Annotated in this window: 225 protein-coding genes, 2 tRNA genes and 8 pseudogenes (1 of these 235 cut by a window edge); 101 read left to right on the forward strand and 134 right to left on the reverse strand. The window is 64.9% G+C overall.

Features of this window, described 5'->3' with window-relative positions; genetic code table 11:
• The 25 genes from LWC34_RS38880 to LWC34_RS39000 all read right to left on the reverse strand — a co-directional run.
• Positions 1 to 1167, reverse strand: partial view of a terminase large subunit domain-containing protein gene (locus LWC34_RS38880; protein ID WP_233730210.1) — the 5' portion only. 426 nt of this gene lie to the left of the window's left edge; 1167 of the gene's 1593 nt are visible here — the first part of the coding sequence; the start codon lies at positions 1165 to 1167; its stop codon lies off the left edge, out of view.
• A complete protein-coding gene (locus LWC34_RS38885; RefSeq protein ID WP_233730211.1) occupies positions 1154 to 1729 on the reverse strand; it encodes a hypothetical protein in 576 nt (191 codons plus the stop codon). The genes LWC34_RS38880 and LWC34_RS38885 overlap by 14 nt, the downstream gene beginning before the upstream one ends.
• A gap of 120 nt (positions 1730 to 1849) precedes the next feature.
• A complete protein-coding gene (locus tag LWC34_RS38890; RefSeq protein WP_233730212.1) occupies positions 1850 to 2170 on the reverse strand; it encodes a hypothetical protein in 321 nt (106 codons plus the stop codon).
• Positions 2171 to 2306: 136 nt separating this feature from the next.
• Positions 2307 to 2537, reverse strand: coding sequence for a hypothetical protein (locus LWC34_RS38895; protein ID WP_233730213.1), 231 nt, complete (start codon positions 2535 to 2537; stop codon positions 2307 to 2309).
• 1 nt (position 2538) lies between these two features.
• The gene (locus tag LWC34_RS38900) at positions 2539 to 2772 is read right to left on the reverse strand and encodes a ParB family protein (protein ID WP_233730214.1); all 234 of its coding nucleotides are present in this window, start codon (positions 2770 to 2772) and stop codon (positions 2539 to 2541) included.
• Positions 2773 to 2839: 67 nt separating this feature from the next.
• A complete protein-coding gene (locus tag LWC34_RS38905; protein ID WP_233730215.1) occupies positions 2840 to 3172 on the reverse strand; it encodes a hypothetical protein in 333 nt (110 codons plus the stop codon).
• 264 nt (positions 3173 to 3436) lie between these two features.
• Positions 3437 to 3673, reverse strand: coding sequence for a hypothetical protein (locus LWC34_RS38910; RefSeq protein WP_233730216.1), 237 nt, complete (start codon positions 3671 to 3673; stop codon positions 3437 to 3439).
• A gap of 593 nt (positions 3674 to 4266) precedes the next feature.
• Positions 4267 to 4443: a hypothetical protein gene (locus tag LWC34_RS38915; RefSeq protein ID WP_233730217.1), complete on the reverse strand. Its 177-nt coding sequence runs from the start codon at positions 4441 to 4443 to the stop codon at positions 4267 to 4269.
• Between the two features lie 11 nt (positions 4444 to 4454).
• Positions 4455 to 4757 carry a hypothetical protein gene (locus LWC34_RS38920; protein ID WP_233730218.1) on the reverse strand — a complete coding sequence of 101 codons (303 nt, stop codon included), beginning with the start codon at positions 4755 to 4757 and terminating at the stop codon, positions 4455 to 4457.
• A 40-nt stretch (positions 4758 to 4797) separates the two neighbouring features.
• Entirely contained in the window at positions 4798 to 5757 is a 960-nt protein-coding gene (locus LWC34_RS38925) for a hypothetical protein (protein WP_233730219.1), read from the reverse strand.
• A gap of 82 nt (positions 5758 to 5839) precedes the next feature.
• Complete coding sequence (locus tag LWC34_RS38930) at positions 5840 to 6061, reverse strand: zinc finger domain-containing protein (protein WP_233730220.1); 222 nt, start codon at positions 6059 to 6061, stop codon at positions 5840 to 5842.
• Positions 6058 to 7071 (reverse strand): HNH endonuclease, encoded by a 1014-nt coding sequence (locus LWC34_RS38935; RefSeq protein ID WP_233730221.1) that lies wholly within the window; start codon positions 7069 to 7071, stop codon positions 6058 to 6060. Before LWC34_RS38935 ends, LWC34_RS38930 begins: the two co-directional genes overlap by 4 nt.
• A 4-nt stretch (positions 7072 to 7075) precedes the next feature.
• Positions 7076 to 7414 (reverse strand): hypothetical protein, encoded by a 339-nt coding sequence (locus LWC34_RS38940; RefSeq protein WP_233730222.1) that lies wholly within the window; start codon positions 7412 to 7414, stop codon positions 7076 to 7078.
• A 102-nt stretch (positions 7415 to 7516) separates the two neighbouring features.
• Positions 7517 to 8017: a hypothetical protein gene (locus LWC34_RS38945; protein ID WP_233730223.1), complete on the reverse strand. Its 501-nt coding sequence runs from the start codon at positions 8015 to 8017 to the stop codon at positions 7517 to 7519.
• A complete protein-coding gene (locus LWC34_RS38950) occupies positions 8005 to 8214 on the reverse strand; it encodes a hypothetical protein (protein ID WP_233730224.1) in 210 nt (69 codons plus the stop codon). The genes LWC34_RS38945 and LWC34_RS38950 overlap by 13 nt, the downstream gene beginning before the upstream one ends.
• Complete coding sequence (locus LWC34_RS38955) at positions 8211 to 9113, reverse strand: hypothetical protein (protein ID WP_233730225.1); 903 nt, start codon at positions 9111 to 9113, stop codon at positions 8211 to 8213. The genes LWC34_RS38950 and LWC34_RS38955 overlap by 4 nt, the downstream gene beginning before the upstream one ends.
• On the reverse strand, positions 9106 to 9888 hold the full coding sequence (locus LWC34_RS38960; RefSeq protein WP_233730226.1) for a hypothetical protein: 783 nt from the start codon (positions 9886 to 9888) through the stop codon (positions 9106 to 9108). The genes LWC34_RS38955 and LWC34_RS38960 overlap by 8 nt, the downstream gene beginning before the upstream one ends.
• Positions 9885 to 10055 (reverse strand): hypothetical protein, encoded by a 171-nt coding sequence (locus LWC34_RS38965; RefSeq protein ID WP_233730227.1) that lies wholly within the window; start codon positions 10053 to 10055, stop codon positions 9885 to 9887. Before LWC34_RS38965 ends, LWC34_RS38960 begins: the two co-directional genes overlap by 4 nt.
• A 59-nt stretch (positions 10056 to 10114) precedes the next feature.
• Complete coding sequence (locus tag LWC34_RS38970; RefSeq protein ID WP_233730228.1) at positions 10115 to 10720, reverse strand: hypothetical protein; 606 nt, start codon at positions 10718 to 10720, stop codon at positions 10115 to 10117.
• The gene (locus LWC34_RS38975) at positions 10717 to 11067 is read right to left on the reverse strand and encodes a hypothetical protein (protein WP_233730229.1); all 351 of its coding nucleotides are present in this window, start codon (positions 11065 to 11067) and stop codon (positions 10717 to 10719) included. Before LWC34_RS38975 ends, LWC34_RS38970 begins: the two co-directional genes overlap by 4 nt.
• A gap of 53 nt (positions 11068 to 11120) precedes the next feature.
• Entirely contained in the window at positions 11121 to 11477 is a 357-nt protein-coding gene (locus tag LWC34_RS38980; protein ID WP_233730230.1) for a hypothetical protein, read from the reverse strand.
• Positions 11470 to 11748 (reverse strand): hypothetical protein, encoded by a 279-nt coding sequence (locus tag LWC34_RS38985; RefSeq protein ID WP_233730231.1) that lies wholly within the window; start codon positions 11746 to 11748, stop codon positions 11470 to 11472. Before LWC34_RS38985 ends, LWC34_RS38980 begins: the two co-directional genes overlap by 8 nt.
• Complete coding sequence (locus LWC34_RS38990) at positions 11741 to 12394, reverse strand: hypothetical protein (RefSeq protein WP_233730232.1); 654 nt, start codon at positions 12392 to 12394, stop codon at positions 11741 to 11743. Before LWC34_RS38990 ends, LWC34_RS38985 begins: the two co-directional genes overlap by 8 nt.
• Before the next feature lie 247 nt (positions 12395 to 12641).
• Positions 12642 to 12809, reverse strand: coding sequence for a hypothetical protein (locus LWC34_RS38995; RefSeq protein ID WP_233730233.1), 168 nt, complete (start codon positions 12807 to 12809; stop codon positions 12642 to 12644).
• The gene (locus LWC34_RS39000) at positions 12809 to 13057 is read right to left on the reverse strand and encodes a helix-turn-helix domain-containing protein (RefSeq protein ID WP_233730234.1); all 249 of its coding nucleotides are present in this window, start codon (positions 13055 to 13057) and stop codon (positions 12809 to 12811) included. Before LWC34_RS39000 ends, LWC34_RS38995 begins: the two co-directional genes overlap by 1 nt.
• 134 nt (positions 13058 to 13191) lie before the next feature.
• Here LWC34_RS39000 and LWC34_RS39005 point away from each other — a divergent pair, with 134 nt between their 5' ends.
• Positions 13192 to 13632, forward strand: coding sequence for a hypothetical protein (locus LWC34_RS39005; protein ID WP_233730235.1), 441 nt, complete (start codon positions 13192 to 13194; stop codon positions 13630 to 13632).
• A gap of 118 nt (positions 13633 to 13750) precedes the next feature.
• Positions 13751 to 14050: a hypothetical protein gene (locus LWC34_RS39010; protein WP_233730236.1), complete on the forward strand. Its 300-nt coding sequence runs from the start codon at positions 13751 to 13753 to the stop codon at positions 14048 to 14050.
• Here the strand turns inward: LWC34_RS39010 and LWC34_RS39015 are convergent.
• Positions 14047 to 15645 carry a recombinase family protein gene (locus tag LWC34_RS39015; RefSeq protein WP_233730237.1) on the reverse strand — a complete coding sequence of 533 codons (1599 nt, stop codon included), beginning with the start codon at positions 15643 to 15645 and terminating at the stop codon, positions 14047 to 14049. The genes LWC34_RS39010 and LWC34_RS39015 overlap by 4 nt on opposite strands.
• 24 nt (positions 15646 to 15669) lie before the next feature.
• Between LWC34_RS39015 and LWC34_RS39020 the strand changes: the two are divergent.
• Positions 15670 to 16636, forward strand: a pseudogene (locus LWC34_RS39020) (AMP-binding enzyme); the annotation flags it as partial.
• Between the two features lie 73 nt (positions 16637 to 16709).
• On the opposite strand, the gene LWC34_RS39025 reads toward LWC34_RS39020, so the two are convergent.
• Positions 16710 to 17687 carry a hypothetical protein gene (locus LWC34_RS39025; RefSeq protein WP_233730238.1) on the reverse strand — a complete coding sequence of 326 codons (978 nt, stop codon included), beginning with the start codon at positions 17685 to 17687 and terminating at the stop codon, positions 16710 to 16712.
• A gap of 142 nt (positions 17688 to 17829) precedes the next feature.
• On the opposite strand from LWC34_RS39025, the gene LWC34_RS39030 reads away from it, so the two are divergent.
• Entirely contained in the window at positions 17830 to 19380 is a 1551-nt protein-coding gene (locus tag LWC34_RS39030) for a beta-N-acetylhexosaminidase (RefSeq protein WP_233730986.1), read from the forward strand.
• 39 nt (positions 19381 to 19419) lie between these two features.
• Here LWC34_RS39030 and LWC34_RS39035 read toward each other — a convergent pair whose 3' ends face one another.
• Positions 19420 to 20730 (reverse strand): aldehyde dehydrogenase family protein, encoded by a 1311-nt coding sequence (locus tag LWC34_RS39035; RefSeq protein WP_233730239.1) that lies wholly within the window; start codon positions 20728 to 20730, stop codon positions 19420 to 19422.
• A 101-nt stretch (positions 20731 to 20831) separates the two neighbouring features.
• On the opposite strand from LWC34_RS39035, the gene LWC34_RS39040 reads away from it, so the two are divergent.
• Together LWC34_RS39040 and LWC34_RS39045 are read left to right on the forward strand one after the other, a co-directional pair.
• Positions 20832 to 22274 (forward strand): GAF domain-containing protein, encoded by a 1443-nt coding sequence (locus LWC34_RS39040; RefSeq protein WP_233730240.1) that lies wholly within the window; start codon positions 20832 to 20834, stop codon positions 22272 to 22274.
• Between the two features lie 39 nt (positions 22275 to 22313).
• Positions 22314 to 23069, forward strand: a complete 756-nt coding sequence (locus tag LWC34_RS39045; protein WP_443667759.1) for an AfsR/SARP family transcriptional regulator — start codon at positions 22314 to 22316, stop codon at positions 23067 to 23069.
• On the opposite strand, the pseudogene LWC34_RS59345 reads toward LWC34_RS39045, so the two are convergent.
• Positions 22961 to 23239, reverse strand: a pseudogene (locus tag LWC34_RS59345) (ATP-binding cassette domain-containing protein); the annotation flags it as partial. The gene LWC34_RS39045 and the pseudogene LWC34_RS59345 overlap by 109 nt on opposite strands.
• A gap of 110 nt (positions 23240 to 23349) precedes the next feature.
• Here LWC34_RS59345 and LWC34_RS39055 point away from each other — a divergent pair.
• From LWC34_RS39055 to LWC34_RS39075, 5 genes are all read left to right on the forward strand, one after another.
• Positions 23350 to 23694, forward strand: coding sequence for a hypothetical protein (locus tag LWC34_RS39055; protein ID WP_233730241.1), 345 nt, complete (start codon positions 23350 to 23352; stop codon positions 23692 to 23694).
• 126 nt (positions 23695 to 23820) lie between these two features.
• Positions 23821 to 24492, forward strand: a complete 672-nt coding sequence (locus tag LWC34_RS39060) for a response regulator transcription factor (RefSeq protein ID WP_233730242.1) — start codon at positions 23821 to 23823, stop codon at positions 24490 to 24492.
• Complete coding sequence (locus LWC34_RS39065) at positions 24489 to 25823, forward strand: HAMP domain-containing sensor histidine kinase (RefSeq protein WP_233730243.1); 1335 nt, start codon at positions 24489 to 24491, stop codon at positions 25821 to 25823. Before LWC34_RS39060 ends, LWC34_RS39065 begins: the two co-directional genes overlap by 4 nt.
• A gap of 10 nt (positions 25824 to 25833) precedes the next feature.
• Positions 25834 to 27165, forward strand: coding sequence for a CYTH and CHAD domain-containing protein (locus tag LWC34_RS39070; protein WP_233730244.1), 1332 nt, complete (start codon positions 25834 to 25836; stop codon positions 27163 to 27165).
• Between the two features lie 65 nt (positions 27166 to 27230).
• Positions 27231 to 28910 (forward strand): sensor histidine kinase, encoded by a 1680-nt coding sequence (locus LWC34_RS39075; RefSeq protein ID WP_233730245.1) that lies wholly within the window; start codon positions 27231 to 27233, stop codon positions 28908 to 28910.
• On the opposite strand, the gene LWC34_RS39080 is transcribed toward LWC34_RS39075, so the two are convergent.
• Positions 28911 to 29750, reverse strand: coding sequence for an NAD(P)H-binding protein (locus LWC34_RS39080; RefSeq protein ID WP_233730246.1), 840 nt, complete (start codon positions 29748 to 29750; stop codon positions 28911 to 28913).
• A gap of 64 nt (positions 29751 to 29814) precedes the next feature.
• Between LWC34_RS39080 and LWC34_RS39085 the strand changes: the two genes are divergently transcribed.
• The 4 genes and pseudogenes from LWC34_RS39085 to LWC34_RS59430 all read left to right on the forward strand — a co-directional run bounded on the left by LWC34_RS39085 (position 29815) and on the right by LWC34_RS59430 (position 32505).
• Complete coding sequence (locus tag LWC34_RS39085; RefSeq protein ID WP_233730247.1) at positions 29815 to 30432, forward strand: TetR/AcrR family transcriptional regulator; 618 nt, start codon at positions 29815 to 29817, stop codon at positions 30430 to 30432.
• A 787-nt stretch (positions 30433 to 31219) separates the two neighbouring features.
• Positions 31220 to 31411: pseudogene (locus tag LWC34_RS59060) on the forward strand (hypothetical protein); the annotation flags it as partial.
• Between the two features lie 326 nt (positions 31412 to 31737).
• A pseudogene (locus tag LWC34_RS59425) lies at positions 31738 to 32259 on the forward strand (NHL domain-containing protein); the annotation flags it as partial.
• 135 nt (positions 32260 to 32394) lie between these two features.
• Positions 32395 to 32505: a hypothetical protein gene (locus LWC34_RS59430; RefSeq protein ID WP_504925770.1), complete on the forward strand. Its 111-nt coding sequence runs from the start codon at positions 32395 to 32397 to the stop codon at positions 32503 to 32505.
• A gap of 269 nt (positions 32506 to 32774) precedes the next feature.
• Here the strand turns inward: LWC34_RS59430 and LWC34_RS39100 are convergent, their stop codons facing one another.
• On the reverse strand, positions 32775 to 34043 hold the full coding sequence (locus LWC34_RS39100) for an IS110 family RNA-guided transposase (protein ID WP_233723845.1): 1269 nt from the start codon (positions 34041 to 34043) through the stop codon (positions 32775 to 32777).
• A 237-nt stretch (positions 34044 to 34280) separates the two neighbouring features.
• Here LWC34_RS39100 and LWC34_RS39105 point away from each other — a divergent pair, with 237 nt between their 5' ends.
• The 10 genes from LWC34_RS39105 to LWC34_RS39150 all read left to right on the forward strand — a co-directional run bounded on the left by LWC34_RS39105 (position 34281) and on the right by LWC34_RS39150 (position 44185).
• Entirely contained in the window at positions 34281 to 35738 is a 1458-nt protein-coding gene (locus LWC34_RS39105) for an IS1380 family transposase (protein WP_233722402.1), read from the forward strand.
• 252 nt (positions 35739 to 35990) lie between these two features.
• Entirely contained in the window at positions 35991 to 36482 is a 492-nt protein-coding gene (locus LWC34_RS39110) for a winged helix-turn-helix domain-containing protein (RefSeq protein WP_233724348.1), read from the forward strand.
• A complete protein-coding gene (locus LWC34_RS39115; protein WP_233724349.1) occupies positions 36461 to 37066 on the forward strand; it encodes an IS630 family transposase in 606 nt (201 codons plus the stop codon). Before LWC34_RS39110 ends, LWC34_RS39115 begins: the two co-directional genes overlap by 22 nt.
• A 629-nt stretch (positions 37067 to 37695) precedes the next feature.
• On the forward strand, positions 37696 to 38136 hold the full coding sequence (locus LWC34_RS39120) for a helix-turn-helix domain-containing protein (protein ID WP_233730250.1): 441 nt from the start codon (positions 37696 to 37698) through the stop codon (positions 38134 to 38136).
• 80 nt (positions 38137 to 38216) lie between these two features.
• A complete protein-coding gene (locus LWC34_RS39125; RefSeq protein WP_233730251.1) occupies positions 38217 to 38588 on the forward strand; it encodes a hypothetical protein in 372 nt (123 codons plus the stop codon).
• Positions 38585 to 39751: a hypothetical protein gene (locus LWC34_RS39130; protein ID WP_233730252.1), complete on the forward strand. Its 1167-nt coding sequence runs from the start codon at positions 38585 to 38587 to the stop codon at positions 39749 to 39751. The genes LWC34_RS39125 and LWC34_RS39130 overlap by 4 nt, the downstream gene beginning before the upstream one ends.
• A gap of 23 nt (positions 39752 to 39774) precedes the next feature.
• A complete protein-coding gene (locus tag LWC34_RS58280; protein ID WP_233730253.1) occupies positions 39775 to 42189 on the forward strand; it encodes a DEAD/DEAH box helicase in 2415 nt (804 codons plus the stop codon).
• Positions 42190 to 42356: 167 nt separating this feature from the next.
• Positions 42357 to 42692, forward strand: coding sequence for a helix-turn-helix domain-containing protein (locus tag LWC34_RS39140; RefSeq protein ID WP_233730254.1), 336 nt, complete (start codon positions 42357 to 42359; stop codon positions 42690 to 42692).
• Positions 42693 to 42707: 15 nt separating this feature from the next.
• A complete protein-coding gene (locus tag LWC34_RS39145) occupies positions 42708 to 43574 on the forward strand; it encodes an ImmA/IrrE family metallo-endopeptidase (RefSeq protein WP_233730255.1) in 867 nt (288 codons plus the stop codon).
• Positions 43571 to 44185: a PIN domain-containing protein gene (locus tag LWC34_RS39150; RefSeq protein WP_233730256.1), complete on the forward strand. Its 615-nt coding sequence runs from the start codon at positions 43571 to 43573 to the stop codon at positions 44183 to 44185. Before LWC34_RS39145 ends, LWC34_RS39150 begins: the two co-directional genes overlap by 4 nt.
• A 489-nt stretch (positions 44186 to 44674) precedes the next feature.
• Here the strand turns inward: LWC34_RS39150 and LWC34_RS39155 are convergent.
• The 5 genes from LWC34_RS39155 to LWC34_RS39175 form a co-directional block, all read right to left on the reverse strand.
• A tRNA-Ala gene (locus LWC34_RS39155) sits at positions 44675 to 44747 on the reverse strand.
• A 40-nt stretch (positions 44748 to 44787) separates the two neighbouring features.
• Positions 44788 to 45675: a divisome protein SepX/GlpR gene (sepX, locus tag LWC34_RS39160; protein WP_233730257.1), complete on the reverse strand. Its 888-nt coding sequence runs from the start codon at positions 45673 to 45675 to the stop codon at positions 44788 to 44790.
• Between the two features lie 153 nt (positions 45676 to 45828).
• Positions 45829 to 46485, reverse strand: a complete 657-nt coding sequence (locus tag LWC34_RS39165) for a GNAT family N-acetyltransferase (protein WP_233730258.1) — start codon at positions 46483 to 46485, stop codon at positions 45829 to 45831.
• 4 nt (positions 46486 to 46489) lie between these two features.
• The gene (gene glp / locus LWC34_RS39170; RefSeq protein WP_233730259.1) at positions 46490 to 47713 is read right to left on the reverse strand and encodes a molybdotransferase-like divisome protein Glp; all 1224 of its coding nucleotides are present in this window, start codon (positions 47711 to 47713) and stop codon (positions 46490 to 46492) included.
• A 17-nt stretch (positions 47714 to 47730) separates the two neighbouring features.
• On the reverse strand, positions 47731 to 48618 hold the full coding sequence (locus LWC34_RS39175; protein ID WP_233730260.1) for a UTP--glucose-1-phosphate uridylyltransferase: 888 nt from the start codon (positions 48616 to 48618) through the stop codon (positions 47731 to 47733).
• Positions 48619 to 48642: 24 nt separating this feature from the next.
• Between LWC34_RS39175 and LWC34_RS39180 the strand changes: the two genes are divergently transcribed.
• Entirely contained in the window at positions 48643 to 49221 is a 579-nt protein-coding gene (locus tag LWC34_RS39180) for a 5-formyltetrahydrofolate cyclo-ligase (protein WP_233730261.1), read from the forward strand.
• 59 nt (positions 49222 to 49280) lie between these two features.
• Entirely contained in the window at positions 49281 to 49565 is a 285-nt protein-coding gene (locus LWC34_RS39185) for an FmdB family zinc ribbon protein (RefSeq protein ID WP_233730262.1), read from the forward strand.
• Positions 49566 to 50460: 895 nt separating this feature from the next.
• Here the strand turns inward: LWC34_RS39185 and mscL are convergent.
• Both mscL and LWC34_RS39195 read right to left on the reverse strand, forming a co-directional pair.
• Positions 50461 to 50907: a large conductance mechanosensitive channel protein MscL gene (gene mscL / locus LWC34_RS39190; protein WP_233730263.1), complete on the reverse strand. Its 447-nt coding sequence runs from the start codon at positions 50905 to 50907 to the stop codon at positions 50461 to 50463.
• Positions 50908 to 50939: 32 nt separating this feature from the next.
• On the reverse strand, positions 50940 to 51542 hold the full coding sequence (locus tag LWC34_RS39195; protein ID WP_233730264.1) for an SAF domain-containing protein: 603 nt from the start codon (positions 51540 to 51542) through the stop codon (positions 50940 to 50942).
• Between the two features lie 982 nt (positions 51543 to 52524).
• Here LWC34_RS39195 and LWC34_RS39200 point away from each other — a divergent pair.
• From LWC34_RS39200 to LWC34_RS39210, 3 genes are read left to right on the forward strand one after another with little or no spacing between them, the layout of a single operon-like run.
• Positions 52525 to 52872, forward strand: a complete 348-nt coding sequence (locus tag LWC34_RS39200; RefSeq protein WP_233730265.1) for a hypothetical protein — start codon at positions 52525 to 52527, stop codon at positions 52870 to 52872.
• A complete protein-coding gene (locus tag LWC34_RS39205; RefSeq protein WP_250109462.1) occupies positions 52869 to 53525 on the forward strand; it encodes a DUF4166 domain-containing protein in 657 nt (218 codons plus the stop codon). The genes LWC34_RS39200 and LWC34_RS39205 overlap by 4 nt, the downstream gene beginning before the upstream one ends.
• Positions 53526 to 53528: 3 nt before the next feature.
• Positions 53529 to 54158, forward strand: coding sequence for a TetR/AcrR family transcriptional regulator (locus LWC34_RS39210; RefSeq protein WP_233730267.1), 630 nt, complete (start codon positions 53529 to 53531; stop codon positions 54156 to 54158).
• Here the strand turns inward: LWC34_RS39210 and LWC34_RS39215 are convergent.
• Entirely contained in the window at positions 54136 to 55164 is a 1029-nt protein-coding gene (locus tag LWC34_RS39215; RefSeq protein ID WP_233730268.1) for an NAD-dependent epimerase/dehydratase family protein, read from the reverse strand. The genes LWC34_RS39210 and LWC34_RS39215 overlap by 23 nt on opposite strands.
• 94 nt (positions 55165 to 55258) lie before the next feature.
• Between LWC34_RS39215 and LWC34_RS39220 the strand changes: the two genes are divergently transcribed.
• Positions 55259 to 55759 (forward strand): MogA/MoaB family molybdenum cofactor biosynthesis protein, encoded by a 501-nt coding sequence (locus tag LWC34_RS39220; protein WP_233730269.1) that lies wholly within the window; start codon positions 55259 to 55261, stop codon positions 55757 to 55759.
• Positions 55744 to 55899 (forward strand): hypothetical protein, encoded by a 156-nt coding sequence (locus LWC34_RS39225; RefSeq protein WP_233730270.1) that lies wholly within the window; start codon positions 55744 to 55746, stop codon positions 55897 to 55899. Before LWC34_RS39220 ends, LWC34_RS39225 begins: the two co-directional genes overlap by 16 nt.
• Here the strand turns inward: LWC34_RS39225 and LWC34_RS39230 are convergent.
• The 3 genes from LWC34_RS39230 to LWC34_RS39240 are packed head-to-tail and all read right to left on the reverse strand — an operon-like array spanning position 55896 to position 58931.
• Positions 55896 to 56945, reverse strand: coding sequence for a sensor histidine kinase (locus LWC34_RS39230; RefSeq protein WP_233730988.1), 1050 nt, complete (start codon positions 56943 to 56945; stop codon positions 55896 to 55898). The genes LWC34_RS39225 and LWC34_RS39230 overlap by 4 nt on opposite strands.
• A gap of 1 nt (position 56946) precedes the next feature.
• Positions 56947 to 57636, reverse strand: coding sequence for a response regulator transcription factor (locus LWC34_RS39235; RefSeq protein WP_233730271.1), 690 nt, complete (start codon positions 57634 to 57636; stop codon positions 56947 to 56949).
• Positions 57637 to 57641: 5 nt separating this feature from the next.
• On the reverse strand, positions 57642 to 58931 hold the full coding sequence (locus tag LWC34_RS39240; RefSeq protein ID WP_233730272.1) for a hypothetical protein: 1290 nt from the start codon (positions 58929 to 58931) through the stop codon (positions 57642 to 57644).
• Between the two features lie 144 nt (positions 58932 to 59075).
• On the opposite strand from LWC34_RS39240, the gene LWC34_RS39245 reads away from it, so the two are divergent.
• The 5 genes from LWC34_RS39245 to LWC34_RS39265 are packed head-to-tail and all read left to right on the forward strand — an operon-like array spanning position 59076 to position 62374.
• Entirely contained in the window at positions 59076 to 59726 is a 651-nt protein-coding gene (locus tag LWC34_RS39245; RefSeq protein WP_233730273.1) for a glycosyltransferase family 2 protein, read from the forward strand.
• The gene (locus LWC34_RS39250; protein WP_233730274.1) at positions 59723 to 60349 is read left to right on the forward strand and encodes a TIGR04282 family arsenosugar biosynthesis glycosyltransferase; all 627 of its coding nucleotides are present in this window, start codon (positions 59723 to 59725) and stop codon (positions 60347 to 60349) included. The genes LWC34_RS39245 and LWC34_RS39250 overlap by 4 nt, the downstream gene beginning before the upstream one ends.
• Positions 60346 to 60942, forward strand: a complete 597-nt coding sequence (locus tag LWC34_RS39255) for a methyltransferase domain-containing protein (RefSeq protein ID WP_233730275.1) — start codon at positions 60346 to 60348, stop codon at positions 60940 to 60942. Before LWC34_RS39250 ends, LWC34_RS39255 begins: the two co-directional genes overlap by 4 nt.
• On the forward strand, positions 60939 to 61997 hold the full coding sequence (locus tag LWC34_RS39260) for a molybdopterin-dependent oxidoreductase (RefSeq protein WP_233730276.1): 1059 nt from the start codon (positions 60939 to 60941) through the stop codon (positions 61995 to 61997). The genes LWC34_RS39255 and LWC34_RS39260 overlap by 4 nt, the downstream gene beginning before the upstream one ends.
• Positions 61994 to 62374: a hypothetical protein gene (locus LWC34_RS39265; protein WP_233730277.1), complete on the forward strand. Its 381-nt coding sequence runs from the start codon at positions 61994 to 61996 to the stop codon at positions 62372 to 62374. The genes LWC34_RS39260 and LWC34_RS39265 overlap by 4 nt, the downstream gene beginning before the upstream one ends.
• Positions 62375 to 62402: 28 nt before the next feature.
• On the opposite strand, the gene LWC34_RS39270 is transcribed toward LWC34_RS39265, so the two are convergent.
• The 5 genes from LWC34_RS39270 to LWC34_RS39290 form a co-directional block, all read right to left on the reverse strand.
• A complete protein-coding gene (locus tag LWC34_RS39270; protein WP_233730278.1) occupies positions 62403 to 63149 on the reverse strand; it encodes an ABC transporter permease in 747 nt (248 codons plus the stop codon).
• Positions 63146 to 64093 carry an ATP-binding cassette domain-containing protein gene (locus LWC34_RS39275; protein WP_233730279.1) on the reverse strand — a complete coding sequence of 316 codons (948 nt, stop codon included), beginning with the start codon at positions 64091 to 64093 and terminating at the stop codon, positions 63146 to 63148. Before LWC34_RS39275 ends, LWC34_RS39270 begins: the two co-directional genes overlap by 4 nt.
• 670 nt (positions 64094 to 64763) lie before the next feature.
• On the reverse strand, positions 64764 to 66200 hold the full coding sequence (locus LWC34_RS39280; RefSeq protein ID WP_233730280.1) for a S1C family serine protease: 1437 nt from the start codon (positions 66198 to 66200) through the stop codon (positions 64764 to 64766).
• Positions 66201 to 66266: 66 nt separating this feature from the next.
• Positions 66267 to 67358 (reverse strand): galactose-1-phosphate uridylyltransferase, encoded by a 1092-nt coding sequence (gene galT / locus LWC34_RS39285; protein WP_233730281.1) that lies wholly within the window; start codon positions 67356 to 67358, stop codon positions 66267 to 66269.
• Positions 67355 to 68167 (reverse strand): DeoR/GlpR family DNA-binding transcription regulator, encoded by an 813-nt coding sequence (locus tag LWC34_RS39290; RefSeq protein ID WP_233730989.1) that lies wholly within the window; start codon positions 68165 to 68167, stop codon positions 67355 to 67357. Before LWC34_RS39290 ends, galT begins: the two co-directional genes overlap by 4 nt.
• A 277-nt stretch (positions 68168 to 68444) precedes the next feature.
• Here LWC34_RS39290 and LWC34_RS39295 point away from each other — a divergent pair, with 277 nt between their 5' ends.
• The 5 genes from LWC34_RS39295 to LWC34_RS39315 are packed head-to-tail and all read left to right on the forward strand — an operon-like array spanning position 68445 to position 72945.
• Positions 68445 to 69749, forward strand: coding sequence for an ABC transporter substrate-binding protein (locus LWC34_RS39295; protein ID WP_233730282.1), 1305 nt, complete (start codon positions 68445 to 68447; stop codon positions 69747 to 69749).
• Positions 69749 to 70705, forward strand: coding sequence for a carbohydrate ABC transporter permease (locus LWC34_RS39300; RefSeq protein WP_233730283.1), 957 nt, complete (start codon positions 69749 to 69751; stop codon positions 70703 to 70705). Before LWC34_RS39295 ends, LWC34_RS39300 begins: the two co-directional genes overlap by 1 nt.
• Positions 70702 to 71625: a carbohydrate ABC transporter permease gene (locus LWC34_RS39305; RefSeq protein WP_233730284.1), complete on the forward strand. Its 924-nt coding sequence runs from the start codon at positions 70702 to 70704 to the stop codon at positions 71623 to 71625. Before LWC34_RS39300 ends, LWC34_RS39305 begins: the two co-directional genes overlap by 4 nt.
• Positions 71626 to 71639: 14 nt before the next feature.
• On the forward strand, positions 71640 to 72167 hold the full coding sequence (locus LWC34_RS39310; protein WP_233730285.1) for an alpha-galactosidase: 528 nt from the start codon (positions 71640 to 71642) through the stop codon (positions 72165 to 72167).
• Entirely contained in the window at positions 72136 to 72945 is an 810-nt protein-coding gene (locus LWC34_RS39315) for a glycoside hydrolase family 36 protein (protein WP_233730286.1), read from the forward strand. Before LWC34_RS39310 ends, LWC34_RS39315 begins: the two co-directional genes overlap by 32 nt.
• Here the strand turns inward: LWC34_RS39315 and LWC34_RS39320 are convergent.
• Positions 72935 to 73861: a serine hydrolase gene (locus LWC34_RS39320; protein WP_233730287.1), complete on the reverse strand. Its 927-nt coding sequence runs from the start codon at positions 73859 to 73861 to the stop codon at positions 72935 to 72937. The genes LWC34_RS39315 and LWC34_RS39320 overlap by 11 nt on opposite strands.
• Positions 73862 to 73923: 62 nt before the next feature.
• The gene (locus LWC34_RS39325) at positions 73924 to 74538 is read right to left on the reverse strand and encodes a TetR/AcrR family transcriptional regulator (RefSeq protein WP_233730288.1); all 615 of its coding nucleotides are present in this window, start codon (positions 74536 to 74538) and stop codon (positions 73924 to 73926) included.
• 109 nt (positions 74539 to 74647) lie between these two features.
• On the opposite strand from LWC34_RS39325, the gene LWC34_RS39330 reads away from it, so the two are divergent.
• Together LWC34_RS39330 and LWC34_RS39335 are read left to right on the forward strand one after the other, a co-directional pair.
• Complete coding sequence (locus LWC34_RS39330; protein WP_233730289.1) at positions 74648 to 75442, forward strand: esterase/lipase family protein; 795 nt, start codon at positions 74648 to 74650, stop codon at positions 75440 to 75442.
• A gap of 82 nt (positions 75443 to 75524) precedes the next feature.
• The gene (locus LWC34_RS39335) at positions 75525 to 76373 is read left to right on the forward strand and encodes an alpha/beta hydrolase family protein (protein WP_233730290.1); all 849 of its coding nucleotides are present in this window, start codon (positions 75525 to 75527) and stop codon (positions 76371 to 76373) included.
• 222 nt (positions 76374 to 76595) lie between these two features.
• Here LWC34_RS39335 and LWC34_RS39340 read toward each other — a convergent pair whose 3' ends face one another.
• The 6 genes from LWC34_RS39340 to LWC34_RS39365 form a co-directional block, all read right to left on the reverse strand.
• A complete protein-coding gene (locus tag LWC34_RS39340) occupies positions 76596 to 77399 on the reverse strand; it encodes an ABC transporter permease (protein ID WP_233730291.1) in 804 nt (267 codons plus the stop codon).
• A gap of 55 nt (positions 77400 to 77454) precedes the next feature.
• On the reverse strand, positions 77455 to 78405 hold the full coding sequence (locus tag LWC34_RS39345; RefSeq protein WP_233730292.1) for an ATP-binding cassette domain-containing protein: 951 nt from the start codon (positions 78403 to 78405) through the stop codon (positions 77455 to 77457).
• An 80-nt stretch (positions 78406 to 78485) separates the two neighbouring features.
• Entirely contained in the window at positions 78486 to 80087 is a 1602-nt protein-coding gene (locus tag LWC34_RS39350) for a hypothetical protein (protein ID WP_233730293.1), read from the reverse strand.
• Between the two features lie 18 nt (positions 80088 to 80105).
• Positions 80106 to 81518 (reverse strand): sensor histidine kinase, encoded by a 1413-nt coding sequence (locus tag LWC34_RS39355; RefSeq protein WP_233730990.1) that lies wholly within the window; start codon positions 81516 to 81518, stop codon positions 80106 to 80108.
• Positions 81518 to 82216 (reverse strand): response regulator transcription factor, encoded by a 699-nt coding sequence (locus LWC34_RS39360; protein WP_233730294.1) that lies wholly within the window; start codon positions 82214 to 82216, stop codon positions 81518 to 81520. The genes LWC34_RS39355 and LWC34_RS39360 overlap by 1 nt, the downstream gene beginning before the upstream one ends.
• Positions 82217 to 82265: 49 nt before the next feature.
• Positions 82266 to 82877 (reverse strand): trimeric intracellular cation channel family protein, encoded by a 612-nt coding sequence (locus LWC34_RS39365; protein WP_233730295.1) that lies wholly within the window; start codon positions 82875 to 82877, stop codon positions 82266 to 82268.
• A gap of 75 nt (positions 82878 to 82952) precedes the next feature.
• Here LWC34_RS39365 and LWC34_RS39370 point away from each other — a divergent pair, with 75 nt between their 5' ends.
• A complete protein-coding gene (locus LWC34_RS39370) occupies positions 82953 to 83933 on the forward strand; it encodes an SGNH/GDSL hydrolase family protein (RefSeq protein WP_233730296.1) in 981 nt (326 codons plus the stop codon).
• Between the two features lie 15 nt (positions 83934 to 83948).
• Entirely contained in the window at positions 83949 to 84593 is a 645-nt protein-coding gene (locus tag LWC34_RS39375) for a histidine phosphatase family protein (protein ID WP_233730297.1), read from the forward strand.
• Here LWC34_RS39375 and mrf read toward each other — a convergent pair.
• Entirely contained in the window at positions 84583 to 85710 is a 1128-nt protein-coding gene (gene mrf / locus LWC34_RS39380; RefSeq protein WP_233730298.1) for a ribosome hibernation factor-recruiting GTPase MRF, read from the reverse strand. The genes LWC34_RS39375 and mrf overlap by 11 nt on opposite strands.
• A 65-nt stretch (positions 85711 to 85775) precedes the next feature.
• On the opposite strand from mrf, the gene rpmB reads away from it, so the two are divergent.
• The 4 genes from rpmB to LWC34_RS39400 are packed head-to-tail and all read left to right on the forward strand — an operon-like array spanning position 85776 to position 87999.
• Positions 85776 to 86012, forward strand: a complete 237-nt coding sequence (gene rpmB, locus LWC34_RS39385; protein ID WP_233730299.1) for a 50S ribosomal protein L28 — start codon at positions 85776 to 85778, stop codon at positions 86010 to 86012.
• Positions 86012 to 86176, forward strand: a complete 165-nt coding sequence (gene rpmG, locus LWC34_RS39390; protein ID WP_084429433.1) for a 50S ribosomal protein L33 — start codon at positions 86012 to 86014, stop codon at positions 86174 to 86176. The genes rpmB and rpmG overlap by 1 nt, the downstream gene beginning before the upstream one ends.
• Positions 86173 to 86403 carry a 30S ribosomal protein S18 gene (rpsR, locus tag LWC34_RS39395; RefSeq protein ID WP_233730300.1) on the forward strand — a complete coding sequence of 77 codons (231 nt, stop codon included), beginning with the start codon at positions 86173 to 86175 and terminating at the stop codon, positions 86401 to 86403. The genes rpmG and rpsR overlap by 4 nt, the downstream gene beginning before the upstream one ends.
• Before the next feature lie 45 nt (positions 86404 to 86448).
• Positions 86449 to 87999, forward strand: coding sequence for a GGDEF domain-containing protein (locus LWC34_RS39400; protein ID WP_233730301.1), 1551 nt, complete (start codon positions 86449 to 86451; stop codon positions 87997 to 87999).
• On the opposite strand, the gene LWC34_RS39405 is transcribed toward LWC34_RS39400, so the two are convergent.
• Positions 87975 to 88622: a response regulator gene (locus tag LWC34_RS39405; RefSeq protein WP_233730991.1), complete on the reverse strand. Its 648-nt coding sequence runs from the start codon at positions 88620 to 88622 to the stop codon at positions 87975 to 87977. The two genes, LWC34_RS39400 and LWC34_RS39405, sit on opposite strands and share 25 nt — an antisense overlap.
• A gap of 226 nt (positions 88623 to 88848) precedes the next feature.
• Here LWC34_RS39405 and LWC34_RS39410 point away from each other — a divergent pair, with 226 nt between their 5' ends.
• Positions 88849 to 92073 (forward strand): penicillin acylase family protein, encoded by a 3225-nt coding sequence (locus LWC34_RS39410; protein ID WP_233730302.1) that lies wholly within the window; start codon positions 88849 to 88851, stop codon positions 92071 to 92073.
• On the opposite strand, the gene LWC34_RS39415 is transcribed toward LWC34_RS39410, so the two are convergent.
• The gene (locus tag LWC34_RS39415; protein WP_233730303.1) at positions 92061 to 92576 is read right to left on the reverse strand and encodes a P-loop nucleotide/nucleoside kinase family protein; all 516 of its coding nucleotides are present in this window, start codon (positions 92574 to 92576) and stop codon (positions 92061 to 92063) included. The genes LWC34_RS39410 and LWC34_RS39415 overlap by 13 nt on opposite strands.
• A gap of 51 nt (positions 92577 to 92627) precedes the next feature.
• On the opposite strand from LWC34_RS39415, the gene LWC34_RS39420 reads away from it, so the two are divergent.
• Both LWC34_RS39420 and LWC34_RS39425 read left to right on the forward strand, forming a co-directional pair.
• Positions 92628 to 92700 (forward strand) — tRNA-Arg (locus LWC34_RS39420).
• Positions 92701 to 92838: 138 nt separating this feature from the next.
• A complete protein-coding gene (locus LWC34_RS39425) occupies positions 92839 to 93255 on the forward strand; it encodes a tyrosine-type recombinase/integrase (protein WP_233730304.1) in 417 nt (138 codons plus the stop codon).
• 17 nt (positions 93256 to 93272) lie between these two features.
• On the opposite strand, the gene LWC34_RS39430 is transcribed toward LWC34_RS39425, so the two are convergent.
• Positions 93273 to 94103, reverse strand: coding sequence for a transposase family protein (locus LWC34_RS39430; RefSeq protein WP_233722715.1), 831 nt, complete (start codon positions 94101 to 94103; stop codon positions 93273 to 93275).
• 213 nt (positions 94104 to 94316) lie between these two features.
• Here LWC34_RS39430 and LWC34_RS59065 point away from each other — a divergent pair, with 213 nt between their 5' ends.
• Both LWC34_RS59065 and LWC34_RS39435 read left to right on the forward strand, forming a co-directional pair.
• On the forward strand, positions 94317 to 94706 hold the full coding sequence (locus tag LWC34_RS59065; RefSeq protein WP_372496757.1) for an NUDIX hydrolase: 390 nt from the start codon (positions 94317 to 94319) through the stop codon (positions 94704 to 94706).
• On the forward strand, positions 94687 to 95103 hold the full coding sequence (locus LWC34_RS39435; RefSeq protein ID WP_308200202.1) for an NUDIX hydrolase: 417 nt from the start codon (positions 94687 to 94689) through the stop codon (positions 95101 to 95103). Before LWC34_RS59065 ends, LWC34_RS39435 begins: the two co-directional genes overlap by 20 nt.
• 70 nt (positions 95104 to 95173) lie before the next feature.
• On the opposite strand, the gene LWC34_RS39440 is transcribed toward LWC34_RS39435, so the two are convergent.
• The 7 genes from LWC34_RS39440 to LWC34_RS39470 form a co-directional block, all read right to left on the reverse strand.
• Positions 95174 to 95584 carry a hypothetical protein gene (locus LWC34_RS39440; protein ID WP_233730305.1) on the reverse strand — a complete coding sequence of 137 codons (411 nt, stop codon included), beginning with the start codon at positions 95582 to 95584 and terminating at the stop codon, positions 95174 to 95176.
• 714 nt (positions 95585 to 96298) lie between these two features.
• Positions 96299 to 96544, reverse strand: a complete 246-nt coding sequence (locus tag LWC34_RS39445; protein WP_250109463.1) for a transposase family protein — start codon at positions 96542 to 96544, stop codon at positions 96299 to 96301.
• A 204-nt stretch (positions 96545 to 96748) separates the two neighbouring features.
• Positions 96749 to 97042, reverse strand: a complete 294-nt coding sequence (locus LWC34_RS39450; RefSeq protein WP_233730307.1) for a hypothetical protein — start codon at positions 97040 to 97042, stop codon at positions 96749 to 96751.
• 47 nt (positions 97043 to 97089) lie between these two features.
• Entirely contained in the window at positions 97090 to 97710 is a 621-nt protein-coding gene (locus LWC34_RS39455) for a transposase (RefSeq protein ID WP_233730993.1), read from the reverse strand.
• Positions 97620 to 98165: a winged helix-turn-helix domain-containing protein gene (locus LWC34_RS39460; protein ID WP_233730308.1), complete on the reverse strand. Its 546-nt coding sequence runs from the start codon at positions 98163 to 98165 to the stop codon at positions 97620 to 97622. Before LWC34_RS39460 ends, LWC34_RS39455 begins: the two co-directional genes overlap by 91 nt.
• Before the next feature lie 110 nt (positions 98166 to 98275).
• A complete protein-coding gene (locus LWC34_RS39465; RefSeq protein WP_233730309.1) occupies positions 98276 to 98785 on the reverse strand; it encodes a nucleoside-diphosphate kinase in 510 nt (169 codons plus the stop codon).
• Positions 98786 to 98943: 158 nt separating this feature from the next.
• On the reverse strand, positions 98944 to 99708 hold the full coding sequence (locus LWC34_RS39470) for a transposase family protein (protein WP_233730310.1): 765 nt from the start codon (positions 99706 to 99708) through the stop codon (positions 98944 to 98946).
• A gap of 971 nt (positions 99709 to 100679) precedes the next feature.
• Here LWC34_RS39470 and LWC34_RS39475 point away from each other — a divergent pair.
• The 7 genes from LWC34_RS39475 to LWC34_RS39505 all read left to right on the forward strand — a co-directional run bounded on the left by LWC34_RS39475 (position 100680) and on the right by LWC34_RS39505 (position 110060).
• Positions 100680 to 102137, forward strand: coding sequence for an IS1380 family transposase (locus LWC34_RS39475; RefSeq protein ID WP_233722402.1), 1458 nt, complete (start codon positions 100680 to 100682; stop codon positions 102135 to 102137).
• 339 nt (positions 102138 to 102476) lie between these two features.
• Entirely contained in the window at positions 102477 to 103802 is a 1326-nt protein-coding gene (locus LWC34_RS39480) for a DUF2786 domain-containing protein (RefSeq protein ID WP_233730311.1), read from the forward strand.
• A gap of 97 nt (positions 103803 to 103899) precedes the next feature.
• The gene (locus LWC34_RS39485; RefSeq protein WP_233730312.1) at positions 103900 to 105342 is read left to right on the forward strand and encodes an ATP-binding protein; all 1443 of its coding nucleotides are present in this window, start codon (positions 103900 to 103902) and stop codon (positions 105340 to 105342) included.
• Positions 105343 to 105479: 137 nt separating this feature from the next.
• On the forward strand, positions 105480 to 106472 hold the full coding sequence (locus LWC34_RS39490) for a hypothetical protein (RefSeq protein ID WP_233730313.1): 993 nt from the start codon (positions 105480 to 105482) through the stop codon (positions 106470 to 106472).
• Between the two features lie 95 nt (positions 106473 to 106567).
• Entirely contained in the window at positions 106568 to 107725 is a 1158-nt protein-coding gene (locus tag LWC34_RS39495) for a glycosyltransferase family 4 protein (RefSeq protein WP_233730314.1), read from the forward strand.
• 5 nt (positions 107726 to 107730) lie between these two features.
• Positions 107731 to 108810 (forward strand): glycosyltransferase family 4 protein, encoded by a 1080-nt coding sequence (locus LWC34_RS39500; RefSeq protein WP_233730315.1) that lies wholly within the window; start codon positions 107731 to 107733, stop codon positions 108808 to 108810.
• A complete protein-coding gene (locus LWC34_RS39505; RefSeq protein ID WP_233730316.1) occupies positions 108807 to 110060 on the forward strand; it encodes an MATE family efflux transporter in 1254 nt (417 codons plus the stop codon). The genes LWC34_RS39500 and LWC34_RS39505 overlap by 4 nt, the downstream gene beginning before the upstream one ends.
• Positions 110061 to 110116: 56 nt before the next feature.
• On the opposite strand, the gene LWC34_RS39510 is transcribed toward LWC34_RS39505, so the two are convergent.
• Entirely contained in the window at positions 110117 to 111316 is a 1200-nt protein-coding gene (locus tag LWC34_RS39510) for a glycosyltransferase family 2 protein (RefSeq protein ID WP_233730317.1), read from the reverse strand.
• Positions 111317 to 111455: 139 nt separating this feature from the next.
• Between LWC34_RS39510 and LWC34_RS39515 the strand changes: the two genes are divergently transcribed.
• Together LWC34_RS39515 and LWC34_RS59355 are read left to right on the forward strand one after the other, a co-directional pair.
• Complete coding sequence (locus LWC34_RS39515) at positions 111456 to 112991, forward strand: DUF2142 domain-containing protein (protein ID WP_233730318.1); 1536 nt, start codon at positions 111456 to 111458, stop codon at positions 112989 to 112991.
• A gap of 97 nt (positions 112992 to 113088) precedes the next feature.
• Positions 113089 to 113214: pseudogene (locus tag LWC34_RS59355) on the forward strand (IS30 family transposase); the annotation flags it as partial.
• Between the two features lie 83 nt (positions 113215 to 113297).
• Here the strand turns inward: LWC34_RS59355 and LWC34_RS39520 are convergent.
• Positions 113298 to 114371: a class I SAM-dependent methyltransferase gene (locus LWC34_RS39520; protein ID WP_233730319.1), complete on the reverse strand. Its 1074-nt coding sequence runs from the start codon at positions 114369 to 114371 to the stop codon at positions 113298 to 113300.
• Positions 114368 to 117019, reverse strand: a complete 2652-nt coding sequence (locus tag LWC34_RS39525; RefSeq protein ID WP_233730320.1) for an HAD family hydrolase — start codon at positions 117017 to 117019, stop codon at positions 114368 to 114370. The genes LWC34_RS39520 and LWC34_RS39525 overlap by 4 nt, the downstream gene beginning before the upstream one ends.
• 256 nt (positions 117020 to 117275) lie before the next feature.
• Here LWC34_RS39525 and LWC34_RS39530 point away from each other — a divergent pair, with 256 nt between their 5' ends.
• Positions 117276 to 118118, forward strand: a complete 843-nt coding sequence (locus LWC34_RS39530) for a hypothetical protein (RefSeq protein ID WP_233730321.1) — start codon at positions 117276 to 117278, stop codon at positions 118116 to 118118.
• On the opposite strand, the gene LWC34_RS39535 is transcribed toward LWC34_RS39530, so the two are convergent.
• From LWC34_RS39535 to LWC34_RS39560, 6 genes are all read right to left on the reverse strand, one after another.
• Positions 118084 to 118653 carry a putative immunity protein gene (locus tag LWC34_RS39535; protein WP_233730322.1) on the reverse strand — a complete coding sequence of 190 codons (570 nt, stop codon included), beginning with the start codon at positions 118651 to 118653 and terminating at the stop codon, positions 118084 to 118086. The two genes, LWC34_RS39530 and LWC34_RS39535, sit on opposite strands and share 35 nt — an antisense overlap.
• 45 nt (positions 118654 to 118698) lie before the next feature.
• Positions 118699 to 119787 (reverse strand): hypothetical protein, encoded by a 1089-nt coding sequence (locus LWC34_RS39540; protein WP_233730323.1) that lies wholly within the window; start codon positions 119785 to 119787, stop codon positions 118699 to 118701.
• A 288-nt stretch (positions 119788 to 120075) separates the two neighbouring features.
• On the reverse strand, positions 120076 to 121533 hold the full coding sequence (locus LWC34_RS39545; protein ID WP_233722402.1) for an IS1380 family transposase: 1458 nt from the start codon (positions 121531 to 121533) through the stop codon (positions 120076 to 120078).
• A 390-nt stretch (positions 121534 to 121923) separates the two neighbouring features.
• On the reverse strand, positions 121924 to 123108 hold the full coding sequence (locus tag LWC34_RS39550) for an ISAs1 family transposase (protein WP_233722717.1): 1185 nt from the start codon (positions 123106 to 123108) through the stop codon (positions 121924 to 121926).
• A gap of 68 nt (positions 123109 to 123176) precedes the next feature.
• Complete coding sequence (locus tag LWC34_RS39555) at positions 123177 to 124601, reverse strand: hypothetical protein (protein WP_233730324.1); 1425 nt, start codon at positions 124599 to 124601, stop codon at positions 123177 to 123179.
• Positions 124526 to 124771, reverse strand: a complete 246-nt coding sequence (locus LWC34_RS39560) for a hypothetical protein (protein WP_233730325.1) — start codon at positions 124769 to 124771, stop codon at positions 124526 to 124528. Before LWC34_RS39560 ends, LWC34_RS39555 begins: the two co-directional genes overlap by 76 nt.
• Positions 124772 to 125039: 268 nt before the next feature.
• On the opposite strand from LWC34_RS39560, the gene LWC34_RS39565 reads away from it, so the two are divergent.
• Both LWC34_RS39565 and LWC34_RS39570 read left to right on the forward strand, forming a co-directional pair.
• Positions 125040 to 126131 carry an IS701 family transposase gene (locus tag LWC34_RS39565; protein ID WP_372496528.1) on the forward strand — a complete coding sequence of 364 codons (1092 nt, stop codon included), beginning with the start codon at positions 125040 to 125042 and terminating at the stop codon, positions 126129 to 126131.
• A 432-nt stretch (positions 126132 to 126563) separates the two neighbouring features.
• Positions 126564 to 127394 carry a transposase family protein gene (locus LWC34_RS39570; protein ID WP_233722715.1) on the forward strand — a complete coding sequence of 277 codons (831 nt, stop codon included), beginning with the start codon at positions 126564 to 126566 and terminating at the stop codon, positions 127392 to 127394.
• Between the two features lie 12 nt (positions 127395 to 127406).
• On the opposite strand, the gene LWC34_RS39575 is transcribed toward LWC34_RS39570, so the two are convergent.
• The gene (locus LWC34_RS39575) at positions 127407 to 130865 is read right to left on the reverse strand and encodes a hypothetical protein (protein ID WP_233730326.1); all 3459 of its coding nucleotides are present in this window, start codon (positions 130863 to 130865) and stop codon (positions 127407 to 127409) included.
• Between LWC34_RS39575 and LWC34_RS59070 the strand changes: the two are divergent.
• The 3 genes and pseudogenes from LWC34_RS59070 to LWC34_RS39585 all read left to right on the forward strand — a co-directional run.
• Positions 130830 to 130925, forward strand: a pseudogene (locus LWC34_RS59070) (hypothetical protein); the annotation flags it as partial. The gene LWC34_RS39575 and the pseudogene LWC34_RS59070 sit on opposite strands and share 36 nt — an antisense overlap.
• Positions 130926 to 130949: 24 nt before the next feature.
• Positions 130950 to 131660 (forward strand): RICIN domain-containing protein, encoded by a 711-nt coding sequence (locus LWC34_RS39580; protein WP_233730327.1) that lies wholly within the window; start codon positions 130950 to 130952, stop codon positions 131658 to 131660.
• A 253-nt stretch (positions 131661 to 131913) separates the two neighbouring features.
• The gene (locus tag LWC34_RS39585) at positions 131914 to 133860 is read left to right on the forward strand and encodes an RICIN domain-containing protein (RefSeq protein ID WP_233730328.1); all 1947 of its coding nucleotides are present in this window, start codon (positions 131914 to 131916) and stop codon (positions 133858 to 133860) included.
• A 48-nt stretch (positions 133861 to 133908) separates the two neighbouring features.
• Here LWC34_RS39585 and LWC34_RS39590 read toward each other — a convergent pair whose 3' ends face one another.
• Positions 133909 to 135264 carry an amino acid permease gene (locus LWC34_RS39590; RefSeq protein WP_233730329.1) on the reverse strand — a complete coding sequence of 452 codons (1356 nt, stop codon included), beginning with the start codon at positions 135262 to 135264 and terminating at the stop codon, positions 133909 to 133911.
• Positions 135261 to 136139, reverse strand: a complete 879-nt coding sequence (locus LWC34_RS39595; RefSeq protein WP_233730330.1) for an amidohydrolase family protein — start codon at positions 136137 to 136139, stop codon at positions 135261 to 135263. Before LWC34_RS39595 ends, LWC34_RS39590 begins: the two co-directional genes overlap by 4 nt.
• A 137-nt stretch (positions 136140 to 136276) precedes the next feature.
• On the opposite strand from LWC34_RS39595, the gene LWC34_RS39600 reads away from it, so the two are divergent.
• The 3 genes from LWC34_RS39600 to LWC34_RS39610 are packed head-to-tail and all read left to right on the forward strand — an operon-like array spanning position 136277 to position 138830.
• On the forward strand, positions 136277 to 137173 hold the full coding sequence (locus LWC34_RS39600) for an AraC-like ligand-binding domain-containing protein (protein WP_233730331.1): 897 nt from the start codon (positions 136277 to 136279) through the stop codon (positions 137171 to 137173).
• A gap of 26 nt (positions 137174 to 137199) precedes the next feature.
• Positions 137200 to 138309, forward strand: coding sequence for an aminotransferase class V-fold PLP-dependent enzyme (locus tag LWC34_RS39605; RefSeq protein ID WP_233730332.1), 1110 nt, complete (start codon positions 137200 to 137202; stop codon positions 138307 to 138309).
• On the forward strand, positions 138306 to 138830 hold the full coding sequence (locus LWC34_RS39610; protein WP_233730333.1) for an Ldh family oxidoreductase: 525 nt from the start codon (positions 138306 to 138308) through the stop codon (positions 138828 to 138830). The genes LWC34_RS39605 and LWC34_RS39610 overlap by 4 nt, the downstream gene beginning before the upstream one ends.
• Before the next feature lie 379 nt (positions 138831 to 139209).
• Here LWC34_RS39610 and LWC34_RS39615 read toward each other — a convergent pair whose 3' ends face one another.
• Together LWC34_RS39615 and LWC34_RS39620 are read right to left on the reverse strand one after the other, a co-directional pair.
• On the reverse strand, positions 139210 to 139527 hold the full coding sequence (locus LWC34_RS39615) for a hypothetical protein (protein WP_233730334.1): 318 nt from the start codon (positions 139525 to 139527) through the stop codon (positions 139210 to 139212).
• Between the two features lie 200 nt (positions 139528 to 139727).
• Positions 139728 to 141149, reverse strand: coding sequence for an MFS transporter (locus tag LWC34_RS39620; RefSeq protein ID WP_233730335.1), 1422 nt, complete (start codon positions 141147 to 141149; stop codon positions 139728 to 139730).
• A 95-nt stretch (positions 141150 to 141244) separates the two neighbouring features.
• Between LWC34_RS39620 and LWC34_RS39625 the strand changes: the two genes are divergently transcribed.
• Positions 141245 to 141871, forward strand: coding sequence for a TetR/AcrR family transcriptional regulator (locus LWC34_RS39625; protein ID WP_235730306.1), 627 nt, complete (start codon positions 141245 to 141247; stop codon positions 141869 to 141871).
• Between the two features lie 57 nt (positions 141872 to 141928).
• The gene (locus LWC34_RS39630; RefSeq protein ID WP_233730336.1) at positions 141929 to 142888 is read left to right on the forward strand and encodes a YdcF family protein; all 960 of its coding nucleotides are present in this window, start codon (positions 141929 to 141931) and stop codon (positions 142886 to 142888) included.
• Here LWC34_RS39630 and LWC34_RS39635 read toward each other — a convergent pair.
• The 4 genes from LWC34_RS39635 to LWC34_RS39650 all read right to left on the reverse strand — a co-directional run bounded on the left by LWC34_RS39635 (position 142865) and on the right by LWC34_RS39650 (position 144904).
• Complete coding sequence (locus LWC34_RS39635; protein WP_233730337.1) at positions 142865 to 143269, reverse strand: PPOX class F420-dependent oxidoreductase; 405 nt, start codon at positions 143267 to 143269, stop codon at positions 142865 to 142867. The genes LWC34_RS39630 and LWC34_RS39635 overlap by 24 nt on opposite strands.
• Complete coding sequence (locus LWC34_RS39640; protein WP_233730338.1) at positions 143250 to 143666, reverse strand: hypothetical protein; 417 nt, start codon at positions 143664 to 143666, stop codon at positions 143250 to 143252. Before LWC34_RS39640 ends, LWC34_RS39635 begins: the two co-directional genes overlap by 20 nt.
• Positions 143667 to 143874: 208 nt before the next feature.
• Positions 143875 to 144417, reverse strand: coding sequence for a F0F1 ATP synthase subunit B (atpF, locus tag LWC34_RS39645; protein WP_233730339.1), 543 nt, complete (start codon positions 144415 to 144417; stop codon positions 143875 to 143877).
• 37 nt (positions 144418 to 144454) lie between these two features.
• Positions 144455 to 144904 carry a MarR family winged helix-turn-helix transcriptional regulator gene (locus tag LWC34_RS39650; protein WP_233730340.1) on the reverse strand — a complete coding sequence of 150 codons (450 nt, stop codon included), beginning with the start codon at positions 144902 to 144904 and terminating at the stop codon, positions 144455 to 144457.
• A 75-nt stretch (positions 144905 to 144979) separates the two neighbouring features.
• On the opposite strand from LWC34_RS39650, the gene LWC34_RS39655 reads away from it, so the two are divergent.
• Together LWC34_RS39655 and LWC34_RS39660 are read left to right on the forward strand one after the other, a co-directional pair.
• On the forward strand, positions 144980 to 145924 hold the full coding sequence (locus LWC34_RS39655) for an amidohydrolase family protein (protein WP_233730341.1): 945 nt from the start codon (positions 144980 to 144982) through the stop codon (positions 145922 to 145924).
• A 67-nt stretch (positions 145925 to 145991) separates the two neighbouring features.
• Entirely contained in the window at positions 145992 to 147497 is a 1506-nt protein-coding gene (locus LWC34_RS39660) for an MDR family MFS transporter (protein ID WP_233730342.1), read from the forward strand.
• Here LWC34_RS39660 and LWC34_RS39665 read toward each other — a convergent pair.
• Positions 147469 to 148635: an erythromycin esterase family protein gene (locus LWC34_RS39665; protein ID WP_233730343.1), complete on the reverse strand. Its 1167-nt coding sequence runs from the start codon at positions 148633 to 148635 to the stop codon at positions 147469 to 147471. The genes LWC34_RS39660 and LWC34_RS39665 overlap by 29 nt on opposite strands.
• Positions 148636 to 148715: 80 nt before the next feature.
• On the opposite strand from LWC34_RS39665, the gene LWC34_RS39670 reads away from it, so the two are divergent.
• Together LWC34_RS39670 and LWC34_RS59075 are read left to right on the forward strand one after the other, a co-directional pair.
• Complete coding sequence (locus LWC34_RS39670) at positions 148716 to 149393, forward strand: TioE family transcriptional regulator (RefSeq protein ID WP_233730344.1); 678 nt, start codon at positions 148716 to 148718, stop codon at positions 149391 to 149393.
• Between the two features lie 243 nt (positions 149394 to 149636).
• A pseudogene (locus tag LWC34_RS59075) lies at positions 149637 to 149729 on the forward strand (hypothetical protein); the annotation flags it as partial.
• Here LWC34_RS59075 and LWC34_RS39675 read toward each other — a convergent pair.
• Genes LWC34_RS39675 through LWC34_RS39695 form a run of 5 tightly spaced genes read right to left on the reverse strand, consistent with a single transcriptional unit; the run spans position 149730 to position 153467 of the window.
• Positions 149730 to 150041: a winged helix-turn-helix domain-containing protein gene (locus LWC34_RS39675; RefSeq protein WP_233730345.1), complete on the reverse strand. Its 312-nt coding sequence runs from the start codon at positions 150039 to 150041 to the stop codon at positions 149730 to 149732. It lies immediately after the preceding pseudogene.
• Positions 150038 to 150637 (reverse strand): hypothetical protein, encoded by a 600-nt coding sequence (locus LWC34_RS39680; protein WP_233730346.1) that lies wholly within the window; start codon positions 150635 to 150637, stop codon positions 150038 to 150040. Before LWC34_RS39680 ends, LWC34_RS39675 begins: the two co-directional genes overlap by 4 nt.
• 25 nt (positions 150638 to 150662) lie before the next feature.
• Positions 150663 to 151685, reverse strand: coding sequence for a hypothetical protein (locus LWC34_RS39685; RefSeq protein WP_233730347.1), 1023 nt, complete (start codon positions 151683 to 151685; stop codon positions 150663 to 150665).
• Positions 151686 to 151726: 41 nt separating this feature from the next.
• Positions 151727 to 152104 (reverse strand): RidA family protein, encoded by a 378-nt coding sequence (locus LWC34_RS39690; RefSeq protein ID WP_233730348.1) that lies wholly within the window; start codon positions 152102 to 152104, stop codon positions 151727 to 151729.
• A 1-nt stretch (position 152105) separates the two neighbouring features.
• On the reverse strand, positions 152106 to 153467 hold the full coding sequence (locus LWC34_RS39695; protein ID WP_233730349.1) for an MFS transporter: 1362 nt from the start codon (positions 153465 to 153467) through the stop codon (positions 152106 to 152108).
• 57 nt (positions 153468 to 153524) lie between these two features.
• Between LWC34_RS39695 and LWC34_RS39700 the strand changes: the two genes are divergently transcribed.
• Positions 153525 to 156473: an ATP-binding protein gene (locus LWC34_RS39700; protein WP_233730350.1), complete on the forward strand. Its 2949-nt coding sequence runs from the start codon at positions 153525 to 153527 to the stop codon at positions 156471 to 156473.
• On the opposite strand, the gene LWC34_RS39705 is transcribed toward LWC34_RS39700, so the two are convergent.
• Complete coding sequence (locus LWC34_RS39705) at positions 156433 to 157320, reverse strand: DMT family transporter (protein ID WP_233730351.1); 888 nt, start codon at positions 157318 to 157320, stop codon at positions 156433 to 156435. The two genes, LWC34_RS39700 and LWC34_RS39705, sit on opposite strands and share 41 nt — an antisense overlap.
• A 51-nt stretch (positions 157321 to 157371) precedes the next feature.
• Here LWC34_RS39705 and LWC34_RS39710 point away from each other — a divergent pair, with 51 nt between their 5' ends.
• Positions 157372 to 158181: a helix-turn-helix transcriptional regulator gene (locus tag LWC34_RS39710; RefSeq protein ID WP_233730352.1), complete on the forward strand. Its 810-nt coding sequence runs from the start codon at positions 157372 to 157374 to the stop codon at positions 158179 to 158181.
• Positions 158182 to 158250: 69 nt separating this feature from the next.
• Here LWC34_RS39710 and LWC34_RS39715 read toward each other — a convergent pair whose 3' ends face one another.
• On the reverse strand, positions 158251 to 158970 hold the full coding sequence (locus tag LWC34_RS39715) for an SDR family NAD(P)-dependent oxidoreductase (RefSeq protein WP_233730353.1): 720 nt from the start codon (positions 158968 to 158970) through the stop codon (positions 158251 to 158253).
• Complete coding sequence (locus LWC34_RS39720) at positions 158967 to 159659, reverse strand: NAD(P)-binding domain-containing protein (RefSeq protein ID WP_233730354.1); 693 nt, start codon at positions 159657 to 159659, stop codon at positions 158967 to 158969. The genes LWC34_RS39715 and LWC34_RS39720 overlap by 4 nt, the downstream gene beginning before the upstream one ends.
• A 78-nt stretch (positions 159660 to 159737) precedes the next feature.
• Between LWC34_RS39720 and LWC34_RS39725 the strand changes: the two genes are divergently transcribed.
• Both LWC34_RS39725 and LWC34_RS39730 read left to right on the forward strand, forming a co-directional pair.
• Positions 159738 to 162440 carry an ATP-binding protein gene (locus tag LWC34_RS39725; RefSeq protein WP_233730995.1) on the forward strand — a complete coding sequence of 901 codons (2703 nt, stop codon included), beginning with the start codon at positions 159738 to 159740 and terminating at the stop codon, positions 162438 to 162440.
• Between the two features lie 72 nt (positions 162441 to 162512).
• A complete protein-coding gene (locus LWC34_RS39730; RefSeq protein WP_233730355.1) occupies positions 162513 to 162947 on the forward strand; it encodes a hypothetical protein in 435 nt (144 codons plus the stop codon).
• On the opposite strand, the gene LWC34_RS39735 is transcribed toward LWC34_RS39730, so the two are convergent.
• The 3 genes and pseudogenes from LWC34_RS39735 to LWC34_RS39745 all read right to left on the reverse strand — a co-directional run bounded on the left by LWC34_RS39735 (position 162910) and on the right by LWC34_RS39745 (position 165469).
• Complete coding sequence (locus LWC34_RS39735; RefSeq protein ID WP_233730356.1) at positions 162910 to 163761, reverse strand: NAD(P)-dependent oxidoreductase; 852 nt, start codon at positions 163759 to 163761, stop codon at positions 162910 to 162912. The genes LWC34_RS39730 and LWC34_RS39735 overlap by 38 nt on opposite strands.
• Positions 163758 to 164600 (reverse strand): annotated as a pseudogene (locus LWC34_RS39740) (NAD(P)-dependent oxidoreductase); the annotation flags it as partial. The gene LWC34_RS39735 and the pseudogene LWC34_RS39740, both read right to left, overlap by 4 nt.
• Positions 164591 to 165469 carry an NAD(P)-dependent oxidoreductase gene (locus tag LWC34_RS39745; protein WP_233730357.1) on the reverse strand — a complete coding sequence of 293 codons (879 nt, stop codon included), beginning with the start codon at positions 165467 to 165469 and terminating at the stop codon, positions 164591 to 164593. The pseudogene LWC34_RS39740 and the gene LWC34_RS39745, both read right to left, overlap by 10 nt.
• An 83-nt stretch (positions 165470 to 165552) precedes the next feature.
• Between LWC34_RS39745 and LWC34_RS39750 the strand changes: the two genes are divergently transcribed.
• The gene (locus tag LWC34_RS39750; protein WP_233730358.1) at positions 165553 to 168714 is read left to right on the forward strand and encodes an AfsR/SARP family transcriptional regulator; all 3162 of its coding nucleotides are present in this window, start codon (positions 165553 to 165555) and stop codon (positions 168712 to 168714) included.
• 264 nt (positions 168715 to 168978) lie between these two features.
• Here the strand turns inward: LWC34_RS39750 and LWC34_RS39755 are convergent, their stop codons facing one another.
• On the reverse strand, positions 168979 to 169440 hold the full coding sequence (locus tag LWC34_RS39755; RefSeq protein WP_233730996.1) for a peroxiredoxin: 462 nt from the start codon (positions 169438 to 169440) through the stop codon (positions 168979 to 168981).
• Positions 169441 to 169643: 203 nt separating this feature from the next.
• On the opposite strand from LWC34_RS39755, the gene LWC34_RS39760 reads away from it, so the two are divergent.
• From LWC34_RS39760 to LWC34_RS39770, 3 genes are read left to right on the forward strand one after another with little or no spacing between them, the layout of a single operon-like run.
• A complete protein-coding gene (locus LWC34_RS39760) occupies positions 169644 to 169997 on the forward strand; it encodes a hypothetical protein (RefSeq protein ID WP_233730359.1) in 354 nt (117 codons plus the stop codon).
• 59 nt (positions 169998 to 170056) lie between these two features.
• Positions 170057 to 170413: a hypothetical protein gene (locus LWC34_RS39765; RefSeq protein WP_233730360.1), complete on the forward strand. Its 357-nt coding sequence runs from the start codon at positions 170057 to 170059 to the stop codon at positions 170411 to 170413.
• Positions 170414 to 170428: 15 nt separating this feature from the next.
• The gene (locus LWC34_RS39770) at positions 170429 to 171712 is read left to right on the forward strand and encodes an amidohydrolase family protein (protein WP_233730361.1); all 1284 of its coding nucleotides are present in this window, start codon (positions 170429 to 170431) and stop codon (positions 171710 to 171712) included.
• Positions 171713 to 171725: 13 nt separating this feature from the next.
• On the opposite strand, the gene LWC34_RS39775 is transcribed toward LWC34_RS39770, so the two are convergent.
• A complete protein-coding gene (locus LWC34_RS39775) occupies positions 171726 to 172856 on the reverse strand; it encodes a carbohydrate-binding protein (protein WP_233730362.1) in 1131 nt (376 codons plus the stop codon).
• Positions 172857 to 173048: 192 nt separating this feature from the next.
• Here LWC34_RS39775 and LWC34_RS39780 point away from each other — a divergent pair, with 192 nt between their 5' ends.
• Positions 173049 to 173759: a GntR family transcriptional regulator gene (locus LWC34_RS39780; protein ID WP_233730363.1), complete on the forward strand. Its 711-nt coding sequence runs from the start codon at positions 173049 to 173051 to the stop codon at positions 173757 to 173759.
• Here LWC34_RS39780 and LWC34_RS39785 read toward each other — a convergent pair.
• The 3 genes from LWC34_RS39785 to LWC34_RS39795 form a co-directional block, all read right to left on the reverse strand.
• Entirely contained in the window at positions 173734 to 175233 is a 1500-nt protein-coding gene (locus LWC34_RS39785) for a beta-N-acetylhexosaminidase (RefSeq protein WP_233730364.1), read from the reverse strand. The two genes, LWC34_RS39780 and LWC34_RS39785, sit on opposite strands and share 26 nt — an antisense overlap.
• A 77-nt stretch (positions 175234 to 175310) precedes the next feature.
• The gene (locus LWC34_RS39790; RefSeq protein ID WP_233730365.1) at positions 175311 to 176735 is read right to left on the reverse strand and encodes a carboxylesterase/lipase family protein; all 1425 of its coding nucleotides are present in this window, start codon (positions 176733 to 176735) and stop codon (positions 175311 to 175313) included.
• Between the two features lie 9 nt (positions 176736 to 176744).
• The gene (locus LWC34_RS39795; RefSeq protein ID WP_233730366.1) at positions 176745 to 177107 is read right to left on the reverse strand and encodes a winged helix-turn-helix transcriptional regulator; all 363 of its coding nucleotides are present in this window, start codon (positions 177105 to 177107) and stop codon (positions 176745 to 176747) included.
• 109 nt (positions 177108 to 177216) lie between these two features.
• On the opposite strand from LWC34_RS39795, the gene LWC34_RS39800 reads away from it, so the two are divergent.
• Genes LWC34_RS39800 through LWC34_RS39810 form a run of 3 tightly spaced genes read left to right on the forward strand, consistent with a single transcriptional unit; the run spans position 177217 to position 179309 of the window.
• On the forward strand, positions 177217 to 178161 hold the full coding sequence (locus LWC34_RS39800; protein ID WP_233730367.1) for an NADP-dependent oxidoreductase: 945 nt from the start codon (positions 177217 to 177219) through the stop codon (positions 178159 to 178161).
• 45 nt (positions 178162 to 178206) lie between these two features.
• The gene (locus LWC34_RS39805; protein ID WP_233730368.1) at positions 178207 to 178686 is read left to right on the forward strand and encodes a hypothetical protein; all 480 of its coding nucleotides are present in this window, start codon (positions 178207 to 178209) and stop codon (positions 178684 to 178686) included.
• Positions 178683 to 179309 carry an alpha/beta fold hydrolase gene (locus tag LWC34_RS39810; RefSeq protein WP_233730369.1) on the forward strand — a complete coding sequence of 209 codons (627 nt, stop codon included), beginning with the start codon at positions 178683 to 178685 and terminating at the stop codon, positions 179307 to 179309. The genes LWC34_RS39805 and LWC34_RS39810 overlap by 4 nt, the downstream gene beginning before the upstream one ends.
• On the opposite strand, the gene LWC34_RS39815 is transcribed toward LWC34_RS39810, so the two are convergent.
• Both LWC34_RS39815 and LWC34_RS39820 read right to left on the reverse strand, forming a co-directional pair.
• A complete protein-coding gene (locus LWC34_RS39815) occupies positions 179275 to 180237 on the reverse strand; it encodes a ring-cleaving dioxygenase (protein WP_233730370.1) in 963 nt (320 codons plus the stop codon). The two genes, LWC34_RS39810 and LWC34_RS39815, sit on opposite strands and share 35 nt — an antisense overlap.
• A 46-nt stretch (positions 180238 to 180283) precedes the next feature.
• On the reverse strand, positions 180284 to 181783 hold the full coding sequence (locus tag LWC34_RS39820) for a CocE/NonD family hydrolase (RefSeq protein ID WP_233730371.1): 1500 nt from the start codon (positions 181781 to 181783) through the stop codon (positions 180284 to 180286).
• Positions 181784 to 181914: 131 nt separating this feature from the next.
• On the opposite strand from LWC34_RS39820, the gene LWC34_RS39825 reads away from it, so the two are divergent.
• Positions 181915 to 184251 (forward strand): Tex family protein, encoded by a 2337-nt coding sequence (locus tag LWC34_RS39825; RefSeq protein WP_372496719.1) that lies wholly within the window; start codon positions 181915 to 181917, stop codon positions 184249 to 184251.
• Here LWC34_RS39825 and LWC34_RS39830 read toward each other — a convergent pair whose 3' ends face one another.
• Together LWC34_RS39830 and LWC34_RS39835 are read right to left on the reverse strand one after the other, a co-directional pair.
• Positions 184252 to 185025: a tRNA(His) guanylyltransferase Thg1 family protein gene (locus tag LWC34_RS39830; protein WP_233730373.1), complete on the reverse strand. Its 774-nt coding sequence runs from the start codon at positions 185023 to 185025 to the stop codon at positions 184252 to 184254. It abuts the gene before it with no gap.
• Between the two features lie 50 nt (positions 185026 to 185075).
• Positions 185076 to 185918, reverse strand: coding sequence for a LacI family DNA-binding transcriptional regulator (locus tag LWC34_RS39835; protein WP_233730374.1), 843 nt, complete (start codon positions 185916 to 185918; stop codon positions 185076 to 185078).
• A 176-nt stretch (positions 185919 to 186094) separates the two neighbouring features.
• Here LWC34_RS39835 and LWC34_RS39840 point away from each other — a divergent pair, with 176 nt between their 5' ends.
• The gene (locus LWC34_RS39840; RefSeq protein ID WP_233730375.1) at positions 186095 to 186565 is read left to right on the forward strand and encodes a hypothetical protein; all 471 of its coding nucleotides are present in this window, start codon (positions 186095 to 186097) and stop codon (positions 186563 to 186565) included.
• Between the two features lie 1065 nt (positions 186566 to 187630).
• Positions 187631 to 190639: an AfsR/SARP family transcriptional regulator gene (locus LWC34_RS39845; RefSeq protein WP_233730376.1), complete on the forward strand. Its 3009-nt coding sequence runs from the start codon at positions 187631 to 187633 to the stop codon at positions 190637 to 190639.
• A 49-nt stretch (positions 190640 to 190688) separates the two neighbouring features.
• Here LWC34_RS39845 and LWC34_RS39850 read toward each other — a convergent pair whose 3' ends face one another.
• The 8 genes from LWC34_RS39850 to LWC34_RS39885 all read right to left on the reverse strand — a co-directional run bounded on the left by LWC34_RS39850 (position 190689) and on the right by LWC34_RS39885 (position 200878).
• Positions 190689 to 191282 carry a hypothetical protein gene (locus LWC34_RS39850; RefSeq protein WP_233730377.1) on the reverse strand — a complete coding sequence of 198 codons (594 nt, stop codon included), beginning with the start codon at positions 191280 to 191282 and terminating at the stop codon, positions 190689 to 190691.
• A gap of 131 nt (positions 191283 to 191413) precedes the next feature.
• Entirely contained in the window at positions 191414 to 192676 is a 1263-nt protein-coding gene (locus LWC34_RS39855) for a sensor histidine kinase (protein ID WP_233730378.1), read from the reverse strand.
• Positions 192677 to 192726: 50 nt separating this feature from the next.
• A complete protein-coding gene (locus tag LWC34_RS39860) occupies positions 192727 to 194760 on the reverse strand; it encodes an acetyl/propionyl/methylcrotonyl-CoA carboxylase subunit alpha (RefSeq protein WP_233730379.1) in 2034 nt (677 codons plus the stop codon).
• Positions 194761 to 194765: 5 nt separating this feature from the next.
• Positions 194766 to 196361 (reverse strand): acyl-CoA carboxylase subunit beta, encoded by a 1596-nt coding sequence (locus LWC34_RS39865; RefSeq protein ID WP_233730380.1) that lies wholly within the window; start codon positions 196359 to 196361, stop codon positions 194766 to 194768.
• Entirely contained in the window at positions 196358 to 198034 is a 1677-nt protein-coding gene (locus LWC34_RS39870; protein WP_233730381.1) for an acyclic terpene utilization AtuA family protein, read from the reverse strand. The genes LWC34_RS39865 and LWC34_RS39870 overlap by 4 nt, the downstream gene beginning before the upstream one ends.
• A 192-nt stretch (positions 198035 to 198226) precedes the next feature.
• The gene (locus tag LWC34_RS39875) at positions 198227 to 199024 is read right to left on the reverse strand and encodes a TIGR03084 family metal-binding protein (protein WP_233730382.1); all 798 of its coding nucleotides are present in this window, start codon (positions 199022 to 199024) and stop codon (positions 198227 to 198229) included.
• A 10-nt stretch (positions 199025 to 199034) separates the two neighbouring features.
• Positions 199035 to 199694, reverse strand: a complete 660-nt coding sequence (locus LWC34_RS39880) for a response regulator (RefSeq protein ID WP_233730997.1) — start codon at positions 199692 to 199694, stop codon at positions 199035 to 199037.
• On the reverse strand, positions 199691 to 200878 hold the full coding sequence (locus LWC34_RS39885; protein ID WP_233730383.1) for a sensor histidine kinase: 1188 nt from the start codon (positions 200876 to 200878) through the stop codon (positions 199691 to 199693). Before LWC34_RS39885 ends, LWC34_RS39880 begins: the two co-directional genes overlap by 4 nt.
• A gap of 269 nt (positions 200879 to 201147) precedes the next feature.
• Between LWC34_RS39885 and LWC34_RS39890 the strand changes: the two genes are divergently transcribed.
• Positions 201148 to 201609: a DUF998 domain-containing protein gene (locus LWC34_RS39890; RefSeq protein ID WP_233730384.1), complete on the forward strand. Its 462-nt coding sequence runs from the start codon at positions 201148 to 201150 to the stop codon at positions 201607 to 201609.
• On the opposite strand, the gene LWC34_RS39895 is transcribed toward LWC34_RS39890, so the two are convergent.
• The 8 genes from LWC34_RS39895 to LWC34_RS39930 are packed head-to-tail and all read right to left on the reverse strand — an operon-like array spanning position 201554 to position 209984.
• On the reverse strand, positions 201554 to 202930 hold the full coding sequence (locus LWC34_RS39895) for an amidase (protein ID WP_233730385.1): 1377 nt from the start codon (positions 202928 to 202930) through the stop codon (positions 201554 to 201556). The two genes, LWC34_RS39890 and LWC34_RS39895, sit on opposite strands and share 56 nt — an antisense overlap.
• An 11-nt stretch (positions 202931 to 202941) precedes the next feature.
• Entirely contained in the window at positions 202942 to 203709 is a 768-nt protein-coding gene (locus LWC34_RS39900; protein ID WP_233730386.1) for an SDR family NAD(P)-dependent oxidoreductase, read from the reverse strand.
• The gene (locus LWC34_RS39905; protein ID WP_233730998.1) at positions 203706 to 205151 is read right to left on the reverse strand and encodes an aldehyde dehydrogenase family protein; all 1446 of its coding nucleotides are present in this window, start codon (positions 205149 to 205151) and stop codon (positions 203706 to 203708) included. Before LWC34_RS39905 ends, LWC34_RS39900 begins: the two co-directional genes overlap by 4 nt.
• 2 nt (positions 205152 to 205153) lie before the next feature.
• Positions 205154 to 205930, reverse strand: a complete 777-nt coding sequence (locus LWC34_RS39910) for an ABC transporter ATP-binding protein (protein WP_233730387.1) — start codon at positions 205928 to 205930, stop codon at positions 205154 to 205156.
• Complete coding sequence (locus tag LWC34_RS39915; protein ID WP_233730388.1) at positions 205923 to 206729, reverse strand: ABC transporter ATP-binding protein; 807 nt, start codon at positions 206727 to 206729, stop codon at positions 205923 to 205925. Before LWC34_RS39915 ends, LWC34_RS39910 begins: the two co-directional genes overlap by 8 nt.
• Entirely contained in the window at positions 206726 to 207559 is an 834-nt protein-coding gene (locus tag LWC34_RS39920) for an ABC transporter permease (RefSeq protein ID WP_233730389.1), read from the reverse strand. Before LWC34_RS39920 ends, LWC34_RS39915 begins: the two co-directional genes overlap by 4 nt.
• Positions 207559 to 208503, reverse strand: a complete 945-nt coding sequence (locus LWC34_RS39925) for an ABC transporter permease (RefSeq protein ID WP_233730390.1) — start codon at positions 208501 to 208503, stop codon at positions 207559 to 207561. Before LWC34_RS39925 ends, LWC34_RS39920 begins: the two co-directional genes overlap by 1 nt.
• Positions 208500 to 209984, reverse strand: a complete 1485-nt coding sequence (locus LWC34_RS39930; protein WP_233730391.1) for an ABC transporter substrate-binding protein — start codon at positions 209982 to 209984, stop codon at positions 208500 to 208502. The genes LWC34_RS39925 and LWC34_RS39930 overlap by 4 nt, the downstream gene beginning before the upstream one ends.
• Before the next feature lie 80 nt (positions 209985 to 210064).
• On the opposite strand from LWC34_RS39930, the gene LWC34_RS39935 reads away from it, so the two are divergent.
• Positions 210065 to 210805, forward strand: a complete 741-nt coding sequence (locus tag LWC34_RS39935; protein ID WP_233730392.1) for a FadR/GntR family transcriptional regulator — start codon at positions 210065 to 210067, stop codon at positions 210803 to 210805.
• A 43-nt stretch (positions 210806 to 210848) separates the two neighbouring features.
• Here the strand turns inward: LWC34_RS39935 and LWC34_RS39940 are convergent, their stop codons facing one another.
• The 6 genes from LWC34_RS39940 to LWC34_RS39965 all read right to left on the reverse strand — a co-directional run bounded on the left by LWC34_RS39940 (position 210849) and on the right by LWC34_RS39965 (position 215949).
• A complete protein-coding gene (locus LWC34_RS39940; protein WP_233730393.1) occupies positions 210849 to 211454 on the reverse strand; it encodes a response regulator transcription factor in 606 nt (201 codons plus the stop codon).
• Positions 211451 to 212623, reverse strand: coding sequence for a sensor histidine kinase (locus LWC34_RS58285; protein ID WP_233730394.1), 1173 nt, complete (start codon positions 212621 to 212623; stop codon positions 211451 to 211453). The genes LWC34_RS39940 and LWC34_RS58285 overlap by 4 nt, the downstream gene beginning before the upstream one ends.
• Positions 212572 to 213222 (reverse strand): ABC transporter permease, encoded by a 651-nt coding sequence (locus LWC34_RS39950; protein WP_233730395.1) that lies wholly within the window; start codon positions 213220 to 213222, stop codon positions 212572 to 212574. The genes LWC34_RS58285 and LWC34_RS39950 overlap by 52 nt, the downstream gene beginning before the upstream one ends.
• A complete protein-coding gene (locus LWC34_RS39955) occupies positions 213222 to 213908 on the reverse strand; it encodes an ABC transporter ATP-binding protein (protein ID WP_233730396.1) in 687 nt (228 codons plus the stop codon). The genes LWC34_RS39950 and LWC34_RS39955 overlap by 1 nt, the downstream gene beginning before the upstream one ends.
• Before the next feature lie 69 nt (positions 213909 to 213977).
• Positions 213978 to 214715, reverse strand: coding sequence for an SDR family oxidoreductase (locus LWC34_RS39960; RefSeq protein ID WP_233730397.1), 738 nt, complete (start codon positions 214713 to 214715; stop codon positions 213978 to 213980).
• Positions 214716 to 214779: 64 nt separating this feature from the next.
• Positions 214780 to 215949: an SGNH/GDSL hydrolase family protein gene (locus LWC34_RS39965; RefSeq protein WP_233730398.1), complete on the reverse strand. Its 1170-nt coding sequence runs from the start codon at positions 215947 to 215949 to the stop codon at positions 214780 to 214782.
• Positions 215950 to 216023: 74 nt separating this feature from the next.
• Between LWC34_RS39965 and LWC34_RS39970 the strand changes: the two genes are divergently transcribed.
• The 3 genes from LWC34_RS39970 (at position 216024) to LWC34_RS39980 (ending at position 220919) form a co-directional block, all read left to right on the forward strand.
• Positions 216024 to 217022, forward strand: coding sequence for an asparaginase (locus LWC34_RS39970; RefSeq protein ID WP_233730399.1), 999 nt, complete (start codon positions 216024 to 216026; stop codon positions 217020 to 217022).
• 211 nt (positions 217023 to 217233) lie between these two features.
• Entirely contained in the window at positions 217234 to 219027 is a 1794-nt protein-coding gene (locus LWC34_RS39975) for an AMP-dependent synthetase/ligase (RefSeq protein ID WP_233730400.1), read from the forward strand.
• 218 nt (positions 219028 to 219245) lie between these two features.
• Positions 219246 to 220919: a substrate-binding domain-containing protein gene (locus LWC34_RS39980; protein ID WP_233730401.1), complete on the forward strand. Its 1674-nt coding sequence runs from the start codon at positions 219246 to 219248 to the stop codon at positions 220917 to 220919.
• Positions 220920 to 221016: 97 nt separating this feature from the next.
• Here the strand turns inward: LWC34_RS39980 and LWC34_RS39985 are convergent, their stop codons facing one another.
• A complete protein-coding gene (locus LWC34_RS39985; protein WP_233730402.1) occupies positions 221017 to 222192 on the reverse strand; it encodes a PucR family transcriptional regulator in 1176 nt (391 codons plus the stop codon).
• A 39-nt stretch (positions 222193 to 222231) separates the two neighbouring features.
• Positions 222232 to 222648, reverse strand: a complete 417-nt coding sequence (locus LWC34_RS39990) for a hypothetical protein (RefSeq protein WP_233730403.1) — start codon at positions 222646 to 222648, stop codon at positions 222232 to 222234.
• A 110-nt stretch (positions 222649 to 222758) separates the two neighbouring features.
• On the opposite strand from LWC34_RS39990, the gene LWC34_RS39995 reads away from it, so the two are divergent.
• Complete coding sequence (locus tag LWC34_RS39995; RefSeq protein WP_233730404.1) at positions 222759 to 223370, forward strand: hypothetical protein; 612 nt, start codon at positions 222759 to 222761, stop codon at positions 223368 to 223370.
• Between the two features lie 42 nt (positions 223371 to 223412).
• On the opposite strand, the gene LWC34_RS40000 is transcribed toward LWC34_RS39995, so the two are convergent.
• From LWC34_RS40000 to mihF, 3 genes are all read right to left on the reverse strand, one after another.
• Positions 223413 to 224252 (reverse strand): PhzF family phenazine biosynthesis protein, encoded by an 840-nt coding sequence (locus LWC34_RS40000; RefSeq protein ID WP_233730405.1) that lies wholly within the window; start codon positions 224250 to 224252, stop codon positions 223413 to 223415.
• Positions 224253 to 224261: 9 nt separating this feature from the next.
• Positions 224262 to 225371: an isochorismate synthase gene (locus tag LWC34_RS40005; RefSeq protein WP_308200204.1), complete on the reverse strand. Its 1110-nt coding sequence runs from the start codon at positions 225369 to 225371 to the stop codon at positions 224262 to 224264.
• Between the two features lie 134 nt (positions 225372 to 225505).
• Positions 225506 to 225817: an integration host factor, actinobacterial type gene (gene mihF / locus LWC34_RS40010; protein ID WP_233730999.1), complete on the reverse strand. Its 312-nt coding sequence runs from the start codon at positions 225815 to 225817 to the stop codon at positions 225506 to 225508.
• A 425-nt stretch (positions 225818 to 226242) separates the two neighbouring features.
• On the opposite strand from mihF, the gene LWC34_RS40015 reads away from it, so the two are divergent.
• Positions 226243 to 227880 (forward strand): long-chain fatty acid--CoA ligase, encoded by a 1638-nt coding sequence (locus tag LWC34_RS40015; RefSeq protein ID WP_233730407.1) that lies wholly within the window; start codon positions 226243 to 226245, stop codon positions 227878 to 227880.
• Between the two features lie 378 nt (positions 227881 to 228258).
• On the opposite strand, the gene LWC34_RS40020 is transcribed toward LWC34_RS40015, so the two are convergent.
• Positions 228259 to 228483 (reverse strand): hypothetical protein, encoded by a 225-nt coding sequence (locus LWC34_RS40020; protein WP_233730408.1) that lies wholly within the window; start codon positions 228481 to 228483, stop codon positions 228259 to 228261.
• Between the two features lie 328 nt (positions 228484 to 228811).
• Positions 228812 to 229342 carry a hypothetical protein gene (locus LWC34_RS40025; RefSeq protein WP_233730409.1) on the reverse strand — a complete coding sequence of 177 codons (531 nt, stop codon included), beginning with the start codon at positions 229340 to 229342 and terminating at the stop codon, positions 228812 to 228814.
• Positions 229343 to 229431 lie beyond the last annotated feature (89 nt).

The raw sequence follows: 229431 nt of genomic DNA on the forward strand, positions 1-229431 counted from the left end.
AACCCACGTGTTGCCAGGGCCGTGCTTGAGTACCACCGCCAGCGGTAGCCCGTCCGGGCCCTCGCCGACGGCGACTACCGCCGAATATGTCGCCATCGGGGTCGTGTCGATGGCGATGGCGAGCCCTGCGCCTGCAACGGCCTTGTCGTTGGCCAGCAGCTCCCATTCGCTGAGCGTCGGTACGTTCGGGTCTTCGTCAACCTCGTCGTCTTCGCGCACCTGATTCATGTACGCGCGGTCGAAGTCGGCCAGCAGCGACGGGGTGCTTGCCTTGTCCAGCTCGGTTTTGACCGTCGGGATAGTGATCGTGTGGCGCCACTCCGGTGAACACCTGCACACCGGATCCGGGCAGAGCGCGGGCATGCACGCCAGCCACACGGCCGGATCGGTGCGATCGGACCCAATCGGAGCTGACCAATCAAAGTAGGCAATGCGGGTCGGCTCGCCCGACGTGGTCAGTTCGCGTCCTGTCTTGACGGCCGCGTTCATTGGTACGGATCGCGATGTCCCCATCGTGGAAAACCAGTACTGCTGAGCCATCAGCACGGTGATCATGGCCGGTGACCATGCCGCGCTGATCCGGTCGTCCACCTGCGCGAAAAACTCGTCCTTCACGCCAAGGTCAAGTGTCGGGCCATGTCCAGACTGCTCGGTGCTGGCGTGCAACCCATGGATAGAGCCGGTTTTGCGCCAGATGATCGCTTCGCGACCGTTGGCCTTCCGTACTCGCGCGCGGTGGCTGGGCAACAGCTTCTCGCCCTCGCCTGGGGCGAACCCAGCTGCGGCGAGGATCGGAAGCTGGCCGTCTTCCCATTTCTGCCGAGCTGCTGTGCCGTTCTGTGCCGCGTACAGGATCTGCTGACGCTTCCATGCCATGCCGCGGTGGCAACACAACGCGAGGATGCCCGTAGTTTTGCCGTGCTGACGCGGCACAGTGACGCCAACATCGCGATACACGAACAGCCCCGTGTATGGGTCGATCTCCAAGGCGGTATCAAAGACGTAGCGCTGCCACGGCATGAACGGCGCGCCCAGCGCCGCGGAGATCTTCGCGACCTTGGGGCCGTAGGTCTTGTTGTTGAAGTTCCGCAGGGTGGCGAACCGCGGGGGGCATGTCAGGCCGTAGTGCGCGTAAATCGCCGCGCGGTCACGCTCACTCGGGCTCATCAAGGCCGTCGAGATCGTCGTCCTCGTCCGGCGCCTCGTCTGCTGGGCGGCTGGCCACGATTTGCTCGAGCGTCGCCCGTAGCTCCTTCGTCAGTCGCGGCAGTTGCCGTCCGTCGCCGCGCGCACTATCGACTGCGGCAGCCAGCACGTAGGCCGTCTCGGCGAGTGATGGGTCCATACCGGACAGTTCCGGCAATGCCGCGATGTCCGCACGCACACGTTGCTGCAGCGAGTCGTCCTGACTGGCGCAACGGACACAATCGGCCGCCTGGTCGCCGCCAGTGAAGACGGCCGCCTGGTCGCCGAGCACCGCCAGCGGCGTCATGCCCATGACAGCGGAGATGAACACCAGCTCGTCCAGCGTGATCTCGCGTCGTCGGCCACCGGCCGAGCGCCGACCGGACTCCAGCGCGCCAAGCACCGTTGCGCTGAAGTCCGATGGCGCGCCGAGCTCCCACGCACGCTCGGCGAATTCCGCGCGGGACAGCCCTTCCCGCCTGCGGAAACTCTTGATCGCATCACTGACCACACCGGTAATCACGGTGATCCGATCAGTTGTCACAGTGATCACCTCCGGCGTTTTCCCGCCTCCCGGGGAGAAAAAAGTGGGAAGGGGTTTCACGGGGTCTACCAGCCGCAGGCCACTAAAAACCGCAGGTCGCTGCCATGATCACGAACGTGATCATGGCAGCCGGACCGGCCAGTCATGGGATGTCCACGATGACAAAGCGAACGGTCGGTTGCCCTGCGCCGAGTTGCACCGGAAATGGGCAGGCCGCGCCCGTTCGAGATCAAGCAGCGAGCCACCCAGCGACAACGGATCTAGGTGGTGCACGGTGAATGACGCGGGATCGTTGGGTGGTAGATCCAGGTTGATCACCACGGACGGGAACTTGCACGCATCCCCGAAGCAGCACAGCGGCCCGTAGGTCTCCAGCACTAGCCTGCGGAACCTGCGCCACGGCCGACCGGATCGCCTGGCCTGCTGCGCCTTCACGGCCATGGCGACCCTCCGAACGCGGTGAACCCCCGCACACGAGGTGTGATGCGGGGGTTCACCGATACGTCAACCAAGCTTGACAGAAGGTAGCGTCCGAAATCGATCAACGCAAGTCATGCGTTCCGCTCGGCGCGTCGGCCTACATCACGAAGTCCGCGCGAGTGACGTAGAACCCGGACCTGCAGATGACCATCCAGATCGCGAGGCGTTGCGCTTCGAGGTACGTATCGGCGAGCACCTCGACGCGGCTACGTGCAGCCTCAGTCACCCCGAGCCGGAGCCAATCGTGGGTCGTGTAGTACACGTCCCATTCCCACGAGCGGGGTTGCGGGTCGGTCAGGATCGCCACACCACTCGTCGAATCGTGCATCTCAGTCGGCCGCGGCGGGTCGCCGGCCGGTTGGCAGCCGCTTCGCCTTGGGCCACGGCTTGCCGCCGTTGTGCTCGTTGGCGAGCCGTTGCGCATGTGCGAGCACCGCATCGGCGATGAACGTGCGCATCGAGTAACTCGCGTCCACCTTCTGCATGCCCGCAACCGCGTTCCGTGCCGTTTCTCGCACGTCCGGTGGCACGTGGGTTTGGAACAGCACTGGCACGTCGGTCATACTTGCGTCCTCCTTTGGGAGGCACGGGAGCGGGCAGCTAAGCCCTGCCCGCTCCCTGCTATCCGACTTAGCCTTCCTCGTCGCGGATCTCTGCCTGTACCGCCTTCACCATGTCATCGATCAGTCTGATGATGGTCATGGGCGACGCGCCGAGCTGGAACAACTCGACCGTCAGTCCCATCGGAAGTACCGCCTCGCTGTAGCCGAGCGCGAAAAGCGCTCGGTCCACGGCCGCCAACCACAGCACCAGTTGAGGGTTACCGTTGCCGAACTCGTCGGCAATCGCCTCACAGCGCTTGCGGAAGACCTCCGGCGCCTGATCGAACCACGCTACGAGTAGCGCGAGTGCCTCAGGCGGCAAAGTATCCAGCCACGTATATGACCGGTCTTCGTCGGACACTATGTGCCTCCACTCTGTAATTGTCTTGCCCGGTGATCCGGACAAGAAAGATATTACATAGCTTTCTGGTGAAGATCAAGCCCTTGAGGTGCAAAAGATCCCCCTGTTTTTGACAGCTGATCTCGGCCGCAGTCGGTCAGCGGGTTGTGGCGCTAGCGGGTTTGGACAGTGGTTTTTGGGCCCCAGCGGTGTCTGATGTGGACACGGCCACGATGGTGTGATGGAGCGGTGATCACCCGTTTGTGCGCTCGCAGGGCCGCTGGGTCAGAACTGGCGGTGGCCGTGTCGGTCCCAGGTATATCCCGCGCTGCTGAGAGCCGCGCGCAGGAAATCGGCATGGCCACTGGCGCGGCTGGCGGCTTCCATGGCATCGACCTGACCGCGAACGCGTTCGGGCCGGTCGTCCGGGGTGTTGATCACGCGGTCGGTCTCGGCGGCCGGGTATTTCCATGTGTCGCCGCAGCCGTGGGGACAGGGCAGTTGCATCTCACGCAGGATCATGCCGCCGACGTCGTTCGGGACGGGTTGGGTCCAACGCAGTACGCCCTTGTCTTGACACGCAGGGCACTGAACGGGCGGCGGGGCCGAATCGGCCATGGCGAGCGTTGGCTTCTTTCCGGTCGAAGGCGGGGCCCGGAACCGAAGCAGACCGGGCGTTCGTTGTTTTAACCGTAGACAGCAATCCTTCAACGTGGTAATCCCCGACGCTGGTAATCACCCAATCGGGCAGTCGCCACAGGCAAGCGCGTCACGCAACGCAGTGGAAACCCGCAGCTCCGGCCGCGTCAGCCTCGCCCGCTCCAGCCCTGAAAGCAGAAGGGCCGGCTGCTCACGGAACCCGCACCTGTCAGGGACACAGGGGCCGTGAACACCCGGCCCGCAGAAGCTCGACGGCTCCGGACGGCACGCCACCACCGCAAGATTCACTCATCCAGAGCTGGGGCAAAACACCTGTCCGCTCGCACCACCTACCCCACAAACGGGGCTCCACTCACACGCGCCAGGGCCAAAATTCCGTTGTCCGACTGGGGCCCAAACTCATTGCCCCAAACATCCCCCACTTTGCAGCGAGGGATCTCTCCACAGGCGACGGTCTACTTGAGTGTGTCCAGCGGCAGGGACTCCAGCCAGTCCGCAACCTCGCCCGGTTCGCTACGTGAGTAGCCGGTCTGCTGGTTGGTCATCGTGACTTCGCCATCGCGTTCGACGCGTTCAACGTGGCTGGGCACGTCATTCTCTCCGTTCGTGGGCTGTTCGGTTCGAGGATCCATGGTTGTGCTCCCTACTCGCTGTCCGCCGATCGGCGTTCCGCTTCTGCGATCAAGGCGACGAGCCGCAGTCGTATGTGCTCACGGCCAGCGTGGTCGTGCGGGTGCTCCTGTGCCCAGCCTCGCCGGGGCCCGTGCGCGTACATGTAACCCTGGTGGCTGACGTCGACCACTCGGTGAAACTCCATCGGCGCGGCGAGCAGCCTCGCGCGGCCCTTGTCCGAGACGCACGTCATGGTCTCGCCGGTCGCCGTATTCAGGATGTCGTACATCCGGCTGGCCTCCCTTCCCTCCCGGCGGTACTTGGTGGATAGCACGTTGACCACCTCCGCCGCCAGGTGGAGCGTGGCCCGGTCATCATGACGCCTCCCGGGATGTCCGGCGGTACTTGGTGGTGAGCACGTCAACGACCTCGGATACGCGGTACAGCGCGACCTGGTCGTCGTCGTCGCGTATCGGCCGCACCTGGTGGCCGTGCTCGTCGGGTGTCGCTGACTCGTCGTGCACGTAGGCGGTGAGTCGGCCGCGCGCGCGGTAGTTGCGGAGCATGGACTGTGTCAGGTGGTGAGCACGTCGGGTGACGGCCGCGATCACCAGGTTGGACGGCAGATACTGGTGGTCGACGGCTGCAGTCAGGTACTCGCGGCGTTCGTGCACGTTCCAGGCCGAGTCGCATCCGCGGCACCGGATCGCGGTTTGGCCCTGACGTGCGAACAAGTCGACCTCGCACAGTTCGCCGTTCTCCAGTTCGGCCGAACAGATCCCTAGGTACAGCCGGTCGTCCGGACGGTCGATCACGCGCAATACATCGGCGTACGCGTCGAGGAGGTCGGCGTGCAGCTCGTCGGCGGCCGGATGCGTCTTGACCCAGTTCTGGTGTCGCAGGACCCAGCGTGCCAGCCCTGCGGACGTGTGGTCGACGTGGCCGAGTTCGGCGACCTTCTCGACCCATGAGCCGCCGCAGTCCGGCGTGGTGTGCCGCTTGTCGCCTGACAGCCAGCGAGCATCGCAGGTATCGCAGTCCTGCCATCGGATGGCGTGGGTCTCCCACAAGTCGCGTACCCAGGTGCTGAGCGCGTTGCGTAGCCGGTCGGCCGCGCGCACCACGTGCGGCCGGACCGGCATGGGAGAGCTTGAACTATGGGAGATCCGACCCGTGGGAGCGCCGCGGATCTTGTCCCGGCCAGCGCCGGTCAGCTCGAGGTCCTCGAGGATGTCGTCAGTACGGGCGAGCTGGCGCTGTAGTCGGCTCCAGCAGGCCGAGCACATCGGGGTGTCGCTCGGCCGCCCGCATGATGGGATGACGCACTTGCTCATGGCGCTGCCAGCAGGTCGACGAGTCCGCCCGTCGTTCGGCCGGATCGCGGTCGCTCGGTCTGCTGCTGGGTGAGGTCAGTTGTCAAGGTCTGTCCTTCGCGGCTTGTGCTCGGGTGAGCCGACTGGCGTGGTCCATGTGTCGCAGTGGTTCGCCGACGCGGTTGACGCACGGCTTGCCGGTGGGCTGTTGACATCCGAAGGGAGGCGCCGGGCAGTCGACCGTCTGCGCGGCCGCTCGCAACGACTCGCGCTGTTCGAGGCCTTCGAGTACCCATTCCTCTTCGCGTTTGGTTCGTCTGGTCACGGGTCATCCATGGGGGCTGGAGAGGCTGGATGTCGGGAGCGCTGGTGGTAGATGTCCGGGGCTTCCGATGGACGTGGGGGCAGTGGCCTGTCCTGTTGGGATGGAAGGGAACCATGGGATAGCGGCTGCCCGACCCGAGCCGGACCCTCCGCAGGCTCCGCCGTGCGGTGATCGTGATCGGTGTTGTCCGTGTCGGGCCGCACGGCGGCCGCGCCGATGTTGCTGTGGTTGGCGTCGGAATCATGATCGTTGTCCATGATCGAATCAGCAGCCGGTTTCTGATCATGTTGTTGATCTGACGCTGGTTCGTCGATGATCGGTTGCTGATCTGCCGGGTCGAACAACATCAGGCCGCGCGCCTGCCACGCTGCGCGCTCGTCCTCGGTAGGCGCGGGCAGTAGGACCATGTCGGCCTCGTCCGGCGTTCGGTGCCCCTTGGACTCGTTGCACCGTCCGCACGCGACAACCAGGCCCTCACCGTCCGGTGTAGCGGCCTGGTCGGGGTCGACGTGGTCGAACTGCAGGAACTTCCGGCGGTCCTTGGCGCGACCGGCCTTCGGCGAGAGCGGACCGGATCGGCAGTAGCGGCAGCAGCCGCCGTCCCGGTCGTGCACCAGGGCTTTGAGCCGGGCGTCCCGAAGGTTCGCCTTCTTCGCGCGGTCCAGCTTGTACTCGGCCTTGCTGGGGTTGCGTTTGAGGAATCGGTGGATCCTGAAGTCGTAGCCCTCAATCCAGCTCTCGCCAAGACATTCGCACTCGTCGCCGCGCTGGTGCACGCGTGGCGGCCTGCCGAGCACCGGCGTGGTCAGCAGGGTGAGGACCTTGCGGGTGCGGCACTCGCGCAGCGCGACCTGCTGCGTGAGGTATCCGTCGGTCATCGTGTGCGATGCCCGGGACATCAGGCGTTGATGAGCGGCCTGCAGAGCGTCGATCACGGCGGTCTTGCCACCAGCCAGCACTTCCCAGATCGGCTCGTCTGCGAACGTGTCGCTGGTGAGGAAATAGGGCACGATGTCACCCCTTGCCTGACAGGCCGACGGTCTTCACGAAGTGCACGGCGTCGTGCATCACGAAGACCAGCGAGATCCGGCGGTCGCCATGGACCACCCTGCCAACGTTCGTATGGCAGTGGATGTATCGGCCCGCCGCTTCGGTGCGCAGGCCCGCGTACTTCGCGACCTCGACGTGCTGGCCGAATTCGGGAGCACCGCGATGCTTCGCGTCGGCCAGCCAATGCGCAGGGCCGCGGCTTCCGTAGTGCCAGTAACCCCGCACGGCGGCCCGAACCAGCTCGGGCACCCATTCGGGCCACCGCCAGTCGTCCCAAGTGGTCGGGACTGGCTCGTTGGTCACGCATGCGTCCTTTCTGGACGGTCAATCGTGAATGTGGGTCGGCGGCCGGTGCCCCGGGGAAGTGGGCACCGACCGCCTGGCTTATGAATCTGTGGGTTCAGGTCACGACGTGGCTCGTTTCGCGCGGGCCGAGCGCGGCGAGCTGGCGCGCAGCCGGTCAAGCTCGTCGCGTGCGCCGGATTGCGCGGCGCGCAACCATTCCAGCCAGCTCTGCAGTGCGTGGCGTTGTTCTCGGCGCACGTCGTCTGAGCTGTCCCGGGCTGTCTGCATTGCTATTGCCTTGCCCAGCGCGAGTAGTTGCGCGTGAGCCCGCTCGGCTTGCTGGCGCACGAACGGACTCGGCGACTCGCCGACCGCGGTTCGCAACTGCGCCAGCGGCAAGCCGTCCCTGATGACTTGACCATTGCTCGTCGTCACAAGGCCATGCCGACGCATCACGCTGGTCACCTCTGTGAGCGACCACGGGCCGCTGGCGAGGATCTCGTCGATGCCCATACCCGAGCTGATCGTCGCCAGGATGGCGAGCTCATGCTCACCGGCCGGTCCAACCAATGGCCTGATCCCGGCTGACGTCTTCGCGCGGTTGGCCATCATGCCGGACACTGGCAGGCCTCTCCGCGTTCCTCTTCCAACGCCCCAATGGGGTCCTCGCAGAGTTCGAGTTCGAGCTGGAAAGTCTCCAGCTCGGTCCGGTCGATCCACCGCGGCTCCAAATGCTGAACGCGGGACCGTTTCGTAATCACGGCGCAGGCGATGATCACGCCGAGCGCCGTCAGGGCGACGAGTGCGCCGACGATCACGGTTGCCCTCCCGTGTCGTGGTTCGGCAGTCCTGCGCGCTGCAGCTCGCCTCGCAGGGTTGCGCACGGTCGGCACAAGTCCTCTCCGGACTCGTAGTGCCGAATGATGGCGTGGTTGGTTCCATGCACGTCGTCGACGACGCCGGGCGCGGACAGGCCATGCTCCGGATCGAATGCAGCATGGTCGGCGACGAGTGACGTCATCAGTTCGCGCCAGCGGTTTAGCGATTCCTCGGCGACCCACCCGGTTCGAACCGACGGCCGCCCTGGGTGCGCTTTCTCGCCAGTAGTGAACGTCGACAGCAACCGGCGCGCCAGATCCAGCGCGAGTTTGGTGACGCGGCGTTGGCCGTAGAAGTCCAGCGGCGCGCCGGTTTCAGGACATGGTGGTGTCCAGCCGAGTTCGGCCAGCGCGTCGCGCGTGCCCTTGTGCAGCTGGACGTGACACCGCTGTCCGTCGATTGTCACCTGCGGTATCGGCATGGACAGCACGATGTGCGGGACACTGTGCACGTCGGCGTGCACCTCGACGGCGCTCACGGCACGCGCGATGTCGACGCCATCAACAAGCACGGCGCCCGGATTCGGAAAGGTGCTCAGGTCAAGGTGGACCGATCGCACCTGTGCATCACCAGATTGGACAGGATCGCCCTGCGGCGCGGTGGATTGGTCGCTGACGGCAGGCTCGGTCGCGTCGTGCACCGCGATTTCGCGACCGATCAGCAGTTCGTCGAGCGGACCCAGCCTGCACTCAAACCGGCCCGCTTTCGTGTCTGGGCCAACAATCTGCTCGGCGCGCTGATGCACCAGGCACTGACGTTCGTCGAGCGGACAGGCTGGCGGGTGCTCAAGCTTCCACAAGCCGCTCAAGTCGATGTCGATCACGTGGTAGTCAGCCATCGGCCGCGTCTCCCTTGGGTGCCCGTGCCGTGCCGATGTGCACACCGGTGGCGGACCTGAGGTTTACGACGTTCTTGGGTGGCAGGTTGGCCGGATAGACCTCGCTGGTAGGGCCTTCGCCGAGTCGGGGTGAACGCTCGTCCGGCCACAGCACGGGCCTTATCAGGCCGCGGTACTTATGCCCGATCTGCACCAGTGTCGGCAGCCTGTGGTGGTAGTTGAAGGTCTGCAGCTCGCACTTGAGGGCCTTGGCGATCGTTACGAACGGCGCAATGTCAGCCGGGGTGTAGTCCGTGCGTGGCGATCGCGCGACGACTGAGCCTTGCTCGGTCTCGACCCGGGGTGTGACGTGCTCGTCGGTGAGCAGCGACCAGAGCTCACGTGGATAGTCCGCGGTATCGCCAGCGGTGAACTCGATTTGCAGGCCGTCGCCGAACATGTCCGGGTCTTCGCGAACGATGATGTGGCCGCCGGTCAGCTCGATCTCGACCGAGTGGTCCTTGTTGTCCTTCAACCGGGGGCGATAGGACGCGAGAACCGCGTCCACATCCTCGATGGACCACAGCATCGGCTGTGACAACTGCCCGAAGGTCACCACGTTCGTGTGACCGGCCACGCGGCCGGTGCTCGACGTGCCGACGAGAAGGTCACTCTTGCCGGGTTCGCCGCCGGTCGGGTAGCCGCGTGCAGTGTGCAACAGGATGCCGGTTCCGGCGGTGTAGGCGAGGGTGCCGAGCAACTCGACCAGGTGCTTGGTTTCGATCCTGAGCGTCATCGCGGTTCCTCGGATGTCAGCGGCTCGTCGACCAGGCGCACGGCCTCCGGCACGAAGTAGCCGAGCCGGCCGTCGTCGATACGAACCGCGATGGTGCGGAGGTCGCGGTGTACGCGGCCGAACCGCTCGCCGATCTGCACGCGTGCACCAGCGGGGAATTCAGGCATCGCCGCTCACCCGCGTCTCGACATGTGCCGTGTCTTCAGGATCGGTGCTCATTTGCTCGTCAGTCACGGGCAAACTCCGTTGCGGACTGGAAGTCAACGAGCGCGGCCATGGTGTTGCGGGCGCCGGTAAGGGTGTCCGACATCAGCACGGTCGGGCTCGCGCCGTGCAGGTCGACCAGGCCGAGCGTGTTGCGGACCGCGTGCACGAACGCCGCGAGCTCGTCGCGTTGGCGTTCGGCCGCCTTAAGCCTGCCTGCCAGGTCGACTGACTGCGACGTCGCCCGGACGCACTTCTTACGGGACGCCATCAGCTGACGCAGGAACCTCTTGGAGCGCTTGCGCTCGTTGGCGAGCTCCGGTGCCCAGTACTCATCAACGGCCGCTAAGGCGTTGTCTCGCGTCGTACGAACGTCGTTGAGCGGCAAGGTCTTCTGGTTCGTCATGTCGTTGTCCAGTTCCGTGCACGGCCGGACAGGGCACCAGAACCCGTCCGGCGGAGTCGTCAATTGCCATTCGCCCGCGCGTCGCCACCCGGACGCATGGGCCTTGCTTTCCGCCGTCCGGCGGGTGACGCCGGACCAGATCAGCTCGGTGTGCCCGTCGACACGAACCTCGGCGCACTTGTTCGCCAGATCGACCACCAACGTCCTCGTCCGTCCGGTCACCGGTCGGCCGTCCACAGCCAGGCCAGCCGACCGACGGCCCCGAGAAGCGCGGCTGACAACACCGCGAGAGCCGCGAGATCGTGACCATCACGAACCAGCACCAGCACGCCGAGCACCACGTCGACGGCGACCAGCACTGCCAGCCCGACGCGCCACCGCCTCGCACACCAACCGATCAGCCTGGACAGCGCCACCATCGGCAACTGCAACCGCGGCCGCGCGTGCCGCAGGTAGGCGTGCCGGATCGGCATCGCCGCTGCAGTGACGAGAGCCATCTCCGGCGGGACCTGGTTCGCCTGCGCGAACGACAGGATCACCGCCGCCGAACCGGCGAGGATCAACGTCACACAGAAGTGGTCTCGGAGCCGCCACTCATCGCGCGGCGCCCTGGGCGGCCGTCTCATGCCATGCCCCGCTCAATCGCACGCCGGTCCAGCCACAACCGGCTACGCAGGTACTCGGCGGTGCCGGTGGTGCATCCCTTGGTCACCGGCATTTCGAACCGTTCGTTCGACAACAGCCACCAGCCCTCATGCGGGCAGTCGGTGGGCTTTTCGTTGACCCACTTAGGAATTCGGCATGTCTCCGGTGCCGTCAGGCGGACAGCGTCCGGGTGCCGCTCGCACAACTGCTCGTCGGGCAGGGCTCGCAACGCGTCGATCCGAGCCATTCTCGCCAGGTCGCTCGCTTTCTGAAACGCGCCAGCGGCCTTGTTGACGCTGTTGATCGCGATGGTGACTTTCTTCGGCTCAGCCACTCGACTCACCGCCGTGAACTTCGGCCAGCCCTTCCCCGCAGCCCGCGGCCCGTGCTCGCTCCAACAGCGACACAATCACCGCCACCGTCGGAATGTCCCAATCGGACAGCCACGTCACGATTCGCTCGTCATAGGCCCCCAATTCGACACCACGCAACGCGTCCCGAATCATGACCTCGCGCTGTGCACGGTTCGCCGGGACATACCTCTCGTAAGGCGGCCACACCGCGTTCGGGGAGCGGTCAATACGGCCGAACGTCCGCTCAGCCACGGAACTCGCCCCCGTCACGGCGCCGGTCGCCCGCGTGCTGCTGCTGCCCGACGTGCCAGTCGGAGACCAGTCGCATCTCGTCGACAGTTGCGTCGAGTCCTACCAGTGGTGGAATCGGCCCGAGTTCCTCAGTGGCCTTGCGGTCCGCATACGTCGCCGCGTCCTCGTCTCGCGCGCCGTACTCCTTGCTCTGCGCAAAGTGCTGATCACGCCTCACCTGCCACTTGCGCCGAACACCTGCAGCCTCGTACCGATGAAGCGCGGCACGAAAACCGTCCCGACTCACCATGATGGGGTCGTCACCTACCGGAGCCACGGACCAGCCGAAGGCCTCGATGAGGGCTGACGACTCGCCGAATACACGGGCGTTCAACACCACATCGAAGCGGCCCAACGTGAACCGCATCCGAACGTGCAGATAGGTCTCAACCTGGACCTCAACGTCCAAGTCGAATCGATCTGCCCAGACGAGGAGGGACTGCAGCTCGGTGATTCCGTCCATAATGGACCCGCCTTCGCGCTCCATCTCGACGTCGACGGCACTGTCGTGTGACCATCGCACCCGACCCCACGTCGGTAGGTCTTCGTATTGGGAGACCAGCTCGCCCAACTCGGCCAGCGTCACGCCAACAGCCTTGTTGCTCATCGCTTCCCTGCCTTTCCAAGCGCGGCGAGCTGACGTTTGAGCTCTGTCTGCTGACCTTTGGTGAACGGCCCGCGCGGGCCGATGCTGTTCGGGAGGGCTGCAGCCGCTACACGCAACTCGCCCCTCGTGGGAGGACAGATACGGTTGGTTCTAGCCATGGAGCTGACTCCTCCTTGGTCAAAGGCGGTCCGGTGTTGGCGCACCGGACCGCCGCCTTTTTGTTTGGGTCACCGGGAGCGCCGATGTCTCATGCCGCTTCCGACTTGGTGAAAACCCGTGTCTTGGTTGCCCTTGGCAGTAGCTGATGCAGCCGTTCCAGCTCTCCAAAGGCGGGAGCCTGCGCGGTGGCGACGATCCGAGCGATGAACTGCGCCCGAGTCTCGCCAGGGGCGACAACGAGGCGCCGGATGTTCATCACGCCGCGACTTCGTCAAGCAGGTCGTCGATCGAGGTGCACTTGAGCGCCTCGGCGAGCACCAGGAGCAAGGCCGCGCTTGGCATGTGCTCGCCCCGTTCGATCCGTCCGATGTTCGTGAAGTGGACGCTGTGACCCAGTTCGGCGCAGCGAGCAGCGACCTTGTCGAGACTGAGCCCGAGCCTCTGCCGCTTTTCGCGGGCCTTCGCCCCGCTGAACGGGAGGCTGAGGTGAGGGGTTGGTGCCATGTCGATCAACGTAGCGGTCTGTAGCGCTACACACAAGTACACATCGCTACGAATCGCGTCACCAAATGGTCGCGTAGCGCTTCAATGCGCTAAAGTTCGCTAGACATCGCCAGCAAGCGAGAGGCATAGGAGCCATGTCGGGGGACGCGGACAGGGAACGGCTCGCCGAACTCATGGATGAGTCACGCGCTGAACAGGGCTTAATCTGGGAGCAGGTAGCAGCACGGGGGAAGATCTCGATCGCACTGCTGCGCCGAATACGCAAAGGCGGCAGCCTCACCGAAGACAGCAAGATCGCCATCGAACGCGGGCTGGACTGGACACGAGGCAGCGTCAACGAAGTGCTCGCCGGGGGCACCTATTCCTACGGATTCGTAGAACCAGTAAAGGCTCGACAACCTCTCGACCCGCTCACCAGCTCACCCCAAGAGATTGCCGAGTTCCTCGCCGAAGTTCGCGCGAAACAAGGCCGCGCCGCCTTCGAGGAGCTGTTCCAGCTGACGCTAGAGATCAACGAGGAAGCTCACGACCGGACGCCGAACGTCAAGCAAACGGACGCGTCCGACAAGCAATGATTACATGCAGTAATCCCCTGTAGGCCAAACGTGTGAAGATCCCACGTTATGGTTAACGCACCCCGGATGAAGATCGACTTTAGATTCGCACGGTGCCTTAGGGGAGGTATTAGGTTGGATGTTCCTTGCACGGGAAGTTCTGTTCGGAATTTCGCTGGCCTTGACGGCTCTTGTCGGTAATTATGCCGTCATCTACGTGTTCACCATGCACACTCCGACGGCTTTTGGCGGATTCGCCTTCGTCACGCTTCTAGTCGGAACCGGCGTGTCATGGGTGGCGTACATCGGCACCAGATGGGCAGAGCGTCGATCGGACCGGAACCGCATCAGCGAATACCGAGACGCGATCGACGCAGCGCGACACCACTTGTCGACTGTCGAAGAGTCGAGCTCCGACCGACACAGGTACCGCGACTAAGCGGCCGGAGCCTGGTGCAGAACCACGCGGCTCTCGACGGGCCACCGCTTGCCAGGACCGGGTGACTTCAATACCCGCAACTGTCCGGCCCGCTCGGGAGTCAACACCACTTGCACAATCGCCCGACGTCTAACTGGATCGTCAATCTGTTCCCACCGCTCGCGCACATCTACTCCAGGCTCGATTAACCCTCGCAGCACTGGAGGTGTTTCCAGACGGCGAATCTCCTTCTCGCAGGTCTCAATCTCGTTCACGAGATCCGGTTCGAGCGACTCAAAGGCAGCGAGAGTGATCCGCCTTGCTTTACGCGACTGAATGAGATCTCGATGTTCCTGGCGAAGAACGTCAAGCTTTTCTCGAAGGGATTCCAATTCTTGCCCTCCCTCGCCGTCCAGCCGCACCAAGTCTTCATACACTTTCGGAGACGACAAATAGGCAAGCACAACCTCAATCGTAAACTTTTCAAGATCGTCTTTGTTAATCGTTACACACCCCTTATTTTTGCAGCGATAGATTGGCGCCCTCCCTTCACCGTCCTCGTTGCGTATTCCCCCGGCCGTCCCCTTGCCCGGCCTAACTACGTTTTTCATTGCCTTAGAGGGCCGCTTTCCAGAAACCACCATTGGCCCTACGCACTCGTCGCAGAGCGTGAACATGGTTTGCAGATGCCGCGATCCGCCTGGTCGCACCTTCTGGCGAGAGGGGTCATCGAGAATCGTTTGCGCTGCGAAGAAGAGTTTCCTCCCCTTCTTACCCTTCAGGATTGGCGGCCAGTCCCCTTTGGTTATCCGAACCTCGTCGCGGTGATACCACCAACGTCCTTGTTTTCCGGGAAGGTGCACCCGTTCAGCGATGTAGGTCCTATTGCGAAGAACCTCAACCAACTGCGCATGGGTGAACGGTTTACCAACGCCATTTACAATACCCCGCCGAGCCCAGAGCTTTTCGATCCCACTGATCGCCTCACCGCGAACGACTCGACCAAACAGCTCGTTCACAAGCTTGGCTATTTCGGGAATGACAACGCGCCCAATAAGCTTTCCGGTTTCCTCGTCGTGGCGTCGCGTGTACCCCCACGACAGGCGGCCTGCGGCCTTCCCTTCGGCCGCCCGACTCGCCACGTCGCGCATCAGGCGCTCGCTGGTCTTGTGCGATTCGATCTCAGCGTCGATGGCCTCTTCCAGGAGTGTACGGCGGTCTCGGGCGATCCGAGGGTCGTACATGCGGCGGTGCGTATGGATCCAAACCAACAGGCCTTGCTCTTCCAGCAGCTCGATCATGTGCGCCCACTCCTTGACCTTCCTGCTGCCGCGACTCAACTCCCACAGCGCCAGGCCGCCAGCTCCAAACTGACCAGTCTCCAGGTCCTTTACCAGGCGATCGAAATCTTTGCGGGCCTTCTTCGCGTACTTGCTTGCGCTGCCGACCTCGCGGTACGGCTCCGGGTGGAGGCGGAAGCGATCCCGTTGACCGTCCGCCACCAACACCTCGTGCTGTTGGTCCAGCGACGCTTCGCGTCCGGAGCGGTCATTGGATACGCGCAGGAACTCGCGGAGACACAGCAAATCGTCAAGTTCAAGCAGGTCAGCGGCCATAGCGCTGGAAGGTACCACTACCGCGTGTTTTCCGAAGGCAAACCGGTGGGAACGCCAGACGCAGGCGCGTTCTGGCGCGTGATCAGCGAGTACGGAGTGAAGGCGCTTTTCACGGCACCAACGGCATTCCGCGCGATCAAGCGAGTCGACCCGGACGCGAAACTACTGGGACAGTACGACTTGGCCGACTTCCAAACGTTGTTCCTCGCAGGTGAGCGCCTGGACCCGGAGACATACCACTGGGCAACGGAAAAGCTGGGCGTGCCGGTGATCGACCACTGGTGGCAAACGGAAACCGGCTGGCCAATCTGCGCGAACCTGCGCGGCCTTGAGCCGATGCCGATCAAGCCAGGATCCCCAACAGTGCCAGTGCCCGGCTACGACGTACAAATCCTAGACCAGTCAGGAAACCAGCTGCCCGCGGGGCAAGAAGGCGCGATCGCCATCAAACTCCCGTTGCCGCCAGGCACTTTGCCAACCTTGTGGGAAGACGACGAACGGTACGTCAGCTCGTATCTGTCCACGTACGACGGCTACTACCTCACAGGCGACGGCGGATTCATCGACGAGGACGGCTATGTCTACGTCATGGGCCGCACTGATGACGTGATCAACGTTGCGGGGCACCGGTTGTCCACGGGTGCGATGGAGGCGGTGCTCGCGGCTCACCCGGCGGTGGCCGAGTGCGCGGTGATCGGTGTGCATGATTCGCTGAAAGGCCAGCTGCCACGGGGTTTCGTGGTGTTGAAGGCTGGTGTCGAGGTGCAGGAGGATGTTCTGCGCGACGAACTGATCGCCGCGGTGCGCAGGGACATCGGGCCGGTCGCGGCATTCCGGGACGTGTCGATCGTGGCCGGCCTGCCGAACCCGCTCAGGCAAGATCCTGCGCAAGACAATGCGCGGAATCGCCGACGGCAGAACCGAACCGGTGCCATCGACCATCGAAGACCCAGCAGTCCTCGACGCCCTCCGCCCAATCCTGCACCCCTAATCCAAGGTCAGAGCTCGTGAGTGGTTATGCGTGTTAGAACACGCATAACCACTCACGAGCTCTGACCTGGGGATCAGGCTACCGTCAACGGGATCTGCTTGGGATCCGGCTTCTCCGACCACTCGGCCGTGCTCGAAGCCGGAAATTCCGGGGCGATCGTCAGAGTCCCGCCACTGAAAGGCTCAGGAACCGAGAAAAGCAGCCCCGACGACGAAGCCCGTGGCGAAATCTTCGTGCCTGTGGACAACGTCAGCGACACGCTGCGCGCCAGGTCAACCTTCAGGTCAGGATCATCAGTGCTGATCTTGGCATCGGGCAAGCGCAGCCACACCTGCTTGGTCGCCGCGGCGCCCACCCCAGCCAAGTTAGCAGCCAGCTCCGACCGGGTCCCCAGGTCAAGGGTCACGCCAAGCGGCCCGGAAGTCCGTTGCCCCTGATAAGCCCCCTGACCGGAGTACTTCCCATCGTCCCAGCGGACCGCGCCCGCCCCAGGCTTCGGAGCGGCGTCCGAGGAAGGTCCAGCAGAAGAAGGCGCAGCAGAAGTAGCCCCTAGCCCGCTGCGAATACTCAGCTGATAAGGCTTGTCATCGGTAATCTCCAAAGTCGCGTCGCCACCGATCGGGACACTCACGATTAGCGCGCTCCCGCGTTCCAAAGCCTGGGGCAAACGTTTGCGCACACCCGAGACCACCACCTCGGCGACCAAAGGAGCCTCGGGAGGTGGCGCAAACGTGTCATCGCCCTGCAACCGATAGAGCACGAGGAACTCGTGCCCAGCGGCCGCACGCGCTGGCCCGCCCTCCAAGCCGCCGCTGGTTTCGTCCATGTCGGGCCGCACGGCCAAAGCACCGAACTGGTACGAGAAGTGCGGGCCGCTGAAGGTCAAGGAAATCGGCCGCGCACCTGCGGGAACGCCCTGTGACCACGTGAAGACGTCCACGAAGTCCGCGGGTTTCGAAGGCAGATCAACCGGCCCTGGCGATACCGCTGGGCGGGCACCGCATCCGGCCAGCAGCAGCATGACGAGACCCCAAAGGCACGCGCGCAACACGCGCAACAGCGTCGCACTTTCGCCGCGCGCAAGACAATCGGCCGTTGTGAGGGGTGGGTGAGTGGTCTATACCTAAATTTGTCGCCGCTACAGGAGTTACGTTCGGGAGGGCCCTGTGCACGTACGTCGATTCCTCGCGGTCATGGCGGTGACAACCGCCACTGCCGCCTTATTCCAAACACCCGCGAGCGCGGAGCAGGCACCAGCGATGAGCAAGAGTCTCTCCAGTGTCGTCCCTGCTCCAGCCGTCACACAGCCGGATGCACGGCAGGCATTTCGGCTCGGCTGGGGTACCGCGATCTTCACGCAGATCGGCTCACGGGAGGCTGCTGCCGTCGGCAAACAGCTGGCCGACGTCTTGAGACCGTCGACCGGGTTCCCCATTCCGGTTGTGCCCGCGTTCGTCCCTGGCCACGGGATTTCCCTGCTGCTTGGCGGTGCTGACGCGCGCGTCGGCCAGGAGGGCTACCAGCTCAAGGTCGACCGGCACGCCATCACCATCCGCGCGAACACGGCTGCTGGGTTGTTCGCGGGCACGCAGACATTGCGCCAGCTGCTTCCGGCGAATGTCGAGAGCAAGTCACGCCAAAAAGGACCGTGGGTCGTGCCCGGCGGCACGATCGTCGACTTCCCCCGGTTCGCCTATCGCGGCGCGATGCTGGACATGTCACGCCACTTCTTCAACGTCGACGAGGTCAAGAGCTACATCGACCAGATCGCCCAGTACAAGGTCAACCGGCTGCACATGCACCTGTCCGACGACCAGGGCTGGCGTATCGAGATTCCCGGCTGGCCCCGGCTGACCAGCTACGGCGGCAGTACCGAGGTCGGCGGTGGGCCGGGCGGCTTCTACACCAAACAGCAGTATCTCGACCTGGTCGCGTACGCGAAGTCGAAGTACGTCACCCTCGTGCCCGAGATCGATATGCCTGGGCACACCAACGCGGCGCTTGCCTCGTACGCCGAGTTGAACTGCGACGGCGTCGCGCCGCCGCTGTACACCGGCACGAACGTCGGTTTCAGTTCGTTGTGCATCGACAAGGAGATCACGTACAAGTTCGTCGAGGACGTCATCCGCGAACTGGCTGAGCTCACGCCCGGCGAGTACATCCACATCGGTGGCGACGAGACGCACGCGACCAAACCCGCTGACTACGTGAAGTTCATGCAGCGGGTCACGCCGATTGTCGCGAAGTACGGCAAGAAGGCCGCTGGCTGGCACGAGATCGCTAAGACGCAGAACGACCCGACCGTGCTCCCGCAGTACTGGGGCACGGACGACACGGACGAGGAAGTGGTTGCCGCGGCCCAGCGTGGCAACAAGATCCTGCTCTCGCCAGCACACAAGTCCTATTTGGACATGAAGTACGACCGCTCGACCAAGCTCGGCCTCACCTGGGCCGGGTTGATCGAGGTGGACACCGCGTACGGCTGGAACCCTGGCGCGTTCGTCAAGAACCTGCCTGAGTCCAGCGTTCTCGGCGTCGAGGCGCCGCTGTGGTCCGAGACCCTCGAGAACAGCGACCACATCGAGTTCATGGCGTTCCCACGGCTGCCCGCGATCGCCGAACTGGGCTGGTCACCGTGGTCGACGCACGACTGGGAGTCGTTCCGTCAGCGCCTTGCCCAGCAGGGTGAGCGCTGGGTTCACCAAGGTGTCAACTTCTACCGTTCGCCGAAGGTTCCTTGGTAGGTCGTGAGTGGTTTCGCCGGTTCTAACCGGCGAAACCACTCACGAGTAGTTGACCATCAGGCGCTTCTCGCGCCAGTACTCGGCCAGCAGGCTGTTGCGGTTCTCCTGGCTGAACGCGATTTCCGCCGGGTACGTGTGGTCGCTGTTGACCCAGATCCTTGCCGCGTGGATGGTCCGGACCGCGCGGTATCCGACGCCCGTGTCCCGTGTCCACAGTGAAACACCGGCGCTTTCCGGCATCTCGTTGACCAGTTTGACGGCGTCGTCGAAGTCGTTGAACCGGGTGACCGAAACAACGGGCGCGGTGGTGAAAGCGTGCTCCTTGTCGCCCTCGATCACTGTCGGCTCAAGGAAAAACCCGTCGGCCAGTTCGCCACTCAGCGAAGCCGGAACGCCACCGGCACGCACCCGAGCGCCTGATCGGGCCGCGTTGTCGATGTGTCGCAAGGCTTTCGCACGCTCGTCCGCGCTGACCAACGCGCCGACTGTGGTTGCCAGGTCGAGGGGGTGACCGGTGACGAGCTGGTCGACGCGCCCCAACGCCGCGCCGAGGAACTGCTCGTACCGGCCGTCCTGGATCAGCGCCGCCGACGTCCCGATCGCGAAACCGTCGAGCGCGCGGTCGTGCACTGCCCCTTCGAGATCGGCGAAGAACACCGCCGGGCCCAGGCCGATCGGTTGTGCCGCTGGGAAACCGTTCACCACGTTGATCACGCCGGGCGGTACGAGGTCATTGATCACGCTGAGCAGCACGTGAATCGATGCGGACGTCTGGATCGCCGGTTTGAGGACCACGGTGTTGCCGGTCGCGAGCGCGGGCGCGAGCTGCCATGCCGCGCCGAGCAACGGGAAGTCCCAGCCCAATGACCGGACAACCACGCCGTGTGGCTCACGAAAACCATGAACCACAATGGCACCGTCGGTCTCGGACCGAACACCTTCCAAAGCCCTGATCGCACCGGCGAAGTACCGGAAATGATCTGAGGCCAACGGCACGTCCGCGCCGAGCGTGTGCCGGATCGGCTTTCCTGTGTCCCACGTCTCAGCGACGGCAAGGGCTTCGAGGTTGTCCTCGATCCGGTCGGCTATCTCGCTGAGGATGACCGAGCGTTCGGCGAGCGCCGTCCGTGACCAGCCCGGTGCCGCGCCGCGGCCGTCCTGGATGGCCCGGTGCAGGTCATCGGCCGTTGCCTCGGCGATTTCAGTGAAGTCGTTGCCGGTGACCGGTGTCGGCGTTCGAAAGTATCGGCCAGCAGCCGGTGGCACGTACTCGCCGCCGACGAAATGGTCGTATCGGCTGGCGAACCGCACCACACTGCCCGGTTGTCCTGGTGCGGCGTATCTACTCATGCTCCACGCCTCCCCGGCATGCTTTCATGGGTACGAGTGGCGGACGGTAGAAGACACTGGGTTGCAGTGACGTTGCAAGGTGCGTTCCGAGGGTGTGGAACATGAAGGACGCGGGCGCGTACGCATTCCTGGTCGACCAGTTGCGTGACGGGCTGCCTGCGACAAGCTCGGTCAACGAGCCACGGGCGCTGGTTTCCGCATCGTGGCAACGGTCGCTGGCGGCGAGTGTGGACCCCGAACACGGGTTGCCGCCGGTCGTCTACGACGAGAACGATGTCCCTGACCTGCGGTCAGACCATCCGCTGGCAGCGGTGATGCCCGCGCTGCGGGCGATGCTGGTGTCCATCGCCGACCAGGCCGAGCACATCATGCTGGTGACCGACGCGGCCGGGCACCTGCTCTGGCGGGAAGGCAGCGCCAACGTTCGAAGGCAAGCCGACAAAGTGCTGCTCACCGAAGGAACCAGGTGGACCGAAGAAGCCATTGGCACGAACGCGATGGGCACCGCGCTCGCGGTCGACGGCCCTGTGGTGATCCACGCGACTGAACACCTTGTCCGCCTCTACCATCCGTGGACCTGCGCGGCGGCGCCCGTGCACGATCCGGACACCGGCGCGCTGCTCGGCGTCATCGACGTGACCGGTCCAATGTCCACAATGCATCCGTCGACGCTCGCGCTCGTCTCGGCCGCCGCTCAACTGGCAGAAAGCCAGTTGGAGACACGGATGCACTCGCGCAACGAGCGCTTCCGGCTGCGCAACATCCGGCATCTGAGCGGACTGCGCGGCCAGCCCGGCGCGTTGGTCAGCCCGACCGGCCGGGTCGTCGCGACCGAGTCGTGCGACGGCCTTCCATCCAGAGTGGACACCGGCAAAGGCACGCTGTGGCTGCCGGACGGCCGGGAAGCGTTCATCGAACCGCTGGCCGAGGGCTTCCTGCTGCGGATATCGCAAGGACTGTCCACGCGCCGCCCGCAGTTGCTGACCATGCCGTTCCTCGGTGCCGAGGAAACGCGCGTGTTGCTCGACGGCCGCGAAATCCCGCTGACCCTTCGGCACGCCGAAATCCTCACGCTGCTTGCCCTGCACTCAAGGGGAATGACCGCGGAACAGCTGGCTTTGGTGCTGTACGGCGAAACTGGCAACCCGGTGACCGCGCGCGCCGAAATCCACCGGTTGCGGACACAACTGGGCGCCTCGGCGATCAGCACGAAGCCGTACCGCCTGGAAGCCGAGGTCGACGCGGATTTCCTGAACGTGCGCACGCCCTTGCGGGAACGCCGGGTCCGTGACGCGGTGGCCTTGTGGCGCGGGCCGTTGCTGCCGAGGTCGAACGCGCCAGGCGTGCAGGCGGAACGTGAGCAGACGCTGACCCAGCTGCGCAGGCTGGTGCTTGAGCGGCGTGACCTGGACGCGCTGCATTCGTTCGTCCGCGCGACGCCGGACCAGGCGGCGCTGGAAGCCCTGGCATTCAGCCTGCCACCAGCGGATCCACGGCAGGCGTGGGTACAGTCGCAGCTCCGGCAGAGCATGACGGACGAATAAGCTGCCTTCGTGCGTATCGGGCTGCTCGGGCCGTTGCAGGTGGACGGCGCAATCGCGGGCTCCCGGCTGCGCGCGTTGCTGGTCGTGCTGGCGTTGGAGCCTGGCCGGGTGGTGTCGATCAGCCGTCTGACCGACGGCGTTTGGGGCGACGATCCGCCCGCACGAGCCGCGAATGCCCTGCAGGTGCTGATATCGCGGCTGCGCAAGTCCCTCGACGTGCCGATCGAGTCCCATCCCGCTGGATATCGCCTGGTCATCGACCCCGACGAGGTGGACGTGACCCGCTTCGAACGGCTCGTGGCGAGCGTGCGGCTCGCAGACGATCCGACGAAGGCTCAGGTGCTGCGGGAAGCGTTGGCGCTGTGGCGTGGACCGGCTCTGCAAGATGTCGCTGACCAGGATTTCTTCCAGCCGCACGCGGCCAAGCTGGCCGAACTGCGGCTCACAGCTACGGAAGACCGCGTCGACGCTGACCTCCGGCTCGGGCACGATCCGACCTCCGAGTTGACCGCACTCGTCGCGGAGCATCCGTTGCGGGAACGGCTCATCGGCGCCCTGATGCGAGCGTTGTGCGCGACAGGCGGGACCAGCGAAGCCCTCACGGTCTACGAAACCGCACGTCAGACAATTGCCAACGAGCTAGGCGCGGACCCGTCGGCCGAACTGTCCGCATTGCACACATCGATCCTGCGCATGCCGCCGGAGTACGTCATCACGAACTTGTCGGCCGCTTGCGCGAGGCCGAACTGTTCGAGCAGCTCAGCAGCCCTTCTGCGGGAGTCAGAGACCCGGTAGAGGTCGCCCATCATGATCAGGTTCTCGGCGCCGGTCAGCAGGTTGTCGACCGCGGAGAACTGGCCGGTGCCCCCGATGCCTTCGGCGACATCGAGATCGATGCCGTCGAGGACGATCGGCTCGCCGTAGGCCTTGCGCAGGCCGTGTACCGCGATTGCGTTCATAGCCAGGAGGGTCACGACCAGCGCTTTCATTCCGTTGAGCGCTCGCTGACAGGGCCTTACAAACCCCGAACATTCGCCGGACATTCCGCTCATGCCGGGCCGTCAGAGTGTGTGCCATGAAGCTGACACTCCGCATCGCCACCGCGACCGTGCTGGGCCTGGCACTGTTGACCCCGGCCGCCAACGCACAGACGCCGACGTTCGACGTCAAGAAGGTCTGCGAGCAGCGCGTCCCCAAGCTGGAAAACCGTGTGACCAAGGCGCTGACCAGGATCAACGGCGGCGCCGACGTACGCGGCTCGGTCGCGAACCTGCGGGCACGCGCCGAGCGCGCGACCGACCCGGCACAGAAGGACTGGCTCAACGGCAAAGCCGATCACCGCGCAGAGCGGGTTGACGTGCTCAAGAAGGCACAGGAGCGGCTCGGTGCCTACAAGCAGAAGTACTGCACGGGCAAATGAGGCGCTCATTAACCGCGGCCGCGGTTTTCCTGTTCCTGCTTACCGGGTGCCAGAAGCAGGAAGATCCGCCGCCGGGTGACCTAGACTCCATCGAGTCCACACTGAACAGTGTCGAGTCGGAGCTGAATGAGCCCTAGAGGACTCGTTCTCGTCGCCGAGGACGAACGGTCGATCGCCGACCTGGTCGGGATGTACCTGCGCCGGGATGGATTCGGCGTGCACGTGGAGGCGGACGGCACGGGCGCGCTCGCGGCCGTGCGCCGGTTGCGCCCGGTCGCCGTCGTGCTCGATATCGGCCTGCCTGGGATGGACGGCATCGAGGTGTGCCGTCAGATGCGGGCGGCCGAGGACTGGACGCCGGTGCTGTTCGTGACCGCTCGTGACGACGAAGTCGACCGGATCCTCGGCCTGGAAATGGGCGCCGACGACTACGTGACCAAGCCGTTCAGCCCGCGCGAGCTGGTCGCGCGGGTCCGTGCCGTATTGCGTCGGGGGTCGCCCGCGACCGAGGTGTTGCGGGCGGGCACGGTCGAGGTGAACGTCGACCAGCGCCGGGTGTGGGCGGGCGGCCGGGAGATCACGCTCACCTCGACCGAGTTCGACCTGCTCGAACACCTGATGCGCACGCCTGGCCGGGTTTATGCCCGTGACCAGCTGCTCAGTGCCGTGTGGGGCTACCAGGCCGCGGCCGGGACCCGGACCGTGGACGTGCACATCGCGCAGTTGCGCGCCAAACTCGGCGCAGACAGTCCTCTTCGGACAGTCCGTGGGGTTGGTTACTCGGCGGAGTCGGGATGATCCGCTCGCTCGCCGGCCGGATCATCATTGTCTGCCTTGCTGTGGCTGGGATTTCCGCTATGGTTGCCGGGCTCGTGCTGTTTCGCCTGGTCTCCACCACCTCGCTTGACGTGACCCAGCGTGTGCTTGCCAATCAGGCAGACGTGCTGGCCGCGCAACTGTTCGAGACCGACGGCGCGCTTGCCGGGCGTCGCCGGGTCGTGGACATCCTTGAGCGGCAAGGGATATCGGTCGTCGGTGTGAGCCAGCGTGGCGTGGCGGTCGGTGACGCGACCGCGGTCGCCGCGGCCAGACAGGCCAAGGCAGTCGACGGCGGCACGGTGTCGAAGATCGTGGACGTGGCCGGGAAGCGGTATCTCGTCGAGGCTAGGGACGCGCCTCGCGGCAGTTTCGCGCTGGTCCTTGAGCCTTCGTCCGATCGGTCAACCATTCGGCGGCTCATCGGAAACATCTTGCTGGCGCTGGGAATCGGGCTCCTGGTCGCGGCTGTGGCTGGGATCTTGCTCGGTCGCTTGCTTGCCCGTCCGTTGCGGCGGACGGCCCAAGTCGCGCACACCATGCGTACGGGGCGACGGGACCTGCGCGCGCCGGTCGAAGGCCCGCGTGAAGTCGCCGATGTCGCCGGATCGGTCAACTCACTGGCGGATGCGTTGCAGCGCAGCGAATCCCGGCAACGTGACTTCCTGCTCTCGGTGTCACACGAGCTCAGAACGCCGCTGACGGCCGTACGCGGCTTCGCCGAGTCCTTGGCCGACGGGGTCGTGCCCGGCGATCAGGCCGCCGAGGTCGGGCGGACCATCGTCAACGAGGCCCAGCGGCTGGAACGGCTGGTCGGCGACCTGCTCGACCTGGCGAGACTGTCGGCCGACGACTTCCGGTTGGACATCACGTCCGTCGACTTGTCCGGGGTGATGCGGGAAACCGCAGATGTCTGGTCCGCCCGATGCGCCCGCGAAAATGTGGAGTTCCGGTTGGAAAACCCGGCTTATCCGGTTGCCGTGCACACCGATCCGCGCAGGCTGCGGCAAGCGTTGGACGGACTGATGGAAAACGCTTTGCGAGTCACGCCTGCCGGTCGGCCGATCGTGCTCGCGCAGCTGCCTGGCCGGGTGCTGCAAGTCAGGGACGGCGGGCCCGGTCTGTCCGAAGAGGACTATCGGATCGCGTTCGACCGTGGCGCGCTGTATCGGCGTTACCAAGGAATCCGGCCGGTGGGCACCGGACTGGGGCTGGCGATCGTGAACGGGCTGGTGACCAGGATGGGCGGTAAGATCGAAGCAGGGCCCGCGCCGGAAGGCGGCGCCTGTTTCACGATCACGCTGCCGGGGTAGGTGATTTTGTATGCGGACTCAACGAGAAGTGGAGCGCAAGTACGAAGCCGCTCCGGACGCCCAACTACCGGACCTCGCAGGCTCGGCCGCCGAGCCGCGCCACGAAACACTCGACGCGGTCTACTACGACACCGAGGATCTCCGGCTGATCCGCGGCGGCCTGACATTGCGACGCAGAGAAGGCGGCGCGGACGAAGGCTGGCACCTGAAAGTGCCCGTCGGCGCGGACACGCGTGACGAAATCCACCTGCCACTGAATGGAAAAGACAAGCCGCCCAAGCCGTTCGCAGACCTGACGCTCGGATACACCCGTGGCGCGGCGCTGCAGCCCGTCGCCCGGATCACGACCGAGCGGACCGTCTGGGAGCTGTCCGGCGCCGAACTCACCGACGACCGCGTGACCGCGACCCGGCCGGACACGGAACCCATGGTGTGGCGTGAACTCGAAGTCGAAGGCGACCCAGCGGTACTCGACAGAGCCGAGGAACCGTTGCGGCAAGCGGGTTTCCAGCGTTCATCGCTGCCATCCAAGCTCGCCCGCGCCCTCGACACCAAGCCTGAGCGCCACGAACCGGGCAAGAAGGCCGGTGAGACAGTGCTGGCGTACGCGGCCAAGCAGATCGAGAAGATCAGGTACTACGACATCCTGGTGCGTCAGGACGTTGACGACTCCGTGCACCAGATACGCGTCGCGACCCGTCGGCTGCGCAGCGCGCTGCGGGTGTACCGCAAGGTCGTGACCAGCGGTGACCTCGACGCCGAACTGCAGTGGCTCGGCAAGGAGCTGAGTCCGGCACGTGACCTCGAAGTGCAGTCTGAGCGGCTGACCAAGGCGGTGTCGGAACTGCCCGTCGAGCTGGCCGTCGGGCCCGTGCAGGCGCAACTGGTCCGGCATTTCAGCCCGGCGCAGGCACAGGCGCGCAAGGACGTGCTGCGGACGTTGCGCAGCAAGCGTTACCTCCATCTGCTCGACCAGCTGGACTCGTGGCTCGCCGCCCCGCCGTTCACGTCGAAGGCTTCCCGGAAGGCCGCCAAGGAGCTGCCGAAACACACATCCAAGGCCGCCCGAAAGGTTGGCCCCAGGTTGGACGCGGGCGAGGTCCACCGGGCTCGCAAAGCCGCGAAACGCCTGCGCTATGGGCTTGAGGTACTCGGCTCCAACAAGGCCCGCAAGCGCGCGAAGGCGTTCACGAAGCTGGCGGGCGAATACCAGGACAGCGTAGTCGCGCTGCCGCTGCTGCGCACCCTCGGCATGCAGGAGAACGGGTTCACGTTCGGCCTGCTCTATGGGCGTGAGGAGACCAACGCGGCGCGGATCCGGGGCACCATCAGGTGGGGCTAGGCCTACCTGGGTTCTTGGGCCTGTGAGCAATGCGCGACCCGTCCGTGTTCCGTCAGACTGTGGGCATGATCCGGCAGACCAAGGCGGTGTGGCGCAGCATTCAGCTGCTCGGCATAGCGCTGCTCAGCCTGCCGATGTTGGTCTGGGTGCTCGCGAACCTGTCGATCGTGATCACCGGCCCGATGGTGATCAGGCACTCCCGCTGGCTGCCCAACCTGGCCAGACGGCTGGCCGGAGTGCCGCGTGACGGCGTCTACTGGCCCGACCCGCCGCCCCCGACCCTCGACGAGGATGGCCTGTACCGAGTCGGCGACACCCTGGTCAAGAAGCCACGGTGGTACAGCGAATTCGACCGGTTGCTCGACTGGGTGACCGATGACCCGGGCACTCGCCGTGACCTCAACTGGATGTTCACGAACTTCTTCGTTGGCGGCGTGTTGGCGGGTTTGGCGCCTGGTTTGATCGGCTTGGGCGTTTGGCTGGCTTTCACGCCTCAGTGGCCGTTCGCGGTTGTCGCGGTTTTCGGCTACTTGGCGGCTCCTTGGCTCGTGCAGGTTCACTCCCGGTGGTCGTCGCTCATGTTGAAGGCGAAGAGCGACGGCGTGATGTTCCGGTTCTGGGCACGGGTTCGTGCGCGGATCAAGGTCCTGTGGTCCGTGACGGCCCATTTCCTGATGTCTTTGGGCACGGCTCTCGTTTGCACCTTTGTCCTGGTCGTCGGCGTGGTGCCGATCCATATCTGGGGCCTGTGGATCTTCGCGTGGGTGCCGCTTGTGACTCTGGTCCGTTCTCTCACCGCGTTCCGCCGGGTCGACATCCCCGCGCCGTACCTACCGGAACCCGTGCTGCCTAACCCTCGCCCCGACGGCATGTACCGCCTCCGCAACCAGCTGTACAAGACGCCCGCCAGCTACATGCGCTACGCCCGTTACCGCTGGGTGATGACCGACGTGGCCACGTGGCGTGACTTCGCTTCGGCTTATGTCGACACCCTGTTTGGCTTGATTGCTATCCCTATGGCCGTGGTCGCTCCCTCATGGACCCGCGCGTTGCAGCTTCGGGTGTCCAGCTGGCTACTCGCCCCAACTACTCAAGCCGTTCTAGCGCAACGGGTCCAGCAATTGACCGCGACCCGTGCCGACGCCACCGATGCCCAAGCCGCCGAACTCCGGCGCATCGAACGCGACCTCCACGATGGCGCCCAAGCCCGGCTCGTCGCGATGGGCCTGCACTTGGGCGCGGTGGAACGCCTGATCGACCAGGACCCAGCGGCGGCAAAGTCATTGGTGGCGAAGACAAAGGCCGCGTCGGCCGAGGCTTTGACCGAGTTGCGGGACCTCGTGCGCGGCATCCACCCGCCCGTGTTGGCCGAACGCGGACTCGGGGACGCTTTGCAGGCGTTGGCTTTGGACAGCCCGCTGAAAGTGACGGTTGAGGGGAAGGTGATCGGCCGACCAGCCTCCCCCGTCGAATCCGCGGTTTACTTCGCGGTCAGCGAGCTGTTGACCAACGTCGCAAAGCATGCTGCCGCCACCCGCGTGATCATCCACATCAGACACTCGTCGGACGGCTTGGCGATTTCCGTTGTGGATGACGGAATTGGCGGGGCTTCGGCTTCCGGCGGCACCGGATTGCGCGGTGTGCAGCGACGTCTTGCCACTTTCGACGGCACGTTCGAGCTCACCAGCCCGCCAGGCGGCCCGACCATCGCCACCCTCGAAGTCCCCAGTCCAGCAACGGAATAATCAGGCGATGAAGTCGGCCTTGTGGTCGGTCGCCCACTCGGCGTAGGTCCGTGCGGGCCGACCGAGAACCTCCGCTACGACAGTGGTCAGATCGGCAGGCTTGCCCACCGCCGCCTGGTGCATCTTCAGCATTCCGTCGAGCGCCTCATCGGAGGTAAAGCCGAACTGCTTGGCCCAGTGCGCCCTGGCCTCAGCCACAGTCATGTCCACCACCCCGATCTCCCGACCGACGGCAGCGCCGATCAGCGAGACCTGCTCCCGTTGCGAGATCGACTCCGGGCCGGTCAGTTCGTAAGCCGCGCCGATGTGCCCGTCCTCCAACAAAGCCTTGACGGCAACCGCCGCGATGTCGGCCTCATGGATCGGATTCACGTTAGTATCGGCGAACGGCAGCCGCACCGAGCCTTCCTTCTTAATCGCCCCTGCCCAGTACAGCGTGTTGGTGGCGAACGCACCCGGCCGCAGGAAAGTCCAGTCAACGCCTGCGCGCTTCACCGCGTCTTCGACAGTGACGTGCCTCGTTCGGATCACCGAGTCGCCGTAGCTCTCGTGCGCTGCGGCCTGCGACGACAGCAGCACGATGTGCTTGACGCCCTTGGCTTTCGCGAGTGAGGCGAACCCGTCGGCGCCTGGCGGATTAGGGAACAGGAATACCTTCTCGACGCCTTCAAGCGCCGACTCGAACGACTCGGGTTTGGCGAGATCGGCCGCGTACACCTCGACAGGCAGGTCGGCCTGCGGGTTACGCGAGGTCGCGCGCACCGAGGCGCCAGCTGACAGCAACTGCGTGATGACGGACCGGCCGACGTTGCCGGTCGCTCCGGTTACCAAGATGGTCATACCGCTAGTTTCAACCATCTGTTAAACCGCGTCAACCAAATAGTTGACTGATACCCTTTCGGTCATGCGCGAACCAGGCAAACCAAGGCGCTCACCTGCACCGGAGGAGCGTCAGGCGGATGCGGACCGGACCAGGCGAGTACTGCTCGCGGCCGCGTACGAGGAGTTCGCCGAGAAGGGCTACGCGGGCGCGCGCGTGCACGAGATCGCGGCGCGAGCCAACGTGAACAAGCAGTTGATCAACTACTACTTCGGCGGCAAAGAAGGCCTTTACCGGACCCTCCAGAGCCAGTGGCTGAAGCACGAAGCGACATTTCACGACCCCGGCCGATCAGCCGCGGACATCGCGACGTCCTACCTGCACGGTGCGTTGGACGACCCACGCGGCACGCGGCTGATGGTCTGGCGCGGCCTGAGCTACGCGGCAGGCCAGGAGACACCGGACGAAGAGCCCGAGCAGGACTTGAGCGGAATCACCGAGCGCCAGCAGGCCGGTGAGATCGACCAAGACCTGGACCCCGCATGCCTGTTGCTCGGCATGATGGCGCTGACCACGGCACCACTCGTGATGCCGGACATGGTGAAGAAGACTTTCGGCGTCGAGGCAACGGATCCGGCGTTCCGCGAGCGCTACACGGCATTCCTCCGCGACATGATGACAAGACTGGGGCCGCGGCGATAAAGGTGGCCACCGAGGCACTGTGACCCCGGTGGCCGGTCATCTAGTCAGATTCACGTAATGCGAACGCTGTCAGGGTCAGAAGTGATCCGCACACTGCCCGGATCTGAAGTAATCCGGACGCTGCCCGGGTCTGAAGTGATGCGAACGCTGTCAGGGTCGGACGTGATGCGGACGCTGTCCGCCGCCGCGGTGGCAGGTGCCAACGCGACCAAGGTAGTGACGAAGCCGGCGAGAAGTACGCCAGCTCCAACACGCCGAAGAGTGATTTTCATGCGAAACAGCGTGCCCAAGGCCAACTTCACGGCGGTTTCAAAGAAGCAACACCGATCCACCCCCAGTTGAAACGGCGCTAACCCGGGAGAAGTAGGACCCGGCCTCCACAATGGCCACGGTCTCCCGTGCCATCCCCCTCAACCGACTACTCCCCCGGCAATGGTCGGTCCCCAGTGCCGATCACACCACCAGTTTTCGACCGGATCAAGCGCAGCAAAACGACGTCACCGCACCGCACCAACGAACGCCCGAAAGATCAAGTGGCGAGCGTGGAACCGCTCTTACGGTCGGCTGGTGCACGCACAATTCGTTGGCCGTGTGGCGGAAACGGACCACCTCGCCGCCCCGCTCACCCACGCACGGACAGGTCGCGGAGCGTTCGGTCTGACCACCGGCGAGCCGGGGATCGGCAAGACCATGCTCGCCCAGCACATGACCGGAAGCCGCGACCGGCTTCACCGTGCTGTGGGCAACCTGCTGGCAGGACAATGCGCAGCGCGCGTACTGGCCATTGGTGCAAATCCTGCGCAAACTCGTGGCGGCTCATGGCTGGTCACATGCCGACACCGACTCCTTGAGCCCGCTGTTACCCAAGCCCGCCACCCACAACGATCAGTTCCGCCTGTTCGACGCGTTGACACAAGCGCTCCTGGCCACCGAGCAGCCTCTGCTGATCGTGGTCGACGACCTGCACTGGGCTGACGAGGAAACGCTGCGCTACCTGGAGTTCCTCGGGACCCTGCTGCGGGACAGCCGCATCGTCGTCCTCACCACCTACCGGAACACCGATCCTGGCGAGGTACTCCCGCAGCACCTGCGCCGGCTTTTACGCCTTGGCCCGCAGATCAAGCTCGCAGGTTTCTCCGAGGTGGAGACGAGCCAGCTGATGCACGCTGTCATCGGGGTACGACCGGATTCCGCCCTACTGACCGAAGTTCATCGAAGATCCGGCGGAAACCCTTATTTCATCGGTGAACTGGCGCGCTCCACCGGCAAGCGCATCCCTGACACGCTCCGGCACGTACTCGACCATCAAATATGTCCACTTTGGCAGGTAACGGTCGCGACACCGGCCCGTCCGGTGACGGCGGACCGGCCACGAACGCGGTTCTCGACACACCATCCGGTATCGCCCGCGACGCCGCCGGCAACGTTTACGTCACAGAGTGGTGGACGCCCCGAGTCCGCAAGATCGCCCCCAACGGCACCATCACGACCTTCGCGGGCACAGGCGAACCAGGTTCGGGCCCGGACGGAGGCCAGGCCACAGCCACCCAGTTGCGCGCCCCGGTCGGTCTTGCCGTTGACAGGCAAGGAAACGTGTACATCGCGGATGAGCTCGACCACAAAGTCCGCAAAGTCGCGCCAAACGGAATCATCACAACGGCAGCGGGCACCAGAGAAGCCGGTTTCGGCGGCGACAACGCAGATGCGACGAAGGCGCGGCCCAACGGCCCCACCGGAATCGCAGTAGACAAGGACAGCAAGCTCTACATCGCCGACACGAACAACAACCGCGTCCGCCAAGTAGACGGCACAAAGGTGATCCGGACCGTCGTAGGCGACGGTGTCGCAGGCAGCGGTGCCGGGCAACTGGACCACCCACGCGGTGCGGCCGCCGACACCGAGCAAGCCATTTATGCCGCCGACACCGGCAACAACCGCATCACCGTCACCAATTCCTTCGCAGTGGGCGGAAATCCCGGTTCGGGCTGGAACCAGTTCGACCACCCGGCCGGGATCGCGATGGGCCCTGGCGGAACGGTGTACGTGGCCGACACCAACAACCATCGAAAGTAGTAGCAGGCATAGGCCTGAGATCCGAAGACACCCCAAGAGATCGCAGAGCCTGCGGCGGAGAAGGAGGCCCAGCAGCCCTGGCAGAACTCTCCCAGCCAACCTCCCTAGCCCTGAGTATTCATGGCGATCTTGATTCGGGCGCCGTGTCGGAACAGGGAAAAGTGCTCCTGAGCTGGGAAGATGAGGTTGCTGATCCGAAAATCGATGGTGAGTGGGCAGGCCGAAGGCACCCGGCGTAGCGCAGCGGAGCCGGGTTGGTAGTTGGGTTGTCAGGCCGCGGGTTCGAGGGTGACGCGATAGCCCAGAGCGGCCAGTTGGCTGATGTGGTTGCGGACCTTGCGTTGAGTGTTGGTGTGCTGGACGAAGTAGTCGGCGCCGAGGTCACGGAACCGGGCGTTGGGGTCGGATAACAGGTGCCACATGATCACGAGAATGGAACGGCCGACCGCGACGATGGCCTTCTTGGCGCCACTGCGGCGAGCGATGCGCCGGTAGCGTTCGCCGAGAAAAGTGTTGGTCCTGCTGGCGGACACTGCGGCCTCGCCCAGGATTCGGGCCAGGTAAGGGTTGCCGTGCCCGGTGGCAGCTTTGCCTTTCTTCTTGCCGGCCGACTCCGACACCCCGGGAGCGAACTTGGCCCAGGAACACAGGTGGCCCGGAGTTGGGAAGCGTGCCATGTCCAGCCCGATCTCGGCGATGGCTACCTGGGCGGCGGTGCGCCCGACGCCGGTGATCTCATCAAGCTGGTCGACCGCTGTGGCGAAAGGGGCGATCAACTCCTCGATCGCGGCATCCACTCGGGCGACGTCAGCGATCCCGGCATCCACCCGGGCCAGCATGGTCGACAACAGGAACGCGTGATGATCGGTGAAAAACCCGGTGAACGCCTCTTCCAGCCTGCCGATCTTGCGCCGCATCGAGGTGCGGGCCAGCTGCGCGAGTACCTTCGGGTCCCGCTGCCCGGCGACCAGCGCGGCCAGCATGGCCCGGCCGGACACCCCGAAGATGTCCGAGACCACCACCGAGAGCTTGATCTGGGCATCTTCCAGGAGCTTTTCCACCCGCTGCTTCTCCGCGGTGCAGACCTCGACCAGGTCACGCCGATACCGGGTCAGATCCCGTAGCCGGCGGATCGGTGACGGCGGGACAAAACTGGGCCGGATCATCTGCCGCTCGGCCACCTTGCACAACCACACCGCGTCCAATCGATCCGTCTTCGGCCGGCCGGGCAGATGCTTGACATCGCGGGCGTTGACCAGCCAGGTCTCGAACCCGTGCGCCTCCAACAGGTAGAACACCGGCTTCCAATAGTCCGATGTGGACTCCATGACCACCCGGGTCACGCCCAGCCCGGCCAGCCGATCAGCCAGCACCAGCAACGACCGGGTCATCGTCGAGTACGGCCGGACCTCCTGCAGCCGCTTACCCGGACGCGCCTCATCGGGCACCCGGACACAACACATCACCTCGGCCTTACCGATATCCAACGCGGCCACCCGCGCGATGATCTCCTCGTTGTCCTGTGTCTGCTCCAACATCGGCCTCTCCCCGAGCGTCCGGCGGGGCGGCTACCCGCGGGAGCCCAGGCAACAACGAATCTGATCCGCGTGCTCGAAGCAACAATCAAGGGCCCACCAAGGGCTCCCAGCGTCCGACTAACGCACGGCCTTCACAGACCATAGAGACAACGACGTCAGCGGGCAGCCAACACCGATTTTCACCCCTCAACGGGCGTCTTCACCAGAGGACAGACTGACTAATGCCTGTTCTTACCTATGAAGCTCTGGAGCACTTTCGACGTGGATGTTACTGGGTGGTCGCGGGATCTGGCGGTAGAAGTCGGTGGGCGTGGCGTGGTCAGTCATGCCGGGACCGCGGCGGTGCGGTTGCTGGCCGACCGCACCGGGTTGACGGAAGGCTTGTCGCGGGCGATGGCGCGGCGTGGGTTCATGCCGGTGCATGACCGTGGCCGGGTGTTCGCCGACACCGCGGTGTTGATCGCTGACGGCGGGCGGGTCCTGTCGGATCTGGCTGTCCTGCGCGATCAGGCCGAACTGTTCGGGCCGGTCGCCTCAGATCCGACGTTGTGGCGCACGTTGGACGCGGTCGGTCAGGTGCAGCGCAACAAGATCGCCCGTGTGCGTGCCCGGATCCGCGAGCATGTGTGGTCGTTGATCGAGCGACGGCACGGCCGGATTCCGCCGTCGCGGGTGGCCGACCGTGATCTGGGCACGACCGTGGTGGTCCGGTTGGATGGTTCGCTGGTGATCGCGCACTCGGACAAACAACTCGCCGCGGGAACCTACAAGGGCAGCTTCGGTCATCATCCGCTGCTGGCCATGTGTGACAACACCGGCGAATCGCTGGCCCTGTTGCTGCGCACAGGAAGCGCCGGATCCAACACGACAGCTGATCACCTCGAGGTCCTCGACGCCGCGATCGCCCAGATCCCGGCGAAACATCGAAGGAACCTTCTAGTCACCGTGGACGGCGCGGGCGCCTCCCACGGTCTCATCAAGTACATCACCGCGCTGAACGCCAAGCCAGGCAGGCAGGCGCACTACAGCGTCGGCTGGGAACTCGGTGCGCGGGAACGAGCCGCGATCGGCCGTGTCCCCGCGAAGGCATGGCAGGCAGTGCTCGATCACCACGGCGATCCTCGGCCGCTGGACAAAGCCGGCGTGGTGGAACTGACCGCGCTACTACGTCACCACCCCGACGGGGACCAACTGGAGAACTGGCCGGCCGATCTGCGGATCATCTGTCGTCGTGAGAAACCCCACCCCGGCGCACAGTTGTCCCTGTTCGAAGAAGCCGACGGCTGGCGCTACCAACTGGTGGCCACCAACACCCCGGGCAGCGGTTCGGGCGCCACCGTCCAGTTCCTGGAAGCCCGTCACCGCCCGCACGCCCGAGTCGAGGACCACGTCCGCTGCGGCAAGCAAACCGGCCTCGGTCACCTGCCCTCCACCAAGATCGAGATCAACCGGGCCTGGTGTCTGGCCGCCACCATCGCCATCGACCTGCTCGCCTGGCTGCGCCTGCTCTGCCTTGAGGGCACCCTCGCCAAAGCCGAACCCAAAACCCTGCGCTACCGGCTACTGCACACCGCCGCCCGCATCGTCCGCGGCCAACGCAAACGCAAGATCAAAATCCCGGAAACCTGGCCCTGGGCCGACCCTCTCGCCGCCTGCCTCCGGGCAGCGCTGGCCCTGCCACCACCAACTCGATGACCCCTGTCCCTGCCCCTCGACCTGAAAGGCCCGCCCCCCAACCCGGCGCCCAGCCAACACCGGCGGCCGGGCTCGAACCCTGACCATCACCACACAGCAACCAACTCAAGATCAACATCCGAACCGGCACAGGCGGACACGTCACCCACGTGAATGATCAAGGCTACAGATCATGAAAGGCCAGGGTTGATCTTGTCCTTGGGCGGCGTGTCCTCCCGGATCCTGATCGATTCATGATCTACGCAGGGATGGATGAGGTACGCGGATGGAGGTGGCCTGTCCGAGCGGGGCAGGGCCACACGCGAAGCTGTCCGGTTGCAGGCGGCCCAATGGTTCGCCCAGGACGTGCCGGCCGCCGAGATCGCCCGCAGACTGCGGGTATCCACCAACGCGGTCTATACCTGGCGGCGTCGATGGCGTGCCGAGGGTGAGGCAGGGCTGGCGTCGAAGGGACCGGGCGGATCGTCCTGCCGGCTGGACCAGCCACGACTGGACAGGCTGGCCCAGGCTTTGGAACAAGGCCCAGCCGTGCATGGGTTCGGCGAGGATCAGCGCTGGACCCTGGCTCGGGTCGCCGATCTGATCGCCCGGCTGTTTCACACCCGCTACACGCTGCGCGGGGTGTCGTATCTGCTGCACCGCATGGGGTTCTCGCCACAAGTACCCGCCCACCGCGCGATCGAGCGCGACGAGCAGGCGATCGCCACCTGGCGGCGGGAGGTATGGCCGGCGGGAAAACGGTAGCGGCGCAGCAAGGTGCTTGGCTGTGTTTCGAGGACGAGGCCGGGCAAACGCTGCGCCCGCCGAAAGCCCGCACCTGGGGCCGCCGGGGCCAGACACCACAGATCCCGGTGTCGGGCAAGGGTTCGGGCCGGGTATCGGTCGCCGGGCTGGTATGCGTCCGGCCCGGACACCGGCCCCGGTTGATCTACCGTGTCCGGACCCACCGCGGCCGCAAGGGGGAACGGCGCAGCTTCGCCGAAACCGACTACGCCGCCCTGCTGGACGCCGCACACCAGCAGCTCGGCGCCCCGATTGTGTTGATCTGGGACAACCTCAACACGCACACCAGTCACGCGATGCGCAAACTGGTCGCGGCCCGCGACTGGCTACACGTGATCCAACTCCCGCCCTACGCCCCGGACCTCAACCCGACCGAGCACGTGTGGTCCCACGTCAAACGCAACCTCGGAAACCTCATCGTGCACGGCATCGACCAGCTCACCGCCATCGTGAAGAACCGACTCAAACGCATCCAGTACCGACCCGGGCTGATCGACGCGTTCTTCGCCCACACCAGACTGAACCTCGAACCACAACCGCCGTAATCCTGGCCTTTCAAGATCTGTAGCGGTAGACAAAAACGGAAACGTCTACCTCTCAGGCTGCTACCAAATCCGAAAACTCCCAACAACCTAACGAACCCAAGATGCCCCCAATGCAAACCATTGGGGGCATCATCACGCAGCCAAGCGAAAAGCCACACCAAAAGCGCCAGAACCGCCGCCGATCGCCGAAGGCGCAACCAAAGAGGACTGTCTCAAACCGGCAAAGCGGAAGACCCCCAACGACCCAGTACCAGCCCAAGAGACCACAAGCGCGGCTGAAGAGCGCGCCCCCAAAGCAGCAAAACCCTGCCTGAGCCACCCAAGAAAAACCGCACAGCAACAAGCGCCCAACCCCGGCCAGCGCACCGAAGACAAGCCCCACAGCGACGGGAGCCAACCTAAGCGATCACAGGCGTGCCCAAAGAGGCAAAACCCTGGCTGAGCCGCCCACGCAAAGTCGCACAGAGAGAAGAGCCCAAACCCAAGCAGTGCTGGTGAAGAAAAACGTGCCCAGCGCTGGGTCAGAAGAAGCGGGCACCGTGGGGGGTTTGGGGGGCTCGGCCCCCCAACATAACAAAGGACGACCCGGCGAAAGTTGCGAAGCAACTGAGCAGGGTCGTCCAGAGTCCGTGGACCTTGGGGGAACTTACTACAACACAAAACCCCAGGTAGAAGCCCTGGAGACTCTGCTCCAGAAGCTCCCCGACCCGTCCACGCCCGCTCCGCCGCCCGCAAACCGGCCGAAACCAGGTCGTGCACGGCAACTCGACGCCGACCAGGTCCAGGAACTCATCGCCGGTTATCAAGCCGGAGCGACGGTGTACGAGCTGGGCGACCGGTTCGGCATCGAGCGGCGGACGGTCAGCAACATCCTCAAACGACACGACGTGCCGATGCGCCGCCGCGGTCTCTCCCCTGACCAGGTCGACGACGCCATCCACCTCTACAACCTCGGCTGGTCCCTGGCACGAGTCGGCGAACACCTCTGCGTCGACCACACCACGGTGCTGACCAAACTCCGCGAACGCGGCGTCCCCACCCGCGATACACATGGTCGACCTCGGTCTTGATGTACTGGGGATTCTCCCGGTGCACCGTCAGACGGTGGTACGTCGAATCGATCTCACCGAGTTCACTACGCTGATATCCCATGGTAAGGGCTCCGAAGTTCAGCGCCCGGATGTCCGGTCGATGGCGGATCGTGGCGATGAGCGGCTGGGACCGCGAGGCGATCGACCTGGTCGAGCCGGGTTACGTCGAGTTCGCCCGGAACGGGACCGGCCAGTTCGGTTTCATCGCCGTCAACGGCTGGCTGGACTGCCGCTCGGTCGAGCGGGACGGCCGGCCCGGCGTGGAGTTCACCTGGGAAGGTTCCGACGAGGGCGATCAGGTCAGCGGACGCGGCTGGGCAGTCCTGGTCGACGACAACACGATCGAGGGCCATCTGTTCTTCCACCTGGGCGACGACTCGAGTTTCCGGGCGAAGCCGTTCACCGGCGATGATGGACTGGATGAGCCGTGAGCGAATACCAGTACTACGAGTTCCTGGCGATCGACCGGCCACTGGACGACGGTGAACAAGCTGCGGTCCGATCGCTGTCCACCCGGGCACGGATCTCTTCGACCAGCTTCGTGAACGAGTACCACTGGGGCGACTTCAAGGGTGACCCTCGCCGTCTGATGGAGCGCTACTACGACGCGCACCTATACGTCGCCAACTGGGGTACCCACCGAGTGATGTTCCGGCTGCCGTGCGATCTGCTCGATCCCGATGTCGTCGAGGACTACTGCGTCGGCGACGAGGCGAGTGCCTGGGTCACGGACGAGTTCATCGTGCTCGACTTCACCAGCGATGACCACGCTGGTGAGTTCGACTTCGACTACGACCCCGCGAACCTGCTGTCGACGATCGTCGGAGTTCGCGCCGAACTCGCCGCCGGTGATCTCCGGCCGCTCTATCTCGCCTGGCTGGCGGCCTACGGTGCCTGGGAGCGCGATGAAGACGTTTTCGATCGTGCTGCTGACGACGATCTCGAACCAGCTGTTCCGCCCGGACTGGGCACGCTCACTGCCGCGCAGCGGGCGCTGGCCGACTTTCTCCGCCTCGACGACGAGCTGATCACGATCGCTGCTCAGGCGTCTCCACCGCTGGGCCAGACGGCCGATGACCCCGATGACCTCGCCGTGTGGGTGGCTCGCCTGCCGGTCACCGAGAAGGACCGGCTCCTGGCGCGGGTAGCGCAGGGTGAGGCGGCGCGGGTGCAGATGGAGTTGCTGCGCCGTTTCCGCGGCGACACCGCTCCGATCAGCCCGATCCCAGCCCGCCGGAACGTGGCCGACCTACTCGACAACGCGGCGCAGCGACGAGCCGACCGCGACCGTCGGCTCGCCGCCGAGCGCGCCGAAGACGAGGCACGCCGGGAACAGGCGCGCCTGCTGGCCCGCGAACGACGACTCGACACACTTGCCGCTGAGGGAGACACCGCGTGGTCGCGCGTCGAGGCGATGATCGCCACCCGGAAACCGGCCGAGTACGACGCCGCCGTCACGCTGCTCACCGATCTGCAGGCGCTGGCCGAACGCGAGGACCGCTACGACACGTTCACCATCCGCACCATCGCGTTGCGGCAAACGCATGCACGCAAACCCAGCCTCATTGAGCGCCTCAACCGGGCACGCATCTGACCATCCCATCTACGGTGGGCTCTGTGAAAGACGATCTCCAGTCGGCGAAGGCTGCGGGGCTCGCGGAGGAACTTGCGGAACTCCGCGCGCTGACAACTCAGTTGCGAGCGGAGAACACGCGGTTGCTGCGGCTGTTGGAGCTGACACCGAAACAGGCGGCTCCGCCCGGCCCGATTCAGACCGGCTTCTTCGAAGCGCACCCCGGCCCGGTCGACCGGCGATCGGCCCCGGAGGTGAAGGTCGATTTCTTCGCTGCCCTGTTCGCCGCCCGCATCGACATCTACGCCACGCGATGGGAGAACTCGCGTACTGGCAAAGCTGGTTGGCTGCCGGCGGTGCGCGGCGGGTGGCGCAAGGGCGTCCGGCATGAGGACCGCGACTACCTGCCGCTGAGCAAGGACGTGCTGCGGACGCACCTGACCGGTGACGTGCATGTCGGACTGTATCCGCTGTTGGATGGTGACTTGTGCTGGTGGCTGGCGGCCGACTTCGACGGCCCGATGGCGATGCTGGATGCCCTGGCCTATCTGAAGGCCGCCAGAGCGTGCTCGGTGCCGGCCGCGTTGGAAGTGTCGCGCTCGGGCGTTGGCGCCCATGCATGGGTCTTCTTCACCGCACCCGTGCCCGCGGAAACGGCTCGCCGACTTGGCACCGCCCTCTTGCGGGAGGCGATGGCGGTGCGTGGCCGCATGGACCTGGCCAGCTACGACCGGCTCTTCCCGTCGCAGGATGTGCTGCCTTCGGGCGGCGTGGGGAATCTGATCGCCACGCCTTTGCAGGGCAAGGCCCGCCAGGACGGCGCGACGGCGTTCCTCGATCTGGCGACGATGGAACCACACGATGACCAGTGGGCGTACCTGTCCTCGCTCGGCCGCATCAGCCCGGCCGAGGTCAATCGGGTCGCGCGCCGCGCCGGTGGAGTCACTGTCGGTGCCGCCATCGACAAGATCGGTGCTGCGGTCTCGACTCGGATCCGTACCACCGCACCGCCCATTGTGCACGCCGGGCTCAGCTCGGGAATCCGGCTGGAATCAGGGGAGTTGACCCCAGCGCTGCACGCGACGCTGAAGCATGCGGCATCGATGACGAATCCGGTGTTCTACGAGCGCCAGCGACTCCGAATGTCCACGTGGGACACACCGCGGTTCTTGCGCAGTTACGACGAGACACTCGACGGCGGGCTCATCCTGCCCCGGGGGCTGCACGACACGGTGGCCTCGCTGGTCGAGCAGGCGGGCAGCCGCCTTGAGGTGATCGATGGGCGGCAGGCCGGCGAGGCACGGGAGTTCACGTTCGCGGCTACGCTGACCCGTCAGCAGCAAGACGCCGTAGACGACCTACGCGATCATGATCTCGGTGTGCTGGTCGCGCCGCCGGGCGCGGGCAAGACCGTGATGGCCTGCGCGATCATCGCCGCCCATGCGACCTCCACGCTCGTGCTGGTCGACCGCAAGACCCTGGCCGACCAGTGGCGCACCCGCATCAGCGAAATGCTGGGCGTCAAAGCCGGCCAACTCGGCGGTGGTCGCCGCAAAACCCGTGGCGTGGTCGATGTCGTCATGCTGCAAACGCTGGCACGCAAGACCGACATCGAGGAGCTCACCAGCGGCTACGGGCTGGTCGTCGTCGATGAGTGCCACCACATCCCCGCCGCCGCGTTCGAGCACGCCGTCAAGCAGATCCCGGCCAGCCGCTGGCTCGGACTCACCGCCACTCCGTACCGACGCGACAAGCTGGACGACTTGATAGCCCTCCAGCTGGGCCCGATCCGGCACACCATCACACAACCCACCCGTCCCGGCGAGGACAGCACGCCCCAACTCGAATTGGACACGACCGCGCAGCGTCCGAAGCCAGTGCTCCGCGTACACGACACCGCCTACCGCTATTCCGGTGACGCCGACCCGACGAAGCCCGGCGGAATGGCGGCCATCTACCGCGATCTCGTGGCCAACGACGCCCGCCTCACCCAGGTCGTCGACGATGTGATCGCTGCGCTGAAACGAGATCGGCACTGCCTACTGCTCACCCAGTGGACCACCCACGTCGAACGGTTCGCCGAGGAACTCCGGCGACGCTCGCTCGACCCGATCGTGCTGCGCGGCGGCATGACCGCGACCGCCCGCCGCGACGCCCTCGCCCGCCTCCGACCCGCGGACGGAGTACCGCTACTGGTCGTTGCCACTGGACCATTCGTCGGCGAAGGATTCGACTGCCCCGTCCTGGACACGCTCTTCCTCGCCGCACCGATCGCGTTCAAGGGACGCCTCGTCCAGTATGCGGGTCGGATCCTCCGCGCGCACCCCGGCAAGTCCACCGCCGAAGTCCACGACTACCACGACATCAACACCGGCGTCCTGGCTTCTTCACTGGCCAAACGCGCGCCCGGCTATGTCAGCCTCGGCTTCCCCGACCCGCGCCGAGCAGCAACACGTTGAGCAGGAGTAGCCGTCGATGAGCAGGCACTTTGGGCTGCTCTTACCCGATCGACTGTGCGTCCCGCGCGCGCAGTAGTTCAGTCGTAGCGCGCTGGCGTTGCATGCCGCACTAGGCTACACTGAATCACATCGACCGATCATGATTCAGTCCATGAAGGGTGGCTGCGATGACAATGGGTGCCGGTGTGCCTATTGAGCGTGCCCGCGTTGCTTCGGGCCTCAGTCAGCGCGCCCTTGCGGACGCTGCTGGCATCTCGCAGCCCACCTTGTCGCGGATCATCTCCGGGGACAGAGCGGCGAAGATGCCTGAGGTGGTCGCGATCGCGTGGGCAACTGGACATACGGTCGCCCAACTCACCGAAGCTGGGACGGTGGCCGACCGAGTGCAGTGCGCCGCCCGCGCCACCAACGACTCCGACATGGACCGCATGCGTGAAGCGCTGCTGCACTTCCTGGAACTGGACAACTACCTGGACGACCAGGCCATCCCCGCCACGGTCTGATGTGGATAGATCATCTTGAGTGCTGAAACTGAAGGTCGTACTGCCGCCGCGCGGTTCCGTCAAGAGCACCACCTGGGCGTGCAGCCGTTGGGTGACCTTGTGGCAATCATCGAGCAGGCGACACGGATCGACGTGGCCGTACTCGATGTCGGCCCGGATGAACACGGCCTCACGATGCGAGACCCTGCGCGCGGCGCCGTGTTCATCGGCGTCGCGCGCACCCCGAACCCGATGCGGCAACGCAGCACGCTTGCCCACGAACTTGGCCACGTGCTGTTCGAGGACTGGGCTGACAACGGTACGGGCAACTGGAGCGAACGCAGCCCCGCGGAGATTCGAGCCGACGCCTTCGCGCGGCACCTGCTCGTACCGGTCGAGGGCTTGCGTGAGTTCCTCGGAGATCGAGAGTCCGTGACCCAAGCCACCCTCTCTGCGGTCGTTCAGCGATTCTTGGTATCACCCCAGATTGCCGCCATCGCCCTGCACCAAGCCAATTACGTCGATGACGGCACCAAGCAGGAGTGGATGGCGCTGACCGCGCCCCAAGTGGCGTCCCGGTTCGGGTGGAGCGATCAGTACCGCGCATTACAGGCCGACTCCAATCAGCGGAGGGCGCCGCAACAGTTGCTCGCCCGCGCGATCAGGGGCTACGCGGAGGCGGTGGTGCCTGCGCAAGCCATCGCCACCTTGCGCGGCATCACACTGGAGGCCGCCGAGGCGGACCTGCGTGAGGCAGGTGTCGTGCCCGCCGAGCAGGAGATCGCGTGGGCCGCTCCGACCGAACTACCCGACGTGCACGTAGATCTGGCGGTTCTGGAAGAGGATCTCAACGCGCCAGATGACAACGGCCAGGTTACGGCGGCAGAGAAAGATTCAGGATGAGGCGCCGGCCGATCATCGACGCCGGCCCCGGCCTGAATTTTCTCTCGATCAACAAAGAGCGTCTCCTCATCGAGGTCCTGGGTCCGCTCAGTACCCCGGAGACTGTGCAAGACGAAGTGCTCCGCAAGGCCCGGCAGGATGGGCGCTTCCGCTCCGCGGCAGTGGTCTGGCAAAAGCTGACTCCCAAGTGGGTGCAGATACTCTCCGATGACCAGACACCCGAACTTGCTGCGGTCGTCCACCGGATCACCCAGCTACCCATGGAAGAAAGGCTGAAACACCCGAAAGATCTGGGCGAGACAATGGTCATCGCGCACGCGGTCGTCGCCGCCGAATCTGGCGAGACAGTGACCGTGCTCATCGACGACGGGTCAGGAGCGCGGATCGCCACTGCGGAGATCAACCGACTCAGACGGCTCCGGGCCAGCGGTCAAGCTGTGGGGTCGATCTTGCTAGTGAGCACGCTGACCATTCTGGAGCGCGCGGCAGGCGGACTGCACATTCCAGACAAGGCCACGATGCGCAACATCTACGACCGGCTGCGCGGTCTCGATGACGGCCTACCGCCAATCCAGAACACCGACCTACTGTCAGCTGCTTGCTGGTCCTAGACCTGGGCGACCCTCGCCCTTGTCCGCTGAACCGGAAGCAGTCCACCCGCAGCGTCCTCTTCGCTGGAGAAGACATCCGGATGCTGCCGGATTATCCTCAGCGAGAGATCCAGATCAGCGTCAGCAGCTTTGCTGGCGAACAGCAAGATCCTCGTCCCCGTCCGCGTGACCAACGAACCGTCGCGACAGGGTGGTGACTTCTCATGGCCAAACCGAAGAAGCGGCAACACAAGCCCCGAACCCGCGTGTCGAAGATCCGGATTCACGGTGTGCGGCACGATCCGCCAGACGCGCACAAGATTGCCAAGGTCCTCGTTGAGATCGCAAGAAGCCTGGATGGCGACCTGGATCACGATCCAGGCGGCCCTACCAAAGTTCTAGTAAGCGACCCAACGTGCCGCGACCAAACCCCCGACACAGATGAACCCCCTGCGAGCGCCTGACCTGGGATTTCCAAGCGCTCAGGGGGTTCATCTTCAACTTCATGTGTGGAGCTGAGGGGAATCGAACCCCTGACCTTCTCGATGCGAACGAGACGCGCTACCAACTGCGCTACAGCCCCTTGGTGCACTCGTAGCTTATCAGGGCCCGTTGAGTGGTTTTCACTCCCCCACCGCTCGGCGGTATCGGAGGCTGTCGAGGTCGTCGAGCTCGTCGAATGCTGGGTCTTCGTCGTCGATGTCGACCACGACCGCGTGGGGGTGGGTGATGCGCGGTTGGGTGGTTTTGGCGACTGGGGGTGTGACGGGTTCCCGGCGTTCGGCTGGTTCTTGCCTGCGGTCTTCGGCGTCTCGGTGGGTGTCCCGGTGGGCGTCGCTGTAGCTGTCTCGGTAGTCCTCTTCGTAGTCCGCTTCTGCTTCTGGTCGCGCGCGTCTGGTTTGAGCGATGCGGGCGGTTCTGCGTTGGCGGATTTCTTCTTCGATTCGGACTTGCCTTCGCAGGTAGGTGAGGTATCCCACGAGGGTGAGGTCTATGGCGCCGTGGCCCCACCACACTTGTGCGTACATCACTCCTGCGACGACTGCGCTGCCGACGGCGAGCAGCAGCATCGCTACGACGACGCGCTGCCGGAACGCGTATTTGGCGCGCGCTGTCAGCGCGGCGGCTTCTGGGTCGAATCCGCCGCGGCCCGGCCGGTATGGGCGCGACTGCGAGCGCTGGGCGACACTGTCCGTGGCCACGTGGTCACGATCGTCCGGTTCGTCCGCCGTGTCGAGGGCTTCGGGGTGTTCCGTAGCCGAATCCATATCGTCGGCGTCTTCGTCGTCGTAGTCGTCGTCGAAGTCGTGGCCGTGCGCGTGGCCGGTTTCGTCTTCGACGTCGTCGGTGTCGCGCAGGTCGATTTCTTCCGCGCCGCCTTTGCGCACAACGCGCGCGTTCAGGGCGGAGTCCGCGGTTCTGGCGATTTCCTGACGCTTGCGCACGATCATCGGGACGAGGACGACCAGCCACGCCAGGACGAGCGCCACCACGATGAGTGAGCTCGGCATGCCTCGTCACCTCCCCCGATCCGTTGCAATTGACCACGCTAGTCACAACAGTCACAGCAGTGACGGAGGCGCGCCGGGCACGATCTTGCGGCGCAAGGTCCTTTCAGGCGTTTTCGTGCAGCCCATCGCTCACGTGGGGCAGGAAAATTCCCCCTATCGGGGGATGGTGGCACGACCTTCGGCGAGCAGCCGGGTGACCAGTCCATCTGGCACGTCTTCGGCCGTGATCGCGTAGCAGAAATGGTCTCGCCAGTCGCCGGCCACGTCGAGGTACCGCTTGAACAGTCCCTCCTGACGGAAGCCGAGTTTCTCGAGCACGCGCAGACTCGCGGCGTTCTCCGGGCGCACGGTCGCCTCAATGCGGTGCAACCCGCCAACCATGAAGCAGTGGTCGACCACTTGTGCCACCGCCGCTGGCGCCACGCCGCCGCCGATCACGTGTGACGCCACCCAATAACCGACCCACGCCGAGCAGAGTGAGCCACGGATCACGTTGCCGACCGTGACCTGACCAGCCAGTTGATCGTCCACTGTGATCACGAACGGCAGAGTCATGCCACGGCGCGCCAAGGCCCGTAGCGACGACCACTGGCCTGGCCACGCCAGGGTGCCGTTGCGGTCTTCCCAGGTTCCTGGCGCCGATGGCTCCCAGCGTTCGAGGTGCTCGCGGTCGCGCAGGCGGATCTTGCTCCAGGCCGAGGCGTCGAACAGACGCGGGCCGCGGACCGCGACCACACCGGCCTTCACCTGGAGCGGCCCCAACTTGGCAGGCCAGCCGGGGTGCCGGCCCTGCGGGCTCGGCGCTTCCATCACGTCACCCGCGCTGCGCTAGGAAACTGACTTGGACCTCGTCGCCCACTGCCACATCGGTCGTGTCCTCGTCCACCAGGATCAGGCAGTTGGCCTCAGCGAGAGACGCAAGCAGATGCGCGCCGGACAGGCCGAGCGGCTGCACAAGGTACTGGCCGTTGCTCTCGTCCCGAAGCAGCTGGCCACGCAGGAACCCCTTGCGGCCCTTAGCCGACGCGATCGGCGACAGCAGCTTTGCCGACACGAGCCTGCGGCGCGGGTTGCGTTTGCCCTGCGCTGCCCTGATCAACGGCCGGACCAGAACCTCGAAGACGACAAGCGCGCTCATCGGATTGCCCGGAAGGACGAACGTCGGCACCGCGTCCTGGCCCAGCCTGCCGAAGCCCTGTACGGAGCCTGGGTGCATGGCGACACGGGTCATGTCGATCTCGCCAAGGTCGGCCAGCGCCGCGCGAACCTCATCCCCTGTGGTTCCCCCGACGCCGCCTGCCAACACCACGATTTCGGACAGCAGCAGCCGGGACTCCACGACCTCGCGCACGCGGCGCTGGTCCGGGCTGACGATGCCAACCCTGGTGACCTCCGCGCCCGCGTCACGAGCCGCGGCGGCGAGCGCGTACGAGTTCACGTCGTAGACCTGGCCCTGGCTGGGTGCGCGGTCGATGTCCACGAGCTCGTCGCCGATCGAAACGATCGACACCCGCGGTCGTGGGTAAACGAGCACTTTGGCGCGGCCAACCGCCGCGAGAAGACCGACCTGGGCCGCGCCGATCGTCGCGCCACGGCGGACCGCGACGTCACCGGTCTGCACGTCCTCGCCAGTACGCCGGACGTACGCGGCGGACGGGACGGGTTGGTTGATGGTCACGCGCGCCGGGTGCTCATCGGTATAGCCGAGCGGGACGACCGCGTCGGCCAATGTGGGCAGTGGCGCGCCGGTGTCCACCCGGACTGCCTGGCCCGGCTGCAACCGGCGCGGCTGCCGTGATCCGGCCGGGATCTCACCGACGACCGGGAGCACCACCGGCTCCCGGCCAGCCGATTGGACGTCGACGCTGCGCACCGCGTAGCCATCCACCGCCGCCTGGTCGAAGCCGGGCAGGGCGTGCTCGGCAACGACCTCTTCGGCACAGAGCAGACCCTGTGCTTCGGAGATCGCCACGCGCACGGGCGCTGGCCGCACCGCTGCGGCCAGCGCCCTGGCGAGCTGCTCGTCGACTGACCTCATCCACCCGACCTTCGTGTCTAGTCCCTGATCCGATCGCGCAACCACGCAAGCAGACCGGGCCCATACTCAGGGTCATCGAGCGCGAAGTCCACGGCGGCACGCAGGAAACCACCAGGATTGCCCAGGTCGTGACGTCCGCCGCGGTGAACGACGATGTGCACGGGGTGTCCCTCGGAGATCAACAGGGCGATCGCGTCGGTCAGCTGGAGCTCACCACCGGCGCCAGGGGTGATCCGCTTCAAAGCGTCGAAAACTGCCCGGTCAAGCAGGTATCGGCCAGCTGCGGCGAAGGTCGACGGCGCCTCGTCGGCCGGTGGCTTCTCGACCATTCCGCGCACGATCTTGACGTCTTCGTCACCGGTTTCCTCGACATCGAACACGCCGTACGCCGAAATCTGCTCACGCGGGATGTCGAACGCGCAGAGGACGCTGCCGCCACGCTCGGCGCGGACGTCAGCCATCTTCTTGAGGACGCCGGTCGGCAGCACGAGGTCATCTGGCAGCAGCACGGCGACCGCGTCGTCATCGCCGTCGAGGTTGGGCTCGGCGCACGCCACCGCGTGCCCAAGGCCAAGCGCCTGCTCCTGGATCGCGGTCTCGACCTTCAGCAGGGCCGGCGCGCGGCGGACCTTCGCAAGCAGCTCGGTCTTGCCCCGGGCTTCGAGGGTCGCTTCGAGCTCCGGCTGCGGCTGGAAGTACTGGGCCACCGCGTCCTTGCCCGGTGATGTGACGATCACCAGCCGGGACGCGCCCGCGTCGGCCGCCTCGGCGGCGACGAACTCGATACCCGGGGTATCGACCACCGGCAGCAGTTCCTTGGGCACGGCCTTGGTGGTGGGCAGGAAACGCGTGCCAAGCCCTGCGGCGGGCACGATTGCTGTCTTGAATGCGAGCGACGGGCTCATGGATTGTGAGCCTAACCTCAAGGCGTGACCGCTTCTTCCGCCACCAAGGACGAATTACGCAAACGCTTGCTGGCTGCCCGCCGGGAGGTTTCCGCTTCGGTGCATGCGGCCGAGGCCGAGGCGTTGTCACGTGCCGCGGTCGGCTTGGTTCACGCAGGCCAGACGGTGTGCGCCTATGTCCCGGTCGGGACCGAGCCGGGATCCCGCGCGATGCTGGACTCGTTGGTGGAGCTGGACGTCCAAGTGCTGCTGCCAGTCGTGACCGGACTGGCGCCACTGGACTGGGCTGTGTATGACGGCACGCTGCAGCCTGGGCCGCACAAGTTGCTGGAGCCCGCTGGCCCACGGCTCGGACCTGCGGCGATCGCCTCGGCCCAGGTGATCCTGGTGCCCGCGTTGGCTATGGACCGGACCGGCGTGCGGCTCGGACGTGGCGCTGGTCACTATGACCGGTCACTGGTATCGGCGACCCCGGGGACAGCGTTGATAGGAGTGGTCCGAGACCAGGAGTTCTTGCCAGAACTGCCCGCTGACCGGCACGACGTCCGGATGACCGCGATCTTGACGCCGGGTCGCGGGGTGGTCGGGGCCGAAGAGTCTTAGCACTCTCCGTGCTAGACTGCCAATTACGAGAAGTTGCGGTCTCATAAGGAGAGAAGTCCGTGCCGACCTACCAGTACGCATGTACCGTGTGCGATCACCGGTTCGAGCAGGTGCAGGCCTTCACCGACCCTTCGCTGACCGTATGCCCCGAGTGCTCCGGAAAGTTGCGCAAGCTCTACGGTTCGGTCGGCGTGGTGTTCAAGGGTAGCGGCTTCTACCGCACCGACAGCCGCTCGAACAGCACGAACACCGGCGGCAGCAGCACCTCCGAGAAGAGCGCGGCGAAGTCCGAGAGCTCATCTTCGTCCTCGTCGAGCAGCACTCCGGCAGCCAAGGCTTCCTGAGTCCCGATTTTTGCCGATGCCCCGGGCCATGCGCCCGGGGCATTCGCTTTTCCGGTGGCGTCGGCGTTTCCGGGGACGCTGGGTTCTGGCAGCGCCGGGTTTTCTCCGACGCCAGATCTCCACAGCGCCGGGCTTCCAGCAACGCCAGGGTCTGTCTCCCAGCGGCCCTAGGTTTCCGGCGACGCCGGGTTTCCGGCAACGCCAGGTTCCCGGCAGCGTCGGGCTTCCAGTGACGCGAGGCTCCAGCAACGCCAGGTTTCCAGCGACCCCAGGCTTCCGGCGACGCTAGGTTTCTAGCAGCGCCCGGTTCCCGGCGACCCCCGAGTTTCCAGCGACGCCAGGCTCCCGGCAGCACCGGGCTTCCAGCAGCGCCCGGTTTCCGGCGATGCCGGGTCCCCGCGGGCATTGGCGAGCGACCGTGCGGCATCGACGCCGGTCCGCGCGGGCCAACCGAGCCTTACATCACCCCGGCGGCATCCCGGGCCGACGGCTACCGGGTTGGGGTCGGGCCGCGCCTAGGCACGTCGACGTGTTTGCGCTCGCCGGTGCCGCACGCCGGAGTAGGCGACCTTCCAGTCGGAGGACCTCCACGGAGCTCGCGTTCGAGCTGGTGCTCCTCCCCTGCCACAGCTGTGCGTGGTGGCGAGGTTGTCGCTCGACCGCAAGGACGACGCCGTCCTGGTGTTGCCTGTCCGCCAGGGATCGGACCCAGCACGGCCGCCCGGCAAATCCGGACGTCTTGCCTGTATCGGCACCTTGGTCACAGCATCGGCGCCGCCCGTAGTTACGAGGGACTGCAGTGCTGGCGCCAGCGACTATCTGGCCGCAGTCGCTGTGGATGCATCGCACCCCGCCGGTGCCTTCGTTGGTTTGCCTGCGCGCTACCTCCTTCGGTTTACCGGCGGGGCTGGCCGGGGACTGGCTGGCCGCCGGGTGCTTGCCCTGGGCGGGACTGTCCCTGGGCCTGGAGCAGGTCACGGATCTCGGAGAGGAGTTCGACCTGGGTTGGCTCGGCTGGGCCTGCTTCCTCGCCGCGCTTCCGGCGTTCCTGGATCTTCTTCATCGGCAGCACCAATGCGAAGTAGACCACCGCGGCGATCAGGATGAAGTTGATGACAGCGGTGATCACCGCAGCGAAGTCCATTGTGGACTTAGCGTTGCCGTCGACGATCGTCCAGGCAAGGCCGGTGACGTTCGAGCCACCGATGGACGCGATCAGCGGGTTGAGGATGCTATTCACCACGGCCGTGACCACCGCGGTGAACGCGGTGCCCATCACCACCGCGACTGCCAGTTCCAGCACGTTCCCGCGCATGATGAAGTCCTTGAAACCCTTCAGCACGGCACAACTCCCTCACTGAGAAGAACAGAGAATCACCGGAGCGTAACGGTCACTTCCCTGGCCAATGAGGCGGCCGCCACTCGTGGCGCGGCGTGCCCGGGTAAGGCCACGACGACCAGCCATCCTTGCTCATGCGCTCGCCTCGCCGGTCGAACCGTCACGACCGTCGCAGCCGATGCGAGCACGGTTTGATCCGGCGCGACGATGTCGACCCGAGCCCCCGGCACCAGCAGTTCGGCTACCCCTTCATCAGCCAAACGAATCGGGACCGCCGCCGCGTCCGGCGAGCCTGCTGTCAGACGAGTGTTCTCCGGACCAAGAAGCCGTGCGGATGTGATGGGTTCACCGGCCGCGGCAACACCAGCCAGCACCTGACCAGCCGCGGCCTGGACGTCAGTCAACGCACCCCGCGGGATCAGTGACGGCGGCGCTCTGACGAGTTTCAGGTCCGATGTGGACAGTGTCGTGCCCGGTGCGAGGTCGTGGGCGGCCACGAGCATCTGGGCTTCCGTGGCGTGGTTGGGGCGCCATGCGAGGAACAGGGCGAGGCCCACGAGCGCGACCGCGATGAGCCTGCGGATCGCGACCGTACGGACCCAGCCTTTGGTTCGGAGTGCTTTCAGGAGTTGGGGCATGGTTCAAGGCTGCGGGTTTTGGGTTTGGCTGGCCAGGTGTTGAGGGTGCGGGCTGTGGATCGGTGGTGGGGTGTGGATAAGTCGGGGGAAATCGGGGGTGGGGATTTGACAGTGGGCTCTTGAGCGTTCGCTCAAACTTGGGTTAGGCTTCGTTTTGAGCGAACGCTCAAACCTCAGGGGAGGGGGTTCCAGCCGACGGGGAGCGGCTGGACATAAGGGGGCGCTGTGGGTCATCGGCAGGGAGAAACCGATGGCCCACACGGCGCACCGGGTCAATCCGATTGCGCCGACGGCAAGGCAAAGCCCAGGCGGACCCAGGCAGGCAGAGGAAGGCAAACCAGCCGCGATGGCGGACTGACCGAGAGCACGTTGCTGTGGTTCCGGACAGGCACTGCGGCAGGGCGCCGCCTACAGGTCCGGGACGACAACCGATTCAGCGGGGACGCCGAGCAGAGCGGACTATCGACCCGCTGGAGAGCAGGTCAAACCGGTCGCGAAGATCCGGTCGACCTCGAACGGTCCAATGGCGGCAGAAGGCCGAACACGTCCGGGTGATGGACGCCGATCAGACCAAGCAAAGGGGGAACATGGTGAAACCGCTGTACATCGAGACTCGGATACGGACCGATATGGCGAGGTTGTGGCAGCGGACCCAGGATCCGGCCGAGCATCAACGCTGGGACGCCCGCTTCACTGAGATCGACTACCTGGCAAGTCCGGCGCCCCAAGGCCCGAAAGGATCGAAAAGACCGAAAAGATCGATAGCGCGGCCCATCTGGGAACGACCGAGAGCCCAGCCCGACCCGACACGGCCGATGGCCCAACTGTCGAGAGCCTGTCTGGGCCCGAGAACACAGGCCCGCCACAGCATTTCCGATACTCCACGACCGTCTTCGGCATCAGGATCCATGGCGAAGGTGTCACGTCGAACAAACACCAAGCCACGTCCGCACTGCGATTCCGCTCCAACCACCCGCTGTCGATGATCGTGAGCGGAAGCGGTTACTGGCGATACATCCCCACGCGCCAAGGGATCCGGTTTCTCACGGGCTATGACTACATCCCGCGCTGGCCAACGGGAGACCGGATCTTCCGGCCGCTCATGGGCTGGGCAACCGCGTGGTCCTTCGACAGGCTCAGGATCTGGCTCGAACACGACATTCCGCCGGAGCGGGCCCGGCGGCTGGCGATCGCGGACGCCGCAGCAAGGGCGACGGTACTCGCGGTCGCCGTGAAAGCGAGGAACCCGTTGCTCGCCTTGGTCGCCTTCATCCCCAAGTCTGACTTGGTGCCGTCCGCGCACCGATGCCTCAGAAAGCGACCGCGATGATCTTCAGGCAAGCACTTGGCCGACGCTTCGACGACCTGCATCCTCGGCTCCAGCAGCGTTTCAGCTTCCGGCAATCCTGTATCGGCACTGGCACGATGACCGAGATTTGGCGCGGCGGGCGGCACACCGTCCCCTTCCTTCGGCTCGGCACAAACCGCAACATCCTCTTCCCCGAGACCGGCACCGATGTCCCCTTCACCATCGAGAACCATGTTTACCAGGACAGTTTCGGCCGGGACGTCGTCACGTTCGTGCGCACGTTCGACCTCAGGCCTGGGCTGCGGCGACGGTTTGACGCGACCATGATCTACAGCGGGGAGCGGGGTGCGATCGTCGATTACCTCGGCACGCATCAGCACGTCGCGGTTGACCTTCACCTTGATGTCGATCGCCGTGGTGGCTTGCACATCCGCTCTGGCGAACAGCGGTTTCGGATGGGTGGGCTTGACTTCGTCCTGCCGGAGGGTTTGACCGGCACCGCCGATCTGCACGAGTGGTACGACGACCGTGAGGATTGCTTCCGGATCAGTGTCAGGGTCAGCAATCCGCGCTTCGGGCCGATCTTTGGGTATCACGGCAGGTTCACCGCCCACTACGTCGACACGCCGGTTCCGGCCACCGTGAAGCCGTACCGGGAGGAAGCGAGAGAATGAGGCGTGTCTGAGACGCGGCGCAAGCTGATCGACGGGACCGTCGAGACCATCCGCACCGTAGGCATCAGCGGTGTCTCGGCTCGTTCCATCGCGGCCGCCGCTGGGGTTAACCAAGCGCTTGTTTTTTACCATTTCGGCAGCGTTCACGACCTGCTCGCGGCCGCGTGTATGACGCACACCAAGGCGTCCGTCGAGCTGTTCCAACCGGATCTCGACAAGGTCAGCACGCTCAAAGAGCTGCTCGCGGTCGGCAAGGACATGCACACCAAGCAGTCCGAGACCTTCAACGTCACCATCCTCGCCCAGTTGCTGGCCGGGGCGCGCAACGACGCAGGCCTCGCCGAGACCACCCGCACGGCGTTGCAGCTGTGGATCGACGCCATCGAGAAAGTCCTGATCCGCGTGCTGGCCAAGTCACCGGCCAAGGACCTTGTCGATACGAAGGGTCTGGCCGGCGCGGTGTCGGCCGCGTTCATCGGGCTTGAACTGTACGAAGGCATCGATCCCGCTGGCGCCGCGCGGGCACTGGACACGTTGGACCAGATGGCCGTACTCGTCGAGGTGGTCGACGATCTCGGTCCGATCGCGCGGCGCGCGTTCAAGGCGAAGGTCAAGCGCGTAGTGGATCGCTAGCGAACGCCCGCACGCCCTCGGCAAATCCAACCCGTGCCTGGAAGCCGAGCAACCGTTGCGCAGCCACCGGCGACGCGACGATGTGCCGGACGTCGCCGGAGCGTGCGCCACCGACGATCTGCGGCGATGGGCCGCCGTACGCCGAGGCAAGTGCCTGAGCGAGCTCGCCGACGGTATGTGGTGAACCTGAGCATACGTTAACCGGCACGAACCCGGACACCGAGCTCTCCAAGGCGAGCACGTTTGCCACAGCGACGTCCGTGACATGCACGAAGTCCCGCAGCTGCATGCCGTCCTCCAGCACGGTCGGCGCCTCACCGCGTTCCAGGGCCGAACGGAACAACGCGGCCACGCCCGCGTAAGGCGTGTCCCGAGCCATCCGAGGCCCGTACACGTTGTGATACCGCAGCGCCCATACGTTCCCGTCGGCCTGCCGTGCCCACGTTGAAGCGAGGTGTTCCTGGGCGACTTTCGTGGCCGCGTAGGTACTCCGCGGGTCCAGCGGCGCGTCCTCTTCAATCAACGCCCAGTCGACCGAATCACCACAAATCGGGCACGAAGGTTCATATCGCCCAGCCTTCAGATCTATCGAGACCCGCGGTTCTGGCCGGACATCGCCGTGTACCGAGCACACGTACCGCCCCTCGCCGTACACGACCATCGAAGAAGCGAGAACGAGCTTGCGGACCCCGGCCGAATGCATGGCCGCGAGCACCACTGCAGTTCCATGATCGTTGTTACGCACGTAAAGCGGCGCGTCCGAGGGATCAAGCCCGTGCCCCACCACCGCAGCCTGATGGCACACCGCGTCCACACCGTCCAACAGCCTTGTCATCAGGTCGAAGTCCTGGACATCGCCGCGCACGAAGTTTGTCCACTCTGGAACGGACGAATGCGCCTGTGGCAACAAGTTGTCCACTGACACCACTTCGTGCCCCCGTGTCGTCAGTTCCTCCGCGATGTGGGACCCGATGAACCCGGCCGCGCCGGTGAGCAAAACCCGCATGTGACCAACCGTATGGCCGCTATCACTCCGGCGCTGATGTCCGGGAGCGGACGTCACAGAACGGTCAGATCTCGATACAGATATCTTGGAGCCCATGGAACGCAGCGCGCAGCGGCTGGGCAGGGCTCTCATCGTCGTCGTCGACGACCGGATCGCGCACGGTGAGCACGACGACTCACCGGGTCCACTCGTGACCGAACTGCTGGAGGAGGCCGGTTTCATCGTCGATGGAACGGTCGCTGTCGCAGGTGAGGTCGTCGACATCCGCAACGCGCTGAACACCGCGGTGATCGGTGGTGTCGACCTCGTCGTCACCGTCGGTGGCACGGGTTTGCTTCCGCGTGACGTCACGCCGGACGCCACCCAGGGTGTGCTGGACAAGCGGATCCCGGGTATCGCCGAGGCGCTGCGCTCGTCCGGGCTGGCCGCCGGTGCGGTGGACGCGGGCATCTCGCGTGGCCTGGTCGGCGTGTCGGGCAGCACCCTCGTGGTCAACCTGGCTGGTTCGCGTGCCGCCGTGCGTGACGGCATGGCGACGCTGTCCTCGCTGGTCCCCTACGTGATCGGGGAGCTGTCCGGGTGGGACGGGAACTGACGCCTGAGGAACGCCGCCGCAAGATCGACGAGATCTTCGGCGATGTTCTGCCGGATACGACCAAAGACGAGCGCGAGCCAGACCCCGAGCAGCGGGACGAGGACTGGTACTTGCGCAACAAGCCGCCGCATCACGGCTAAACCACGAGCGGTAGGCGTACTTCGAAGCGGCAACCGGGGCCGTGGTTATGCGCGGTGATCCGGCCCCGGTGGGCCTCTACCAGGCCTTTCGCGATCGCGAGGCCTAGTCCCGCGCCGATCGGCTCGTCTCCGCGCGGCGCCGGTGTGCGCGCCGCGCTGCCCCGGAAAGCCACCTCGAAGACCCGAGCGAGCTCTTGCTCAGGGATTCCGCCGCACGCGTCGTCCACCGAGAGCACGGCGCTGGCGCCGTCCACACCGAGCTGCACTGCGACGGTGCCATCTGGCGGTGTGTGCCTGATGGCATTCGACACGAGGTTACGTACCACCCGCGCGAGCTCGGGATCGCTGCCCAGCACGACCGGCCACGCCTGCGCATCAGCGACCAGGCGGACCTTCTTGCGTTCGGCGACGGACCGCTGACCTGCTAGGGCGTCGCTGACGACATCCTGCAGGGCCACCTCGGACAGGGTCAGCTCCAACGCTCCAGCCGTGATCCTGGACAGCTCGAACAAGTCGTCGACCATGCCGGACAGTCGCCGGGTCTCGCCGCCGATCCGGCTGGCGTAATCCGCGACCTCACGCGGTTCAGCCACCACGCCGTCTGCCAAGGCCTCGGCCATCGCCTGGATTCCCGCCAACGGCGTCCGCAGGTCATGGCTGATCCACGCGACCAGTTCGCGCCGTGAAGCCTCGGCAGCGCGTTCACGGTCGCGCGCTTCCCGTTCCCACACGCTTCGGGCCGCGATCATGCGCCCAAGCAGGATCGCCGCGGGCAGCGTGACGACCATGACCAGCAGGCAAACCAGCAGCATTGTGGCCAGAGTGGCGTTGAACATGAACCCGCTGACACCGAGCACGCCGACAACGACGGCCGCGATCGGGATGATCACGAGCACGGTCAGGTTGGTCGCCAACTGCCTTTTGCGCAGCACGTAGAGCACGAAGACGCCGATCGCGGTCACTGGCACGGTGAACGCCAGCGCGAGCGGCAGGATGTGCAACGCGTGCTCGACCATCGCGCTGAACGGTTCGGCCGGATCGATCATGCTAGGCGCGGTCATAGCGGTACCCCACTCCCCACACGGTCGCGATCCTCAGTGGTTTCGCCGGGTTCGCCTCGATCTTCTCCCGCAATCGTCGCACATGGACGGTCACAGTGGACTGGTCGCCGAAATCCCATCCCCACACCTTGGCCAGCAGCTCGACCCGGGAGAAAGCCTTGCCCGCGTTGGTCATCAGGAACAGAAGCAGGTCGAATTCCCTTGTGGTCAATGACAGTTCGGTGCCGCGCAGGACGGCTTTCCGCGCGCCTGCTTCCACGGTCAGATCGTCGTCCGTCACGACTTGACGACTCTGGGTGGGAACGGCACGCGCGCGCCTGAGGACCGAGCCTACGCGCAGCGCCAACTCCTTGGGGCTGAACGGTTTTGTCACGTAATCGTCGGCGCCGAGCTGCAGTCCGGCGATCCGGTTCTCTTCTTCGCCGAGCGCCGTGAGCATCACGATCGGTACCGCGCTGTGCTGCCGGATCCGCCTGCACACTTCGAGGCCGTCGATTCCCGGCAGCATCAGGTCGAGCACGATCAGGTCAGGTTCGGACCCGGCGACCAGACCGAGCGCTTGCTCGCCATCGCCGGCGAGCGTGACGTCGTGCCCGGCCAGCTCAAGGTATCGCCGTACGACGTCGCGGACCGTTTCGTCGTCGTCAACCACCAGCACGTGGCCCTGTTCGCTCATCGTCCTCACCAGTTCGTCAGCAGCAAGTGATTCACCATAAGCGCGGTGCCCGCCTGCGCAACCAGCCACCACCTCCGTCTCGGCAGGAATCCGGCCGCGGGCACCAGCCAAACCGCGAACGGTAGCCAGATCCGTTCCACCTCGGACTTGGACAGCCCGGAAATATCAGCCATCAGGATGACCACGATCGCGGCCGCGACCAAGGGATAGCGCCAGGCTCGCGGCAACCCGGCTGCCACCGCGGGCCCGATGACCAGCGCGAGGCAGGCGAGGTTCGCCCATACCCAATACCAGTACGGCCGGTCGTTGGCGATGCCCTGGTAGTACCGCTCCACGACCAGGTGATAGCCGTCGAGCCACCAGAACCCTGCCAAAGCGAAGGTGGCGACGACAGCACCGGCGCCCAGCACGGCTATTCCCAACAGCCTGATGCTCCCAACACCACCATTGGGATACAACAGCACGCAGAGGGCGAGGAGGCCGATGAGGACGAGGCCGTAGGACAGGAATATCCCGAAGCCGAGTAGCACCCCACCGGCCAAGGCGGACAGTTTGGTCCGCAGCGCCAGCAAGGCGATCCCGGCAGACGTGACACCGGCGAACATCGCGTCGGCGGACGTTCCCAGCCACACGGCGCCCGGGAACAGCACGATGAACGGCAGCGTGGCCCGTGCGAGTGAAGGTTTCCCCAACGCAGCAACGGCAGCGGGAACAGCGACAGCTGTGACCGCGCCAACGAGAATGCACAGAATTCCTGCCCAGCCACCGCCGGACAGGCCGAGCCGATCCAGCCACACGAACACCAGCGTCGCGCCGGGCGGATGCGCGGATACGTGTGTGGTCCAGGAATCCGGTTGGAAGTCCAGGATTCGTGCGGAGAACGTGCGGAGGAACACACCGATGTCGGTGATCCCAGGGACTTCCTTGAGGTACTCGTCCCCGCTGGTGAGCTGCTCGGCGATGCCGGGTTTCCAGCCATCGATCAAGGCCAGGGAGACAATCCAGCCCACGCTCGTGAGGTAGGCAAGCAGCAATGCTTTGCGCCACGGCAATCGGGCAGCCAGCGACGGACCCCATGCGATCACCGCGATCGCGACCATGATCGAGAGTGGGGTGCCGATGCCGATATGCGGCGCCCATTGGGCGAGAATGGGCCATTCGCCGAACGTGTCCGGCGCGCCCGGGAAGTGCTTACTGCCGTACAACCGGATACCGAAACCAAAACCGACGGCGATGGCGGCGACCAACAAGGCGAGCGCGACCACATCGCCGCGTATTCTGACAGCGCGGGACACAGGCCGAACCGTAATGCCGCCGCGGCAGGACAACCAGCTGGATCGGCGAGCCGTCACAACTCCGTAAGAAGTGCGGTGACGTCATAAATCGGTAAGCGCCGCAACGGGTCCTAGCTTATCCATGATGGACTTAACTTCCCAGTCATGGACATGATCGATGTGGTGTTGCCTTGCCTCGACGAGGCCGCGGCACTGCCGTCAGTGCTCGGCGCGATGCCCGCCGGGTATCGCGCGATCGTGGTGGACAACGGGTCGTCCGACGACTCGCCCCGGATCGCCGCGAACCTTGGCGCCACAGTGATTCACGAACCTCGACGCGGCTACGGCGCTGCCGTCCACACAGGACTGGAAAATGCGACCGCCGATCTGGTGGCGTTCATGGACGCGGACGCCTCACTCGACCCGGCGGACCTACCTCGCCTGGTCCAAAGCGTCCGGGACGGCGCCGACATGGCAGTTGCCCGACGCGTGCCGATCAGCCGTGAAGTCTGGCCATGGCATGCCAGAGCGGGAAATGCCTTGCTGGCGGCGTTGCTACGAAGCCGAGGCTTGCCCGTGAAAGACATCGCGCCGATGCGAGTCGTCCAGCGCGCCAAGCTCCTGGCGCTCGGCGTGCAGGACCGCGCTTTCGGGTATCCGCTGGAACTGTTGATAAGAGCCAACAAGAACGGCTGGCGCGTGGTTGAACACGACGTGGATTACCAAGCACGCGCGGCCGGAACAAAGTCCAAAGTGTCCGGCTCGGTCCGTGGCACTGTGCGCGCGATCCGCGACATGGCTGGAGTGCTGCGATGACTTCCCTGCTTGTGATGGCCAAGGCGCCTGTTCCCGGGCTGGCCAAGACGCGGCTCTGCCCACCTGCGACCTATGCCGAAGCCGCGGATATCGCCGCGGCTGCCTTGCTGGACACTCTGGACGCCGTGCTCGCGGTTCCTGACGTCACACCGGTTGTCGCATTGGCCGGAAATCTGGATCGGGCGGCGCGTCGGGACGATCTTGAGGTCCTGTTGCGGCGGACGACCGTGATTCCACAGCGCGGCAAGACATTTGGCGAACGGCTTGCCAACGCTCACCAGGACGTCGATGGGCCCGTGCTGCAGATCGGGATGGACACACCGCAGGTCACGCCCGCTTTGTTGATCAGTGCCGTGGAACGCCTCGCGGAGCTGGACGCTGTGCTGGGACACGCGTCAGACGGTGGGTGGTGGGCCCTGGGACTTCGGGATCCGCTTGAGGCCGCCGTTCTGAAGGATGTGCCGATGTCACGGCCGGACACGGGTGAGCGGACGTGGCTGGCGTTCAGTCATCTGCGGATCGGGCACCTGCCGGTTCTGTCCGATGTGGACACAATGGCCGACGCGGCTCGGGTGGCGAGCCAAACAAGTGGCCGGTTCGCGTCGACGGTTGGTGCCCGATGACCGGCTTCGATCTTGCGTTGAAGAGCACCGAATGCTGGCTCGAACTGGCCAGTGGGGAACGGATCGCACTGCCGGTCGATCGTTGGCGCGCCACATCGACCGCCGACGAGATGCTGCTGGCCCACTGCTCGGGACCCACATTGGATATCGGCTGCGGCCCTGGTCGCCTGACAAGCGCGTTGTCCGGCCGGGGAGTCCCCGCGCTCGGGGTCGACGTCTCGCCCGTCGCTGTGGCACAAACGCTTGCTCGAGGCGCGGTCGCCGTGCAGCGTGACGTCTTCGATCCATTGCCCGGCGAAGGGCGTTGGCACAGCGTCCTTCTGGCAGATGGGAACATTGGCATCGGTGGCGATCCGGTGCGGTTGCTCCGCCGCATTCGACAGCTGATCTCCCATAACGGCAAGGTTCTCGCGGAGGTCGAACTGCCGGGCTTCGGGTTGAGACATCAGCCGGTGCGGGTCAACGGCACAGGAGCATGGTTTCCATGGGCGTGGGTGGGCGCGGACGCGATCGACTCGCTCGCGGCACAAGCGGGATTCGAGACAAGGTGGGTCGCGGAAGGCGGCGACCGCTGGTTCACGGAGTTGCGATGAAGTTCACAAGTGCCGCACACAGCGAGAAAGCCACAGCCAGGATCGGATTGTGGCTAGGGATCGCGTTTCTTGTCTGCTTTGTCACCGGGCTGATCAGTCACGCGCTCCAGCACCCGCCATCCTGGTTCTTCTGGCCGTCACGGCCGGTGAACCTCTACCGGATCACCCAGGGACTGCACGTGATCTCCGGCGTCGCCGCGATTCCGTTGCTGCTGGCGAAGTTGTGGTCGGTATATCCGAAGCTATTCGAACGACCGTTGATCAAATCCCTGCCACACGCGCTGGAGCGTGGCTCGATCCTGGTGTTGTCCGGTGCCGCGTTCTTCGAACTGGTCACCGGGATCTTCAATGTGGCCCAGAACTATGTGTTCACGTTCTACTTCCCGGTCGCGCACTACGCCGTCGCGTGGATCGCGGTTGGCGCGATCCTGCTGCACATCGCTGTCAAGCTCCCGGTTGTTCGCCGTGGACTTGAGCGGGACCTGGATCCGTCGCGACGGGCGTTTCTGCGGACGACATGGCTGGCTTCCGGGGTTGCCGTCGTGGCGACCGCTGGTGTGACGGTTCCGTTCTTGCGAGAGGTTTCCGCGCTTGCCTGGCGGTCAACCAAAGGGCCACAAGGGGTTCCGGTGAATCGGACGGCCGTGGCCGCTGGCGTGACCAAGGATCCTTCATGGACATTGGAGGTCGCCGGGAAGCGGTTCACTTTGGCACAGCTGACGGCGATGCAGCAGACCACAGCCGATCTGCCGATCGCTTGTGTCGAGGGATGGAGCCAGTCGGCGAGCTGGACCGGGGTTCCCGTGGCTGACGTGTTGAAAGCCGCTGGCGCTGAACCTGGCGTGGCCGTGCGGGTGCATTCGATGGAGCAGAACGGGCTGTACCGGACGAGCACATTGCCCGGCGAGCACACCAAGGATCCGTTGACACTGCTGGCATTACGGTGCAATGGCGAGGAGCTCGACCTTGATCACGGTTACCCGTGCCGGATCATCGCACCGAGCAGGCCGGGCGTGCTGCAGACCAAGTGGGTCAACCGGTTGGAGGTGCTGTGAAGACTCGGGTCGCGCTCGGTCTTGCCGGGCTCGTGATGATGGCCTGGGGTGCTCTGCTGGCTCTTGAGGTGCCGACGATTGTGGAGTTCGGGGCGTGGTTCCTGGCCGGTCCGATCCTGCACGACTTGATCTTGGCTCCGATTGTGGGCCTGGTCGGGCTCGTCATCCGCGGTCCGGTCAAGGTGGGCGCCGTGGTGTCCGGGATCCTTGTGCTGATCGCGGTTCCCGTTATCTGGCAACCACATGTGCCCGTGAACCCTGGGCTGCACGATCGCGACTACTGGCTGGGGCTGGCGATCAGCCTCGGGGTTGTCTGGTTGCTGGTGCTGGTTGGAATCGTCTGGCGACGCATGGCTGCGTCGCCTCGGCGGAACTGAGTTCACCGAGGCGACGCTGTCTTGGCCATCACGCGCGCTTGCTGAACTTCGAGCGTGCCCAGGCGTAGCCGATCACGGCAAGGCCGACCGACCAGCAGATCGCGGCGATGGTCTGCCCAGTGTCCGGCACGCCGGTAAGGAATCCGCGGACGGACTCGATGAACGACGTGAACGGCTGGTACTGGGCGAATTCCCGGATACCGGCGCCCATCTTGTCGGCGGGGACGACCGCGCTGCTGAAGAACGGCAGCATGATCAACGGCACGGTTGCGCCACCCGCTGATTCCGGCGTCTTGGCGGCAAGACCGAGAGCGACCGTGAGCCAGCTGACCGCGATGACCACCAGTGCGATCACACCCACAGCAGCGAGCCACTGTGCGAAGGACGCGTTGGGGCTGTATCCGAACAGGAACGCCACGCCGACGATCGCGGCGAGGGCAAACCCGATGCGCACCATCGTGGCCACGACGTGGCCGGTCAGCACGGCGCCTCGGGAGACGTCCATGACCTTGAAGCGGTTGATGATGCCTTTGGTCATGTCGGAGTTGACGGCGATGGCGGTGGCACTCAGGCCGTAGGAGATCGCGAAGATGATCATGCCGGGGGTGGCGTAGTTGACGTAGTCGCCGCCACCGACGTTGAACGCGTCGCCGAAGACGTACACGAACATCACCATCATCAGGACGGGCATGACGATCCCGTTGAACACCGCGAACGGCGCCCGCAGGGTGTGCTTGAAGTTGCGGCGAAGCATGATCGCGGCGTCGGTGCTCATGATGCGATGGCCTCCGTCTTGCTCGAGTGACCGGTCAGGGCAAGGAAAACGTCGTCGAGGTCGGGCATCCGCACCGTGAACTCCTCGACATCGATGGCGTACTCGTCAAGGCGGTCAAGCAATGTCCGCATGGACTTGACGCCGCCATCACTGGGCACGCGCAAGATCAGGCTCTCCGGATCCGGGGCAGAGCCAGGCAGGACGCGGACCGCGGCGTCCAACTGGCTGGCGCTGGCGAACCGCAGCTGCACGTGGCCGCCGGGAATCTGGCGCTTGAGCTGCTCGGGCGTGCCCTCGGCGACCAACCTGCCCTGGTCGAGGACTGCGATCCGGTCGGCGAGCTGATCGGCTTCTTCGAGGTATTGGGTGGTCAGGAAGATTGTGGTGCCGTCGGCCACCAGCTCACGCACGATGTTCCACATCGTGCGGCGGCTACGCGGGTCCAGGCCGGTTGTCGGCTCGTCAAGGAAGATGATCCGGGGCCTGCTGACCAGGGTCATCGCCAGGTCCAGCTTGCGGCGCATGCCACCGGAGTACGTCGCCGCCCGCTTCTCGGCCGCTTCCGTCAGGTCGAAGCGGCTCAGCAGGTGGTCGATTGTGGTGCGGCCTTCTTTGCCGGTCAGGTGGTGCAGGTCCACCATCAGCTGGAGGTTCTCGCGGCCGGACAGCAGTTCGTCGACTGAGGCGAACTGGCCGGTCACGCCTATGGAGGAACGCACCTTCTTGGTCTCGGTGGCCACGTCGTACCCGGCTACCCGGGCTGTTCCAGCGTCGAAGCTGAGCAGGGTGGTGAGGACGTTCACCGTGGTCGTCTTGCCCGCGCCGTTGGGGCCGAGCAACGAGTAGACGCTGCCTGCCCGGACATCCAGGTCGATGCCGTCGAGCACGACTTTGTCCTTGTAGGCCTTCTTCAGCCCCGAAGCCGTAATCGCTGCGCTTGTCATGGGAGCTAATGTGCGCGGCGGGCCTGACACGCCCCTGACCCCAACCTGACACGGCCCCTGACGCGCCGTGTCCACCGTTCCAGCACACCGTGTCCACCGTTCCAGCACACCGTGTCCACCGTTCCAGCACACCGTGTCCACCGTTCCAGCACAATGAAATGCGCGTTGCTGGTGGCTGGGATCGCTGCCTTCGCTTCCAGCTGGGTTGGGTGGGGTGAACTACCGCGCGTCCGCCCCACCGGCACGGCGTGTCAAACTGCTCGACTCGCTTCCAGCCTTGTTGCTCGCCTCCGTGCGCCGCTCGCGCGTTCAACACGCCATGCCGGAGCGGCAGACACGCGCGTCGGTGTACGCGCCCTTGTCCCGCGGACCTCACTTTGTTCGGGCCGCGGTCCCGGGCGCATGTTGGGGTGGGACGCGCCTTTGGGTTCTCGCCTTATCCCGCACACACCGGAGCCGCACCGACGGGTGAGGGGGTACCCGTCGGGTGCGGCTCGGCATTGCCGGCTCAGGGGCATTGAGCCGGGGGCCGATCTCCCCGAGAGAATCGGCTGTTCCGGCCCACCCGACTGGGCCGGAGCTGGTTTCTCCTCGCGAGGCTCACGCTCGCCCTGCACAAGCGGAGCCTCAGCGAGGAGAGTTGGTCTCGACCGCGTCGGCGGCCGAGCGTTTAGTTGGGGACTGGTTGGCTGCCGAGGGTGGCGGTCACCGTCTTTGTTCCGTTGCCGATCGTCAACGTCACCTTGTCGCCTGGTGCCAGGGATCGGACCGCTGCGACCAGCGCATCGGAGGTGTCGATACGGCGGTCGTTCAGCTTCGTCACCACGTCGCCCACCGCGACACCGGCTGCCTGGGCCGCGCCGCCTTGGACGACCTGGCTCACGCGGGCTCCGCCGTTCTGGTCGGTCTGCACCGACACACCCAACACCGTCTGCGTTGCCTTGCCGGTCTTCACGATCTCGTCCGCTGTCCTGCGGGCTTGGTCGATCGGGATCGCGAAGCCGATGCCCACCGATCCGCCTTGCTGGCGCGACGAGCTGTTCGGGCTGTAGATCGCCGAGTTGATCCCGACGACCTGGCCGGCCATGTTCACCAGTGGCCCGCCGGAGTTGCCTGGGTTGATCGCCGCGTCGGTCTGGATCGCGTCCATCACCGTCGCCTCCGAGCCGTTGTCGCCGCCTGCCCTGGTCGGTCGGTGCAGGGAGCTGACAATGCCGGAGGTCACGGTGCCGGACAGCTCGAACGGCGAGCCGATCGCGACCACGGCCTGGCCGACCTTCAGGTCGTCCGACCTGCCGAGTACGACCGGCGTCTTGCCGGAGACGCCCTTGGCCTGCACCACAGCGAGGTCGGATGACGGGTCACGGCCGATGACCGTGGCGTCCGCGGTCTGGCCGTCCTGGAAGACGACCTTGAGCGTGCCACCTCCGACGGCTTGTTCGATCACGTGGTTGTTCGTGATGACCAGGCCGTCCTGCCGGATGACGAAGCCGGAACCCTCACCGCTCTGGGTACGCAGCTGCACCACGCTTGACAGCGTCTTGTTCGCGACTGCCTCGATCGTGCCGTCAGGGGCATTGGCGGACACGTTCGCGGCAGGCGGCGGAACATCCAGCGAGGAAGGCGCGGACGCGGCGTTGTTCTCCGAGACGAGATAGCCGCCGATAGCACCCGCGCCACCCCCGACGATCAGCGCGAGCACCGCGACCCCTACTACGAGGCCGTTGGCGCGTCGTGGCGGCGATGCTTGTCCCAGCGGGGGTGGCGTCGGGTACGTGTGGGTCGTGCTCGGTGGCACGTACACGCCCGCCTGTCCCTGCTGCCCGCCCACTGCGGAGCCGAACAGCACCTGCTGGGGTTGCTGTTGCGGCGCCGCCCACGCATGGGCGGGCGTGTCAGTCCCGGCCGACTCCGGTGGAGTCTCCCGCTGGACCTCGTGCGTCGGCTGCCACTGCGCCTGCTCTCGCGCCACTTCCTGGGCATCGGGCTTGGCTGCTGGCTGCTCCTGCTGAGGCTGCTCCTGCCTAGTGGTGTCCTGCGGGCGCCAGTACGCGTCCTGCGGGTCCTGCCGCGGCGGCTCCTGCGGGCCGGGGCTGTTCTCGGTCATGGCTCATAGCTTGCCGTCTACGCCTGAGAACCGCCTGAGATGAACCTTGGACTTGGCCCCAAAAACTCAGACAGCGCTCCGCAGGCGTTCGGCCACCGCTTCCGGGGTCGTGTCGTTGATCCACACGGCCATCCCGGACTCCGACCCGGCCAGGTACTTCAGCTTGTCCTTGGTCCGCAGCACGGAGAACACCTCGAGATGCAGCCACGCCAGGTCACGCCCTTCGCGCACCGGAGCCTGGTGCCAGGCCGCTATATAAGGGAGAGGACGGTCATACAGCGAGTCCAGGTGCTTGAGCACGCGTGAGTACAGGTCCGCGAAGTCGTCACGCTCAACAGAAGTCAACGCGGGCAAGTCCGGCACCTGGCGGTGTGGCACCACGTGCACCTCGACCGGCCACCGAGCCGCCGCGGGCACAAAAGCCGTCCAGTGCTCAGACGATTCGATCACGCGAGTCCCCACCGCGCGCTCCGCGGCCAGCACATCGCCCATCACCGGGCGACCATGCTTGTCCTGGTACGCCGAAGCAACCTCGAGCATCCGCTCGGTGCGCGGAGTGATGAACGGGTACCCGTAGATCTGGCCGTGCGGGTGGCTCAGCGTGACGCCGATTTCCTCGCCACGGTTCTCGAACGGGAAAACCTGTGCCACATAAGGCAATGCGGACATCGCCTCGGTCCGGTCTGCCCAGACGTCAACCACAGTCCGGATCCGCGGCACGGTCAGCTCACCAAAAGAACTGTTGTGGTTCGAGGTGAAACAGACCACCTCGCAACGGCCGCTGCCCGGCGCGCGCGGCACCATGTCCATTCCGTCCACAGTGGTCGGGGCGAAGCCATCCCCGTTGGTGTGCGAGAAGGACGGGAAGCGGTTCTCGAAGACAACAACGTCATAGCTCGACTCGGGAATCTCGGTCGGCCGGCCCGGCTCGCTTGGACACAGTGGACACGTCTCGGCCGGCGGTTTGTACGTCCGCGTCTGCCGGTGTGCGGCCATCACCACCCACTCGTCGGTCAGCGGGTCACGCCGGATCTCCGAACTCGGGTGGAACGGGGGCAGGTCTCTTGTGTCTTTCGCGGTACGAGCCGGTGCGTCCGGTGTGTCGTCGAAATACACGATTTCCCGGCCGTCAGCCAGCCGGTTCACCGTACGCCTCACGCGGTTTCCCCTCCGGTGTCGGAAATCCCATCCTCATTCACCTCGGCGATCATCAACTCACCGACGCGCTCGGCCAGGAACTCCCGGCCTTCCTGGCTCAACCCGTCGTCCGTGACCAGCACATCGGCGTCCTCGAGGTCCGCGATGGTGGAAATCCCGACGGTTCCCCACTTCGTGTGATCGGCGAGCACGACCAGCCGGCCGCCCGCCTCGACCAGAGCGCGGTTGGTCTCGCTCTCGTTGAGGTTCGGCGTCGTGTAGCCCGGTCCGGTGGCCATGCCGTGCACACCAAGAAAAACCATGTCCAAATGCAACGACCGCAACGTGTGCACCGCAACCGGACCGACTAAAGCGTCCGACGGCGTGCGCACTCCGCCCGTCAGCACGACTGTCCTGTCGGAACGGCCGGTGCGCTGTAGGACGTCGGCGACCTGGATCGAGTTCGTGACCACGGTCAGCTCGGGCACGTCGTCGAGGTACCTGGCGAGCGTCCAGGTCGTCGTCCCCGCGGACAGCCCGATCGCGGTGCCCGGTTTGACCAGGGTCGCGGCGAGTGCGGAGATCGCTTCCTTCTGCGGCAGTTGCTGGACGGACTTCGCCTCGAAACCGGGCTCGTCGGTGCTGCGGCCGACGACCGCGGTCGCGCCGCCGTACACCTTCTCCACCAGCCCACGGCGCGACAGAACCTCGAGGTCACGGCGGACGGTCATATCCGAAACGCCCAGCCGGTCGACCAAGTCACTGACCCGGACCGCCCCGGTCTTCTTGACCTCTTCGAGGATCATCGCCTGCCGCTGCCGCGCGAGCACCGCACACCCCTTCCAGCCCATGCCGTCACCCGTCGCGACGACACGCACTCGCCGCGAGCATAGGCGACAACGCAACATACTCAAACATCCGACCCGACCGATGTTGTTGGATGTTCGGTCCGATCCAACATCGATAAAGTCGCCATCTACCTCCCATTTTACCTGCACCACGTTCATCCAACCGGGTTAACAGCTGCGTAACGAGGCTTGACAGGACGTGCCTTCGCTACCAGATTGTGAGCACTCTTGTTTGAGTCCGTGGGTTTGGGAGCGACATATGAACCACCGCAACGATGCGATGATCGGGCGCAGAACGGCCATGAAGGGCCTGTTCGCCACCATGGGTCTCGCGGCCGTCCCCGGACTGGCCGCCTGTGGTGACTCCGGCTCCTCCGGCGGTGGAGGTGGCAACGGACCGGTCACCCTCGGATCGAACTACTCCGACGAGGTGCCCAAGGGCGCGCTCGACGCGGTCATCAAGGCCTTCACCCAGGCGCAGGGCGTCCAGGTGAACATCAACACCAAGGACCACGAGGCGTTCCAGCAGCAGATCAACTCGTACCTGCAGGCAGGCGCGGACGACGTCTGGTCGTGGTTCGCGGGCTTCCGGCTCCGCTTCTTCGCGTCGAAGCAGCTGGTCGGCGACATCTCCGAGCTGTGGAAGTCGCTCGAGGGCAACTACACGCAGGCCCAGAAGGAAGCTTCGACCGGCGACGACGGCAAGCAGTACTTCGTACCGTTCTACTCCTACCCGTGGGCAGTGTTCTACCGGCCGAGCGTCTTCCAGCAGCGCGGCTACACGGTCCCGAAGACCTTCGACGAGTACATCGCGCTTGCCACGAAGATGAAGGCCGACAACATCGTGCCGATCGCCGCCGGCCAGAAGAACGGCTGGCCGCAGCTTGGCACGTTCGACCAGATCAACTTCCGGACCAATGGCTACCAGTTCCACGTCGACCTGATGGCTGGCAAGGAGGACTGGGCAGGCCCGAAGGTGCGCGCCACCTTCGACAACTGGAAGCGGATGCTGGAGTTCTACCAGCCGAACTCGCTCGGCCGGGACTGGCAGGAGGCCGCCCAGTCGGTGCTCAAGGGCGACGCCGGGATGATGGTGATCGGCTCGCAGCAGATCGGCCAGCAGTTCAGCGTCGGCGGCAAGCTCGACGACCTGGACTTCTTCGCCTTCCCGCAGATCGACCCGACACACGGCCAGGACACCATCGAGGCCCCGATCGACGGCTTCGCCCAGTCGGTCAAGCCGCGCGACAAGGCGGCCGCGGACAAGCTGCTGACCTACATCTCCACCGCCGCGGCACAGCAGACGTACCTGAAGTCGGACCCGACGAGCATCGCGGCCAGCAACAAGGCGGATTCCGCCTCGTACAACAAGCTTCAGCAGAAGTGCGTGCAGTTCGTCAACGAGGCCAAGCACATCACGCAGTTCCTCGACCGCGACACCGACCCTGGCTTCGCCAGCGAGGTCGCGATCAACAGCGTGAACGACTTCATCAAGAACCCGAACGACATCGACGGTCTCGTCAAGAAGATCGCCAGCCAGTCCAAGCAGTACTTCCAGAAGTAATGACAGTTCTCGAGAACACGCCTCGCGTCGAGGAGACGCCGTCCCCTCGCAAGAAGGGGCGGCGCCGGGCTACGGCGCTGTCCGGGACCGACCGGATCGTCCTGCTGCTCATGGTCGGCATTCCCACGCTGCTGCACTTGGCGCTGGTGTGGGTGCCGACGTTGTCGTCCGTGCTGCTGTCGTTCACCTCGTGGGACGGCATCGGCGACCTCGACCAGATCAAGTTCGTCGGGGTGCAGAACTACTCGGACATCTTCACCGCGTACCCACGGTTCTGGCCCGCCGTGCAGCACAACCTGATCTGGCTGATCTTCCTGATCGTGCTGCCGACCAGCTTCGGGCTGCTACTCGCGGTGCTGCTTGACCGGCAGCTCAAGTTCACCAGGATCTACCAGTCGATCCTGTACTTGCCGGTGGTCCTCGCGCTTGCCATGGTCGGCTTCATCTGGCAGCTGATGTACGAGCCGAACCTCGGCCTTGTCAACAACCTGCTCGGCATCGCGCAGTCCAATCCCGTTGACTGGCTTGGTGATTCGGACATCAACATCTACGCCGTGTTGATCGCCGCCGGTTGGAAACACACGGGTTACGTGATGTTGTTGTACTTGGCCGGGTTGAAGTCGTTCGACCCTTCGCTCAAGGAAGCAGCCGCGCTGGACGGCGCCAACGGCTGGCAGACGTTCTGGCGGGTCACTTTCCCCGTTCTCAAGCCGATCAACGTGATCGTGCTGGTGATCACCGTGATCGAGGGCCTGCGCGCGTTCGACATCGTGTACGCGATCAACCGTGGCCGAAACGGCCTCGAACTGGTCTCCGTGCTGATCACCGACAACATCATCGGCGAGGCAAGCCGGATCGGCTGGGGTTCCGCGCTCGCGGTGATCCTGCTGGTGATCTCGCTCGGCTTCATCATCACGTACCTGGTCCAGGTCTTCCGTAAGGAGGAACGAGCGTGACGACGACCTTGGACCGTCCGCCCGTCAAGAAGGCAGGCGTCGGCGAGCGGGAGAAGAAGAACGCCCGGCTGAAGGCAAGCCGTATCGCGCTGCACACGTTCCTGATCGCGGTGTGCCTGATCTGGCTGGCTCCCTTGCTGTGGACGGTGTTCGCATCCTTGCGGACCTATGAGGACACTGCGACCAACGGCTACTTCTCGCTGCCGTCCCAGCTGACGCTGAGCAACTTCGGCAAGGCGTGGGAGACCGCGGATCTGCCGAACTACTTCGGCAACACGCTGATCATCACGATCCCCGCGCTGATCATCACGTTGCTGTTCAGCTCGTTCGTGGCGTTCGGCGTGACCAGGTTCAGCTTCAAGTTCAACCTGGCGCTGCTGATGCTGTTCACCGCTGGCAACCTGTTGCCGCAGCAGGTGATCATCACGCCGCTGTACCGGATGTTCCGGCTGATCCCCGTGCCCGAGTGGATCAACTACAAGGAAACCCTGCTGGACACCCAGCTCGGGCTGATCCTCATCCACATCGCGTTCCAGATCGGCTTCTGCACGTTCGTGCTGAGCAACTACATGAAGACCATCCCGAACGAGCTGACCGAGGCCGCTCGGGTGGACGGAGCCGGTGTGTTCCGTCAGTACTGGCAGGTCATCCTGCCGCTGTGCCGACCCGCCCTCGGCGCACTGGCCACGCTCGAGTTCACCTGGATCTACAACGACTTCTTCTGGGCCATCGTGTTGATCCAGACCGGTGACAAGATGCCGATCACATCGGCGTTGTCGAACTTGAAAGGCCAGTTCTTCACCGACTACAACTTGCTCGCGGCGGGTTCCCTCTTGGTGGCACTGCCATGTCTGGTGGTGTTCTTCGCATTGCAACGGCAGTTCGTCGGTGGTCTGACCCTAGGATCGACGAAAGGCTGAAACCTGTGCGGCCGGTGACCGATATCCCCATCGAACCTGCCCGCGCCGTCATCCACGAACAGGGCTGGCAGTCCTGGTCGCCGTCAACCTCATATCGTCCCGGCTCGCCGCCGCACCGACCGTCCACTCAGACCAGACGGATCGGTGCGTGGCGAGCCGAGTCCTTTCCCGCGCCGGATGTCTACCGCGGCGAAGGATTGATCGCGGTGGACCCGGGCGATGGTCCGGTGCACGTGATCGCGTCGGCGGATCCGGTGAACTCCGTTCCAGCGATCGATGTGTCCATCATGGACTTCCGGGCGGTCGTGACGGCTTCTTCGGATGACGTTGTGGTGACGACGTATGACGGTTCAGTTCAGGAAGCGTTGGCGCGTTGGGCGGACTCGGTGGTTTCCTCGCTGGGACTGGCGGCGCCCCGGCCCGCGCCGACGATCTGGTGTTCCTGGTACCAGTACTTCACCAAGGTCACCGAGGCCAATGTGGACTCGAACCTCGCATTGATGGACCGGCGTGGTGCAAGTGGACGACGGCTACCAGGCTGAGATCGGCGACTGGCTGATCCCGTCTGGCGATTTCGCCGACGTGCCAGGTTTGTTCGCCCGGATCCGGGATTCGGGTCGCCGGGCAGGCATCTGGACGGCTCCTTTCCTTGTCGGCGCACTGTCCCAAGTCGCGGCCGAGCATCCGGATTGGTTGGTACGTAACGACGACGGCTCACCGGTCAGTGCTGGGCACAACTGGAACCAGGATCTGTACGCTTTGGACAGCACACATCCTGGCGCGGCGGACTACCTGGCGACGGTGTTCCGGACGTTCCGCGACTGGGGCATCGACTTCCACAAGATCGACTTCGTCTACGCGGGCGCGTTGCCTGGCAAGCGGTACAGCGATATCTCGCCGATCCAGGCGTACCGCGATGCTTTGGGCTTGATCAGGGAAGCGATCGGGTCCGACGCCTATCTGTTGGGCTGTGGCGCGCCACAGCTGCCGTCGATCGGTTTGGTGGACGCGATGCGCGTCAGCCCGGACATCGCGCCGACCTATTTGCCTGAGGACGATGACATTTCCATGCCAGGGCAATGGGGTGCGGTGCTCAACGGCGAATCGCGGTCGTTTCAACATGGACGATTCTGGGTGAACGATCCGGACTGCATTGTTGCCAGACCTGGAATCGAGCGGCGCGAGGGATGGGCTTCGCACGTATCGAAGTTCGGTGGCCTGCGCGGCTCGTCGGATGCCATTGACCAGCTTGATGATTGGGGCTTGGAGACCACGCGGCGGCTGCTGAGTGAACCCGTCCCACGTTATTTCATCGACTGACTTCGGTGCCTGGCGTACCGGGGATGGTCGAGGACACCATTGCCCGGTAGGCGGTCTGAGCCATCGCTGTGACGTTCCCTCTGGCCACGTTGGCCGAGGGTGACTGGCTGGTCAGGAGTACTACGGCGAACAGTTCCTGCTCGTAGCTGACGAGACCGGCGCTGTGCAGGTAAAGCCTGTTGCCGTAGTACATCCAGCCCTGTTTGGTGATCGGCTTGAAGGGCTCGCCAAGCAAGCCGAAACCCTGGTTGAACCCGTCAGCCGCGGTGGCCGGGGCGGCGGCGAGGGCGGCAAGGATGATGTCCCGGTCGTCGGGCGCCATCTCCGTAACGATGTGCTGATACAGGCGCGCGTAGCCAGCGGGCGAGACAACGACTTCACCCCACTGGCTGCGGTCGTCTGGGCTGTGTGTGTCAACCATGCCAAGGGAAGCGGCCACGCGGTCCATCGCATTAGGACCGTCGAACCTGACCCACAGCGAGTTCATCGCGTTGTCGTCGCTCGGTCCAAGCGCCCGGTTGATCAGGTTCTGGACCGTCGGCGTGATCTCGACGTCACGATCGAGCATGTCTACAACAAGCATGAGCTTGCTCAGTGAGGCCGTATAGAACTGTCCGGCGCCGCTCGTCGCGAGCTGACCGGTGTTCAGGTCCATCACGGCGATTCCTGAGGTGACCCCCTTGGGTACGGCCGCACTCGCTGCGTCAACCATCGCTGCGGCGATGTTGGTCGCCTGCGGTGCTTGCGCGAGCGGTTCCTGCGACTGCTCTGGCTCGGGTGACGGCTCGATCGTCACTCGTGGCGCCGCCAACACGGCGACTGCGGGGTCGGCCGGGGTAACCGACATCGCCGGTGCTGACGCCACGAGCACGATCGCGGCCACCAGGTAGCCGCTCAGGAAGGCTCTTCTACCCAAGGGGGACACAACATCAAAGCTATGAACCCCAACTAGGAAATGGGTGAGAGCGACCTGTCGATTTACTTTCGACCGGCGTCCAACCTCTGCGTCCACACTGCGTGCTCGTCCGGATCCAGCACGCTACCGATGAAGAGGTCCCGCAAGGCAACGAACAGATCCTCGGTGTCACTGTCGCGCTGCTCGACCAGATGGAGCAGACCAAAGCCGAGTCCTAATGCGACGAACGCCCGAGCGGCACCTACGCCTCTTGGCGCGCCAGCCGCGGTGAGCCCGGCGACCGCCCAATCCTGATAGCTGTCCAACGCGTTGCGGGCCGCCTCAGCAAGCTCTGGCGTCCGGGCGGCGTTCAACAGCACCTCGTAGAACGCCAGCCGCTTGGCCTTGTCAAGCCCCATGACTTGCTCGGCGTACCACTCGGCGACCTGCGCGGGCGCGACCTCGCCCTCGTGCGGCAGCCCGATTTCCTCGGACCGTTGCTTGACGAACGCGGTCAGCGCCTCGGCGATGAGCTCGTCGATCGAGGAGAAGTAGTAGCTCGCCGTCGCCAAGGGGACCTCGGCGCGTTCCGTCACGGCGCGGTGCGTCGTCCCAGCTACGCCCCTTTCGCCGACCACCTCGACCGCGGCTTCCAACAAGGCGTCCCTGCGGGGCTGTTTGCGTCGGTTGCGAGCCATGCTGAAACGGTACCGAACAAACTTCTTGGATGTAGTTCTTGGAAGTTCTTCCAAGTTCAGGGTAGCGTCCAGCGCGTAACCGGATTCCCACGCTCAGTGAGGAGTGCAGATGAATCGGGTACTCCGGCGGGTCTTCGCCCTGTCCGCCGCCGGCCTGCTGTTCACGGCTATCCCCGCCACCGCCGCACCTTCCGGCGGCATCAACGACTTTTCCTGCCGTCCATCGGCGGCGCACCCCCGGCCGGTCGTGACCGCGCACGGCCTGTTCGGCAACGGTCCAGGCAACTTCCTGGCCATCGCGCCCGTTTTGGCCGGCCAGGGTTATTGCGTGTTCACGCCGACGTACGGCCAGTCCGTTCTGCCGGGAATCGGTGGCACGGACTACGTCCAGAACTCCGCCAAGGAGTTCGGCACCTATATAGACAAGGTTCGCGCGGCGACCGGTGCGGCCAAAGTGGACATCGTCGGCCACTCCGAGGGCGGCATCATGCCGCGCTATTACCTCAAGAACCTCGGCGGTGCCGCCAAGGTCAACCACTTCGTCGCCCTCGCGCCGCCGAACCACGGCACGACGATGAGCGGCATCGCCGAACTCGCGAAGCTCTTTCCCGGCGCGGCCCAGTTGCTCGTCGGCGGTCTCTGCAAGTCCTGCCTGCAGCTGATCCGCGACTCGGATTTCATCCGGGATCTCAATTCCGGCGGCGAGACGCAGGCTGGCGTGCGGTACACGGTCATCGTGAGCACGACGGATTTCCTGGTGACACCGGTGTCCACGTCCTTCCTTTCTGGACCGAACGTCCGGAATATCGTGATACAGGACGAGCACCCTGGCGTGTTCGTCGGACACATCCAGCTGGCGTACGACCCGCTGAGCATCGGCTACATCACATCGGCACTGGCATAAAACGGCAGTCACCCCTGTTGATAGCTACCAGTGACAGTCACTAATCTTGACTATCACTGGTAGCTACCGGAGAGGTGCTGTGATGACGAAGACGATCTCGTACGGCCCGTCGCCGTCCCAGGTCGGCGACCTGTACTTGCCAGAGGGTGACGGCCCGTTCCCTGTCGTTCTTCTGCTACACGGCGGATACTGGACGGCCCTGTTCGACCGGTACCAGATGGTCCCGCTGGCCGAAGACCTTGTCACTCATGGCTACGCGGTGTGGAACGTCGAGTATCGACGCTTGGGCGAGGACGGCGCTGGCTGGCGTGGGACGTTCTTGGACGTCGCCGCGGCCGTGGACGCGCTGGCCGATCTCTCTCCGGCTGTGGATCCCAGCCGTGTGCTTGTCGTGGGTCACTCGGCGGGCGGACATCTGGCCGGGTGGGTCGCTCATCGATCCTTGCTGCCTTCGGACGCTCCGGGCGCCAACCCACGGGTGATCCCGCTGGGTGCGGTGTCTCTCGCGGGCATTCTCGACCTGGCGGCTGGCGACGCCGACCGCGCAGGTCATGACCTGACCGACCCGAACACCCCGCCACCCGCAGGCGCGCCGGTTGAACCTCGTGCGGACCTGATTCCGGCGGTCTCCAAGCTGCTCGGGGAAGGCGCCATCAACGCCTTGCTGGGCGGCCACTCCGACTCGGTACCTGACCGATACGCCGTCACCTCACCGGCCGAGTTGGACGACAGCGGAGTTCCGTTGCTGGTCATCCACGGAACCGCCGACGACGTCGTACCCCCTCGCTACAGCAGGGACTACGTGGCCGCCAAAGGGGCCGACGCGAAGTACGTGGAAATACCAGGCGCCAACCACTTCGACGTGATCAACCCAGCCACCGAGACCTGGAAGATCGCCCGCCCCTGGCTAGCCGACCGCCTCCCCCACTGAAACCCACGTTCCAGAACGCCGTGTCCACCTTTCCAGAAGGGTGTGTCCACCGTTCCAGCACACCGAAATGTCCATTGCGGCACACCGAAATTCCCGGCTACGGGCCTGCCCGCCCAAGTCGAAGATTTCACTGTGCCGGACTGGTCATTTCGGTGTTCCGGAACGGTGGACACGATGTTCCGGAACGGTGGACACGGTGTGTCGGAACGGTGGACACGGCGGCTAGCGGCTTACCGCTTTCCTGTACCTTCTGATGGCGAAGGGGACGAAGATCAGGAGGATGATCGCGGTCCACGCCAGGGTTGCCAGGACGGGGTTCTGCAGGGGCCAGGCGTCTGGGGTTGGTAGTTCTGGGTGCGTGTTGCCGAACAGGTCCCGTGCCGCTTGGGTTATCGCCGACACCGGGTTCCATTCCGCGATGACCTTCAATGGGCCTGGGAGGTTGTTGGATGGCACGAAGGTGTTGGCCACGAAGGTCAGCGGGAAGATGACCATGAAGCTGGCGTTGTTGAACACCTCGGGACTGCGGATCCACAGGCCGATCACAGCCATCAGCCACGACAGCGCATAGGCGAACAGCAGCAGCAAAGCGAAGCCTGCCAACGCTTCCAGTAACGAAGTGTGCACGCGCCAGCCGACAAGCAAGCCGGTCAGCGACATCACGACAAGGCTGATCAGGTTGATCACGACGTCGCTCGTGGTCCGGCCGACAAGCACTGCCGAGCGGGACATCGGCAAGGACCGGAACCGGTCGATGATGCCTTTCTGGATGTCCTCGGCCAGCCCGAGTCCGGTCCATGTCGCACCGAACACCGCGGTCTGCACGAAGATGCCAGCCATCAGGAACTCCCGGTAGGACACTCCGGGGATCGAGATCGAACTGCCGAACACGTACGCGAACAGCAACACGAACATGATCGGCGAGAGCAGCGTGAACACCAGCAGGTCCGGCACCCGCTTGATCTTGATCAGGTTTCGCCGGGCAATCGTCATGCCATCGGTGAAAACCAGCGCGATCGAGCTCATTTCGCCTCCCCCATACCTCGTGAGTGGTTAGTCGGGTTAGAACACGCGTAACCACTCACGACGAAACCTCCGCTTCGTGGCCAGTCAGGGCAAGGAAGACGTCGTCGAGCGTCGGCCTGCGCAGACCCACGTCCTGCACCTTGACCGACGCCTCGGACAACCGGCCGAGACCGTCCACCAGAACCGCGGAACCGCCACTGACCGGCACCGTGATCCGGCGGGAACTCAAGTCGATCTGGATCTCGCCGACCGCGATGGGCGACAACGCTGTCCGCGCGGTCTCCAGGTCGTGCGCGTCGGCCAGCACCAATTCGAGGCGCTCGCCACCAACCTGATCCTTCAGGTGGTCCGCTGTGCCCTGTGCGATCACCTTCCCGTGGTCGATCACCGAGATCTGGTCGGCGAGACGTTCCGCCTCCTCCATGTACTGCGTGGTCAACAGCAGCGTCGCCCCTGCGCGCACCAACTCCTCCACGACGTCCCACAACCCGAAGCGGGCACGCGGATCCAGGCCAGTCGTCGGCTCGTCGAGGAAAAGCACCTTTCCGCCGCCGACGAGTGCTCCGGCCAGGTCGAGGCGCCGTCGCATGCCGCCCGAGTAGCCACGCACCGGTCGATCGCCCGCCTCAACGAGGTCGAAAGCCGCCAGCAGTTCACGGGCTCGCTCCCGGCTTTTGCGCGCGCCGAGGTGATACAACCTGCCGACCATGTCGAGGTTTTCGAAGCCGGTCAGATATTCGTCGACCGCCGCGTACTGGCCGGATACGCCAATCTCCTTACGCAGCTTGCGCGCGTCGGAGACCACGTCGAGCCCAGCGACTGTCGCTTTACCGCCGTCCGGCGGTAACAGTGTTGTGAAGACCCGTACGGCCGTTGTCTTGCCAGCCCCGTTGGGCCCAAGCAAGGCCATTACCGTGCCTTCTTCGACCTCCAGGTCCAGCCCGTCAAGCGCGACGATCGAGCCGTAGCGTTTGACCAGGCCTTCCGCGAGGATCGCGTGTGCCATGTCCGCTCCCCAAGGCGTTCGATGTGACGCGGGTCATCCTGCACCCACCCACCGACAAAAAGCGCCTCGGTTTCGAACGGTCACCCTTGGGAGTGAAGTGTGGTTGCCTTGTGTGCCACCTTGCGGGCGTGCTTGGCGACCTTCTTGTCCGGGTGATATTTGCCAAGCAGGTTCAAGGCGGCGACCACGTCCGGATGCGGCAACCGCCACATGGCGTCGAGCAGTTCTTCCTCGGTCCCGGCGGGCAGCAGCTCGGCAACCATGGGCTCGATGCCGGGCATTCCCTGCTCATCGGCTGCGACGAACAACGTCAGCCCGTCGATGGTGATCCAGCCGAGTTCGGCGAGCTCCAACTCGGTCTCGCCAAGCGCGTATCGGGCGTACGGCCGCAACGTGTCGATGTCAATCACCGCACGCCAGACCTCGGGCACACCCAACTCGGTCACCACTCCGGTCGCCCAGACCCGGACCTGCGCGGGCCCGTCCGCCGCGACCGCGAGAAGTTCACGCGCAGCCTGGTCCGCGTCGCGGGTCGCCAACCACGCGGCCTGCTCGGACTCCATCTCCGGCCCGCTCAGTTGCAGCGCGAGCACGGCCAAATCCTCGGCCGTCATCTCGGCAGCCGGAGGCAGCAGGGGAACGTCGATTCCGTTGAGCACGAAGTGTTCCCGCACGGCGTTCAACGCCAGCGCCGAGTACCGGACGTTGCCGCCGATCTCCTCAAAGCCGCCGATCTGGAGCATCACGCGGATCAGGAAGTCCGCTGGGTCACCGTGTTCGTCGACGTAGTCGTGCCACTCGTCCTCGGTCAGCTCGTGGATCAGGTCGCTGATCTCGCTGCGCGGCAGGCCGACGTCCCGCGTCATGAACATCATGATCAGCAGATTTCCCGGCACGTCGGAGAACTCGATGTCCGAGCCGTGGAACTCCGCCACGCGGTCGAGGACGAACCCGAAGGTCGAGATGAACCCGGCCTGCCAGATGCCCATGACATCCTCGCCGTCCGGCCATTGCTCGAAACCGCCTGGCAGACGGGCGTAAGAGCCCGATTCGGTCGACGCGAACCCGGCGAACTCAGCCACATCCGCGAGCACCCTGACGTCGAGCTGGTCGGCGATGCCGAGCGCGGCAGCGGCCTGCGCGACGGATTCCTCGGTGAGCTCGTCCTCGTCGTCGATTTCCTTGCCGTCGCCAGCCCACGCGGCCAGCTCGTGTGCCTTGGCCAAGAGCTTGCTTTGCTTGGCCGAGGCCAGGAGTTCGTCCGCCGACGGCAGCCGGACGCCGGGAAGCCGGTCGCGCGGCAGCCCGAGCTGTTCGAGCATGTCAGCCAGGCCGTTGTCCTGGCCATCGCCAACGATCCCGATGAACTGTGGCGCCGCGTCCTCAAGCTCGACCAGCAGCTCACCGGTGGTCTCAGTGGTCTCCTCGATGAAGTCGACGAGATCCCGCGCCGCCTCGACGATCTGGACCGCGTCGACCTCGGTCGGGATCTCCACCCGCTCCGGATAGACCTCAAGCAGCAGCTCTTCGATATCGCCGGGCGAGAAGCTGCCCGGTGTCTCGTGACCGAGGTGCTCACGGGCGAGCTCCAGCATCAGCCGCAGCTCATCGCGGTTGACCGGCCGGTCTGCCGCCCACTTCTCGATCTCGTCGAGCTTCATTTCGATCGCGTCAACCGCCATGCCGGGCAACCTTAGTGGTTATCCAGGCATCCCCGGCAGCCGCAAGCTGAACAGCGCGCCGCCTTCCGGCGACCGACCGGCGAGCACTTCACCGCCGTGCCGCAACGCCGCCTGTTGCACGATCGCGAGCCCGAGCCCGGATCCTGGCAACGTCCGTGCTTCCTGCGAACGGTAGAAGCGGTCGAACACGCGTGGCAGGTCCTCGTCGGCGATTCCTGGGCCCTGGTCGGCTACTTCGAGCACGGCGAATCCGTCGCCAGCCGAGCCGAGCCGCACCCGGACGATCCCGTTCGGCGGGCTGAACTTCACCGCGTTGTCCAGCAGGTTCAGCACCGCGCGCTCCAACGCGCCCGCGTCACCGATCAACCGCCAGCGCTGCATGGCCACGTCGAACTCGATGTCACCGGCCCGCCGCCGGGCCCGGTCAAGCGCTTGCTCGACGACATCGTTGAGCTCGACCGGCTCCCACACGGCCTGCGCGCCTTCCTCACGGGCGAGCTCGACCAGGTCGCCGATCAACGTCGTCAGCTCGTCCAACTGGCCGCGCAGGTCGTCCTGGATCTCCGACTTGTCCTCATCGGACAGCTTGGGCGCACCGGGCGCCTCGGAGGCCATCAGCAGTTCCAGGTTGGTACGCAAGGAAGTCAGCGGCGTCCGGAGCTCGTGCCCGGCGTCCGCGACGAGACTGCGCTGCCGGTCCCGGGCATCCGACACGGCACCCAGCATCGTGTTGAAGCTGTGGGTCAAACGCGCCAGCTCGTCGTCCCCGCTGACCTGGATCGGCCGCAGGTCACCGGTTCTGGCGACACGTTCGGTCGCCCGAGTCAGCCTCTCCACGGGACGCAGACCGGTCCGCGCGACCGCTGTCCCGGCAAGCGCGGCGACCACGACACCGGCACCACTGATCAGCACCAGCACCAGCGCCAAGTCGTTCAACAGCTGCTTGGTCGGCGCAAGACGTTGCCCGACCACCAAAGCCGCAGGCTGACCGCCCAACGTCACACGCAGCGAGTACACCCTGGTGTCGGTACGCGGATCCGTCCGAAACCATTCGGTGTGTACGCCCTGTGCGACAGCGCGTTCCGGGGTGTCATAAGGCGGCGCCATCACCCCTGACGGGCTGATCACCTGACGGCCGAACCCGTCGATCACCGTGAACTTCACGTCGCTCAACGCCACGATCAGCGCGGACACCGAGGTCGCCGGATTGTCGTCGACGTCCTGGATGTTGCGCAGGTTCAACGCGTTCGTGGCGCGGTCACGCAGGTTCTGGTCGACCTGTTCGTAGAGGTTCTGCTGCACGGTCAGATACGCGCCGAGTGAAACGAGCGCGACCGCCCCGGCCACGCAGATCGCGGCCAGGAGGGTTACTCGACTTCTCAGCGATACGCGTTGCCTGCGCCCAGATTCTTGCTGCTGTGGGGCAAACATCACGGAGGGGTCTCCCGCAACACGTAGCCGACGCCTCTGACGGTGTGGATCAGCCGCGGTTCCCCGGCCGCCTCGGTCTTACGGCGCAGGTAGCCGATGTAGACCTCGAGCGCGTTGCCCGAGGTCGGGAAGTCGTATCCCCAGACCTCTTCGAGGATCCGGCTGCGCGTGAGTACCTGCTTCGGGTGCGTCAGCAGCAGCTCGAGCAGGGAGAACTCGGTACGGGTCAGGCTCATCGCCCGATCGCCGCGGCGGACTTCCCGCGTGCCGGGGTCCAGCTCCAGATCGGCGAACTTCAGCGACGGCTCCTGCTTCTCCGCCGCGATCGCGTCGGCCTGGGTCCGCCGCAGCAACGCCCGCAGCCTGGCGAGCAACTCCTCAAGCGCGAAGGGCTTCGGCAGGTAGTCGTCCGCCCCCGCGTCGAGACCGGCTACCCGGTCGGAGACCAAATCCCGCGCGGTCAGCACGAGAATCGGCAGGTCATCACCGGTGCTACGAAGCTGGCGGCAGACTTCGAGGCCATCGAGCCTCGGCATCATCACATCGAGTACGAGGGCGTCCGGCCGTTCGCCGCCCTTGATCGTGTCGAGTGCCTGCTGGCCGTCGCTCGCCGTCTCCACCTGGTATCCGTTGAACTGCAGCGACCGCCGAAGGGACTCACGAACGGCCCTGTCGTCGTCCACTACGAGTATGCGCATGGACGTCAGTGTGTCTTGTCGGACTGAGATATGCCTGAGAAAGCACTGATCAGGTGCCAATACCTGGCGCCGTTGGCGCGTTCCACCTGCGCCAGAGCGCGATCAAGCGAATGGTCACGATTAGGGCAGCGCCCACGACAGCCGTCGGACCTGCGGGAAAGCGCGACCACTCGCCGACGACCACGACCACTCCACCGGCCAGCGCGGCGAGCGCGTAGATCTCCTTGCGCAGCACCATCGGGATCTCCCTGAGCAGCACGTCGCGCAGGGCACCGCCGCCGATGCCTGCCGTCATCCCGATCAGGCACGCGGTGTACGACGGCACATCGTGGGCGAGCGCGGTCGCTGTACCGGACACAGTGAACAGCCCCAGCCCGACGGCGTCCGCCAGCAACACACCGCGACGCAGCTTGGCGAACTGCGGGTGCAGCCAGAACACCACGAGTGACGTGACGATCGGCACGAGCAGATAGCGCCAGTCCCTCAGGGTCGCGGGCGGGTGCACGCCCAGCAGCACATCCCGGATGATCCCGCCGCCGAGTGCGGTCGTCACGCCGATCACGGCGACGCCGAAGGTGTCCAACCGCGCCCTCACCCCAGCGAGTGCACCCGATATGGCGAACACCGCGATCCCGACCAGGTCGAGCACTACCAAGAGCATGGCGACTGAGTCTAAATAGCTCCGACCGGGCGACTGACCTGGACAAATGACTAGATCCGGTGATGGAGTGTGACCGTGAACACACTGCGCGTGATCATGGTTTCCCTGCTCGCCCTCCTGCTGGCAACCCCAGTCGCGGCAGCGGCACCACAAGCCAGACAGTTCGAGAGATACGTCGCGCTCGGCGACTCCTACACGTCCGGCCCCGGCATCCCGTGGCCGCGCCTGGACCGGCTCGCGTGCGCCACATCGACCAACAACTACCCCGCTTTGCTGGCCGACAACCTGGGCCTGCGTTCGTACACCGACGCCAGCTGCGGTGGCGCGGACACCACGAACATGCTCAACCCCCAGACGCCCCCGATCCCGCTCGGCCAGCACCCGGCGCAGTTCAGCTTCCTGCGCGCGGACACCGACCTGGTCACGATCGGCATCGGCGGCAACGACTTCGGCGTCTTCGGCCAGCTCACCAGCAAGTGTCCTGAGCTGCGCGCGTCCGACCCGACCGGCTCGCCATGCCGCACGTACTACACGCAGAACGGCGTGGACACGATGAAACAGAAGGTGGCCATGACTGGTGACCGCGTTCGTGCCGTGCTGTCGGGCGTGCACGAGCGGTCCCCGAACGCCAAGGTCCTGCTGATCGGCTACCCGAGGATCGCGCCGCCGCAAGGCAACTGCCCGAGCGTGCTGCCGATCGCCGACGGCGACCTGCGCTGGCTTGACGGGGTCGAGCAGGCGTTGAACGGCGCGCTGGAGAACGCGGCCAATGCGGACGGACGGACGACCTTTGTCGACATGTATCCGGCAAGTCTCGGCCACGACGCGTGTGCCGGTCGGGACGCGTGGATCCAGGGCAAGGAGAACAACCTGTTCAAGGCCATCCAGTACCACCCGTTCAAGTCCGGAATGGTTGGTGTGGCCACGCAGATCAGCAAGGTGCTCGGCGCCAAGGCAGGCGCGCACACCCGGGCCGTCCCGCGCTCGGTCGACAAGGCCGTCGTTGGTGACGCGTCAACCGTGACACTCCTCACCCGGGCGGGCTATGGCCGGTGACGGCACGATGAAGGGGTGCGGATCATCCTGCTACGGCACGCCGAGAGCCTCGGCAACGTCGACGAATTGGCGTACTGCCGCATCCCCGACCACGCGCTACCACTGACGCCCAAAGGCGAAGAGCAGGCTCGCGCCGCCGGTCCGGCCGTGCGCGAGCTGCTCGGCGCCGGGCCGGTGGCGGCCTATGTCAGTCCTTACGTACGCACTCAGCGCACGCTGCAACTGCTGGAGCTCGGCGACATCGTGACAAGGACGGTCGCCGAGCCCCGGTTGCGCGAGCAGGACTGGGGAAACCTGCAGGACCCGGTCGAGCAGGAAATCCAGAAGCTCAAGCGGCACGAGTTCGGGCACTTCTTCTACCGCCTCGCGCACGGCGAGTCCGGCGCCGATGTGGACGACCGGGTGGCCGCGTTCCTTGCCGAGCTCAAGGACCGGATGAAGGAAGACCTCGACCACCCGGACATCGTGCTGCTCGTGACGCACGGCCTGACCATGCGCTTGCTGTGCCGCCGGGTGTTCTCGTGGAGCATCGACTTGTTCGAGTCACTGTCCAACCCGAATCAGGTCGAGCCACGGATCCTCACCCTGCACAACGGAACGTGGAGCCTTGACCGGCCGTTCCCGCAATGGCGGCCGTCGCCGGACGGCACTACTCAATAGCCACAAGGGGATCCGGGTACCGCAGCCACGCCTCTTCGCCTTCGGCCATCTCCTCGTCGGTCAGCAGTGCCGCCCGCAGTGCCTCGGTGAGCTCGTCCGGGAGGGCCTGATGGGCGACGATCGTCAGCTCCTGCGCCCGGTCGCCGAACCGTGGATGCCATTCGAGCGAAGCTTTGACGGTCCGCTGCGGGCATTCGCCGGACCAGTCGTCCATTGTGGCCAGCCACGGTCCGCCTTGGCCGATGCGTAGCGCGCCACCGGCCGACTCGAACCACAGCGCCACGTCCGGCTGACTGGCCAGCCAGAACCGGCCGCGGACCCGGACGACTCCGTCCAGCAAGACGCCGATCGCATCATGCAGACGGTCCGGGTGGAACGGACGCCGCTCGGTGAAGACGGTCAATGACACGCCACAGTCGGATTCGAGCGGTGGCTGTCCACAAAGGAGCGGATCGAACCAGCGGTCCAGTTTGCCGCGCCGCGCCCCTTCGGGCAGATCGCGTAACGCATACACCGCGTCGGCCATGGACACCTTGTTCGCCGTGGGTGCGATCCGTTGCAGGACGGCAGAAGTACGGGCATCGGTCCACGCGTCGGCGCCGGACCCGGCGAGCACGATCGCGTCGGCGAACTCCGCCTGACCGACCGCGAGCTGCGCGACCGTCCGGTCATCTCCCTCAGCCACACCGAATCCACGCTCGCCGAGTTCCTCGTCGCCGGTCGCGTCGGCCAGCCAGGACGCCGTGTCGATGACAGTGACCACGCCGGTCACCCGGACCGGCAAGTCACGGATCGCCCAGCACACCGGTTCCGGCTCCATGGTCGGGTCGAGGTGGACGACGATCCGGTTCACACCGTCCGAATCGGCCAGTTTCGCCAGCAACGGCAGCAAGTCCTCCCGAAGAGTGCAAGAGACGCAACCGTGCGCGAGTTCCAGCCGCGTCACCTCCTCCCGCACCGCCGACTTTTGCCTTCGCACAACGAAACCCTGGGCGATGTCGCGCAGATCGTGGTGCACGACAACACCGCCCGGCTCGGCGTGCATCAGTCTCGTCGCGACAGCCGAGGCCTGCCTGCGCGGCAGACCGGCGACGAGCACAAGGCCAACTCGTGACATGCCACTCCCTTCCTCGATCCACATGCTATCGTAATTGAAAACGAGTGTCATTTTCAGGAGGCTGGATGTCTGCGATCTGCCACGTCACCGGGCGCAAGCCGGGCTTCGGCAACCGCGTTTCGCACTCACACAAGCGATCCAAGCGGCGCTGGAACCCGAACGTGCAACGGCGCCGCTACTGGCTGCCGTCGGAGGGCCGGACGATCACGCTCACGGTGTCCACCAAGGGCATCAAGACGATCGACCGCAAGGGAATCGAGGCCGTGGTCGCCGAACTGCGCAGCAAGGGAGTGCGGGTCTGATGGCCCGCAACGAGATCCGGCCGATCGTGAAGCTCAAGTCGACCGCTGGCACCGGCTACACGTACGTGACCCGCAAGAACCGCCGCAACGATCCAGATCGGATGGTGCTGCGCAAGTACGACCCGATCGCGCGAAGGCACGTCGAGTTCAAGGAGGACCGGTGAGATTGCGACCCCAGCGTAGGAAAGGAAACCCGCTGCCGCGCGAGGGTGTGTCCACAGTAGATTGGAAGGACACTGCCCTGCTGCGCAAGTTCATCTCGGATCGGGGAAAGATCAGGGCACGCCGGGTCACCGGCCTCACTCGCCAGCAGCAACGCGAAGTGGCGACGGCTATCAAAAATGCCAGGGAGATGGCGCTGCTGCCGTACCCGTCGACCCGGCAGCGTTAGTCCGAAAGAGTTATAGATCAAGCCCATTGGGCAATCTCGGTGCCGGTGTGGTGGCTTACCCGGGTAATCTCGGCCGCGGGGTGCGAGGGGCTACAGGTTGCCGAGGCCGGGTTGGACCACGACGAGCAGCAGGACAAGGCTGGCGAGATTCTCCGGGAAGACCGGGAGATCCGCCTGCTGCTGAATACTGACCAGCTCGCGGAGGCGGCCACCCGGTTCGACAAGTCCCTTGAAGTCATGCCAGCCGACGTGGATACGTGGTCACGGGCGGCGATCCTGACCGGACGCGCCGTCATCGCCTGGCGGCTCGGGCGAATTCCGCTCGCCCTCGAACTGGCCGCCGAGGGCTGGACCGACATCGACAGCGAACCGCCGTCCGGATCCCGTGCCGCGGCTGCCATCGGGCTACTTGGCTATCTGCTCAACGGCATCGGGCACGTCCGGGCGGCGTTGCCGATGCTGCGCCAAGCCGTGGAGACCGCACGGGCGAGCGGCGACTCGTGTGAGCTCGCACTGGCGTTGCAACGACTTGGTGGCACGCTCAACTTCGAGGCGGTGGAACGCCAACCGGCCGACGCCCTGCCGATGTTCGCTGAATCGCGCAAGGTTCTCGCCGAGGGCCTCACGCTCAGGGCGACCGACCGAACACACCGGACACTGCTCGCCGCTTACGGCGCGGCACTGGTCGGCTGCGGAGAGTTCGAAGAGGGCGAGAAAGCCGCGCACGCGACCCTCGAAGCGGGACTGTCCGACGGCGACCGTTGGAGCATCGCGGTCGGCAACTGGGTGCTCTCAATGGTCCGCCGTAACCAGGCCAGGCTCGTGGAAGCGCGGACGCACGCGAGCAAAGCGGTCCGGCAGGCCGAGATGATCAACGACATCTCGCTGCTGCAACGGTTTTCCGCCGACCTCGCGGACGTCTGCGCGCAGCTCAACGACTTCGCGGGCGAGGCGACCGCGTTGCGGCGCAACGTCAACGCCCGTACAACCGCGATGGCAACCATGCAGGAAGGCCTCGGCCAAGCACTGGAGCAACGACGGTTCGCCATCCAGTCACAACGCCTGGCCACCGCGGCTCAGGAAGCCGCCGTGCGCGATCCCCTGACCGGCTTGACCAACCGGCTCGGCCTTGAGCGCACGGCACCGGAACTACTCACGCACGCCGCGGCGACCGGGGCGACGCCGTGGCTGATCGTGATCGACGTGGACTGGTTCAAGGAGATCAACGACGACGCCGGGCACGCGGTCGGCGACAGCGCGCTGCGCGAGATCGCGGAACTGCTGCGCGGCGAGTGCCGGGCGAACGACCTCGTGGCGCGCTGGGCAGGCGACGAGTTCATCGTGCTGCTGGTCGGCGAAGGGCAGCTCGGTGTGGCCGTCGCCGAGCGGATCCGGGCCGCCGTGGACAAGCACGACTGGCGCTCACGGCTCGGCGCGGCACGCCGTCCGACGGTGAGTATTGGGGTCGCCAACGGCCGCGGCAGCCTCGAACACCTCTTCGCTGCCGCGGACACGGCTCTCTATCTGGCAAAACGAAACGGCCGCAACCGCGTCGAATGGCCGGATCTGAATCAGGCGATGAGCCCACCGCGATAGGCCACTAGCGCGGCCTGCACCCGGTTGACCGCGCCGATCTTGCCGAGCACGGCGGAGACGTAGCCCTTGACGGTCGCCTCGGACAGGTGCAGCGCACCGCCGATCTCGGCGTTCGACAGGCCTTGGCCGATCAGGCCGACGACCTCCCGCTCCCGCTCGGACAGCGACGCGAGCAACCTCCTGGCCGGTTCAGCTGCGCGTTCGCCGTCGGCGACGGTCGAGAGCACCCGGGCGGCAACGCCCGGGTCGAGTACAGCCCCGCCTGCCGCCAGATCCCGGACGGCGCGAACCAGCACAGCGGGCTCCGTGTCCTTGAGCAGGAAGCCGCTCGCGCCGATGCGCAGCGCCTCCGTGACGTATTCGTCCACGTCGAACGTGGTCAGCATGGCGACCTTGGGGGGTTCAGGCAGGGCACGCAGCCTGCGCAGCGCGAACAGGCCGTCCGCCGAGCGCATCCGGATGTCGAGCAGGGCCACGTGTGGCCGGTGCTGCCTGGCGAGGTCGGCCACGTGCAGACCGTCGTCGGTCTCCGCGACTACCTCGATGTCCCCCGCGCTGGTCAGGATCGTCCGAAGTCCCGAACGAACGAGGTCCTCGTCGTCCGCGAGCATCACCTTGATCACCTTTGGCGCCTCCCCGGTCAGGGTCCCGCCGAACCGGTTCATTCGGGACGGCAGGAGTCCAATGGCCCTTTTTCTCACCCAATAGCGTGAAGGTCAATCCCTAACGGGTCACAAATATCTACTGAGTGATCGTAACCCGTTACGGACGGCTAAACGTGAGGGTCTTTCGCAATATTGCTACTCGGAGGTAACGTGTCGAACGTCACGCCCTGAGAGGAGCCCTGCAATGACGCGCGGACGCCTACTCGCCGCCTTATCCGCTCTCGCCACCGTCGCCGGACTGGTCGCCGCCGCACCGTCCGGAATCGCGGAACCGGAGGTGGAGGCGGCCCCCATCGACTTCTGCCTCGGCCAGTGCGGCGACGTGTTGCCGCCCGGCGCCAACGGCAACGCCACGCTCGCCGACATCCTCGCCCACAAGGTGTTGGGCACCCGACCAGCGCACGCGTCGGACCAACTGGCCAAATACGACACGCTCGCAGCCGGTTACGGTGGGTTGACCACCGACAAAATTGGACAGTTCTTCAACGACTCATCGTTCGGCGTCCCCGCGGACCAGGTCGAGAGCACGACCAAGCCGCGGGCGGACGTCACGATCGTGCGGGACAAGAAGCTCGGACTGCCGCACATCACCGGCACGACCAGGGCAGGAACGATGTTCGGCGCGGGATACGCGGCCGCGCAGGACCGCCTCTGGCTGATGGACCTGTTCCGCCGGGTCGGCCGCGGCCAGCTGACACCGTTCGCCGGAGGCGCGCCGTCCAACCGTCAACTCGAGCAGGACTTCTTCCGGGGCGCGCCCTACAACGAGGCCGAACTTCAGGCGCAGATCGACCGTGCGGCCTCGTCCAGCCCGGCAGGCGCGAAGGCTCTTGCGGACGCGCGGTCCTACGTGGAGGGCATCAACCTCTACATTCAACAGTCACACAGTGGCCGGTACTTCCCGGGCGAGTACGTGCTGACCGGGCACATCGACTCGATCACGAACGCGGGCAAGATCGACCCGTTCACCCTGCCTGACCTGGTGATCCTGGCCTCGGTGGTCGGTGCCCAGTTCGGTGGCGGCGGTGGCGGCGAGGTGCAGTCGGCGATCACCCGGATGGCGTTCCACGAGCGCTACGGGGTGGTCGAAGGCGAGAAGGCCTGGCAGGCGTTCCGCGCGCAGAACGACCCGGAGACAGTGCAGACGCTCCACAACGGCCAGAGCTTCCCGTACGGCGGACAACCGGCGAACCCAGCCGGAGTCGCCATGCCCGACAAGGGATCCGTCACGCCGCAGCAGCTGGTCTTCGACCCGACTGGTTCGGCCGGTTCAGCTTCCCCTGCCGCTGTCTCGGTTCCCGCTCCGGCCGCCCTTGAGCCTGCCCGTGGCGTGTTCAATGATGGTGTGCTGCCAGGAAATCTGGTCAGCGAGAAGCACGGAATGTCCAACGCTTTGGTGGTTTCCGGCCAGCACACGGCAAGCGGAAACCCGGTAGCCGTTTTCGGGCCGCAGACCGGGTACTTCGCGCCGCAGTTGCTGATCCTGCAAGAAATCCAAGGGCCAGGTATCAGTGCGCGCGGCGCTTCCTTCGCCGGAATCAGCTTCTACGTACTGTTGGGCCGAGGCCAGGATTACTCCTGGAGTGCGACAACTTCGGCACAGGACATCATCGACACGTACGCCGTCGAACTGTGCGACCCGACCGGCGCGCAGCCGACGAAGAACTCGACGCACTACCTGTTGCGCGGTGTTTGCACGCCGATCGAGACGATCGAGCGCAGGAATGCCTGGAAGCCAACGGTTGCCGACGGTACACCAGCCGGTTCGTATCGACTGGTCAGTTTCCGTACGGCCTACGGACCAATCACGCACAGGGCGACCGTCGGTGGAAAGCCGGTGGCGTACACGAGCATGCGGTCGACCTACAAGCACGAGATCGACTCGATCATCGGCTTCCAGGAGTTCAACGACCCGGACGTGATCAAGTCGGCGCAGGACTTCCAACGCGCGGCTTCGCACGTGAACTACACCTTCAACTGGTTCTACGTGGACTCTCGGGACACGGCATACTTCAACTCGGGCTCGAACCCGTCTCGTAAGGCCAATGTGGACCCGAACATGCCGATCTGGGCGCAGCAGGCGTACGAGTGGAACGGCTGGAACCCAGCGACAAACGGGGCCACCTACACACCGTTCGAGCAGCACCCGCAAGCAGTCAACCAGGACTACTTCATCTCCTGGAACAACGCGCAAGCAAAGGACTACGCGAACGCGGGCTACGACAAGAGCTCGGTACACCGCGGCGACCTGCTCGACTCCCGCGTACGCGCGTTGATCTCCGGCGGCAAGAAGGTCACCCGGGTGAATCTGACCCAGGCCATGGCGGACGCGGCACTGGCAGACCTGCGTGCCGAACGCGTATTGCCGTACCTGGTACGGGTTTTGGAGAGCCAGCCGATCACTGACACGCGGTCGGCACAGGCTGTGTCCTCTTTGAAGGCCTGGGCAGCAGCAGGCTCGCTGCGCAAGGAAACCGCCCAAGGAAGCCACAAATACGGGCATGCGGACGCGATCAAGATCCTCGACGCCTGGTGGCCACTGTTGGTGCGCGGCCAGTTCCAACCAGGGTTGAGCGACCCGGTGTACAACGCACTCGTTGGGGTCATCGGAATCAACGAGTCGCCGTCGGGTTTCCAGAACGGACAACCCGACTTCCACAGTGGACAACCGCACAAGGGCTCGTCATTCCAATATGGATGGTGGGGCTACGTCCAAAAAGACCTGAGGTCAGTGCTCGGCGACCAGGTCGCAGGCCCCTTGTCGCAGAAGTACTGTGGTGGTGGAACGGTTTCCGGCTGCCGTCAGGTCCTGCTGACCACGTTGGGCCAAGCAGTGTCGGCACCGCTGAACCAGGTCTACCCAGGCGACGCCTCGTGCGCGGCCGGAGACCAGTGGTGCGCGGACAGCATCATCCACAACCCATTGGGCGGAATCACCCACGACAAGATCACCTGGCAGAACAGGCCGACATTCCAGCAGGTAGTGGAGTTCCCGTCGCGGCGCGGCCAGAACATCGCAAACCTGTCGACAGGCCGCACGGCCAGCGCTTCGAGCGCTGAAACCGGCGCCTACCCGTCCCCCGCCCGCAATGCGGTGGACGGAGACGTGAAAACCCGTTGGGCCAGCGACTGGTCGGACAACCAATCGCTGACCGTGGATCTCGGCTCGGTGCAACGGATTTCCCGGGCAGTCCTGCGCTGGGAAGCCGCGTACGGCAAGTCGTACCGCCTAGAGACGTCGGCCGACGGCTCAACCTGGCGGACGGCGTACTCCACCACCACCGGGGACGGCGGTGTGGACGCTGCTGCGTTCGCCGCGGTTGATGCTCGCTACGTGCGCTTTGTCGGCGTGCAACGCGGCACCGGCTGGGGCTACTCGCTGTATGAGCTGGAGCTCTACTCGTACTGAATTGCCGCTGGTCCTGGGCTGCTGAGGCGGTCCAGGACCAGCTTCACGTTGTCGCTGAGGTCGTCGCGGGAATCGACCGTGATGCGCCCACCCATCCACTCCTCGAAATTCTTCCGGCGCTGCTCGACCTGGGCCCAAGTCGGCTCCTCGAACCCCTCGATGTCCCGCTGCCTTTGCTCCAGCCGCTTGCGATGCAGAACAGGGTCGCCGCAGACGACCTCGATGTAGCGGGGGTCGAGAGGCTCCCATTGCCGCCGAGCCTCGGGGACATCGTTGACGGCGTCGACGATGACCGTCTGCCCGAGCTTCAGGATCTCCCTAGCGAGAGCCTCGACCACGACATAGGCCGCCAACCCGGTCGGCTGGTCCCGGTCCACCCCAGCCCGCCACATCGCCGCCTCAACCGGATCCACCGACAACACCGGCACAACCAGGGCTTTTGCCAGTGCCGCGGCCATCGCACTCTTGCCAGACCCGGGCAGCCCGCACATCACGATCAGCATTCACCAAGGGTGCCGGATACCCGTTGGCGCTCCCCCGTATGATCGAGCCAGGCCCTCGTAGCTCAGGGGATAGAGCAACGGTTTCCTAAACCGTGTGTCGCAGGTTCGATTCCTGCCGGGGGCACCGTCTTTCACCGAGCGAGATTATGGCCGCTGACCTGCGCAAACAGGTCAGCGGCCGTCAGTCTGAGTTGATTTTTAGTTGATCTTACCCCTCTAGCATGTTGCGGTTCGTGTTGCGAACGGGGACTATACTTGCGCCATGGGCACCTCCAAGGCAGCGCCCAGGCGGCGCACACGCGGCGAGATCAAGACGCTCCCGAGCGGCTCCCTACAGGTCCGGGTGTTCGCCGGAACCGACCCATTGACGGGACGCCGCAATTATCTGTTGGAGACCATCCCGCAGGGACCAGACGCAGCGAATGCGGCCGAGAAAGCCCGGACACGCCTTCTCAATCGAGTTGACGAACAACGCACGCCAAGGACCAAGGCGACCGTCGATCAGCTCATGGATCGCTACTTGGAACTGCTCGACGTCGACGTCAACACGCGGAAAGGCTACGAGGGCTACATACGTAACCATGTTCGGCCTTTGCTCGGCAAGCTTCAGGTCGGCAAGCTCAACGGCGAGACGTTCGATTCGTTCTACGCGATATTGCGTGCCTGCCGCGCGCACTGAGGTGATCTCAGCGACTTTCACGCGATCTTGCCGTGTTCGAAATGCGTGAGGACAAGGGCGGCTTTGACGATGTCGCCGATCTTGCTGGGGCTGGCGGTGAGATGCCGCAGGCTGCGCCAGCGTCCGGTGAGCAGGGCGAAACCACGTTCGCCCAGACACCGTAGGCCACGCAGCAGAGCGTTGCGTGTGCGGGTGTCCACGTCGAGGACCTGGCCATCGGCAGGCTGTTTGACCGGGGTGTGCACGCCGATGCCGGCACCGTCGTAGCCGCCATCGGCCAGCGTCGGCAGATCAAGGTGCGAGGCGGCCCAGTACAGCGCACCCAGCACATGCTCGCGCGCCACGGTCAAGTCATGGAGTGAACCGGGCTCGACATCCGAGACCCACCACGGAAAACCGTCCGGCGCGCACAGCGCTTGGATGTTGCCGCCGTGCTCGCGGGCTTTGCCGGAGTACCACAGGTCGATCGGCTCGCCTTTCACGCTCAACGTTTTCTCGCTACAGCGATCGGCGGAGAAGACCTTTCCATCGAGGATCACGTAGGCCGTGCCCTCATCCTTGGCCCGCTGCAGGGCCTCATGCAGGTCCGGCGCCTGCTCGGCGAGCACGATGACGACCTCATCCAAGTAGCGGTAGCCGGTGGCGCGGGAGATGCCGTGATCGCGAGCCAGGGCGGGGACGTCGGTGTTCTGCCGGAACCAGCGCAGGCCCAGCACCGCGTGGCGAAAGCAGGTCAACGCCCTGCTGTTCTTGCGGGTGCCGCGTCGGCGGCGTTCGGCGTGCAGCAGCCGGCTGAGGTAGAGGGCCAGTTCACGCGGGACATCGAGCATGGCACGATACGCAATCACGGGGAGCCTTCTGGTCCGGACTTGATCTTCGCAATCCAGTTCTACCAAGGGCTCCCCGCCCATCTTTCCCCGGGTCTCACCACTCCCCAGTACATCGACCAGCGCTCGTCCGAGCAGCTTCGCGGCTCAACAAACGAACCAGAATCTTGGTGAGATTACCTCACTGATGTCACCCCAGTCACGCCAAGCACCGCTCAGGCGTTACGCGTCGCCATCGCCATCGTGGTCAGAGAGTCCGAAGTCCTGGCCGTATGCCGACGGGGTGACGACGGGGGCGGTATCTCATGGCAGTTCCCCGCCGGGATGATCAAGCCGGGCGTCAGGCCTGAGACGGTGGCCGTTCGCGAGACTCTTGCAGAGACAGGCGTGCATTGTGCCGTGGTGCGCATGCTCGGTAGTCGAGTGCACCCTGTTACCAACGTTCTGTGCGACTACGTGCTGTGCGAGTACCTGTCAGGCGACGCCGAGAACCGGGACGTGGTCGAGAATGTTAGCGTGACGTGGATCGAAAGGAAGAAGCTCACTCGGTTCATTCCGACCGATCGAATCTTTCCGCCAGTACGAGAAGCTTTGGAGGTCCCCAGTGAGTCAGCCGACTCCTGACAATCCGCAACCCCCGATCGCCGCAGCGGTCATAGTCGACGGTGGAAAACTTCTATTGGTCCGGCGGCGCGTGAAGGAGGGTAGCCTTTCATGGCAGTTTCCCGCTGGCGAAGTCGAGTCTAGCGAGACTGCGAGGGCAGCTGCCGTACGAGAAGCATTCGAGGAAACCGGCTTGACCGTGACTGACGTGAAAGTTCTTGGAGAGCGTGTTCATCCTGCGACCGGGCGCACCATGATCTATGTAGCGTGCGACATTGTATCCGGCGATGCCTATGTTAAGGATGACGAAGAACTCGTAGAACTCACATGGACGCAGCGAGGGCAACTTACGGAGTACGTGCCGTATCCGTTCTTCGAACCTGTCCAGCAGTACGTAGACGAGTCTCTCACGCCATAGAAAGCGGCCCCGACACAGAGTCGCGTCTGCGTCGGGGCCGCTTGTCTATTGCCATCCAGGAAGTCAACTCTTAAATACGAAAGCTGCGTTTAATCCAATCGCCCTCAGGCTGCGCTTTTGGCACATTCACATCCCGCACGTCCACATATCCTTTATTGTTGTAAAAATTCACCTGAACCAAGCCGACCCACCACCATTTAGTTGCCGATGCACAATTCTGGTAGTTCGGATTATCCGGGTCCGCTTGCATCCCCAAGTGTCCCGTTTGCACATCTTTACCTTTTTCATTTTTACCAATGAAGATCAAGCTTGTTATATCCTTATTCGGCGTGCAGACCGTAAGCTGTTGACCATTCGTACCGGCAAACGCCTGGCCGGACATGGCAGTCAAGCCGCCTAGTGACAGAATTGCCACCGCAAATGCGGAGATGGTGCGGCGAATAAGCAAAACCTCATCCTCCAAAAACCGAGTCAGGTTCACAGTTTTACATCTATGCGGCTGGAGTCTATTAGAGCTTTCGTGTCGGTGAGGGCGGATCTTTCGAATCTTGCGCTTCTTGACACGCTGAAATGCCCGTAAGTCTCAAGACCGCGATGAATACTGAGGGCTGGGACACACTCTTCGTACTCTGGTGCTTTTACTGTAGCTCAGCTCTCGCAACGCTACGCCCCTCCCAGGGGCGACTGCGAGCGACGGGCGAGGCCTCACTGACATGTTAAAGGGGGCCAACCCCTACAACTGCTCCCCGGAAGTCATCGGATCAACTAACGGGGAGCAATTCACAAACCCGGCGACCCCTGCACACACGAAAATGGGCAGCAACAAATCAGCTGCCTAGTGGCTCGTGTTGTCCCGGAACCAAATGTTCTTGCCGCTGCAATAGTAGTACTCGTCGTACTGGTTGGGGTAACCCTCATCTCGATTGAAAACGGCGCTTATTTTTTGGCAATTCCGTTCAGTTTCGTAGGGCCCGATTAGCTTGTTTACGAAGGTATCAGCGGATGCTACGGAGGTCTGCATGCCGACCACCACAACTGCAAGACAAGCAGCGATAGTCATCACCCGGGCCACGGCGTGTTTCACAAAGTCCTCGCTTCAAAACTAGATCAAAATAACGATCGGAACCTAGAGTAACGTCAGCACGTTCGGCAACGGATCCGCTCCGAAAGGCGAACTTACGCCACTCACGGAACTTTATTGAGCGCAATGATGCTCGTGCGGCCCGATCAGCGATCTCCCGGAAATTGCGGGCACCGACAGCACCGACAGCACCGACAGCACCGACAGCACCGACAGCACCGACAGCACCGCGCCAATATCGTGCCGGACACCCCGTGGATCACGCGGATCAGGCACACCGGCAAGAAGATCAACCAGCAACCCAACCTCGGCCAAGCCCGTCTCCCACAACGGATCAGGCTGCTCGGCAACGGCCAGCACGGGCGAACATGGGGCATGCGACGCTGACAACGGTGGCCTTCATCCTGATGACGATCGTGGCGCAGGAACCTTGATCATCCCAGGCCGAAGGCCACCACTCATGTCCGCAGCCGCACATCACACACGTCCACACCGGACTTCACACCAAGATCACAGACTTTGACGTTCCCCTGCCCTACGACCCCACAAAGATCACACTCGCTTCTACCACTCGGATTGCAGCAAGTCAGCGAGCCGCTCCCGCACAACACCGGAGTGAAGCAATTCGGGCAAGTCGACTCCGCCAACGGACATGCGCGTGCTTGCAACCTGCTCGACCGTATCGGCTGGAAGCTCATCAAGCAGTTCGATGGAACGCATTGCCCATTCCTTGGCGATACTGAATGGGTGCCGATCGCTGCCGCTGTACTCGGTCCGGTAGCGACAAGCCAAAGCATAGGCAGTCTCTGCAGCCGCCCGCTTGTCACCGACCACCTCCCGCTCGAACGCAGCTTCCAACTCTTCGAGCGATACAGGTTGGCTACTGACGTTGAAAGGTCAGGGTCTTAGGGCGGATTGGTAGTCAGGATGAGGCCGGTCTCGGCGATGAAGGCATCGATGAGGCCAGGGCGGTACTGCATCTTCTTGAGCCGGGTTTTCACCAGGATGGTGAGTTGGTCGATGCTGCGGGCGGCGAGGTTGCCCAGGCCGCGTTTCAGGTTCGACCACACGCCTTCCACCGGGTTCAGCTCCGGTGCGTAGGTCGGGAACCGGTAGACCGTCAGCCAACTCCGGGCAGTAATCAGCTTCTGCATCACCGCGTCGTGGTGAGCGGTCAAGTTGTCCCACACGAGCACGACCGGCCCGCCCAACTGCTGATGCGCGGCATCCAGCAGGGCGGCGTAGTCGGTCTCCCGGAACCCTTTCTTCTCGCCCTTGCGGCCGTGGTGGGTGATCGTGCGGTAGATCAGCCGGGTGCGCTGGCCGGGTTTGATACAGATCAGTCCGGCGATCGAGACTCGGCCGGATCCCGTGCCCGACACGGTGACGATCGGGGTGTGGCCGCGGCGGGACCAGGTGCGTGCCTTCGGCGGCCTCAGTGATTGGCCGGCTTCGTCTTCGAAGACGAGCCACGCGTCCTGCTCCCGCCGGGTTGTTCCACCTGTGGCCAGGTCTCCTTCACCCAGGTGGCGATGGCTTCGTTGTCGCGCTCGGCGGCTCGATGCACCGGCACTTGCGGACTCCACCCGAGCCGGTGCAGCAGATAGGACACGCCCCGCGGGGTGTAGGAGATGCGAAACAGCGTCCGGATGAGCTGCGCTACCCGTGCCAATGTCCAGCGCTGGTCCTCATTCCAGCCATACGCCGCGGGCCCGGCGTCCAATGCGGACTGCAACCGCACCAACTGCTGTGCGGTCAGCTTGCACGGCCCGCCGGCCGCGCCGTGCGAAGCCAGCGCCGCCGTGCCGCCGCGCATCCAGTCCCGTCGCCAGGCATAGGCCGACTTCGTCGAGACCCGCAGCCGGTCGGCGACCTCGACCGCGCTGATTCCGCGAGCGAACAGTTCGGCTGCCTGCAGGCGCACCGCCTCGCGTTTGGCTCGTCCTTGAGCGGTCAGGCCACCACCGTCTGGATATCGCATCTCATCGGCGTAGACCACACCTCATCGAACACCGCGACGACACGCCGAAGCCAGACCCTAAGCTTTCAATCTCGGGTAGTCATGTGGTCAATCACATCCAGCTCCGACAGTCAGTAGGCAAGCTTTTCAGCGAGCGTTTCGTACTCGAACTGCTCTTCCTCGCCGAACCACAGGCCTACTTCGTACTTGGCCTCGTCAGAGTTACCGGATGCGTGCACGAGGTTCATCACGGCCTTTCCGCTAACCTCCGATGACGCTTTGGTCTGGTGCGCATAATCGCCCCGCACCGTGCCCGGCGCGGCAAGGTTTGGATACGTAGCACCGATGATTTGGCGCACCTTCGCGACTGCGTCAACACCTTCGAGGACCAACGCGATAACCGGCCCGGTCTGCATGAACTTGGCAGTCGAATTATAGATGTCGGCGCCGAGACGCTCTTCAAGGTCAAAGTAGTGCTTACGGGTGAATTCAGCATCTAGTTGTGCCATCTTCACGCCGACGATCTTCAGCACGGCATCTTCGAACCGCGTAATGATGCGGCCCGCCAGGCCACGAGCAACAGCATCGGGCTTGAGCAGAACGAGAGTCCGTTCCACACCGAGGTCCGGCGAGTCAGCCATAATGTTTCCTTCCGCGATGGACGAGTCATTCGAATTCTACCGGTGCACTGTCAGCGTGGTTCCAGCGGCGCCACACATCCAGCGAGCCAAGTCATCGACGAATTGTATCCACGTACCGAAATCTTGAAATCGTCAACATAGAGCGTTATTCATGAGGGTTACCAGCCGAGTCGATAGAACTCGAGCGATGTGATGATCCGGATGATGTTGGGGAGCTCGGAAAGGCGTCCTCGATAGCCGGTCGCAATCATCTTCCAGTTCTTGATATGCGCGATGCATCGCTCGACGGCGGATCGAAGTGAGGAGATGAATTTATTGTTCACCTTGTCGTCAGCCGAGAGCTCGCCGCCCTGTGGCTTTTTGCGAGGCGTAATCGTGTGAGTGCCCTGATAGGCAGGGTCACCGATGACTGAGGTCTCGGCCAGAAGATCTTCCCAGTCACACTCGGCGAACGCTTTCCGGTCATGCATCGAGCCAGGCAGAGGGGCGGATATTCCCAGCAGGCCTCCCTCCGTATCGGCGGCGACCTGGATGTTCAGCCCCGCGCGGCGCCGCTTGCCGGAGAAGTTGTCTTCGTGACCAGCACGGTTGCCGGTCGGGACATCGGTTCCGTCGACCAGGACGAGCCGGCCGCGGATGGCCTCCTTGAGGTTTGGAATGTGCAGGCACAGGGCCTGCCCAATCAATGGGAGAATGCCTCGATAGATCCGCGATACGGTCGACTGACTGACGCCGAACAGATCGCCCACGGCCGCCTGGTTCAGATTCTGTCGGACGTACACCAAAGTGATCACGACAGCGCGATACAGTCCCACGGTCGGAGGCCACGCTTGGTTCTCATGGCATTGGATGATCTGCCAGATGCGCGCGACAAGCTCCTGGATCTGGTCAGCAGCAAGCCCTGTAGTAGACTGATAACGCAACGACCCCGCCTGTAAGTTGTCTTCTGCGAGAGGAAAACGATCTTACTTGCCTGGGGTCGTTGTCCTATTTTGAGGTGATCAAGTCGCCAGAATAACGCTCATAGGACATGATTCACCCACACCGTGATCTTCGAGCCCCCGCACGGCACCCGGCCAACGCCGTCCAATGTGGACAGCATGCATGTCGTAAGCCGTGTTGCAAGTCGTGTTGCGAACTGCCGGTCAGTAGTGACTCTAAGGGCCGTGTTGCGGGGTCGGCGCCACACTAAGGCCCTGGTAGACACTGGTGATCCAACGGAAAGACACATTCCTAAACCGTGTGTCGCAGGTTCGATTCCTGCCGGGGGCACTCGTCTTTCACCGGGCGAACTGGCCTTCTACCAGCAGCAATGCCGGTAGAGGGCCTTTATTGTCTCGACCGTCCCCAGTGTCGGCCACCGGACTCCCCGCGGATGGAGCAGTCGGCAGGTTGGCTACCGGCATCCGGTCGCCGTCCCGACCGGGTATCGGCAGCCGAACTCGTCCGGGCACGCCGGTACGCACGTCAACCGCTGAGCGACTGGCCCCGGCTGCTTGACGGCAGGGCAGACCACTCGTCTCCCCAACCGATCAAGCCAAGGAGTTCTACATATCCCAGGCTGTCCACGCGGAGTGCGGAACTCCCGCGGAGTACAGGCGATCAGGGACACTCTCGTCGGCTCCGAAACTCATCGTGTTCCCGGAACTGGACCCCTTAGGACGCTCCTCCATAAATCCTGGTGCATGACGGGCAAGTGCGAGGGGAAGTTCAGGGGCGTTCAACGCCGCCAGGGTGGCCTTCACGGCGTGCGGCCCCGCAACAGGAGGGACTGACGCGGCCTCCTGTGGCTGACCCTGAGTATTCATGGCGATCTTGATTCGGGCGCCGTGTCGGAACAGGGAAAAGTGCTCCTGAGCTGGGAAGATGAGGTTGCTAATGCCTGTTCTTACCCATGAAGCTCTGGAGCACTTTCGACGTGGATGTTACTGGGTGGTCGCGGGATCTGGCGGTAGAAGTCGGTGGGCGTGGCGTGGTCAGTCATGCCGGGACCGCGGCGGTGCGGTTGCTGGCCGACCGCACCGGGTTGACGGAAGGCTTGTCGCGGGCGATGGCGCGGCGTGGGTTCATGCCGGTGCATGACCGTGGCCGGGTGTTCGCCGACACCGCGGTGTTGATCGCTGACGGCGGGCGGGTCCTGTCGGATCTGGCTGTCCTGCGCGATCAGGCCGAACTGTTCGGGCCGGTCGCCTCAGATCCGACGTTGTGGCGCACGTTGGACGCGGTCGGTCAGGTGCAGCGCAACAAGATCGCCCGTGTGCGTGCCCGGATCCGCGAGCATGTGTGGTCGTTGATCGAGCGACGGCACGGCCGGATTCCGCCGTCGCGGGTGGCCGACCGTGATCTGGGCACGACCGTGGTGGTCCGGTTGGATGGTTCGCTGGTGATCGCGCACTCGGACAAACAACTCGCCGCGGGAACCTACAAGGGCAGCTTCGGTCATCATCCGCTGCTGGCCATGTGTGACAACACCGGCGAATCGCTGGCCCTGTTGCTGCGCACAGGAAGCGCCGGATCCAACACGACAGCTGATCACCTCGAGGTCCTCGACGCCGCGATCGCCCAGATCCCGGCGAAACATCGAAGGAACCTTCTAGTCACCGTGGACGGCGCGGGCGCCTCCCACGGTCTCATCAAGTACATCACCGCGCTGAACGCCAAGCCAGGCAGGCAGGCGCACTACAGCGTCGGCTGGGAACTCGGTGCGCGGGAACGAGCCGCGATCGGCCGTGTCCCCGCGAAGGCATGGCAGGCAGTGCTCGATCACCACGGCGATCCTCGGCCGCTGGACAAAGCCGGCGTGGTGGAACTGACCGCGCTACTACGTCACCACCCCGACGGGGACCAACTGGAGAACTGGCCGGCCGATCTGCGGATCATCTGTCGTCGTGAGAAACCCCACCCCGGCGCACAGTTGTCCCTGTTCGAAGAAGCCGACGGCTGGCGCTACCAACTGGTGGCCACCAACACCCCGGGCAGCGGTTCGGGCGCCACCGTCCAGTTCCTGGAAGCCCGTCACCGCCCGCACGCCCGAGTCGAGGACCACGTCCGCTGCGGCAAGCAAACCGGCCTCGGTCACCTGCCCTCCACCAAGATCGAGATCAACCGGGCCTGGTGTCTGGCCGCCACCATCGCCATCGACCTGCTCGCCTGGCTGCGCCTGCTCTGCCTTGAGGGCACCCTCGCCAAAGCCGAACCCAAAACCCTGCGCTACCGGCTACTGCACACCGCCGCCCGCATCGTCCGCGGCCAACGCAAACGCAAGATCAAAATCCCGGAAACCTGGCCCTGGGCCGACCCTCTCGCCGCCTGCCTCCGGGCAGCGCTGGCCCTGCCACCACCAACTCGATGACCCCTGTCCCTGCCCCTCGACCTGAAAGGCCCGCCCCCCAACCCGGCGCCCAGCCAACACCGGCGGCCGGGCTCGAACCCTGACCATCACCACACAGCAACCAACTCAAGATCAACATCCGAACCGGCACAGGCGGACACGTCACCCACGTGAATGATCAAGGCTGATGTGACAATTGAGTGTCTATTATGGACAATCCCTGGTGCGCCGCCGCTGATCAACCGGGAATGCTTAAGGCATTTCCTCTGACCGCAACCACTTGCGGCGTGGCGCCGACGGGCGTGAATTGGGTCAGGCGTACGCTGAACCAGTTGCTGTTCTGAGAATGCGGAGCACGTGATGGGTAAGCGGAATCGGGAGAAGCGGGCGGCCAAGAAGCGCAACCGGCCACGCCCCGATGCGACCAAGCCTGGTCACGAGCCGGACGATTTCTGGGTGCCGCCAACGAATCTGTCCGCTGGCCTGCTGGCGAACACGCTGCTGGCGGCGGCCCGCGAGCACTCCATGGGCGACACCAACACCGCGGCGGCCTGCGCGGCGGAGCTGAGCAGTAGCCGGTTCGCACGTGACCAACGCACCGTCGCGACGGGTGCCGGCATAGCGCTGAATATGGTCCTCACATCGCTCTGGGAAACGGGTTGGCTGCCTGCCGACGCATGGGAGATCACCCGGCGCAACTCGGATGCCGCGTCGGTCAGCCTGCTGGTGGACGTGATCGCCGAGGACATCGACCAGTACAACTCGTCCACAGTGGACGATCGATGGGCCGCGCAAGTCCAGCGGCTCGGCGCAACTGTCTGGTGGAACCGCGACAGCCCGCATCTGCCGCAATGGGCCGAACGCGCCGGCGTCCACTTCGAACTGGCACTGCGGGTCACGATCACGTTGATGGCCGCGCTGATGCCTCTGCCCGAACTGCCCCGAATCGTGCCGCCGCCGGGAACGGCGTCTCGCCGCTCGGCCGCGTCCGTCTCCGGGGTCGACCAGAAGATCCTCGCCCGGGTGCGGGCGCTGCTGGCCAAGGCGGAGTCCACCCAGTTCCCCGAGGAAGCCGAAGCGCTGTCGGCCAAAGCCCAGGAGCTGATGAACCGGCACGCCTTCGAACGCGCCCTGCTCGACGCCGACACCCAACGGCAGCAGGCAGCCACCTCGACCCGACTGTGGCTGGACAACCCGTATGTGGAGGCCAAGTCCAGCCTGGTCGCCACCATCGCCGAGGCCAACCGGTGCAAGTCGGTGTTCTACGCGAAGCTCGGGTTCGTCGCGCTGGTCGGCGAGGAGATGGACCTGGAGATCACCGAACTGCTGGCCACCTCCCTACTGGTGCAGGCCACCCGCGCCATGGTCGCCGAAGGCAGCCACACCACCCGTAGCGGAATGTCACGGACCCGCTCCTTCCGGCGGTCCTTTCTCATCTCGTACGCCGTGCGCATCGGCGAACGACTGAAGGAGGCAGGCGCACGCGCGCACGATCCTTCCGAGGACGCACGGCTGCTGCCGGTGTTGGCCAACCGCTCCCGTGTGGTCGAGGAAACCTTCAGGTCGATGTTCCGACACGCCGTCCAGAAGTCGACGTCGGTCACCAACGGTGCCGGGTGGGATGCCGGACGGGCGGCCGCCGACCGCGCCAACCTGACGATCGATCGCCAAGCGGTCAACAGCTGACCTCGAGCAAGCTGACAATTCCGCTGACCATGGGCTTTGGATCCACGTTTTAGGTAGACTCCATCTACGTAGTTCGCGACTACATAGATGGGGAGCAATGGCAGAGTTCGTCGGACGAGCAGCCGAGCTGGGTTTGTTACGCAAACGCCTCGATCAGGTCACCGCGTCGGGCGCGGGGACAGCGGTGAGCCTTCGCGGGCGTCGCCAGGTTGGCAAATCGCGGCTTGTCCAGGAGTTCTGCAACCGGGCGGGCGTCCCATATATGTTCTTCACGGCGACCAAGGGTGCGTCGTCAGTGGAGTCCGTGGCGACCTTCCTCGACGAGCTGATGGCATCGTCGCTCACGACCGATCGCGAGCTCATCCCCAGTCAGGTGGCAGGTGGCTGGCCGGATGCCTTCCGTGTCCTGGCCTCGACCCTTCCCCCTGCTCCGGCGATCGTGGTCATGGACGAGGTGCCGTGGCTGGCCGAGCAGGACGACTTGTTCGACGGCGCGCTGCAAACCGCATGGGACAGGCTCCTCTCCGCACGACCGGTCCTGTTGTTGCTGCTCGGCAGCGACATCCACATGATGGAGCGGCTCACTGCCTACGACCGGCCATTCTTCGGCCGCGCCGACAACATGGTGCTTGGCCCGCTCAATCCCGCCGAAACCGCTGACGCACTCGGCTTGGGTGCCGCGGACGCCATCGATGCCCACCTGGTCACTGGCGGTCTTCCTGGCATCATCCGCAGCTGGCCCCGCGCCACGCCGGCACTGACGTTCCTCGAAGCCGAATGCGCCGACCCGGCCTCGCCCGTATTCAGCATCCCGGAATCCGCATTGATGGCGGAGTTCGCCACTCCCGATCAAGCTCGACGAGTCATCGAAGCTGTCGGCAGCGGTGACCGCACCTTCTCGAACATCGCGGCCACAGCCGGAAGCCGCCAAGGCAGCATCCCTTCCGGCTCGCTGTCCCCGTTGCTGCACCGTCTAACCGAGGAGAAACGGGTCTTCGCGGTCGATCACCCGTTGTCCATCCACCCTGGCAAACCTGCCCTCTATCGCGTCGCGGACAGCAACCTCCGCCTGTACCTCGCCTTCGGCCGTACAGCGCAAGAACAGGCCCGTCGTGGTCGACCCGAAGCGGGCATCCAGTTGCTCCATCGTCGCTGGACCACATGGCGAGGGCGTGCCGTCGAGCCACTCATCCGCGAGGCCCTAGAACTCGCCGCCCTCGCGGGCACACTCCCCTGGCCGGACGTCACCGCCGTTGGCGCCTGGTGGAACCGCCAATTCGATCCTGAGATCGATCTCATCGGAGCCGACCGAGCCCCTGTCGCACAACGGCTTTTCTTCGCGGGCTCCATCAAATGGCTTGGTAGCCCCTTCGACAACCATGACCTGGCCGCTCTGCGGCAAGCCGCCACCCACGCTCCAGGATTCACCCATGGAGAAACGGGAACCGCTGTCGTCTCCCTAGCCGGCGCCGTCTCCGGCGACGGTGCAGACCTCATGTGGGGTCCTTCTGACGTCTTGGGCTCTTGGCAAACGGCCTGATACAGGCATGCCGATTGACATCAGCGATCAGAGCCAGCCGCGGCGTTCAGCCATGCATCCGGCTTGAACCGTGTGGACGCACCTAATTCAGTCATCAGGCGGAGTCGCACCCGATCCCGTCCTACCTCTACGACCTCGTGCACACCTGGCACAACGACCTGCCACAGGACATGGTCGTGCGCGCGTCGGGCAAGAACCTCGCCCGCATCGACGAGAACTTCGCCGGTCCCAGCGGCAGAGGCGAGGAATGGCGCTACGACTTCCCGGCCTACTCGGAGTGGGGCATCGGCAACTACGCCCCGCTGGCCACCGGCACTCGCCGGACGGACTGGGTCAGCACCGACGGCGCGAACCGCTGGGGCCAGGAAGCCATGGACGGCCTGTCGAACGCGTGGGGCGTGCGCCGCAAGTACGAACCCGGCAGCGTCACGAGCGACGAATGGTTCGAGCCGATCCAACGCCCGTATCTCAACAACAACTTCCTTGGGCCGACGCGCACGGACAACGACTTCCGGATCGACGTCCCCGGCTATGGCAACGCGGATCACGTCGGTTCGCTGCAGGATTGGCAGCGCGCGAACCAGACCACAACCCTTTACCAGGGCGACAAAAAGCTGGGCAGCACGTCCAACGGACTGATCATGTACCCCGCCGCGTCCAGCGCCGAGCCACAGAAGTACCGCCTGGTCGTTGAGAACCGGCGGGACGCGTCCGTCAGCCCGTTCTCGTCGGCCACCACGACCGCGTGGACGTTCACCTCAGCCGCGCCAAAGGTTGCCGGGCAACGGGATTTGCTGCCGCTGCTGCAGATCCGCTACGGCCTTCAGCCGGACGACTCCGGGTCCGTGTCGCGTGACGCGAGGTTCGGCGTCACGGTCGAGCAGCGTGCGCCCGTCTCGGTCGGCCTGGTCGACGTGAAGGTCGCGGGTGGTGGTTCGCCGCGGACCCAGAAAGTCGACGTGTCCTATGACGACGGTGCCACGTGGACCCACGTGCGGGAGGACTACCGGGGTTCGTATCGGCTTGACGCCCCAAGGAAGGCACGGTTCGTCTCCCTGCGGGTGACCGGAAACGACTCGGCAGGCAACACGGTCGACCAGACGGTGATCCGCGCGGTCGGCCTGCGCTGAAACCGCTGACAGCGGCCCGTCCCGGGCGGGACGGGCCGCTCGATACCATCAACCCTTCTCCAGAGAGTGCCTGCCTTCGACGGATGGATCCGCCCGTGCGCATCGCCATTGCCTACGACTCGCTGTTTCCCTGGTCAAAGGGAGGTGGCGAACGGCAGTACCGCCGCTTCGCCGAGGAGTTCGTCGCTGCGGGCCACGATGTGACCTACCTGACCCGGCTGCAGTGGGACGAGCCGCCGAGCATCGAGGGCATTGAGGTCGTCGCGGTCAGCACCGACCGTGAGCTGTACGACGCGAACGGCGTGCGCACGCTGGGCCCAGCCCTGCGCTACGCACAAGGCCTGGTGAAGCACCTGCGCGCCAACCGCAACCGCTACGACGCCGTGTTGGTGGCCGCGCTGCCCACCACGAACGTCCTGGCCGTACGCGCGGCACTGGTCGGCACGAAGACCGCAGTGGGCGTGGACTGGCTGGAGGTATGGCGGCCGGACCAGTGGCGGACGTACTCCGGTCCCCTCGTCGGCACGGTCGCGAGCGTGCTCCAGTGGACCGCGGCGAAGCTCAGCCCAGTGGCTTCGTGCCACTCACGGATGAACGCGGCCCGGCTCAAGGCCTCCGGCCTGCGCAGCCAGCCCTTGGTCAGCCCCGGTCTGATCGACCCGCAGGGCGACATCGAGCCGAACCTGTCCACGACCACCCCGCCGAACGTGGTCTACGTGGGCAGGCACATCCCGGACAAGCGGGTCGAGGCGTTGCCGGCGGCGATCGCGCACGCCCGCAAGCAGATCCCCGACCTGACCGCGACCATCTTCGGCGAGGGCGCGGCGCGGGCCGCGGTGGAAGCTGAAATCAACCGGCTCGGCCTGCGAGACGTGATCCGCACGCCGGGATTCGTCAGCCAGGAGGAGCTGGACCAGGGCATCCGCACCGCCGCCGCGCTGGTGAACCCGTCGCAGCGCGAGGGCTACGGCCTGGTCGTGGTCGAAGCGGCGGCTGTGGGCACTCCGGTCGTGCTGGCGAACGCCGAGGACAACGCGTCCGTCGAGCTTGTCGAGAACGGGGTCAACGGCCAGGTCGCGGCCTCCGTGGCGCCCGCAGAGCTCGGCGAGGCGATCGTCACGGTGGTCAACGCGGGCGAGCCGCTGCGTAAGTCCACACATGACTGGTACATGCGCGTGAGCAGGACGAACACCATCCAGGCGGCCGCTCGGCAGATCCTCGACAGGTTGGTGCAGGCCGCCGCCCTACGATGAGGAGCGTGCCATTGCGAATCGCCGTCGACTTGGTCTTCTTCACCGGGAAGAAAGGCGGCACCGAGAGCTATGCCCGGCACCTGTTCGCGCACCTGGCCGACCACGACGACCTGAGTTTCGTCGGCATCGGCAACCGTGAACTTGCCGCGCAGCCGCCATCCTGGTTCCCCGGCGAGATCGTGTCGCTGCCGGTGTCCGGCGAGAACCGCGCCGCATGGGCCGTGGCCGAGATGCTGGCTGTGGGCCCACGTGCTCGCGGCACCAAGGCAGATGTGCTGCACTGCCCGTCGAACTTCGGGCCTGCCGTGCGGCTGCTGCCGACCGTTGTCACCGTGCACGACCTGCTCGCTCACCGTCACCCCGAATGGGTGCCCGGCGGCCGTGCACGCGGCGTGCAGACGTTGAGCAAGGCCAGTGCGCGTGCCGCCAGCCGGATCATCACGATCAGCGAGACGTCCGCCAATGACATCCGCTCGTTGCTCGGGCGTACCGAGGTCGACGTGATCCCGCTCGGCGTCCTGCCGGTCGACCCGTTGGACCGTCACGAGCCACCGGCCCGGCCGTTCGTGCTGGCCAGCGGAAACCGGATGCCGCACAAGAACTTCGCGAAGCTTGTCGAGGCATGGGCGCAAATCCCGCTCGCCGAACGGCCGAAGCTGGTGATCACCGGCAGCCACGGCGACGACCCGCTGCGCCCCTTGGTCGACCAGTTGGACCTGGCCAACGACGTTGAGCTGCTCGGCTGGGTGACCGACGAGGAGCTGGAGCGCCTCTACGACACCGCGAGCGCCTACGCGTTCCCGACGCTTTTCGAGGGCTTCGGCCTGCCTGTGCTGGAGGCCATGGCGCGTGGCTGCCCGGTCGTCGGCTCGGACATCCCGATCCTGCGCGAGGTCGGCGGGGACGCCATGCGGTACTTCGACCCGCACGACCCGGCGTCGATCGCCCGGACCGTGCGTGAAGTTGTCGCTGACCCGGGCACCATGGCCGACGCAGGCCGCAAGTGGGCCTCGCTGTTCACCTGGCAGCGGACCGCTGACGCCACCGCGGACGTGTACCGCCGACTCGCGGACTCAGTCCGATGAGCAGCGGCCGTCGGGCCGGGTTGATCGTGCTCATCGCGAGCTTCGCAGGGCACGGCGCCAACTACCTGTTCTACGTGGTCGCTGCCCGGATGGTGACCGGCGCGGAGTTCGCCGCGATCTCCGCGCTGATCGCGTTCGGCACGATCGTGTGGACGCCGATCAACGGTGTGCAGATGGCCATCACGCGCAACGTGGCCGTACTGCGGACCTCAGGCACCCCCGGCGAGGTGTCGGCCTACCTGCGGCAGCAAAGTCGCCGCATGGGCCTGGCCGCACTCCTGGTCGCGGCCGCGATCATGGCATTGAGCCCGGTGCTGTCCGAGCAGTTGAACATCGGGTCCGTCCAGACGGTGGCGCTGGCTGGGCTGTGGATCGGTTTGACGTACCTGCTGCTGGCCATCACCGGGGTGGCGCAGGGTCTTGAGCAGTTCGGCTACGTGGCGTTCTCACTGGCCGGTCCCCTTGGCGTGCTGAGGCTCGCGCTGCTGCCGCTGTGCCTGCTCGTGGCGGGAATGACAGGCAGCATGTGGGCGATGGTCATCGCCACCGTGATCGGCCTCGCAATCCTGATCCGGCCGTTGGCCAGCGAGATGAAGGCGACGCCGACCAAGGCGCCTTCCTCGACGGCCACCCTGTCCGCGATGGTCGGGCTGGTGGCGTTCTCGTCGCTGACCAACGTGGACCTGCTGGTCGCGCAGGCAATGTTGCCTGCGGACAACCGTGCTCTGTACGCGAGCGCCGTGCTGCTGGGCAAGGTGGCGTTGTTCGCGCCCGCCGCCCTGGCGATGGTGCTGCTGCCCCGTGCGTCGGCTGCACTGGAACGCGGCGAGTCCGCCGACTTGGCGGTACTGAAGACGCACGCTCTGACAGCCGCGGCAGGTCTTTGTGTCGCGTTGGGGCTGTGGGTGATGCCGACGTCGGTGATCAGCGTGACGTTCGGCCCCGAGTACGCCGCGGCCAAACCGCTGCTGCCGCTGTTGGCCCTGGTCATGACCGGCGCGGCGGTGCTGTGGGTGCACCTGACGTTCTCGATCGCCCGCAAGAGCAAGCGGTTCGTGGCTGGCATGGTCGGCATCGCTGTCATCCACTGGGCGCTGCTCGCTCTGCTGCACGACTCACCGCACCACATCATCCTGGCTTCGGCCATCGCGGTCGGCAGCGCGCTCCTGGTCGTGGAAATCGGCTCCCGTTCAGGCCTTCTGCGATTGCTGCTCCGGCAACGACGAGTGCCCGCGCCGGCCATTAGCTAAGCGCACCAAAAAGCCCCGGCCACAGCTGGCCGGGGCTTTTTCGTACCGCTGGTGGATCAGTCCTCGCCGATCTTGGTGAGGCTGAGCGTGAAGCTCACGCTGATCATCTGGAAACCGGACACGATGCACACCATGCCGAGAATCGGAATACGCATCGTCTCGACGACATCAAGCGCACCGAAACCAGTCGCACCCCACGTCAGGATCGCGACGATGAAGGAGGCAATACCGAGCAGGATCAGCAGCGAGCCGATCCACACGCCGCGCTCAAGTGAAGCCTTGGCGACGCGCTCCATCATCCGCCCGGACGGGGGCGGCAACAGGCCGAGATGGGCGGCGTAGGACCTCGCTACCACTGCCAAACCGGTGCCCTGCAAGCCAAGGATGAACATCGTCGCGAACGCCAGCATCGACTGCAGGCCGAAGCCGATCCCGCCGACCTGCTGCGGACCGAACGACAGCCACAGCAGACCGACAAGGCCGATCAGGCTGAACGCGGCCGACGGGTAGTACAGCAGCCACCGCGGGCTGAACGCGAGCAGGAAGCGCAGGTGACGCCAGCCGTCACGCCAGGTCCGCAGGTGCGGCGCGCGGCTGCGGCCGTCCGGACGCAGGGTCGTGGGGACTTCGGCGATCTTGCGGTGGTTCAGCGCGGAGCGGACCACCATCTCGCTGGCGAACTCCATACCCGAGGTACGCAGGCCCAGCTCCAGCATCCGGTCCCGGCGGAACGCGCGGATGCCGCAGTGGAAGTCGCCGACCGGGATACGGAAGAAGACCTTGCCGAGCTTCGACAGCACCGGGTTGCCCAGGTAGCGGTGCAGGAACGGCATGGCGCCCGGCGCGATGCCGCCCTGGAAGCGGTTGCCCATGACCAGGTCGGCGCCCTTGCGCAGCTCGACGAGGAAGCCCTCGATGTCGTCGAGCGCGTAGCTGTCGTCGGCGTCGGCCATCAGCACGTACTTGCCGTCCGCCGCCTCGATACCCGCCATCAGCGCCGCGCCGTACCCGCGGCGGGGCACGTCGACGACGCGTGCGCCGTTCGCGCGGGCGATGTCCTGTGAGCCGTCGGTGGAGCCGTTGTCGGCGACCACCACCTCGCCCTTGACGCCAAGCCGTTCCAGCGACTGTGTCGCCTTGCGCACGCAGATTTCGAGGGTCTCCGCCTCGTTGAGGCACGGCAGGACGATCGTCAATTCGAGAACGTCGGCCTCAGTTCTGGCCGAGTCCTGTTCCAACTGGTTCGACAACGTCATAGCGAAAGTGCTCCGTCAAGCTGGGTGAATTTATGGACTCGCTTGCCCGTGAGGGAAGTGACCATAGCGAAGCCTGACTTCCCCCTGGTGACTGAGCCGCCGAAGGCGAGCCACCACTCCCCCCATAAGATACGCGGCCATGACGGAGCGACGTTCAGGTGTATGGCTCTGGCTCCTCGCCTTCGCCGGTTTCATGCTGATTCATGCCGGTTGGGCGTTCGCCGCGCCATATGACGGCCCGCCCGACGAAGAACAGCACGTGCTGCGGGCCGCGGGCATTATGCAGGGCGACATTATCCCCGAGGACCGTAACCAGACGATCCCGGAAAGCCTTGACAAGAACAACCGGGTCGACAGCTATGGGATCCACCACAGCAACTGCTTCCCCATGCGCCCCACCGTCGCGGCGAGCTGCGCCGAGGAGCCCGGCGGCGACACCACGCTGGTGCGTCGTTACGTGGCCGAAGCGAGGTTCAACCCGATCTACTACGCCACCGTCGGCTGGCCGCTGAGCTTCTGGCCGGAGTGGAAGGGCGTGATGTCCGCCCGGCTGATCAACGGCGCCCTGATGTCGGCGATGCTGGCATTCGCCGTGGTCGCCGCGGTGCGCTGGACCAGGCACAAAGCCTTGCTCGCCGGCTTGGTCGCCGCCGCGACGCCGATGATCGCGCATCTCGGCGGGGCGATAAATCCGAACGGCATAGAAATCACGTCCGGTCTGACACTGGCCGTCGCGCTGATCGCACTGCTGCACGAGAAACGCGAGGACGTGAACCGGGCCGCGGTCGCGCTGGCAGGCGTGTCGGGAGCCGTACTGGTCACCCCACGGTTCAGCGGCGTGATGTGGCTGTTGGTGATCTTCGGCGTGATGCTCGTGCCAGCGTCGATGCAGCGGGTGAAGTACCTGTTCCGGCAGCGGATCGTCAAGGTCTGGGGCGGCGTCATCGTGCTGGCGACGGTCCTGTCGGCGGCTTGGACGCTGTACACCAACACCGCCGAGGTGGCCGACCGTGACCTCGGTTACCAGCTGAAAGACGTGCTCCGCTCGGCGTTCATGGACATGTGGCCCAACATCACCAACCAGATGGTCGGCGTGATGGGCTGGGCCGACACGCTGATGCCGCGCCTTGTGTACGTGATCTGGTTCGCAGTGCTCGGTTTCCTGGTCCTGGCCGCGCTTGTGGTCGGCAAGAGGGTCGACCGGTGGCGGATGATCGCGTACTTCATCGGCACCTTCGTGCCGTACACCGCCATGGAGATCATCCTGATCAACCAGACCAACTGGTTCAACCAGGGCCGCTACTTCCTGCCCGGCGCGGTGGGGATCCCGTTGCTCGCGGCACACATCATGGCGTACCGGCTGTTCACCGCGGAGCACTTCCGGTCCATGACAAGGCTGCTGGCCACGCTGCTGCTGCCGCTGCACTTCATCTGCCTCTGGTTCACCATGACCAGGTGGAACTCCGGCATGGTCAGCTTCAACCCGTTCAACGGCAGCTGGACGCCGCCGTACGGGAACGTGCTGCCGCTGGTGCTCGGCCTGCTCGGCGTGGTGGTGCTGTGGGTCATGTACTGGCGCTCGTCGCAGCTGCCGAAGGCCGATGCGGGCAGCGCCGGACCCCAGCAGCTCGACAACTCGGAGGAGCTGTTGCCCGCGACCGCCGGCCGCGCGTGAACAGCTGATGAATTCTTGACCTGAAAGAAATGGCCCCGCCGAAATCGGCGGGGCCATTTCTTTTGTCAAATCTCAGCTGCGCTGAGCATGCCGCAAGCCCGACGGGCACACCGCCGAGGAAGTCCGCGACGTGCTGGTGTTGCCCGAACACCAACACGGCTCGCTGACTTGGGACCAAGGCTGCGAAATGGCCGCCCACGCGAAACGCTCGGCTGGGAAACCCCAGCCGAGCGCCTGCATGCATCAGGTGTTGTGAGGACCCCGAGAATCCGCGAAATCGGCGGGGACCATTTCTTTCGTCACATTTCAGCCGCGCCGCGCGTGCCGCAAAACTTGCCCGGCAGCACGCTTCAGATTGTGCGCCGCCGCGCTCAGATCGGGTGGCTCAACCGAAAGCGGGTCGCGCAGCTCCTCGTTGGTCCGCCGCAGCTCGTGCACCTCGTGCCCGCGCCGATCCAGCTCGGCACGCAGGCGCTCGATCTCATGCCGCTGAGCGCTGATCGTCTCGGCCAGCCGGTCCGCGTCGTTGGCGTGCGCTACCGCCTCGTACTGCATCTGCAGCACCCGCGTGTAGAGCGAGATCCGGTTCGCCTCAAGGGTCGCGATCAGCTTCGAGTGCGTGTACGGCTTCAGGCCGTCCATGATCTTCTTGGCGCCAGGCGCGGTTTTGCGCACCAGGATGCCGAAGCCATAAACCGCTGGCACCACTTCCAGGTACCACTCGTCCGCACCGGCCGCCGCGACCGCGTCCTCGATCGCGGTCAGCACACCGTTGCGCTCGCCACCCGCTTCCACTGCCCACGTGAACGCGCCGAGGCCGACCACGCCAGCGGGGGTGAGCTCGTCGTGCCACACGGTCGGCCCGTCCGGCGACGATTCGTGCTTGTCCTCGCCAGTCAGTGGGGACGGCTCGTAGTACATGTCGCGCCGCGCACATGGCCACAGCACGTCGTTGAACACAACGACCGCGTCTGGCGCGTTCGCGATGATCCAGGAGACCTCACCGTGCACCACGGCGTAGTTGTGGTCACCGTCGATCACGTACAGGTCCGCGACCGGCAACTCGGCCAGCACGGCAGGCGAGTGGCCCTCGACCAGGTGCAGCTTCGGGTTCTCTGCCAAGGTCTCGCGCAGTTTGTCGCTCGGGTACGGGTCGATGCAGTGCACCTCGTCCGCGCCAAGGTCCGTGTAGATCGAGGAGACCTGGCCGGACTCGACGCCGACCTCGATCACCTTCTTGATCTTCCGGTTGGCGAAGATGATCTCGAACTGCTCACGCAACAGCGACAGGGAGTGCAGCAACACCGGCAATGTGCGAGCCGCCCTGATCGGGGCGTTCGGGTCCTCGCGGCTGCCGACGACGTCCACACCATGGTTCACGAAGCGCCTCCAAGCTTGCGGATCGCGACCCGTGCGGCGCTCGTTGCCACACCCTTCGCGCCGCCGAAACGATACTCCGCACGCAGACGTCCGCTGATCCGCTGGACGCGTGAAGCTGTCGACGGCGGAGCGGCGGACAGGTTCGACATCGACTGCGGCAGCATGGCGAACGCCACAGTGACCTGACCGGACGACATCGGCATACCGAGCTGGTCGCGAACCCGCAGGATGATCGCCGACTCCGGACCGAAGAACTCGACCAGGTTCGCGCCGAGCCACCTGGCGTCGCGGTAAGTCATAGCCATGAAGTCATCGGGCGTCTCATAGCGCAACGGGTGGTCTAGCGGACGACGGCCAGCATTGCCACGCACCTCGATCCAGTCGACCCGCACGATCGCTGGACGGCCGGGGATCAGCAATGACAAGTCATGCGTGTCATGGTGCTCGAAGTACATCCGCGCGAACGACAGGCCGTTGCGGTTGATCCGAACACGCCGTTCGCCGCCGAGCTCCCAGTCGTTCGCGCCGGTCTTGTACCAAAGCTTCGTCTGTGCCGGTTCGCCGGAAGCCTCGAACACGTCCCGGACGACCTGCCCGCTCGCCAGCGCCGTACCCGCCGCGGCAAGGCCGGTGTCGCCGGAGGCGAGCAGCGCGGGCCAGAACGAGTCGCGCATGCCGAGGTCTTCGAGGTCGAGCGGCGACAGGTACGGCAGCGCGGCGACCAGATCGTCCGGGATCAGCCTGGTGACCACCGTCGAGCCGAAGTTGTCCTCGTGCACCCAGCTGCCGAACACGGCGGCCTCGCCGGGAGTGGGCGCCCGCAGCGCCGACACCAGGATGTTGGCCAGCCGGTCCTTCGCGGCCTGCGGGCGTGCCAGCGTCGGCCAGGCTCCCCCGGAAGCGTGTACGTAGTCGTTCCACAGCCGCTGGAACGCCAGCATGCCCTGCTGCGCGGCCAGACGCTCGTTGTTCTGGGTTGTCGACTCACTGACCCGGCCAAGCACCGGGGACCCGTCCTCGTTGAACCCGACGAGGGAACCGCACAGCGCGTTGACGCACTGCTCCAGCACCTCGGGGCTGCGCACGATCGCGCCACACACGTCGGCAGGGTTGCCTGCCTGCGCCAGATAGCCCTCGAGCCGCAGGCCCTGCGCGTACGCCCGCGCGGAGCGGTCGTCCGTGGCCAGGTAGAGGCCGGCGGGCTTGACCTTGATGCCCGCGACCTTGAGGGCGGCGGCGAGCTGACGCTGGATGGTGCCACCCCAGCCGAGGTCGACCATGGTCATCTCTGGCGCGTCCAATGCACCGACGGTGCGCAGGTGCAGCACCATGCGCTCACGCGTCGCGGTGATGGTGGCCTTGAGCCGGTTCTGCAGGTGCGGCGACTCGGTCAGGGCGACGGCGACCCGCTGGGCGATGTCGCCGTTGTCCACGACGGAGTTCAGCTCGTTCGCCAAGGCAGGCACGTCGCCCGTGCGCAAGTGCAGCACCGACAGCAGCTCGCGGACGGTCAGCTTGTGGCTGCGGCGGATGAATTCCTGCACGGAGTCCGCGTCGAAGCTGTCCAACGCGGCAAGCGAAGTGACGTGCCGGGACAGCCATACCGGCTTTGCCTGCACAGCCCATCCACGCGCCTGCGCGGCATTGTTGATCAACGCCGACAGCAGCTCGCCCTCGCGCATCGGGCACCACAGCACCTTGGTGCCGTCCTCGTGGGCCCGCCAGGCAACCCACTCAGCGAAGCCGGTCAGCACCGGGCCGAGCACGGCGGCGCCGTAGCGCCAGGCGATGTCGGTACCGGACTCGCTGTCCGCGCCGGACGCCTGAAGCGCCTTGGCACGCAGGCTGGTGATGCCGAAATCGCCGTGCTGGTCGTCGAGGTTCGGGGCGTAGTCACCGAAACCGTCCTCCGGCTCACCCTCGCGCTCGAGCACGACAGCCAGCGGCTGGTCGATGCGGCGGTAGTGCACCACCCGCATCCCGATTTCGATGCCGGTCTCGATATCGGCCACCTCGTTGTCGCCGATGTGTACGACCTGCTCAGGGGTCAGGCCGAGGTCGTTGAGCGCGATCTCGAACAGGCCGTTGGTCTTGTCGAGGCCATGCTGGTGCGAGCGATAGACCTTGGCGCTCTTCAACGCCTCGAGCTCGGGCCGGTCAAGCAGGTAGGCCAGCTGCTCCTCGGTGAAGTACGTGTCCGAGACCAGAACCAGCGGCACCTTGTTGCGGTGCGCCGCGGCGATCAGCTCGGCGATGTCGAGGTCGACGACGGTGAACTCACGCTCGACCTCCATCTCCAGCGCGACCAGCTTCTCAAGCAAGGCCTTGTCGAACGTGCCAGCGGGCATCGCCCGCCAGATGTCGAACAGCGACACCTCAGGGCCGAGGTCACCGTGGTCACGACGAGCCTTGCGCTCGGCGTCGATCCGCATCCGCCGGAACGTGGCATCGGTCAGCCATGCGGGAGCCAGCCCGGCCGCCCGCAGGCGCGCGCCGATAATGCCGAACACATCCGCAGGCCGCGGTACCCGACGCCAGAGAATGGTGTCGAAGATGTCAAAGGACAGCGCGGCGCAGGAGCGGTCCGCGACTATCCGGTGCGCGTCCTCAAGCAGCGCATGCGTCTTTTTGCCTGCAACGTCAGTCATCGCGGCAATCCCCGTTTCATAGATTTGCAGTGCAAAGCCCCCGGGGCGGTGCCGCGTCGCGAACGCCCACGTGTGTCTTCTCCTCATCCGACCTGGCAACTCACCTTACCGGGCTGGGTGTGCACGCAGCCGACCCCTTGGCCACCAGCCCCTTTTCCCATCCGAAAGGGTTCGCCGCCATACCCCGGTTGCATTCGGACAGAGTGTCCGGACAGTATGTATTGACACATTGTCCGAAAGGTCACATGCTCGAGCGATGGCTGGGTTCTTATGGGGAGCGTTCGGGGTCGCGGTGGTGATCGTCGGTGCCGCGGCTGGGACGCATGCGTGGCTGATCCTGTTGGCGCGAGGTGGGGCGTCGGGGACCGAGTTCGTTCAGATGGTCCTGGCGCCGTTGTTCTTCACCGCCTACTTGATGACCTACGTCGGCGCGGTTTCCGGACTGATCTTGGCCTTCACGACCGATTCGCTGATCGCTCGCGTGCTGGCCGGAAGCATCGGCGGTGCCATGGCGGCCTTCGACGTGACGGTGCATGTCGTGCTGTACCGGAAACGGCGGCGCAGGCGTGAAATCAATCGGGTGCTCAGCAAGGACGAACTACTCGACCTGATCAAATCCCGCTCAGTCGACAGCTTCCGCAAGGAGACGGACGGCATCGTCCGGTTCACCTACGTCAACAACTGGGACGAGAACGAGGAAGTCATCTGGCGCCCATGCAAAGCGGACGGCGCGGGATACCCCGCCTACGTCGCCGCAGCAGACGACGTCCGACGGCGCTGCGGCCACACCATCTCGTACCGCGACGAAAACAACCCCGGCGAGCCTGGCCGATGGATCACCGTGGACGAGGCAATCACTCTGCTGCAAGCAAACGAGGTCAACACCTTTGGCTACGGCGAACCCTGGAACTTCAGTGACACGACGGCCAAGGGTGAGCCAACCGGCATCCGACTGCTGGACTATGGCTGGTTACGGCACCTCCACGTCAGCTCCACATTGGAGGCGACGATGATCCCAATAGCTCGCGAGGCCCAACGCCGCCATGGCAAGCCACAATTCAAGATCAATGGCCGCTGGGAGTACCTTCCCCGGACCTGAGCTGACCTCGGAGCGACATGTCCAAGCCGCGCACCAGTTCCCCCACCCGGCCGCGACCAGCCGGAGCAGCTGGGTAACGGGCCAGAACGCCGATCACGTTGGAGCCAGCCAGATCCCGGGCCTTCGCGATGTATGCGGCACCAACTTCATTGTCGTCACCAGCATCGAGCTCGAATGCCCTGGCAGCATGTCCAGCCGCGCCGAGGATGTGCAGGACCTGCGTCGCTTTCGCCAGTGGATGAAGGAATGCCCCACTGGCCGCGGCGAGGGCAGCCCGGGCGGCTTCACCAGCCGCAGCCTGCCCCGCGTCGCGGGCCTGTTGATACGCCCGTTGCGCAGCCCAGGCATTGTCCCGGACCACCTTGGTCCGCTTGGCTCCGTCCACGAACGCCTGCGCGACTTCGATCGCGGCTCGTGGCCGCGGGTCGTCTGGACAGTCGCGTTCGAAGATCGCCAACGCGGGCTCCGCACAGGCCACTGCAAAGCCCGTGACCGCCCGCAGCTCAGCCATGCTGAGCTCGGTCGCCAACGTCATACCAGTGAACCGTATCGTTGAACCTCCGGTTGAAACTTCCCGGTTTCAGGGCTCAAGTCCGTGAGCTCGCAGGAAGCGTGCGCGCTGTACGGTCTCGAACTGCTTGGCGGCTTCCGCGGTGATCGGAACGGCCTCACTGGCAAGCTGGCGTAGGCCGATCCGGTATCTCCAGGTGGACCCATCCCACCGGAAGGCATGCGTGTACTCCTGCTCAACCCCTCCGAATTCACGAATCACGGTCAGCGGGTCGTCAACGGGATGGCCGGCATCCACGATCGCGAAGTAGTTGTACTCCGCGACCGACGGATCATGACGTTCCTCGGCCCATACCCGTTCTTGCTGGACCCCTTCGAACCGATCCGCCGCCACCATGTCGACAGCGATCACCTCGAACGGCTCGGACTCGGCACCGACGCTGATCCGGTACGTCAGGTCGGACGGCACCCAGTCGAGCCTCTTGGCGAACCTCTCCTCGTGCGTCTGACCGTCCTGCCCATCCCATTGGCGGACAACAGCATGAGGGTTGTCTAGTGAGTCGTGAGCACCCACAACGGCGAAATACCTGTACTCTCGGCCCAACTCCTGATCGCGCAGACGACGGGCGTGCCGCTCGCGTTCGGCTTGTACCAAACCGAATTTCCGAACCATGTCCAGCGAAATCGGCACCGCGATATCACTTGCCTGCCCCGACCTCATGTGCGACACCAAGTCAGACGGTACCCATTCGCGCGCACTCGAGTACATCTCCTCGTGCGTATCGCCATCCTGAGTGGCCCACTCGCGGACAACCATCAACGGGTCGTCCGCGAGGGTGTACTCACCGCCCAGAACGGCGTAGTACCGGTACTGCCGCGACTTCAGCTCGCGCTCCCGCTCCCGCTCGAGCCGGACTCGGTCAGCTTGAATCGACTCGAACCGCGTCGCGGCTTCCGCGGAGATCGGCACGGCATCGGAAATGTCCCGGCCGGAGCCGATGCGGTACAGGATGTTGGACCGCACCCACTCGAGATCCGTCGAGAACATTTCCTCGCTGGTGTCGCCACCAGCCGCGTCCCATTCGCGAACGACCACGCTTGGACTGTCGACGGTCCGTTGAGGGCCGACGATCGCGTAGTACCGGTACTGCCGAGGCATTCGAATCCTTAACTAGTCCTTATACTTGTCGAACGCTATAATGTCCAGCACACCAGCAGGATATGTCACTTGCTTGAAATAGCTTTCACTTATGGCCTTCAGTTCAGCAATCTTCTGAGCGTTAGCCTTGATCATTCACGTGGGTGACGTGTCCGCCTGTGCCGGTTCGGATGTTGATCTTGAGTTGGTTGCTGTGTGGTGATGGTCAGGGTTCGAGCCCGGCCGCCGGTGTTGGCTGGGCGCCGGGTTGGGGGGCGGGCCTTTCAGGTCGAGGGGCAGGGACAGGGGTCATCGAGTTGGTGGTGGCAGGGCCAGCGCTGCCCGGAGGCAGGCGGCGAGAGGGTCGGCCCAGGGCCAGGTTTCCGGGATTTTGATCTTGCGTTTGCGTTGGCCGCGGACGATGCGGGCGGCGGTGTGCAGTAGCCGGTAGCGCAGGGTTTTGGGTTCGGCTTTGGCGAGGGTGCCCTCAAGGCAGAGCAGGCGCAGCCAGGCGAGCAGGTCGATGGCGATGGTGGCGGCCAGACACCAGGCCCGGTTGATCTCGATCTTGGTGGAGGGCAGGTGACCGAGGCCGGTTTGCTTGCCGCAGCGGACGTGGTCCTCGACTCGGGCGTGCGGGCGGTGACGGGCTTCCAGGAACTGGACGGTGGCGCCCGAACCGCTGCCCGGGGTGTTGGTGGCCACCAGTTGGTAGCGCCAGCCGTCGGCTTCTTCGAACAGGGACAACTGTGCGCCGGGGTGGGGTTTCTCACGACGACAGATGATCCGCAGATCGGCCGGCCAGTTCTCCAGTTGGTCCCCGTCGGGGTGGTGACGTAGTAGCGCGGTCAGTTCCACCACGCCGGCTTTGTCCAGCGGCCGAGGATCGCCGTGGTGATCGAGCACTGCCTGCCATGCCTTCGCGGGGACACGGCCGATCGCGGCTCGTTCCCGCGCACCGAGTTCCCAGCCGACGCTGTAGTGCGCCTGCCTGCCTGGCTTGGCGTTCAGCGCGGTGATGTACTTGATGAGACCGTGGGAGGCGCCCGCGCCGTCCACGGTGACTAGAAGGTTCCTTCGATGTTTCGCCGGGATCTGGGCGATCGCGGCGTCGAGGACCTCGAGGTGATCAGCTGTCGTGTTGGATCCGGCGCTTCCTGTGCGCAGCAACAGGGCCAGCGATTCGCCGGTGTTGTCACACATGGCCAGCAGCGGATGATGACCGAAGCTGCCCTTGTAGGTTCCCGCGGCGAGTTGTTTGTCCGAGTGCGCGATCACCAGCGAACCATCCAACCGGACCACCACGGTCGTGCCCAGATCACGGTCGGCCACCCGCGACGGCGGAATCCGGCCGTGCCGTCGCTCGATCAACGACCACACATGCTCGCGGATCCGGGCACGCACACGGGCGATCTTGTTGCGCTGCACCTGACCGACCGCGTCCAACGTGCGCCACAACGTCGGATCTGAGGCGACCGGCCCGAACAGTTCGGCCTGATCGCGCAGGACAGCCAGATCCGACAGGACCCGCCCGCCGTCAGCGATCAACACCGCGGTGTCGGCGAACACCCGGCCACGGTCATGCACCGGCATGAACCCACGCCGCGCCATCGCCCGCGACAAGCCTTCCGTCAACCCGGTGCGGTCGGCCAGCAACCGCACCGCCGCGGTCCCGGCATGACTGACCACGCCACGCCCACCGACTTCTACCGCCAGATCCCGCGACCACCCAGTAACATCCACGTCGAAAGTGCTCCAGAGCTTCATGGGTAAGAACAGGCATTAGCAACCTCATCTTCCCAGCTCAGGAGCACTTTTCCCTGTTCCGACACGGCGCCCGAATCAAGATCGCCATGAATACTCAGGGTTAGCCGGATCATTTTCATCAAGCACCCGTCGCTGGTTGTAGTAGGGATGCTCATCCGTCTTGGCCCACAGACTCATCGGCGTGTGGAACTGGACCTCGAAACGCAGCACCCGCCCGCCACCTAGTGATCTTTGGTCGCAGGCTTCTTCACATCTGTGTCAAGTTTCAGGCTGCGGGTGTGAGCCGGGCCCGGTCGGCATAGCTGTCGACGTGGCGGTCAAGTGTGCGTAGGGCTTGGCGTAATTCGGGCGGGGCCTGGGGCAGGGCAATAGCAAAGTCGTTGTTGCTGTTCAGGGGGTAGATGCGGCCAGGAGCGGGAGGATTCTCATGCGGTCGGCGGCGATCCATTCCAGGGTGCGTTTGATCTCGGTGAGTCCAGCCAGGCGGATCAGGCCGATGGCCAGATTGCGGAGCATGGCCATGGCGTGAGCACCGTTGCCGGTGTAGGCGTGCTGGTGGTCCTCAGCGAACACGACGTCGCGGACCCAGTGGATTTTGTTCTCGATGCCCCACTGACCCCGTACCAGGCCACCAATGTCCCGAGCGGACGCTCGCTCGGTGTTCAGGCTGGTCACGCCGTATGCGATCTCTTTGTGGACGCGTTGCCCGGCGAGGTTGAACACGTCCCGGCGGATGCGGAAGACCTGGGCGGCATGAGGGAAATCGACGCCCTCGGCGACGGTCGCCCAGATGGCCCGGCGGGTGATCCGCCCGTGGCTGCGCTCGTCGTCCACATGGTCCTCCGACCCTGGGGCAGCAGGCGGCAGCAGGGCTTGGACCTGGGCCAACAGGGTCGGCTGGTTGCCTTTGACAGCAAGCACGTAGTCCGCCTGCTTGTCGGACACCAGGTGCCGCGCGGTGTCGCGCTGGGTGTGCGCGGCATCGGCCGTGACCACCGCACCCGCCAGATCCATACCCGTGAGCAACGACTTGACCTGCGTGGTCTCGGTCGTCTCGTCGGGGACCCGGATCTGCGAGATGACCACCGCCTGGCCGTGACGCATCGCCGAGAACAGGCGCACACCACCGGAATTACGCACGGCCTTGCCGTCGATGGCCACCCCGTCGAAGCCAGCACAGCCGTCGTCGCCGGCCAGGGCCATCGCTCGATCAGCCAGCCAGTGGCACACCAGCCTGTCGGCGGCCTCGGCGTCCACCGACTCGACCACCCGGCGGATCGTGTCCGCGCTCGGCGCCACACGCCGTCCCGATAGGACGCTCCGCCGCGCCCCGACCAGCTCCAGCAACTCCTGCGGCAAGTCCTCGGCCCGGTCACCGGCCTCCCGGTAGTTCTTCGCCCCCGCCAATACCGCCAGCACCGTCACGGCCAGCACCGTGGCGATGTGATGCCGAATCCCCCGGCGTTTACGGGGATCGGCGACCTTGCCCAGCAACGCGACCAAGTCGGCTAGCTCAGCCGAGCCCATCATGACCGACGCATCGACGGGTACGCAGACGGCATGCGACACTGACACCAGCGGCCTTTCGACAGACGATCAAGAGCGTGAGAACTCACATCGTCCCATCGAAGGGCCGCATCTCCTTACCCACCAGGGAAAACCTCACCCCGCCCCACCACTCCCAAGATCAACCGACTTTGCTTTAGCCCTGGGGCCTGGGGTTGGCTGGCAGCGGTGAGCGGGACGAGCAGCCGGTTGTAGATCTTGGTGTAGAACACGGCGATGCGCAGGCCGTCCTCGGTGAGGACATAGCGGTTGCTGTGTGGCAGGCGGCGGATGAGTCCAGCCAGGCGCAGCCGGCGCAGGTCGTAGGTCATCTGTCCGGGGCGGTAGTCGCTGCCGAGCAGCCCGGCGATCAAGACACGCAGGTTCTTGTTGGTGAAGCCGGTTGCCGCGAGCAGGGTGTGACACAGCGCGCCGGTCAGGGCCATGACCCGAGGATCGCCGAACCGTAGGGCCGGGGTCCTGCGCCCCTCCGCGTCCACGGAGGGGTGTGCGATCCGCTCAAAGGCTGGACTCGCAAGGACGCAACCCTGACCGACACGTTCAGCATCCAGGATTCGCTGGTTGCAGGCACGGGCTTTCGCTGAGAGTTCCTCCAGATTGGGCAGCCGGGCATTGCAGCCCAGATCCCGTGGGGCGTTGACGACGGTTTCGATGCGCATCGCCCGGCCGTCTTTGAGGTACTGCTTGATCCGGGAGTGCTTGTAGAACACGTTCACCAGCACCCCGCCGTTGTCCCGGCGATCGATCGCGGTGCGAAACGTCCCCTGGGTGTCGCGCCGGACCCGCCGGTTGAAGATGATCTCGATGTTGTGCGGGCGGCCGAGATCGAGGTTGTCGGCGATGAGCGCCTCGAAGAACCCGCGGGCATGCCGGGGTGCGTCGAACACGATCGTGCGGGAGGTCTCGATCTGCCGCATCGAGGTCTCCCACCAGTACCCGGCGTCCCGATCGGTGGTGGTGAACGGCAGTGGCAGCCGCGCGAACCAGCGTTGCAGGAAGACATTGATCACGCCGGGGCCGAGCCGGTCACAGATCGCTTGCAACACCACCGGATCGTCGGTGGCCGCGAACCCGTTGGACAGTGCGGTGAACCCGATCCCGGCCCGCTCGGCCTGACACTTGGCCCACTCGTGCCCGTTGAGCCACACCTTGGCCGGATAAGGAAAGTAGGTGCATACCTTGATGAACGCCGGACCGAAGTCGATGTCCCACAGGTAAAAGTAGTAACAGGACACCCGCCGGTCGGTCTTGGTGAACCACCACTGCACCGCCCCGGCCGGGCTTTGGCGCTCGTAGGCGGTCCAGACTCGCTGGAACTCTTGTGCCACCCCGATCGCCGCGACACCGGACCGGCCAGTCGCGGCCTGACGATCCAGGTGTGGACGCATCAACTCCAGCTTGCCGCCCACGTCGTTCTTGCCGAACTTCACCCACGGGATGTCGTTGGCCTCGGCGAAATCCGACACCGCCCGGCGGAACCGGTCACCCAACTGCTTGAACAACGCCGGAGACGGGAACGGATATCCAAGTGACCCGACAGGAACGCCACCACCTGCGCGCTGGTCTGCAGCTTCGGCACGTAGGCGTTGAGATAGATCCGGTCCAGACACTGGATGTCCAACGCGACATGCCCGTCGAGCACGTCGTTGACCGTCACCACATGCGCGCCCATGACCCGCCTCCGTCACCATGGCTACGCAGGCGAGCATGCTCCAACCCACAGCGGCTATACCAGACCAGCCACCCGCTCGGCGGTCCGAGGCGAGGCCTCACTACTACGGCAACCGCACAGTGTGATCATCGGCGGTGGGGCGTGATCATGAAGACGGCCACCGCGTGATCAACTTCAAGGTGTGTTGGATCTCGAAGAAGACGCGGTGGCCGCGTCAGAGACTGTAGTTGATGATCGCCTGGCCCGGTGGCAGGCCGGGTTTGATGACATGTTCGCGCTGGTCGCGGGCCGTTTCGCGCAGGCCGACTCGCGGCGACGGGCCCGGATGTACCTGCTTGGGCTGCTCTCGGGTGCCGAGCGGAAAAACTCCTGGACGCTGGCCGAGCAGGCTGGCGACCTGACTCCCGATGGCATGCAGCGGCTGCTGAACTTCTACCGCTGGGACGCCGAGGCGGTCCGTGATGATCTGCGTGGGTACGTGCTGGAGCACCTGGGTGACCCGAGCGGTATCGCGGTGGCGGACGAGACTGGTTTCCTGAAGAAGGGAACCAAATCCGCCGGGGTTCAACGCCAGTATTCCGGCACTGCCGGGCGGATCGAGAACTGCCAGCTCGGCGTGTTTCTGACCTATACCTCGAGCAAGGGTCGGGCATTGATCGACCGCGAGCTCTACCTGCCGGCGTCGTGGACGGGTGACCGGGAACGCTGTCAGGAAGCCGGAATCGGCGCCGAGGTCGAGTTCGCGACCAAACCCATGCTGGCCCAGAACATGCTCGAGCGCCTGCTGAACACAGGTGTCGAGGTGGGCTGGTTCACCGCCGACGAGGCCTACGGCGACAACCCTGGACTGCGGGCATGGCTGGAAGAGGTCAACCTCAACTACGTCATGGCCGTCTCCTGTGACCAGCACTTCATCACCCCGAAAGAGTCTGTGCGGGCCGACGAACTGGTCCGCAGCGCGCCCCGCAAGGGCTGGCAGCGCCTGTCGGCCGGGCTGGGCAGCAAGGGCCACCGCCTGTATGACTGGCTACTGGTGGACCCCGGAGCAGATGAGCACCTGTTGCTGGTTCGCCGTTCGATCAGCAAGCCCACCGAGCTGGCCTACTACATCTGCCACACCCATCACCCGGTGCCGCTGGCCGAACTCGTCCGCGTCGCCGGATCCCGTTGGGGTGTCGAGGAAACCTTCCAGTTCGCCAAGAACGAGACCGGGCTCGATCATTACCAAGTTCGTAAGTACCACGCCTGGTATCGGCATATCACCCTGTCCATGCTCGCGGCCGCGTTCCTCGCTGTCACCGCCTACGCTGAACGGTTACGCGACGAAAAAGGGGCACCAGAGCCGACACGGCGTGCCTGATTCCACTGTCCTGCAACGAAATCAGGCGTCTGTGGGCCGCGTTGACCCACCCTGCGCACGCTGAGGCGCACATCGCACACTGGTCAGACTGGCGACGACGACGTCAAACCCAAGCCCGTCACAGCCACTACCAGCGACAACGCATCAAACATCCCAGACTGCCGTTGCCGTACTAGTTGCAACTCCCAAGTATCGTTGATGCCGCGATACCTTTGAAAGTTGGTCAGGTTGGATTTCCACGCGTTCTTCACAACTGCATGCTCGTACAGTGAGGTAATCTCACCAAGATTCTGGTTCGTTTGTTGAGCCGCGAAGCTGCTCGGACGAGCGCTGGTCGATGTGCTGGGGAGTGGTGAGACCCGGGGAAAGATGGGCGGGGAGCCCTTGGTAGAACTGGATTGCGAAGATCAAGTCCGGACCAGAAGGCTCCCCGTGATTGCGTATCGTGCCATGCTCGATGTCCCGCGTGAACTGGCCCTCTACCTCAGCCGGCTGCTGCACGCCGAACGCCGCCGACGCGGCACCCGCAAGAACAGCAGGGCGTTGACCTGCTTTCGCCACGCGGTGCTGGGCCTGCGCTGGTTCCGGCAGAACACCGACGTCCCCGCCCTGGCTCGCGATCACGGCATCTCCCGCGCCACCGGCTACCGCTACTTGGATGAGGTCGTCATCGTGCTCGCCGAGCAGGCGCCGGACCTGCATGAGGCCCTGCAGCGGGCCAAGGATGAGGGCACGGCCTACGTGATCCTCGATGGAAAGGTCTTCTCCGCCGATCGCTGTAGCGAGAAAACGTTGAGCGTGAAAGGCGAGCCGATCGACCTGTGGTACTCCGGCAAAGCCCGCGAGCACGGCGGCAACATCCAAGCGCTGTGCGCGCCGGACGGTTTTCCGTGGTGGGTCTCGGATGTCGAGCCCGGTTCACTCCATGACTTGACCGTGGCGCGCGAGCATGTGCTGGGTGCGCTGTACTGGGCCGCCTCGCACCTTGATCTGCCGACGCTGGCCGATGGCGGCTACGACGGTGCCGGCATCGGCGTGCACACCCCGGTCAAACAGCCTGCCGATGGCCAGGTCCTCGACGTGGACACCCGCACACGCAACGCTCTGCTGCGTGGCCTGCGGTGTCTGGGCGAACGTGGTTTCGCCCTACTCACCGGACGCTGGCGCAGCCTGCGGCATCTCACCGCCAGCCCCAGCAAGATCGGCGACATCGTCAAAGCCGCCCTTGTCCTCACGCATTTCGAACACGGCAAGATCGCGTGAAAGTCGCTGAGATCACCTCAGTGGGCCTTTCATAAGCTTGACAGCCTCGCGATAGCCTGCCGTGTAGACATTTTCAGGCAACGTGATCGTAAATCGGAGCGAATCGTTCATTTTGATGAGCGCCTTTTCAAGACTGCCCTCACCCTTGATCTCAGTCGCCAGCTTACGCTTGAGCGAGTCGTCTTCCTTGAGCATGTGTTCCCATCCAGCCTTGTCAGCTTCTGGGAACTGCTTCTGCAGTTTACCAAGGACGTCGAGTATCTTGTCCGAAACGTCTTTCTTCTTGGCCTTGGCGTCGTCGATGAGACGATTGGCCGCCGCGAGCTCCTGCTCGGTCAGCGTGAACCATTCGCCTTCGTCGTAGCCCTTCCAGCCGTTGGGCGGCAACTCCGGTTCCTTGGGATCGGTGCCGGGTGGAGGGGTGCAGGAGTTCGCCGACCGGCAGGCATCGCCGGGTTTGGGCTGCTCGATCTTGATGGTGGCGCCGTCGATCCTGGCCACACCGTTCTCGATCCGAACCGTGCCGCCTTCAAGGCGAACGATCGAACCTTCCAGTCTGGACAGATCGCCGTCGATCCGTGCGGTGCTCGGAGAAACTCGGTAAAGCACGCCGTCGACGTCGACGTGGCCACCGTCCAGCTTGGCAACACCGTTCTCGATGCGCACAGTGAGTCCGCTGATGTCGGCAACGGCACCAGGCAGCTTGTCGGGCATGCCGGGGGTGAGGCGGACGACTAGCCTTTCGATCCTCGCGATTCCGTTGGCGAGTTTGGTGGAAACCTTGGCCACAGCTGAGGCCAAGGTCTGTAGCACCTTCAGCAGTGCCGTGCTACCGCCACTCCCTGCCGACAAAGCGAGCGAGGCAACGTCGAAGAGAGTCAGGCCGAACGCCATGCCAGGGTTCTCGTGCCACACATCCAAATGGATGAGGTGGTACGGATTCTTGAGCAGTTCCCTGAACCCGTCGGCGATCTGACGGCAAGCCGCGTTGTTCAGATCGGTGATGGCACCTACCGCGCAGGTGCCCATCTGGATCATGCCTTCGACGGTGCCCTTGAGCCCTTCCGCGAAGCCAAGGGCGGCTTGGTGGAGGAACTCGCCGATCTTCTTTGTCGACTCCCGCCACTGTGCGCACGCGGATTCCGAACCGACACCGCATTTGATCATGTCGTCGACGTAGTTGCCGTACGCGACCGCGCCCTCGAAGATCTTCTTGTCGATCTTCCTCTTGAGTTCCATACATTGCGGGGTGTATCTCGAGACCTTGCACAAGATCAAGCCGATGATGCCATCCCGGAACTGCTTGTTCAGCTCCGCATCTTTGCGTGCGGCGTCCTGCGCCATCCGCTCGGCCTCGGCTTCCGCCGCCCTGCGGTCCTTGATGAAGGTATTGAGGTGGTCGTTGACTTGCTTGCCGAAGTTGTGAATCGACTCAGTGGTCCTCTTCGCCAACTCGTGGATCGCCTCGGCTGCCGTCGCAGCCTGGTTGGCAACCTCGGCCGCAGCGGTGGCTGATGCGGCCGCGTGCCCGGCCAGTCTCGCGTCGGCCTGTGCCGACACGGACGACTGCCCCGCATTGCGGGCCGCGATGTGTGCGCCTTGAGCATGCTGGGCGGCGGAGTTGGCGGCGTCGTTCGCACTGACCGCGGATTGCGCTGCTTGCTTTGCCGACTCGGCCGCACGAGCAGCCGCTTCGTACCCGGGCTTGATTTCGTTGACCGCGGTTTCCGCTGCTTGCCTTGCCTGTTTCGCTGCCTCGGTGGCCTCGTCGGCCTTCTCACGTGCCGCCTTGGCCTGCTGTTCGCTGATCATCAGTGCGTCGGCGACCACTTCCATGGCGCGACGAGCGTCAGCGTTGATGCCGGCGTACGCCTTCGCAATGAGGTTCGCCATCTTGGCCGGATCCACAACCTGCGCGGCCGAGGCGGTCGCCGCGTCGGCCGCCCGGGTGGCCACGTCGGCCTGGAACGTCGCCTGGTTGGCCTCGGACACCGCGGCTTCAGCCTCTTGCTGGGTCCGTTCCGCGGACGCCAAGGCCTCGTTCGCGACGTTGGCTGCTTCCATGGCAAGCCGGTTCGCTTCATCAGCCGCCCGGCGAGCGGTGACCGCTTCCCGCTCCGCCTGAATCGCAGCCTGCCGGGCACGCTGTGCCTCGGCTGCGGCCTTGGCTGCTTCGGACCGGGCGACTGCCGCGGCGTTGCGGGCACGAGCGGCCCAGGCAGCCGAAGCGTTCGCGTCCGACCGGGCTCGCTTTGCCGCGTCGGCGATGTCCTTGGTCGCCTCGTCGGCGTTCTTGCCTTCCTTTTCTGCCTTTTCGCGTGCCAGGTACAGCGCACGCTCGACCCGGTCGGCGTCCTCGACCCTCTGGATGGTGATGTTGGTCGCGGTCTGCAGTTCCACCGCCGTCGTCTGAACCGCGGTAGCCGCGTCGTCGGCGCGCGTCTTCGCCCTGACCGCGTCAGAGTTCGCCGCGACCGCCGAGTTGCTCTTCGCAATCGCGTTCGACGCCGCTGCCTGGGCGTTGATCCTGGCCGAACGCGCGTTCGCTGCGTGGGTGCGTGCATTGCGGGCGGCCTGCTCGGCGATGGCCTGCTGGGCCTTCGCTCGATCCCGCGCCTGGACCGCGATCTGTTCCTGAGTCTTCGCTGCCGCGGCCAACTGCGCGGCAGCCTGTTCCTGACGCTCGGCCTCAGCACGCCACTTCTTCGCGTTTTGCGCGTGCTCCAGAGCATTCGCGTTCGCGTCGAGTGCGAGGCTGTCAGCGAGTGTCGCCTCGGCGGCGTGCATCGACGTTTCCGTCGCTTTCGCGGCAGCCTCGGTCGCGTGGCCAAGCGCGATGGTGACCCTCGACCACTCCAACCCGTTGGTCATACCGGTGTTGATCAGGTTGGCTGCCGCGTTCTGCACCTGCGCGGTCGTAGTACGGGCGATATCGACCGCGCCTGCCGCCCACTCCGACTGTCGTTTTGCCTCGCCTACCTGCGCCTGGAGTTCTTGCGTACGGCCACGCTGGCCGTTTTTCCTGCCAGGCTTGTCCTCCTGCAGGATCTGGTCGGCCCGCTGGGCTGCCCTGGTACCAAACTGCATGGCGCGGGTCGCTTCTTCGAGCGACTTCACCGCTTGGATGTTGAAACGCAGGATCTCTGCCCGCGCGGTCGAGGCCGCTTCAGAACGCCTGGCCAGTTCGGTCAGCTCACGGATCGTCTTGTTCCGATCCTCAAGGGCTTTGACGATCTGGTCTTCGTAGTCGTGGTCGCGTTTGTTCGCTTCCGCGTAGCCGGTCTGGTAGAAGGCAAGAATCCGCTCGTAGTCGCCTGTGGCCAGTACGGCCTCGCCTTCGGTACGAACCGCTGGCCCGCCGCTGGCGACCATGCTCCGCTCCTGATCGAGCTGCAGGGCGTCCGCTCGCGACGCTGCCTCCAGGTCGTTGGTGACCTGGGTACGCCGGATCAGGGCGCACTCGCCAGTCACGCGCCCACCGAGATCCACGACTGTGCGCGCGGCCCCAAGCAGGTCTGGGAACTGATCGACAAAGGCCAGGGGCACTACCAGCTGATGAACATCGCCTCCCGGCGTTGCCTTGACACCGGCGGCGACGCGGTGATCCGTCAGGTTTCCTGCGCCGAGTTCCAGGGCCAGCGCTGGCAGTTCATCGCCAACCCAGCCGATGGCACCTTCCAGCTGCGCAACACCTTCTCCGGCTTGTTGCTCACCCCGCGAGACAGCGCCACCGGCAACGGGACGCTGGTCGAACACGTCGCCGACCTCAAGTCCGCCGACCAACTCTGGCGCATTATCGACCCGACCCACGTCGAGTCGACCGTGGCGGTGGAACCGGGTTTCGTCAAGCTCAAGGGCCTCCAGTCAGGCCATTGCATAGGCTACGAACGCTTCTCCGAGCCCAGCCTGGCTCCAATGGTCCTGGCCTCCTGCAGTGGCCCCAGCCCACTGCCACCGTCAGCTAGGTGGGAGCTGATCTCCGTCGGCGGCAAGCGGTACGCGCTGAAGAACACACGGTCCGGCCGTTGCCTTGACGTCAAGTACGGCTCCATCGACAACTACGCCCCACTGGTGCAGTTCGACTGCCACCTCCAGTCGAACGAGCAGTGGGTGTTCACCAAGGGAGAAAACGGGGCCGTCTTCCTGAAGAGCGTCCTCAGCGACAAGGTCGCCGACGTGTTCCACTCCCAGACGGCGCTCGGCTCGCAAATCATCCAGCACGACCGCAACGGCGGCCAGAACCAGCAGTGGCTGCTGGTGCGGTAGCCAGTCGTGAAGAGTGGGCTTTCCCAATGTCACAGGGAAAGCCCACTCTTGCTGTGCGCGCTCACCGTCGCCTCCGCGGTACGGATACGGCCATTGAGGTGACGATCGTCATTCAGGCTTGCCTGTAACGCGCCGCACATGCGAAGGTCCCATCGGCATCCGACTACCGGGGGGTAGACGGTCCATTGAGGACTATCGGTCAATTCTGAGTATGCAGGGGGTTCTGGTGTCTGCCAGATCGTCTCTTTTTGTCATGCGCGCTTTATCCGCGCTCACCATCGCATCCACTGTGGCTGGTGGGATAGCGGCGCCAGCCTTGGCTGCTCCCGCCTCCGCGTCCGTATCGTCCGCCGCGCAGGCCGACATCGACGCGAGGATCGCGGCCGCCGCCGAGCTGGGACTCGACCCGAGCCAGATACCGCTCGTGGGCAGCGACAAGAACTTCGTAATCTTCTTGTGGCAGAAGGCAAAGCCAGGAACTCACATCAAGGCGGCGGCCGAGCGGGCATTCACCGACCCCGATGAAGCCGCGAGCACGCTGTTCATCGTGGACGGCATCTTCAAGGCCAAGGCGCTCGACGTTGAAGAGATGAAAAGGAAGGCCGAACAAGATCGCCAGCGTTTGGCTGCCGCGGCTGAGATTGAATGGGTCAACGTCCCACAGGTACTGCTGGACGGCCCGAGCGAGAACTTCATCTTCAAGCTGTGGGAGAAGTCCGAGAACAGCAGTCACGTACAAGCCGCCGCGCGAGCGCTGTTCGCCGACGGCACGACTGAAGAGCAGCGTCAGACTTTCCTCGTCACCGGCATCTACGCCGCGTCCCGCGCGGACCGCATCCGCAAGATCGAGCAAGCCGAACAGGCTGAGCGGGAACGTCTTGAGCGGGAAGCGAATCTGAAAGCCAAGGCCAGCGCATGGTCCGCCGCGGTCGGCTCGGCGGTTCCCGAGGACATCAAGAACCTGCCTGACCGCGAGTTCATCCACGAGATCACCAAACGCGCACTGGGCGTTCAGGTCAAGGCGGCCGCACAGGCAGCATTCGACAAGCGTGACGATCCTTCCGCGTGGAAGGCGTTCATTTTCACCGGTGTCCACACCGCACACAAGGCGGACCTTGACGAACGCGACCGCTTGGAAGCCGTCAAAGCCGAGCAGGACGTTCGCAAGATCCTTGAAGCCGCTGAGAAAGACGGATTCCAGCCAACGGTGGCTACGGCCGCGCGTGCCGCACTGGCAGGCAGCATCGCCGACCGCAACGCATTCCTGACCCTCGGGTATCTCAATGCGATCAAGGTCGACCAGATCAAGCCGGCCGACAAGCTTGTGGTGGAACTACAAGGCGCTCGTTCACGTCGATGCGTCCAGGTTGCCGGTGAATTGGGTTCGCCGAACGAAGGTGCGCTCGCTGACCGTGCCCCCACTGAGTTGTGGGACTGCGAACGCGGCGCGAAGCAGGTTTGGGAGCTGGCGGCCGAGGGCAACGGCGAGTACTCGCTGCTGAACACCGCATCGAAGCTTTGCCTTGACACTCTCGATGGCACGATCATTCAGGCTGTCTGCACCGATATCCCTGACCAGCGCTGGAAGTTCGTCGAGAACCCGGCCGATGGGACCTTCCAGGTTCGCAATGTCGGCACCGGTACGTTCGTCACTCCGGCGAGCAGCGGCGTTGTCAACGGCACCCAGTTGGTTGAGGCGGTTGACCTCAAGTCGGCCGATCAGCTCTGGCGCATCATCGACGTGACCCACACCGAGTCGACCGTCAAGATGACGCCCGGTGTTGTCGAGATCAAGGGCGTCGCGTCCGGTCACTGCATGGGTGTCGCGCCGGGCCGCGAGCCCGATTTGGCTCCGGCTCGTTTGGTGTCCTGCCAGTTCGGACAGGGGCGCTGGGAGCTGGTTTCCCTCGGCGGCAAGCGGTATGCGTTGAAGAACGGCGCGGGTTTGTGCCTCGATGTCAAGTGGGGGTCGGTCGACGACTGGGCACCGCTTGTCCAGGCCAACTGTCACCTCGGTGGTACCGAGCAGTGGACGTTCACCAAGGGGGACAACGGTTCCTACATCCTGACGAGCGTGTTCTCCGGCAAGATCGCTGACGCGTTCAACAGCGGCACGGCACTCGGTACGCCGATCATTCAGTTCTGGGACAACGGCGGCGGCAACCAGCGTTGGCTGGTCCAGCCGGTCACTGCGTCCTAAGCAGACATGAAAGCGGGCTTTCCTAGCGAAAGCCCGCTTTTCGTTTGGTCAGACGTGGGTTCGGGAGTGCCACAGGGAGATGGCGAGTACCACTGCGACGAGAATTCCGGAGCTCATCAGCTGGACTCGGCCCGCGGAGTCCGTGAGCATCAGGAGCAGGATTCCGATCATCGCTATCAGGGCGGCCCACGTCAGGTACGGATAGGCCCACATCTTCACGGTCAGCGACGCGGGCTGCGTACTTTCGAGGACTCGGCGCAGCCGGAGTTGTGAGCAGGCGACCATGATCCAGACCAGCAACAGGACCGCGCCCACTGCGTTGAGCATGAAGTAGAAGAGCGTGTCCGGCCACACGATGTTCAGGACCACTGCGACAAAGCCGAATGCGACCGACGCCAGCACTGCCACGTATGGAACTTGGTTGCGATCGAGTCGTGTGACGGCACGGGGTGCTTTGCCGCGCTCGGCCAATGAGTAGATCATGCGGGCGCTGGCGTAGATGTTGGCGTTCAACGCGGACAGCAATGCCACCACCACGACCGCGTTCATGATCTGACTTGCCGCGGGGATTCCGATGTGGGTCAGTACGGCGGCAAACGGGCTTTCGCCTACGATGATTTGGTTCCATGGCACCAACGTGACCACTATCAGCATCGATCCTATGTAGAATGCGAAGATTCGCCATACTGCGGTTCGGACTGCGCGGCCGACGGCGTGTGCCGGGTTGTCTGATTCCGCCGCCGCGATTGTCACGACTTCAAGGCCGCCGAAGGCGAACACGATCGCCAGCAAGCCGGTGATCACGCCGGACCAGCCGTTGGGCAACAACTCGGTCAGGTTTGCCGTGCCGACAAAGTTTGTGCCGGGCAGAACGCCGAAGAAGGCGAGCAACCCAAGGGCGAGGAAGACGATGATCGCGGCGACTTTCAGCCAGGCGAACCAGAATTCGAACTCGCCGAAGTTTCCGACTGCCGCCAAGTTGACCACTGTGAACGCCGTCATGAAGATCAGCACGAGTGCCCACTGTGGAATCATCGGGAACCAGCCGTTGACGATCATCGCCGCCACGGTTGCTTCCATCGCCACGGCGACCATCAGACCCACCCAGTACAGCCAGCCGATGGTGAACCCGGCCCATGGGCCGTATGCGCGTTCGGCGTGCTCCGAGAATGAACCGCTTGACGGCAGGGCCGCGGCCATCTCGGCCATCATTCGCATGACGAGCACAGCGAGCAAACCGGCCAATAAGAAGGAGAACACTATACCGGGACCGGCTAAGGCGATACCGGCACTGGAACCGACGAACAGCCCCGACCCGATCACCCCGCCCATCGCGATCATGGTCAGGTGACGCTGGCGCAACCCGCCTGCCAGCCGTGGCGGTGAGGAAAGTTCGGTGGTCACAACGAGATCCCTTTCAGACACTGACGGCCATTGGTTGTCCTGATGCGATCGGCGGCGAGGAGATGCTTCACTTGTCCGTACGGATCGTCCGTGCCCATGGCGAACGGCCAGTCACTGCCGAGGACGATCTTGTCCGGGCCGAAGACAGCCATGGCGTGATCCACCTGCATCGGGTCATGGGCGAGACAGTCCACATAGACTCGACGGATCGCGACCGACGGCGGCTCGGTCAGCGGCTTGATGCCGGGGCGCGAGGTGTCGTAACCAAGTTGCCACCGGCCAATCATCGATGACACTGTCTCTCCACAATGGACCACAAGAACTCGAATCCCGGGATAGCGCGCGAGCACGTCGCCGAACACCAGCTGCGCCGCGGCCAATGCCGTCTCGGTCGGGTTACCCAGCAAATTGGACAGATAGAAGGCATTGAGCCGAGCGTCCGGCGATGCCCCAGGATGTAACAGGATCATCCGTCCGTCCCGGTCCAGCAAGCTCCACAATGGATCAAACCGAGGGTCGGCCAACGAGACGGATCGGCCACCAGCAGAGCCACACACGCCAACAACCGGCGACAATCGCAGCCGCGAATACTCGGCAACCGCGAGCGACGGATCCTCCAACGGGAGATACCCCAACGGCAGCAGCCGCGGATAGGCCTCGACGGTCGCGCACAACCCGTCGTTCAGCCTCCGTACCCATTCCGCGGCATCAGGCAGGTGCTGCTGGAAGAACGGTGGCGGCACCATCACCACGGCCTCGTCAAGTCCAGCCGTGTCCAGGTAACGCTCCAGCCTCAGGGGCTCGTACAACGCTCGCGGAACGTCGAACCCTGGCAGCTCAGGCGCCAGGTGGGTATGCAGATCGATTCCGGTCACCTGCCGGACCGTACGGTCGCTGAGGCGACAGTGGCCACGCGTTTCACTTATCCGGATAGTTGCTGCGTTCGGCGGACAGTTGGGATTTCGGCGGCCCCCTGGCTAAATAGGAGGGACGCGGAAGCGAAGGAGCTGCCATGAGCGTTCTCGCTAACCACCAGGTCATCGACACCGTGGACGTGGACGAGGCCCGTGCGGTCGGCAGCCGCGTGTTCCGCAACCACCAGCTCGCGCCCGAAAGCGGCAACGGGTTCCGTGCTGTGCTTCGGTCCGCTGCGGTCGGCGGGATGACGCTCACGTACGTCGACTACCGCGTCGGTGTCCGAATTGCTGCTTCCGAGCCGAGCAGCGGCTTCCTCGTCCACATCCCGCTCACTGGGCACGCGGACATCACGTGCGGCCGCGAAGCCGTGAGCTCGGATCCGGCCAACGCGGTCGTCGTCGACCCTGCCGAACGACTCGATATGACCTGGTCACGGGGTACGCCACAGCTCATCATCGGGATCGACCGGGAACGGATGGAAGATCATCTGCGGCGCACGCTGAACCGCTCGCTCGACCGGCCGTTGCGCTTCGGACTCGGCATGGATCTGACGTCCGCGGCAGCTCGTGCCTGGCTCGACGTCGTGCACCTGCTCCTGCGCGAGGTATCCACGACCGACCACGCGCCGCTGGCGATGGAACACCTGGAAGGGCTGCTTTTCCAGCGGTTTCTCCTGGCCCAGCCGAGCACGTACAGCGGCGCGCTCGGCGACGAGCGGTCCGTCGCGCCGAGGGCGATCCAGCGAGCGATGAAGTTGATCGAGCACCATGCGGCCGAGCCGCTGACCGTCGAGGACATCGCGGAGGCCGACCCGAACACCGTGAGCGTCACCGAGGCCGCCACACGCTGGCTTTCCTGCACGCCGGGCGGTTCGCCGTGCAATACCGCGAGCGGTTCGGTGAGACGCCGTCCACGACGCTGCGGCGCTGACGTGCGCTGCGCGGACAAGCGGCGCGTTAGGTGGATAGCGAAGCCAGTGCAGTCGACATAACGTCCCTCGTGTCGATAGGAGCACGTGTGACAACCCCAGAGGAATTCCGACTACGTTTCCCGGCGCTCACCGAGACGACCTATCTGGCGTCGTGCAGTCAAGGCGCATTGTCGGACATGCTGGCAACCGCGCTCCTGGAATTCCAGCACACGCTCCTTGAGTACGGTGCGCCTTGGGAACAATGGCTGGAGCAGGTCGATCTGGCCCGCCAGTTGTTCGCCGACATGATTCACGCGACCACGGACGAGATCGCTGTGGTGCCGTCGCTGTCCGCCGCCGCGTACCAGGTCGCGTCGACCAGAGATTGGCGGTCGCGGCCGCGGATCGTCACGACCGACATGGAATTCCCATCGGTCGCTCACGTCTGGCTGGCGCAGCGTGGAACCGATGTCCGATATGTCGAAGATCGGTCCGGTGTCGTGTACGCGGAAGATTACGACGCCGCGATCGATGAGACCTGCGGGCTGGTTTCCGTGCCGCTGATCTCGTATCGCAATGGGGTTCGCCTTCCGGTCGAGAGTGTCTTGGAAAAGGCTCGATCTGTTGGCGCTTTGACGTTCGTGGACGCCTATCAGGCCGCGGGCGTTGTACCCATCGATGTACGGCAGCTGGGTTGTGACTTCCTGGCCGCCGGATCGCTCAAGTACATGCTTGGGATTCCCGGGATAGCTTTCCTCTATGTGCGGGAAGGCGTTCAGGACGCGGTCGACCCGCAAGCCACTGGCTGGTTCGGCCGTCGTGACCCGTTCGCTTTCAACCCACGTGTGATCGACTTTCCGGCGAACGCGCGGCGATTTGAAAGCGGCACGCCCGCGATCCCAGCTGCCTACGGTGCTGTGGCAGGGATGCGGGTGCTGGCTTCCCTTGAACCGAAGGCGATACAGGGCCACATTGCCGAGCTCACGGAGTACGCCCACAGCGTGCTGGATGACCTTGGGACACCTTCGGATCCGTCGTTGCGAGACCCGCAGGTAGCGTTGATCGACCCCAATCCCAATGAACTGGCGGAGTTTCTGCGCGCCCGGAACATCGTCACCAGCCCGCGTGGCGAGCTGCTGCGAATTTCGTTCCACTATTACAACACCAGCGACGATGTGGACGCTGTCGCTGCCGCGATACGTGAGTACCGCAAATGACTGTCGTGACTGCGGACTGGCTGACCGAGGCGATCGAGCGGATCTTCCTCGCCCTCGAATACTCTCCTGACGCGGCACGGACCGTCGCCGAATCTCTGGTGGACGCCGACCTTCGAGCTCTGCTCGTGCCCATGTATGGCGTCGAGAAACCCGAGGTGGTCAACGACTTCGGCGCGATCGCGACCTTGGACGCCCACCACAGCATTGGTCAGCTCAGCGGCGATCAAGCCATGCGTCTGGCGATCGAGAAGGCCCGCGAGTTCGGTATCGGAGCTGTCGCGGTCCGGCACGCGTTCCATTTCGGCGCGGCATTCCGTTACGCCAGCGCAGCAGCTGATGCAGGCTGCGTCGGCATAGCAGCAGCTAATACCCGGCCGCTGATGCCCGCACCCGGAGGAGCAAAACCGGTTGTCGGCACAATCCCCTCGCTGTCGCCGTCCCGTTGCCCAACCGGCCACCGATTGTGCTCGATATGGCGTTGTCCGAAGCGGCCCTTGGCGGACCCAAGGGATACAGCCTAGCGTTGATCGTCGACGTGTTGACTGGCGTGCTTCCGGCGGTGGTTTCGGAAATGGGGTACGAGGCCTGTACGCCGACACCACAGTTCCCAACGACTGCGCGCATTTCTTCCTGGCCGTCAATCCGGATGCTTTCGGTGACGAATTCGCAAGCAACACACTGAGATTGGCCGAACAGATCAACGCATCGCGAGGCACCGGACGGGTTTACCTGCCAGGGGCAGACTGAACAGGAACGCGGCGAAACCGCGGCACAGAACGGCATCCGGATCGACGCCGATGTCCTGGCAGCATTGCGTGCGACAGGCAGCCCGCTGGCGATGGCTCCCTGACCCTTGTGAGTGGTTAGCCGTGTTCTAACACGTCTAACCACTCACGAGGGTTAGAGCCAGTCGATTCGGAATCCGGCGACGTGTGGGGTGGCGAGCAGGCCACGGCATTGCGCGTCCGAGGATTCGAATCCGGTGTACGCGATCGTGCCGTATTCGTTCCACGAACTGAGCCCTGCCTCGCAGTACGCGATGACGCGGAATCTGTCCGATGGGCCGTAATCACACAGGACCGCGATGCCCTCGCCGTTGCCGAGGCCGTAGAAGTGGTGGTCACAGCGTGGTGGTTTGACAGGCGACGCCACGGCGGTACCAGCGAAAGCCACCACCGAGAACAGCATCGCCACACCGGAAACCATCAGCCTGCGCATGGGTTTTCCCTTCCGTTCGTTGACAGTCCGAACGTACGGGGATGTGCGACGGGTAGGCAATTAACCGCTCGGGTGGCGCGTTATCACGCAAGGTCACTGTGTTAACTCTGACGATGGATCATGCTCGCCCGATCGGCCGGAAAGGGTATTGCCATTGCCTAATGTGGATCGAGACTGGAATGCCCGGCCCCCAAGGTAAATCACGCGGACGCAGGCTGCGGAGCCGGTGTCTCGACCGAGGCCGGTTTGCGCGCGGGGATGAAGGCAGCGATGGCCAGCGCGGTCAGTGCCGTTGCACATCCAATGGCCATGATCAGACGGAAACCGTTCTGTGACGGCACTTCCACCTGTCCGAACGAGATGGTCAGGTGGGCAAGGATCGCGCCGGACACCGCGCTGGAGATCGACGTACCAATCGACCTCATGAGGGTATTGAGGCTGTTGGCCGCCGCGGTCTCGGACAACGGCACGGCCGACATGATCAACGCGGGCATCGCGCCATAGCCAAGGCCGATACCGCCACCGATCAACGCCGAGATCAGCACGAGCTGCCAGATCTCGGACATCATGAACACGCCAAGGCCGTACGTGACACCGACGACCAAGGCACCGACCATCAAAGTCACCTTGGGCCCGTACATCCGCGAAATGCGGGCGGAAACCGGCGCGGTCGCCATCATCACCAGGCCGGACGGAACGAGCACGAGCCCGGTGGCCAGCATGGACTGCCCCAGGCCGTACCCGGTCGCCGCGGGCAACTGCAGGATCTGCGGCAACACCAACGACATCGCGAACATCGCGAAGGCGAACACAATGGACGTCAGGTTCGTCAGCAGAACCTGACGGCGTGCGGTGGTCCGCAAGTCCACAAGCGGCTGCCGGACCCGCAACTCAAACCAGCCCCACACCAACAAAACCACGGCCGCCACGCCGAACAGGCTGAACGTCAGCCCGGCGCTCCAGTCAGCGCCTTTGGAAATCCCCAGCAGCAAGCAAACCAGCGCGACCGAGAGCCCCAGCGCCCCGATCAGGTCGAACCGCCCGCCAGTGCGCACATTGGACTCGGGCACGAAAGCCAGTACCAGAGCGAAAACCACGATACCGAGGCCTGCGGAAGTCCAGAACAGCACGTGCCAATCCGCGTTCTCCGCAAGCAAAGCGGCCGCGGGCAAACCGAGAGCACCGCCGACGCCAAGGGAGGCACTCATCACGGCGGTGGCCGAGCCGAGGCGTTCCGCCGGTAACTCGTCACGCATGATGCTGATACCCAACGGAATCACGGCAGCCGCAGCACCTTGCAACGCACGACCGACGACCATCGGCAGCACGGTGTTGGACAGCGCGGCAATGGTCGACCCGATGATCAGCAGCGCCACGCTGAACAGGAGCATGCGGCGTTTGCCGTACATATCGCCGAGCCGCCCGACCACAGGCGTCGCGACGGCACCGGCGAGGAGTGTCGACGTGATCACCCATGACGCGTCGGCGGCGGAGGCGTTCAGCAGCTTCGGCAGAACCGGCAGCAGCGGGATCACCAGGGTCTGCATCAGCGAGACGACCACACCGCCAGCCGCGAGCACCGGCACGACGACCGATGACCTCGACGCGGAAACTTGGGACATGCAGAGCCTCCCTCTCGGCTTATGCTGCGGATCATAGATTAAGTCAGTCGACTGACTTAACATCGAGGTGAATAAGCTGACGGGAGGTGGTGAACATGAGAACGTCACGGGCTAGCGCGACTCGCGAGCTGATCCTCACAGCGGCGGAACGACTGTTCGCCGAGCACGGAGTCTTCGCCGTGTCCAACCGCCAAGTCAGCGAAGCGGCCGAGCAGGGCAACAACACGGCTGTCGGCTACCACTTCGGCACCAAGGCCGACCTGGTGAGAGCCATCGCACGCAAGCATTCGGGGCAGATCGAGGGGATCCGCCAGCGAATGGTCGCCTCGCTGGACGAGCGGTCGGACCTGCGGGCCTGGATCGCCTGCCTGATCCGGCCGACCACCGAGCACCTTGAGGAACTGGGCAATCCGACTTGGTACGGCCGGTTCAGCGCGCAGGTCACGACCGATCCTTCGCTGCGGCAGATCATGTTCGAGGAATCGCGGTCGTCGCCTTCGCTTGTGCGGATCACGGCCGCGTTCAACCGGTTACTGCCTGATCTGCCGGACGAGGTCCGTGCCGAACGCCGGGATATGTCCAGGCAGTTGATGGTGCACATGGTCGCTGAGCGGGAACGCGCGCTGGCCGATGGCACGCCAACGCCACGATCGAGTTGGCGGCACACGGCGGATGGGTTGATTGACGCACTCGTCGGCCTATGGCTCGCGCCGGTCAGTTGACGACACGTTCTCGCCGTACTTCCCGGTGATAAGTCCGATATGGACTAGGGTGCCCGCGTGTCCTGGTTGATCGCCCTTTTCCCGGCCGTGATGTTCATCCGAGGCTTCCGGCGGGACCGGCGCAGAGTGTCCAACGCGATGTGGCTTGGCGTGACGCTGGTGTTCTCCGCGCTGGGCAGCACGTCGCCGTTCGCGGGTTGGGCCTTCGCGTTGGCGCTGCTCGGCATTGGCGTGGTGCTGCCGGTCGGGCTGATCCTCAACGGCTTGGAAATGCTCCAGAAAGAGCGCAGGACCCTGGGCAACCTGCTTTCGTTCATCGCCGGGATCGCCATCGTCGTCGTGGACATCTCGTTCATCGTGGTCGCGTCGGGCGGGCTCGGCCCGATCCACGCCTTGCTCGGCGCGGGCGTCCTACTCGCTGGGTACGTCGGCTTCTTCTGCACGAGTGTGCTGCTCTACTCGGTCATGTACAGCTTTTTCCAGCGTGGCGCGCAGTACTCCGCCTTGATCGTGCTGGGGTCACGGGTGATCGGTGATCGCGTACCGAAACTCCTTGCCAGCAGGCTCGACAAGGCGATCGGTGTACGCGAGCGCCAAGAACCGAAACCGGTCGTCGTCGTGTCCGGCGGCCAGGGTCCCGACGAAGAGGTCGCCGAGGCCACAGCGATGCGGAACTACCTTGTCCAGAAAGGACTCCCGGACAACGGGATCCTGGTCGAGGACAAGTCCACGACCACCGAGGAGAACCTGCGCTTCAGCTCGGAACTGCTCAAGAACAACAACGTCCAAGGCCCGATTGCCGCGGTGACCAACAACTATCACGCGTTCCGGGCCGCGGTGACCGCGCGCAGGCTCGGCCTGCCGGTCGAGGCGATCGGCGCGCCGACCGCGAACTACTTCCTGCCGAGCGCGTTCCTGCGTGAGGTCATCGCGTTGATGCGGGAGAACAAGGTCGCCCACGCCATCCTGTGCGGCTCGATGACCAGCATGTACCTACTGTTCGTCTACACGCGCTGACACGTTGCCGAGCAAGCGCTTGATCGTCATCTCAAGGACGACCCGCTTCGGATTGACCCGCGGAGTTCGATACCGCTCCGCATAACGACTCTCGGCCTCACGAACCGACTCGGCATCATCGCGGAGCACGACTATGCCTTCGATCGTGGACCACCGACGGCCGTCGAGCTGGCAAAGCGCTGCGGGCAAACCAGAAGCGGCACGGATGCGGTGTGCTTTGACCGAGTCGCCGGAGGTGATGACGCGGACGATCCCCGCGGGGATGTCGAGGGTCGCACCCACCGGGACGACGTGCGGTGTGCCGTCCGGCCGGATCGTGGTGAAGGTGCAGAGGTGGCGTTCCCGCCAGAACGCGGCGAGGTCACTCTGTAGGTCGATCACGGCCGGACGGTACCTGATGCGTGGGCATCGGGAACGGCACACCGGGACAAGCGATGTCACTCCTGGGGAACGTTCCGTCCACAACGAACTTGTCGACCACGTCGGCGACGCACGTGTTGCCGGTGACCCTGCCGGGGTCCCGTGGATCCAAAGTGGACGTGTCTGGCAGGTCGCCGCACGAGACGGTCGCACTTCTGGTCGTGCCACGCGGGTCGATGGCGTAGATATCCTGGCTCTCGACCATTGTGGTGTGCGCGAAGTACAACGGGAACGTTTGCGCCGGTGCGCCCGGCTCGCCGGGATTGGCGAACAACGTCCCCTTCGCGGGCTTATTGGCGATAAGTCTGCTCACCGCGATCGTGATGTCGGATCCCGAATCCGGTTGATTCCAGTTCATTGGCACGGCGTACGTGCCGCATTCCAACCGTTTCGCTGCTTCTACCGAAAAGCCTGACGGCAGGATGCTGTACCTGCCGTCAAAGCCGCTAAACCGAAACGCCCGTCACAATCCGGAGGGTGATCGCCACACGATCGAGTGTGGCTTTCCGGATCGGACGGGCGCAAAGCTAGCGGTTATCCTGGCTGCTTTCCGCCAGGAATTTCACTCATCCACGTTCAGCGAGAAAGCGGTCGATTGTGCCGCGGCGACGGGCGTCGGCTTCGACTTCCGACGGCGTTTCGCCGAGCACCCGGCTGGCCAGTTCGACCGCGATCCGGGAGACCTCGGGGCCGAGCTCCGCCTTGACCTGCACCCGCTGGGTCTCCAGGTCGGCACGGGTGGCCATGACCAGCTGATCGGCCTCGGCCTTCGCCTGGGCGCGGACCTCGTTGAGCACCTCGTTGCCCTCGGCGCGGGCCTCGTCACGGATGCGCGCGGCCTCGGCCTGCGCGGCGTGGATCTGCTCCTGGTAGTTCTCCAGCGCCTGCTGTGCTTGCGCCTGCAGCGATTCGGCTTCGTCGATACGGCCTTCGATTCGGCCCTGCCGCTCGGTGTAGAGCTTCTCGAACCGGGGCACGATCACCTTGGCGATCAACAGGTACAGGATGATGAACAGCACAAGGCCGAGCGGGATCTCCACGAACGACGTGCTGGGGAAAACCGGGCTTTCCGTGTCCGGGTCAACAGCTTGGGCAATGAAGGTGAACATCGGCGCTCCCCCGGTCGTCGTCGGTGTGGTGGTTACCTTACTTGGTCGGTGTTTCGGACCATTTGGCGATCATCCCCGCCATCCGTCGCAGCACGTCGACGAACACTTCCCGCTCCCGCGGGCTCAGTGATTCGTAGTCAAGGCGCTGACTTTCCCGAAGCGCGCGGTGTTGCTCTTCGACCAGTTCACGGCCGTGCTCGGTGAGGTCGACCACAACTTTGCGCTCGTCTTCGGGCGAGCGTCGCCGCACCACGACACCGTCCTGTTCGAGCTGCTTGAGCATCCGGGTCGCGCTCGGCCCGGACACCCCGGCATGCGTGGCGATCTGGCCGACCAGCAGCGGACCGTGGGCCAGCACCGCGTCCAACAGCGTGAGCTGGGACAACGACAAACCCGCGGTGGTTCGAGCCAGGCGGCCGCGGTTGCGGCGCATCGCCATGAAGAGGTCATGCGTGGCCGCCACGAAGTCGTCGAAGTCTGTTGTCACGGTCACATGTTAACTCGCGGAATATCTAACTAGTTATCTATTGTTTTGTTAACTAGTTCGTGAGAGGAGCCGGAGATGCGCATCGACGTGCACGCCCACCTATGGAGCGAGGCCTACCTGGACCTGCTGGAGAGCTACGGCAACACGGCCACGGCCGTGCACCGCGGCCTCGGCGCCGGGTCGACGGACAAGGAACTGGACGCGCGGTTCGCCCAGATGGCCAAGGCAGGCATCGACCTGCAGGTCCTGTCGACACCGCCCGCGTCACCCCACTTCGAGAACGAGACCAACGCGGTTGACGCAGCTCGTCGGGCCAACGACGAGTACGCGGAGATCGTCCGGCGCTACCCCGACAAGTTCCGCGCGTACGCCTCGCTGCCGTTCCCGCACACCGACGCCGCGTTGACGGAGTTGACGCGCGGACTCGACGAGCTGGGCATGCTTGGCGTGACAGTCACCACATCCGTTCTGGGCCGCGCATTGGACGACCCGGCGTTCGAGCCGGTCTTCGCGGAACTCGACCGCCGCGGCAGCATCCTTTACGTCCACCCGGCTGGCGCAGGCGCCGAGTCGTCGTTGATCAACTCGACCATGACCTGGTCGGTCGGCGCGCCGATCGAGGACACGATCTCGTTGACGCACCTGATCATCGCGGGCGTGCCGAGCAGGTACCCGAACATGACGATCGTCGCCTCGCACCTCGGCGGCGCGTTGCCCATGCTGCTCAAGCGGATGGACCGGCAGACCACATGGGAAGCGCCGAACACCCCGGAGAAGCCAAGTCTTGCCGTGCGGCGGATGTACTTCGACACGGTCGCGCACGGTCTTGACCCGGCTTTGCGTGCGGCGGTTGACGTTCTCGGCGCGGACCGGCTCGTACTCGGCACCGATTTTCCGTACCAGTCAGGTGAAGCGTTCACCGAAGCGGTGACTTACGTACAACGCGCGGGTCTGCCCGCGGAAGCGGTGAACCAGATTCTGGACACCACTGCCCCGAAATTGCTCGGGATCGCCGAGTAGTGCAATTCACAGCACACCTGGAATCACTCTAGGTGGATGATGGTTGTTGGTTTCGTGGGAGGAATCAATGACTGAGGTCACCCGCGCAGCGGTCGGACTGCGCTCTGAGCGAGGCCCGGTACTCGGGTCGATCATGCTGGCCACCGCGTTGGTGGCGCTGGACAGCACGATCATCGCGACAGCCGTACCGTCCATTGTGGCCGATTTGGGTGGCTTCTCGCAGTTTCCGTGGCTTTTCTCGGTTTATCTGCTCACCCAGGCCGTCACCGTCCCACTCTACGGGAAATTCGCCGACCTGTTCGGCCGCAAACCCGTACTGCTGTTCGGAATCCTGGTTTTCCTGATCGGTTCGGTGCTGTGTGGGTTCGCCTGGAGCATGCCGGTCCTGATTGCCGCACGAGCGATCCAGGGAATCGGCGCGGGCGCGGTCCAGCCGATCAGCATGACCATGCTCGGTGACCTGTATTCGCTGGAGGAACGCGCCCGGGTACAGGGCTACGTGACAAGCGTCTGGGCCGCCGCATCGCTCGTCGGCCCCGCGCTGGGCGGCATGTTCTCCGAATACATCTCCTGGCGGTGGATCTTCTTCATCAACGTGCCCGTCGGCATCTTCGCCGTACTCGTGTTGATGCGGAAGTTCACCGAGAACATCACCAGGACCAAACACAAAGTCGACTACCTCGGCTCGGCCCTGCTGACCATCGGCCTGTCCCTGGTGTTGCTCGGCCTGCTCGAAGGCGGCGTCGCCTGGGCATGGAACTCCGCGCCCAGCATCCTGATCTTCGCGGCCGGAGTGGCCCTGTTGATCGCTTTCGGCTTCGTGGAACGTAAAGCCGCCGAACCCGTGCTGCCGCTCTGGGTGTTCCGCAACCGCACCCTCATCGGCGGCAACCTGATGGCCGTGGTCGTCGGCGCGATGCTGATGGGCCTCAGCTCCTACCTGCCGACCTTCGCCGAAGGCGTCCTGGGCACCGGTGCGTTGGTCGCGGGCTTCACCCTGGCCGCGATGACCATCGGCTGGCCGATCGCGGCCACACTGTCCGGGCACGTCTACATGCGAATCGGGCTACGCAACACCGCATTGATCGGCGCGGTGTTCGTGATCGCCGGTGCCATCCTGACCGCCACCCTCACCGCCGAAAGCACAGTCTGGCAAGCAGGCGGCGCCGCATTCGTAATGGGCGTAGGGCTTGGTTTGTCGTCGAGCCCTTCGGTTATCGCGGTGCAGTCCTCTGTCGGCTGGGAACAGCGTGGCGTGGCGACCGGCGCCAACATGTTCGGCCGTTCACTGGGCAGCGCGGTCGGCGTGGCGGTGTTCGGCGCGATCGCCAACGCCACCCTCGCCAACCGCTTCGCCACCCCACCAGCCGACGTCGCCGGACACCTGCCCAACAGCCTCGACGCGACCAGCCTCGTTCTCGGCTCACACGACGAATCCCCGGTTTCCCTGTTCGTGCGCGGCTCACTGTTCGACGCGACGCACAACGTCTTCGTCGCGCTGATCGTGGTCGCCGCCGTCAGCGTTCTGGCTCTGCTGTTGATGCCTAGCCGTACAGCTGCGGAACAGTCTTGATGAACACGATCCCGTCGGTCTCCCGGACATGGGTGGGATCCAGTGGGGCGTAAGCGAAGTTGTCCGTCTTACGCCGCTCGAGACCGGTGACGTCGACGTCCGCCGAATTCAGCAGGTAGTCCCCCGGCAGTGCGTCCAGAACCCCTTCCAAGGTGCCCGGTTGCGGCGCGCCGATGTTGGGATTCGGCGCGGTACCCATGGCCGTGGCGATGAAGACGTACTCCTCGCGGAGTTCCGCGCTGACGATCGCGCCCGCACTCCACCATTCCTGATGCGCCCCAGCGAAATTCATCGAGCTCTTTCGCCGCTGCAGGTGACTGTTGTGCGCGAAGACGAACGTCTTGCCGTATTCGGTGATGGCCTTGAGGTTCTCCGCCATCAAGCCGTCCCGAATCCCGAGCAGGTATGAGATCCGGTCAGGCGAATCGACGGCCATTCCTTCGTGGTACCGCAACAAAGCGGTCGCAGTTCTGCCGAACAACCTGGCTCGCCACCAATCGTCCCGCGAGAGCGCGACCAGCTGCGGGGTCTGCTCGGTGAGGCGGCCACGCAGGTGGTCGACGATCAGCCGGAGCTGCTTCACCTCGTCCGACGAGCCGACTGATTTCGTGGGATCCATGATGACTTCGGGGTTGGTCCAGCGCTCGTCCTCGAACAGTAGCGAGTCCACTGTGTACGGTGAACCGAGGTAGGCGTTCAGCTCGGTGATCGCCTGTCGCGGACTCTCCGCGTACGCCACCTCGAACGGGCCATCGAACCCGAAGAACCGAATGGGCTCTGGATGGTTCTCGTTATACTCACGCATCCACCGGACGAGCGCGCGGGACGACTCGAACTTGCCGAATTCATGGCTGAAGCCGTCACGCATCACGTCCTCGAACGACCCGATGCCGTCAACGACATAGGAATTCACCACCAGACCGGCAAGGCAGCCGCTCTCGATCGCGATCGACCGGTAGCCGTGGTGTTCGACGAGGTGCTGGAAGATCTGGTTACGCAGCAGCGGGAAGGTCTCGACGTGGTGCGTCGGCTCGCCGAGCGCCAGGATCCGCGGGTCGCCAGCAAGCGACCCCAGGAAAGCGTCCACCGCCGGCCCGACGTCCCCATCCAGTGCCACTCCGATGTCCTGAACAATCATGGCCTTTACCGTATCGTTGAATTTACGATGAAGACTTCAGCAACGAAACGAGTCAAAAACCGAGGAAAAGTCTCAACACTATGAGCAGGCCCATCGATCTGGCCAGGCAACACGGCCTGTCCACGCAGGCGGTCCGCAACTACGAAGAAGCGGGCATCCTGCCGCCAGCCGAGCGCACGGCCAGCGGCTATCGCAGGTACACAGACCTGCACGCGAAGGCGCTGAGTACATTCCTCGCGCTGATCCCAGGACACGGCCACCCGGCCGCGACCATGATCATGCAAGCGGTGCACGAAGGCATGCCCGACAAAGCCCTCGCGATCATCGACGACTGCCACGACCTGCTCCGCAAGGACCGGAAAACCCTTGCCGCGGTGGAAAACGCGTTGCAGAACCTGACGCCGCCAGCAGAGTCCAAAGTGGCCTCAGTCGGGGCGCTCGCCCACCAGCTCAAGGTCCGCCCGGCGACCCTGCGCAAGTGGGAGCGTGCTGGCGTGCTCGTGCCACGACGTGACCCCAAGACCGGGTATCGGGTGTACACGGCCGCCGACGTCCGGGATGCCCAGCTCGCGCACCAGCTCCGGCGCGGCGGCTACCTGTTGACCCAGATCGCCGACGTGCTTGACCAGGTCAGGACCGCAGGCGGAATCGAGCCACTGCAGGCCACTCTGGATGACTGGCACTCGCGGCTCACCCAACGCGGCCGGGCAATGCTCGCCGGTGCCGCCGAACTCCACAGTTACCTCGTGAGTGGTTAGCCGTGTTCTAACCCGAATAACCACTCACGAGTCCCACGCTGGAAGTCTCCCCATGGTAGTCCGGATCCCGGCGCTGTTCGAGTACATTCCGAAAGTCGAGCCGTCGATCGCCAAAGCATGCATGGGCGGCCTGGTGCCGACCGCGGTGAACGGCATCGTGCTCGACCGACGCCGTTACCTCGCACCAGATCCACACAATCCGGTACTGCGTGACGCGATCAGCAAGGCGTACCGGAAGCTGGCTACCAGGTGCAGTTCGTTGACCACTGGCGGACGCATCACCTGGCTGGCGGCGGCGGTCTGCATTGCGCGACCAACGTGCTGCGCGAGATGTGATCAGGCCTCGGCGACCCGTTCCACGTGCGCCACGATCCGTTTGAGGGCAGCGATTTCCTTGTCGAGAGCCGCTTTCCCGGCACCGGTCAGCTTGGCCCATGTGCGGGGACGGCGGCCTTCGTAGCCCTTCTCGATCTGGATGAACCCAGCGTCCTCCAACACCTTCAAGTGCCGGTGCACAACGCCATCGGTGAGTTCGAGTGTGTCACGAAGGAACGAGAAGTCGGCCCGGCCAACCTCCCGCAACACAGCCAGCATGCCAAGACGAATCCGCTGGTGCACAGCGTCGTCGAGGTCCCCAGTCAGGTTCACGTCGCCACCTCACGCGAGGACAGCAGCATCAGGCCAGGCACAACCAAATGCGCGGCAACGACCGAAGCGAACAACGGCAGCAACTCAGCCTCGGACCCGGCAACGTTCAGCGACCCAGTCGTGAACCACAAGCTACCGATCAGCACGGACACGACGACCGTCACCAACGCCGTGCCCCACCTGCGTTCCAATGACGCCAGCACAAGCATGCCCACGGCCAGCGCGCATCGCGGCACGGCCCCAGGATCCCTGCCTGGAAGTAGCCAGGAAACCTGGTGGTCCACTGCGGCCAACGGCGCGACCGCAGCCACGCAGACGACAGCCGCGATCGCGATGGCTACCGACATGTACCGGTAGGTCGCGCCTGCTTTCAGGCGTCCTTTGTGGACCAGAATCGCCAGGCAGACCGGGACGGCGAGTGGCCAGTAGAAGTCGCTGACCACGAAGGGGCCGACGGAAGGCTCCTCAACATCCCAGAGCATCAGCACGAGCAGGCCTTCGCCGATGATCGCGCAGCCGAAGACCAGCATGGCCAGCGGCAGGACGCTGGTGGCGCGCCTCGCCTTGGCCCTCAGGTCCGCAAGCCAGTCGATCATCAGGTAAGCCTAGTGGCTTGGCCTTCTACTCTTCTTTCTCTCTGGCATGAATGTCCACGACCGCTCGCACCGCCACCAGTTCGTCATCCGCGTAGTCGGCGTACACCGGGAAGAACCCGTCGCCCCAACTGGTCATCGCGAACACCATCCGCGCACCGCCGACCTCGATCTCACCGGACTCGGTCTCGGCCGCGCGGACCTCCCGCATCACCTGCCAGTGGTGCGAATGCGGCCGGAAGTCGAGCTTGAGAACCTTGCCGTTGGCCTCCTGCCACGACTCAACGGTCTCGTACCGCTCAATCGCCTCTTCCAGCCCAAGGTTCTCCCAGCCATCCACACCCTCGGGCAGCTTGCCAGCCCCATGCACAGCGGCCGCTTCTTCCGCGTCACGCCCCCAGAAAGCCACATCCGCCTTGCCATCGGTTGGCCGTAGGTGCCGCCAAGCACTCAACGCATCCGCGTCAGCAAAAGACAACCGCGCCCAGTCGACACCAACACGCCCCAGCAACTGACTGCGCGTCACGGGTTTATCGCTCAGCAGCACTGAAATGTCCTGCAGCCGCACACCGTGCTCGCCGTAGTCCCGTTGCGTCCCTTCAACCGGCAACGCACGGTCGGTAGGCAAGCCATCCACAGCCACAACCGGAATACCGAAAACGATGAACTGGCCGTCACCCCTGCTCACGCAGCGTCGCACGCGCTCCCGATGCGGTACGCGGTCCGCGAGCGCCTCAGCCCTGGCCTGAAAGCCCTGTTCGTGGCAGAACTCGGAGAACTCGCGTGGCATTTCGTGCACGTGTGACATCGGGATGTCGTACAACGCTGTGCCTGCTTGCCTGCCGTACTCCCGGGCCGCCTGTTGCGCGTCCGGTCCGACGATGTCGAAGTCGACCGCTCCGGAGATCTCCCTGATCAGCTGGGGATCGTCGATGTTGAGCAGCACCGGGTCGATCTCGGCAGGCGACTTCTCGCCCGACCATGCCCCAAGGTAGCCCCCGTCAGCGACGACCAGCTGGCCGGACGGACACGTGATCTGCCCCAATCGCATCGCCGCATCCTATTGGGTGTCACCCGATGGGGCATTTCCGCTCACTCTTCGATCGCGTACGCCTCGATCTCGACCTTCATCCGCGGGTCGACCAGTGCGGAGACCTGGACCAACGTCCCGGCGGGCAGCACGTCGCCGAACACTTCCTGATGTGCCTTGGCCACGAGCATCTTGTCGTTGATGTCGGTCACGTACGCGACCGTCCGCACGACAGCGGCCCGGCTTGACCCGGCCTCATCCAAAGCGGCCTCGATGATCTCCAGGATGTTCTTGGTCTGCTGGTAGGCGTCGGTCCCGTCCAGGTGCGGGTCACGCGCGCACGTCCCGGACACGTGGATCTGGTTGCCGACCCGGACCGCCCGGCAGTAGCCGTAAACAGGTTCGAACGCCCCACCCGACGAAACGTTTTGCCTGGCCAAGTCATCGCCCCTTGAGTAGCCGGAACACGAGCACCGACAGCACCGCGGTGATCACCGCGCACAGTATCGCCACCACATTCAGACCCGAAGTGAATTCCGCGGGCGCGCTGTCCAGCAGCGGCTGCCCGTTCGTGGCCACGGCCGTGCCGACGACACCGAGCACGCCGACACCGAACGCGATGCCGAATTCCATCGCGGTCTCCGACATGGCAGCCGCGGACCCGGCCTTCTGCGTCGGCGCGGTGCCGATCACAAGATCCGTACCAAGGGTCATGATCGGCCCGATTCCCAGGTACACCAAGCAGAAACCTGTCACAACCGCAGCCAATCCGTCAGCGAGAGCAAGCACACCGAACCCGGCCGTGGCGGCGGCCAAAGCGACACCAACAATGACCGCGGGCGACCACTTCTCGGCCAGCTTCGGCGTGATCAACGAGCTGATCACGAGAACCACCGCGGACGGCACCAGCCAGAAGCCCGCGACCAGCGGCGTGAAGTCCTTGACCACCTGCAGGTACTGGCTGACGAACAGATAGATGCCGCCGATCGCGGTCATCGTGAACACCAGCACCAGCAGCGCGACGCTGAACGACCGGTTGCCGAACATCCGCAGGTCCAGCAGTGGATCGGCAAGCTTACGCTGCCGTCGTACGAACAGCACGCCGAACACGAGGCCGACGATGATCGTGAAGCTGCCGTGCTGCTTGATGCCGTAGATCACCGGCAACACCGTGGCCAACGACAGGAACACGCTGATCAGATCCAGCTTCCCGGCCTGCGTGTCACGGTATTCGGGCAGCAGGAACGGCCCGGTCAGCACAAGGACGACCATGATCGGCACGGCGAGCAGGAACACCGAACCCCACCAGAACCACTCCAGCAGCACGCCGCCGACGATCGGCCCAAGCGCGACTCCGGCCGAGAAACACGTGGCCCACAGTCCAATCGCGAACGCCCGTTGCCCCGGCGGGAACATGGTGCTGATCAGCGCCAACGTCGACGGCGCAAGCGTGGCACCGGCGACGCCAAGCAGTCCCCGAGTGATGATCAGGAACAACGGGTCGGGCGCGAACGCGGCGAGCGTCGACGCGGCGGCGAACGCGGTCGCGCCGATCAGCAGCAGTTTTCGCCTGCCGATCCGGTCCCCGAGTGTGCCCATGGTGACCAGGAACCCGGCAACCATGAAGCCATAGCTGTCCACGATCCACAGCAGCTCTGAGTCGGTCGGCCGCAGGTCGGCGCTCAGCTGCGGGATCGCGAGGTAGAGCACGGTCGCGTCCATGGCCAGCAGCAGTGTCGGCAACGCCAGCACCGCAAGACCGATCCATTCCCTGGCCCCTGCCCGGGCCACAGTCTTTTCCATGGACGCAAGCGTGTGCGCGGGCGCTTACCAAGGGCTTACCAAACTATTCTCAGACGTATGCGATTCGGCGTGCTCGGGCCGCTCACCGTGCACACATCGCACGGCGAGCCGGTCACGGTCACCCGGACCGCCGTCCGTCTTCTCCTCGCTGACCTGCTGGTTCACGCTGGCGAGCCGGTTTCGGCCGACCGGCTGATCGAGGACATCTGGGGTGTCCAGCCGCCGCGTGATCCCATGGCCGCGTTGCAGGTCCGGGTCGCTCAGCTCAGGTCCGCCCTCGGCGACCGGACGCTCGTGGAGTCCACCCCGGCTGGGTATCGGCTGCTGGCTCAGGACACGGATGCCGCCGAGTTCGTGGCCCTGACCAGGCAGGCGGCCGCTGATCCGGTCCATCGAGCCGCCAAGCTCGAACAAGCGCTTGCTCTGTGGCGTGGACCGGCCTACGCGGACTTCGCGGACAACGCGTTCGCCCAGCCCGCGATCACCCGGCTGACCGAGCAGCGGCTGACCGCGATCGAAGACCGCCTTGACGCCCTCGAAACCTGGGACCTGGGCGAACTCGCCGAACTGGTGGCCACGCATCCGTTGCGCGAGCGCCTGAGGGCCGTGCACATGCGGGCGTTGTACCAGGCAGGGCGGCAAAGTGAGGCGCTGGCGAGCTTCCGTGAACTCGCCGCATCACTCCGGGACGAGCTAGGAATCGATCCCGGGACGGCTATTGTCGAGCTGCACCAACGAATTCTGCGCCAAGACACCGGCCTGACCAAGGCTCGCACCAACTTGCCCGCCACAGAGCCACTAATCGGCCGCGCGGCAGCAACCGCCGAAGTAAACGCTTTGCTTGAGTCGCAACGGCTTGTCACGTTGACCGGCTCCGGAGGCGTTGGCAAAACACGGCTTGCGCTGGCGACCGCAGGGAATGTCACCCTGCCTGACGGCGTGTGGCTAGTCGAGTTGGCAGCGGCCAGTTCGGTCACCGAGGCCATACTCACCACGTTGGGCGTACGTGAATATCAGGAACTCACACCAACAGACTTGGTGCTGACAGCGTTGCGGGACAAGCAAATGCTGCTCGTTCTCGACAATTGCGAGCACGTGGTTGCCGAGGCCGCGGACCTGGTGTCCCGGTTGTTGCGCACGGCCCCAAGTGTGCGAGTGCTGACCACAAGCCAAGAACCACTCGGACTACCAGCTGAAATCCGCTATCCCGTGCCACCCCTCGACTCGGCGGACGCTGTAGCCCTCCTGCGTGAGCGCGTCAAAGCCTTGGGGCATCAGCTTTCCGACGATCCCTTGGTTATCGAGCTGTGCAAGCGCCTGGACGGCATCCCGCTCGCCTTGGAGCTCGCCGCTTCTCGTGTCCCCGCGTTGGGCATTGCCGAGCTGGTTGCCCGGCTTGACGACCGTTTCAAGGTCCTGACCTCCGGATACCGTGACGCGCCACCCCGGCAACGCACGCTCCGCGCGATCCTCGACTGGAGCTGGGGCCTGCTGTCACCCCAAGAACAGCTTGTCCTGCGAAGGCTTTCCGTGCACGTCGAAGGATGCACGTTGGCGGCCGCCGAAGCCGTGAGCGGCCTGGACGTCCTCGACGAACTCACAACTTTGGTCCAACGCAGCCTTGTCGTAGTCACGCACAATCCCGTACCCCGCTACCGTCTGCTGGAATCGGTCGCGCAGTACAGCCTCGAACGTCTCGCGGAGTCCGGGGAAGAGCCGGAAACCCGGCAACGCCACCAGATCTGGTATCTACAGCTAGCCGAAGAAGCCCGCGACAACCTCTACGGCCCCGGTCAACAGCACTGGATAACCACACTTGACCGGGAATCAGCCAACCTGCGTGCGGCGCTGGACAGCATGATCCGAACCGGCGCGGCCGACCCCGCGTTGCGCCTTGCCAACGCGCTCACGGGCTACTGGTTCCTGCGCGGCAGGCGCGCCGAATCCACGCGCGCCCTCAACTCTGCTTTGGCCTTGGGCGGATCACGCGCGTTGCGTGCGCAGTCGAAAATCTGGCAGCTAGGCCTGGACATCCTTGCCGGACAACGAACCGACCGCGTGGCCGCCTGCGAGGCCGCGCTCCAGGATTTCGAAGGCGACGGGCTGCATCGAGCAGAATGGTTCCTGGGATACGCCCTCTTCACCGCCGGTGAGCTGACCGCGAGCGAAGACTTGATCGCACGCGCGCTCGCCGGATTCAAGGACGACCCGTGGGGCGAAGCCGTCGCGCTCGGTGTCCGCGCCGACCAGGCATCAGTCCGCGGCGATCTGTCCACTGTAGAGCAAGCAGGCACGCGCGCCGCCCGGATGCTCGCTGAGATCGGTGACAAGTGGGGCCAATCGCAAGTCGTGACACCACTGGCATCCCTTGCCGAGATCACCGGAGACTACGAACGCGCGGAACAGCTGCACACCGAAGGCCTCCGGCTCGCCGAGGAACTCGGCCTGTGGACAGACGTCGCCGAGCGCCTCACCGGCCTAGGCCGCCTCCGGCTACTGGCAGGCGACTACCGCGGAGCCTGGGACCTGCACGAACGCGCGATGCACCTGGCCGCGGAGCATTCGTACGAACCAGGCGTCGTGCACGCGGAACTCGGGTTGGCATTGGGCGCACGGCGTGAAGGCAAACTCGACATCGCCGAGAAGCACTTCAAGAACGTGCTCGAATGGCAACGCGACGCCGACTACACGCCAGGTGACGCCCTGATCTTCGCCGAACTCGGCTTCATCGCCGAGCTGCAGGGAGACGTCGCCAAAGCCGTCGAAATACAGCACAAGTCCTTGTACGCAGCGCAAAGCGTCGGCGACCCACGTGCCATCGCCCTCGCACTCGAAGGCCTCGCCGGTGCACACGCCCTCGACGGTTCGTACTCCAGGGCGGCCGAGTTGCTGGCCAAAGCCGCTTCGATGCGGGCCGCGGCAGGCGCGCCGCTGCCAAAGGCCGAACGGCTCGATGTGGACAGAATCACCGAGGCGATCCGACGGGGACAAGCTTCGGAGTCTTGACAATCGTCGCAAGGAACGCGCCGACGAGCATGCCCGCGGCACCGATCGCCTGCACCGGCGTGATCGATTCATCCAGAACCGCCCACGCCCCAAGCAGTCCGAACACCGGCACCAAGAACATCGCCGACGACGCCGTAGCCGGGCCGACCGTGCGCACGGCCTCGTAGTACATGACATACGCCAAAGCAGTCGGAAGGATCGCCAAATAGGCCTGGTTGAGCCAGAATTCAGCACCCAAAGTGGACCATTGCACGTCCCCGAAGAACGGCAACGCGACCACACCCAACGCCAACGCGCCCGCGGTCGTGGCGAAGGTCGTGACGGTGAACGCGGGCAAGCGGCTCAGCAACGGCGCGCCAAGCATCGTGTACGCCGCCCAACACGCCGCAGCCCCGAGAAACAGCAGGTCACCGACCAGTCGAGCACTGCCTCCACCAGGAATGCCGACGAAGAACACCGTCGCCCCGGCAACCGCGATCGCCAACCCCGTGAACGACCTGACCGTCAGCTTTCGACGCCCAAGCAGGGCCGTCACCGCGACTGTGATCACCGGTGCCGTCACCGGGACGATCACGCTGCCGTCCGCTGAAGGCGCGAGCGAGAGTGCCAGGAAGAAGAACGAGTTGTAGCCGAACATCCCCAGCATGCCGAGACCGGCGATCTTGCCGAGGTCCTTGCGCGGGATCCCCCGGCGGGTGCTGTGCAGCGCGAGCAGCACGACCGCGCCGAAGCCGAACCGGAAGAACGCGGCGACCTGCGGCGGGACCTCGTTCACACCAAGCTTCGACGAGGCGAACGCGCTCCCCCACAGTGCCATGACCAGCACAAGCATCAGATACGTACGCACGGTGAGCATCTTGAGGCGATCCTCACCTCAGGGTCTTGAACGCTCGTGCGCGTGCACAATGGAGAGGTGGAGTGGGCCGAATACCGACGGCTGCCGGACCGTCCAGTTGAGACGATGCACGCGCATTTCGAACGGCATCGCTACCACATGCATGCCCACGACACGTACTCGTTCGGTCTGACCGAAGTCGGCGCGCAGACGTTCGGCTGCCGCGGGTCACGCCGAACGAGCGCGGCAGGCATGGTGATGGCCTTCAACCCCGACGAGCCGCACGACGGGTACGCCGCGTCCGAGCTGGGTTTCACGTACCGGATCGTGCACATCCACCCGTCGTTGATCACCGAAGTGCTCTCTGACCAGGCCGGACACCCGGCTGGGCTGCCGCTGTTCGCCGAGCCCGTGCTGTATGACTCCGTCCTCGCGGGCGCCCTCGACCGGCTCTACAACAGCCTCTCGGACACGCCCCTGGCCATGGACGAAGCCCTGGCCGAGACCGTCGCGGCGATGGTTCGCCGGGCCGCGATGTCGGCACCGGCCGCCGTCACACAGCCGATGCCGAACGTGCGAAAAGCCCGTGACCTGCTCGAACAGGACTATCTCGCACCTTTGAGCGCCGACGACCTCGCCTCGGCCATCGGATGCAGCCGGTTCGCGCTGTACCGCGCCTTCAAGGCGACCTACGGCATGTCCCCCAGCGACTACCAACGGCAGCTCCGGCTGCGCTCAGCCCGTCGCCTGATCCGCGCGGGCATCGCACCCGCCGAAGCTGCCGTCCAGTCAGGATTCGCCGATCAAGCCCACCTGACCAGATGGTTCCGCCGCTACTACGGCATCACCCCAGGCACATACCAGCGCGCCTAACCCCAACGCCGTGTCCACCATTCCAGCACACCGTGTCCACCATTCCAGCACAGTGAAATGCACTTTCCGTCACTCCTGGGCCTTCTCGGCTGGCGTGATCCCCATGCCGCCGTCCACAGTCAGCCTGGCGCCGGTCGTGAAGGTCGCGTCGAACGCAAGGAACATCACGGCCGCGGCCACTTCCTCGACCGAGCCGTGCCGCTTCATCGGCGTGATCTGGTCGCCCAACGCCATGAAGCCCTTACGGTCCTCTTCGGACAAACCAGCGATACCCATTGTCGGCGTGTCGATGAACCCAGGGCTGATCACGTTGACCCGGATTCCACGCGGCATCAACGCACCCGCGATACCTTTGGCCATAGCCCTGATCGCGCCCTTGGCTCCAGAGTAGACGGTCAGCTCGTCCGTTCCGCCTTCGTCAGCGATCGAGGTCGTGAAGACGATCGACCCGCCGTCCCGGATCAACGGCGCCAGCTTCTGCGTGACGAAGAACGGGCCTTTCGTGTTCACCGCGAAGTTCTCGTCATACGAGGCCTCGCTCACCCGCATGAACCGTTCGAGCCGAGCGATTCCCGTGTTCACGAACAGGAAATCGATCCGGCCGAACCGCTCCTCGACGATCCTGCCGAGCGCCTCGATGTCGGCCATACTGGTGACATCGCTACGGACGGCGTTCTCGAGCGTCCCAACGTTCCGGCCGGTCAGCAGCACCTCGGCACCCCGCTTGCGCAACGCTTCGACGACCGCGTAACCCATTCCGTGCGTGCCGCCGATCACCACGGCCTTCATCGCAGGTATCCCGGCTGCTCAAGGCCAAGATCGTTGCTGGCATCGATGTCGTCCGGGGACTCCGGGTCGCTCTCGCCGACCGTGTGCAGCGCGAACATGGTCGCGGTCAGCCACGGAATCAGCAGCGACTCCACGAAGTCGCCCCTGTTCGCGCCGACCATGGACACCGCGTGCAGCCCACCGGCCGACTGGCCGTACATCGCACTGAGCAACGCCAGGTCGTAGAGCGCGGCCAAGCCGGGGTCCTCGCCAACGAACCTGCTCTGTCCCAAGACGTTCAACGTCTCCTGATACTTGTCGAAGACTTCCTTCGACCCGCTGTAGAGCACCATCGCCTCGGGCTGGCCGATCATCTGCGGAACAGCCATGATCCCGCCATCCAGGTAGTCGCCCTTGGCGAATTCCCTGGCATGCGCGGGCGTGCCGTTGGTCAGGTTGACCACGGCCTTGCCGGACAAGTCGATGAGATCCAGCACGGACTGTGCTGCCTTGTAATCGAGCACGCACACCACGACAAGCTCACTGGCCGCAACGGCCTCCGCGGCCGTGGGAGCGTGGGTCGCGCCTTCGACGACCTTGCCCGGCGTGCGATTCCATACGGTCGTCGGGTGACCGTTGTGTACGAACGTCTTGGCCAGGGTCTGGCCCATGGCACCAAGACCGATGACCGTCACTGATTGCTTACTCACCCTGCCAGCCTGCGGAAACGCGGTCTAGATCTGGTCTAGGCTTGGTCTGCGCGGTTCGAGGTGCTCGGTCCATTGCGGGTGTGGGCGGACGGCGAACCGGTCCGGATCGCGGAGACCAAGGTCCGCGCGCTGCTGGCCGATCTGCTGGCGCACGAGGGCAAGCTCGTCACCACAGACCGGCTGATCGAGGATCTGTGGGGCGATCGGCTGCCCGCGAACCCCAAGAACACCCTGCAGACCCGTGTCTGGCAGCTGCGTAAGGCGATCGGCGCGGACCGTGTGATCTCCCATCCCTCGGGCTATCAATTGCGTTTCGACGCCGACGAAGTGGACATGCTCCAGTTCCAGGCGCTGCTCAGCCAGGCTCGTGCTGAATCGCCTGCGGTCAAGGCACGCTTGCTGGCAGAGGCACTGCAGTTGTGGCGTGGACCGGCTTTCGAGGACGCCGACTTCGCCCGGCCCGTGATCGACCGGCTGGACGAACTACGTCTGACAGCACTGGAAGATCAGGCCGAGTTGGGCGAGGACGTGTCGCTCGACGAGTTGGTGACCCGGTATCCGTTGCGGGAACGGTTGCGTGGCTTGAACATGCGGGCGCTCTATCGTGCCGGGCGGCAAGCCGAAGCTTTGGAGAGCTACCACCAACTCCGTCAGCTGCTTGCCGACGAGCTCGGAGTCGATCCGAGTCCGGAACTCAGCAGCGTGTACCAGTCGATCCTGGTGCCTCAGACCAACCTTCCGTCCCCGGTGTCGCCCTTGATCGGCCGCGCCCAGGCGGTTGCGGACGCGCGTCAAGCCTTGTCCGAGGGCCGGTTGGTGACGTTGACCGGTCCCGGCGGGGTGGGCAAAACCCGGCTGGCTCTCGAAGTCGCGACTGGACAGTCCTTTCCAGACGGAACCTGGCTGGCCGATCTAACCTCCGCCACCTACGTACTCGACGTCGTCGCCCAGGTTCTGAATGTACGCGGCCGGTTGGTGGATGCGCTGCGTGCCAAGCGACTCCTGTTGGTACTGGACAATTGTGAGCACCTGATCGCCCAAGCAGCCGAACTGGCTCAGGAACTGCTTTCTGCCGCGCCGGGTCTGCGTATTCTCGCGACCAGTCAGGAACCTCTGACTGTGGACGGCGAGCAAGTCCTTCCTGTGGAACCACTTTCCCAGTCCGATGCTGTCGAACTGTTCATGAAACGAGCTCGTCTATCCATAGTGGATGCTGAGGTTCAAGCCATCTGCCGTCGGCTGGACGGTATTCCGCTAGCACTTGAACTGGCCGCGACCCGCGTAAGGGCAATGGGTGTGCGTGAACTCGCTGCCCGGCTGGATGATCGGTTCACCGTGTTGTCCGGCGAGAGGCGCGGTGTTCCCCAGCGCCAGCAGACCCTGCGCGCGATGATCGACTGGAGTTGGGGCTTGCTCACGCGGGATGAGCAGGTCGTGCTGCGCCGGTTGGCCGTAACCGCAGACGGATGCACGCTCGATGCTGCGATCGACCTCACTGGCGCATCCCTGGATACGTTGGCGCGCTTGGTGGATCGGTCACTCGTAACCATGCCTCGCTACCGCCTGCTGGAATCCGTGGCCGCCTACAGTCAGGAACGCTTGACGGAAGCGGGCGAACTGGAGTGGATGCGAGAGCGGCATCGTTCGTACTACACGGCACTCGGCGAAGAGGCCGCAAAGTACTTGCGCGGTCACAGACAGCAAGAGTGGCTAGTCAATTTGGACGCGGAAGCGGCGAACTTCCGCCGTGCTCGCAATCCCCGTCTGGCCGAGGCGTTGAGCTGGTACTGGTTCCTGCGTGGCCGGTTCGGCGAAGCCCAACGCGCGTTCGAGAACGGCGATTCACCAACGTCACAAGCCTGGTATGCCGGGTTCACGCTGTTGATCCGAGACGGCGCGGAGCCCGAAATCCCGGACGGCGACATCGACCCGCGGGCCCGCTGGTTCCTGACGTACGCCCAACACGGGTTCACCGGCGGCATGGAATTCGACGAACCCCGAGACGACTGGGATCGCGCGATCGCCTTGTACACCAAAGCGACAACGGCATTCGCCCGAGGCGATTTCCCCTCGGCACAAGACTTGGCTGCGCGAAGCCACGTCCTGCTCCGTGAGCTTGGCGACGGCTGGGGCCAGATCAAAGCTAACCAAGTGCTTGCTTCGCTAGCCGAGACCCACGGAAACTACGCCGAATCCGCGCGTCTGCAGGTAGAAGCCCGGCGAGTCGCGTCGGAACTAGGCCTCGCGGTCGAAGCCTCGTACGCACTGTCCGGCCTCGGCCGAATCGCGTTGCTACAAATGGACTATCGCAAAGCCGACGAACTGCACACCCAGGCAGCGCGACTGGCCGCCGAGCAGTCGCACCAGCGTGGCGTGCAGTTCGCCGAAGTCGGACTCGGCCTGAGCGCACGTCGGCAAGGCAAGCTCGACGAGGCCGAGGCCCACTTCCGGGCCTGGCTCGACTGGTGCCGCCGCTGGGGCGGTGACGCGGGAACCGCACTGCTGCTTGCCGAACTCGGCTTCATCGCGGAACTCCGAGGTGACGTCCAATCAGCGCTGGCCTTGCATGCGGAAGACCTGACCGTGGCTCGTGCCACCGAGGATCCACGAGCCATCGCTCTCGCTCTCGAAGGCCTCGCGGGCGCGCATGCCCTTGCCGGACGTACCACGAAGGCCGCCGAACTACTGGCCGAAGCCGACCAGCTCAGGCGTTCCGTCGACGCCCCGCTACCCCCAGGTGAGCGGGGCGACGTCGACCGGATCCGCCAAGCACTGCAGTAGCTTGATCGTTACTGTGACACTTCCATCGACACGGGAGTTGAGCCTGCCGAGTCGGCGCTTTAAGGTTCTGCAGTGGGTTTATTCGGTACCTATCTGTATGACGGTGACAAGTGGACACCGCATGACAACGACGTGCGGCCCGATGTGTCCGGGCCATGGCTGATGGTCGACATTCACGACAGTGACATCGGCACGGTCAGCTACAGCCCAGCCGGTCCCGGCACCGGTGTTGCGTACATCGGGGTCACTCCCCGCGTTTACTTCGCCGACGAAACCGCCTCGGCGCCGACGGATGTGGTGCGCGAGGCGGAAGGTCTGGCCGCGTGGCGTGAGGAACTCGGCGCTTCGGCCGTCACCTCCGACGATCTTGTCGACTTCCTCGCCGAGGACGAAGAAGTGGACTGGGACGAGGAAGACTCCGATGTCGAGGTCTTCGTCGAAACGAAGGTTTCCGAGTTCCTCACCGCACTCAGCCTGCCGGTGCCTGACGACCTTTTCCAGTCCTGAGCACCTCGATCACGCTCGACAGGCTGTCATTGCCATGCCCGTCCGCTGACCGGCGGTCAAGCAGAGCCCGGATCGGCGTCAGCGTTTCCGCGTTGACGCCACGGGACAGACTGGTACCGACAAGGCTGCCGAGAACGGCTCGGTTCATGTCCACAGGGGACGCTCCACCCCGGTAGTCGCCCGTCTCGATCTCACCGGCGAGTTCACGGATGAAACTGAACAGGCCCTGAATCGACTGCTGCGCCACCGGAACGAACTCGGACGGCCGTGTCCCCGCGGTTTCCAGCAACGCAAAGGCTTGGAAAAAGCCGAAGAATGCCGAGTACCCGATGCTCAGCAGAGCCGCGTCCCACAACGCCGCGACCGTCGGATCCTCACCGAGGTAGTGGTTGGTGGCCAACAGGTCCAGCATTCTCCGGTTGTCCTCGAAGACCGCTTTCGACCCGCTGAACAGGAAATGCGCGTCCGGTGTCGCGATGTTGCTCGGCACCGCCAGCATGGCGCCGTCGAGGTACTCGATGCCTCGCTCAGCTGCCCAGTCCGCTGTTTCCTTTGCCTGTTCAGGTGTTCCGGTCGCCAGGTTGATCAAAACCTTGGCTGTTCCACCGACGGTTCGGACTGTCTCGTGGTCGGACACCGCTGCGATCACGACCGGACTTTCGGCAATGGCTTCCTGGACGGTCTTCGCGTGGTTGGCGCCTTGCACTGTCTTGCCAGGACTGCGGTTCCAGACTGTCGTTTCGTACCCGGCCTTGACGAGCGCGACGGCAATCGCCGCGCCCATCTGGCCGAGCCCTAGCACAGTCACCTTCACGGCTTCACCACGTTGTACAGGCTGGTCCAGTTGTCGCGGCCGTGTCCCATCGCGATAGCCCTGTCGTACAAGGACTTCACTGCGTATGGAAGGGCAGAGTCCACTCCGTACTCATTGCTGGCCGCGACGATGTGATCGGCCGTCGCACCCATCATGATCACGTTCGCCAGGTCACCGGGGTGCTCGCCGGACTGGATGTTCTTCAGCGCGTCCGCGAGCACGAAGTTGACCGTGGCAAAGTTCTCCAGCGCGAACTCGTGATACTCGGTTATCGGCACGCCTGCCGCTCCCACCAGCGCCGACGCGTGCAGATAAGCCGCGAGTGTGGTCAGGAAGATGTCCAGCTGTGCCTGGTAGAACAGCTGGCCAAGACCAGGCGCTGAGCCGACGTACTTGACACTGCCGATCACGCTCAGCTCCGGCTCGAGCCTCCGGACAGCGTCCTCCGGTCCACTGTAGAACACATATGCAACTTCCGTGGCCACCTGATCGGCCGGGACCATGATGCCGCCGTCGATGAACGTCGCCCCCTGCTCGGTTGCCCATTTCGCGGCTTCGCGAGTTTTGTTGGGCGAGTCCGAGCTGAGGTTGACGATCACCTTGTCCTTGATGGACTGTCCATCAAGGATGTCGTACATGGCCTTGTAATCAGTCAGGCTCAAGATGACCAGTTCACTCGCGTCGAGCGCCTCAGCCACGGTCGGCGCGACTGCTGCGTCGAGCCCTTCGGCTCGTGACGCGGTCCTGTTCCACACCGTGACTTCGTGGCCGGCCTTGCGGAATCCCCGGACCATCGCCTGTCCCATCGGCCCGAGGCCAATGACTGTGATCACTTCTTGTTCCCCTTCTTCAACAGTTCGATCACGCCACCGATGTCTTCGTGGCCGTGCCCGTCCGCGACCCGCCGTGCCATCAGCGGGCCGAGTGGTTCGAGCAGCTCCGCGCTGATTGCCTGTTCCTGCGCGGAAAGCGTGAGGTTGATGTATCCAGCGGACTGCATGGCGATGTTCGAGGTGACGTTGATCGCGTAGTCCTGCTTGTCGATCTGTTCGGCCAGGCCGTCGACGTAACCGGCCATCGAGGTGACGTAGCGCTTGAGCAATGGCGCGAACTCGGTCGTCGAGATGCCTGCCGAGTTGATGAGTGCGAGAGCGTGCAGTCCGCCAGCGAACATGCCGTACATGCCGCTGAGCAACGCGATGTCGTGCAGTGCCGCGAAACCCGGGTCGGTGCCGACGTAAATGCTCTCCCCGAACGTCTCAAGCACGGCCTTGTTGGTGTCGTAGGCGCTGCGTGACCCGCTGTAGAACACGAAGGCCGCTGGCGTCGCGATCATCGGCGGCACGGCCATGATCCCGCCGTCGAGATAGTCGACGTCGTACCTGCCCGCGAGCTCACGAGCCTGTCCTTGCGTGCTGTTGGTCAGGTTGACCACGACCCGTCCGCTCAACGCGTCTCTCACGGTGTCGAGCACGTCAGCCACAGTGTTGTGGTCGAGCAGACAGACGATTAACAGCCTGCTGGCTGTGACCGCGTCAGCGACCGTAGTGGCGTGCGTCGCACCCTCGTCGACCAGCGGTTTCGCCTTCGCCGGTGTGCGGTTCCACACGGTCGTCGGATATCCGGCCGCGAGCAGCGCTCTGACCAGGGCGGATCCCATGTCACCGAGCCCAAGGACGGTGACTGCGGGCTTGCTGAGATCTGGCATGACCCCACTCTGCGCAGGGTCGCGCACGGATCACTGCGGATCGACGCACGGAAATTGTCGGTAGGTGCCGCTAGGTTCGAATTGTGAAGTTCGGGGTGCTGGGACCGTTGACGGTGTGGACAGCCGACGGGCGCGAGGTGCGCGTGCCCGAGGCGAAAGTCCGCACGCTGTTGGCAGATTTGCTCGTGCAGGAAGGCAGACCAGTCGCGGCCGACCGACTGGCGGACGACCTGTGGGGCGCACGGCAACCCGGAAACCCCGTCAACACGCTGCAAACCAAGGTCTCGCAGCTGCGCAGGGCTCTGGAAGACGCCGAGCCGGGTGGGCGGCTGCTGGTGTCTCATCGGTCCGGCAGTTACGTGATGCAGGTCGACCTGGACGTGACGCAGTTTCGTGCGCTGACCGCCCAGGCCCGCAGTGTTGCCGATCCGCGGACTCGGTCGTCGCTGCTGTCCGACGCGCTGGCTTTGTGGCGTGGGCCCGCGCTGGTGGACTTCGCAGACGAGCCGTTCGCCATCCCGGTGATCCAACGGCTCACCGAGGAACGCCTAGTCGCCTTCGAAAAGTGGGCCGAAGCGCGACTCGAACTGGGTGAGCACGCCCCGTTGGCCATCGAACTCACCGAGTTGGTCGCCGCGCATCCACTGCGTGAACGGTTACGCGCGCTCCAACTCCGCGCGCTTTACCGCGCAGGCAGACAAACCGAGGCACTGGACAGCTACCGACAGCTGGTCACGGTCCTGGACGACGAATTAGGCCTGACTCCCAGTCCAGAACTGGTCGCGCTGCACTCGAAGATCCTGCAGCAGGATCCGGCACTGGGCAGTCCGTCAGTGCCGCGGACAAACCTGCCTGAACCACTGACCGAACTGGTCGGCCGTGACGCGGCCGTGCAGTCGATCCTGTCGCTGATCGGTGAAACCCGGTTGGTCACCCTGACCGGCCCCGGCGGCGTGGGCAAAACACGGCTGGCCCTGCAGACCGCACGACAGGTCCAGGAAGCATGGCTAGTCGAGTTCGCGGGCCTCGAACAACACGGCACACCGGAGACGTGCCCGCGTGACGACCTCGTCGCCGAAGTCACCGCGGCCACACTCGGAATCCGGGACGAGCAGATCGCCGTACTCGACCGCCTGGCCGGATCCCTGTACACCAAGGAAATCCTGCTGGTACTGGACAACTGCGAAGGCCTGATCGACTCGATCGCCCGACTGGCATCAACGCTGCTGCATGCCGCACCACGGCTGCGCATCCTGGCCACCAGCCAAGAACCGCTAGGCGTAGCAGGCGAAGTGGTGTGGAACGTCCCACCGCTGGAGGTACCAAGCGCAGCAACAGCCGAGGCCGACGACGTCCGAGCATTCAGTGCCGTACAACTCTTCGTCGCGCGGGCATCAGCCGCCTCCCCCGGATTCACCCTCAACGCAAACAATGCGGCGGACATCGCGGCAATCTGCCGCCGACTCGACGGAATCCCGCTAGCGCTGGAACTCGCGGCAACCAGAATCCGCGCACTCGACACAAGCGCGCTCCTCGCCCGCCTCGATGACAGATTCCGCCTACTGGCAAGCGGAAACCGCAGCGGCCCACCCAGGCAGAGAACGCTGCGCGCGATGATCGACTGGAGCTGGCAGCTCCTGTCTCCAGCAGAACAGGCGGTCCTCCGCAGACTGGCCGTCCACGTAGAAGGCACAACCCTGGCGGCAGCCGAAGCAATCTGTGCCAGCGAAGACATCGACGCGGCCGACGTAATGACCCACATAGCCAACCTCGTCGACCGCTCGCTAGTCGTCGGCGGCCCCCGCTACCGCCTACTCGAATCGGTAGTGGCGTACAGCATCGAACAACTCCAAACTGCAGGCGAACTAGACGAAATCCGCCTCCGCCACGCTGAGTACTACATCAAGCTGGCCGAAGAAGCCGACACGAAGCTCCGTACAAACGAACAGCGTTCATGGCTCGAACGCATCGACCTGGAAACAGCCAACCTCCGCCGAGCGCTGGAAACCGTTCTCCTGCAACGACACGCACACCTAGCCCTCCGGCTGGTCAAAGCAATGACCTGGTACTGGTTCCTCCGCGGCCGGATAAACGAAGCCCGCCGGGCAATCCGCCAAGCCCTTGACCTCCCAGGCGAAGCCCAAGACCTGCCGTCAACTGTGCTGGCATGGGACGCGGGACTAGCGATCCTGGCAGGTGAAGTCGCCAAGGACATCGAAGTCGCGTACGACATCAAGAACCCAACCGACCGCGCAATGGCACTGTGGTTCCTTGGCTACGTAACGACAACCATAGGCGGCGTCCCCACAACCGAACTCATGAGCACCCAAGCACTATCCGAGTTCGAAGCCCTGAACAACAACTGGGGAACAGCGGTCACACTGATCGACCGCGTCACCCACCACAAAGCCCGCGGCGACTTCACCGCTGCGGAACGCGACACCACCCGCAGCGCGAAACTGATCGAACCCCTCGGCGAGCGCTGGGCGCAACTCCAGGTCAGCTTCATGGTCGGCACCCTCGCGGAGATAGCAGGAGACTACGCGCGAGCGGCCCAAGTCCACCGCGAAGGCCTGAAGATGGCCGAAGAACTCAACCTGACCCCAGAAATCAGCTACCAACTCTCCTGGCTGGGCCGGATAGCCCTGCTCGACGGCGACCACGACGAAGCATGGGACCTGCATTCCCGAGCACATCGAATAGGCCTGGAAAACGGCTTCAAACCAGCCGAGATGTACGCCGAGACAGGCCTTGCCCTCATCGCGAGGAGAGCAGGAAACCTTGACGTGGCGGAAAAGCACCTGCGCAGCGTGCTGGCCTGGCATCAGGACCAAAACTACGAATCCGGAAGCACCCTGATCCTCGCAGAGCTGGGCTTCGTAGCAGAACACCGAGGAAACGCAGAAGAAGCCCGAACCCACCACCAAGCAAGCCTAACGATCGCACAAGAAGGCAACGACCCCCGCGCGGTGGCCCTTGCACTGGAAGGCCTGGCAGGAGCAGAAGCCCTAGCCGGAAACCACACCTTGGCGACTCGCCTGCTGGGAGCGGCAACACAGGCCCGCGAATCAGTAGGCCACCCGCTGCCAAGAGGCCAACGCCAAGACATAGACCGCATAACGAAAGCGGTGCAAGCGGCCCTCACCCCGGACAAGTTCGCAGCGGAGTTCCAACGCGGAAAGAAAACCCCACCAGCCAACCTGATCCCAAGCAATCAGAAACCCACATCAGCGACGGCGCCATAGCATCGGCAGCCGGTCTAGAAAACCCACACCAGACACACCGCCACGGGCCCACGACCCACCAAGAAACCCATCCCCAACCTCACCCCGACAAACCACAACGCACACCGGACACGACGCCACACCACCCACACCCCAACGAGGAAGCCCGGGACCCCGAGCGGCTAGAAACCCGCCGCCACAGCGCACCAGCGCCCGCGTCCAGCCGTTTGCCTACTTCTGCGCCTCAGCCAGACTCCAAGCCAAGCCCGCCCCAGCACCCACCACCTAGCCGTGAGCCTCAGCCAAAGTCTCAAGCGCCCGATCAGCGTGCCCATTCATATCCAGCTCGGAGTGCACAACCGCAAGCACCTTGCGATCCACCCCAATCACAAATGTCATCCGCCGATTCTTCAACGCTCCAAACCCGATCTTCCGCCGAACCCCCAACTGCTCAGCGACCACACCATCCACATCGGACAGAAGTGGATAGTCGAACTCGTGCTTGTCCGAGAACTCCCGCTGCCTGTCCACACTGTCCCCGCTAACGCCCACCCGCTGTGCGTTGTACTGCGCGAACTCCGCGGCCAGGTCACGGAAGTGGCACGACTCCATCGTGCATCCACGGGTCATCGCGGCCGAGTAGAAGAAAAGCACCACTGGGCCTTTCTCAAGGAACTCCGTCAGCCGTCGTGGCGTTCCCGTCGAATCCGGTAGTTCGAAGTCTTCCACCAGGTCACCGACGGCCACGCCCATGAGATCTCCTTCATCAACAGCTGCAGGGGAATGCAGCTTATCGCTCACACGATCGGGTGCTTCTCACTACCAGGCCTTTCCCGCCGAGGCATCAAGAAGACATAAAGGAATCCGCCGAACGCGTCAAAACCTCGCCAGTGCGAGAGGCCACCGGTCGATTACCGTGGGTGAATCGACAGGTGAGAGGTGCCAAGGACATGAACAGATGGCCGAGGATCTCCGGTGCACTGGGATCCGCGGCAGGCTTCGGGGCGGGCATCTTCGCGACCTTGGTCGCATCGCTGGCCGGTGCCAACACGCACACCGAGATCGGCTTGTTCGCCCTCGCCTTGGCCGTCGCCGGAGTCTCGGCGATCACCACCGTCGTCGGCGCGCTCGCGACCTGCGTGCAGTGCTGGTTGCTGTACGCGGGCTTCGTCGTCGGCCGGTCTGGTTCGCTTGTGCTCGACGACGCGTCAGCCGAAACCGCAGGCTTGTTCACCATCATCGCGTTGGCCGCGACCGGCATCGCGGGCGGCGGCACGACTGTGCGAGCGCGCTTGAGCCGCTGAGCAGCCACCTCTCCCCCGGAGGGGTTAATTCGATTTGCTCACACCGCCATTGACCGCCAATGATCGAACACGTGTTCGAGCGCGAAGGTAGACTGGCGGCCGAGGAGATCCGGACGGCATCCGACCGGTTACGAGAACTGGGCCGCAGGGCCGCGCCCGGAGTGTGGCGCGCGGTCGACGAAGGCGCGTTGATCCGCCTGCTCGGCCGCGAGGACCACGAAGTCGCCGTACTCACAGGATTGTGGGCGCCGAGCACAGCCGAATACCTCACCGCGGTCGCCCCAGCCACGGCATACAACGTCGCCGAACTGATGTGGCTCAGCGAAAGCTTTGTCCGCCAGGGAGAACTACCCACACGTCTACGAGAAGCCTTGCTACGAATCGCCCGGGGGCTAGAGTCGAACACATCGACGTAGACAGCGGGGGGACGCATGGATCGTCGCGCCTTTCTTCGATGGCTTGGCATTGGCGTGGCGGTACTGCCCACAGCGGCAAGCGCCGTCACGGAATCGACCGACATCACCGTGCTCACAGGCGGAACGCTGATCGACGGCACCGGCGCGCCAGCCACGAAAGACACGACAATAGTTCTACTCGGCGACCAGATCGCGTGGACAGGCCCGCCCGCCCAGTTGCCACACGCGGATGGCGCACGTGTGCTCGACATCCGCGGCAAATACGTCATCCCAGGCCTGTGGGACATGCACACCCATGACGGCGTCGACGAGACGATGACGCTTCCGCTGCACATCGTCAACGGCGTAACCAGCGCACGAGAAATGTGGGGCTTCGATGCGACCCACCGGGTCCGTGACCGCATCAACCGAGGCAAGCTGCTCGGACCACGATTCACCATCGCCAGCCCGGTCATCGACGGCAAACACTCGAGCTGGCCGACGTCAACCCAGGTCGTTACGGCTGACCACGCACGCACCGCGGTTCGTCGCGCAAAGGCTGCAGAAGCCGACTTCCTCAAGATCTACTCGTTTCTCTTGCCCGAGGCATACCTCGCCCTGATCGACGAGGCCAGAAAAGTCGGCTTGCCCTTCGCAGGACACCAACCAGCCCGGATCCCAGTGCGTCAAGTGATCGCCGACGGCATGCGCAGCTACGAACACCTGTATCAGATGTCGCTGGCAACATCCCGTGACGAAGAAACACTCCTGCAGCGGCTCGTCACTACACCGATCAACCCAACCAGTCCCCGCGCGTTCTGGGCCGTGATAGACGAAGTGGACCGAGCAGCTTCCTTGTCTCACAGCCCATCCAAAGCCGCCGACCTCTACGACAGAATGACACGCGCCAACACATGGCAGTGCCCAACCTTGACTGTGCTCAGGGCCGTGTCGTCCCCGCCGGGAACCTTCGCCAATGATCCACGGCTCATCTACATCCCCCAAGAAACCAGGAAGAACTGGGCCGACAAAATCAGCCTGATGGCACCCTCAACACCGGATGCGGTGACAGAACAACGCAGGTACTTCCAGTTCCAGCTCAACATGATCAACGAAATGGAACAGAGCGCACCAAGATCCTGGCCGACGTGGCAGCCGAAGCCGGGAAACCACAACCACAGGGTGCGGTTAGACCGACGTGCTGCCATGTCAGCAATTAGATCTATTGGCCGAAAAACCCTTGCCGCAAACAGTGGCTCCAGATCCAGCCAATGGCCGGAATCTGGCCCTGCTCGCACAGCGGTCATGTCCAGCCATTGACCGGAAATCTGCCCTACCTCGAGCACGCTCCCAGGTTTTCCCATTGGGCCGTCACACCTGGCTCGGAACCTTGCGTCCACCAACGAGCCCGCCACAGCCGTCCGTTGTGCTTGACCCGCTGGTTCTCCAAGTACACCGTGGCCCATTGCCAGGCTGGGGCGTTGGTGCAGTCAGGCGGGTTGGTCGGCGGCGGCGGTTCGGTCGGCGGCGGTGTGCCGCAACTGCCGACCAAGTCATCCTTGAACCGCACGCCTGAGCCGCGGAATGTTCCGGCTTGGGCGACGGCTTCGGCTGGGGTGAGGACGCGGTTCTTGCCGTAGTACACCCAGTCGACCTGCTCGTGATACGTGCTCAGGCCGCCGCTGTGCTGAGTGAGGTCGATGAACCAGTGGTTGAAGTTCAGCGACATCAGCTGCCGCGGGTACACGCTGAGTTCCTGACCGTCAACGAAGATCGTGCTGTGATCGCCGTTCAATCGACCGTCCACATAGTACTTCACGTGGCCGCCCGACACGGTGGCGACGACCGTGTGCCAGCCGGACATGCTCGCGGTTTGCTTGTCGTACTTGTTCTTCGACACCCATGGTTCCAACTGGTATGTGTGCCACGAGGTGTGGAAGTTGACCGGCCACACCGGCTCGCCCCAGCCGCCGTTGGGCAGGTATTCGGCGAAGTCGAGCTCGCTGTACAACGGGTCGTTGTCGTAGCGCAGCGGGCTGATGGTGAAGAACGTCTGGTTGACCCGGTCGCCGTCGGCGCCGCTCACGGGTGCGTCGGCGAACTTGATCCGAGCGGCGTACGTGCCTTCGAAGAACCGCCTTTCGTTCTGCAGCAACTCCGTGTGTTTCGTTCCGCTCGCTGTGCCGTCTGTCGATGACGCCAGTTGCACGGCCTTGTCGCCGTCGACAGTCGGGAACGTGATGTTCTCGGGCGTCCACCTTGCACCGGGCACGCCTGGGCCACCGGCGTCGGCTCGCGCGGACCAGCCGTGCGCAGCCAAAGTCGGGTCGGTATGGGACGTGTAATGGAAGTCGTCAAACAGCTCGCCGCAGGCGGCGCTCGCCTGGGACGACGCCGTCGCAGTCGCGGGGGCGAATGTGGCCAGCAGAGCCACGACCACCGCGGTGATTCTTGATCCGGACATGGGTTCTTCCTCGAGTCGCAGGGGAGCCTCGCAGAGAGCCGGCCGGCCGTAACTGGTAAACTCCACCTGTTGACCAGAGTTGTCAATAGGTAAACACAATCCGCTTCTTCCCAGCTCGTAGGCGAGTTGCCTGGTCAGTTATTGGTATAGGTTGGTACCCTTCGCTGTGCGCGCGCAGCGAAAGGAGTGCCGGTGAAGCGGTCCGAGGTACGCGAACAGCTGCGTCAGCTGATCAACTCGCGGCAGCCGGGCGAGGTGCTGCCCTCCGAGCGCAACCTCAGCGAGCAACTGGGCGTGTCCCGGCCGACGTTGCGTGCCGCCATGAGCGACCTCGCCAAGGACGGCCTGCTGGTGCGCGAACACGGGCGCGGCACGTTCACCGGCACACGCAAGATCGCCCAGGAGATGTCGCCGATGCCCAGCGGCGAGTTCAACGCGCCACCCGCGGACGGCACGTGGTTCAGCCGCGTCGTCGAGTTCACCACGCAGGTCGCGGGCGCCCGGCTCGGCCAGCGCCTGCAGGTCTCACCGAGCACAGAACTGGTGCACGTCACCAGGATCCGCATCGTCGACGACAGCCCGATGGCGATCGAGCGCATCCTGCTGCCCGCCGAGCTCGTCCCCGAAATCGCCCCCGCTGATTTCGAGTCCGGCTCGCTGTACGAGCTGCTGCGCATCCGATATGAAGTTGTCGCAAGCAAAGCCGTGCAGACGACCGAACCGACGGTCACCGATCCGGCGGAGTCCGAACTGCTCGGCGTGCCGCTGCACGCGCCCGCTTTGCTCTTCGAACGCACCACAAGGGACACAACCGATCGCGTGATCGAATACACCCGGTCCATCTATCGCGGGGACCGGTACCGCATCACCACCCACCTCACGTTCGATCATACCTCGGGTTAGCCCGGTAGTGCACGCCGAGTTCTTTCAGCCTGGTTTCGTGCTGTACCAACCGTTCCGCGAAGTCCGGCCAGTGACCTGACCACGCGTTCTCGGCCAACGCGCACAATCTGGGAAACGCCAAGTACTCCACGGCCTCGGTCGTCGCGGCGAACTCGGTCCACAGCTGCCCCTGCGTACCGATCACCGCCGCGGCCAGCTCAGGCTCCCATGTGGACGGTTGGATCTCCTGCCGGTACACATCTTCGAGCGTGACGATCCCGCCAGGCTGCCCAGCTGGCTCACCACGGGCACCTTGCGGGTAGTCGAGGTACGTCGAGCGCCACGGCGTCATCACGACCTGGTGCCCACGTTCTGCCGCAGCCACCCCATGTTCAGCGTCGCGCCACGCCATCACGGTGGCCTCGGCAGGAAGACTCCCGCTGTGGTCGCCGTCGTCCCAGCACACCGGTTGCCTGCCGTGCAGCACGAGGAACCTACTGATCTGGCCAAGAAACCAGCCACGCAGCTCACTCGGCCCGGCCAGCCCCTCGGCCGCGATCCGTTGCCGGGCAACAGGACTGAGCTCCCACTCTACCGTCGGGCATTCGTCACCACCGATGTGGATCCACGGCGACGGGAAGATCTCCATCACCTCGGACAGCACTTCACGGCAGAAGTCGAGGGTGGCTTCCTGCACCCCGAAGATCGCGTCCGACACGCCCCACCTGGTCCACACGCCCACCTCACGGTCCGGGAAGTTCCCCAGCTCGGGGTACGCCGCCAAAGCCGCCATGGCGTGCCCCGGCATCTCGATCTCCGGAACGATCGTCACACCACGCTCGCTCGCATACTGCACGAGATCCTGTAATTCACGGCGTGTGTACGCGCCACCATGCGGTCTGCCGTCGAAGGTCGTACTGCCAGCCGGTCCGATCATGCTCTCCGGGCGCCACGCACCGACCTCGGTCAACGCCGGGTATCTGCGGACCGGCATGCGCCAGCCCTGATCATCGGTCAAGTGCAGGTGCAGCACATTGAGTTTGTGCAAGGCCAACAGGTCGACCAGCCGGCGCAGGAAGCTCGCCGGCATGAAATGCCTTGCCACGTCGATCATGGCACCACGCCAGGCAAACCGCGGCCGGTCACTGATGTCGGCACATGGGATCCGGCGACCGCCAGAGGTCAGCACCAGCTGACGCAACGACTGGATGCCGTTGAGCAGACCGGCGTTGCGTGCGGCCCTGAGCACGATCGCCTGCGGGCTGACGGTCAGCGAATAGCCTTCATCGCCCATCCCGACCAGGCGGGAATCCAGCGCGAGCGTGATCGCTCCGCCAGTCGTGATCCGCGGCCGGAACCGGACCGTGCCCGCGATGTACTCGCGCAACAGCTCGGCCGCCAGTTCGGTGCCCCGCCCCGCCCGGATCGCGGTCTTCGAGTCGAGCGTGAAATGCCCTGGCCGGTGGATCATCCGCTGCGGACGGGGAATCAGCATCGCGCCGCAACCAGTTGACCAATTGGTAAACGCACGTGCTGACGGTGACACAGACCACTTGGCCAGTCAATAGCTCCTCAGAACGCGAACCACGCGCCCGGTTGCCACGAGACATCGCCCCATGCCAGGCGTTCCCGCCGGTTCGGGTCGAACTCGACGTGCGGATCCTCGTCGAATACCAGTACCGGCCGGGTCTCGCCATAGGGCGGCCAACTGGGCAACGGGATGCCGTCCTGGATGAAGTTCACCCACGCCTCGTGGATCTGCGCCGCGGTGATCTCCCTCGGCAGCGACGGCTGGGCAGGCGCGTTCCAGACCATGCCGAGTTCCATCCCGTGCGCGCCGTCGAGGAAGCTCGGGACGCCAGGCTGGGCGATGTCGATGCGGTACCGGTAGACCCGGCTGTGCCGAGCCTGCGCGTCCGCCAGGCGCTGGGTAGGGATGCCGTACCGCTCGTCGCTCATCACCGCGATCCTGGCCGCCTCGTCACCACCACGGATGTCCCGGTAGGTGTCCAGGATCCTGGTACTGCCGAAGATCTCGGTGAGCACGTCGTCGACCGGCGCGGTCGCTTCTTCGCCGAGGAAGGCCGAGAAGGTCGCGGCCTCGTTGCCGTTGTGGCCGATCATCAGCCGGATCCCCGCGGCACTGCCCGCCGCGATGAGGGCGGTGGGCGTCGATGGCAACACCGTCGGATGAATCGTCGGACGCCACAGCCACACCGACGCCATACCGGTCAGGATTCGCTCCTGTGCGGCCAAAATGTCCTCGGCGGGCACAGCCCGGAGGTTTCGGGTGCCGAGTTCGTCGATCAGTCGCTTGGCGATCCGTGTGCCCTGCTCCGGGGTCGCGACGTGGTCTCCACCGCTGCTGATGATGGCCTGCGAGAACAGGTTCCGGCTCAGCGGAGTGGCCATCAGGTTGCCAACGCTCTTCGCCCCCGCGGAAACACCGTAAACCGTGATCCGTTGCGAATTCCCGCCGAACGCCCCGATGTTGTCGCGCACCCACCGCAGCGCCGCGACTTGGTCAAGCAGCGCACACACGCCCGCATCGCTCTCGCCGGGGCCAGCGACCCCAGCAAGGTAAGTCATTCCGAGCGCGCCGAGCCGGTAGTTGACCGTCACCACCACGATCCCGGCACGGGCGAACGCCTCGCCCTCACCTGCCTGTATCCCGCTGCCAGTCCGATAGCCGCCACCATGTAGCCAGAACAACACCGGCCAGCCACCCGGCGGCGGCACACCTTCCGGCGCGCACACGTTCAGATACAGGCAGTCCTCACTGGATGGCGCCGCGGCGACACCGATCTCCTGCGGTTGCAAAGCTTGCGGTCCGAAGTCGGTGGCCCGCCACGTTCCGCCCCACTGCGGCGCGCGTCTCGGCGCGCGCCAACGCAACTCGCCAACCGGCGGCTCGGCATACGGAATCCCGCGCCAGACAACACAACCTTCACGCTGCAGCCCGCTGAGCCGCCCCTGCTCGATCGTCACCAAGGCCACGCGTCCCCACTATAGGGAGGCGATCCGGTGCAAGTTGTCCTCGACCCACGAACGCAATCCGGACAACGGCTCAGCGACGCTGCGTCCGAGGTCAGTGAGGGCGTATTCGACGTGCAACGGCACCGCCGGGTAGATCGTCCGGTCGACGAACCCGGCCTCCTCCAATCTGCGCAGGGTGTTGGTGAGCACCTTCGGGCTGACGCCCTCCAGCCTTCGCTGCAGCTCCCCGAAGCGCTGCGGGCCCTGTTCCATCGCGCCGATGGCGAGCGCGGCCCACTTGTTCGCGAGCAGGTCCAGCACACCCCGGCACGGGCACTGCGCGGCGTACACATCGTGCTTGTCGTGCTGTCCCGTCGGGCAGGAAAGTGACATCTGACCCTCCTAGCTGCATGCTTCCTGAAGGATAGTACTCGCCCTTGCGGGAAAGTAGGGCCTCGGAGATAGCGTCGAAACACGTCAGTCGGAGCGGAAGGCAGAACAGATGCGAGCGATCAGTCAGGACGAATTCGGCGGCCCGGAGGTGTTGCGGGAGATCGACATTCCACGACCGGAACCACTGCCGACGGAAGTGCTCGTGCGGGTGGTCGCGGCCGGGATCAACCCGGTCGACGCCAAGACCCGCGCGGGCGGCGGCGTGGCGAGCATACTGGGCGAACCGCCGTTCATCCTGGGTTGGGACGTGTCCGGCGTGGTCGAGGAAGTCGGCCACGGTGTGCACACCCTCAAGCCAGGCGACGAGGTGTACGGCATGCCGTGGTTCCCACGCCAGGCCGGCGGCTTCGCGGAGTACGTCACGGCGCCGTCGCGACACTTCGCCCTCAAGCCGACCACCGTGGACCACGACGCCGCGGCAGCGGTGCCGTTGGCCGCGCTCACGGCGTGGCAGATCTTGCACGACGCTGTGCACATCACCGCAGGCCAGCGGGTGTTGATCCACGCCGCAGCAGGCGGTGTCGGACATTTCGCGGTGCAGTTCGCCAAGGCGGCGGGCGCGCACGTGACCGGCACAGCCAGTGCGGCCAAGCACGATTGGCTGCGCAAGATCGGCGCCGACGAGGTCATCGACTACAGGTCGACCCGGTTCGAGGACGTCACCAGCGACCAGGACATCGTGGTCGACCTGATCGGTGGCGACAACGCCGTCCGGTCGATCCAGGTCACCAAGCCAGGCGGCACCGTGGTCGCTGTCCCCGGCGGCGTCTCCCCCGAGTTGGCCACGGCAGCTGAGCAGCGCGGCGTCACCGCGATCCCGTTCCTGGTCGAGCCGGACGGCCGCGCGTTGACCGAGATCGCTGCTCTGATCGACGCGGGCAAGGTGCACGTCGAGGTCGAGCAGGTGTTCCCCTTGAGCGAGATCAAGGCCGCGCACGAGCGCCAGGAAAGCAGCCGCGCCCAGGGCAAGCTGGTGGTTCACATCGCTCCTTGACAGCTGGCGTCAAGTACTTGACACTGGACGTCAAGGAGGCGGGCGATGACCGAGACCGGACCATTGGTTCAGCAGCTGATGTCGATCATGAGTACTAGGCTGCTCGACCCCTTGGAAATTCTTCTTTCCGAGGATCCGCTTGCGGGGTCGAGCGTTTACACCAACCCGGTCTCGGACCTGCGGGAGCGATGCGAGCGGGCCGCCGAGTCATGGGCGGTCCGTTTGCTCGGCCCGCACGGCAACTACGCGGTCGCGAGCATCATCGGCGCCCTGTACCCGGGCGACGACGCGTTCGACCCACCCGCGGACTGGTGGCGGACGGCGCTGGGGCAGGTCGTCCTGCGCCAGATGGGCTTCCCCGGCCGCGAGGCGGTGTCGTACACGCTCGCGGGCGCGATGTTGGGCGTCACCAGGCAAGGCGTGCACGACCTGGTGACCCGCAACAAGCTCGCTCGTCATCCCGACGGGGGCGTCACCGTGACGTCCATCCGGGAACGGATCCAGCTGAGGGGACAACGATCGTGAGAGACCTGTTACTGCTGCACGGCGCGGGCGGTACCCCGGCACAGTTCGAGCGGTTCATCGCCGAGATGCCCGATTTCCACTGTGTCGCACCAGATCTGAACGGCCTGACCACCTGGGAGGCGATGCTCGACCACCTCGAAGGCCTCAAGCTCGACAACCCAGCCGTCGTCGGCTCGTCGCTGGGCGGCGCGCTCGCCATCTACTGGGCGAAGCGTCATCCCGAGTGCCCTGGCGTGGTCAACCTGGACGGCCATGGCCACCCGTCAACATATCCAGGTCTGACCGACGCCGAAGTCGGCAGCTGGAAGGCCAAGCTCAAGGAACTCTTCGACGAGATGGCCAAGCAGTTGCCACCAGAGCACGTGGCGCTGCGCTCATTGGTCGACAACAGCTCAGTGCGGGAGCTTTACGACGGCCTGACCGCCCCAGCGATCGCCGTGGTTGCCATGGAACTGATGCCCGCTCAAGAACCCTTCGCCGAGTTCTTCACCGCCGCACGCAAGGGCGTTCTCGCCGACCTCGCCGGGCGGCGGGTCATCGAACTCCCCGGCGACCACGGCTTGCTCGGCACCCACTCATCCGAGATCGCTAACCTGGTACGTCGTTTTCTGTTGGAAGGTTGAGTCTCGGCAGCATCGCCTCAATCTCTTCTCGTTGTGGCTCAAGCCATGGCGGTAGCTTCAACGCCCGCCCGAGCTCGAGCAACGGCTCGTCGATCGCGAAACCCGGCTCATCGGTAGCCACCTCGAGCAGGGTTCCACCCGGTTCCCTGAAATAGATCGACCTGAAGTACTGACGGTCCAAAATGGACGTCACATTCACGCCTCGGTCGACCAGTTCCTCGCGCCATTCCACCTGTGTGGCTTCATCGGGCGCGCGCCACGCGACGTGATGCACGGTCCCGACCGCGACCACACCAGGCGAAGCCTCCGGCGTGACAAGGACATCCACCAGTGCACCGGCGCCGCCCGCACCTGCGGCGAACCGGAACCTGTTGCTGTCCTCGCCCACCTGGCGCAGACCGAGGTCGTCGACCAGCATGCCGGCCGTCGCCTCCTCCCGGTCAACCGACAAGGTCACCGAGTGCAGGCCACGGACGGCGTGCTCCGGCGGCACGAACCCGTGGTCCCACGGCTCGCGCGGGTCGCCCTGGACATGGGCGATCAGCGCGATCGCCAGCCCATCGGGATCACGAAACGTCAGCACGTCCTCGTCATCCCGGCTGACAACCTGACCGACCTCGACGCCAAGGCCGGTCAGGTGCGATTTCCACCAGCCAATGGAAGCCGCGGGCACCGAGAAGGCCGTTGTGGTGGCCTGCCCGTTGCCGTGCCTGCCGCCCGGGGCCTCGCGCCACGGAAAGAACGTCAGCAGCGAGCCCGGCCGGCCGGCACTGTCGCCGTAGTACAAGTGGTATGTGCCTGGATCGTCGAAATTGACGGTTGTCTTGACCAGGCGCAGGCCGAGGGTTCTCAGGTAGAAGTCGACATTGCGCTGCGGGTCACCGGCGATGGCGGTGACGTGGTGCAGCCCGCTTGTCGCCACGGACATGGGTCGCTCCTCTCGCCGCGCCCATTGTCCGCTCGAATCGCTCGATTTACCTCCTGGGAATCGTCAGCTTGCCGACGATCTTGACTGTTCCTGGGTTGCTTTCGCTTGTGTAGCGCAGATCCGCGCTGTCCACCACCAGCGCCAGGTGATGCCCGGCGCGCACGTCCCACGAGATCGACTCTAGCGGGAAATCGATGGTTGCCGTCTTTGTTCCCCTTATCGTGTAGGGGGTGTGCGTGATCAGTGATCCGAAGCCCGCCGCGTTCACGTCATAGAGGTACGCGACCAAGGTGGTGTCCGCGTTGCTTGACGTCACTGTCGCGGAGAGTCGTGGTTTGCCCACAACCGTTACGCCATCCGGGTAAACCGGACCGTTCCACACACCCGCAGGCACCGCGCCAGGAACGTAAACACCCGTGGGAATCTTGAGGAATCCCTGCAAGGCACCGCTCAGAACCGGGACCCCGCTGTTGGCGATACTGTCGATGCCGGTCGCGAACGTCTTGCTACCCAACGAGATTGTGTCCTTCGCGGTCGCCGCGGCGGCCAAAGACGAGTAACCACGCCAAGTCCATGCGTTCGCCGACATCAACTGGACCGGTGGTGTCCGGTTGATGCCGTTGTCGGCGCCGTCGAGATAGTGATCGAACCACTTCGTGGCCGCGTTCCAGACGTCGTTGGACAACCCGACCGCGCCGAGCAGTTCCGAGGTCGCGTGGTCTCCACCTTGCAACATCAGGCGTTTCGGCACACGCAGCCGGTCATAGAAGTCAGCCGCCTGGTTCGGCGGGAAAATCGCGTCCTGCCACGAGTTCGCGATCAGGATCGCGGCACCGTTGGCATTGATCTTGTCCACCTTGGTGCTTGCCGATCGGGACGGCGCAAGCTGCCTGGCGTAGTCGATCTTTCCTTGCAGGAACTCGGAAGTGATCCTGCGCAGGTCCGGCCCCGGCCTGCCGGCGACCTGCGCGGCCGCGAGCAAAGCACCCGACGACAGCTGGCTGATCGTCTGGTTGGGATAGAGCGAGGCCTCCAAGTCGGCCCACGTGCTCATGGACGCGACCGCTTTGATCCGGTTGTCGTTCGCTGCCGCGAGCAGTCCGATGCCTGCGCCATAGGAAATCCCGGCAACCCCGATCTTGCCGGGGTCGGACGGCGTGTTCGCCAACGCCCAGTCGATCACCCGGCTGACGTCGTTGACGGTGTCCGGGCCTGCCACGTCGATCTCGCCGCCGGAGTCGTAGAACCCGCGGCTGGTGTAGCTGATGACGACGTCGCCGCTTTCGGCCGCGAGTTTGCGGGCCGCGCCGACGTATTCGAGGCTGGGCGCACCCCAGCTGGCTGGCATGACCAGCAGGGGGAACGGGCCGTCGCCGCGCCCGGTCGGGGTCACAACGAACCCGCGCATGGGCACGCCGTTGTGGCCAGGAATCGTCTGATAGGAAATGTCAGCGCCGAATGAGGTCGCGGCGCTGGACGCGGGGGCAAGCAGGGCGCCCGCCGCGGCCACGGTAGTCAGCAGGGTCAACACCCGTGAGCTGCGCATATACCCTCCATTGGGTGTCGCGTAACAAGCACAACGCGCGAGCCACCCAACGGGTTACGCACTAGTAACTTACTGGACGTATGTTTCACCCCTGCCTTGAGCTATTGGAGCCTGAGGGCACAATGCACGGCGTGACTTTGTCGATAGACCAGCGGATCGCCGAGGAGCTGGGCGTCCGCGAGCACCAGGTGAAAGCCGCGGTCGACCTGCTCGACGGCGGCGCGACCGTGCCGTTCATCGCCCGGTACCGCAAGGAGGTGACCGGCACGCTCGACGACGCGCAGCTGCGTACGCTCGAAGAGCGGCTGCGTTACCTGCGAGAGCTCGAAGAGCGGCGGGTGGCGATCCTGGAATCGGTGCGATCGCAAGGGAAACTCACCGACGAGCTCGAGGAGCAGATCCGCACAGCGGATTCGAAGGCCCGGCTCGAGGACATCTACCTGCCGTACAAACCCAAGCGGCGGACCAAGGCGCAGATCGCCCGCGAGGCCGGTCTCGAGCCGCTCGCCGACCAGCTGCACGCCGACCCCACGCTCGACCCGCAGGCCACCGCGGCCGGATTCGTCGACCCAGAGAAGAACGTCGCGGACGCCGCGGCGGCGCTGGAAGGCGCCCGCTCGATCCTGGTCGAACGCTTCGGCGAGGACGCCGACCTGATCGGTGAGCTGCGTGAGCACATGTGGTCGCGCGGCCGTCTGGCCGCCAAGGTGCGCGAAGGCAAGGAAGAGGAGGGCGCGAAGTTCTCCGACTACTTCGACTTCGCCGAGCCGCTCACCAAGCTGCCGTCGCACCGGATCCTGGCGATGTTCCGCGGTGAGAAGGAAGAGATCCTGGATCTCAACCTCAACCCGGAGCCGGATGACGAGCCAGCGACCGGCCCGAGCGACTACGAGATCCGGATCGCCGCCAAGTTCGGTATCGACGACCAGGGCCGTCCCGCCGACAAATGGCTCAGCGACACGGTCCGTTGGGCCTGGCGTACCAGGATTCTCGTGCACCTCGGCATCGACCTGCGGATGCGCCTGCGCAACGCCGCCGAGGAGGAAGCGGTCCGCGTGTTCGCCGCGAACCTGCGTGACCTGCTGCTTGCCGCGCCTGCCGGAACCCGCGCGACCATGGGCCTCGACCCCGGTTTCCGTACCGGCGTGAAGGTCGCGGTCGTCGACGGCACCGGCAAGGTCGTCGCCACCGATACGATCTACCCGCACGAGCCGCGGCGTGCCTGGGACGAATCGATCCACAAGCTGGCGTTCCTGTGCAAGCAGCACAACGTCGAACTGATCGCGATCGGCAACGGCACCGCGTCCCGTGAGACCGACAAACTCGCGGGCGACCTGCTCAAGGCCCACCCGGACCTGCGGCTGACCAAGGTGATGGTGTCCGAGGCAGGCGCTTCGGTGTACTCGGCTTCGGCCTACGCCTCCGCGGAGCTGCCCGGACTCGACGTTTCCTTGCGTGGCGCGGTTTCCATCGCCCGCCGGCTGCAGGACCCGTTGGCAGAGCTGGTGAAGATCGACCCGAAGTCGATCGGTGTCGGCCAGTACCAGCACGACCTGTCCGAAGGAAAGCTGTCGCGGTCGCTTGACGCCGTCGTCGAAGACTGCGTGAACGCGGTCGGCGTCGACGTCAACACGGCCTCCGCGCCGCTGCTGACCCGCGTGTCGGGCATCGGCGAGGGCCTGGCCGAGAACATCGTGCTGCACCGCAACACCAACGGACCGTTCCGGTCACGGACGGCGTTGAAGGAAGTCGCTCGCTTGGGCCCCAAGGCTTTCGAGCAGTGCGCGGGCTTCCTGCGGATCCCCGGCGGCGACGACCCGCTCGACAACTCCAGCGTGCACCCGGAGTCCTACCCGGTCGTGCGGCGGATCCTCGACACGACCAAGACCGACGTGCGGTCGTTGATCGGCAGCCCGACGTTGAAGCAGTTGCGGCCGCAGGACTTCGCCGACGAGAAGTTCGGCCTGCCGACCGTCACCGACATCCTGGCCGAGCTGGACAAGCCGGGCCGCGACCCGCGACCGGCGTTCAAGACCGCGACCTTCGCCGACGGCGTCGAGAAGATCGCCGACCTCAGGCCGGGGATGACGCTGGAAGGCGTGGTCACGAACGTGGCCGCGTTCGGCGCGTTCGTGGACATCGGCGTGCACCAGGACGGCCTCGTGCACGTGTCCGCGATGTCGAAGACCTTCGTCAAGGACCCGCGTGACGTGGTCAAACCCGGCGACATCGTCAAGGTGAAGGTGCTGGAGGTCGACATCCCGCGCAAGCGGATCGGCCTGACGCTGCGGCTGGACGACGAGCCCGGCAAGCCCGCACAGCAGCAAGGCGGCGGTGGCCGCCGGGACAACGGTGGTGGCCGCCAGCAGCAGCGCGGTGGTCAGCGCGGCGGCCAGCAGCGACGAAACGAGCCTGCCGCGAGCGGTTCGATGGCCGATGCCCTGCGACGCGCGGGATTCGGCAAGTAGTCAGGCTTTTCCAGCGATGAGGTCGGCGAGGAACTCCCGATAGGGCTCCTTCATCGGGAGTTCCCGCTCCTCACGCACGCGACGGCGGGTCGCGCTCACCACCATCGCCCGTTTCGGGTCGTACCCAGGGCGTTCGTAGGTCTCCCACCACAAGCCGACACCACGGCGCTGCCACACGGGAACGTCGTTGAAGTTCACGCCGTGCCGGAAGAGCATTTCGTTCTTGGCCGAGGCATTCGCGCCTTCAAGGGCTTTCGTCGCCTCTTGCCTGCTACGGCCGTCTTTGCGCAATGTCCAGTAGCACCAGCCGTTCAGCGCGGAGCGGGCCGCGTCGGCCTGTCGCCAGGAGAAGTAGTCGATCACGTCGAGCGGGCCGGTACCGATCCAGACCCGGCTGTCGAACTGTGCCGGTTCGCCGACGGCGTGGGTGAAGGCCGCGGCCGTGACACTGGCCGACAGGGAGACCAATTTCTCCACGCCACGGCCGAAAATCTGCGATTCGGGGTCAAGCAGCACCGAGATCTCGTCGCTCTCGGTGTAGGCGTACCGGCCGCCGAACTCGACCAGCAACGCCCTCGCCGCCTCGGTCATCAGCTGGGAGAAACGTAAGTCGAACGGTTTGTCGTACCGCTGCTCGGTGAACCGCGAGAAGCTGCGGCCATCCACCCTCAGGATGGTCCACGCTCCCGGAGGCACGGTCATCGAGTGGAACCATTCCCGCGCCCGCTGGCCGGCCTCGAACTCCTCGCCGTGCACTTCCGCCCCTCTTGTCACCACATTGACACTGTGCGTGACACTAGCGGTATCCGCCGTGGTCAGCCTGACTAGGTCGTGCCACGTATGACCAGCTCGTCCCGCCCGCCGACCCGATGTTCGGGAACACCGGTGTTGAGCTGGTCGAGCAGCAGTCTCGCGGCCAGCGAGCCGTCTGCGGCGTGATCGTGACGGACCGCCGTGACCTCGGGGCGGACCATCCGGCACACCGCTGAGTCCTCCCAGGCGACCACGGCGAGGTCTGCTGGGATGCGCAGGCCGACATGCGCCACGACCTTCGCCGCGGCCATGGGGTCTTCGTAGATCACCGCCGTGACGTCCTTCAGGTCTCGTGTCGCCGTCACGGCTTCGTCCGGACCTGCCGCGATGTGGGCGATCCTGGTGTGTCCTCGCTGTGTCAGGTGCTCGGTCACCTGTCGGCACTTGCCAGCGGTGTCCGGCAGGACCGCCGACATCTCCGGATGACTCGCACCAACCAGGACACTGGGGACGCTCAGCTTGTGCAGCAACGCGATCCTTGGATCGTTCGGCACCGGATCGATCAGCAGCATGCCGTCCACCCGGCCGGACGCCCACCAGTCCTGGTAGGTCTCCTCCGCGTCCTTGGCGATCGCGAGCTGCAGGACGATGCCGTCGACAGCGAGCTCGCGTTCGATCCCCCTGACGACCGGCCACGGCACCTCACCGGCCACCACCAGCCCGATCACCCCGACCCGCTCGCTGGACAACGCCAGCGCCGCGATGTTGGCCCGCCAGCCCAGCGCGTGCGCGATCCGCGACACCCGTTGCCTGGTCTCCTCAGACACGCCAGGACGGCCGTTGAGCGCATACGACACCGCCGCCTTGGACAGTCCAGCGCGCCGGGCTATATCGCCGATGGTTGGTCGCTTCATGTCCGCCTCCGCAAGTTCAGCCATCCGAGGGATACCCAGCCGACACCAGCAGCTCAAACCCCAATCCGAAATGACTATTCCGCCAACCAGCCACCCAAAACTGTCAGTACCTCCCGACAAGCTGTCGCCAAACAGGGTTCACCACGAACCCACCAAGCACACACCGAGGAGAAACCATGGGAATCGTGGACTGCAGCGCCGACGTCCAAGCCAACGGCCGCAAGTACACCGTCCGCGCGGCTACCCTGCCTGCGGGCACCGATCACGACGAACGCGTCGAAGTCGCCCTGTCCAACCGTGATTCGGCAGGCGCGGCAACCGAATGCGGATCCTTCACACTCCCAGCCGACAGCCTCAACGTGGTCGGAAAACTGATCAGCCAGGTACTCACCGGACTGTCCACATTGAGCGGCCGAACAACCACAACCCCAGCAAACGCCCAAGCCCCGTGGACGAAGGAGCAGGACGAGGAACTGCTCGAACGCTGGGCGTCGGCAGGCGACACGTACAGCGCGCAGGCCTTCCGCCGCATCCTCGCCGAACATTTCGGCCGCACAACGGGATCCATCCGCGCGCGATTGCTACGCATCGGCTGCGATCCGGACGCCCCTGGCCATGCATTCGTCCCGTTGCCCGGAGAGTCGTGATGTTTCCGCACCCATGCCGACCACCGCCCCACACACCGTGATCCCCGATGCGATGCCTTCGTGAGCCCGCACCCTCACGAGACCTCGATCCCCACCACAACAACCCGGAGGCGCCATTCCCATCCACACCCGCTCGGCCCCGGTTCACACCCGCTACTCACCGGAGACGCCTTTCGCACCAACACCTCCCGGCTTCCAGCCCATTCCCCACACTCGCCACCCACTCGAGACGCACCTCGCCACCTACACCACAACCCACTCACCAACCACCGGAGCCGCCATCCCCACCAACACTCCCAACCACAAGCGCATCCCATACCCGCCACCCACCAACACCACTCCCCCAACCAATCACCGGAGGCACCATTCCCAACACCTAAGCCAACGCACCTCCGCAGATCCCCGCACTCATCGGAGACGCTCCTCTCAACTAATGCCGCCCACCCACAACCTGTCCCTTCCACGCCCTACACACCGGAGGCGCCATTCCGTCCGAAACCAGAAACGCCCGCTACACGCCCGCCCAAGGAGGCCCTCTCCATCCACACCTGCCCACGCCGTTCTCCTTCCACGCTCACGTGCTCGTCGGAGGTGCCAATCCGTCAGCAACCACAACTCCCTCTACCCGCTCAAAGGAGGCCTGCTCGCAATCCACACCCGCCCCATGCCCACCTTCGTCCTACAGCGGCCCCATCCATGGAGCTGCTTTCCGATCGATGCCTAGCCACGACCGCGCACCCGCAGCACTCCGGAAGGCGCCTTCCGGAGGACTCAAAACCCGCGCTAGCCACCCACGCCCCGCCGACCTGACGCTCTGGAGAGGAGCCGCCAATCGAAACTTTCTGTCCACGAAACTCGCCGCTCGGCCGCGATGATCTCGCTGAGTCGGATGATCCGCCGACCAGCCCAATCAGGGCAGCCGGCACATCGTGAGAGGTTTTCAGTTCCAGTCGATCACCTGCGGAGGTTGCTATTTCACCTTGTGAACAAACGCCTGGTTGCGCATTCACTTTCCATGCTGGTTAAGCTGCACCCCGCCCAGCAGCTGGAGAAGGCGACAACACTGTGAGATTCGGCGTGCTCGGCCCGCTGACCGTGGCGGGCCCGGACGAGGAGGTTCGATTACGCGGTGAGCATCAGCGTGCCCTTTTGGCGATGCTGTTGTTCCACGCGAACCGGCCGGTGACCACCGACTTACTTGTCGGCGCGTTGTGGCCGGAGATGCCTCCGAAGTCGTATGCGTCGAACCTGCACACGTATGTGTCGCGGTTGCGGGCACGCCTTCCTGGTGTCCGGATCGATCTTGCTGGTCGTGGCTACCGACTGCAGGTCGCCACTGAGGACGTGGATCTCCTGGTGTTCCGGGAGGCCGCGGCCGCTGGGCGGAGTGCGGCGCGGGCCGGTCAGCCGGAGAAGGCGGCTGCCTTCTTCCGCAAGGCGTTGGCGCAGTGGCGCGGTCATCCGTTGACCGACATGCATGTGCCAGTGCTCGATGCCGAGCTCGGCAGGCTTGAGGCTGAGCGGTTGGCGGTGTTCGAGGACTGCGTGGACGCCGAGCTGGCGGCGGGCAGGCATGCGGAGTTGGCAGCCGAGCTACAGGCGGCGTTGGCGGAGAACCCGTTGCGGGAGCGCCTTGCCGGTCAGCTGATGCTGGCGTTGCAGCACTCGGGTAGGCAGGCCGAAGCGCTTGAGGTGTACCGGAATACTCGGTCCACGCTCATTGACGAGCTTGGTGTCGAGCCGGGGACCGCGTTGCGGCGGCTGCACACGTCGATGCTGCAAGGGGACGGCGACGACGCGCCGTTGCCACGGCCGACGTGGCCGATCTGTCAGCTGCCCGCGGTCGCTGCGGACTTCTCCGGGCGAGAGCAGCAGCTGGCCAAGGTGACTGGTCTGCTCAACCCTGGCGGGCACGGCGTGCCTGTCGTGGTGCTGAGCGGAGAACCGGGCGCGGGCAAGACCAGCTTGTCGATCGGCGCGGCGCACCAGGTGCGGTCGGTGTTCCCGGACGGCCAGCTGTTCGTGCCACTGTCCGGAGTGGACTCGCCACGGGATACCGGCGCGGTGTTGGCGGACCTGTTGCGTGGCCTCGGTGTCAGCGGTCCGGCGATCCCGGACGACCTGCATGCCAGGGCGGCGACCTATCGCGGGTTGCTGACCGACCGCAAGGTACTGGTGGTGCTGGACGACGCGGCGGATCCGGCACAGGTGCGGCCATTGCTGCCGGGCACGCCGGGCTGCGCGGTGCTGATCACCAGTCGCAAACGGCTGAGTGGCCTTGCTGGGGCGAACAGGGTCACGGTCGGGCGGCTGACAGGTGACGAGGCGCTGCGCCTGCTTGAGCGGATTGTCGGGCGGGCAAGGGTTTCCGCCGAGCGGGCGGACGCGGTGCGGATTGCCGACGCGTGCGGGAATCTGCCGCTGGCCCTGCGCATCGCCGGAACAAGGCTGGCGTTGCGGCCGAACCTTCGGCTCGGGTTGCTTGCCGATCGGTTGGAGGATGAGGGAAGGAGGCTGGACGAGCTCGAAGTCAGCGATCTTCAGGTACGAGCGAGCCTGACGCTCAGTTATGCCGCACTGGCGACGACGTCACAAGTCGCGTTGCGACGGCTCGGGTTGATCAACACCGTCAACCTACCGGAGTGGCGGATCACGACGTTGCTCGACGGCCTGCCTGCCGAGGGCGTCGTCGAGGACTTGGTCGAGTCCGGCTTGCTGGAGCCGATGGGTACCGACGAGACCGGCGAACCTCGCTACCGGTTGCACGACTTGGTAAGGGTGTTCGCGCTCGAGCGGGCGCGGGTCGAGGACAGCGCGCGGGAGCGGTACACGGGCGCGCGGACGATTATCGACGCGATCATCGGCATCGCGGATGTCGCGGCGCGCAAGTTGCCGTGGACGGTTCCGTTGCCACGCCTGCACGGTCCGATCCCGACGCAGCCCTTGGCGACCGAACTGGTCGAGCGGCTCACGGTCAACCCCGAGGCGTGGTTTGCCGCAGAGCGCGCGAATCTGCTCAACGGCATCCCGAAGATGACCGCGCTTGGCTGGCACACCGACTCGATCCTGTTGATGGACCGGCTTTCGGTGTATCTGTGGGCCGAGGGATTGTACGCGGACATGCGTGTGGCGTACCAGAGCATCGCTGACGCGTCGGACAAACTGAATCCACGGGTCGCCGCTCGCGCGAGGTCAGTACTCGCGTTGCTGTGGCATGCCCGCGGGCAGTACGAGAAGGCAGTGGGCGAGTATCGGACCTGCGCGACCGAACTGGCCGAGCTGGGTGAGGACGAAGCGCTGGCGTGGGTGCGCACCAACCTGGCGGCCTGTCTGATCGCGGTCGGCAAGTCGGACGAGTCGATCGAGCTGACCACGGCGGCCTGGGAGGAACTGCGGGACGACCCGTTCGCCGGTGGTTCAGTGCTGCGTACACAGATCGCCGCGCTCAACCGGTTGGGGCGTACCGAGGAATCCGCGCGGATCGCGACCAAGGCGCTCGATCTCGCCAAGAACTTCGGCGAGCCAAGGCAACTGGCGATGGCGTTGCACGACGAAGCTTGGGGCTGCGCGCTGGGCGAGGAAAACCTTGAGCGAGCGCATGAACTCGCCGAGGAGGCCATCTCCTTGCTGCGCTCGGTTGGTTCACGCTCGTCGCTCGCCAAAGCCTTGCGGACAATGGGTGCTGTGCTGGCTGGTTTGGGAAAGCGCGAGGAATCCGTGCGCGCGTTCCGGGAAGCCCGCGACATCGCACGGGAACTCACCGAGCGGCCAAGGGAACTGTCCTGCACCAGGGCGATCGCGGCGGCGTGGATCGGTGACGGCCGTGCGGACGAAGCGATCACGGTGCTCAACGAATGCCTTGACACATATCGGGAAATGGGAAGTACGTCGGCGACCACGATCACGTTGAACCTGCTGGCCGCCGCCTACGACTCCCTGAACGACACTGTCGCGGCGAAGGATGCCCGCGCCGAAGCCGACCGGCTCGGCGATCCCCGGGACACGAACACCGCGACCCTGTTGAAAATGCTGCTGAATCTGACTGTCGCAACACCTTGGGGCGCAACACCTTAGGGTCGGACGTACCCCTAGTCCGCCCGACCCTGCCCCCGGCGTCTTTGCATCAGGCCCGCTGCTTGAGCGCCTTGCCGTAACGACCGTTGGGCGACAGCCACATCAGCACGATGCACACGACCGCGCCGAGCGCGGCAACCCAGCTGGTGATCGCCATGATCGTGTTGTTGGTCTCGGAGTCGAGGCCGACGATGCCACCGAACAGCAGCGTGAACGAAGCGGCGATCGTAGCCAGCACCCGCACGGCGGTCGACGCCTTGCCCATCAACAGACCGAACAGCAGCAACAGACCGCCGGGCACGATCAGCAGCCACGCGCGGATGTCGAGCGTGTCCTGCGCGATGATGGTCGCGGTGTCCAGCAGCGCATTGCCTTCGGCCAGGATCGACTCGGCGCTGTCCCCCGTCAGGATCGCCACTGCCTTGGCGCCGAGTTCCCGTGCCAGGTCAGCGCCACCGATCAGGATGATCGCGCCGTAGGCCACAGCGGACAGTCCCGCGAGGACCGTCACGACCAACGCGGCCAGCAAGGTGCCCGGCCTGGTCGGCGCGGGACCCATGGGCTGCGCGGCGTACTGGTTTCCAACGGGCTGGTTTCCGTATGGCTGATTTCCGTGGGCCGGAGTAGTCGGGTAAGTGCTCACGTGCCTCAGTGCTCCTCGAATTTCGCGGGACTGGGTGACAAATGTCGGGATCACCCAGGCGCAGCACATTAAGAAGCCTGGCCACACGGAACGAACACCGCCGTTGCACAGTCATTGCAGAATGGTCGGCGTTACTCAGCCGCGATCAGCTCACACGGCACGGACATCACGACAACCGTCGGCCCGCCGATCGGACTGCTCACTACCAGTGTTCCATCAAACGCGGAGAGGCGCCGCTCGATTCCCCGCAATCCTGTGCCACCACTCGCGTCAGCGCCACCGCGACCGTCGTCGCCGACAAGGATCGTGAGCTTGCCTTCGTCGTAGGTCAAGCGAATCCACGCTTTGCCAGCCTCAGCGTGTTTGGTGACATTGGTCAACGTTTCCGCGACGGCGAAGTACGCGGCCGATTCGACCGGCGCGGACAACCGTCCCGGAATGTCTACATCCACATGCGTCGTGAGTGGATTGGCAAGTACAAGTGCTTGGATCGCACCATCGAGCCCTCGATCGGCAAGAACCGGCGGATGAATGCCACGAACAAGGTCACGCAGTTCCGCCAATGCCTGCGAACTGGCCGCGCGGGCTTCGGCGAGCAGTTCACGAGCCGCAGCCGGGTCCCGAGCGACCGTTTCCTCAGCCATACCAAGGCTCATTCCCAGCGCCACCAAGCGAGCCTGCGCACCATCGTGCAGATCACGCTCGATCCGCCTGAGCTCAGCGGCTTGCGTATCGACGGTGTCAGCGCGCGACACGGTCAGTTGCTGAACACGGTTAGCCAACCGTGCCGCCTCAGTGGGCGCCAGCAATGACGCTGTCAGCCAAGCCTGTGCCCGCATGATGCGCGGCGACGCGAAGTACCAGATGGCGATGTACAGCAAGCCGACCGGTATACCTACGAAGATCGCCGTGGCCGTCGAATTCACGGTCAGCGCGCCCAGCAAGTTGACATCGGCGTCGGCAGGCAGCGACCACCACCACGTCGCCAGCGTGATGTGCGCGATCCCGCCGAGCAGCAATGCGACGTTCAGGATCGCCAGCGCCGAACCAACGACGATCTCGACGAACAACCACGCGACGTCACGCCAGGTCGCCGAATCGGTGAGCATGTCGAACACCCGCCGGTACATCCCGTGCCCCGGCACGCGGGCGCGATACGGCTTCTCAATCTCGGTGCCAAGAACCCATCCCGCCCGCCTGCGGTGCACGTTGGTGAACTTCCGCAGCAACGCCAGCAGGCCGAGGAGGAACGGGAAACCGAGCCAGATCAGCGTCAGCCCCATAGAAGTCAGCAGCGTGGCCAGCAGCACGTACGACGGAACCGCCATGCCGATCAAGGCCAGGCTCCAGCCGAACAGCTGAAGCCTGGTCGGCGCCGGACGTGGTGTGCTCATGACCCCATTCTGGTCTGCCGGCGGCCGCTAGCCAGTGGACTTAGCCCTACTCATTCGAGGGGTGTCACCACCGCGAGGACGGCGCCGAGATCGACCTGCTGACCTGCGGCGACAGGCAGGGAACTGAGCGTGCCAGCGGCCGGAGCGGTGATCTTGTGCTCCATCTTCATGGCCTCGAGCCACAGCAGCGGCTGCCCCTGTTCGACCTGGTCACCGGCAGAAACCGCGACCCGAACCACGGTGCCCGGCATTGGCGCCAGCAACGACCCAGGAGCCGCCTGGCTCGACGGATCGGTGAACCGCGGCGCGGGCGTCAACGCGACCGGCCCCAATGGAGAGTCGACGCAGACCACGTCCGGATAGACGGACACTCGGAACGCGCGCCGCACCCCCGCCAACTCCAGCACGACGGCGTCGGGTTCGGCACTGAGCAACCGCAGGTCCGGATAACCATCGGCAACCAGACCACCGCGAGTGTGCCGATAGGTGACCTCGATATCGCCGGACGCGGTGCTGTACACCTTGCGCTGCGGCTGAGATGGCACATTCCGCCATCCACTTGGCACATCCATGGAACGACGTGCCGCGGCGTCCGCCAACGCGGCCGCGAGAGCACTGATCGCCTCGGCATCCTTGTCCGCCAGCGGCTCAGCGAGGACAGCGAGGCCATGCCGCTCGAGGAACGCGGTGTCGGTATTGCCCGCGAGGAATTCAGGATGCCGCAGGACCCGGACAAGCAGGTCGCGGTTGGTGGTCAGGCCATGAATCTCCGCCCGCGCCAGCGCCCCAGCCAACCCGAGCGCGGCCTCATCCCTGGTCTCAGCGAACGAGATCACCTTCGCCAGCATCGGGTCGTAGAAGACGCTGACGGTCGACCCGTCCTGCACGCCACTGTCCAGCCGAAGCCCGGGACCACCCGGAACGGTGAACTCTGACGTCACACCCGGCACCGAGAGCCGCTGCACCACACCGCTCTGCGGCCGCCAGTCCTGCGCGGGATCCTCGGCATACAGCCGAACCTCGATCGCATGCCCCCGCACCAGCGGAGACCCAAAACTGTCGTACCCCTGAGGTAGCGTTGAAATTGGGGGTTCCCCCGCGGGAATTGTGGGTGCGGTGAAGGCTGCCGACTGGGGGGCAGCTGCGCTCAGGTGGGCGCCTTGGGCTATCAGGATCTGCAGGCGGACGAGGTCGACGCCGGTCGTGCACTCGGTCACCGGGTGTTCGACCTGCAGGCGTGTGTTCATTTCAAGGAAGTAGAAGCGGCCTTGCTCGTCGGCGAGGAATTCGACTGTGCCTGCGCTTGTGTACGAGATCGCGTTGGCGGCTGCGCGAGCGGCGGAGAACAACCGCGAGCGCATTCCGGGGGTGCGTGAGACCAGCGGGGACGGCGCCTCCTCGATGACCTTCTGGTGCCTGCGCTGGATCGAGCATTCGCGTTCGCCTACTGGCCAGACTTCCCCATGCTTGTCCGCCATGATCTGGACTTCTATGTGGCGGCCGGTTTCCAGATATGGCTCGCAGAACACCGTTGGGTCGCCGAATGCTGACGCGGCCTCCGACCGGGCTGCTTCTAGTTCGGCGGGCAGGTCTTCCAGAGACCGGACGATTCGCATGCCTCGGCCGCCGCCGCCCGCTGATGCTTTGATCAGTACGGGCAAATCAGCAGGAGTTACGTTGTCTACTTCGGACAGTACTGGGACGCCCGCGGACGCCATCATTTCCTTGGCGGCGATCTTCGAGCCCATCTGGTCTATCGCTTCGGGGGATGGGCCGATCCAGGTCAAGCCTGCTTCGATCACCGCGCGGGCGAAGTCCGCGTTCTCCGACAGGAAGCCGTAACCAGGGTGGATCGCGTCCGCTCCTGCTCGCTGGGCGGCTTCGATGATCAACGATCCGCGTAGGTACGTTGAAGCGGGTGAGTTTCCGGGCAGGCGTACGGCCGCGTCGGCTTCTTGCACGTGGGGTGAGGCGGCGTCGGCGTCTGAATAGACTGCGACGCAACCGATTCCCAGGGCTCGGCAGGTACGAAACACCCGGCGGGCGATTTCGCCTCGGTTGGCGACCAGAACACTCGTGATCATCGCTCTCACATCCGGAAGACGCCGAAGCCGTCCGCACCGGCCACTGGCGTTGTGTGGATGGCGGACAGGCAAAGCCCAAGGACCGTGCGGGTGTCGCGCGGGTCGATCACGCCGTCGTCGTACAACCTGCCGGACAGGAACATCGGCAGCGACTCGGCTTCGATCTGCGCCTCGACCATCGCGCGCATGGCCGCGTCGTTGTCCTCGTTGTATTCCTCGCCGCGGGCCAAGGTCGCTGCTCTGGCCACAATGGACAGTACGCCCGCGAGCTGCTGTGGGCCCATCACCGCGGATTTCGCGCTCGGCCAGGCAAACAGGAACCGTGGGTCGTACGCGCGTCCGCACATCCCGTAGTGACCGGCGCCGTAGGACGCGCCCATCAGGATCGAGATGTGCGGGACCTTCGAGTTGGACACCGCGTTGATCATCATCGAGCCGTGCTTGATGATTCCGCCCTGCTCGAAGTCCTTACCAACCATGTAGCCCGTGGTGTTGTGCAGGAAGATCAACGGGGTGTCGCTTTGGTTGGCCAGTTGGATGAACTGCGCCGCCTTCTGCGATTCTTCGCTGAACAGCACGCCCTGCGCGTTCGCCAGAATCCCGACCGGGTAGCCGTGTACCGACGCCCATCCTGTCACCAAGCTGGTGCCGTACAATGGTTTGAACTCGTCGAAGTCAGATCCGTCGACCACGCGGGCGACGACCTCGCGAGGATCGAAGGGGATCTTGAGGTCGCCGGGCACGATGCCGAGCAGTTCTTCCTCGTCGTACTTCGGTGGCGTGGAAAGACCAGGGGTCGCACCGCGCTTCTTCCAGTTCAGCCGCGCCACGATCCGTCGGCCGATCCGGATCGCATCCTGTTCGTCCGCCGCGAAGTAGTCGGCGAGCCCGGACTTGCGGGCATGCATCTCCGCGCCACCAAGGGATTCGTCGTCGGACTCCTCACCGGTGGCCATCTTGACCAGTGGCGGGCCGCCGAGGAAAACCTTGGACTGCCCCTTGACCATCACGACGTGGTCGGACATGCTCGGCACGTACGCGCCACCGGCCGTGGCATTGCCGAACACCAGGGCGATCGTGGGAATGCCCGCGGCGGAAAGCCTGGTGAGGTCACGGAACAACCGACCGCCGGGGATGAAGATCTCCTTCTGCGACGGCAGGTCCGCACCACCCGACTCGCCGAGGTTGATCAGCGGCAGCCGGTTCTCCAGCGCGATGTCCATGGCACGGAAGGTCTTCTTGACCGTCCACGGGTTGCTCGATCCGCCGCGCACGGTCGGGTCGCTTGCCATGATCATGCATTCGACGCCTTCGACCACGCCGATCCCCGTGATCACGCTCGCGCCGATGGTGTAGTCGCTGCCCCACGCGGCGAGCGGGGACAGTTCGAGGAACGGCGAGTCCGGGTCGATGAGCAGCTCGACACGTTCCCTGGCAAGGAGTTTGCCGCGCCTGCGGTGCCGGTCGACGTACTTCTGGCCACCGCCCGCGATGGCTTTGGCGTACTCGGCTTCCAGTTCGACGAGCTTGCCGAGCATCGAGTCACGGTTGGCCGCGTACTCGTCCGACGCCGTGTCCAGTGTGGACGGCAACGTCGTCACAGCAGCACCTCCGGGATGTCCATGTATCGCGCCCGCAACCATTCACCGAGCGCCTTGGCCTGTGGGTCGAACCGGGCCTGCGAGGCGACACCGTCACCGAGAATCCCTGAGACCACGAAGTTCACCGCCTTGAGATTGCCGAATACGTATCTGGTCACTGGGAGGTCCGCGGTTTCCGGCAGCAGCCTGCGGAACTCTTCGACAGTCAGCGCGTGCACCAGCCACCGCCATGCTTCGTCGGTCCGCACCCAGACTCCAACGTTGGCGTCTCCGCCTTTGTCCCCGCTTCGCGCTCCTGCGATCTTACCCAGTGGGAGGCGTTTTGTCGGGCCAGACAATGGTTCGGGCGTGGCGGGTTCGTCGACCGGCGCAAGTTCCACTGTTTCGGCCGCCGGTGGGATGGCGATCGTGGCACCGTCCACAATGGCCACATGCTCGACCAGCTTCGCGTCAACATAGCCAGGTTTGAACAGCCCGTATGGTGACGCATCGCCAGGTGGCGCGGTGACGTGGAAGCCGGGATAGCTGGCCAACGCGATCTCGACGGCCGCGTTGGAGAACGCGCGCCCGACCACCTTCTGATCGGCGTCCTTGACGGCACAGCGCAGCAAAGCGCTGGCTTCCTCTTCGCCTGCGGCGTCTTCGTGATCCGTCCGCGCCAGCGTCCACTTGATCTCGGCCGGTGGTTTGACGAACGTCAGCTGCTGCTTGACCAGTTCCGCCTTGGCCTCGATGTCCAGCCCGGTGAGCACGAACACCATTTCGTTACGGAATCCGCCGAGCGTGTTGAGCGAGACTTTCAGCGAAGGCGGCGGCGCTTCGCCGCGTACACCGCTGATCCCGACCCGATCAACGTCCTCTTGGGACAGTTGGACGGTGTCGAAGCGCGCGGTGACATCCGGGCCCGCGTACCGCGGGCCGGAGATCTCGTAAAGCAGTTGGGCCGTCACAGTTCCCACGGTCACGGCGCCGCCGGTCCCGGGATGCTTGGTGATCACGCTGCTGCCGTCGGCGGAAATCTCGGCGATCGGAAACCCGGGATGACGGATGTCGTGTTCCTGGAAGAACGAATAGTTGCCGCCGGTGGCCTGGGCGCCGCACTCGATCACGTGCCCAGCGGCCACAGCACCGGCGAGCTGGTCGTAGTCCGTCGGTGTCCAGCCGAACGCGGCGATCGCCGGACCGACGATCACTGACGCGTCGGTCACTCGACCAGTCACCACGACGTCAGCGCCTGCTTTGAGGCACTCCGCGATCCCGAAAGCGCCGAGGTAAGCATTGGCAGTCAAGGGTTCGCCGAGTCCAAGGGCGGCCGCGCGGTTGATCAGGTCGTCGCCTTCGACGTGCGCGACCTTGATGTCGAGCCCGAGCTTCGCGGCCAGTTCGCGCAAGGCGTCGGCCAGACCGGACGGGTTCAGCCCACCCGCGTTCGCGACGATCTTGACACCGCGGTCGACGGCAAGCCCGAGGTTGTCCTCCATCTGACGCAAGAACGTCTTGGCGTAGCCGAGTTTGGGATCCTTCATCCGGTCACGGCCGAGGATGAGCATGGTCAGCTCGGCGAGGTAGTCGCCGGTGAGGACATCGAGCGGTCCACCGGTGAGCATCTCGCGCACGGCGCTGAACCGGTCGCCATAGAACCCGGACGCGTTGCCGATCCTGATCGCCGACATAACGCCAGCATGCCAGCCAGGCGCAAAACAAGCAAGCGTGCTGGTTTTACTCGGCGAACCGAGGCCGGCGGCGGCAAGCAACGGTCAACACGGTATGCGGGAATGGTCAACACGGTGTTCCGGAACGGTGGACACACCCTTCAGGAACGGTGGACACGGCGAGGGTGGGAGCGGCGTAGGCCCTGCTTGGGGTCAGGTTTGAGTGGAGTCGGTTTTGGTTGGGGGTCGGCCGGGGCCGGGCAAGCCTGCGAAGGCCTGGGCGATGTCCAGCCATTTTTCGGCATCTGGGCCGGTGGCGATCAACGAGGTGTCGGCGCGGTGACGGCGTTGGGTGGCCACGAGGCACAGGTCCAGCGCTGGGCCGGTGACGGATTGGGCCGCGTCCGACGGGCCCCAGGTCCATAGGGAACCGTCAGGCGCGGTCAAGGCCACGTAGAACGGCTCCGCTGGCGGCGTGAGGCCGTGGACTTGATACGCGAAATCCCTGGTACGCACGGAAATGTGGGCGACGTGGCGCAGGCGCATGGTTGGCGGGCGGGAGACGCCGAGAGCGTCGGCAACGTCCAAACCGTGGGCCCAGGTTTCCATGATGCGGGCGGTGGCCATGGACATCGGGCTCATCGGCGGGCCGAACCAAGGCAGCTTCACGCCCGAAGGCACCTCGCCCAACGCCGCCGCGAGGGCCGAGCGGCCCGCACGCCAGCGGGCCAGCAGCACTGGCACCTCCAGAGAGGCCAACGAAGCCGCACCCTCGTCGACGAAGCCGGTGGGGTTCTTCCAGGCTTCGGTGACCACTTCCTGGAACGCCGGTGCGTCTGTCGCGGCGAGGATGCTGGCCTCATCCGTCCAGGTCAGGTGGGCTATCTGGTGTGCGATCGTCCAGCCTGCCGCCGGGGTCGGATTGGTCAAGCTGTCCAGTGTGGCCACCAGCGAATCCAGCGACTCACCCTCAGCCACCAAGTCGTCGAGCACCCCACGCAGTTCCGACATGACGGCCACTCTAACCCTGTCCTGGTTGGACCAGGCCTGACTCGTAGGCGAGCACGATCGCCTGCGCACGGTCGCGCAGGCCGAGTTTTCCCAGGATACGGCCTACATGAGTCTTCACGGTCTGCTCGGACAACACGAACTGCCCGGCGATCTCCGCGTTGGACATGCCGCGGGCGACCAGCCGCAGCACTTCGACTTCACGGGAGGTCAGGCGGGACATCGAGGCGGGACGGGCACGGGGTGCGGGGTTTGCCTGCACGATGTCGGCGATCAGACGACGGGTCACCGCTGGCGCGAGTAGCGCGTCACCTGCGGCAACCACACGGACCGCGTTGATCAGGTCGACGGAAGGGGCGTCTTTCAGCAGGAATCCGCTGGCGCCCGCACGTAACGCGTCGTAAACGTATTCGTCCAGGTGAAACGTGGTCAGGACCACCACTCGGTAAGGAACCGAACCGGACAGCAGTCGACGGGTTGCCTCCAGGCCGTCCATTGTGGGCATACGGATGTCCATCAGCACGACATCCGGTGCCGCCGACGGAATCGCCGCAACCGCTTGCGCGCCGTCGCCCGCTGTCCCGACGACGGTCATATCCGGTTGCGCGGCAAGGACAGCAGCGAAGCTCTCCCGTACCATCGTCTGGTCGTCGACCACGAACACCTTGATCACAGGGGCAGCTTCGCCCATACCTGGAATCCCCCATCCGCACGGCGCCCAGCCGTGCATTCACCGCCTATTAGGCTCACTCGTTCCCTGATTCCGGTCAGCCCGTTGCCATCAACGGAATGCGCGACACCAGCAGAGGGTCCATTGTCGACGAACACTTCGACGGCCGGACCAGAAGATCGCACCACCACAGAAATATCAGTTCCTGGGCTGTGGCGCATCGCGTTGCTCAATGACTCCTGCACGATCCGGTACGCAGCCAGACCAACCATCGCGGACACCCCGGGAATCTCGGACAGCGACGATGTCACCGACGCCCCTGAAGCACTCGCCGACCGCACAAGCGAATCGATATCGTCAATTGTCGGCTGTGGCAAGTGTTCCGGTTCGCCGTCGTCCTCACGCAGCACTCCGATCAGCCTGCGGGCGTCATTCAACGCCGCACGCGCGGCCGTGCCCAAGGCAGAGAATTCCTCTTGGACTTCCGGTGTCACGCCGGAAAGACGGTACTGCGCGCTCTCGGTTCGTACGGCGATCATCGACAGGTGGTGCCCGATCACGTCGTGCAGTTCCCGCGCGATCTTGGTCTGCTGCTGCAAATGCGATCGCTTCTGCCGTTCCTGCTCGGACTCCAGTCGGCTGTTTCGGCTGTCGTTCAGGATGTATCCGGCGATGACCGCGCCGATCACGCCCGCGACCGGTCCGGCCATCAATTCGGCGCCATATCGCACGCCGACGACAAGGGTGGCGACCGCGACCGCGCCGAAAGTCATGGCGGCGATCCCGAACATGTCCTTGACCCGGGCTCGTGCGAGAGCCAATGCGACCACTGGCGCCAACGGGATCAGATACGCGTCCAACGGCCAGCGGTGCACCATGCCGATCGGCGCAGGGACTTCCCTGGCAAGAATCGCGGCGACAATTGTCGCGGCGACCGCGAATCGCGCCGCGGTCAACGGGAAATGACGGCACAACAGAACAGCTGCCGCCGCCAACCCCACCACAAGGACGCCGACCAGCTCATTGCCGCCGCTCGCTGTTGACCAGACCAGGAACCCGCTTCCCGTCCATACCGCCATGACTCCAAGCAACAGTGACCAGCCGAGCCAGGATGGTCCGCGCCACCACCCGATCGGTGGCCCCATTTCCCGGTCTCGGCCGGTCACCAGCGCCCAGACAATCCCCATACCCTGACGCTAGCCAACTTCGCCCGCATACGGATATCGGGGAAATACCCGTAGCTCCGCAGGGGTACGCCCAAGACACCGCCACAGCGGGACGACCTGGCGGCCGACTCCCGACAAGCTCGAATTCATGAACGAGCGAATGACCCGACTGATGGCCGGTTCCGCGTTGCTGTGGATGATCGTCGGCCTGAGCGTCGCGATATACCTCGAAATCGTGTACGCGGGCACGATCCACCAAACCTTCAGTGAATACGTCTATACCGGCCAAGGTGGCGCGTCTTGCCGGTGTCGCGATGCTCGCGATCGGCTTTTCGTCCCTTGCCACCGCTGGCGCGTTGTGGTCGGCCGGTGGCCCGAAATCGGCGTACTGGCTGATCTTGGTGTGGGGCATCGGGCTTGCCGTGCTGGCCATCTTTCCACAGGAACCCGCGGATCAGGCGTTGACATGGCACGGCGCCATCCATCGTTATGCCGCGCTGGCCGGATTGGTCACGTTGCCGTGGGCCGGTTTGCTGTTGTCACGGCAATGGCCAGTCTTGCGCCCCTTCTCGATCGCGAGTTTCGTCTTGCTCGTATTGTTCGTGGCGACGTTCATCGTCCCGGGATGGCGTGACTACAGCGGTATCACCGAACGGTTCGTGCTCGGTGCCAATATCGGGATCATCGGCGTGCTGATCAAACGGCTGTCCGCTGTTCCGGTCGCAGTTGTTCGAACAGGGCAGCCATCCTGAGCACGCCGAGATCGTCGAACCGGCGTCCGGTGATCTGCAGGCCGATTGGCAGACCGGAAGCCGTGTATCCACAGTTGATCGACAGCGAGGGTTGTCCGGACATGTTGAACGGCACGGTGAAGCCGATGTGCTCGAACGGCCTCGCCGGGTCGTTCAGCGGAGATGCCCAGTCAGCCTGGAACGCGGGCGTGGGCGACACCGGTGACAGCACGAAGTCGTACGGAGAAGTCGCCCGCACCGCGGCCGCGCTCATCCGGTCGATCTGGGAGAACCCTCGATAAACGTCCACACCAGACGCATCGCCGCCCGCACGGGCCCATTCCACGATGTACGGCAGCACCTTCGAGAACCGATCGGCTGGCAGAGCAGACAGGTCCGACCACAGCCTGGTACGCCAAAACAAGTCGAGACCGTCGAGCATTTCCCGCGTGACAAAGGGATCCAGGGGCGAGACGGTCACACCGGCTGACTCGAACAACCGAGCGGCTTCCTCGACCGCGGCACGGACCTCCGGCGAGACATCCAGCCCGACACCGGCTTCGAGATGCAGACCAACTCGCACCCCTGCCGGAGAGAAAGTCAAGTCCTGCCACGATATGTCATTCGGCGGCAGGTCCATGTAGTCACGAGAGTCCGGCTGTGACAACACTTTCATCAGCAGAGCCGAGTCGGCGACTGTCTTGGTCATCGGCCCGATAACGCGTCCGATATAAGGCGGATCCACCGGCACCCGGCCGAACGAAGGCTTCAGCCCGACGAGACCGCAGAACGAGGCAGGCAACCGAATCGATCCGCCGATGTCGGTCCCCAGGTGCAACGGTCCGTACCCAGCCGCGCCCGCTGCACCGGCACCAGCGCTCGATCCACCGGGCGTTCGCGAGGTGTCCCAAGGGTTTCGGGCCGTCGCGTGGAAACTGGACAAGCCGGACGTGAGCATGCCGTAGTCCGGCATCGTGGTCTTGCCGAGAAACACCGCACCGGCTTCGCGCAACCGTGCCGCAGCCGGGGCATCCTCAGCAGCCGCAACGAGTTCGGTCGCGGCGGTCCCCAGCGGCACCGGAGTTGATTCGGTGGCGATGTTCTCCTTGATCGTCACAGGCACGCCATCCAGAGCCCCTTGCGGGCTGCCAGACCGCCAGCGTTGCTCGGATTCCCGTGCCGCAGCAAGAACGGCCGACGGGTCATGCGTGTAGAACGCCTGCAAAGTGGGTTCCTTGGACGCGATCCGGGCGAGGACCGCCTCGGCCACCTCGACCGGCGACAGGCCGCCGCGGTACTCAGCGAGCAGGTCGACCGCGGTCAGATCCGCGAGATCAGTCATTGCACTCCCCTTCACGCTGGCGGGTTGAAGCGACCGTCGACCGCGGTCCAGCCGCCGTCGACCGCGATCACGGCTCCGGTCACGAAACTGGCGGCGTCCGAAGCCAGATACACCACGGCACCAGCCATTTCCGAAGGCTTGGCCCATCGGCCGAGCGCGCCCTTGTCGGCATATGCCTGATACCAGCTTGGATCGGACTTGATCTGCGCGGTCAACGGAGTCTCGACGACCCCGGGCGCGATCGCGTTCACCCGGACCCCGTACGGCCCGAACTCCGCCGCGGCCGTACGGAACAGTTGCACCAAACCAGCCTTGGTGGCCGCGTACACGCTCTGACCAGGTTCGACTGTGGTCCCGCGGATCGACGAGAAGCCGATGATGCTGCCACGCCCGCGCTCGACCATGTGCGATCCGAAGGCTCGCACCACGTCGAATGTGGCGCCAAGGTTCAACGCGACGACGCGGTCGAACTCGTCGCGACTGTAGTCGAGCAAGCGCTTGCGCACATTCATCGCGGCCGTCAGGACCACGACGTCCACTTCACCCAAAGCAGCGGCGGCTTCGGCAACAGCCTCGGAATCAAGGACGTTGATCTCGTACGCATCGGCGTCGATCATCGACGCGGTCTCCTGCGCCGCGACAAAGTTGACGTCAGCGCAGATCACCGAGGCACCATGGGCAGCAAGAGCCAGCGCCGACTCACGTCCGATTCCGCTTCCGGCGCCGAGGACAACGGCCCTGCGACCGTCCAACCTGAACAGTGTGGTGTAGTCGGTCATGCTGGCCGGATCACCGCCATCCTCGTCACAGTCAGCTCTTCGATGGCAAACCTCGGCCCTTCACGGCCGATCCCCGAGTCCTTCACGCCGCCGTACGGCATCGTGTCCGAGCGGAAGCCTGGGACCTCGTTCACCACCACCGCGCCGACTTCCAGGGTGTCGATCGCCTTGTGCGCGGTGGCCAGCGACCGGGTGAACACCGATGCGTTCAGGCCGTAGCGCGAGTCGTTCACCATGTCGAAAGCTTCATCCATTGTGGACACAGTGCGCAGGCAGACGACCGGTCCGAAGATCTCATCATCCCAGCAGGACGCGCCAGCCGGAACGTCGGCGAGCACGGTCGGCTGGATCACTCCACCGTCCACACCGCCGCCACTGACCAGCCGTGCGCCCGCGGACACCGCCGACTCGACCCAATCAAGCACACGCTTGGTCGACCGGTCGTCGATCAGCACCGACACCCGAGTCTTCGCGTCACGCGGGTCACCGATGACGACCTCGCCGAGCCTGTCCCGCAACCGGGCATCGAACTCAGCGGCAACGGATTCATGCACGATCAGCCGCTGAACCGAGATACATGCCTGGCCAGAGGCATAGAAACCGCCGCGCAGGGTGGCATCGACGGCCGCGTCCAAGTCGGCGTCGTCCGCGACGACCATGGCCGCGTTGGACCCAAGTTCGAGCAAGGTCTTGGTTGGTGCGGCGTCCCTGGCGATCTGGTGACCGACCGCGGACGAGCCGGTGAACGACACCGCGCCGATCCGGCGATCGGTGACCAATGTGGACCCGACTTCAACGTCACCGGTAACCAACTGAACCAGCGAAGCAGGCGCTCCGGCCGCCACAGCCGCCTTGCGGAACAGATCAACCAGCCACAGAGTGGCCAATGGCGTTGCTGGAGCGGGTTTGCAGACGACAGGACAACCGGCGGCAACAGCGGGCGCGATCTTGTGTGAGGCCAACAGCAATGGATAGTTGAAGCCCGCGATCCCCACGACCACACCGATCGGGCGCCTTGTCCAGTAGCCGATCATCCCGTCGCCGGACGGCAACAGGTCCAGCGGGACCGTCTCCCCATGGAGCCGGGCGACTTCCTCGGCCGAAGCCTGCAAGGTCACGATCGTTCGTGCGACCTCGACCCGGCAATCGACCAGCGGCTTCCCGGTCTCCAGCACCAGCAGTTCCTCGAATGCCTCCCGCTGCGCGGCAATCGCATCGGCGGCGGACGTCAGGATCTGGCGGCGAGCGCGCGACGACAGCGCGGCGGCCTCTTTCTTCACCGCGACAGCCGAATCGAGCGCCTGACGGGCCAGATCCGCAGTGCCCACAGGCGCTTGCGTGACCACGGTTCCGTCATACGGGAAAAGCACCGGGCTGGTGCTCGGCACAGGTAGCCACTCAGAACCAATAGGCAGTCCAGGTGGATATGGCGGCCGGAACATGCTCATCCTTCCCGGAACCTCGCGAACGCCTTGCGCAACGTCGGCGCCGCGGCGATCAGCTCTCGCGTGTACGGATGTGACGGTTCCTGGTAGACCTGGTCAACCGCACCGAGCTCGACGATTTCGCCGTGGCGCATCACCGCGACCGTGTCGCACACATGCCGGATCACCGACAGGTCATGCGACACGAACACCAAGGTCAGGTCGTATCGTTCGACCAAATCTGCCAGCAGGTTCAGGATCTGCGCACGCACGGACACGTCCAGCGCGCTGACTGGCTCGTCGGCGATCAGCACCTTGGGATGCGGCGCGAGGGCTCGAGCGATCGAGATCCGTTGCCGTTGACCGCCAGAAAACTGGTGTGGGTAACGGGAAGCCGCGTCCTGCGGCAGTCCTACCGCGTCCAGCAGCTCGTTGAGCCGTTCGGCGCTATTGTCGGAACGTTTCAATGGCTCGCAGATGATGTCACGGACCCGCATGCGCGGATCCAACGAACCCATCGGGTCCTGGAAGACGATCTGCACCTCGTCGCGCAGGAATTTCAGCCTCCGTTCCGGCAACGAGTCTATCCGAGTGCCACGGAACGAGATCGTGCCGCCGGTCGGCTTGTCCAAAGCAGCAAGCAATCTGACCAAAGTGGACTTGCCGGAACCGGACTCGCCGACGATGCCGAACCGTTGCCCAACACCGACATCGAACGACACGCCACGCAGCGCCTCGACGGGCTTGCGGCCGAGGCGTCCGCGATAGGTCCTGCGCAGGTCACGAACCTCAATCATGGGACACCGTCCAGAGCCTGCCGTCCGGGTCAGTCGACTCGAGATCCGATGAAGCGAGCAGCTGTTTGGTGTAACGATGTTCCGGCGCCGTGAACACGTCCCGGACGAGCCCGGATTCCACGACTTCCCCGTTGTACATGACAAGTACCCGCTCACACACGGTCGCCACGACCGCCAGGTCATGCGTGATGAACAGCAACGCGGATTCCCTGGTGCCGGCCAGGATCAGCTCTAGGATCTGCGCCTGGACCGTCACGTCCAACGCCGTGGTCGGTTCGTCGCAGATCAACAGGGATGGGTTGTTGGCCAACGCCATCGCGAGCATCACGCGCTGCCGTTGACCACCGGAAAGCTGATGCGGATACGACTTCGAAGCCCGCTGCGGATCGGGCAGGCGCACGCGATCCAGCAGATCAACCGCCGCAGTACGGGCAGAGTGTCGATCTGGCTGAGTTCGGTGCAGCCGCATGACCTCCGCGACCTGCTTGCCGACCTGCATGGTCGGGTTCAACGCGGTCATCGGCTCCTGGAAGACCATGCTCATGTCCCGGCCACGCAACCGGGACAGCTCACGCTCCGGCATGCCGACGAGTTCCCGATTGTCCAGGCGGATCGAGCCGGACGCGGACAATTCCTCGGACAGCAGGCCCATCACGGCCGACGCGGTCACGGTCTTGCCCGATCCGGACTCACCGATCAGGCCGACCCGTTCACCCTTGTCGATCTTGAACGACACGTCCTTGACCAGCTGGGCACCGCCCGCCGAGACGTTGAGGCCGGAAACCGTAAGCACACTCATCGGCGACCTGCCAATCGTGGATCGAGTCGGTCCCGCAGCCCGTCACCCAGCAAGTTGAAGCCCAGTACGGCAATCGCGATCGCGACACCCGGAACGAGCGCCAACCGCGGCTCCACGGCAAGGAGTTCTTGCGATTCCTGCAACATCCGGCCCCATGACGGAGTCGGTGGCCTGGTGCCGAAACCGAGGAACGACAACGCGGCCTCAGCGAGCACAGCGATCGCGAAAGACACCGAGCTCTGCACGATCAAGAGACCCGCGATGTTCGGCAGGACATGCCTTCGCGCGATCGCGAACCTCGACTTGCCTGCCGCACGCGCAGCAAGCACGTACTCGGTGCTCAACACTTGCAACGTTCCCGACCTGGCGATCCGGGCGAACGACGGCACGGTCGCGATGCCGATCGCGATCATGGCGGTCAGTGTGCTCGCGCCGTACACAGCGCCGAACATGATCGCCAGCAGCAAAGCCGGGAACGCGAGCACCAAGTCGTTGACACGCATGACAAGTTCGCCAAGCCACCGTGGACCCATCGCGGCCAGGATGCCGAGCGGTGTGCCGATCACGGCTGCCACACCGACCGCGACCACGCCGACGTACAGCGTTGTCCGCGCACCGACCATGATCTGGCTGACCAGGTCACGGCCGAACTTGTCGGTGCCCAACAGATAATCGCCAGTCGGCCCGAGCAAGCGCACGGCCGCGTCAACTCGGGTCGGCTCGTGCGGTGTCCACAGGAACGACACCACGGCCAACACCACGACCAAGCCGACCAGAATCACGCCGGCGGTCAGCGCGGACGTCCTGCGGGTGGTGCGGACAGTCGTCATCAGGACCTCCGCAGCCGTGGGTCGATGACCGTGTACAGCAGGTCGACGAGGAAGTTCACGAGCAAAGCGGCGATTACCAGGACCAGCACGATGCCTTGCACAGTAAGCAGGTCACGGGCCGCGACCGAGTCCAGCAGCATGCTTCCCAGCCCTGGCAACACGAACACCCGCTCGACCACGACCGCGCCGATCAGCAATGTCGTGAGCTGCAATCCCAGCACAGTCACGACAGGCACTGCCGCGTTCCGCAACCCGTGCCGAACTAGCGCTTGACCGGGCATCAGGCCCTTGGCCCGCGCGGTCCGCAAATAGTCCTCCTGCAAGGTATCCAGCACGGCCGATCGGACGTATCGGGTCAGCACGGCGCCCTGCACCAGACCAAGCGCTAGTGCGGGAAGAACCAAGCCGCGAATGAACTCGCCGAAATCCTGGTTCGGCGGCGTCCATCCACCAGACGGCAACAGCCGCCACTGCACCGCGAAGATCTGCACGAGCAAGATGCCCGCCAGGAACGCGGGCACGGCAACACCGAGCTGTGATGCCCCGGAGATGACGGTGCCGCTGGCTTTCCGGTGCCGCACGGCCGCGAAAGACCCCAACGGCACGGCAATCAGCAACGCGATGATCATCGCCGCACCGACCAACCACAACGTCACGCCGAGCCGGTCGGCAAGCTGTGGCCCGATCAGGTCACGAGTGACGTACGAACGCCCGAAGTCGCCGGTCAGCACGCCGCCGATCCAGTCGAAGTACTGACTCGCAAGTGGACGGTCGGTGCCGAACTCCGCCCTGGTACTGGCCAGCAACTCGGGCGTCGCGTTGATCCCGAGCGCGACCTGCGCGGGATCGCCCGGCAGGACGGCCATGAACAGGAAGACCGCGATCGAGGCGACGGAAACACTGACGATGAAGATCGCCGTGCGACGGGCGATGGACAGGATCATTGGCGCCCCAGCCCGGTCAGGTCGAAGGATTCGCTGACCTGGTTACGCGCGAGCCCAGTCACCTTGGTCCTGGCCGCGACCACGTTGGGGAACAGGAACAACCAGTCCGCCGCGGCATCGTCGGTGATCGTGCGCGCGATCTCCTTCATGGCTTCGACCTGACGCTGTGGCGTGCCGACATCGGCTTGAGTCAACAGTTCCCGCACCTTCGGACTGTCGTAACCCCAGTAGTACTTGGGATTGCCGAACGTAACGATGTCACGGGCCTCGACGTGCTGGATGATCGACATGTCGAAGTCGTGGTCGGTGAACACCTGCTTGAGCCACACAGCCGGGAAATCCAGCGGTTCGATGCTCACGCTCACCCCGACATCGGCCAGTTGCGAGGCCACGACCTGTGCGGAGTTCACGGCATACGGCAGGTTCGCCACTCGCAACCTGAGCCGCGGGTTCGGCTGACCGGCCTCGGCGAGCAATGCCCTGGCGCGCACCGGATCGTGCGGGTAAATGCCGTTGAGGTCCTCGTACCACGGGTCGGTCGGCGGGACCATGCTGCCGATCAGCGTCCCACGGTCCGCCGCAACCGTTGCCATCACTGCTTTCCGGTCGATCGCGTACATCAACGCCTGGCGTATTCGCTTGTCGTTCAAGGGCGCTCGCGCGTTGTTGAACGACAGCGTGACCTCGGAGTTCGTGGTTCCTTGCAGGACCGTGAACCGCGTATCGGTCTCGAACTGGCGGATCGAGTCGGGCGTGGTGACCGCCGAGATCACGTCGATTCCGTTGCTGAGCAAGGCGTTGTTCAGCGCCGTCGGGTCTTTGTAGTACTTCAGGTACACCGTGGTGTAGGTCGGCTTACGGCCCCAGTAGGAAGGGTTGGCGCGCAGGACGATCGAGTCGCCGCGCTTGCGGGTCGCGAACACGTACGGCCCGGTGCCGACCGGGGTGTTGGCCAGGTCAGCGACACCAGACGGGCTGAACATCGCGCCGACCCTGGTGGTCATGTCGAACAGCCAGTTATTGCTCGGCCGCTTCAGGATCACGCGGGCGTGCGTCGGATCGACCACGTCGACTCGGTCCACCACGTCCATCTTGGACTTCAGCGAGATGGTCCACGCGGTTTTCACCCGTTCGACGGAAAACTTGACGTCCTGCGCGGTGAACGGCTGGCCATTGCTGAACGTGACGTTCGGCTGCAGCTGGAAGTCGTAGGTCTTGCGGTCCTCGCTGACTGTCCACTCGCGAGCCAACGAGGGCCCGATCTTGCCGTCCGGGTCGAGTTTCACCAGGCCTTGGTAGACGTTGTAGAGCAGAGCCTGCGGAATCGCGGCACCATCGGTGCGGGTGAAGTCGAGATTGGCCGGCTCGGCGGTGAATCCGATCGAGATCGCGTCGGGATCGGCCGGAACCGACACGGAGGACCCGGCCGAACACGCACTGGTGAGCAGCGCGAGGACAACCGTGGCGACGAAAATCCGCACCGGCTTCACCTACCTAGTACGCTGGTCAGACCAGTAGACTTGCACTCGCTGCCGCATTGGTCAAGAGGGGCGGTCCGAGGATGTTCGAGCCGGTCAGCCCGGTCAGGGCATATGAACGAGTGGTCGAGCAGATCGAAGAAGCTGTGTTTACCGGCCGGCTCCGGCCCGGCTCGCGGCTGCCCAGTGAGCGTGACCTGATGACCCAGTTCGGCGTCAGCCGCTCGACCGTGCGCGAGGCTCTCCGAGTGCTGCAGAGCAACGGAATGGTCCAGTCCCGCGCGGGCGATCCGCGCGGCCCCGAGGTGCTGCCCGCGTCGCCGAAGAGCCTGCAGAAGTCGATGTCCCGGCTGGTCCGCGCGGAGTCGATGTCGCTGGCGGAGTTGTTGCAGTTCCGGATGCTGCTCGAAGGTTCGGCGTACCTGTTGGCCGCACAGCTGCGTACCGACGCCCAGCTCGCGGAGATGGAAGCCGCGCTGACCGCTATGACCGAGGCGACCGAGCACGCCGACTTCAGTGCGGCGGACGTGGCGTTTCACGACGCGGTCGCGCGAGCCACTCAGAACACGCTGATCTTGGTGTGCAGCAACGTGGTTCGTGGTGTGGTGCTGGATCTGATCGCCGATCACCTGGCGACGGCTTCCGATCGGCAGAAGCTGATGCTGGCGTACTTGCAGCACCATTCCGAAGTGCTGCAAGCGATCCGTGACCGCGATGGCGCCCTGGCGGCCCGGTTGGCGCGCGAGGCGTTGTACGACTACTACGCCGATAGCCTTCCGGTGGAAGCGCGAAAGTTGCTTGCCGCCCTCGTCACCTCCTCGTGAGTGGTTATCAGGGTTAGAACACGCTTAACCACTCACGAGGGTTTTAGAGCCAGCCCTTGGCCTCGGCCATCTCGACGGCTTCCGCTCTTGTCCGGGCACCGAGCTTCTGGATCGCCGCGGACAGGTGGTTGCGTACGGTCCCTGGCGAGAGGTGCAGGCCACGCGCCAATTCCGCGATCGTGCCGTGGCTACGTGCGGCCGCGAGGATCTCGGTTTCCCTTGGGGTCAACGGGCTCGCGCCTTCGCTGAGCGCAGCAAGCGCTAGGCCGGGGTCGACGACCTGTCCCCCCGCCGCGACTTTGCGGATCGCCACGGCCAACTCGGTCACTGGCGCGTCCTTGAGCAGGAATCCGGCGACGCCCGCCGCGATCGCCGAATGCAGGTAGCCGGGGCGGCCGAACGTCGTCAGGATGATCACGCGCGTGCCGGGCACCTTGGTTCGCAGCAGCCTCGCCGCCTCAAGGCCGTCCATGCCTGGCATCTCGATGTCCAGCAGGGCCACGTCCGGCTTGAAGGCCTCGGCCGCGCCGGCGACCTCGTCACCCCGGCCGAGCTGGACGACGACTTCGAGGTCCGCCTCGAGGTCGAGCAGAGTCGCCATCGCGCCACGGAACATGGTCTGGTCTTCGGCCAGCAGCAACTTGATCATGTGGGTACCTGAACTCGGATGTAGAAGCCGTTCTGCGGGCGCGGGCCTTCTTCCATCGTGCCGCCCAAAGCCTGCGCGCGTTCGGCAAGCCCGGCCAAGCCGTTGCCGCGCCCGTTCTCGCCCGGTCCCACGCCATCGTCGACGATCTCGACGGCCGCGGTTGAGTCCTCAAGGGACAGTGTGATCGTGCAATTGGCCGCTTGGCTGTGTCGCAGCACGTTGGTGACACCTTCCCGGACTGTCCACGCCAGCGCGCCATCCACCGACGGCGGTAGGGACCAGGATTCCGGGGATTCGACCCGGCAGTCGATGCCCGCCGACGCGGCCGCTTTGCGTGCGGACACGAGCTCGCCCGCCAGGGTCGGCTGGCGGTAGTTCGTGACGGCTTGCCGCACTTCGGCCAGGGCGCGGCGGACAACCGTGTCGATGTCCGCGAGTTCCTGCTCGGCTTTGTCGGGATCGATCGTGACCAGGCGACGGGCCAGTTCGGTCTTCACCGCGATCACCGACAGGCTGTGGCCGACCAGGTCGTGCAGGTCGCGTGCGATCCGGTCGCGTTCTTCGGCGACCGCGAGCCTGGCCCGTTCCCTGCGGCTGACCTGCAGTTCCGTGAACATGTCGAACTGCTGACGGGCTTGCCGGGTGAAGTAGCCGACCATCAGTCCGACCAGTGCCAGCCAGGCGATCAGGACCGGTTCCATGCTGTCGAGCCACGCGATGATGGCGAAGACGGCACTGATCGCGACCAGTCGCGCGACCAACCATCGGCCGCCGAGCCAGCCCGTTGCCGCGCTGGCCCAGACCGAGTTGAAGGTCCACTCCGGCCCGGCGAACGCGGGCAACGCCACGCAGAGCACGAGCAGCGCCGCATAGGACGGCCAGAGCGGCAGCCTTTGCAGTCGCGGGATCGGCAGGTCGAACGTGGTCCGCATGCCTAGGAGCGCTGTGACTATCGCGACCGTCATGACGAGCACGGCCTCCCACACCGGCGGCTTGCCGACGAAGTAGAACGTCGCTGACGCGATCAGCGAGACGTACATCAGCACGTATCGCGACCACTTGCGCCGGTTCCACATCAACCGGACCTGTTCATCGGCGAGGTCCATGCCTGCCATTGTCACGCTCGGCGCCACCTGAGCAGCACCGCCACGGCGGCCGCGATCGTCCACGCGCCCAGGTTGAGCAGCGCTTCTGCCCCGATCGGCCGACTCATCACAGTACCCATGCCCAGTGTCATCAGGCTGTTCGTCGGTGCCAGGGCCCAGATCGCGTCGCCGCCGATCACGCCGCCGGTGAACATCAACGCGAAGAACACGAGCATCAAAGCGACGGTCGCGGTCTTGCCTTTGAAAAGCATTCCGGCGAAGACGCCGATCAGGACGAACGGCAACGAACCCACCACCGTGACCGCGACCAGCAATGGCCACCGATCGATGTGCTGGGTGTACGCGCCGATCACGCTGACCAGCAACACTCCGGGGATGACCGTGATGATGCCTTGGACGATCTTGCCGGTCAGCCAGGCCTTGTCCGACAGCGGTGTCACGCGCAGTTGCCTGAGCCAGCCGGTGTTTCGGTCTTCCGCGATCGTGTTTCCGCTGCCCAGCAGGCCCGCGCCGGTGGCCGCGTACACCGCCATCGCCGCGGTCACGCCTTGGCCTTGCTTGCCCCAGATCAGCTCGAACACCACTGGCATCAGAACAAGAAACACCAAGTACCGAATGTTGTGCATTGTGCGCAGAACTTCGAATTTTGTGTACGCCAGCATCACTCGGCTCCCTCGGTCAGCTTGACCAGCGCGTGCTCAAGGCTCGTGTCACCCTTGATCTGCTTGGGCGGACCGTCGGCGATCACCCGTCCCCGGTCGATCACGATGGCGCGGTCGGCGTACTCGTCGGCCTCGTCGAGGTAGTGCGTGGCGAAGATGACCGTGTGGCCTTGTTCCTTCACCGCACGCCAGAATTGCCTGCGGGACTTGAAATCCAGTGCGACCGTTGGCTCGTCGAGGAACAGCAGCTCGGGCTCCCCTGCCATCGCCACCGCGAACCTGACCCGCTGGGCTTGCCCGCCGGACAGGGCGTCGACTTTGCGGCGCTGGAGGTCCGTCAGTCCTGCGAGGTCGAGGGCTTCCCTGAGGGTGCGCCGCTTTCCGTAGAGTCGACAGGCAAGGTCGACGACCTCTTTGACCGTCGAATCCGTTGGCAGGCCGCCAGTTTGCAACATCGCACCGACGCGGCCTGCCGTGACCGCGTCCTGCGGGGATCCATTGAGGACGGTCACTGCGCCGGTGTGCGGGCGTTTGAGTCCGAGCAGAAGGTCGACCGTGGTGGACTTGCCAGCGCCGTTGGCGCCGAGCAAGGCCACGGTTTGTCCACTGGGGACCGTAAAACTGACTTCGGTGAGCGCTTGCACCGAGCCGTAGCCGTAGCTCACTCGGTCGAAGCTGGTTTCCATACTCCAAAGCTAGGAACAGGCGAGACGAGTTTTAAGTGTCACGGATCGCGACTTGACCCATGACGATCGTCACCCTCGTCCCACAAAGGGCATGTTCGTCGCCATGATCGTCATGAACTGCACGTTCGTGTCCAACGGCAAGGCCGCCATCTGCCGGACCGCGGTGGCCACGTGCCGCACGTCGAAAACTGGCTCCGGTGCCACAGTTCCGTTCGCCTGAGGCACACCTTTCACCATCCGGTCGGTCAGATCCGTACCCGCGTTGCCGATGTCGATCTGGCCGCAGGCGATCCGGTATGGCCTGCCGTCCAACGAGATCGACTTCGTCAAACCGGTGATCGCGTGCTTCGACGCCGTGTACGCCGGGCTAGCCGGACGTGGGCTGTGCGCGGAGATCGAACCGTTGTTGATGATCCGGCCGCCTTGCGGGTCCTGGTCACGCATGAGCTTGAACGCTTCCTGCGCGCACAGGAACGAGCCGGTGAGGTTGATGTCGATCACCCGCCGCCAGTCCTCAAGGGACAGTTCGCCGACCGTGCCTGGCGCGTTCAGCCCCGCGTTGTTGAACAGCACGTCCACCCGGCCGTAGCGAGTCCGGACCTGTTCGAACAACGCTCGAACAGAGTCCGGGTCGGCCACGTCGGTCGGGACAGGGAGGGATTCGCCCGGCGCCAATGCCGCCGTCTCAGCCAGTCTGTCCGCGCGCCTTCCCGCGAGCACCACCGCATATCCGGCTTCCAGCAGGTCGACGGCAACTGCCCGGCCGATTCCCGATCCGGCCCCCGTGATCACAGCAACCTGAGTCATACCCCCAGTATCTCCTCGTGAGTGGTTATCCGTGTTCTAACCCTGATAACCACTCACGAGGGTCTTACAGGGTGTTCAGGTCGATCGAGGCGGCCATTGCCTGGTAACCCGCCGCGTTCGGGTGCAGCCCGTCCCCCACGTCGTACGCCGGGTTCATCAGGTCAGCATCGTTCGGGTCAGCCATCACCTTGTCCCAGTCGACCACCGCGTCGTACTCGCCTGACGTCCGAATCCAGTTGTTGAGCTCGTCGCGCACCTTCTCACCGCGGTCCGAGTAATACGGCGATCCCTTGTACGGCAGCAAAGTCGCCCCGATGACGCGCAGGCCCTTCGACCGCGCCTGACGGATCAGCGTGCGGTGCCCCTCGATCAACTGCTTGGCCGACACGAGAGACCCGGCGCCGTCCGAGATCCCGATGTCGTTGATGCCCTCAAGGATGATCACGGTCCGAACCTTCGGCTGGTCGAGCACGTCCGCCTTGAACCGCTTGACCGCGGCCTCGCCTGCCTGGTCCCAGTCGGTGAGCACCTGGTTGCCGCCGATGCCCTGGTTGAGCACGCCGAACCGGCCGCGGAGCCGTTCCGCGAGCTCGTCCGGATACCGGTCGTTGGTGTTGGCTCCGGCACCGTAGCCATCGGTGATCGAGTCACCGAACGCGACAACCACATCGCGCTTCGGGGACGGGTCGAGCACCTGCACGCCGGAAAGTAAGTACCAGGACTCCGACTTCTCCGTGAACACCAAGCCGTCACGGTCGTTCTGGTGATCACCAGCTGCCCGGTACGTCGTGGCGAAGCCGAGCCCGTGGTACGTCACCGGCCCGGTCGGCTTGGCGAAGTACAGCGTGACGGTCAGGCTTTCCAACGGCCGCACCGGCAGCAGGGCGACATCGGTGTCGATCTCGCCGCCTGCCGGGATCACTACCGACTTCTTGTGCTTGAACGTCAACGGCCGCAAGCCGCTGACCTCCTCGGCCTCCCCCGCGCGGCCGACCGTGGCACCGGCGAGCTCGATCGGCGCCTTGCCGTACCTGTTACTGAGCTGGATGCGGACAGCCGGACCGCCCTGACTGACGCGCACGACCTGGCGGACGGTCTGGTTGGCGAATCCCTGCAACGACCAGTTCGGAAAGAAGCCTTCGTGTGCCTCGTGCACCGAAGTCGCCCACGTGCCTTCCCAACCCCCAGACGGACTGGCCGCCGCGACCGCGGGGGTCGCCACCAGTCCGAACACTGTTACCAGTGTGAGAAGCGTTTTCCGTCTCATGAACCGATGCGATCAGAGGGGTACGACATAAAGTCGCCGCCGTGACGGACAAACCCAAGCTGTCGATGCTGACGCTCGGCGGGACCATCGCCATGACCTCGGCAAACGAGTCCGGGGCGGTCGTCCCGAGGCTGGACGCGGCCGACCTGCTCTCGACGCTGCCTGAACTGGACATCGATCTGGTCACGCACGACTTCCGCAGCCTGCCGAGCCCGGACATCGGTTTCACCGACCTTGCCGCGCTTGCCGACAAGATCGAGCAGGAGATCGCCGACGGCGCGACCGGCATCGTGGTCACCCAAGGCACCGACACGATCGAGGAGTCGTCGTACTTCCTCGACCGCACGATCGGCGGCGACGTCCCGATCGTCATGACCGGTGCGATGCGGCATCCGCAGCAGGCAGGCCCGGACGGCCCGGCGAACCTGTCGGCCGCGTTCGTGGTCGCCGCCGATCCCCAGGCGCGCGGCCTTGGCACGGTCGTGGTGATGTCCGACGAGGTGCACGCGGCTCGCTACGTCCGCAAGTCACACAGCACGAGCACTGGGGCGTTCACGTCCCCCAACGCGGCGCCGATCGGGCACATCGTCGAGCAGGAGCTCGTTCTGCTGAGCAGGCCGCGGCCGTACGAGCCACTGCCGCGTAGCCCACGGTTGACCGAAACCTCGATCGGCATGGTGCACGCTGCGCTCGGTGACGACGGCGAGTGGCTGCGGCCGTTCGCCGAGCACACCGACGGCCTGGTCATCGCCGGGTTCGGCGGTGGTCACGTGCCGTCGCGGCTCGTGCCGCTGCTGGCCGAACTGGCCGAGGCGAAACCGGTCGTACTGGCGTCCCGCACCAGTTCGGGCCCGGTTTTGACCCGTACTTACGGATATCCCGGATCGGAACAGGATCTGCTGTCAAGAGGGCTCATCAACGCCGGATTCCTCGATCCGTTCAAAGCGCGCGTTCTTCTCCATGTTCTGGTCTCGGCAGGCGCCGATCGCGCCGAGATCACGCGTGTCTTCCGCGCTTCAGGTGAGATCCACGTGAGCTGAAAAAATTCCGTTCACGAAATGCCGATGACGCATTTTTTGCTGTGACGGAGGAAACGTTTACCGATACGGGTCGTATGTTACCGCACAGTAGATCGACAGCGGACATGCGCCCGTTTAGTACCGATTCGGCTGCGAGGTCTGGCCGTCGCTGCAGCGGGAAGGCAGTATGTCACCCTGGTTACCGAGTAGTAGCAGGTCGGAGGAGTGAGGTATGCGCGAGATCGCAGTCGACGCCTTGGTGGAGCCATACGGCGGTGGACTGGCCGACCTCATCTACACCAACGCGGCCGAGATCCCGAACACCGTCGTGTTCAGCCGCAAGGTCGGCAACACGTGGCAGGACATCACCGCGGCGCAGTTCAAAGACGAGATGGTCGACGTCGCGAAGGGCCTGATCGGCTCCGGCGTCGGCGTCGGTGACCGGGTCGCGATCCTTGCCGCGACACGATACGAGTGGACCTTGTTCGACTTCGCCGTATGGGCGGTCGGCGGTGTCCCCGTACCGATTTACGTGACGTCGTCGGACGAGCAGATCCAGTGGATCCTTTCCGACTCCGGCGCGGTCGCCGTCGTCGTCGAGAACGACGCGCTGCAGGCCAAAGTGGACGCCATCAAGGCGAACACGCCCGCGCTCAAGCAGGTGTGGAACATCGAGAAGGGCGCGGTCGACCAGGTCGTCGCGGCGGGTGCGAGCGAGACCGCCGAGGCCGTTGACGCGCGCCGCAAAGCCGTCAAGGCCGCTGATGTGGCCACGTTGATCTACACGTCCGGCACCACCGGGCGCCCGAAGGGCTGCGTGCTCACCCACGCGAACTTCCACTCCGAGGGCGGCAACGTCGTGGAGATGCTCGCGCCGGTGTTCAAGGGCCTCGGCGTCGAGGAGACATCGACGCTGCTGTTCCTGCCGCTCGCGCACGTGTTCGGCCGGATGGTCGAGGTCGGCGCGGTGATGGCACGGGCACGGCTCGGGCACACCGCGGACATCAAGAAGGTCACCGAGGACCTCGCCGCGTTCAAACCGACGTTCATCCTGTCCGTGCCGTACGTGCTGGAGAAGGTCTACAACGGCGCGCGGCAGAAGGCTCACGCTGGCGGCAAGGGCAAGATCTTCGACGCGGCCGCCGCGACCGCGATCGCCTACAGCGAGGCCGACGGCAAGGCCGGGATCGGGCTGAAGATCAAGCACACGATCTTCGACAAACTGGTCTATTCCAAGCTACGCGCCGCGCTCGGCGGCAAGGCCAAGTACGCGATCTCCGGCGGCGCCGCGCTCGGCCTGCGGCTGACGCACTTCTTCAGAGGCGTCGGACTGGTGGTGTTCGAGGGGTACGGCCTGACCGAGACGTGTGCGGCGGCCACCGTGAACTCGCCGAACAAGTTCAAGCCGGGCACGGTCGGCCACCCGCTGCCCAACACCGCCGTGCGGATCGCCGACGACGGCGAGATCCAGATCAAGGGCGGCCAGGTGTTCCCCGGGTACTGGCAGAACGACGAGGCCACCAAGGCGGCGCTGGACGACGACGGCTGGTTCGCCACCGGTGACCTCGGCGAACTGGACTCGGAAGGCTTCCTGAAGATCACCGGGCGGAAGAAGGAGATCCTGGTGACCAGCGGCGGCAAGAACGTCGCGCCAGCCGTGATCGAGGACCGGATCGCCGCGCACCCGCTGGTCGGCCAGGCCATGGTGGTCGGCGACGGGAAGAGCTACATCGCCGCGCTGATCACCATCGAGCCGGACTACTTCACCTACTGGAAGTCCACCAACGGCAAGGCCGAGTCGGCCACGGTCGCCGACCTGATCGACGACGCCGAGCTGAACGCGGAGATCCAGAGCGCGGTCGACGAGGGCAACCTCGCGGTCTCCAAGGCCGAGTCGGTGCGCAAGTTCCGGATCCTGGCCACCGAGTTCTCGCCGGAGACCGGGCACCTGACGCCGTCACTGAAGCTGAAGCGGTCGGTCATCATGGCCGACTTCTCCGCCGACGTTGATGCCTTGTACTCATAACGCTACAAATTGTGACACCGGTCCTCGGCGACAACTTACTTTGTCGCCGAGGACAGCGATCCTATTGATAACGATCAGCCCTTCCGGAACGACAATCATTGACGAAACCCAGTGTTACTGCACACGGCGTATTCGTCGACGCCATTCGAGGCAGTAGATTCCAGGGGACTTCTGATTGGCCGGAAATGCCGGCGCCACCGTGAAGGGGTAGGAAAGAGATGGGCCGGCACGACATCGAACAGCAAGACCGGCGGAAACTGATCTTGATGCTGGTGATCGTGCTCGTCGGGGCATTGGTCGCCGGCGTGGCGTGGTTCACCGTCGACCGGTTACGCGACCCGGCCCAGGCCACGTGCGCCAACCCCGTCGTGTTGAACGTGGTCGCCGCACCGGACATCGCGCCGGTGGTCGACAAGGTCGCCAGCGGGCTGAACCCGAACGACGTGAACACCTGCTACCGCGTCGAGATGGTCGTCAACGACTCCGCGGTGGTGGCGGACCAGCTGGCCGCACCGAGGCCGGTGAACCCGCCCGCGGTGTGGGTCGCGGACTCCTCGGTCTGGTTGCGCCGGGCCAAGGAGAAAGGCGCCGCGCAGGTTCCCGACTCCGGTTCGTCGATCGCCAGCTCGCCCGTGGTGATGGCGCTGGCCGAACCGGCCGCCAAAGCCCGTAGCTGGCCGGAGAAGCAGCTGAACTGGGCCGACGTGATCGGTGTCGGCGGCCAGGACCTGAACGTTGGCATGGTCGACCCGTCGGTCGACGCGGTTGGCGTCTCGGCGCTGATCGCGGTGCGCCAGGTGACCGCGCTGTCGTCCGACCCGGCCGCCAACAACGTCGCGGTACTGCGGAAACTCTCGCCGAACGCGGCTTCTGGCTCGTCCGAGCTGTTCGCCAAGACCGGCACGACCGCGAGCGGCCCGCCGATCACCGCCTTCCCGACCTCCGAGCGGGCGTTGCTGGACAACAACGCCAAGCGCAAGGACGAGCAGCTCGTCGCGGTGTATCCGGAGCCGGCCTCGCCGTCGCTGGACTACCCGTACGCTGTGCTGCCCTCGTCGGAGCCAGTGGCTGTGGCCGCGGCGAAGTTCCGTACCGCGATGCTCTCTCAGAGCGTCGGAGAAGCCCTGGCCACCAATGGTTTGCGCTTCCCCGACGGCCGCGTGGCCGGTACCCCGCCGACCGACAACCGGACCATCGTGCGCCAGCTGCGCCCGGTTGCGGCTCCCGGAACCGCCCAGCTCGACCAGGTGCTCAACACGTGGGCCGGGATCAGCAAGGCCTCCCGGATCCAGGCCGTGCTGGACGTATCGGGGTCGATGAACGGCGTGATCCCTGGCTCTGGCAAGACGCGGATGCAGGTGACGCTGGAGGCGTCCGAGGGCGGCATCAGGCTGATGAACCCGCGGACCAAGCTGGGCATCTGGGTGTTCTCGGCCGAGCTGGACGGCGACAAGGACTACAAGGAAGTGCTGCCGGTCCTGCCGTTGAACGAGTCGCTACCGCAGGGCGCGCTGGAGAAGCTGCGTGCCATCAAGGCGACCCCGACCGGCCGTACCGGCCTGTACGACACGGCTCTGGCCGCGTACACCTCGGCTCGCCAGAACTGGGAGCCAGGCAGGCTGAACCTCGTGCTGATCCTGACCGACGGCAAGAACGACGATGACGGCCGTGGCGTGAACCGCGAGTCGCTGCTGGCGGAGCTCGGCAAGATGCAGGACCCGAACCGGCCGCTGCCGATCGTGTTCATCGGCTTCGGCCCGGACGTCGACGTCAACGAGCTGAACGCGATCTCCAAGGCCACCGGTGGCCAGGCGTTCAACACCGCCGACCCGACGAAGATCAACGAGATCTTCTTCGCCGCGCTCAGCCGCTTCATCGCCGGCCGCCCCTGAAAGACCCTCGTGAGTGGTTATCCGGGTTAGAACACGGATAACCACTCACGAGAAGTGACCTGGGGTTATGCGTGCGATGCGCACTCGCGCGGGAAAGTTACAAACCAAGCCGGACCGCTTGCAGCGCCATGTAGAGCTCCGCGACGCACTTCGGCTGGGTCAGCTCGCGGCCCGTCAGATCTTCGATTCGCCTGATCCGGTAACGCACTGTGTTCGGATGCACGTACAGGTTCTTCGCCGCGAGCTTCGCTGAGCCGCCGTGGTCGTACCAGGATTCGAGCGTCATCAGCAGGATCTCGCGCTCGGCTGGCGGCAACGCGAGGACGCCCGCGAGCATCTCGTGCGCCAGCTCCGCAGCCAACGCCGGTGCGCCCGCGACCAGCGCCGCGACAGGCAGATCACCGAAAACCACCACGCCGTTGGTGCCGTGCGGCAGCGACCTGCGCGCGATTCTGGCTCTGTGCAAGGCCGCTGGGACTTCGGTCAGGTCGGTGAACGGCGTGCTCACGCCGACGACACCGGTCGTCGTTGCCAGGACGTCTCGCATGGTGTCCAGTCCGGAGCCGACGGGCATGATGCCGACGTTCATGTCCACACCAGACGAGTGCACGCGGCGGCGCCAGACCGCACGTGACCCGATCGCGTCGACCGCGCTGGCGTCGTCGGCGACGATCACGACAAGCTTTCCCGATGTGGGCAAGCCGAGTACGCCTGCCGCGTCTTCGAGATCTGGGCGTTGCGCGATCCGGCCTTCCAGCAAACCGTCCATCAACGCTGTTCTGGCTTGCTCGTCCAGCTTCCCGCGTTCGGCTTCGACTTCGCGGTATGCCGTGGTGAGCGCCTCGGAGTAGGCGTCGATGATCTTCCAGACCGAGGTGCTGGCCTGCAGCATCTGTTCCGGGGTCACGCCGTGCGTCCGCGGGCCGCCGTGCTCGATCAGCATTTCGTAGACGAACGTTCCCGCCAGCCGGTACGCGCGCAACGCATCCGGCAGCGTGATGCCGATGCGGGCTTGGGCGCGGCCGGTCTTCAGCGCGTGGTCCAACTCGACCTCACGGCATTCGATGAACGACGTGAAGGCGCCGTCGAGGTGCGCTTCACAGACTTTGCGCAGCTCTTCGGGATACTCGTCGGCGACTCTTCGATAGCACTCGGTCTTCTCGCGCAGCAGGTCGACCAGCCGCGCGGACAGCTCCGGCACCTGCGCGCGTTGCGAGCGCGCCAAGTCCAGGAGTGCCTCAGGCAGCAGCGTAGCCACTATCCGAGCGCCCATAACGCGACTTTAACTCGCTTTTCGGCCTCGCGGATAGCCTCACGTTGCTCGCGCGGCGTCTTGATCGCGTCGAAACGCCAGGAACGCGGTCAAAGCCGAGCCCGCGGCGACTATGAGCCCAAGGTATAGCCCGAAGTCGCTGGCGATCGGCGCGGGCAGCGTGATCCACCGCAGCAAGATCATCACCACCGCCAGCACCGCGAGCGTCAGCCAGAGCGACGACAGCATCTGTACGGGCTTGCCAAACCGTTGCCACAACAGCAGGACACTGATGGCCATCAGCAGCACGACCGGGAACCAGGCGAGGAAGTTGGCTTCCCACACCGGGATCCACAACTGTGTTCCCTGGTCACCCTCGGCTCTGTACCAAGGAAGGAAACTCACGACCAGCGCGGCGGCCCCGGCTGCGACTCCGATCCATTCCAACCACGTGATCCGGTCGCGGGTCGCGGGCACGTCAGCCTCCTGAGTCGCTCGTCCGGCCGACAGTATGACCCCAAGCAGGCAAAACGCGCGAGCCGACAGACTGTCCACAGTGCCTTTCGCTGGCCCGATACGATTCGCCGGTGATCCGACGCCACGTGTTGATCGGTTTGATCGGCGCGCTCTTGGCCGGGTGCTCAAGCACGCCAGAGCCTGCCCCGACGCCACCCGCCAATGAGGCTGAGCCCGCCGCCGAACCGGTGAAGGCGGAACCCCTGACCGCGCAACGGCTACAGACCGTATGGTGGAGCTGGGCGAGTTCGGCCGAGCCCGGCCAGAACCCGGTCGAGGACCCGACGGGCCAATACTGCGGGGACAGCCAGCCGTTCGGCGTATGGCTGATCGCGGGCACACCGGGTGGATCGGCCGACCGGCACTGCCAGGTCCCAGCCACCCTGCCCCTGGCAGGCCCAGCCGCAACCCAGGTGACGAAGGATGCCGCCAGCTGCACCAGGTTCCTGACCGCGGCGAAGGGCGAGGCGCTGCTGGACGGCAAACCGGTGCAGCTGGAGAAGATCGAGCCCACCAAGATCACTTATGACAGTGAGCAGGGCGCGAAGGATGGCTACAGCTGCGGCCTGTGGGTTCGGATCGACCCGCTCTCGCCCGGCCAGCACTCGTTGACCTTGCGCGGCAGCAGCGGAACCTTCCACAACGAAGCCAACTACGACCTCATGGTCGTCCGCCTCCCGTGATCCCTCGTGAGTGGTTAGGCGTGTTCTAACACCTATAACCACTCACGAGAGAAGAAGGGTGCCGTGGGCGACGATCACGGCCGAACCGGCGACCTCGACCTTGTCGATCTGCTCGCCGGAACCTTCGACGCGGGCGTAAAGCGTTGACGGGCGGTGGATTTCGGCACCCTGGCTGATCTCGACGTCCTGTCCGAAGGGGACACGGCCGTAGCGCGCGAGGTGCACGGCGAGCGGGCCCGCTGCCGAGCCGGTCGCGGGATCCTCGTTCACCCCAAGGGAAGGACCGAACATCCGGGTCTTCCACCGCAACCCAGAACCCGCGAAACAGTTGACGCCGATGCCAGGCAGTTCCGCAAGGACCGACATGTCCGGACGCAACGCGGCCACGGCGTCGGTCGTATCGAGCATCACGTAGAGGTGCCGAGGGCCATTGGTATAGACATCGACGGGAAGCACCGAGTACCGCACCCCCAACGCGGCCAGAAGTTCCGCCGCGTCAGCGAATTCCTCCCACGTCGGCACCGGTTGGGACATCCGGCCCGACACGATCCGGTCGCCGTCACGCGTCAGCGCGACGGGCACGATGCCCTTCCCGGTTTCCAGGCTGATCGAGTCGCCCTCGATCGTCTGGCCCAAAACGTAAGCGGTGCCGAGGATCGGGTGCCCGGCGAAGGGCAGTTCCAGCGCTGGCGTGAAGATCCGGACCTTCGCGTCACCACCGTTGGTCGGCGGCAGGACGAACACGGTCTCCGACAGGTTGGTCTCGCGCGCGATCGCCTGCATGTGTTCGGCGGGCACGTCGTGGCCCGCCGTGAACACCGCGACCGGGTTGCCCTTCAGCGGCCGCTCGGTGAAGACGTCGGCCACGACATACGGATGCATAGCCCAAAGCTACAGCGTGAGATCAAGTCCCATGCCACGCAACAACGTCTGGAACTTCGCCGACGTCTCGGCCAGTTCGAGTTCCGGCACCGAGCCTGCCACGATACCCGCGCCCGCGTAGAGCCGAAGTGACTGGTCAGTGACGTCCGCCGAGCGGATCGCCACGGCCCATTCGCCGTCGCCGTTGCTGTCCACCCAGCCGACCGCGCCGGAGTAGAAGCCGCGGTCGAAGGATTCGATCTGGGCGATCGCGTCACGGGCGGCCCTGGTCGGCGAGCCGCAGACGGCCGGGGTCGGGTGCAGCGCCGCGGCCAGCGTCAACGCCGTCACGTCACGGTCGATCAGCTCGCCGGTGATCTTGGTGCACAGGTGCCACATGCTCGGCGTGCTCACCACGGACGGCGCGCGCGGCACGTCCATCCGCTTGCAGAACGGCCGCAGCGCCTCGACCTCGGCTTCGACCACCCAGCGGTGCTCGTCCTGGTCCTTCTTCGACGCCAGCAGCCGCTGCGCGTTGGACCGGTCCTCGACCGGGTCTTTGCCGCGTGGCTGTGAGCCAGCGAGCGGCCGGGACACGAAACTCATTCCGGTCCGGCGGATCAGCAGCTCTGGACTGGCGCTGACCAACGTCACCCCAGGGGTGGGCAGTGGTGTCGCGATTGTGTAACCGTGCGTGTTCATCGCGGCGAGACTGGCAAGCATTCGCCGCATGTCGACGGGCTCATCGAGATCGATCCGGAGCGTCCTGGCCAGTACGACCTTGCCGACGGCGCCGTCTTTGAGCAGTGCGAGCGCCTTGGTAACGCTGTTCTGGTACTCCTCAGGCTCCGGTTCGGGTGTGACGCGGTAGCCGGACAGCGAAACCTGCTGTTTTCCCTGCTGGCTTGGCCCTGACCAGGCCACGGAGGTGGGCAGCAGCACGTGTGTCTCGCCCGTGTCGTCGTACGGCAGCGCGCCGACCGCGATCCCGCCGTATTCCGTCAAAGCGTCGTTGACCTGCGCGGACAGCGCGGCCGAGTCCTTCTCGGAGAGGACGTGCCTTGGGTCGCTGGCGAGCAGGGTGCGCTCCGGGCTGGCGAAGAAGAAGGCTCCCCGCTGGTACTGGTCGATCAGTTCCACGTCCACAACCTCTCATCGTGCCCGCCCAGTCTCATGGTGCCCTTATGGGCACCCCTGAAACTGCTGAAGGTGGCCCTCGTCATGCGAGGACCACCTTCGGCACATTCTTCAGCCCCTCCGGCTAGGGGCCGGTCTCACTTGAGGGCGTCGATCAGCGCACCGCGCTGACGCTCGCCGAGACCCGCGGCACGACGCTCGGCGTCGATACCAGCCTTCTCGAGCAGTGACGCGACCTTGACCGCACCAAGACCAGGCACGGCCATCAGCAGCTGCTTGACCTTGGTCTTTCCGATGGTCTTGTCTTCTTTGGCCTTGGCGAGCACCTTGTCGATCGTGGTCTTGCCAGCCTTGATCGAAGCAAGCAGCTCGGAGCGCGCCTTGCGTGCCTCGGCTGCCTTGGCCAACGCGTCAGCGCGCTGCTCGGGAGTCAACGTAGGCAGAGCCAACGTGCTGTTCCTTCCTATGTCGAGGTCTGGTGTCGCCGGGTGCGAATTCCACCGCCCCATTTTTCGGAGCCTGTCCGCGCCTCACGACGCGACCAGTAAACGACACCTACCTGCGCAACATACCCCCGACACGCGGGACTTTCCGCCGAACAACCCCGCACCGACCAGGCACAACCCTCTGTAATTCACCCTCAAGGGCGGTTTCTCGACAGTACGCGCGGGCCTATCCGGGGAGTGCCGCCGGCCGGATTCGGCCGCATTTCTGGGCCTCTTCCTGGGGATGTCTGAAATCTCCGAGAACTACCGCAGGTGAGTTTCAATTGCAAGCCGTGACCGTGACCGTGACCTCACCGCACAGTGCGAACGACCATCTACTGTGCAACCAGGCGCACGATGCGGTGATGCAGGACACAGCGGGAGAGCCCATGTTGAGCACGATGCAAGACGCCCCTCTCACGATCGGGCGGATCGTCCGCCACGGAACTGGCATGTACTCGTCCAGCGAGGTAGTGACCTGGACCGGGACGGAAGGACGCCGCGAGCAGTACGGTCAGACCGGGAGAAAAGCGGCACAACTCGCGCACGCGCTGCGCGGCCTGGGCGTCACCGGCGACCAGCGTGTGGGCACCTTCATGTGGAACAACGCCGAACACCTGCAGGCCTACCTGGCCGTACCCGCGATGGGCGCGGTTTTGCACACGCTCAACCTGCGTCTCTTCCCCGAGCAGTTGACGTACATCACCAACCACGCGGCTGACCATGTCGTGATCGTCGACGCATCGATCGCGCCCCTGTTCGCCCGCGTGCTACCGACGTTCAGCACGGTCAAGCACGTTGTGGTCGCCAACGGCCCAGTCGAGGCCTTGGAGGCACCGGCGGGCATCGAGGTGCACTCGTACGACGAACTCCTGGCGGCGCAGCCGGATTCCTACGACTGGCCAGAAGTGGACGAACGCCAAGCGGCCGCGATGTGCTACACGTCGGGAACGACCGGAAACCCGAAGGGCGTCGTCTACTCGCACAGGTCGATCTACCTGCACTCGATGCAGGTGTGTATGTCCGACAGCATGGGCCTTGCGGGCTCGGACAAGACTTTGGTGATCGTGCCACAGTTCCACGCGATGTCCTGGGGCCTGCCGTACGCATCCATGCTCGTTGGCGCTTCTTTGCTTATGCCGGACCGTTTCCTGCAGCCGGAGCCGCTGGCCGCGATGATCGCGGCTGAGAAGCCTTCGTTCGCTGGCGCTGTTCCAACCATCTGGCAAGGGTTGTTGGCTTATCTCGAAGGCAATCCTGTTGACATGTCGTCGTTGCGTGACGTGATTGTTGGTGGTTCGGCGTGCCCGCCTTCGTTGATGCATGCGTTCCAGGAGAAGTACGGCATCCACATCACGCATGCCTGGGGTATGACCGAAACCTCTCCCCTTGGCAGCGTTGCACGGCCGCCCGCGGGCGTGACCGGCGATGCCGAGTGGCCGTACCGGTATTCGCAGGGCCGCCCACCCGCTTCGGTGAGTGCGCGTTTGATGGACGACGACGGCAACGAAGTGCCTTGGGACGGCGAAAGCGTTGGCGAGCTTGAGGTTCGCGGCCCGTGGATCGCCGCTTCCTATTACCGTCAGGACGAAGACGGGGAAGGCGCGGAGAAGTTCCGGGACGGCTGGCTGCGCACCGGCGATGTTGGCGCGTTCACCTCCGACGGTTTCCTGAAGCTGACCGACCGGTCGAAGGACGTGATCAAGTCCGGCGGCGAGTGGATTTCGTCGGTGGACCTGGAAAACCAGGTAATGGCCCACCCTGCGGTGGCCGAGGCAGCGGTAGTCGGCATTCCGGATGAGAAGTGGGACGAACGCCCCTTGGTCGCGATCGTGTTGCGGGAAGGGCACAGCGTCGAGCCTCAGGAGCTGCGCGAGTTCCTGGAAGGGCGGGTCGCACGCTGGCAGGTACCGGAGAACTTCACGTACATCGACGAAGTGCCGAAGACCAGCGTCGGCAAGTTCGACAAGAAACGGATCCGCGCGGCATACGCCGACGGCAAACTCGACGTCACCCACCTGACCTGATCTGTCCACAATAGAGCAACGGCTCCCCTGGCCCAGCGGCGACAAAACCCGCCACCAGGGGAGCCCTTGCTTTTACGTTACTCCTTGGGTACGACAATTCCAGGTTTTCACTGAGGGACCGACATTCCGCCGACCTGCACCTGGGCATGCGCCATCGCAACAACAATTCCCCAGGGGGACCCCCGATTTTTACGTTACCGCAAGGGTACGACAGTTCCAGGTTTCCGCCGGTGGAACTGGCATTCCCGACTGTTCAGGCCAGCTACCCCGAGCTTGTACAGTCGGCGGATTCGGCTTGTGGTGGACGTGCCACCGGGCCCGCCCGGCGGGATCTGCCGAGAAGCGACCGGCGATTGCCTAGCCCCTTCGCCCTTTCAGCTATCCGGCGAAACCGCCGCCGGTCTCCGCGGCACCCTTGGGCTTCACGGCCACCTGCTGCTTCGGCTTCCCTTCCGGCGCAACAACTTTCAGCGAAGCCTTGAGCACCGAGTCGTAGCACTTGTAGGTGATCGAGTAAGTGCCCGGCTTGGCGTCCTTCTTCACCGTCGCAGCAACCTCATAGACACTGCTTTCCTTGGTCCGCAACGCACCCAGCTCAAGCACAGAAGCGCGAACCTTCCCAAGATCACCCTTCTGACCAACGCAAAGCAGTGTCACAGTCACCTTCTGACCCGGCTTGACCACCCCCGGACGGACGGAGACCGAAGCGTCCCCGCCGTCCGGATGCGGGACCGGCGGCGTTGGAGACGCCGCCGCAGCGAACGGTGCGGAAACGGTAACCGCAGCAACAGCAATGGCAGCAGCACTGAACAACCTACGCACAGACATACTTGTCCCCCTAAGAACATCTGTTGGGCTGCACCAGCCCAACCCGTATCTCTAAAGTCGTGCGGGGAGCTGCGAGGTTGATCGCGTTACCAAGCTGAGATCATCAAGCGATGCTGGCGGCAAAGCGGGCGTTCTGGGCCGCGCCGGTGACCGTGCTGCCGCGGCCGTCGATGAATCCGCCACGCGTGCACCACAACGTCACCACGTAGCCGCCGGAAACGCGTCCGACGCCACGGCCTGAGCAGTCCTGCCCCTTTTCGCCGAGTAGCACGACCAACTCGCGTGCTTCGACTTGCGCGTCGGTCAGCGTGCTGCCGTAGCCATCGATGAAACCGCCTGACGAGCACCACAACGTGACCACACGGCCGCCAGTCGCGGCTGAAGTTCCCCTACCGCCGCAATCGATGCCGTAGTCGACGTAGATTTGGTACAGCAAAAGCGCTTCACGGTTCGCGTCGGTCAGCGTGCTGCCGTAGCCATCGACGAAACCTGCGCCTGAACACCAAAGTGTGACCACGTAACCGCCGGATACTTGCCCCGACGATCTGGCGTCACAGCTCGCGGCCGAGGCGGTTGCGGCCGGTACGACGATCATGCCAAGGACGAACAGGACCGCGGCCAGTGCTCGTTTCATGGTGGCTCCCCTCATGTTTGACCGAGCACCGCACACTTTCCCAACACCGCGGGGAACCGGCGACGGGACAAATACCGCCGCCACAAAAA

It is taken from the genome of Kibdelosporangium philippinense (assembly GCF_021390435.2).
Lineage (GTDB): Bacteria > Actinomycetota > Actinomycetes > Mycobacteriales > Pseudonocardiaceae > Kibdelosporangium > Kibdelosporangium philippinense.

Excerpts from the sequence above, each read along its gene's own strand:
- LWC34_RS38890 (WP_233730212.1), bottom strand. The coding sequence starts at position 2,170 with ATGGCCGTGAAGGCGCAGCAGGCCAGGCGATCCGGTCGGCCGTGGCGC.
- LWC34_RS38895 (WP_233730213.1), bottom strand. The coding sequence starts at position 2,537 with ATGCACGATTCGACGAGTGGTGTGGCGATCCTGACCGACCCGCAACCC.
- LWC34_RS38900 (WP_233730214.1), bottom strand. The coding sequence starts at position 2,772 with ATGACCGACGTGCCAGTGCTGTTCCAAACCCACGTGCCACCGGACGTG.
- LWC34_RS38910 (WP_233730216.1), bottom strand. The coding sequence starts at position 3,673 with ATGATCCTGCGTGAGATGCAACTGCCCTGTCCCCACGGCTGCGGCGAC.
- LWC34_RS38915 (WP_233730217.1), bottom strand. The coding sequence starts at position 4,443 with ATGGATCCTCGAACCGAACAGCCCACGAACGGAGAGAATGACGTGCCC.
- LWC34_RS38925 (WP_233730219.1), bottom strand. The coding sequence starts at position 5,757 with ATGAGCAAGTGCGTCATCCCATCATGCGGGCGGCCGAGCGACACCCCG.
- LWC34_RS38955 (WP_233730225.1), bottom strand. The coding sequence starts at position 9,113 with ATGGCTGACTACCACGTGATCGACATCGACTTGAGCGGCTTGTGGAAG.
- LWC34_RS38960 (WP_233730226.1), bottom strand. The coding sequence starts at position 9,888 with ATGACGCTCAGGATCGAAACCAAGCACCTGGTCGAGTTGCTCGGCACC.
- LWC34_RS38965 (WP_233730227.1), bottom strand. The coding sequence starts at position 10,055 with ATGCCTGAATTCCCCGCTGGTGCACGCGTGCAGATCGGCGAGCGGTTC.
- LWC34_RS38990 (WP_233730232.1), bottom strand. The coding sequence starts at position 12,394 with ATGAGCAACAAGGCTGTTGGCGTGACGCTGGCCGAGTTGGGCGAGCTG.
- LWC34_RS38995 (WP_233730233.1), bottom strand. The coding sequence starts at position 12,809 with ATGAACATCCGGCGCCTCGTTGTCGCCCCTGGCGAGACTCGGGCGCAG.
- LWC34_RS39000 (WP_233730234.1), bottom strand. The coding sequence starts at position 13,057 with ATGGCACCAACCCCTCACCTCAGCCTCCCGTTCAGCGGGGCGAAGGCC.
- LWC34_RS39005 (WP_233730235.1), top strand. The coding sequence starts at position 13,192 with ATGTCGGGGGACGCGGACAGGGAACGGCTCGCCGAACTCATGGATGAG.
- LWC34_RS39010 (WP_233730236.1), top strand. The coding sequence starts at position 13,751 with ATGTTCCTTGCACGGGAAGTTCTGTTCGGAATTTCGCTGGCCTTGACG.
- LWC34_RS39015 (WP_233730237.1), bottom strand. The coding sequence starts at position 15,645 with ATGGCCGCTGACCTGCTTGAACTTGACGATTTGCTGTGTCTCCGCGAG.
- LWC34_RS39030 (WP_233730986.1), top strand. The coding sequence starts at position 17,830 with ATGGCGGTGACAACCGCCACTGCCGCCTTATTCCAAACACCCGCGAGC.
- LWC34_RS39035 (WP_233730239.1), bottom strand. The coding sequence starts at position 20,730 with ATGAGTAGATACGCCGCACCAGGACAACCGGGCAGTGTGGTGCGGTTC.
- LWC34_RS39040 (WP_233730240.1), top strand. The coding sequence starts at position 20,832 with ATGAAGGACGCGGGCGCGTACGCATTCCTGGTCGACCAGTTGCGTGAC.
- LWC34_RS39055 (WP_233730241.1), top strand. The coding sequence starts at position 23,350 with ATGAAGCTGACACTCCGCATCGCCACCGCGACCGTGCTGGGCCTGGCA.
- LWC34_RS39060 (WP_233730242.1), top strand. The coding sequence starts at position 23,821 with ATGAGCCCTAGAGGACTCGTTCTCGTCGCCGAGGACGAACGGTCGATC.
- LWC34_RS39065 (WP_233730243.1), top strand. The coding sequence starts at position 24,489 with ATGATCCGCTCGCTCGCCGGCCGGATCATCATTGTCTGCCTTGCTGTG.
- LWC34_RS39070 (WP_233730244.1), top strand. The coding sequence starts at position 25,834 with ATGCGGACTCAACGAGAAGTGGAGCGCAAGTACGAAGCCGCTCCGGAC.
- LWC34_RS39075 (WP_233730245.1), top strand. The coding sequence starts at position 27,231 with ATGATCCGGCAGACCAAGGCGGTGTGGCGCAGCATTCAGCTGCTCGGC.
- LWC34_RS39080 (WP_233730246.1), bottom strand. The coding sequence starts at position 29,750 with ATGACCATCTTGGTAACCGGAGCGACCGGCAACGTCGGCCGGTCCGTC.
- LWC34_RS39085 (WP_233730247.1), top strand. The coding sequence starts at position 29,815 with ATGCGCGAACCAGGCAAACCAAGGCGCTCACCTGCACCGGAGGAGCGT.
- LWC34_RS39100 (WP_233723845.1), bottom strand. The coding sequence starts at position 34,043 with ATGTTGGAGCAGACACAGGACAACGAGGAGATCATCGCGCGGGTGGCC.
- LWC34_RS39105 (WP_233722402.1), top strand. The coding sequence starts at position 34,281 with ATGAAGCTCTGGAGCACTTTCGACGTGGATGTTACTGGGTGGTCGCGG.
- LWC34_RS39110 (WP_233724348.1), top strand. The coding sequence starts at position 35,991 with ATGAGGTACGCGGATGGAGGTGGCCTGTCCGAGCGGGGCAGGGCCACA.
- LWC34_RS39115 (WP_233724349.1), top strand. The coding sequence starts at position 36,461 with ATGGCCGGCGGGAAAACGGTAGCGGCGCAGCAAGGTGCTTGGCTGTGT.
- LWC34_RS39125 (WP_233730251.1), top strand. The coding sequence starts at position 38,217 with ATGGTAAGGGCTCCGAAGTTCAGCGCCCGGATGTCCGGTCGATGGCGG.
- LWC34_RS39140 (WP_233730254.1), top strand. The coding sequence starts at position 42,357 with ATGACAATGGGTGCCGGTGTGCCTATTGAGCGTGCCCGCGTTGCTTCG.
- LWC34_RS39150 (WP_233730256.1), top strand. The coding sequence starts at position 43,571 with ATGAGGCGCCGGCCGATCATCGACGCCGGCCCCGGCCTGAATTTTCTC.
- sepX (WP_233730257.1), bottom strand. The coding sequence starts at position 45,675 with ATGCCGAGCTCACTCATCGTGGTGGCGCTCGTCCTGGCGTGGCTGGTC.
- LWC34_RS39165 (WP_233730258.1), bottom strand. The coding sequence starts at position 46,485 with ATGGAAGCGCCGAGCCCGCAGGGCCGGCACCCCGGCTGGCCTGCCAAG.
- glp (WP_233730259.1), bottom strand. The coding sequence starts at position 47,713 with ATGAGGTCAGTCGACGAGCAGCTCGCCAGGGCGCTGGCCGCAGCGGTG.
- LWC34_RS39175 (WP_233730260.1), bottom strand. The coding sequence starts at position 48,618 with ATGAGCCCGTCGCTCGCATTCAAGACAGCAATCGTGCCCGCCGCAGGG.
- LWC34_RS39195 (WP_233730264.1), bottom strand. The coding sequence starts at position 51,542 with ATGCCCCAACTCCTGAAAGCACTCCGAACCAAAGGCTGGGTCCGTACG.
- LWC34_RS39200 (WP_233730265.1), top strand. The coding sequence starts at position 52,525 with ATGATCGTGAGCGGAAGCGGTTACTGGCGATACATCCCCACGCGCCAA.
- LWC34_RS39205 (WP_250109462.1), top strand. The coding sequence starts at position 52,869 with ATGATCTTCAGGCAAGCACTTGGCCGACGCTTCGACGACCTGCATCCT.
- LWC34_RS39215 (WP_233730268.1), bottom strand. The coding sequence starts at position 55,164 with ATGCGGGTTTTGCTCACCGGCGCGGCCGGGTTCATCGGGTCCCACATC.
- LWC34_RS39220 (WP_233730269.1), top strand. The coding sequence starts at position 55,259 with ATGGAACGCAGCGCGCAGCGGCTGGGCAGGGCTCTCATCGTCGTCGTC.
- LWC34_RS39230 (WP_233730988.1), bottom strand. The coding sequence starts at position 56,945 with ATGATCGATCCGGCCGAACCGTTCAGCGCGATGGTCGAGCACGCGTTG.
- LWC34_RS39235 (WP_233730271.1), bottom strand. The coding sequence starts at position 57,636 with ATGAGCGAACAGGGCCACGTGCTGGTGGTTGACGACGACGAAACGGTC.
- LWC34_RS39245 (WP_233730273.1), top strand. The coding sequence starts at position 59,076 with ATGGACATGATCGATGTGGTGTTGCCTTGCCTCGACGAGGCCGCGGCA.
- LWC34_RS39250 (WP_233730274.1), top strand. The coding sequence starts at position 59,723 with ATGACTTCCCTGCTTGTGATGGCCAAGGCGCCTGTTCCCGGGCTGGCC.
- LWC34_RS39255 (WP_233730275.1), top strand. The coding sequence starts at position 60,346 with ATGACCGGCTTCGATCTTGCGTTGAAGAGCACCGAATGCTGGCTCGAA.
- LWC34_RS39260 (WP_233730276.1), top strand. The coding sequence starts at position 60,939 with ATGAAGTTCACAAGTGCCGCACACAGCGAGAAAGCCACAGCCAGGATC.
- LWC34_RS39270 (WP_233730278.1), bottom strand. The coding sequence starts at position 63,149 with ATGAGCACCGACGCCGCGATCATGCTTCGCCGCAACTTCAAGCACACC.
- LWC34_RS39275 (WP_233730279.1), bottom strand. The coding sequence starts at position 64,093 with ATGACAAGCGCAGCGATTACGGCTTCGGGGCTGAAGAAGGCCTACAAG.
- LWC34_RS39280 (WP_233730280.1), bottom strand. The coding sequence starts at position 66,200 with ATGACCGAGAACAGCCCCGGCCCGCAGGAGCCGCCGCGGCAGGACCCG.
- LWC34_RS39295 (WP_233730282.1), top strand. The coding sequence starts at position 68,445 with ATGAACCACCGCAACGATGCGATGATCGGGCGCAGAACGGCCATGAAG.
- LWC34_RS39300 (WP_233730283.1), top strand. The coding sequence starts at position 69,749 with ATGACAGTTCTCGAGAACACGCCTCGCGTCGAGGAGACGCCGTCCCCT.
- LWC34_RS39325 (WP_233730288.1), bottom strand. The coding sequence starts at position 74,538 with ATGGCTCGCAACCGACGCAAACAGCCCCGCAGGGACGCCTTGTTGGAA.
- LWC34_RS39330 (WP_233730289.1), top strand. The coding sequence starts at position 74,648 with ATGAATCGGGTACTCCGGCGGGTCTTCGCCCTGTCCGCCGCCGGCCTG.
- LWC34_RS39335 (WP_233730290.1), top strand. The coding sequence starts at position 75,525 with ATGACGAAGACGATCTCGTACGGCCCGTCGCCGTCCCAGGTCGGCGAC.
- LWC34_RS39340 (WP_233730291.1), bottom strand. The coding sequence starts at position 77,399 with ATGAGCTCGATCGCGCTGGTTTTCACCGATGGCATGACGATTGCCCGG.
- LWC34_RS39345 (WP_233730292.1), bottom strand. The coding sequence starts at position 78,405 with ATGGCACACGCGATCCTCGCGGAAGGCCTGGTCAAACGCTACGGCTCG.
- LWC34_RS39350 (WP_233730293.1), bottom strand. The coding sequence starts at position 80,087 with ATGGCGGTTGACGCGATCGAAATGAAGCTCGACGAGATCGAGAAGTGG.
- LWC34_RS39355 (WP_233730990.1), bottom strand. The coding sequence starts at position 81,518 with ATGTTTGCCCCACAGCAGCAAGAATCTGGGCGCAGGCAACGCGTATCG.
- LWC34_RS39360 (WP_233730294.1), bottom strand. The coding sequence starts at position 82,216 with ATGCGCATACTCGTAGTGGACGACGACAGGGCCGTTCGTGAGTCCCTT.
- LWC34_RS39365 (WP_233730295.1), bottom strand. The coding sequence starts at position 82,877 with ATGCTCTTGGTAGTGCTCGACCTGGTCGGGATCGCGGTGTTCGCCATA.
- mrf (WP_233730298.1), bottom strand. The coding sequence starts at position 85,710 with ATGTCACGAGTTGGCCTTGTGCTCGTCGCCGGTCTGCCGCGCAGGCAG.
- rpmB (WP_233730299.1), top strand. The coding sequence starts at position 85,776 with ATGTCTGCGATCTGCCACGTCACCGGGCGCAAGCCGGGCTTCGGCAAC.
- rpmG (WP_084429433.1), top strand. The coding sequence starts at position 86,012 with ATGGCCCGCAACGAGATCCGGCCGATCGTGAAGCTCAAGTCGACCGCT.
- LWC34_RS39410 (WP_233730302.1), top strand. The coding sequence starts at position 88,849 with ATGACGCGCGGACGCCTACTCGCCGCCTTATCCGCTCTCGCCACCGTC.
- LWC34_RS39415 (WP_233730303.1), bottom strand. The coding sequence starts at position 92,576 with ATGCTGATCGTGATGTGCGGGCTGCCCGGGTCTGGCAAGAGTGCGATG.
- LWC34_RS39425 (WP_233730304.1), top strand. The coding sequence starts at position 92,839 with ATGGGCACCTCCAAGGCAGCGCCCAGGCGGCGCACACGCGGCGAGATC.
- LWC34_RS39460 (WP_233730308.1), bottom strand. The coding sequence starts at position 98,165 with ATGCGATATCCAGACGGTGGTGGCCTGACCGCTCAAGGACGAGCCAAA.
- LWC34_RS39465 (WP_233730309.1), bottom strand. The coding sequence starts at position 98,785 with ATGGCTGACTCGCCGGACCTCGGTGTGGAACGGACTCTCGTTCTGCTC.
- LWC34_RS39475 (WP_233722402.1), top strand. The coding sequence starts at position 100,680 with ATGAAGCTCTGGAGCACTTTCGACGTGGATGTTACTGGGTGGTCGCGG.
- LWC34_RS39480 (WP_233730311.1), top strand. The coding sequence starts at position 102,477 with ATGGGTAAGCGGAATCGGGAGAAGCGGGCGGCCAAGAAGCGCAACCGG.
- LWC34_RS39485 (WP_233730312.1), top strand. The coding sequence starts at position 103,900 with ATGGCAGAGTTCGTCGGACGAGCAGCCGAGCTGGGTTTGTTACGCAAA.
- LWC34_RS39505 (WP_233730316.1), top strand. The coding sequence starts at position 108,807 with ATGAGCAGCGGCCGTCGGGCCGGGTTGATCGTGCTCATCGCGAGCTTC.
- LWC34_RS39510 (WP_233730317.1), bottom strand. The coding sequence starts at position 111,316 with ATGACGTTGTCGAACCAGTTGGAACAGGACTCGGCCAGAACTGAGGCC.
- LWC34_RS39515 (WP_233730318.1), top strand. The coding sequence starts at position 111,456 with ATGACGGAGCGACGTTCAGGTGTATGGCTCTGGCTCCTCGCCTTCGCC.
- LWC34_RS39525 (WP_233730320.1), bottom strand. The coding sequence starts at position 117,019 with ATGACTGACGTTGCAGGCAAAAAGACGCATGCGCTGCTTGAGGACGCG.
- LWC34_RS39530 (WP_233730321.1), top strand. The coding sequence starts at position 117,276 with ATGGCTGGGTTCTTATGGGGAGCGTTCGGGGTCGCGGTGGTGATCGTC.
- LWC34_RS39535 (WP_233730322.1), bottom strand. The coding sequence starts at position 118,653 with ATGACGTTGGCGACCGAGCTCAGCATGGCTGAGCTGCGGGCGGTCACG.
- LWC34_RS39540 (WP_233730323.1), bottom strand. The coding sequence starts at position 119,787 with ATGCCTCGGCAGTACCGGTACTACGCGATCGTCGGCCCTCAACGGACC.
- LWC34_RS39545 (WP_233722402.1), bottom strand. The coding sequence starts at position 121,533 with ATGAAGCTCTGGAGCACTTTCGACGTGGATGTTACTGGGTGGTCGCGG.
- LWC34_RS39560 (WP_233730325.1), bottom strand. The coding sequence starts at position 124,771 with ATGGGCGCGCATGTGGTGACGGTCAACGACGTGCTCGACGGGCATGTC.
- LWC34_RS39565 (WP_372496528.1), top strand. The coding sequence starts at position 125,040 with ATGTTCGCGCTGGTCGCGGGCCGTTTCGCGCAGGCCGACTCGCGGCGA.
- LWC34_RS39580 (WP_233730327.1), top strand. The coding sequence starts at position 130,950 with ATGAACATCGCCTCCCGGCGTTGCCTTGACACCGGCGGCGACGCGGTG.
- LWC34_RS39585 (WP_233730328.1), top strand. The coding sequence starts at position 131,914 with ATGCGCGCTTTATCCGCGCTCACCATCGCATCCACTGTGGCTGGTGGG.
- LWC34_RS39600 (WP_233730331.1), top strand. The coding sequence starts at position 136,277 with ATGAGCGTTCTCGCTAACCACCAGGTCATCGACACCGTGGACGTGGAC.
- LWC34_RS39610 (WP_233730333.1), top strand. The coding sequence starts at position 138,306 with ATGACTGTCGTGACTGCGGACTGGCTGACCGAGGCGATCGAGCGGATC.
- LWC34_RS39615 (WP_233730334.1), bottom strand. The coding sequence starts at position 139,527 with ATGCGCAGGCTGATGGTTTCCGGTGTGGCGATGCTGTTCTCGGTGGTG.
- LWC34_RS39620 (WP_233730335.1), bottom strand. The coding sequence starts at position 141,149 with ATGTCCCAAGTTTCCGCGTCGAGGTCATCGGTCGTCGTGCCGGTGCTC.
- LWC34_RS39625 (WP_235730306.1), top strand. The coding sequence starts at position 141,245 with ATGAGAACGTCACGGGCTAGCGCGACTCGCGAGCTGATCCTCACAGCG.
- LWC34_RS39640 (WP_233730338.1), bottom strand. The coding sequence starts at position 143,666 with ATGAACTGGAATCAACCGGATTCGGGATCCGACATCACGATCGCGGTG.
- atpF (WP_233730339.1), bottom strand. The coding sequence starts at position 144,417 with ATGTTCACCTTCATTGCCCAAGCTGTTGACCCGGACACGGAAAGCCCG.
- LWC34_RS39655 (WP_233730341.1), top strand. The coding sequence starts at position 144,980 with ATGCGCATCGACGTGCACGCCCACCTATGGAGCGAGGCCTACCTGGAC.
- LWC34_RS39660 (WP_233730342.1), top strand. The coding sequence starts at position 145,992 with ATGACTGAGGTCACCCGCGCAGCGGTCGGACTGCGCTCTGAGCGAGGC.
- LWC34_RS39665 (WP_233730343.1), bottom strand. The coding sequence starts at position 148,635 with ATGATTGTTCAGGACATCGGAGTGGCACTGGATGGGGACGTCGGGCCG.
- LWC34_RS39670 (WP_233730344.1), top strand. The coding sequence starts at position 148,716 with ATGAGCAGGCCCATCGATCTGGCCAGGCAACACGGCCTGTCCACGCAG.
- LWC34_RS39680 (WP_233730346.1), bottom strand. The coding sequence starts at position 150,637 with ATGATCGACTGGCTTGCGGACCTGAGGGCCAAGGCGAGGCGCGCCACC.
- LWC34_RS39685 (WP_233730347.1), bottom strand. The coding sequence starts at position 151,685 with ATGCGATTGGGGCAGATCACGTGTCCGTCCGGCCAGCTGGTCGTCGCT.
- LWC34_RS39695 (WP_233730349.1), bottom strand. The coding sequence starts at position 153,467 with ATGGAAAAGACTGTGGCCCGGGCAGGGGCCAGGGAATGGATCGGTCTT.
- LWC34_RS39700 (WP_233730350.1), top strand. The coding sequence starts at position 153,525 with ATGCGATTCGGCGTGCTCGGGCCGCTCACCGTGCACACATCGCACGGC.
- LWC34_RS39715 (WP_233730353.1), bottom strand. The coding sequence starts at position 158,970 with ATGAAGGCCGTGGTGATCGGCGGCACGCACGGAATGGGTTACGCGGTC.
- LWC34_RS39745 (WP_233730357.1), bottom strand. The coding sequence starts at position 165,469 with ATGCCAGATCTCAGCAAGCCCGCAGTCACCGTCCTTGGGCTCGGTGAC.
- LWC34_RS39760 (WP_233730359.1), top strand. The coding sequence starts at position 169,644 with ATGAACAGATGGCCGAGGATCTCCGGTGCACTGGGATCCGCGGCAGGC.
- LWC34_RS39765 (WP_233730360.1), top strand. The coding sequence starts at position 170,057 with ATGATCGAACACGTGTTCGAGCGCGAAGGTAGACTGGCGGCCGAGGAG.
- LWC34_RS39770 (WP_233730361.1), top strand. The coding sequence starts at position 170,429 with ATGGATCGTCGCGCCTTTCTTCGATGGCTTGGCATTGGCGTGGCGGTA.
- LWC34_RS39775 (WP_233730362.1), bottom strand. The coding sequence starts at position 172,856 with ATGTCCGGATCAAGAATCACCGCGGTGGTCGTGGCTCTGCTGGCCACA.
- LWC34_RS39785 (WP_233730364.1), bottom strand. The coding sequence starts at position 175,233 with ATGCTGATTCCCCGTCCGCAGCGGATGATCCACCGGCCAGGGCATTTC.
- LWC34_RS39795 (WP_233730366.1), bottom strand. The coding sequence starts at position 177,107 with ATGTCACTTTCCTGCCCGACGGGACAGCACGACAAGCACGATGTGTAC.
- LWC34_RS39800 (WP_233730367.1), top strand. The coding sequence starts at position 177,217 with ATGCGAGCGATCAGTCAGGACGAATTCGGCGGCCCGGAGGTGTTGCGG.
- LWC34_RS39805 (WP_233730368.1), top strand. The coding sequence starts at position 178,207 with ATGACCGAGACCGGACCATTGGTTCAGCAGCTGATGTCGATCATGAGT.
- LWC34_RS39815 (WP_233730370.1), bottom strand. The coding sequence starts at position 180,237 with ATGTCCGTGGCGACAAGCGGGCTGCACCACGTCACCGCCATCGCCGGT.
- LWC34_RS39820 (WP_233730371.1), bottom strand. The coding sequence starts at position 181,783 with ATGCGCAGCTCACGGGTGTTGACCCTGCTGACTACCGTGGCCGCGGCG.
- LWC34_RS39835 (WP_233730374.1), bottom strand. The coding sequence starts at position 185,918 with ATGAAGCGACCAACCATCGGCGATATAGCCCGGCGCGCTGGACTGTCC.
- LWC34_RS39840 (WP_233730375.1), top strand. The coding sequence starts at position 186,095 with ATGGGAATCGTGGACTGCAGCGCCGACGTCCAAGCCAACGGCCGCAAG.
- LWC34_RS39855 (WP_233730378.1), bottom strand. The coding sequence starts at position 192,676 with ATGAGCACACCACGTCCGGCGCCGACCAGGCTTCAGCTGTTCGGCTGG.
- LWC34_RS39860 (WP_233730379.1), bottom strand. The coding sequence starts at position 194,760 with ATGATCACGAGTGTTCTGGTCGCCAACCGAGGCGAAATCGCCCGCCGG.
- LWC34_RS39870 (WP_233730381.1), bottom strand. The coding sequence starts at position 198,034 with ATGTCGGCGATCAGGATCGGCAACGCGTCCGGGTTCTATGGCGACCGG.
- LWC34_RS39875 (WP_233730382.1), bottom strand. The coding sequence starts at position 199,024 with ATGTCGGAACTGCGTGGGGTGCTCGACGACTTGGTGGCTGAGGGTGAG.
- LWC34_RS39885 (WP_233730383.1), bottom strand. The coding sequence starts at position 200,878 with ATGGGGATTGTCTGGGCGCTGGTGACCGGCCGAGACCGGGAAATGGGG.
- LWC34_RS39895 (WP_233730385.1), bottom strand. The coding sequence starts at position 202,930 with ATGACTGATCTCGCGGATCTGACCGCGGTCGACCTGCTCGCTGAGTAC.
- LWC34_RS39900 (WP_233730386.1), bottom strand. The coding sequence starts at position 203,709 with ATGACCGACTACACCACACTGTTCAGGTTGGACGGTCGCAGGGCCGTT.
- LWC34_RS39905 (WP_233730998.1), bottom strand. The coding sequence starts at position 205,151 with ATGTTCCGGCCGCCATATCCACCTGGACTGCCTATTGGTTCTGAGTGG.
- LWC34_RS39910 (WP_233730387.1), bottom strand. The coding sequence starts at position 205,930 with ATGATTGAGGTTCGTGACCTGCGCAGGACCTATCGCGGACGCCTCGGC.
- LWC34_RS39915 (WP_233730388.1), bottom strand. The coding sequence starts at position 206,729 with ATGAGTGTGCTTACGGTTTCCGGCCTCAACGTCTCGGCGGGCGGTGCC.
- LWC34_RS39920 (WP_233730389.1), bottom strand. The coding sequence starts at position 207,559 with ATGACGACTGTCCGCACCACCCGCAGGACGTCCGCGCTGACCGCCGGC.
- LWC34_RS39925 (WP_233730390.1), bottom strand. The coding sequence starts at position 208,503 with ATGATCCTGTCCATCGCCCGTCGCACGGCGATCTTCATCGTCAGTGTT.
- LWC34_RS39935 (WP_233730392.1), top strand. The coding sequence starts at position 210,065 with ATGTTCGAGCCGGTCAGCCCGGTCAGGGCATATGAACGAGTGGTCGAG.
- LWC34_RS39940 (WP_233730393.1), bottom strand. The coding sequence starts at position 211,454 with ATGATCAAGTTGCTGCTGGCCGAAGACCAGACCATGTTCCGTGGCGCG.
- LWC34_RS39950 (WP_233730395.1), bottom strand. The coding sequence starts at position 213,222 with ATGCTGGCGTACACAAAATTCGAAGTTCTGCGCACAATGCACAACATT.
- LWC34_RS39955 (WP_233730396.1), bottom strand. The coding sequence starts at position 213,908 with ATGGAAACCAGCTTCGACCGAGTGAGCTACGGCTACGGCTCGGTGCAA.
- LWC34_RS39960 (WP_233730397.1), bottom strand. The coding sequence starts at position 214,715 with ATGACTCAGGTTGCTGTGATCACGGGGGCCGGATCGGGAATCGGCCGG.
- LWC34_RS39975 (WP_233730400.1), top strand. The coding sequence starts at position 217,234 with ATGCGCGAGATCGCAGTCGACGCCTTGGTGGAGCCATACGGCGGTGGA.
- LWC34_RS39980 (WP_233730401.1), top strand. The coding sequence starts at position 219,246 with ATGGGCCGGCACGACATCGAACAGCAAGACCGGCGGAAACTGATCTTG.
- LWC34_RS39985 (WP_233730402.1), bottom strand. The coding sequence starts at position 222,192 with ATGGGCGCTCGGATAGTGGCTACGCTGCTGCCTGAGGCACTCCTGGAC.
- LWC34_RS40000 (WP_233730405.1), bottom strand. The coding sequence starts at position 224,252 with ATGCATCCGTATGTCGTGGCCGACGTCTTCACCGAGCGGCCGCTGAAG.
- LWC34_RS40015 (WP_233730407.1), top strand. The coding sequence starts at position 226,243 with ATGTTGAGCACGATGCAAGACGCCCCTCTCACGATCGGGCGGATCGTC.
- LWC34_RS40025 (WP_233730409.1), bottom strand. The coding sequence starts at position 229,342 with ATGAAACGAGCACTGGCCGCGGTCCTGTTCGTCCTTGGCATGATCGTC.